199 protein-coding genes and 6 pseudogenes (2 of these 205 only partly in view) are annotated in these 228,925 nt (G+C 73.4%); 87 read left to right on the forward strand and 118 right to left on the reverse strand.

The window, feature by feature from the left end; genetic code table 11:
* The 8 genes from IE94_RS0104740 to pssA all read left to right on the forward strand — a co-directional run.
* A protein-coding gene (locus IE94_RS0104740; RefSeq protein WP_037921897.1) for a TetR family transcriptional regulator crosses the window boundary here: on the forward strand, positions 1-67 show its 3' end. Its footprint begins 749 nt before the window's first position; the window shows 67 of its 816 coding nt (coding positions 750-816); the start codon falls outside the window, past its left edge; its stop codon occupies positions 65-67.
* A gap of 331 nt (positions 68-398) precedes the next feature.
* Positions 399-1,736 (forward strand): crotonyl-CoA carboxylase/reductase, encoded by a 1,338-nt coding sequence (ccrA, locus tag IE94_RS0104745; RefSeq protein WP_030178539.1) that lies wholly within the window; start codon positions 399-401, stop codon positions 1,734-1,736.
* Positions 1,737-1,746: 10 nt separating this feature from the next.
* Entirely contained in the window at positions 1,747-3,774 is a 2,028-nt protein-coding gene (locus IE94_RS0104750; protein ID WP_030178541.1) for a protein meaA, read from the forward strand.
* Entirely contained in the window at positions 3,771-4,790 is a 1,020-nt protein-coding gene (locus tag IE94_RS0104755; RefSeq protein WP_245235179.1) for an HpcH/HpaI aldolase/citrate lyase family protein, read from the forward strand. The genes IE94_RS0104750 and IE94_RS0104755 overlap by 4 nt, the downstream gene beginning before the upstream one ends.
* A gap of 5 nt (positions 4,791-4,795) precedes the next feature.
* Complete coding sequence (locus tag IE94_RS0104760) at positions 4,796-5,308, forward strand: MaoC family dehydratase (RefSeq protein ID WP_030178545.1); 513 nt, start codon at positions 4,796-4,798, stop codon at positions 5,306-5,308.
* A gap of 5 nt (positions 5,309-5,313) precedes the next feature.
* The gene (locus tag IE94_RS0104765) at positions 5,314-6,519 is read left to right on the forward strand and encodes an acyl-CoA dehydrogenase family protein (protein WP_030178547.1); all 1,206 of its coding nucleotides are present in this window, start codon (positions 5,314-5,316) and stop codon (positions 6,517-6,519) included.
* Positions 6,520-6,689: 170 nt separating this feature from the next.
* A complete protein-coding gene (locus IE94_RS0104770) occupies positions 6,690-7,346 on the forward strand; it encodes a phosphatidylserine decarboxylase (protein WP_030178549.1) in 657 nt (218 codons plus the stop codon).
* A gap of 22 nt (positions 7,347-7,368) precedes the next feature.
* Positions 7,369-8,187, forward strand: a complete 819-nt coding sequence (gene pssA, locus IE94_RS0104775; protein WP_030178550.1) for a CDP-diacylglycerol--serine O-phosphatidyltransferase — start codon at positions 7,369-7,371, stop codon at positions 8,185-8,187.
* A 264-nt stretch (positions 8,188-8,451) separates the two neighbouring features.
* Here the strand turns inward: pssA and IE94_RS0104780 are convergent, their stop codons facing one another.
* Positions 8,452-9,594, reverse strand: a complete 1,143-nt coding sequence (locus tag IE94_RS0104780) for a glycerate kinase (RefSeq protein WP_030178553.1) — start codon at positions 9,592-9,594, stop codon at positions 8,452-8,454.
* A 184-nt stretch (positions 9,595-9,778) separates the two neighbouring features.
* Here IE94_RS0104780 and IE94_RS0104785 point away from each other — a divergent pair, with 184 nt between their 5' ends.
* Together IE94_RS0104785 and IE94_RS0104790 are read left to right on the forward strand one after the other, a co-directional pair.
* Positions 9,779-10,273, forward strand: a complete 495-nt coding sequence (locus tag IE94_RS0104785) for an NUDIX domain-containing protein (protein WP_030178555.1) — start codon at positions 9,779-9,781, stop codon at positions 10,271-10,273.
* A gap of 42 nt (positions 10,274-10,315) precedes the next feature.
* On the forward strand, positions 10,316-11,041 hold the full coding sequence (locus IE94_RS0104790) for a Sir2 family NAD-dependent protein deacetylase (RefSeq protein ID WP_030178557.1): 726 nt from the start codon (positions 10,316-10,318) through the stop codon (positions 11,039-11,041).
* 55 nt (positions 11,042-11,096) lie between these two features.
* Here the strand turns inward: IE94_RS0104790 and IE94_RS0104795 are convergent, their stop codons facing one another.
* The 4 genes from IE94_RS0104795 to IE94_RS0104810 all read right to left on the reverse strand — a co-directional run bounded on the left by IE94_RS0104795 (position 11,097) and on the right by IE94_RS0104810 (position 16,160).
* The gene (locus tag IE94_RS0104795; protein ID WP_030178559.1) at positions 11,097-11,966 is read right to left on the reverse strand and encodes an LLM class flavin-dependent oxidoreductase; all 870 of its coding nucleotides are present in this window, start codon (positions 11,964-11,966) and stop codon (positions 11,097-11,099) included.
* 180 nt (positions 11,967-12,146) lie between these two features.
* Positions 12,147-12,641 carry a methylated-DNA--[protein]-cysteine S-methyltransferase gene (locus IE94_RS0104800; protein ID WP_030178561.1) on the reverse strand — a complete coding sequence of 165 codons (495 nt, stop codon included), beginning with the start codon at positions 12,639-12,641 and terminating at the stop codon, positions 12,147-12,149.
* Between the two features lie 38 nt (positions 12,642-12,679).
* Positions 12,680-14,152 (reverse strand): AlkA N-terminal domain-containing protein, encoded by a 1,473-nt coding sequence (locus IE94_RS0104805; RefSeq protein ID WP_030178569.1) that lies wholly within the window; start codon positions 14,150-14,152, stop codon positions 12,680-12,682.
* A gap of 91 nt (positions 14,153-14,243) precedes the next feature.
* Positions 14,244-16,160 carry a heavy metal translocating P-type ATPase gene (locus IE94_RS0104810; protein WP_209441034.1) on the reverse strand — a complete coding sequence of 639 codons (1,917 nt, stop codon included), beginning with the start codon at positions 16,158-16,160 and terminating at the stop codon, positions 14,244-14,246.
* A gap of 84 nt (positions 16,161-16,244) precedes the next feature.
* On the opposite strand from IE94_RS0104810, the gene IE94_RS0104815 reads away from it, so the two are divergent.
* Positions 16,245-16,607, forward strand: a complete 363-nt coding sequence (locus tag IE94_RS0104815) for an ArsR/SmtB family transcription factor (protein WP_030178571.1) — start codon at positions 16,245-16,247, stop codon at positions 16,605-16,607.
* A 21-nt stretch (positions 16,608-16,628) separates the two neighbouring features.
* Here the strand turns inward: IE94_RS0104815 and IE94_RS0104820 are convergent, their stop codons facing one another.
* The 17 genes and pseudogenes from IE94_RS0104820 to IE94_RS37110 form a co-directional block, all read right to left on the reverse strand.
* Entirely contained in the window at positions 16,629-20,552 is a 3,924-nt protein-coding gene (locus IE94_RS0104820) for a glycoside hydrolase family 2 TIM barrel-domain containing protein (protein WP_030178573.1), read from the reverse strand.
* A 139-nt stretch (positions 20,553-20,691) separates the two neighbouring features.
* Positions 20,692-21,405, reverse strand: coding sequence for an ABC transporter ATP-binding protein (locus IE94_RS0104825; protein ID WP_051777259.1), 714 nt, complete (start codon positions 21,403-21,405; stop codon positions 20,692-20,694).
* Entirely contained in the window at positions 21,398-22,408 is a 1,011-nt protein-coding gene (locus IE94_RS0104830; protein WP_030178587.1) for an ABC transporter ATP-binding protein, read from the reverse strand. Before IE94_RS0104830 ends, IE94_RS0104825 begins: the two co-directional genes overlap by 8 nt.
* Positions 22,405-23,292, reverse strand: coding sequence for an ABC transporter permease (locus IE94_RS0104835; protein WP_030178593.1), 888 nt, complete (start codon positions 23,290-23,292; stop codon positions 22,405-22,407). Before IE94_RS0104835 ends, IE94_RS0104830 begins: the two co-directional genes overlap by 4 nt.
* Positions 23,293-23,297: 5 nt before the next feature.
* Positions 23,298-24,266, reverse strand: a complete 969-nt coding sequence (locus tag IE94_RS0104840) for an ABC transporter permease (RefSeq protein ID WP_030178596.1) — start codon at positions 24,264-24,266, stop codon at positions 23,298-23,300.
* A gap of 32 nt (positions 24,267-24,298) precedes the next feature.
* Positions 24,299-25,927, reverse strand: coding sequence for an ABC transporter substrate-binding protein (locus tag IE94_RS0104845; RefSeq protein WP_030178598.1), 1,629 nt, complete (start codon positions 25,925-25,927; stop codon positions 24,299-24,301).
* Positions 25,928-26,312: 385 nt separating this feature from the next.
* Entirely contained in the window at positions 26,313-26,822 is a 510-nt protein-coding gene (locus tag IE94_RS0104850; protein WP_030178609.1) for an O-acetyl-ADP-ribose deacetylase, read from the reverse strand.
* Positions 26,819-28,228, reverse strand: coding sequence for a phytoene desaturase family protein (locus IE94_RS0104855; RefSeq protein ID WP_030178617.1), 1,410 nt, complete (start codon positions 28,226-28,228; stop codon positions 26,819-26,821). Before IE94_RS0104855 ends, IE94_RS0104850 begins: the two co-directional genes overlap by 4 nt.
* Before the next feature lie 444 nt (positions 28,229-28,672).
* Positions 28,673-29,518: an inositol monophosphatase family protein gene (locus tag IE94_RS0104860; protein ID WP_030178619.1), complete on the reverse strand. Its 846-nt coding sequence runs from the start codon at positions 29,516-29,518 to the stop codon at positions 28,673-28,675.
* A 166-nt stretch (positions 29,519-29,684) separates the two neighbouring features.
* Complete coding sequence (locus tag IE94_RS0104865) at positions 29,685-31,544, reverse strand: gamma-glutamyltransferase family protein (protein WP_030178620.1); 1,860 nt, start codon at positions 31,542-31,544, stop codon at positions 29,685-29,687.
* Between the two features lie 49 nt (positions 31,545-31,593).
* The gene (locus tag IE94_RS40850) at positions 31,594-32,073 is read right to left on the reverse strand and encodes a site-specific integrase (protein ID WP_245235180.1); all 480 of its coding nucleotides are present in this window, start codon (positions 32,071-32,073) and stop codon (positions 31,594-31,596) included.
* Between the two features lie 171 nt (positions 32,074-32,244).
* Positions 32,245-32,778, reverse strand: coding sequence for an EF-hand domain-containing protein (locus IE94_RS0104875; RefSeq protein ID WP_030178625.1), 534 nt, complete (start codon positions 32,776-32,778; stop codon positions 32,245-32,247).
* Positions 32,779-32,895: 117 nt separating this feature from the next.
* Complete coding sequence (locus tag IE94_RS0104880) at positions 32,896-33,840, reverse strand: class I SAM-dependent methyltransferase (protein ID WP_051777262.1); 945 nt, start codon at positions 33,838-33,840, stop codon at positions 32,896-32,898.
* Between the two features lie 65 nt (positions 33,841-33,905).
* The gene (locus IE94_RS0104885) at positions 33,906-35,009 is read right to left on the reverse strand and encodes an NAD(P)-dependent alcohol dehydrogenase (RefSeq protein ID WP_030178629.1); all 1,104 of its coding nucleotides are present in this window, start codon (positions 35,007-35,009) and stop codon (positions 33,906-33,908) included.
* Position 35,010: 1 nt separating this feature from the next.
* Entirely contained in the window at positions 35,011-36,432 is a 1,422-nt protein-coding gene (locus tag IE94_RS0104890) for an aldehyde dehydrogenase family protein (RefSeq protein WP_030178635.1), read from the reverse strand.
* Positions 36,433-36,434: 2 nt separating this feature from the next.
* Positions 36,435-37,187, reverse strand: a complete 753-nt coding sequence (locus tag IE94_RS0104895; RefSeq protein ID WP_030178637.1) for a (5-formylfuran-3-yl)methyl phosphate synthase — start codon at positions 37,185-37,187, stop codon at positions 36,435-36,437.
* 206 nt (positions 37,188-37,393) lie between these two features.
* Positions 37,394-37,704 (reverse strand): annotated as a pseudogene (locus IE94_RS37110) (short chain dehydrogenase); the annotation flags it as partial.
* A 173-nt stretch (positions 37,705-37,877) separates the two neighbouring features.
* On the opposite strand from IE94_RS37110, the gene IE94_RS37115 reads away from it, so the two are divergent.
* The 4 genes and pseudogenes from IE94_RS37115 to IE94_RS0104915 all read left to right on the forward strand — a co-directional run bounded on the left by IE94_RS37115 (position 37,878) and on the right by IE94_RS0104915 (position 41,821).
* The gene (locus IE94_RS37115) at positions 37,878-38,864 is read left to right on the forward strand and encodes a hypothetical protein (RefSeq protein WP_030178643.1); all 987 of its coding nucleotides are present in this window, start codon (positions 37,878-37,880) and stop codon (positions 38,862-38,864) included.
* Positions 38,783-39,849, forward strand: a pseudogene (locus IE94_RS37665) (HAMP domain-containing sensor histidine kinase). Before IE94_RS37115 ends, IE94_RS37665 begins: the two are co-directional and overlap by 82 nt.
* Positions 39,839-40,903 carry a lipoate-protein ligase LplAB gene (gene lplAB, locus IE94_RS0104910; protein ID WP_030178645.1) on the forward strand — a complete coding sequence of 355 codons (1,065 nt, stop codon included), beginning with the start codon at positions 39,839-39,841 and terminating at the stop codon, positions 40,901-40,903. The pseudogene IE94_RS37665 and the gene lplAB overlap by 11 nt, the downstream one beginning before the upstream one ends.
* A 261-nt stretch (positions 40,904-41,164) precedes the next feature.
* Positions 41,165-41,821 (forward strand): hypothetical protein, encoded by a 657-nt coding sequence (locus IE94_RS0104915; RefSeq protein ID WP_030178648.1) that lies wholly within the window; start codon positions 41,165-41,167, stop codon positions 41,819-41,821.
* On the opposite strand, the gene IE94_RS0104920 is transcribed toward IE94_RS0104915, so the two are convergent.
* From IE94_RS0104920 to IE94_RS0104950, 8 genes and pseudogenes are all read right to left on the reverse strand, one after another.
* The gene (locus IE94_RS0104920) at positions 41,818-43,368 is read right to left on the reverse strand and encodes an NCS1 family nucleobase:cation symporter-1 (protein ID WP_037921774.1); all 1,551 of its coding nucleotides are present in this window, start codon (positions 43,366-43,368) and stop codon (positions 41,818-41,820) included. The two genes, IE94_RS0104915 and IE94_RS0104920, sit on opposite strands and share 4 nt — an antisense overlap.
* 110 nt (positions 43,369-43,478) lie before the next feature.
* Positions 43,479-44,501 (reverse strand): TIGR03842 family LLM class F420-dependent oxidoreductase, encoded by a 1,023-nt coding sequence (locus IE94_RS0104925; RefSeq protein ID WP_030178659.1) that lies wholly within the window; start codon positions 44,499-44,501, stop codon positions 43,479-43,481.
* Positions 44,502-44,512: 11 nt separating this feature from the next.
* The gene (hydA, locus tag IE94_RS0104930) at positions 44,513-45,916 is read right to left on the reverse strand and encodes a dihydropyrimidinase (protein ID WP_030178662.1); all 1,404 of its coding nucleotides are present in this window, start codon (positions 45,914-45,916) and stop codon (positions 44,513-44,515) included.
* A gap of 42 nt (positions 45,917-45,958) precedes the next feature.
* Positions 45,959-46,033: pseudogene (locus tag IE94_RS40555) on the reverse strand (hydrolase); the annotation flags it as partial.
* Positions 46,015-47,298: pseudogene (locus tag IE94_RS0104935) on the reverse strand (PucR family transcriptional regulator ligand-binding domain-containing protein); the annotation flags it as partial. The pseudogenes IE94_RS0104935 and IE94_RS40555, both read right to left, overlap by 19 nt.
* 40 nt (positions 47,299-47,338) lie before the next feature.
* Positions 47,339-48,622: an aspartate aminotransferase family protein gene (locus IE94_RS0104940; RefSeq protein ID WP_030178667.1), complete on the reverse strand. Its 1,284-nt coding sequence runs from the start codon at positions 48,620-48,622 to the stop codon at positions 47,339-47,341.
* On the reverse strand, positions 48,619-49,461 hold the full coding sequence (locus IE94_RS0104945; protein WP_030178669.1) for a nitrilase-related carbon-nitrogen hydrolase: 843 nt from the start codon (positions 49,459-49,461) through the stop codon (positions 48,619-48,621). Before IE94_RS0104945 ends, IE94_RS0104940 begins: the two co-directional genes overlap by 4 nt.
* 168 nt (positions 49,462-49,629) lie before the next feature.
* On the reverse strand, positions 49,630-49,881 hold the full coding sequence (locus tag IE94_RS0104950) for a helix-turn-helix domain-containing protein (protein ID WP_030178671.1): 252 nt from the start codon (positions 49,879-49,881) through the stop codon (positions 49,630-49,632).
* Between the two features lie 100 nt (positions 49,882-49,981).
* On the opposite strand from IE94_RS0104950, the gene map reads away from it, so the two are divergent.
* Positions 49,982-50,758 (forward strand): type I methionyl aminopeptidase, encoded by a 777-nt coding sequence (map, locus tag IE94_RS0104955; protein WP_030178681.1) that lies wholly within the window; start codon positions 49,982-49,984, stop codon positions 50,756-50,758.
* Between the two features lie 615 nt (positions 50,759-51,373).
* Positions 51,374-53,902 carry an ATP-dependent Clp protease ATP-binding subunit gene (locus tag IE94_RS0104960; protein WP_030178684.1) on the forward strand — a complete coding sequence of 843 codons (2,529 nt, stop codon included), beginning with the start codon at positions 51,374-51,376 and terminating at the stop codon, positions 53,900-53,902.
* Here the strand turns inward: IE94_RS0104960 and ggt are convergent, their stop codons facing one another.
* A complete protein-coding gene (gene ggt, locus IE94_RS0104965; RefSeq protein ID WP_030178686.1) occupies positions 53,903-55,714 on the reverse strand; it encodes a gamma-glutamyltransferase in 1,812 nt (603 codons plus the stop codon).
* Positions 55,715-55,854: 140 nt separating this feature from the next.
* On the opposite strand from ggt, the gene IE94_RS0104970 reads away from it, so the two are divergent.
* Positions 55,855-56,613 carry a hypothetical protein gene (locus tag IE94_RS0104970; RefSeq protein ID WP_030178689.1) on the forward strand — a complete coding sequence of 253 codons (759 nt, stop codon included), beginning with the start codon at positions 55,855-55,857 and terminating at the stop codon, positions 56,611-56,613.
* Positions 56,614-56,633: 20 nt separating this feature from the next.
* Here the strand turns inward: IE94_RS0104970 and IE94_RS0104975 are convergent, their stop codons facing one another.
* Positions 56,634-57,728, reverse strand: a complete 1,095-nt coding sequence (locus IE94_RS0104975) for a LacI family DNA-binding transcriptional regulator (RefSeq protein WP_030178693.1) — start codon at positions 57,726-57,728, stop codon at positions 56,634-56,636.
* A 117-nt stretch (positions 57,729-57,845) separates the two neighbouring features.
* On the reverse strand, positions 57,846-59,639 hold the full coding sequence (locus tag IE94_RS0104980; RefSeq protein ID WP_030178695.1) for a glycoside hydrolase family 35 protein: 1,794 nt from the start codon (positions 59,637-59,639) through the stop codon (positions 57,846-57,848).
* Between the two features lie 191 nt (positions 59,640-59,830).
* Between IE94_RS0104980 and IE94_RS0104985 the strand changes: the two genes are divergently transcribed.
* The gene (locus tag IE94_RS0104985; protein WP_030178698.1) at positions 59,831-61,438 is read left to right on the forward strand and encodes an amidase family protein; all 1,608 of its coding nucleotides are present in this window, start codon (positions 59,831-59,833) and stop codon (positions 61,436-61,438) included.
* A gap of 254 nt (positions 61,439-61,692) precedes the next feature.
* On the opposite strand, the gene IE94_RS0104990 is transcribed toward IE94_RS0104985, so the two are convergent.
* The 5 genes from IE94_RS0104990 to IE94_RS0105010 all read right to left on the reverse strand — a co-directional run bounded on the left by IE94_RS0104990 (position 61,693) and on the right by IE94_RS0105010 (position 65,386).
* Positions 61,693-62,100: a DUF6278 family protein gene (locus IE94_RS0104990; RefSeq protein ID WP_030178701.1), complete on the reverse strand. Its 408-nt coding sequence runs from the start codon at positions 62,098-62,100 to the stop codon at positions 61,693-61,695.
* Positions 62,101-62,206: 106 nt separating this feature from the next.
* Positions 62,207-62,986 carry an exodeoxyribonuclease III gene (locus tag IE94_RS0104995; protein ID WP_030178703.1) on the reverse strand — a complete coding sequence of 260 codons (780 nt, stop codon included), beginning with the start codon at positions 62,984-62,986 and terminating at the stop codon, positions 62,207-62,209.
* 54 nt (positions 62,987-63,040) lie between these two features.
* A complete protein-coding gene (locus IE94_RS0105000) occupies positions 63,041-63,676 on the reverse strand; it encodes an MBL fold metallo-hydrolase (RefSeq protein ID WP_030178706.1) in 636 nt (211 codons plus the stop codon).
* A 44-nt stretch (positions 63,677-63,720) separates the two neighbouring features.
* Entirely contained in the window at positions 63,721-65,079 is a 1,359-nt protein-coding gene (pcaDC, locus tag IE94_RS0105005; protein ID WP_030178710.1) for a bifunctional 3-oxoadipate enol-lactonase/4-carboxymuconolactone decarboxylase PcaDC, read from the reverse strand.
* Between the two features lie 13 nt (positions 65,080-65,092).
* Positions 65,093-65,386, reverse strand: coding sequence for a hypothetical protein (locus IE94_RS0105010; protein WP_030178712.1), 294 nt, complete (start codon positions 65,384-65,386; stop codon positions 65,093-65,095).
* Between the two features lie 588 nt (positions 65,387-65,974).
* Here IE94_RS0105010 and IE94_RS0105015 point away from each other — a divergent pair.
* The 8 genes from IE94_RS0105015 to IE94_RS0105050 all read left to right on the forward strand — a co-directional run bounded on the left by IE94_RS0105015 (position 65,975) and on the right by IE94_RS0105050 (position 76,770).
* Positions 65,975-66,901: a hypothetical protein gene (locus tag IE94_RS0105015; RefSeq protein ID WP_030178715.1), complete on the forward strand. Its 927-nt coding sequence runs from the start codon at positions 65,975-65,977 to the stop codon at positions 66,899-66,901.
* Between the two features lie 16 nt (positions 66,902-66,917).
* Entirely contained in the window at positions 66,918-67,853 is a 936-nt protein-coding gene (locus IE94_RS0105020; protein WP_157849323.1) for a hypothetical protein, read from the forward strand.
* Between the two features lie 41 nt (positions 67,854-67,894).
* Positions 67,895-68,275: a hypothetical protein gene (locus IE94_RS0105025; RefSeq protein ID WP_030178724.1), complete on the forward strand. Its 381-nt coding sequence runs from the start codon at positions 67,895-67,897 to the stop codon at positions 68,273-68,275.
* Positions 68,276-68,306: 31 nt separating this feature from the next.
* Positions 68,307-68,672, forward strand: coding sequence for a hypothetical protein (locus tag IE94_RS0105030; RefSeq protein WP_030178727.1), 366 nt, complete (start codon positions 68,307-68,309; stop codon positions 68,670-68,672).
* 39 nt (positions 68,673-68,711) lie between these two features.
* Positions 68,712-70,127, forward strand: coding sequence for a hypothetical protein (locus tag IE94_RS0105035; RefSeq protein ID WP_030178729.1), 1,416 nt, complete (start codon positions 68,712-68,714; stop codon positions 70,125-70,127).
* A gap of 3 nt (positions 70,128-70,130) precedes the next feature.
* Positions 70,131-71,159 (forward strand): polyprenyl synthetase family protein, encoded by a 1,029-nt coding sequence (locus tag IE94_RS0105040; RefSeq protein WP_030178731.1) that lies wholly within the window; start codon positions 70,131-70,133, stop codon positions 71,157-71,159.
* 93 nt (positions 71,160-71,252) lie between these two features.
* Positions 71,253-73,019 (forward strand): hypothetical protein, encoded by a 1,767-nt coding sequence (locus IE94_RS0105045; RefSeq protein WP_051777265.1) that lies wholly within the window; start codon positions 71,253-71,255, stop codon positions 73,017-73,019.
* 82 nt (positions 73,020-73,101) lie between these two features.
* Positions 73,102-76,770, forward strand: coding sequence for a hypothetical protein (locus tag IE94_RS0105050; protein WP_030178734.1), 3,669 nt, complete (start codon positions 73,102-73,104; stop codon positions 76,768-76,770).
* On the opposite strand, the gene IE94_RS38965 is transcribed toward IE94_RS0105050, so the two are convergent.
* From IE94_RS38965 to IE94_RS0105065, 3 genes are all read right to left on the reverse strand, one after another.
* On the reverse strand, positions 76,745-77,719 hold the full coding sequence (locus tag IE94_RS38965) for a hypothetical protein (protein WP_030178735.1): 975 nt from the start codon (positions 77,717-77,719) through the stop codon (positions 76,745-76,747). The genes IE94_RS0105050 and IE94_RS38965 overlap by 26 nt on opposite strands.
* The gene (locus IE94_RS0105060; RefSeq protein WP_157849324.1) at positions 77,716-79,254 is read right to left on the reverse strand and encodes an FAD-binding oxidoreductase; all 1,539 of its coding nucleotides are present in this window, start codon (positions 79,252-79,254) and stop codon (positions 77,716-77,718) included. The genes IE94_RS38965 and IE94_RS0105060 overlap by 4 nt, the downstream gene beginning before the upstream one ends.
* 227 nt (positions 79,255-79,481) lie before the next feature.
* A complete protein-coding gene (locus tag IE94_RS0105065; RefSeq protein WP_030178737.1) occupies positions 79,482-80,192 on the reverse strand; it encodes an HAD family hydrolase in 711 nt (236 codons plus the stop codon).
* 388 nt (positions 80,193-80,580) lie between these two features.
* On the opposite strand from IE94_RS0105065, the gene IE94_RS0105070 reads away from it, so the two are divergent.
* Together IE94_RS0105070 and IE94_RS0105075 are read left to right on the forward strand one after the other, a co-directional pair.
* Positions 80,581-81,231, forward strand: coding sequence for a ScbR family autoregulator-binding transcription factor (locus tag IE94_RS0105070; protein ID WP_051777267.1), 651 nt, complete (start codon positions 80,581-80,583; stop codon positions 81,229-81,231).
* Between the two features lie 120 nt (positions 81,232-81,351).
* Positions 81,352-83,178 carry a glycoside hydrolase family 3 protein gene (locus tag IE94_RS0105075; RefSeq protein ID WP_030178741.1) on the forward strand — a complete coding sequence of 609 codons (1,827 nt, stop codon included), beginning with the start codon at positions 81,352-81,354 and terminating at the stop codon, positions 83,176-83,178.
* A gap of 18 nt (positions 83,179-83,196) precedes the next feature.
* Here IE94_RS0105075 and IE94_RS0105080 read toward each other — a convergent pair whose 3' ends face one another.
* Positions 83,197-85,086: an ABC transporter ATP-binding protein gene (locus IE94_RS0105080; protein WP_245235181.1), complete on the reverse strand. Its 1,890-nt coding sequence runs from the start codon at positions 85,084-85,086 to the stop codon at positions 83,197-83,199.
* A gap of 164 nt (positions 85,087-85,250) precedes the next feature.
* Between IE94_RS0105080 and IE94_RS0105085 the strand changes: the two genes are divergently transcribed.
* A complete protein-coding gene (locus IE94_RS0105085) occupies positions 85,251-85,931 on the forward strand; it encodes a GntR family transcriptional regulator (RefSeq protein ID WP_030178747.1) in 681 nt (226 codons plus the stop codon).
* Here IE94_RS0105085 and IE94_RS0105090 read toward each other — a convergent pair.
* From IE94_RS0105090 to IE94_RS0105150, 13 genes are all read right to left on the reverse strand, one after another.
* On the reverse strand, positions 85,921-86,922 hold the full coding sequence (locus tag IE94_RS0105090) for a proline racemase family protein (RefSeq protein WP_030178750.1): 1,002 nt from the start codon (positions 86,920-86,922) through the stop codon (positions 85,921-85,923). The genes IE94_RS0105085 and IE94_RS0105090 overlap by 11 nt on opposite strands.
* Positions 86,923-86,924: 2 nt before the next feature.
* Positions 86,925-87,821 (reverse strand): dihydrodipicolinate synthase family protein, encoded by an 897-nt coding sequence (locus IE94_RS0105095; RefSeq protein WP_030178752.1) that lies wholly within the window; start codon positions 87,819-87,821, stop codon positions 86,925-86,927.
* Positions 87,818-89,317 (reverse strand): NAD(P)/FAD-dependent oxidoreductase, encoded by a 1,500-nt coding sequence (locus IE94_RS0105100; protein ID WP_030178755.1) that lies wholly within the window; start codon positions 89,315-89,317, stop codon positions 87,818-87,820. The genes IE94_RS0105095 and IE94_RS0105100 overlap by 4 nt, the downstream gene beginning before the upstream one ends.
* Positions 89,310-89,564 (reverse strand): (2Fe-2S)-binding protein, encoded by a 255-nt coding sequence (locus tag IE94_RS0105105; protein WP_030178758.1) that lies wholly within the window; start codon positions 89,562-89,564, stop codon positions 89,310-89,312. The genes IE94_RS0105100 and IE94_RS0105105 overlap by 8 nt, the downstream gene beginning before the upstream one ends.
* Positions 89,561-90,721, reverse strand: a complete 1,161-nt coding sequence (locus IE94_RS0105110; RefSeq protein WP_030178761.1) for an NAD(P)/FAD-dependent oxidoreductase — start codon at positions 90,719-90,721, stop codon at positions 89,561-89,563. The genes IE94_RS0105105 and IE94_RS0105110 overlap by 4 nt, the downstream gene beginning before the upstream one ends.
* A 120-nt stretch (positions 90,722-90,841) precedes the next feature.
* Positions 90,842-92,770: an SWIM zinc finger family protein gene (locus IE94_RS0105115; RefSeq protein ID WP_245235189.1), complete on the reverse strand. Its 1,929-nt coding sequence runs from the start codon at positions 92,768-92,770 to the stop codon at positions 90,842-90,844.
* Between the two features lie 1,046 nt (positions 92,771-93,816).
* Positions 93,817-96,705 carry a DEAD/DEAH box helicase gene (locus tag IE94_RS0105120; protein ID WP_030178766.1) on the reverse strand — a complete coding sequence of 963 codons (2,889 nt, stop codon included), beginning with the start codon at positions 96,703-96,705 and terminating at the stop codon, positions 93,817-93,819.
* Positions 96,706-96,882: 177 nt separating this feature from the next.
* Entirely contained in the window at positions 96,883-97,464 is a 582-nt protein-coding gene (locus tag IE94_RS0105125; protein WP_030178769.1) for a hypothetical protein, read from the reverse strand.
* Positions 97,461-98,609, reverse strand: coding sequence for an ROK family glucokinase (locus IE94_RS0105130; protein ID WP_030178772.1), 1,149 nt, complete (start codon positions 98,607-98,609; stop codon positions 97,461-97,463). Before IE94_RS0105130 ends, IE94_RS0105125 begins: the two co-directional genes overlap by 4 nt.
* A 116-nt stretch (positions 98,610-98,725) precedes the next feature.
* Positions 98,726-99,517, reverse strand: coding sequence for an ATP-binding cassette domain-containing protein (locus tag IE94_RS0105135; protein WP_030178779.1), 792 nt, complete (start codon positions 99,515-99,517; stop codon positions 98,726-98,728).
* Entirely contained in the window at positions 99,514-100,554 is a 1,041-nt protein-coding gene (locus IE94_RS0105140) for an ABC transporter permease (RefSeq protein WP_030178781.1), read from the reverse strand. The genes IE94_RS0105135 and IE94_RS0105140 overlap by 4 nt, the downstream gene beginning before the upstream one ends.
* Complete coding sequence (locus tag IE94_RS0105145) at positions 100,551-101,555, reverse strand: sugar ABC transporter substrate-binding protein (protein WP_030178784.1); 1,005 nt, start codon at positions 101,553-101,555, stop codon at positions 100,551-100,553. Before IE94_RS0105145 ends, IE94_RS0105140 begins: the two co-directional genes overlap by 4 nt.
* 229 nt (positions 101,556-101,784) lie before the next feature.
* Entirely contained in the window at positions 101,785-102,522 is a 738-nt protein-coding gene (locus IE94_RS0105150) for a myo-inositol degradation transcriptional regulator (protein ID WP_106977739.1), read from the reverse strand.
* Between the two features lie 128 nt (positions 102,523-102,650).
* Here IE94_RS0105150 and IE94_RS0105155 point away from each other — a divergent pair, with 128 nt between their 5' ends.
* Positions 102,651-103,664, forward strand: coding sequence for a Gfo/Idh/MocA family protein (locus IE94_RS0105155; RefSeq protein ID WP_030178788.1), 1,014 nt, complete (start codon positions 102,651-102,653; stop codon positions 103,662-103,664).
* A gap of 287 nt (positions 103,665-103,951) precedes the next feature.
* On the opposite strand, the gene IE94_RS0105160 is transcribed toward IE94_RS0105155, so the two are convergent.
* Positions 103,952-104,347 carry a ribonuclease domain-containing protein gene (locus IE94_RS0105160; protein WP_030178801.1) on the reverse strand — a complete coding sequence of 132 codons (396 nt, stop codon included), beginning with the start codon at positions 104,345-104,347 and terminating at the stop codon, positions 103,952-103,954.
* 177 nt (positions 104,348-104,524) lie between these two features.
* Here IE94_RS0105160 and IE94_RS0105165 point away from each other — a divergent pair, with 177 nt between their 5' ends.
* Positions 104,525-105,295, forward strand: a complete 771-nt coding sequence (locus IE94_RS0105165; protein ID WP_030178803.1) for an SDR family NAD(P)-dependent oxidoreductase — start codon at positions 104,525-104,527, stop codon at positions 105,293-105,295.
* Positions 105,296-105,389: 94 nt separating this feature from the next.
* Here IE94_RS0105165 and alc read toward each other — a convergent pair whose 3' ends face one another.
* Positions 105,390-106,520 (reverse strand): allantoicase, encoded by a 1,131-nt coding sequence (alc, locus tag IE94_RS0105170; RefSeq protein WP_030178806.1) that lies wholly within the window; start codon positions 106,518-106,520, stop codon positions 105,390-105,392.
* A gap of 65 nt (positions 106,521-106,585) precedes the next feature.
* The gene (allB, locus tag IE94_RS0105175) at positions 106,586-107,923 is read right to left on the reverse strand and encodes an allantoinase AllB (RefSeq protein WP_030178809.1); all 1,338 of its coding nucleotides are present in this window, start codon (positions 107,921-107,923) and stop codon (positions 106,586-106,588) included.
* 251 nt (positions 107,924-108,174) lie between these two features.
* Between allB and allR the strand changes: the two genes are divergently transcribed.
* Entirely contained in the window at positions 108,175-108,978 is an 804-nt protein-coding gene (gene allR, locus IE94_RS0105180; protein ID WP_030178812.1) for an allantoin degradation transcriptional regulator AllR, read from the forward strand.
* 21 nt (positions 108,979-108,999) lie between these two features.
* On the opposite strand, the gene IE94_RS0105185 is transcribed toward allR, so the two are convergent.
* A complete protein-coding gene (locus IE94_RS0105185) occupies positions 109,000-109,314 on the reverse strand; it encodes a DUF5955 family protein (RefSeq protein ID WP_063829703.1) in 315 nt (104 codons plus the stop codon).
* 152 nt (positions 109,315-109,466) lie between these two features.
* Between IE94_RS0105185 and IE94_RS0105190 the strand changes: the two genes are divergently transcribed.
* Together IE94_RS0105190 and aceB are read left to right on the forward strand one after the other, a co-directional pair.
* Positions 109,467-110,090 carry a nucleotidyltransferase family protein gene (locus IE94_RS0105190; protein WP_030178816.1) on the forward strand — a complete coding sequence of 208 codons (624 nt, stop codon included), beginning with the start codon at positions 109,467-109,469 and terminating at the stop codon, positions 110,088-110,090.
* Between the two features lie 184 nt (positions 110,091-110,274).
* Complete coding sequence (aceB, locus tag IE94_RS0105195; protein WP_030178818.1) at positions 110,275-111,897, forward strand: malate synthase A; 1,623 nt, start codon at positions 110,275-110,277, stop codon at positions 111,895-111,897.
* A gap of 71 nt (positions 111,898-111,968) precedes the next feature.
* Here the strand turns inward: aceB and IE94_RS0105200 are convergent, their stop codons facing one another.
* Complete coding sequence (locus tag IE94_RS0105200; RefSeq protein WP_030178820.1) at positions 111,969-112,883, reverse strand: HipA family kinase; 915 nt, start codon at positions 112,881-112,883, stop codon at positions 111,969-111,971.
* Positions 112,884-112,906: 23 nt separating this feature from the next.
* The gene (locus IE94_RS0105205) at positions 112,907-113,407 is read right to left on the reverse strand and encodes an ATP-binding protein (RefSeq protein WP_063829704.1); all 501 of its coding nucleotides are present in this window, start codon (positions 113,405-113,407) and stop codon (positions 112,907-112,909) included.
* 149 nt (positions 113,408-113,556) lie between these two features.
* On the opposite strand from IE94_RS0105205, the gene IE94_RS0105210 reads away from it, so the two are divergent.
* Both IE94_RS0105210 and IE94_RS0105215 read left to right on the forward strand, forming a co-directional pair.
* Positions 113,557-114,399 carry a helix-turn-helix domain-containing protein gene (locus tag IE94_RS0105210; RefSeq protein WP_030178830.1) on the forward strand — a complete coding sequence of 281 codons (843 nt, stop codon included), beginning with the start codon at positions 113,557-113,559 and terminating at the stop codon, positions 114,397-114,399.
* Positions 114,396-114,632, forward strand: a complete 237-nt coding sequence (locus tag IE94_RS0105215) for a DUF397 domain-containing protein (protein WP_030178833.1) — start codon at positions 114,396-114,398, stop codon at positions 114,630-114,632. The genes IE94_RS0105210 and IE94_RS0105215 overlap by 4 nt, the downstream gene beginning before the upstream one ends.
* Here the strand turns inward: IE94_RS0105215 and IE94_RS0105220 are convergent.
* Both IE94_RS0105220 and IE94_RS0105225 read right to left on the reverse strand, forming a co-directional pair.
* Positions 114,619-115,233 carry a TOPRIM nucleotidyl transferase/hydrolase domain-containing protein gene (locus tag IE94_RS0105220; protein WP_030178840.1) on the reverse strand — a complete coding sequence of 205 codons (615 nt, stop codon included), beginning with the start codon at positions 115,231-115,233 and terminating at the stop codon, positions 114,619-114,621. The two genes, IE94_RS0105215 and IE94_RS0105220, sit on opposite strands and share 14 nt — an antisense overlap.
* A gap of 67 nt (positions 115,234-115,300) precedes the next feature.
* Positions 115,301-116,830: an IucA/IucC family protein gene (locus tag IE94_RS0105225; RefSeq protein WP_030178842.1), complete on the reverse strand. Its 1,530-nt coding sequence runs from the start codon at positions 116,828-116,830 to the stop codon at positions 115,301-115,303.
* 187 nt (positions 116,831-117,017) lie between these two features.
* On the opposite strand from IE94_RS0105225, the gene IE94_RS0105230 reads away from it, so the two are divergent.
* The 3 genes from IE94_RS0105230 (at position 117,018) to IE94_RS0105240 (ending at position 120,698) form a co-directional block, all read left to right on the forward strand.
* Complete coding sequence (locus IE94_RS0105230) at positions 117,018-118,556, forward strand: IucA/IucC family protein (RefSeq protein WP_030178845.1); 1,539 nt, start codon at positions 117,018-117,020, stop codon at positions 118,554-118,556.
* A gap of 73 nt (positions 118,557-118,629) precedes the next feature.
* A complete protein-coding gene (locus IE94_RS0105235; protein ID WP_030178848.1) occupies positions 118,630-119,892 on the forward strand; it encodes a vWA domain-containing protein in 1,263 nt (420 codons plus the stop codon).
* Entirely contained in the window at positions 119,892-120,698 is an 807-nt protein-coding gene (locus IE94_RS0105240; protein WP_030178850.1) for a hypothetical protein, read from the forward strand. The genes IE94_RS0105235 and IE94_RS0105240 overlap by 1 nt, the downstream gene beginning before the upstream one ends.
* A gap of 42 nt (positions 120,699-120,740) precedes the next feature.
* On the opposite strand, the gene IE94_RS0105245 is transcribed toward IE94_RS0105240, so the two are convergent.
* Positions 120,741-121,400 (reverse strand): winged helix-turn-helix transcriptional regulator, encoded by a 660-nt coding sequence (locus IE94_RS0105245; protein WP_030178853.1) that lies wholly within the window; start codon positions 121,398-121,400, stop codon positions 120,741-120,743.
* 87 nt (positions 121,401-121,487) lie between these two features.
* Between IE94_RS0105245 and IE94_RS0105250 the strand changes: the two genes are divergently transcribed.
* The 4 genes from IE94_RS0105250 to IE94_RS0105265 all read left to right on the forward strand — a co-directional run bounded on the left by IE94_RS0105250 (position 121,488) and on the right by IE94_RS0105265 (position 124,524).
* Positions 121,488-122,696: a pyridoxal phosphate-dependent aminotransferase gene (locus IE94_RS0105250; RefSeq protein ID WP_030178855.1), complete on the forward strand. Its 1,209-nt coding sequence runs from the start codon at positions 121,488-121,490 to the stop codon at positions 122,694-122,696.
* Between the two features lie 28 nt (positions 122,697-122,724).
* Positions 122,725-123,324, forward strand: coding sequence for a histidine phosphatase family protein (locus IE94_RS0105255; RefSeq protein ID WP_030178857.1), 600 nt, complete (start codon positions 122,725-122,727; stop codon positions 123,322-123,324).
* A 48-nt stretch (positions 123,325-123,372) separates the two neighbouring features.
* Positions 123,373-124,023, forward strand: coding sequence for a hypothetical protein (locus IE94_RS0105260; protein WP_030178867.1), 651 nt, complete (start codon positions 123,373-123,375; stop codon positions 124,021-124,023).
* Between the two features lie 78 nt (positions 124,024-124,101).
* The gene (locus IE94_RS0105265; protein WP_030178870.1) at positions 124,102-124,524 is read left to right on the forward strand and encodes an acyl-CoA thioesterase; all 423 of its coding nucleotides are present in this window, start codon (positions 124,102-124,104) and stop codon (positions 124,522-124,524) included.
* Between the two features lie 171 nt (positions 124,525-124,695).
* Here IE94_RS0105265 and IE94_RS0105270 read toward each other — a convergent pair whose 3' ends face one another.
* The 8 genes from IE94_RS0105270 to IE94_RS0105305 form a co-directional block, all read right to left on the reverse strand.
* Positions 124,696-126,084, reverse strand: a complete 1,389-nt coding sequence (locus IE94_RS0105270) for a nucleobase:cation symporter-2 family protein (protein WP_030178873.1) — start codon at positions 126,082-126,084, stop codon at positions 124,696-124,698.
* 241 nt (positions 126,085-126,325) lie between these two features.
* A complete protein-coding gene (locus IE94_RS0105275; RefSeq protein ID WP_030178875.1) occupies positions 126,326-127,714 on the reverse strand; it encodes an 8-oxoguanine deaminase in 1,389 nt (462 codons plus the stop codon).
* 72 nt (positions 127,715-127,786) lie between these two features.
* Positions 127,787-129,199 (reverse strand): nucleobase:cation symporter-2 family protein, encoded by a 1,413-nt coding sequence (locus tag IE94_RS0105280; protein WP_030178877.1) that lies wholly within the window; start codon positions 129,197-129,199, stop codon positions 127,787-127,789.
* 65 nt (positions 129,200-129,264) lie between these two features.
* The gene (pucL, locus tag IE94_RS0105285) at positions 129,265-130,200 is read right to left on the reverse strand and encodes a factor-independent urate hydroxylase (protein ID WP_030178882.1); all 936 of its coding nucleotides are present in this window, start codon (positions 130,198-130,200) and stop codon (positions 129,265-129,267) included.
* A gap of 8 nt (positions 130,201-130,208) precedes the next feature.
* Positions 130,209-130,610: a hydroxyisourate hydrolase gene (gene uraH / locus IE94_RS0105290; protein WP_030178885.1), complete on the reverse strand. Its 402-nt coding sequence runs from the start codon at positions 130,608-130,610 to the stop codon at positions 130,209-130,211.
* Positions 130,607-131,122: a 2-oxo-4-hydroxy-4-carboxy-5-ureidoimidazoline decarboxylase gene (gene uraD / locus IE94_RS0105295; RefSeq protein WP_030178888.1), complete on the reverse strand. Its 516-nt coding sequence runs from the start codon at positions 131,120-131,122 to the stop codon at positions 130,607-130,609. The genes uraH and uraD overlap by 4 nt, the downstream gene beginning before the upstream one ends.
* A 149-nt stretch (positions 131,123-131,271) precedes the next feature.
* A complete protein-coding gene (locus IE94_RS0105300) occupies positions 131,272-131,583 on the reverse strand; it encodes a helix-turn-helix domain-containing protein (protein WP_425337955.1) in 312 nt (103 codons plus the stop codon).
* A 53-nt stretch (positions 131,584-131,636) separates the two neighbouring features.
* A complete protein-coding gene (locus IE94_RS0105305) occupies positions 131,637-131,933 on the reverse strand; it encodes a YkoF family thiamine-binding protein (protein ID WP_051777270.1) in 297 nt (98 codons plus the stop codon).
* A gap of 141 nt (positions 131,934-132,074) precedes the next feature.
* Here IE94_RS0105305 and IE94_RS0105310 point away from each other — a divergent pair, with 141 nt between their 5' ends.
* From IE94_RS0105310 to IE94_RS0105330, 5 genes are all read left to right on the forward strand, one after another.
* The gene (locus IE94_RS0105310; RefSeq protein WP_030178896.1) at positions 132,075-132,914 is read left to right on the forward strand and encodes a TIM barrel protein; all 840 of its coding nucleotides are present in this window, start codon (positions 132,075-132,077) and stop codon (positions 132,912-132,914) included.
* Between the two features lie 48 nt (positions 132,915-132,962).
* On the forward strand, positions 132,963-133,853 hold the full coding sequence (locus IE94_RS0105315; protein WP_030178899.1) for a 2-hydroxy-3-oxopropionate reductase: 891 nt from the start codon (positions 132,963-132,965) through the stop codon (positions 133,851-133,853).
* A 199-nt stretch (positions 133,854-134,052) separates the two neighbouring features.
* The gene (locus tag IE94_RS0105320; protein WP_030178901.1) at positions 134,053-135,516 is read left to right on the forward strand and encodes a catalase; all 1,464 of its coding nucleotides are present in this window, start codon (positions 134,053-134,055) and stop codon (positions 135,514-135,516) included.
* Positions 135,517-135,937: 421 nt separating this feature from the next.
* A complete protein-coding gene (locus IE94_RS0105325) occupies positions 135,938-136,198 on the forward strand; it encodes a hypothetical protein (RefSeq protein ID WP_030178906.1) in 261 nt (86 codons plus the stop codon).
* 66 nt (positions 136,199-136,264) lie between these two features.
* Positions 136,265-136,906, forward strand: a complete 642-nt coding sequence (locus IE94_RS0105330; protein ID WP_030178909.1) for a TIGR04222 domain-containing membrane protein — start codon at positions 136,265-136,267, stop codon at positions 136,904-136,906.
* Between the two features lie 69 nt (positions 136,907-136,975).
* On the opposite strand, the gene gcl is transcribed toward IE94_RS0105330, so the two are convergent.
* On the reverse strand, positions 136,976-138,760 hold the full coding sequence (gcl, locus tag IE94_RS0105335; protein ID WP_030178911.1) for a glyoxylate carboligase: 1,785 nt from the start codon (positions 138,758-138,760) through the stop codon (positions 136,976-136,978).
* A 147-nt stretch (positions 138,761-138,907) separates the two neighbouring features.
* Between gcl and IE94_RS0105340 the strand changes: the two genes are divergently transcribed.
* Positions 138,908-139,594, forward strand: coding sequence for a hypothetical protein (locus IE94_RS0105340; RefSeq protein WP_030178913.1), 687 nt, complete (start codon positions 138,908-138,910; stop codon positions 139,592-139,594).
* A 43-nt stretch (positions 139,595-139,637) separates the two neighbouring features.
* Here IE94_RS0105340 and lbuL read toward each other — a convergent pair whose 3' ends face one another.
* Together lbuL and ibuL are read right to left on the reverse strand one after the other, a co-directional pair.
* Positions 139,638-141,248 (reverse strand): linear/branched/unsaturated fatty acid:CoA ligase LbuL, encoded by a 1,611-nt coding sequence (lbuL, locus tag IE94_RS0105345; protein WP_030178916.1) that lies wholly within the window; start codon positions 141,246-141,248, stop codon positions 139,638-139,640.
* Positions 141,245-142,918: an isobutyrate:CoA ligase IbuL gene (ibuL, locus tag IE94_RS0105350; RefSeq protein WP_030178919.1), complete on the reverse strand. Its 1,674-nt coding sequence runs from the start codon at positions 142,916-142,918 to the stop codon at positions 141,245-141,247. The genes lbuL and ibuL overlap by 4 nt, the downstream gene beginning before the upstream one ends.
* Before the next feature lie 124 nt (positions 142,919-143,042).
* On the opposite strand from ibuL, the gene IE94_RS0105355 reads away from it, so the two are divergent.
* Complete coding sequence (locus IE94_RS0105355) at positions 143,043-143,873, forward strand: helix-turn-helix transcriptional regulator (RefSeq protein WP_030178922.1); 831 nt, start codon at positions 143,043-143,045, stop codon at positions 143,871-143,873.
* Between the two features lie 146 nt (positions 143,874-144,019).
* A complete protein-coding gene (locus tag IE94_RS0105360; RefSeq protein WP_030178925.1) occupies positions 144,020-146,851 on the forward strand; it encodes a helix-turn-helix transcriptional regulator in 2,832 nt (943 codons plus the stop codon).
* 359 nt (positions 146,852-147,210) lie between these two features.
* Here IE94_RS0105360 and IE94_RS0105365 read toward each other — a convergent pair whose 3' ends face one another.
* Entirely contained in the window at positions 147,211-148,317 is a 1,107-nt protein-coding gene (locus IE94_RS0105365; protein WP_030178931.1) for a winged helix DNA-binding domain-containing protein, read from the reverse strand.
* Positions 148,318-148,493: 176 nt separating this feature from the next.
* On the opposite strand from IE94_RS0105365, the gene IE94_RS0105370 reads away from it, so the two are divergent.
* Together IE94_RS0105370 and IE94_RS0105375 are read left to right on the forward strand one after the other, a co-directional pair.
* Positions 148,494-149,423, forward strand: a complete 930-nt coding sequence (locus IE94_RS0105370) for a polysaccharide pyruvyl transferase family protein (RefSeq protein WP_051777273.1) — start codon at positions 148,494-148,496, stop codon at positions 149,421-149,423.
* A 57-nt stretch (positions 149,424-149,480) separates the two neighbouring features.
* Complete coding sequence (locus tag IE94_RS0105375; protein ID WP_030178936.1) at positions 149,481-149,789, forward strand: DUF3040 domain-containing protein; 309 nt, start codon at positions 149,481-149,483, stop codon at positions 149,787-149,789.
* Positions 149,790-149,854: 65 nt separating this feature from the next.
* Here IE94_RS0105375 and IE94_RS0105380 read toward each other — a convergent pair whose 3' ends face one another.
* The 12 genes and pseudogenes from IE94_RS0105380 to IE94_RS0105435 all read right to left on the reverse strand — a co-directional run bounded on the left by IE94_RS0105380 (position 149,855) and on the right by IE94_RS0105435 (position 163,115).
* Positions 149,855-150,751 carry a glycosyltransferase family 2 protein gene (locus IE94_RS0105380; RefSeq protein WP_030178939.1) on the reverse strand — a complete coding sequence of 299 codons (897 nt, stop codon included), beginning with the start codon at positions 150,749-150,751 and terminating at the stop codon, positions 149,855-149,857.
* Positions 150,748-151,731 carry a glycosyltransferase family 2 protein gene (locus tag IE94_RS0105385; protein ID WP_051777276.1) on the reverse strand — a complete coding sequence of 328 codons (984 nt, stop codon included), beginning with the start codon at positions 151,729-151,731 and terminating at the stop codon, positions 150,748-150,750. Before IE94_RS0105385 ends, IE94_RS0105380 begins: the two co-directional genes overlap by 4 nt.
* Positions 151,728-152,765: a glycosyltransferase family 9 protein gene (locus tag IE94_RS0105390; protein WP_051777279.1), complete on the reverse strand. Its 1,038-nt coding sequence runs from the start codon at positions 152,763-152,765 to the stop codon at positions 151,728-151,730. Before IE94_RS0105390 ends, IE94_RS0105385 begins: the two co-directional genes overlap by 4 nt.
* Positions 152,766-153,154: 389 nt before the next feature.
* A complete protein-coding gene (gene rfaE2 / locus IE94_RS0105395; protein ID WP_030178948.1) occupies positions 153,155-154,525 on the reverse strand; it encodes a D-glycero-beta-D-manno-heptose 1-phosphate adenylyltransferase in 1,371 nt (456 codons plus the stop codon).
* Between the two features lie 17 nt (positions 154,526-154,542).
* Entirely contained in the window at positions 154,543-155,184 is a 642-nt protein-coding gene (locus IE94_RS0105400) for a D-sedoheptulose-7-phosphate isomerase (RefSeq protein WP_030178949.1), read from the reverse strand.
* Positions 155,181-156,401, reverse strand: coding sequence for a glycosyltransferase family 4 protein (locus IE94_RS0105405; RefSeq protein ID WP_030178950.1), 1,221 nt, complete (start codon positions 156,399-156,401; stop codon positions 155,181-155,183). Before IE94_RS0105405 ends, IE94_RS0105400 begins: the two co-directional genes overlap by 4 nt.
* The gene (locus IE94_RS0105410; RefSeq protein ID WP_030178952.1) at positions 156,398-157,348 is read right to left on the reverse strand and encodes a glycosyltransferase; all 951 of its coding nucleotides are present in this window, start codon (positions 157,346-157,348) and stop codon (positions 156,398-156,400) included. Before IE94_RS0105410 ends, IE94_RS0105405 begins: the two co-directional genes overlap by 4 nt.
* Positions 157,345-158,334, reverse strand: a complete 990-nt coding sequence (locus IE94_RS0105415; protein ID WP_030178953.1) for a glycosyltransferase family 9 protein — start codon at positions 158,332-158,334, stop codon at positions 157,345-157,347. Before IE94_RS0105415 ends, IE94_RS0105410 begins: the two co-directional genes overlap by 4 nt.
* Positions 158,335-158,752: 418 nt before the next feature.
* A pseudogene (locus IE94_RS0105420) lies at positions 158,753-159,331 on the reverse strand (D-glycero-alpha-D-manno-heptose-1,7-bisphosphate 7-phosphatase); the annotation flags it as partial.
* A complete protein-coding gene (locus IE94_RS0105425; RefSeq protein WP_030178956.1) occupies positions 159,328-160,362 on the reverse strand; it encodes a glycosyltransferase family 2 protein in 1,035 nt (344 codons plus the stop codon). The pseudogene IE94_RS0105420 and the gene IE94_RS0105425, both read right to left, overlap by 4 nt.
* Entirely contained in the window at positions 160,359-161,999 is a 1,641-nt protein-coding gene (locus tag IE94_RS0105430; RefSeq protein ID WP_030178958.1) for a carbamoyltransferase family protein, read from the reverse strand. The genes IE94_RS0105425 and IE94_RS0105430 overlap by 4 nt, the downstream gene beginning before the upstream one ends.
* A gap of 120 nt (positions 162,000-162,119) precedes the next feature.
* Positions 162,120-163,115 carry an NAD-dependent epimerase/dehydratase family protein gene (locus IE94_RS0105435; protein WP_425337951.1) on the reverse strand — a complete coding sequence of 332 codons (996 nt, stop codon included), beginning with the start codon at positions 163,113-163,115 and terminating at the stop codon, positions 162,120-162,122.
* Between the two features lie 149 nt (positions 163,116-163,264).
* On the opposite strand from IE94_RS0105435, the gene IE94_RS0105440 reads away from it, so the two are divergent.
* From IE94_RS0105440 to IE94_RS0105450, 3 genes are all read left to right on the forward strand, one after another.
* Positions 163,265-164,074: a polysaccharide deacetylase family protein gene (locus IE94_RS0105440; protein ID WP_030178962.1), complete on the forward strand. Its 810-nt coding sequence runs from the start codon at positions 163,265-163,267 to the stop codon at positions 164,072-164,074.
* 68 nt (positions 164,075-164,142) lie between these two features.
* Positions 164,143-164,583 carry an SRPBCC family protein gene (locus IE94_RS0105445; RefSeq protein WP_030178964.1) on the forward strand — a complete coding sequence of 147 codons (441 nt, stop codon included), beginning with the start codon at positions 164,143-164,145 and terminating at the stop codon, positions 164,581-164,583.
* 85 nt (positions 164,584-164,668) lie between these two features.
* A complete protein-coding gene (locus IE94_RS0105450) occupies positions 164,669-165,553 on the forward strand; it encodes an endonuclease/exonuclease/phosphatase family protein (RefSeq protein WP_030178966.1) in 885 nt (294 codons plus the stop codon).
* A gap of 128 nt (positions 165,554-165,681) precedes the next feature.
* Here the strand turns inward: IE94_RS0105450 and IE94_RS0105455 are convergent, their stop codons facing one another.
* From IE94_RS0105455 to IE94_RS0105475, 5 genes are all read right to left on the reverse strand, one after another.
* Positions 165,682-166,833: an XdhC family protein gene (locus IE94_RS0105455; protein WP_030178968.1), complete on the reverse strand. Its 1,152-nt coding sequence runs from the start codon at positions 166,831-166,833 to the stop codon at positions 165,682-165,684.
* Between the two features lie 51 nt (positions 166,834-166,884).
* Positions 166,885-168,342, reverse strand: coding sequence for an NCS2 family permease (locus tag IE94_RS0105460; RefSeq protein ID WP_030178970.1), 1,458 nt, complete (start codon positions 168,340-168,342; stop codon positions 166,885-166,887).
* Positions 168,343-168,582: 240 nt separating this feature from the next.
* Positions 168,583-170,967, reverse strand: a complete 2,385-nt coding sequence (locus IE94_RS0105465; RefSeq protein ID WP_030178975.1) for a xanthine dehydrogenase family protein molybdopterin-binding subunit — start codon at positions 170,965-170,967, stop codon at positions 168,583-168,585.
* Positions 170,964-171,560 carry a (2Fe-2S)-binding protein gene (locus IE94_RS0105470; protein WP_030178977.1) on the reverse strand — a complete coding sequence of 199 codons (597 nt, stop codon included), beginning with the start codon at positions 171,558-171,560 and terminating at the stop codon, positions 170,964-170,966. The genes IE94_RS0105465 and IE94_RS0105470 overlap by 4 nt, the downstream gene beginning before the upstream one ends.
* Positions 171,560-172,450 (reverse strand): FAD binding domain-containing protein, encoded by an 891-nt coding sequence (locus IE94_RS0105475; protein ID WP_030178979.1) that lies wholly within the window; start codon positions 172,448-172,450, stop codon positions 171,560-171,562. The genes IE94_RS0105470 and IE94_RS0105475 overlap by 1 nt, the downstream gene beginning before the upstream one ends.
* A 356-nt stretch (positions 172,451-172,806) precedes the next feature.
* Here IE94_RS0105475 and IE94_RS0105480 point away from each other — a divergent pair, with 356 nt between their 5' ends.
* Together IE94_RS0105480 and IE94_RS0105485 are read left to right on the forward strand one after the other, a co-directional pair.
* Entirely contained in the window at positions 172,807-174,516 is a 1,710-nt protein-coding gene (locus IE94_RS0105480; RefSeq protein ID WP_030178982.1) for a PucR family transcriptional regulator, read from the forward strand.
* A 172-nt stretch (positions 174,517-174,688) separates the two neighbouring features.
* Positions 174,689-175,477 (forward strand): hypothetical protein, encoded by a 789-nt coding sequence (locus IE94_RS0105485; RefSeq protein ID WP_030178984.1) that lies wholly within the window; start codon positions 174,689-174,691, stop codon positions 175,475-175,477.
* A 22-nt stretch (positions 175,478-175,499) separates the two neighbouring features.
* Here IE94_RS0105485 and IE94_RS0105490 read toward each other — a convergent pair whose 3' ends face one another.
* From IE94_RS0105490 to IE94_RS0105505, 4 genes are all read right to left on the reverse strand, one after another.
* On the reverse strand, positions 175,500-176,150 hold the full coding sequence (locus IE94_RS0105490) for an Rv1733c family protein (protein WP_030178986.1): 651 nt from the start codon (positions 176,148-176,150) through the stop codon (positions 175,500-175,502).
* A gap of 273 nt (positions 176,151-176,423) precedes the next feature.
* Complete coding sequence (locus IE94_RS0105495; protein ID WP_030178987.1) at positions 176,424-177,248, reverse strand: rod shape-determining protein; 825 nt, start codon at positions 177,246-177,248, stop codon at positions 176,424-176,426.
* Entirely contained in the window at positions 177,245-177,628 is a 384-nt protein-coding gene (locus IE94_RS0105500; RefSeq protein ID WP_030178989.1) for a TraR/DksA family transcriptional regulator, read from the reverse strand. The genes IE94_RS0105495 and IE94_RS0105500 overlap by 4 nt, the downstream gene beginning before the upstream one ends.
* A gap of 70 nt (positions 177,629-177,698) precedes the next feature.
* Positions 177,699-178,025 (reverse strand): TraR/DksA C4-type zinc finger protein, encoded by a 327-nt coding sequence (locus IE94_RS0105505; RefSeq protein ID WP_030178992.1) that lies wholly within the window; start codon positions 178,023-178,025, stop codon positions 177,699-177,701.
* Between the two features lie 343 nt (positions 178,026-178,368).
* Here IE94_RS0105505 and IE94_RS0105510 point away from each other — a divergent pair, with 343 nt between their 5' ends.
* From IE94_RS0105510 to secD, 4 genes are all read left to right on the forward strand, one after another.
* A complete protein-coding gene (locus IE94_RS0105510) occupies positions 178,369-179,316 on the forward strand; it encodes a HAMP domain-containing sensor histidine kinase (RefSeq protein WP_030178994.1) in 948 nt (315 codons plus the stop codon).
* A gap of 8 nt (positions 179,317-179,324) precedes the next feature.
* A complete protein-coding gene (locus IE94_RS0105520) occupies positions 179,325-180,134 on the forward strand; it encodes a response regulator (protein WP_425337952.1) in 810 nt (269 codons plus the stop codon).
* A 121-nt stretch (positions 180,135-180,255) separates the two neighbouring features.
* Positions 180,256-180,642: a hypothetical protein gene (locus tag IE94_RS35225; RefSeq protein ID WP_030179008.1), complete on the forward strand. Its 387-nt coding sequence runs from the start codon at positions 180,256-180,258 to the stop codon at positions 180,640-180,642.
* Between the two features lie 81 nt (positions 180,643-180,723).
* Entirely contained in the window at positions 180,724-183,129 is a 2,406-nt protein-coding gene (secD, locus tag IE94_RS0105530; RefSeq protein ID WP_030179011.1) for a protein translocase subunit SecD, read from the forward strand.
* A 606-nt stretch (positions 183,130-183,735) separates the two neighbouring features.
* On the opposite strand, the gene IE94_RS0105535 is transcribed toward secD, so the two are convergent.
* Complete coding sequence (locus tag IE94_RS0105535; protein ID WP_030179014.1) at positions 183,736-184,599, reverse strand: GntR family transcriptional regulator; 864 nt, start codon at positions 184,597-184,599, stop codon at positions 183,736-183,738.
* Between the two features lie 168 nt (positions 184,600-184,767).
* On the opposite strand from IE94_RS0105535, the gene IE94_RS0105540 reads away from it, so the two are divergent.
* Both IE94_RS0105540 and IE94_RS0105545 read left to right on the forward strand, forming a co-directional pair.
* The gene (locus IE94_RS0105540; protein WP_030179016.1) at positions 184,768-185,613 is read left to right on the forward strand and encodes a (2Fe-2S)-binding protein; all 846 of its coding nucleotides are present in this window, start codon (positions 184,768-184,770) and stop codon (positions 185,611-185,613) included.
* 257 nt (positions 185,614-185,870) lie between these two features.
* Positions 185,871-186,935, forward strand: a complete 1,065-nt coding sequence (locus tag IE94_RS0105545) for a DUF2637 domain-containing protein (RefSeq protein WP_030179018.1) — start codon at positions 185,871-185,873, stop codon at positions 186,933-186,935.
* A gap of 92 nt (positions 186,936-187,027) precedes the next feature.
* Here the strand turns inward: IE94_RS0105545 and IE94_RS0105550 are convergent, their stop codons facing one another.
* The 3 genes from IE94_RS0105550 to IE94_RS0105560 form a co-directional block, all read right to left on the reverse strand.
* Positions 187,028-187,441 carry an ATP-binding protein gene (locus tag IE94_RS0105550; RefSeq protein ID WP_030179020.1) on the reverse strand — a complete coding sequence of 138 codons (414 nt, stop codon included), beginning with the start codon at positions 187,439-187,441 and terminating at the stop codon, positions 187,028-187,030.
* 143 nt (positions 187,442-187,584) lie between these two features.
* Positions 187,585-189,327 (reverse strand): pyruvate dehydrogenase, encoded by a 1,743-nt coding sequence (locus IE94_RS0105555; protein WP_030179022.1) that lies wholly within the window; start codon positions 189,325-189,327, stop codon positions 187,585-187,587.
* A gap of 28 nt (positions 189,328-189,355) precedes the next feature.
* The gene (locus tag IE94_RS0105560) at positions 189,356-191,194 is read right to left on the reverse strand and encodes a protein phosphatase 2C domain-containing protein (RefSeq protein ID WP_030179024.1); all 1,839 of its coding nucleotides are present in this window, start codon (positions 191,192-191,194) and stop codon (positions 189,356-189,358) included.
* A gap of 289 nt (positions 191,195-191,483) precedes the next feature.
* Between IE94_RS0105560 and IE94_RS0105565 the strand changes: the two genes are divergently transcribed.
* Both IE94_RS0105565 and IE94_RS0105570 read left to right on the forward strand, forming a co-directional pair.
* On the forward strand, positions 191,484-192,467 hold the full coding sequence (locus IE94_RS0105565; RefSeq protein ID WP_030179026.1) for a helix-turn-helix transcriptional regulator: 984 nt from the start codon (positions 191,484-191,486) through the stop codon (positions 192,465-192,467).
* Between the two features lie 61 nt (positions 192,468-192,528).
* The gene (locus IE94_RS0105570) at positions 192,529-193,011 is read left to right on the forward strand and encodes a DUF456 domain-containing protein (protein WP_030179027.1); all 483 of its coding nucleotides are present in this window, start codon (positions 192,529-192,531) and stop codon (positions 193,009-193,011) included.
* Here the strand turns inward: IE94_RS0105570 and IE94_RS0105575 are convergent.
* The 5 genes from IE94_RS0105575 to IE94_RS0105595 form a co-directional block, all read right to left on the reverse strand.
* Positions 192,974-193,498, reverse strand: coding sequence for a methylated-DNA--[protein]-cysteine S-methyltransferase (locus tag IE94_RS0105575; RefSeq protein ID WP_030179032.1), 525 nt, complete (start codon positions 193,496-193,498; stop codon positions 192,974-192,976). The genes IE94_RS0105570 and IE94_RS0105575 overlap by 38 nt on opposite strands.
* Positions 193,495-194,934 carry a DNA-3-methyladenine glycosylase 2 family protein gene (locus tag IE94_RS0105580; RefSeq protein ID WP_030179034.1) on the reverse strand — a complete coding sequence of 480 codons (1,440 nt, stop codon included), beginning with the start codon at positions 194,932-194,934 and terminating at the stop codon, positions 193,495-193,497. Before IE94_RS0105580 ends, IE94_RS0105575 begins: the two co-directional genes overlap by 4 nt.
* A 109-nt stretch (positions 194,935-195,043) precedes the next feature.
* Positions 195,044-196,165, reverse strand: coding sequence for a ribosome small subunit-dependent GTPase A (gene rsgA / locus IE94_RS0105585; RefSeq protein WP_030179035.1), 1,122 nt, complete (start codon positions 196,163-196,165; stop codon positions 195,044-195,046).
* 318 nt (positions 196,166-196,483) lie between these two features.
* Complete coding sequence (locus IE94_RS0105590) at positions 196,484-198,448, reverse strand: YncE family protein (RefSeq protein WP_030179037.1); 1,965 nt, start codon at positions 198,446-198,448, stop codon at positions 196,484-196,486.
* Positions 198,449-198,673: 225 nt separating this feature from the next.
* Positions 198,674-200,002, reverse strand: a complete 1,329-nt coding sequence (locus IE94_RS0105595) for a radical SAM protein (protein ID WP_030179040.1) — start codon at positions 200,000-200,002, stop codon at positions 198,674-198,676.
* A 106-nt stretch (positions 200,003-200,108) separates the two neighbouring features.
* Here IE94_RS0105595 and aldO point away from each other — a divergent pair, with 106 nt between their 5' ends.
* On the forward strand, positions 200,109-201,365 hold the full coding sequence (aldO, locus tag IE94_RS0105600; protein ID WP_030179042.1) for an alditol oxidase: 1,257 nt from the start codon (positions 200,109-200,111) through the stop codon (positions 201,363-201,365).
* Positions 201,366-201,396: 31 nt separating this feature from the next.
* On the opposite strand, the gene IE94_RS0105605 is transcribed toward aldO, so the two are convergent.
* Both IE94_RS0105605 and IE94_RS0105610 read right to left on the reverse strand, forming a co-directional pair.
* Entirely contained in the window at positions 201,397-201,921 is a 525-nt protein-coding gene (locus IE94_RS0105605) for a hypothetical protein (RefSeq protein WP_030179043.1), read from the reverse strand.
* Positions 201,918-203,630 (reverse strand): PHP domain-containing protein, encoded by a 1,713-nt coding sequence (locus IE94_RS0105610; RefSeq protein ID WP_030179044.1) that lies wholly within the window; start codon positions 203,628-203,630, stop codon positions 201,918-201,920. Before IE94_RS0105610 ends, IE94_RS0105605 begins: the two co-directional genes overlap by 4 nt.
* A gap of 151 nt (positions 203,631-203,781) precedes the next feature.
* On the opposite strand from IE94_RS0105610, the gene IE94_RS0105615 reads away from it, so the two are divergent.
* Entirely contained in the window at positions 203,782-204,351 is a 570-nt protein-coding gene (locus tag IE94_RS0105615; protein ID WP_030179045.1) for a TetR/AcrR family transcriptional regulator, read from the forward strand.
* Between the two features lie 2 nt (positions 204,352-204,353).
* Here the strand turns inward: IE94_RS0105615 and IE94_RS0105620 are convergent, their stop codons facing one another.
* From IE94_RS0105620 to IE94_RS0105640, 5 genes are all read right to left on the reverse strand, one after another.
* Entirely contained in the window at positions 204,354-205,109 is a 756-nt protein-coding gene (locus IE94_RS0105620; protein ID WP_030179046.1) for an isocitrate lyase/PEP mutase family protein, read from the reverse strand.
* Positions 205,106-205,567, reverse strand: a complete 462-nt coding sequence (locus IE94_RS0105625) for a hypothetical protein (RefSeq protein WP_030179047.1) — start codon at positions 205,565-205,567, stop codon at positions 205,106-205,108. The genes IE94_RS0105620 and IE94_RS0105625 overlap by 4 nt, the downstream gene beginning before the upstream one ends.
* 71 nt (positions 205,568-205,638) lie before the next feature.
* The gene (locus tag IE94_RS0105630) at positions 205,639-206,298 is read right to left on the reverse strand and encodes a response regulator (RefSeq protein WP_030179053.1); all 660 of its coding nucleotides are present in this window, start codon (positions 206,296-206,298) and stop codon (positions 205,639-205,641) included.
* Entirely contained in the window at positions 206,295-206,492 is a 198-nt protein-coding gene (locus IE94_RS40855) for an ATP-binding protein (protein ID WP_030179055.1), read from the reverse strand. Before IE94_RS40855 ends, IE94_RS0105630 begins: the two co-directional genes overlap by 4 nt.
* A gap of 304 nt (positions 206,493-206,796) precedes the next feature.
* Positions 206,797-207,636: a CPBP family intramembrane glutamic endopeptidase gene (locus IE94_RS0105640; RefSeq protein ID WP_030179058.1), complete on the reverse strand. Its 840-nt coding sequence runs from the start codon at positions 207,634-207,636 to the stop codon at positions 206,797-206,799.
* A gap of 161 nt (positions 207,637-207,797) precedes the next feature.
* Between IE94_RS0105640 and mmuM the strand changes: the two genes are divergently transcribed.
* On the forward strand, positions 207,798-208,712 hold the full coding sequence (mmuM, locus tag IE94_RS0105645; protein WP_030179062.1) for a homocysteine S-methyltransferase: 915 nt from the start codon (positions 207,798-207,800) through the stop codon (positions 208,710-208,712).
* A gap of 260 nt (positions 208,713-208,972) precedes the next feature.
* Positions 208,973-210,328: a D-alanyl-D-alanine carboxypeptidase/D-alanyl-D-alanine endopeptidase gene (dacB, locus tag IE94_RS0105650; protein ID WP_030179064.1), complete on the forward strand. Its 1,356-nt coding sequence runs from the start codon at positions 208,973-208,975 to the stop codon at positions 210,326-210,328.
* A gap of 64 nt (positions 210,329-210,392) precedes the next feature.
* Here the strand turns inward: dacB and IE94_RS0105655 are convergent, their stop codons facing one another.
* Positions 210,393-210,809, reverse strand: a complete 417-nt coding sequence (locus IE94_RS0105655; RefSeq protein ID WP_037921809.1) for an ATP-binding protein — start codon at positions 210,807-210,809, stop codon at positions 210,393-210,395.
* Positions 210,810-210,921: 112 nt separating this feature from the next.
* Between IE94_RS0105655 and IE94_RS0105660 the strand changes: the two genes are divergently transcribed.
* The gene (locus tag IE94_RS0105660) at positions 210,922-211,740 is read left to right on the forward strand and encodes a helix-turn-helix domain-containing protein (RefSeq protein ID WP_030179069.1); all 819 of its coding nucleotides are present in this window, start codon (positions 210,922-210,924) and stop codon (positions 211,738-211,740) included.
* Positions 211,737-211,910, forward strand: a complete 174-nt coding sequence (locus tag IE94_RS0105665) for a DUF397 domain-containing protein (RefSeq protein WP_030179072.1) — start codon at positions 211,737-211,739, stop codon at positions 211,908-211,910. Before IE94_RS0105660 ends, IE94_RS0105665 begins: the two co-directional genes overlap by 4 nt.
* On the opposite strand, the gene IE94_RS0105670 is transcribed toward IE94_RS0105665, so the two are convergent.
* Complete coding sequence (locus IE94_RS0105670) at positions 211,864-213,372, reverse strand: carboxylesterase/lipase family protein (protein WP_030179075.1); 1,509 nt, start codon at positions 213,370-213,372, stop codon at positions 211,864-211,866. The genes IE94_RS0105665 and IE94_RS0105670 overlap by 47 nt on opposite strands.
* A gap of 144 nt (positions 213,373-213,516) precedes the next feature.
* Here IE94_RS0105670 and IE94_RS0105675 point away from each other — a divergent pair, with 144 nt between their 5' ends.
* Positions 213,517-213,831, forward strand: a complete 315-nt coding sequence (locus IE94_RS0105675; RefSeq protein ID WP_030179077.1) for an STAS domain-containing protein — start codon at positions 213,517-213,519, stop codon at positions 213,829-213,831.
* A 36-nt stretch (positions 213,832-213,867) separates the two neighbouring features.
* Positions 213,868-214,140, forward strand: a pseudogene (locus IE94_RS0105685) (VOC family protein); the annotation flags it as partial.
* On the opposite strand, the gene IE94_RS0105690 reads toward IE94_RS0105685, so the two are convergent.
* The 3 genes from IE94_RS0105690 to IE94_RS0105700 all read right to left on the reverse strand — a co-directional run bounded on the left by IE94_RS0105690 (position 214,080) and on the right by IE94_RS0105700 (position 217,088).
* Entirely contained in the window at positions 214,080-214,850 is a 771-nt protein-coding gene (locus IE94_RS0105690; RefSeq protein WP_078606398.1) for a helix-turn-helix transcriptional regulator, read from the reverse strand. The pseudogene IE94_RS0105685 and the gene IE94_RS0105690 overlap by 61 nt on opposite strands.
* Before the next feature lie 10 nt (positions 214,851-214,860).
* Positions 214,861-215,799 (reverse strand): AraC family transcriptional regulator, encoded by a 939-nt coding sequence (locus tag IE94_RS0105695; RefSeq protein WP_030179092.1) that lies wholly within the window; start codon positions 215,797-215,799, stop codon positions 214,861-214,863.
* An 83-nt stretch (positions 215,800-215,882) separates the two neighbouring features.
* Positions 215,883-217,088, reverse strand: coding sequence for a YihY/virulence factor BrkB family protein (locus IE94_RS0105700; RefSeq protein WP_030179094.1), 1,206 nt, complete (start codon positions 217,086-217,088; stop codon positions 215,883-215,885).
* A gap of 100 nt (positions 217,089-217,188) precedes the next feature.
* On the opposite strand from IE94_RS0105700, the gene IE94_RS0105705 reads away from it, so the two are divergent.
* The 12 genes from IE94_RS0105705 to IE94_RS0105755 form a co-directional block, all read left to right on the forward strand.
* The gene (locus IE94_RS0105705; protein WP_030179097.1) at positions 217,189-218,832 is read left to right on the forward strand and encodes an acyl-CoA dehydrogenase family protein; all 1,644 of its coding nucleotides are present in this window, start codon (positions 217,189-217,191) and stop codon (positions 218,830-218,832) included.
* A 242-nt stretch (positions 218,833-219,074) separates the two neighbouring features.
* The gene (locus IE94_RS0105710) at positions 219,075-220,364 is read left to right on the forward strand and encodes a GAF domain-containing protein (protein WP_030179100.1); all 1,290 of its coding nucleotides are present in this window, start codon (positions 219,075-219,077) and stop codon (positions 220,362-220,364) included.
* A gap of 309 nt (positions 220,365-220,673) precedes the next feature.
* Positions 220,674-221,987 carry a hypothetical protein gene (locus IE94_RS40865; protein ID WP_030179103.1) on the forward strand — a complete coding sequence of 438 codons (1,314 nt, stop codon included), beginning with the start codon at positions 220,674-220,676 and terminating at the stop codon, positions 221,985-221,987.
* Between the two features lie 72 nt (positions 221,988-222,059).
* Entirely contained in the window at positions 222,060-222,632 is a 573-nt protein-coding gene (locus IE94_RS0105720; protein WP_030179105.1) for a GNAT family N-acetyltransferase, read from the forward strand.
* Between the two features lie 149 nt (positions 222,633-222,781).
* Positions 222,782-222,865 (forward strand): putative leader peptide, encoded by an 84-nt coding sequence (locus IE94_RS41805; protein ID WP_350890428.1) that lies wholly within the window; start codon positions 222,782-222,784, stop codon positions 222,863-222,865.
* A gap of 151 nt (positions 222,866-223,016) precedes the next feature.
* On the forward strand, positions 223,017-224,714 hold the full coding sequence (gene sirA, locus IE94_RS0105725; RefSeq protein WP_030179107.1) for a sulfite reductase SirA: 1,698 nt from the start codon (positions 223,017-223,019) through the stop codon (positions 224,712-224,714).
* Positions 224,711-224,890, forward strand: coding sequence for a hypothetical protein (locus IE94_RS0105730; protein WP_030179110.1), 180 nt, complete (start codon positions 224,711-224,713; stop codon positions 224,888-224,890). The genes sirA and IE94_RS0105730 overlap by 4 nt, the downstream gene beginning before the upstream one ends.
* Positions 224,887-225,597 (forward strand): phosphoadenylyl-sulfate reductase, encoded by a 711-nt coding sequence (locus IE94_RS0105735; RefSeq protein WP_030179112.1) that lies wholly within the window; start codon positions 224,887-224,889, stop codon positions 225,595-225,597. The genes IE94_RS0105730 and IE94_RS0105735 overlap by 4 nt, the downstream gene beginning before the upstream one ends.
* 1 nt (position 225,598) lies before the next feature.
* On the forward strand, positions 225,599-226,192 hold the full coding sequence (cysC, locus tag IE94_RS0105740; protein WP_078606399.1) for an adenylyl-sulfate kinase: 594 nt from the start codon (positions 225,599-225,601) through the stop codon (positions 226,190-226,192).
* Complete coding sequence (gene cysD, locus IE94_RS0105745; RefSeq protein ID WP_030179116.1) at positions 226,189-227,127, forward strand: sulfate adenylyltransferase subunit CysD; 939 nt, start codon at positions 226,189-226,191, stop codon at positions 227,125-227,127. Before cysC ends, cysD begins: the two co-directional genes overlap by 4 nt.
* Before the next feature lie 2 nt (positions 227,128-227,129).
* Positions 227,130-228,485 carry a sulfate adenylyltransferase subunit 1 gene (locus IE94_RS0105750; RefSeq protein ID WP_030179118.1) on the forward strand — a complete coding sequence of 452 codons (1,356 nt, stop codon included), beginning with the start codon at positions 227,130-227,132 and terminating at the stop codon, positions 228,483-228,485.
* 233 nt (positions 228,486-228,718) lie between these two features.
* A protein-coding gene (locus IE94_RS0105755) for an aliphatic sulfonate ABC transporter substrate-binding protein (RefSeq protein WP_030179120.1) crosses the window boundary here: on the forward strand, positions 228,719-228,925 show its start. 897 nt of this gene lie beyond the right edge of the window; the window shows 207 of its 1,104 coding nt (coding positions 1-207); its start codon is at positions 228,719-228,721; its stop codon lies beyond the right edge, outside the window.

A 228,925-nucleotide genomic window follows, 5' to 3' on the forward strand; every position in this document is an offset into this window, starting at 1 on the left:
GGCGCGCACCGACGCGCCGCTGCACGAGGTCATGCGCGCCATCGAGCAGGCCCTCAAGGAGCGCTGACCGCCCCTTTCCGCCCTGTGACGACGGCCACCCACCGGGTGGCCGTTTTTGCATGTCGGCGCCCCTTTTCCTCCCGCGGCGGGAGACGGTTCGATCGATCATCGCTCATCTGTCGGGTAAAGATTTCATCTGAGATCAGTTTCTGGCACTCAGTGCCTTGCGGGGTGACACGCGGTGTCATACGTTGAAGGTGTTCGGGCTGTCCCCGCACCTCATCCCCTGCGCGTCCGAACGCCTGCGTCACAGGCACCCACCCTCACCTCTGCACCACCGACGCAACCCTCAGCACCCCTCCCTCGGGGCGCTCACCGCCGGAGGCAACACCGTGACCGTGAAGGACATCCTGGACGCGATCCAGTCGCCCGACTCCACGCCGGCCGACATCGCCGCACTGCCGCTCCCCGAGTCGTACCGCGCGATCACCGTGCACAAGGACGAGACGGAGATGTTCGCGGGACTCGAGACCCGCGACAAGGACCCCCGCAAGTCGATCCACCTGGACGACGTGCCGGTGCCCGAGCTGGGTCCCTGCGAGGCCCTGGTGGCCGTCATGGCCTCCTCGGTCAACTACAACTCGGTGTGGACCTCGATCTTCGAGCCGCTGTCCACCTTCGGCTTCCTGGAGCGCTACGGCCGCACCAACGAGCTGGCCAAGCGGCACGACCTGCCGTACCACATCATCGGCTCCGACCTCGCGGGCGTCGTCCTGCGCACCGGCCCCGGCGTCAACGCCTGGCAGCCGGGCGACGAGGTCGTCGCGCACTGCCTCTCCGTCGAGCTGGAGTCGTCCGACGGGCACAACGACACGATGCTCGACCCCGAGCAGCGCATCTGGGGCTTCGAGACCAACTTCGGCGGCCTCGCCGAGATCGCGCTGGTCAAGTCCAACCAGCTGATGCCGAAGCCCGGCCACCTCAGCTGGGAGGAGGCCGCCGCTCCCGGCCTGGTCAACTCCACCGCGTACCGGCAGCTGGTCTCCCGCAACGGCGCCGGGATGAAGCAGGGCGACAACGTCCTCATCTGGGGCGCCAGCGGCGGCCTCGGCTCCTACGCCACCCAGTTCGCCCTGGCCGGCGGCGCCAACCCGATCTGCGTCGTCTCCTCGCCGCAGAAGGCGGAGATCTGCCGCGCGATGGGCGCCGAGGCGATCATCGACCGCAACGCCGAGGGCTACCGGTTCTGGAAGGACGAGAACACCCAGGACCCCAAGGAGTGGAAGCGTTTCGGCAAGCGCATCCGCGAACTCACCGGCGGCGAGGACATCGACATCGTCTTCGAGCACCCCGGCCGGGAGACCTTCGGCGCCTCCGTCTTCGTCACCCGCAAGGGCGGCACCATCACCACCTGCGCCTCGACCTCGGGCTACATGCACGAGTACGACAACCGCTACCTGTGGATGTCCCTGAAGCGCATCATCGGCTCCCACTTCGCCAACTACCGCGAGGCCTGGGAGGCCAACCGCCTCATCGCCAAGGGCAGGATCCACCCGACGCTGTCCAAGGTGTACTCGCTGGAGGACACCGGCCAGGCCGCCTACGACGTGCACCGCAACCTCCACCAGGGCAAGGTCGGCGTGCTGTGCCTGGCTCCCGAGGAGGGACTGGGCGTGCGCGACCAGGACAAGCGCGCCCAGCACCTCGACGCCATCAACCGCTTCCGGAACATCTGAGGAGCGCCACGTGACTGAGCGTCAGAAGGACCGGCCGTGGCTCATGCGGACCTACGCCGGTCACTCCACGGCCGAGGCGTCCAACGAGCTGTACCGGCGCAACCTCGCCAAGGGCCAGACGGGTCTGTCGGTCGCCTTCGACCTGCCGACCCAGACCGGGTACGACTCCGACCACGTCCTCGCCCGCGGCGAGGTCGGCCGGGTCGGCGTGCCGGTCGCGCACCTCGGTGACATGCGCCGGCTGTTCCAGGACATCCCCCTGGAGCAGATGAACACCTCGATGACCATCAACGCCACGGCCATGTGGCTGCTGGCGCTCTACCAGGTCGTCGCGGAGGAGCAGGGTGCGGACCTCACCAAGCTCCAGGGCACGACCCAGAACGACATCGTCAAGGAGTACCTGTCCCGGGGCACGCACGTCTTCCCGCCGGGGCCGTCGCTCCGCCTGACGACGGACATGATCGCGTACACGGTCTCCCACCTGCCGAAGTGGAACCCGATCAACATCTGCAGCTACCACCTGCAGGAGGCGGGCGCCACGCCGGTGCAGGAGATCGCGTACGCGATGTCCACCGCGATCGCCGTCCTCGACGCCGTGCGCGACAGCGGCCAGGTGCCCCAGGAGCGCATGGGCGACGTGGTCGGCCGCATCTCCTTCTTCGTCAACGCGGGCGTCCGCTTCGTCGAGGAGATGTGCAAGATGCGCGCCTTCGGCCGCATCTGGGACCGCGTCACCCGCGAGCGGTACGGCATCGAGAACCCCAAGCACCGCCGCTTCCGCTACGGCGTCCAGGTCAACTCCCTGGGCCTGACCGAGGCGCAGCCGGAGAACAACGTCCAGCGGATCGTCCTGGAGATGCTGGCCGTGACCCTCTCCAAGGACGCACGCGCGCGTGCCGTGCAGCTGCCGGCCTGGAACGAGGCGCTCGGCCTGCCGCGCCCCTGGGACCAGCAGTGGTCGCTGCGCATCCAGCAGGTGCTGGCGCACGAGAGCGACCTGCTGGAGTACGAGGACATCTTCGAGGGTTCGAAGGTGATCGAGGCGAAGGTCGAGGAGCTGGTCGAGGCGGCCTTCGCGGAGATCGGGCGCATCCAGGAGATGGGCGGCGCGATGGCCGCCGTGGAGTCCGGCTACCTCAAGTCCCAGCTGGTCGCCTCGCACGCCGAGCGACGGGCCAGGATCGAGTCCGGCGAGGAGAAGATCATCGGTGTCAACGCCTTCGAGGGCACCGAGCCGAACCCGCTGACCGCCGACCTGGACACCGCGATCCAGACGGTCGACCCGGCGGTGGAGGCCCGCGTCGTCGCCGCGCTCCAGAACTGGCGCGACACCCGCTACCAGCCGCCCTTCAACCACCCGCGCCCCTGCAAGGCCCTGGAGAAGCTGAAGGAGGCCGCGCGCGGCACCGGCAACCTCATGGAGGCCACCCTGGAGTGCGCCCGGGCCGGCGCCACGACCGGCGAGTGGGCCGGGGCGCTGCGCGAGGTGTTCGGCGAGTTCCGGGCACCGACCGGGGTGTCCTCGGCTCCGGTCGCGGTCACCGCGGAGGAGGGCTCGGCCCTCTCGGAGGTGCGCCGCAAGGTGGAGCTGACGGCGAAGGAGATGGGCGTCGGCAAGCTCCGCTTCCTGGTCGGCAAGCCCGGCCTCGACGGCCACTCCAACGGCGCCGAGCAGATCGCGGTGCGCGCCCGCGACGCCGGGTTCGAGGTGGTCTACCAGGGCATCCGGCTCACCCCGGAGCAGATCGTGGACGCCGCGCTCGCCGAGGACGTGCACGCGGTGGGCCTGTCCATCCTGTCCGGCTCGCACGCGCAACTGGTGCCGGACGTGCTCGAACGGCTCCGTGTGGCCGGTGCCACGGACATACCGGTGATCGCCGGTGGCATCATCCCGAACGGTGACGCCGAGGAACTGCGGGCCGCGGGAGTGGCCGCGGTCTTCACCCCGAAGGACTTCGACATCACCGGCATCATCGGACGGATCGTCGACGAGATCCGGAACGCGAACAAGCTCGACCCCCTGGAGGTCCCCGCATGACCACGGTCAACCGCCCGCCCGTCTCCCACCACCACCCTCAGACGGCGTCCCTGCGGGACGGCACCTCTCGTCTCCGCCCCCGGCGTTCCTGCCTGGCGGTCCCGGGAAGCAACCCCCGCTTCCTGGAGAAGGCCCAGGGCCTCCCCGCCGACCAGGTCTTCCTCGACCTGGAGGACGCCTGCGCGCCGCTCGCCAAGCCCGAGGCGCGGCACACCATCGTCAAGTTCCTCAACGAGGGCGACTGGACCGGCAAGACCCGCGTCGTGCGCGTCAACGACTGGACGACCGAGTGGACGTACCGCGACGTCGTGACGGTGGTGGAGGGCGCCGGCCCGAACCTGGACTGCATCATGCTGCCGAAGGTCCAGAACGCCCAGCAGGTCGTGGCGCTCGACCTCCTCCTCACCCAGATCGAGAAGACGATGGGCTTCGAGGTCGGCCGGATCGGCATCGAGGCGCAGATCGAGAACGCGCAGGGCCTCAACAACGTCAACGAGATCGCCCAGGCGAGCCCGCGCGTGGAGACCATCATCTTCGGCCCGGCCGACTTCATGGCCTCCATCAACATGAAGTCCCTGGTCGTGGGCGAGCAGCCGCCCGGCTACCCGGCGGACGCCTACCACTACATCCTGATGAAGATCCTGATGGCCGCCCGCGCCAACAACCTCCAGGCCATCGACGGCCCCTACCTCCAGATCCGCAACGTCGACGGCTACCGCGAGGTCGCGCAGCGCGCCGCCGCCCTCGGCTTCGACGGCAAGTGGGTGCTGCACCCGGGCCAGGTCGAGGCGTCCAACGAGATCTTCTCGCCCTCCCAGGAGGACTACGACCACGCCGAGCTGATCCTGGACGCGTACGACTACTACACCTCCGAGGCGGGCGGCAAGAAGGGCTCCGCGATGCTCGGCGACGAGATGATCGACGAGGCCAGCCGCAAGATGGCCCTGGTCGTCTCCGGCAAGGGGCGGGCGGCCGGCATGCGGCGCACCAGCACGTTCGAGATCCCGGAGGGCTGAGGGCGATGCAGTTCGGACGCACCTACGAGGAGTTCGAGGTCGGGGCGACGTACAAGCACTGGCCCGGGAAGACGGTCACGGAGTACGACGACCACCTGTTCTGCCTCCTCACCATGAACCACCACCCGCTCCACATGGATAGCAACTACGCCGAGAAGACGACGGACTTCGGCAAGAACGTGGTGGTGGGCAACTACGTCTACTCGCTCCTGCTCGGCATGTCCGTCCCGGACGTCTCCGGCAAGGCGATCGCCAACCTGGAGATCGAGTCGCTCAAGCACGTGGCGCCGACCTTCCACGGCGACACGATCTACGGCCAGACCACCGTGCTCGACAAGTGGCCCTCGAAGTCGAAGAACGACCGCGGCATCGTCCACGTCGAGACCAAGGGCTACAAGCAGGACGGCACCCTCGTCTGCGTCTTCCGCCGCAAGGTGATGGTGCCGACCGAGACGTACGTCAAGGAGCGCGGCGGCGAGCAGCCGGGCCGCCCCGAGCTGAAGGAACAGGGGAAGTAGACAAGATGAGCCGTCTCGCCCAGACCCACGGCCTCACGGACGTCCAGCGGGAGATCCTCTCCACGGTCCGGGACTTCGTGGACAAGGAGATCATCCCGGTCGCCACCGGGCTGGAGCACCGCGACGAGTACCCGCAGGACATCGTGGACGGGCTGAGGGAACTCGGCCTGTTCGGCCTGATGATCCCGGAGGAGTACGGGGGGCTGGGCGAGTCGCTGCTGACCTACGCCCTGTGCGTGGAGGAGATCGCCCGCGGCTGGATGTCGGTGTCCGGCATCATCAACACGCACTTCATCGTGGCGTACATGCTCAAGCAGCACGGCACGCAGGAGCAGAAGGACCACTTCCTGCCCCGCATGGCCGCGGGCGACATCCGGGGCGCCTTCTCGATGTCCGAGCCGGCCCTGGGCTCCGACGTCTCGGCGATCTCCTCGAAGGCGGTGAAGGACGGCGAGGAGTACGTCCTGAACGGCCAGAAGATGTGGCTGACCAACGGCGGCACGTCGTCGCTGGTGGCCGTACTGGTCAAGAGTGACGAGGGTCACCCCGAGGGCACCGCCCCGCACAAGTCGATGACGACCTTCCTGGTGGAGAAGGAGCCGGGCTTCGGCGAGGTCCGCCCGGGACTGACCATCCCCGGCAAGATCGACAAGATGGGCTACAAGGGCGTCGACACCACCGAGCTCATCATGGACGGCCTGCGCATTCCGGCCAATCGGGTGCTGGGCGGCGTCACCGGCCGAGGTTTTTACCAAATGATGGACGGCGTCGAGGTCGGCCGCGTCAATGTGGCGGCCCGTGGCTGCGGCGTCGCTCAGCGTGCCTTCGAGCTCGGTGTCCGGTACGCCCAGCAGCGCCACACTTTCGGCAAGCAGATCGCCCGGCACCAGGCCATCCAGTTCAAGCTCGCGGAGATGGCTACCAAGGTGGAGGCGGCGCATGCGATGATGGTCAACGCTGCACGCAAAAAGGATTCGGGCGAACGAAACGACCTGGAAGCGGGGATGGCCAAGTACCTCGCGTCCGAGTACTGCAAAGAGGTCGTGGAGGACGCCTTCCGGATCCACGGCGGGTACGGCTTCTCCAAGGAGTACGAGATCGAGCGCCTCTACCGCGAGGCGCCGATGCTGCTCATCGGCGAAGGCACCGCCGAGATCCAGAAAATGATCATCGGCCGCCGACTGCTCGAAGAGTATCGATTCCAGGGTTAGATGTCCGGATACGGGGTGTTTTCTTGGAGAAGAAGGTCACACCCCGTAGGCAGTGTTCGGCCGCCGACTCGGCTTCCTGGCTTACCCAGTTGCGGCGGGAAGCCGCTACGATCGCCGGAAAGCCGCCGTCCCCCGTCATAGCGCGGCATCATCCGCTACGAAGGTCATCCATGCCCCACAGCCAAACCTCTGCACCTCGCGACAGCCTCGCCGGCGTACGCCTCGCGCGCGGAGCCTCGCCGTGGCTTCTGCCGACCGTCGCCACCGCAGCCGTCAGCCTCCTGCGTGCCCGCCGCTCCGGCGCCGCCAAGGCCGTCGCCGTCCCCGCCACCGCGCTCGCGGCGGGGATGCTGTGGTTCTTCCGCGACCCCGAGCGCGAGATCACCCAGGGCCGGGTCGTCTCGCCCGCCGACGGCGTGGTGCAGAGCATCATGCCGTGGAAGGACGGCCGCACCCGCGTCGCGATCTTCATGAGCCCGCTCAACGTCCACGTCAACCGGGCGCCGCTGTCCGGCACGGTAACGTCGGTCGAGCACGTGCCGGGCGGCTTCGTTCCCGCTTTCAACAAGGAGAGCGAGAACAACGAGCGCGTCGTGTGGCACTTCGACACCGAGCTCGGCGACATCGAGATGATCCAGATCGCCGGCGCGGTGGCCCGCCGCATCGTCCCGTACGTGCCGCAGGGCACCAAGGTCGAGCAGGGCGAGCGGGTCGGTCTGATCCGCTTCGGCTCCCGGGTCGACCTGTACCTGCCGGAGGGTGTCGAGGTCGCGGTCGAGGTGGGTCAGAAGACGGTGGCTGGGGTGACTCGCATTGACCGTGATTGATCCACAGACCCAGGCCGGATGGGTGCCGGAGGCCGACGAGGTGGACGACGAGGAGGAGATGCCGCTCTCGCTCCGCCTGTCGATAGCCGACACGCTCACGCTCGGCAACGCCACGTGCGGTTTCATGGCGGTGTACTTCACCACCACCGGCATCCTCATCCCCCACCTCATGGGCAGCGACGAGTCGGGCATGGCCCGGCACAGCGCGGCCACCGCGGTCATCCTGATGCTGTGCGCGGCGATCTTCGACCTGTTCGACGGTCTGGTCGCCCGCAAGCTGCGGTCCTCGCCCATGGGCGCGGAGCTGGACAACCTCTCCGACCTGATCAGCTTCGGCCTCGCGCCGGCGTACTTCGTCCTCGTCTACGGCATGGTCGCGGACGACGCCTACCAGCGGGTGGCGGCGGTGGGGGCGATCGTGGTGCTGCTGGCGGTGGTGCTGCGGCTTGCGCGGTTCTCCTGCGTCACGGTCAAGGACGGCACGTTCCAGGGCATGCCGTCGCCGTTCGGCGCGCTGACGGTGGTGTCGATCGTGCTGCTGGAGCTGCCGTTCGTGGCGACGCTGCTGGCGATCCTGGGCACGGCCTGGCTGATGGTGAGCCGGGTCGAGTACCCGAAGCCGCGGGGGCGGCTCGCGGTGGCGATGCTGTCGTGGATCGTCCTGTCGATGGGGCTGCTGGCCGGCTGGGCGTTCGACGCGCCGAGCGGGCAGCTGCTGCTGCAGACGGGGTGTGCGCTTCAGCTGGTGATGGGGGCGGTGATTCCGCTGTTCGCCACGGCTCGCAGGGTGAACAACTTCCGTGACAATCGGCGGGAGGCGCGGGCCGCGCAGTTGCCGTGATGTGTGAATGTCGGTGGGCCCCGGACCCGGGTTGGGTTCGGGGCCCTCCGCTTTTCCACGCCCGGCGCCGGTGTCGGCGTCCCTGGGGGCTCCGCCCCCAGACGCCCGGCCTATGCCCCCCACCACCCGACGCGGTCGGGAAAGAGGCGAGCCATCCAGCCCGTCCGGCGTTTGAGGACGAGGCCCGTTCAGGGCCGAAACGGGGGTCTGGGGGCAGTGCCCCCAGGGTCGGGAACGGGAAGGGGCGGCGGGGGCGAGACTCCCCTACGCGACGAAGTCCCGCGCGATGGCCTCCGCCACCCGCTCCAGGATGGGCCCGGCATCCGCGATGCACTTCGCGACGTCCGGCTCGACATCCGTCAGCGGATACGCCCGCCGGATCCCGGCCCGCCCCAGCACCTCCGCCGGCAGCGCAAGGCGCCCGCACACCGCGACGACCTCCTTGCCCGCGGCCCGGGCCGCCGCCGCCACGCCCGCCGGTGCCTTCCCGTGCAGGGTCTGCTCGTCCAGCGAGCCCTCCCCGGTGATCACCAGCTCCGCCCGCTCCAGCGCCGGCGCGAAGCCGAGCACGTCCAGCATCACCTCGATGCCGGGCCGGAACCGCGCCCCCAGCAGCATCGCCCCGAACCCGATGCCGCCCGCCGCGCCCGCGCCCGGCGACGCGGCGAACCCGGCGGCACGCGCGCCCACGCCCTCCGTCCGCTCCAGCACCTTCGCGAGGTGCCCGAGGGCCGCGTCCAGGGCCCTCACGTCGTCCGGCGAGGCGCCCTTCTGCGGCCCGTAGACCGCCGGGGCGCCCTTCGGCCCGGTCAGCGGATTGTCGACGTCGCTGGCGAGCACCAGTTCCACGTCGGGCAGGCGGGGGTCGAGGCCCGACAGGTCGGCCGAGGCCAGAGCGGCGAGGCCGCCCCCGCCCGGCGCGACCGGCTGCCCGTCCCCGTCCAGGAACCGCGCGCCCAGCGCGGCCAGCATCCCGGCGCCGCCGTCCGTGGTGGCGCTGCCGCCGACCCCGAAGACGATCGTCCGCGCGCCCGCGTCCAGCGCGGCCCGCAGCAGCTCGCCCGAGCCGTACGTGGACGCGGTCAGCGGTGCGAGGACGCCTTCGGGAAGCCGCTGGAGGCCGCTGGCCTCCGCCATCTCCACCACCGCGGTGCCCTCGCGCAGCGCGTAGGCCGCCGTCACCTCGTCGCCGAGGGGGCCGGCGACCCGTACCTCCCGGCGCTCGAACCCGGCCGCGACCGCGGCGGCCACCGTGCCGTCGCCGCCGTCGGCGACGGGCAGCGCCTCGACCCGGACGTCCGGCACGACGCGGCGCAGTCCGGCCGTGACCCGCTCGGCGACCTCGACGGCCGTCAGCGAGCCCTTGAACTTGTCCGCGGCGACGAGTACCCGGCGGGTCCCGTCCACAGCAGCGTCAGCCACCTTGCTCTCCCCTTGCTCTTCGAGCCTTGCGCACGTCAAGGCAGTCGCGCCGCTGCGACCCTAACCGGAGGACGCCCGTGCCGTCATGCCCTGCCCACACCCTGGAACCGGCCGTGCGCCCGCCCCGGGAGCGCCCCGGGACCGGGTGCGGGCTCGCTACGCTTTCGGGATGACCACTGCTGACTACGCCACCTACATCGCCGGTCTGCCCCGTGTCCTCGCCGGTGCCGCCGCGGTCTTCCGGGACGCCGGTGGACGTGTGCTGCTCGTCGAGCCCGACTACCGGGAGGGGTGGACGCTGCCGGGCGGGACCGTCGAGTCCGACGCCGGGGAGACCCCGCGGCAGGGCGCGTGGCGGGAGACCCTGGAGGAGATCGGCCTCGACGTGCGGATCGGCCGGCTGCTCGCGGTGGACTGGTCGAGCGGGGCGGGCCGGCCGCCGATCGTGGCGTACCTGTACGACGGCGGGGTCCTGTCGGAGGACGATCTCAAGGCGATCCGGCTGCCGGAGGACGAGCTGCTGTCCTGGCGGCTGGTGCCGCGCGAGGAACTCGGCGACCACCTGCCGGGTTCCCTGCACGGCCGGGTGCTGGCCGCGCTGGACGTGCTGGCGGACGGCTCGGGTGCGGCCGAGCTGGAGAACGGCGTGCGGGTGGACCGGTAAACCGTTCGCCGCCGGCGCACCGGCCGCCCTACCCTCGGCCGCATGACCCGCAAGCCCCTCGTCGCCCTCCTCAGCGGTGCCGGCGTCTCCACCGACTCCGGCATCCCCGACTACCGCGGTCCAGGCGGGCTGTGGCGGCGCGACCCGGAGGCCGAGAAGCTCGTCACGTACGCGTACTACATGGGCGATCCGGAGATCCGGCGGCGTTCCTGGCTGATGCGGCGCGACAGCGCGGCGCTGCACGCCGAACCGAACGTGGCGCACCGTGCGGTGGCCGAGCTGGAGCGGCGCGGGGTGCCGGTCCGGGTGCTCACGCAGAACGTGGACGGTCTGCACCAGCTCGCCGGGGTCTCCGCCCGCAAGGTCCTCGAACTGCACGGCACCGCCCGCGCCTACCTGTGCACCGGCTGCGGGGCGCGGGGGCCGATGGCGGACGCCCTCGCCCGGATCGAGGCCGGGGAGGACGATCCGCCGTGCCTGGAGTGCGGCGGCATCCTGAAGCCGGCGACCGTGATGTTCGGCGAGCGCCTCGACCCGGTGGTGCTGGGCGAGGCGGCCGCCATCAGCAAGGCGTGCCAGGTGTTCGTCGCCGTAGGCACCAGTCTCCAGGTGGAGCCCGCCGCCGGGCTGGCCGGTGTCGCCGTCGAGCACGGGGCGCGGCTGGTCGTCGTCAACGCCGAGCCGACGCCCTACGACGACCTGGCCGACGAGGTGGTCCGGGAGCCGATCGGCACCGCCCTGCCCGAGCTGCTGCGCCGCCTGGGCTGAGCGGCGACGGCCGCGAGGCCGGTCGCGGGGATCGCGGGGACGGCCGCAAGGCCGGTCAGAACAGGGTGTCGGCGAGGCGGTCGATCTGGTCGGGGTCCGAGGACCAGCAGTAGAGCACGACCTCGTCGGCTCCGATGTCCCTGAAGGCGTCGACGGCGGCGCGGATCTCCCGTGCGCCGGTGAGCAGGCCCCTGGTCATGTACTCGGCGCGTCCGGTGAAGGCGTAGTAGTCGCGCAGGTTCCGCCGGGCCCGTTCCACCGTGGCGGCGGGGCCGAGGGCGACGCTCGACTGGGCGACCAGGTGCGGCCGGCCCGGGCGGTCGTACTTCCGCCAGACCGCCTCGACCTGGCGGAACAGGCCGGACATGTGCGCGGCCGGCAGCGCGGCGCCGAGGAAGCCGTCGCCGAAGCGGCCGACCCGTTCCAGGGCGGCCGGGGCGAAGCCGCCGAACAGCACCCGGGGTCCGCCGGGAGTCGCGGGGCGGGGCCCGACGGGGCCGATGTCGAGGCCGTAGGGCTCGCCGTTCCAGGTGCGGCGCAGGAGGGTCATCTGCTCGTCGAGGCGGCGGCCCCGGCGGCGCGGGTCGATGCCGGCGGCGAGGCAGTCGTCGGCCCGCCCGCCGACCCCGATGCCGAGCGTGAAACGGCCGCCCGAGAGCCGGTCGAGGGTCGCCGTCTGCTTGGCGAGCAGCGCGGTGTTGTGGACGGGGGCGATCAGCACCTCGGTCTGCAGGCGGACGCGGGAGGTGGCGCCGGCGAGGGCCGCGAGGGTGATCAGGGGTTCGGGGTTGTCGAAGACGAGCCGGTCGAGCAGGCCGAGCGTGCTGAAGGGGAGCGCGTCGGCCCGCCGTGCCCAGCTCGGCAGCAGGGCGGGGTCGTCGACGGGAAGGCCGAGGCCGATGTGCGGGGGATGCGTGGAACGCATGGGTGGGGTCCTCCGGAGGGCGTGCCGAAACAGTGGCGCCGCCCCTCCGTGGCTCCGGGCCGCTGTGCGCGGGCCTGCTCCCCGTCTGCGGCATCGTTCGGGAGAGCGTGCTCTTCGAAGTCCGGTGAGCGTAACGGGCCCGCGGCGCGCGGGCACCGCGCTTTCGCCGCGGACCGGTGTCTAGAACAACGGCTCGGGTCCCCCCGCACCCCGTTCGAGGTCAAGCAGCCGCCGCTTGCGCTCCAGGCCGCCGCCGTAGCCGGTGAGGTCGCCGCCGGCGCCGACGACGCGGTGGCAGGGGACGATGATGCCGATCGGGTTGCGGCCGTTGGCGAGGCCCACCGCGCGCGAGGCCGCCGGGTTGCCGAGGGCGGCGGCGAGTTCGCCGTAGGTGCGGGTCTCGCCGTACGGGATCTTCCGGAGCTGTGTCCAGACCGTGCGCTGGAACGGGGTGCCGTTCAGGCGCAGGCCGAGGGTGAAGTCCTTCAGTTCGCCGGTGAAGTAGGCCTCCAGCTGCTCCTCGGTCTCGGCGAAGGGGCGTTCGTCGCGCTCGCCGAAGGTCTCCTCCGGCGGGCGGTGGCGCTGGTCGGTCATGTAGAGGCCGCACAGGGCGCCGTCCTCGGCGACGAGGGTGAGTGCGCCGTAGGGGCTGTCGATCACGGTGTGCTGTTTCACGGGTTTCGCTCCGGCTCCTCGAACGGGCTCGAACGGGCTTATACGGGCAGGAAGTTGATGGGGTGGTCGTCGGTCGCCCACAGGTACTGGACGGCGTAGGCCCGCCAGGGGCGCCAGGCCGCCGCGCGGGCGGTGAGCGCGGCCGGGGTGGAGGGCAGGCCCAGTTCGCCCGCGGCGCGGCGGATGCCCAGGTCGGTGGGGAGGAAGGCGTCGGGGTCGCCGAGGGCGCGCATGGCGATGACGTCGGCGGTCCAGGGGCCGAAGCCGGGGAGGGCGAGGAGCCGGGCGCGGGTCTCGGCCCAGTCGCTCTCGACGCCCAGGTTGACCGAGCCGTCGGCCAGGTGGGCGACCAGGGTGGTGAAGGTGGTGCGGCGGGTGCGCGGCACGGCCAAGGTCTCCGGGTCCACCGCCGCCAGTGCCCCGGTGGACGGGAAGAGGTGGGTGAGGCCGCCCTCGGGGTCGTCCACCGGATCGCCGTGTGCGGTGACCAGGCGGGCGGCGTGGGTGCGGGCGGCGGCGGTGGAGACCTGCTGGCCGAGCACGGCCCGTACGGCGAACTCCGCCTCGTCCACGGTGCGGGGCACCCGCCTGCCGGGGGCCTTGTCGACGAGCGGGGCGAGCAGCGGGTCGGCGCGCAGCTGGTCGTCGATCGCCGTCGGGTCGGCGTCCAGGTCGAGCAGGCGCCGGCAGCGGCTGATGGCGACCGTCAGGTCGCGAAGGTCGCTGAGGGTGAGGCGGCAGGCGATGTGGTCGGGCCTCGGGGTGAGGGTCACGATGCCGTGCCCGTAGGGGAGGCGCAGGGTGCGCCGGTAGGCGCCGTCCCGCCACTCCTCCACACCGGGTACGGCGGTGGCGGCGAGGTGGCCGAACAGGTTGTCGGGGTTGAGCGGGGCGCGGAAGGGGAGGCGGAGCGACAGGGCGCCGGGGGTGGTGGGGGCCGGGCGGCTCCTGGGGGCACGGGTGCGCAGGTCGCTCGGGGAGAGGGCGTAGACCTCGCGGACCGTGTCGTTGAAGGTGCGCACGGAGGAGAAGCCGGCCGCGAAGGCGATGTCCGCCATCGGCAGGGGGGTGGTCTCGATCAGCAGCCGGGCGGTCTGGGCGCGCTGGGCGCGGGCGAGCGCGAGGGGGCCCGCGCCCAGTTCGGCCAGGAGCTGGCGTTCGACCTGGCGGGTGCTGTAGCCGAGGCGGGCGGCGAGGCCGGGTACGCCCTCGCGGTCCACCACGCCGTCGGCGATCAGGCGCATGGCGCGGGCCGTGAGGTCGGCGCGCTGGTTCCACTCGGGCGAGCCGGGGCTGGTGTCCGGGCGGCAGCGCTTGCACGCCCGGAACCCGGCCTGCTGGCAGGCCGCCGCGCTCGGGTAGAAGGTCATGTTCCCGGGCTTGGGGGGCACCACCGGGCAGCTGGGCCGGCAGTAGATGCGGGTCGTCAGGACGGCCGTGAAGAACCAGCCGTCGAACCTCGCGTCCTTCGACTGGACGGCGCGCACGCAGCGCTCGGTGTCGGTGTGCATTCCCGTCTGCATGCGTCCAGGATGGTCCACCGGCCGGGCCGAGGCTGGCGGGAATCCGACATGGACGTGCCCGGTGCTGGGGCCGCGCGGATCACTCCGGGCGCCATGCCGACTCGCGCAGCAGCCGCAGGCCGTTCAGGCCGACCAGCACGGTCGAGCCCTCGTGGCCCGCGACACCGAGCGGCAGCGGGAGGTGGCCGACGAGGTCCCACAGGACGAGGACGGTGATGAAGACCCCGGCGACGGCCAGGTTCTGCACGACCAGTCGGCGGGCCCGCCGGGAGAGGTCCACCACGGCGGGTACGGCCGTCAGCTCGTCGCGCACGACCACCGCGTCGGCGGTCTCCAGGGCCAGGTCGGAACCGGCCCCGCCCATGGCGATCCCGGCGTGCGCGGCGGCCAGCGCGGGAGCGTCGTTGACGCCGTCGCCGACGAAGAGGACCTTGCGGCCGGCCCGCTCCCGCTCCCGTACGGCCTCGACCTTGTCCTCGGGCAGCAGTCCGGCGCGGACGTCGGTGATGCCGGTGGCGTCGGCCACGCGGGCGGCGGCGGCCTCGTGGTCGCCGGTGAGCAGGGTGGGGGCGGTGCCGGTGAGGGCGGTGAGCCGGGTGGTGGCCCGGGCCGCGTCGGCGCGGAGGCGGTCGGTGAGGGCGAGGGTGCCGAGGAGGGTGCCGTCGCGGGTGACGCCGACGGTGGTCTCGGCGCCCTCGGGGGTGTCCGCGCGGCCGACCCGCACGGTGCTGCCGTCGATCACGGCCGTCACCCCGCGGCCGGGCGCCGCCGTGAAGTCGTCCACGGTCGCGAGGCGCAGCCCCCGGGCGCGGGCGGCGGCCACGATCGCGCGGGCCAGCGGGTGCTCGCTGGGGTGCTCGGCCGCGGCGGCGAGGGCGAGCAGGGCGTCCGCGTCCAGCCCGGAGTCGGCGGTGGGGCGTACGGCGGTCACCTCGGGGGTGCCCTCGGTGAGGGTGCCGGTCTTGTCGAGGGCCGCGGAGTCGATCTCGCCGAGGCGTTCCATGGCGAGGGCCGACTTGACCAGGACGCCGTGCCGGCCGGCGTTGGCGATGGCCGAGAGCAGCGGCGGCATGGTCGCGAGGACGACCGCGCACGGCGAGGCGACGATCATGAAGGTCATGGCGCGCGGCAGGGCGTCCGTGAGGTCGGCGCCGAAGGCGAGGGGGATGCCGAAGACCGCGAGGGTGGCGACGACCACGCCGACCGAGTAGCGCTGCTCGATCTTCTCGATGAACAGCTGGGTGGGGGCCTTGGTGCGGGACGCCTCCTCGACCAGGGTGACGATCCGGGCGATGACCGAGTCGGCCGGGTCGCGCCCGACCCGGACGCGCAGCGCGCCGGTGCCGTTGAGGGTGCCGGCGAAGACCTCGTCGCCGGGGCGCTTGAGGACGGGCAGGGACTCGCCGGTGATGGTGGCCTGGTCGACCTCTCCGGTGCCCTCGACGACCGCGCCGTCGGCGCCGATCCGCTCCCCCGGCCGGACCAGCACCAGGTCGCCGACGGCGAGGTCGGCGGTGGGGACGGTCTCCTCGCCGCCGTCGGCGACCCGGGTCGCGGTGGTGGGCGCGAGGTCGAGCAGGCCGCGCACGGAGTCGGCGGTGCGGGCGGTGGCCAGGGCCTCCAGGGCGCCGGAGGTGGCGAAGATGACGATCAGCAGGGCGCCGTCGAGCACCTGCCCGATGGCTGCCGCGCCGAGCGCCGCGACGATCATCAGCAGGTCGACGTCCAGGGTCTTCCCGCGCAGCGCCCGCAGCCCTTCCAGGGCGGGCTCCCAGCCGCCGGCGGCGTAGGCGAGCGCGTACAGCGGGCCGTACGTCCAGGCGGGGGCGGAGCCGACGAGGTCGAGGGGCAGGGCCGCGAGGAAGGCGAGGAGCGACACGAGCGCCCAGCGGGCCTCGGGCAGGGCGAGGACGCGGGTGCGGCGGCGGGGCGGCGCCGTCGCGGTGGGCGCGGTCTGCGGAGCGGGGGCGAGGGTGGTGGACACGCGCCCCACCATACAGGAACACATGAAGACTCATTCATTCGTTCATCCGTTCATGTGTTCCCGGGGCTCCTCCGGGGCGGTGCGTAAGATGGGCGCATGGGTCACGGAGCCGCCACCACCGCGCAGGACGCCGCCGAGCGGGTGCGCCTGGACGCGGACAACGTCGCGAAGGTCGCCACGACGCTCCAGGCCCTGTCCACCCCGTCCCGGCTGCTGATCCTCGCCCGGCTGCGCGAAGGCCCGCTGCCCGCCACCGAGTTGGCGGCGGAGGTCGGCATGGAGCAGTCGGCCTGCTCGCACCAGTTGCGGCTGCTGCGCAACCTCGGTCTGGTGGTCGGCGAGCGCCGTGGCCGTTCGGTGGTGTACGCCCTGCACGACGACCATGTCGCCGGGCTGCTCGACCAGGCTGTCTACCACGTGGAGCACCTGCGGCTGGGGCTCAGCGACGCCGCCGGCTGACGGCGCCGCTCCCCCGCTGCGCTACTGCGTCGCCGTCGGCCGCCGTGAGACCCGCGCCGCGTCGCGGACGTCGGTCAGAGGACGCAGCCGGTAGGTGTACGCGTAGTCCCGGTCGGCGAAGAGCTTGAACTCGTCGTGGGTGTGCGCACCCCAGCTGTTGTCGCCGCCGACGCCCATCTGACGGTGGTTCAGGCGCAGGACGACCTCGTCCCTCGGGGTGAGCTGGTAGTCGTGCCGCACGCCGGCCGACAGGTCCTCGGGCGTGAAGTACGAGGCGTTGGCCTCCAGCAGGGGTTCACCGGAGGCGAGCAGGCCCACGCCGTGGCGGTCGGTCAGGGCGATCCAGCGGACGTCGGTCTTGTTGCCGTTCTCCTGCGGGCGGATGTACGGGGTCCACTGCTCGGCGACGGTCCCGGAGTAGAGGCCGACGTCCGTGCCGTCGTTGCGGTCCCAGTGGTTCTCCTCGGGTCCCCGGCCGTACCAGTGCACGCGGTCCAGGCGGCCCGGCAGGAACAGCATCGTGCCGACCTCGGGGATGTAGGGCAGGGTCGCGGCCCCCGGGTGCAGGGTGTTGTCGACCTTGATCTCGCCGTTGCCGAACACCGTGTAGGTGGCGGTGTACGTGGACTCCACCGAGGTGGGGAGTGTGCCGGTGACCTCGATCTCGACGGCCCGGTCGCCGAGCGCGCGCACGGCGACGCCGGTGACCTTGCGGCGGGCGCCCGCGTCGCGCCAGGTCTGGTTGCGGGTGTGCTGGCCGTTGCCCTTGTCGTTGTCGGTGGGGGCGCGCCAGAAGTTGGGCACGGGCCCGGAGGTGATCAGCCGGGTGCCCTTCGCCTCGTAGGAGGTGATGGTGCCGGTGCGCTTGTCGACGGTGACCGCGAAGCCCTTGCCGGTGACCCGGACGTCCTGGGCGCGGTCCTCGTGGCGCAACGCCGGGACGCTCGCCAGTCGGGCCGGCGTGACGGCGGGCGCGCCGGTCTCGACGGGGAGCTGCTGCCGGGCCACCTCGAAACCGGCCTTCGCCCACGGGGTGGGCTCCTTGGTGGTGAAGGAGAGGTGGAGGAAGTACTCGGTGCCCGGGGCGGGGCGGTCCGGCAGCGCTACGGGGACGGTGATGTCCCTGCTCGACCGCGGGGCCACGTCCAGCTGCTCGCGGGTCAGCTTCCCGCGCCGTACGACCTCGCCGTCGGCGACGAGTTCCCAGCGGCCGTCGAACTCGCGGAGGTGGGTGAACAGGTACTCGTTGGTGAGGGTGACGGCGCCGGGGCCGCCGCCGGTGGTGGGGGCGGCGTTGATGGCCTGGTAGACGCGCTTGACCTCGGCTGCCTTGCCGGTGTGGCCGCGGTCGGCGGTGATGATGCCGTCCGCGACGAAGGCGCCGTCGTTGGGGTTGTCGCCCCAGTCGCCGCCGTAGGCGAGGAACGTCTTCTGCGCGGGCCGCTTCTGCTCGGTCCGCACGGTGGCGGCGTCGAACCAGAACCGCACGCCGTCGTCGCCGGGTCCGCGGCTCTCCGAGGCCAGTTCGGCGGCGCCGAGGGCGCGGGCGTAGACGCGGGCGCGGCGCACGGTGCCGCTGAACTCCCGTACCTGGTTGTCGGCGTCGGTGGCGAGCGCGAGGGGCGCGGTGTTGCTGCTGGGGCGCCGGTCGGTGGTGCGGGTGGCCCGTTCGACGCCGTCGACGTACAGGGTCAGGGTCCCGGCGTCCGCGTCGAAGACACCCGCGAGGTGGTGCTCGCGGCCGGTCCAGTCCTCCGGCACGGTCCAGTTCGCGGTGATCCACTGGCCCGCGGAGTGGATGAAGAACTCCAGGGTCCGGCCGTTCTGCTTGAGCGCGTACTGGGTGTCGCCCTTGGCGAGGATCGGCTGGTGGTAGCCCGTCACGTGCGGGGTGACCCAGGCCTCCAGGGTCAGCGAGCCGGTGAGGTCGAGGCTGTCGTGGCGCTCGAAGACGGTGTTGCCGGACAGGCCCTTGTCGCGGTCGAGGGTGCCGCGGGTGGCGAGGATCTCGCCGCGCAGCCCGGCGGGCCCGGCCTCGGTGAGCAGGGTGCGGGCGGGGACGGGCGTGTAGAGGGACTGGTCCACGAAGTCCCAGATCCAGCCGCCCTGGAGGACGTCGTAGCGGCGCACGATGTCCCAGTACTTCTTGAAGTTGCCGGTGGAGTTCCCCATCGAGTGGGCGTACTCGATCATGACGTACGGCCGGGTGTCGGAGGTGTCCTTCGCGCGCTGCTCGACGCGCTGCGGGCTGTCGTACATCTCCGAGCGGATGTCGCTGACGCCGGGGCGGTCGTCGCCCTCGTACTGGATGACGCGGGTGTCGTCGCAGGAGCGGATCCAGTCGTGCATGGCGGTGAAGGTGGAGCCGCCGCCGGCCTCGTTGCCCAGCGACCAGATGACGACCGAGGCGTGGTTCTTGTCGCGGTGCACCATGTTCTGGGCGCGGGCCACGCAGGCGGCGGTCCAGTCGGGGTGGTCGCCGGGGTACTGGTCGCGGATTCCGTGGGTTTCCAGGTTGGTCTCGTCGACGAGGTAGAGGCCGTACTCGTCGGCCAGTTCCAGCCAGTACGGGTTGTTGGGGTAGTGCGAGGTGCGGACGCTGTTGATGTTCATCCGCTTGATGATCCTGATGTCCTCGACCATGTCCTCGCGGGTGAGCGCGGTGCCGCGGGCGGGGTGCATCTCGTGGCGGTTGGTGCCGCGGAAGGACACCGGCTCGCCGTTGATGCGCATCAGGCCGTCCTTGAGCGCGAACTCACGGAAGCCGACCCGGTGGGACAGGGTCTCCGTGACCTTGCCGCCGGGGTCCCGCAGGCGCAGGACGGCCGTGTAGAGGTTGGGGTGTTCGGCGGACCAGAGCCGGGGCTTCGGTACGGCCTTCGCGGCCCGTACGGTGACGTCCTCACCGGCGCGGGCCGCACCGACGTCGACGGGCTGCTCCAGCGGCCTGGACCAGACGGCGTGGCCGCGCGCGTCGTAGAGCTGGGCCTCTACGGTGTAGCGCCCGGTGCCGCCCCCGCCGTACGCCCGCACGCTCGCGGTGACGGCCAGTTCGGCGCCGGTGTAGGAGTCGTCGAGCGGGGTGTCCAGCTTGAAGTCGCGCAGGTGCACGGCCGGGGTGGAGTAGAGGTGGACCGAGCGGAAGATGCCGCTCACCCGGATCATGTCCTGGTCCTCCATCCAGTCGCCGTCGGAGTAGCGGTAGACCTCCACGGCGATCTGGTTGGTGCCCGGCTTGAGGTGGTCGGTGACGTCGTACTCGGAGGGCGTGTAGGAGTCCTCGTCGTAGCCGACCAGTTCGCCGTTGATCCACACGTAGTGCGCCGACTTGACGCCCTCGAAGTGCAGGAAGGTGCGGCGGCCCTGCCAGTCGCGGGGGACGGTGAAGGTGCGCCGGTACTGGCCGACCGGGTTGTAGCGGGTCGGCGCGGCGGGCGGGCGCGGCTCCTCGCCGAGGCTGTTGGGGCCCCAGTACGGGTAGGTGATGTTCAGGTAGATGGGGAAGTCGTGGCCGTGCAGCTGCCACACGGAGGGGACCGGGACGGTCTCCCAGTCCCCGTCGTCCACGTCGGTGCGGTGGAAGTCGGCGTCCCGGTCCTCGGGGCGGTCGGCGTAGGCGAACTTCCAGGTGCCGTCCAGGCTCAGCCGGTAGGGCGAGCGGGCACGGTCGCCGGCGAGCGCCTGCTCGACGTCCGCGTAGGGCGTGAGCGTGGTGTGCGGGGGCTGGGCGCCGAGCCGGAAGACACCGAAGTCGTTCCACTCCGGGGGCCCGTCGGCCGCCGCCCGCCGTGCCGCCGCCCGCGCCGTCGGGGGCGAGGCGGAGAGGGCGAGGGCACCGAGGACGGCGGCACCGCCCTCCAGGAGACGGCGGCGGCTGACGACCGGGCGGGGGCGGCTCGGCGGACCGGCCGGGGGCTGGGCGGGTGACACGGGCGAGTGCGGCATGACCGTGGCCTTCCGTGGGCTTCGGGGGCGGCTCAACGCACGGTGCTGTGGGAGCAGTTGCCGCCGGGGCGGATCGCAACTGCCGGTGACGCGGCGACTACTGGGTCACGGGTCACCCTAGGACCCGAACACAACCGAATCAATTACCCCGTCGGACTTTGTTCGTTCCTGGTGGACAGGTCGGCGCCGGGGTCGTCGGCGCCGTCAGGGCCGCCCAGTCGACGGTGCGCTCGCACCAGCGGTCCAGCAGGACGCGGTCGTGGCCGACGGCCAGCAGTCCCGCTCCGGTCGCGGCCCGGTAGTCCTCCACGACCCGGACCAGTGCGGCGGTGGTCGAGGCGTCGAGCATGGCCGTCATCTCGTCGCACACCAGCCAGCGCGGGCGCAGCACCAGGGCACGGGCGAGGCAGGCGCGTTGCAGCTGGCCGTCGCTGACCTCGTGCGGGCGTCTGGTCAGCAGGTCGGCGGTGAGCCCCACGGTGGCGGCCAGTTCGGCCACCCGGCCGGCGGCCCCCTCCCGTCGGCCGGTGGCGCGCAGCGGCTCGGCGATCAGGTCGGCCAGGCGGAGGCGGGGGTCCGCGGAGAGGCGGGCCTGCTGGAAGACGACGCCGAAGGCGGTGCGCTGTTCCCGCGGCGCGCGGTGCCGCCAGTGCCGTACGGGGGTGCCGTCGAGGTGCAGCGTGCCGGCGTCGGGCCGGTGCAGCAGGGCGGCGACGCGGGCGAGGGTGGACTTGCCGCAGCCGCTGGGACCGAGCAGCCCGACGGCCTCCCCCGGGGCCACGGACAGGGAGACGTCCCGGAACACGGGCGCCCTCTTGTCGTATCCGGCGGTGACGGAGCGCAGGTCAAGCACGGTCGGCCGCCTCCGTGAGCGCGGCGTGCGGATGGTGGCAGGCCACGTGGGCGCGCAGCGGGGGCAGGACGGCGCAGGCGTCGGTCGCCCGGTCGCAGCGGGCGGCGAAGGCGCAGCCGTCGGGGAGGGCGCCGAGTTCGGGCGGCAGGCCTGGGACGGGCGCGAAGGCACGGTCGGGCAGCGCGTCGAGCAGGCCGCGGCTGTAGGGGTGGCGCGGGCCGGGGGCGCCGAAGAACGCGGCGGCGTCGGCGAGTTCGACGATGCGCGCGGCGTACATCACGGCGATGCGGTCGGCGATCCGCTCGGCGGCGGCCAGGTCGTGGGTGATCATCAGCAGGGCGCGGGCGCGGCCGCCGCCGGACCGGGCACCCCCTCCCTCGGGCTGGTGGACATGCCGCCGCAGTTCGTCCACCGTGCGGTCCACCAGGTCCCGGTCGAGTCCGGTGGTCGGCTCGTCGGCGAGCAGCAGGGGGGCGTCGCCGACCAGGGCCAGGGCGGTGGCGGCGCGCTGGGCGAGGCCGCCGGAGAGTTGGTGCGGGTGGTGGTCGAGGTGGTCCACGGGGAACGCGGCGCGCTCCGCGGCGGCCTCCGCGGCCGGGCGCAAAGCCCCGCGTGTGCGGCGGGCCCCGGTGAGTTGGGCGACCGTCTCCTCCAGGTGCGCCCGGATGGTGCGGACCGGGGTGAGGTGGGCGGCCGGGCTCTGCGGGACGAGGCCGATCAGTCGGCCCCGCACCGTGCGGGCGAGGGTCCGCTCGTCGGCGGCGAGCAGGTCCAGGTCGCCGAGGAGCGCGCGGCCCGCGGTCTGCGCGTTGCCGGGCAGCAGTCCCAGCAGGGCGGAGGCGAGGACGGACTTGCCGCAGCCGCTCTCGCCGATCAGGGCCAGGCACTCGCCTGCCCTCACGTCGAAGTGGGCGTCGGTCACGGCGGCGACACGGCGCCCGCCCGGCATGAGGAAGCGCACCGACAGACCGCGTACCGACAGCACGGGGGCTCGCCCGGTCACAGCATCAGCTCCGATCGGCGACGGGGGTTGATCCGCTCCCGCCAGGCACCCGCGAGCCCGGCGACGGCGAGGGTGGGCACGATGATGAACAGTCCGGGGAAGAGGGTCGGCCACCACTGCCCGGCGAGCAGCGAACCGCGGGCTTCCTGGATCAGATTGCCGAGGCTCGCGGTGTGGGTGGGCAGTCCGAGGCCGAGGAAGGACAGCGCCGACTCGTGCCACATGGCGTGCGGCACCATCAGTACGGCGGCCGTCGCGGCCTGCGGCAGCACACCGGGCAGCAGGTGCCGCACCGTCACCCGCCACCGGGACGCGCCGCCGGAGACGGCCGCGTCGATGTGCGGACGGGCGCGCAGGGACAGCACCTCGGCGCGGACGATGCGGGCGGTGGACAGCCAGTGGGTGAGGGCGACGGAGGCGACCACCGGCCAGACCCCCGGCCGGAACATCGCGACGATGAAGACGCCCATCAGCAGGTGGGGCACGGAGGAGAGGGCGTCGACGACCCGCATGACGCCCCGGTCGACCCAGCCGCCGAGCGCCCCGGCGGTGGCGCCCACGGCGGTGCCGACGACGGTCGCGGTCAGCGCGGCCGCCACCCCGACGAGCAGGGAGACGCGCAGGCCGTACACGCAGCGCAGCAGCAGGTCGCGCCCGACGTCGTCGGTGCCGAACGGGTGGTCCCAGCCGGGAGCCTCCAGCTTGGCGGCCAGGTCGACGGCCTGCTGGTCGAGCCGCACCAGCGGCGGCACGAGCAGCACGGCGAGCACGGTCGCGGTCAGCAGCACGGCACTGGTGCGCAGGCGCAGGGTGCGGGTGGAGCGGCCCTCGCCGCCCCGGGAGCGCCATACGGTGCCGGTCCTCCCGGCGGCGAGGTCAGCCATGGACTTCACATCTCACTGAGCTTCACCCTCGGGTCGAAGAGTCCGTAGAGCAGGTCGGCCAGCAGGTTTCCGGCGAGTACGGCGGCGGTGGCGAGGGTGGTCAGGGCGGCGAGCAGCGGGAAGTCGACGGCGGTGGCGGCCTCGACGGTGGCGGCGGCGATGCCCGGCCAGCTGAAGACGCTCTCCACCAGCAGCGCCCCGGTGATGAGTTCGGGGACGCGGGAGCCGATCAGGGTGAGCACGGGCAGCAGTCCCGAGCGCAGGGCGTGCTGGACGAGAACGGTGCGCTCCCGCACTCCGCGGGCCCGCGCTCCGCGCACCGGGTCCTCCGCGAGGGCGTCGGCGACGCCCTGGCGCACGTAGAGGGTGAACCAGGGCAGTTGGGAGACGGCGAGGACTCCGGCGGGGAGCACGAGGTGGCCCGCGACCTGCCCCGGGGTGACCCGTGCGCTGGCGGTGTCGGTCAGGCCGCCGGCCGGCAGTACGTCCCACTGGAGGGCGAACAGCCACACGGCGAGGAGCGCGATCCAGAACACCGGCGCCGCCTCCAGGGTGTACGCGAGGGAGGTGACCGCCCGGTCCAGGGTCGAGCCGGGCCGGCGGGCGGCCGACACGCCGAGGAGCGTGCCGAGGGTGACCGCGACGGCGAAGGCGACGGCGCACAACAGGGCGGACCAGACGAGCCGTTCACCGATCACCTGCGTCACCGGCTGCCGCAGCACGGTGGAGTGGCCGAGGTCGCCGGTGAGCGCGGAGGTCAGCCAGTGCCACCAGCGGACGACGAAGGACTGGTCCGCGCCGAGGTTGTCCCGCAGCCGGTCCAAGGTCTCCTGGTCGGCGCCGAGCGCGGCGGTGCCGGCGTAGCCCTTGACCGGGTCGAAGGGTGAGGCGGCGGCGATCGCGAACACGCCGAAGGTGACGACGAGGACGACGGGGACGGCGAACAGGGCGCGCCGCCCCGCCAGCCGCGCCATCGCCGCCCAGGGGAGCCGCCGGGCCGCTCGGATCACTTCTTCGGCCGCCAGTCCTCGATGTTCCACCAGGGTCCGCTGGCGAAGCCGTGCTCGTGCGGCTCCAGTTGGGTGGTCAGCCCCTCCCAGCGGTCGGCGAGGACGTAGAGGTGGTCGATGTGGGTGAGGAAGGTGTAGCCGGGGTCGTCGACGAGGGCCTGCTGGATCCTGTCGTAGGCCGCCCCGCGCCGGTGCGGGTCTTGGTCGCGGCGCCCGGCGTCGAGTGCCTCGTCGACGGCCGGGTTGGCGTAGTGGGCCATGTTGTTGAAGCCGTCGCCGGCGAGGGAGGAGTGCAGCAGGGTGTAGAGGCCGAAGTCGGGGTCGCCGACGCTGCCGAAGCCCGCGAGGACCGCGTCGGACTTCATCCGCGGCTCGATGACCTCCCAGGTGGCGCCCTCGACCTTGACCTCGATGCCGGTCTTCTTGGCGTCGGAGGCGTAGGCGAGGGCGTGGTCCTGGCGGACCTTGTCGCCGGAGGGGTAGTACAGGGTGAAGGAGGCGCGCTGTCCGTCCTTGGCCCGGACGCCGCCGGAGCCGGGCTTCCAGCCGGCCTCGTCCAGGATGCGCTCGGCCGCGGCGAGGTCGTGGGGGCGCTCGATGCCGCCCTCGTACCAGGGGTCGTCGACGGGCAGCGGCCCGTAGGCGGGACGGCCCGCGCCGTCGAGGATCCTGTCGACCATGGCCTGCCGGTCCACGGCGGCGTCCAGGGCCCTGCGGATCGCGCGGTCGCCGGTGACCTTGCCGGAGGTGGGCAGGGTGACGGCCCGGAAGTCGTAGGACCTGGCCCGGTACGTGCGTCTGCCGGCGTCCTTCTGGAAGGTGGCGGCGAGGTTGGGCGGCAGGACGGCGCCGTCGAGGTCGCCGGAGCGCAGCCGCGTGGCGCGTACGTTGTCGTCGGCGATGACGGCCATGGTGAACGACTTCACCGCGGGCCGCGCGCCCCAGTAGTGCGGGTTGGCCTTGAAGCCGAGCTTCTCGCCCTTGCTCCAGTCGGTGAGCACGTACGGTCCGGTGCCGACCGGCTGGGTGTTGAAGTCGCCGGTGTTGGGGTCCTGTCCGCCCGCGACGTGCTCGGGGACGATGGGCAGAACGGTGCGGGCGGCGAAGGGCGCGTAGGGGTACCCGAGGGTGAAGACGACGGTGTCGTCCCCGCTCGCACGGACGCTCTTGACGGCGTCGAGTTCGCTGCGGGCGGTGTTGTTGGTCTTCTCGTCGAGGATGGTGCGGTACGTGAAGACCACGTCCTCGGCCGTCAGCGGTTCACCGTCGCTGAACCTCACCCCCTCGCGCAGGGTGTACGTGTAGGTCCGGCCGCCGTCGGTGACCTTCGGCAGCGCGGTGGCGAGCGCCGGCTTCAGTTTGAGGTCGGTGTCACGGCCGAGCAGCCCGTCGAAGATCTTGGAGTTGCCGTCCTTGCCGTAGCCGAGCAGCGGGCTGAGGGTGTCCGGCTCCGAGGCGACCCCGATCACGACGGACCCGGCCGCCTCGGCGGCGCCGTCCTTTCCCCCGTCCGAGGGCGCGGAACAGGCGGTGGCACCGGCGGCGAACGCCACCGCGGCGGCGGCACTCCGTATCGGAAGCCTCCGATCGGTCCGACGGGTCCAACGGGTCCGACGGGCTGTCATGTCTCCCCCACGCTTGTTGTCGATGCGAGGCTATTGCACATTACTTGCAATAAAGCGTCAAGCCAGGTGGGGCGGGGCGGGTGGTGGTGGGGGCGGTTGGTGGTGGGGGCGGGTCGTCGTGGGTTTCGCGCCGATCAGCTGCGTGAGCGGCATTGCGGGCGTGGGGCTGGTCGCCTTCGGCGTGCACGCCGTCGTGACGTTCGAGCCGTATCGCACCCGTCCGAGACGGTCGACTGCCGACTACCAACTGCCGGATACGGCATACGGGATACGGGATGCCGGAAGCCGGAAGCCAGAAGCCGGAAGCCGCAAGCCGCTCAACGGGTCGCCGGTCGTCGGGGCGGTCGGGGTACGGGCAGCTGGGTGTGCCGGGGGGCGGCCGCGCTCAGCCCACCCGCGCCGCGAAGGCCTCGTACACCCGGGCGTCGAGGAGGACGAAGCGGACCTCGGTGACCGAGGTCCGCGTGGCCCGTACCGTCTCGACGGCGATGCGGGCCGCGTCGTCCGGCGGCCAGCGGTAGACACCGGTGGAGATGGCGGGGAAGGCCACCGTGCGGGCGCCCAACTCGTCGGCGACGCGCAGGGATTCGCGATGGCAGGAGGCGAGGAGGCCGGAGCGGTCCTCGGTGGTGCTGTGCACGGGGCCGACCGTGTGGATCACCCAGCGCGCGTCCAGGTCGCCCGCGGTGGTGGCGACCGCACGGCCGGTGGGCAGGCCCTTGCCGAAGTGGCCCGCGCGCAGCCTGCGGCACTCCGCCAGGATCGTGGGGCCGCCGCGCCGGTGGATGGCGCCGTCGACGCCGCCTCCGCCGAGGAGGGAGGAGTTGGCGGCGTTGACGATCGCGTCGACGCTCTCCCGGGTGATGTCGCCCTGGACGAGGGTGATGTCGGTCATCTCTGCCGCAGCCTCCGCCAGACGGCCTTCGCCGCGTTGTGGCCCGACATGCCGTGGACGCCGGGGCCGGGCGGGGTGGCCGAGGAGCAGATGAACACGGCCGGGTGCGGGGTCGAGTAGGGGAACAGGGAGATCTTGGGCCGCAGCAGCAGTTGCAGGCCGGAGACCGCTCCGGAGGAGATGTCGCCGCCGACGTAGTTGGCGTTGCGGACGGCGAGCTCGGGCGGGCCGGCGGTGGCACGGGCGAGTACGCGGTCGCGGAAGCCGGGGGCGAAGCGCTCCAGTTGGCGTTCTATGGCATCGGTGAGGTCCCCGGTCCAGCCGTTGGGGACGTGGCCGTACGCCCAGAAGACGTGCTTGCCGGCCGGGGCCCGGCCGGGGTCGACGACGCTGGGCTGCACGGTGATGAGGAACGGCCGCTCGGGCGCGCGGTCCGTGCCGTAGGCGGCGTCCAGGGCGGCGCCGATCTCCCCGCTGTCGGCCCCGATCTGCACGGTGCCCGCGCGACGGGGTGCCTCGGCCGTCCACGGGACGGGGCCGTCCAGCGCGTAGTCGACCTTGAAGACGCCGGGGCCGTACCGGTAGTTCGCGTAGTGGTTGCCCAGTCCGGCGATGCGGGCCAGGGCCGTGGGCGAGGTGTCGAAGACGTACGCCCGCGCGGGTGGCAGGTCGTCGAGGCGCTTGACCTCGTAGTCGGTGTGGACCGTACCGCCGAGGTCCTTCAGGTAAGCGGTCAGGGCGTCGGAGATGGACTGGGAGCCGCCGCGGGCCACGGGCCAGCCGCGGGCGTGGGCGGCCAGCGCGAAGACCAGGCCTATGGCGCCGGTCGCGAAGCCGCCGAGGGGGGCCATGACGTGCGCGACGAGCCCGGCGAAGAGGGTCTTGGCACGGTCGTCGCTGAAGCGGCGCATCAGCCACGTCGAGGGGGGCAGGCCGACCAGTCCGAAGCGGGCCAGGGTGACCGGGTCGCGGGGCAGCCCGGTGAGCGGCAGGGACATGAAGTCCCGGACCAGGGTGTCCCACCGGGGCAGGAACCGCTCGACCAGCCTGCGGTACGGGCCGGCGTCGCGCGCTCCGAAGGACGCGGCCGTCTCGCCGACCGAGCGGGACAGCACGGCGGCCGAGCCGTCGAGGAAAGGGTGGGCCATGGGCAGCCCGGGATGCAGCCACTCGAGGCCGTACCGCTCCAGGGGGAGGTGGCGGAAGGCCGGGGAGTTGATGCCCAGCGGGTGCGCGGCCGAGCACGGGTCGTGCCGGAAACCCGGCAGGGTCAGCTCCTCCGTGCGCGCGCCGCCGCCCACGGTGCCCTGCGCCTCGAACACCGCGACCGAGAATCCGCGGCGGGCCAGCTCCACGGCCGCGGTCAGTCCGTTCGGCCCCGCACCCACTACGACCGCATCGAGCATCGACGGCACCTTCGGACCCCTTCGTCTGCCGATGGCCACTGGGGATCAGGATATGCCCGGGGTCCGACAGCGCGCGGTCGCGGGTGGGCGCCGTCGGGCGCGGTCGCGGGTGGGCGGGGTCGCGGGTGGGCGCGGTCGCGGGTGGGCGGGGTCGCGGGTGGGCGCGGTCGCGGGTGGGCGCCGTCGGGCGCGGTCGCGGGTGGGCGGGGCCGCGGGTCAGCGAGGGCATCGCCTACTACTGCGGCTTCGCCCACTCGGCCGTCGGTCTGCTCACCGATGCCGAGGAGCGCCCCCGCGCGTCGACGCCACGGGCACTCTGCTGGTCGGCGACGCGGTCGCGGGCGCCGAGCGGGAGGCGCGGTACGCCGACTTCGACCGGCGGGCGCGGGAGTTCGTGGGAAGTTCCTCACCGCGGAGGGCGTGACCGCCGGACGGCGCCGGGGATCAGGCCCCGTCCGCCAGCAGGGCCACCACCCGGCGGGCCGTGGCCGCGTCCCGGGCGGCGGTGAACGGCAGTTCGTTGCCCCCGGTGATGCGGAAGGGCTCGCCCGCGCGGGTCAGGTGGGTGCCGCCCGCCTCCTCCACCAGGAGGAGCCCGGCCGCGTGGTCCCACGCCGCCTCCCAGGAGAAGGCGGTGGCGTCGGACTCGCCGCGGGCGACGGCCAGGTACTCCAGGCCGGCCGAGCCGCAGGGGCGGGGGGCCACGCCCGGCGTGCGCAGGGCGAGCAGGTCGCGCTTCTGCTCGTCCGTGGTGTAGTCCGGGTGGGACGTGGCCACCCGCAGCTCGCGGCCCGGCTCGGGCGGCCCGGCGTACAGCCGCTCGCCGTCCTGGAAGGCGCCCCGGCCGCGTACGGCCGTGGCGAGCCGGTCGTCGGCGGGGGCGTAGGTCCAGGAGGCGTGCACGACGCCGTGCCGGGCGAGTGCGACCAGCGTGCAGAAGCCTTCCTCGCCGCGCACGAACTGCCGGGTCCCGTCGACCGGGTCGATGATCCACACCGGTGCCTCGCCGCGTATCGCCCCGTACGACGCGGGGTTGGCGTGCACCGCCTCCTCGCCGACCACCACCGAGCCCGGCAGCAGGCCGGCCAGGATCTCGGTGAGGTACAGCTCGGCATTCCGGTCGGCGTCCGTCACCAGGTCGTGCGGGCCGGACTTCTGGTCGACCTCGTGTGCGGCGAGCCGGCGCCAGCGCGGCATGATCTCCTGCGCGGCCGCCTTGCGGACGGCCTCCTCCACGTCGCCGATGTGCCGGGCGAGAAACTCGTCGATGGTTTCGTTGTTCTCGATCATGGCTCCATGAGAGCACGCGCCACTGACAATCCCTACCCGGGTGGTGTACTCCGGGTGGAATCACGACGAACACCCGGTGCGGGCATCGGTGGGCGTCAGCGGCCACCGCGTACCAGCGGCCCACCGTGTCTCAGCGGACCAGCGCGTATCACTGGCCCACCGTGTCTCAGCGGCCCACCGCGTACCCCTGCATGCCGCGCGGGTTCGCCGCCGCCGACAGCACGCCCGTCTCCGGGTCCCGGGCGACGGCGCACAGCCGGCCCTCCGACCACGCCTCGCCGACCGTCACGTCGTGCCCCCGCCGCCGCAGCTCCTCCACGACCTCCGCCGGCATCCGGGACTCCACGGTGACGGAGCCCGCCCGCATGCCGCGCGGGAAGAAGGACCCGGGGAAGCTGTCGTTGTGCCAGTTCGGGGCGTCGACGGCGCCCTGGAGGTCGAGCCCGCCGCGCACCCGTGCCCGGAGCGCGACCGCCAGGAAGAAGTGCGTCTGCCACTGGTCCTGCTGGTCGCCGCCGGGGGTGCCGAAGGCCATGACCGGCACCCCGTCGCGCAGGGCGATGGTCGGCGTGAGCGTGGTGCGCGGGCGGCGGCCCGGCGTGAGCGAGTTGGGCAGGCCCTCCTGGAGCCAGGTCATCTGGAGCCGGGTGCCGAGCGGGAAGCCGAGTTCGGGCACGACGGGGTTGGACTGGAGCCAGCCGCCGCTGGGCGTGGCCGAGACCATGTTGCCCCAGCGGTCCACGATGTCGAGGTGGCAGGTGTCGCCGCGGGTCCCGCCGTCGGCGGCGACGTCCGGCTCCCCCGGCACCGGGGACACCGGGCTCTTGGCGACCGTCGGCTCGCCGACCCCGAGGGCGTCGAGGCCCTCCCCCTCCACGGCCGCGACGAGCGCGAGCGCGCTGAGCCGCGGGGTGCGCCCGCCCGGAGCGCCGGGCCGCAGTTCGAAGGACGCCTTGTCGCCGACCAGTCGCCGCCGGGCCGCGTTGTACCCGGGCGACAGCAGGTCGTCGAGCGGCACCCGGTCCGCGCCGTCCGCGTCGCCGTACCAGGCCTCCCGGTCGGCCATGGCCAGCTTGCAGCCCTCGACCAGCAGATGGACGTAGTCGGCGGAGGCGTAGGCGGGCAGCTCGGGCGGGAGCAGCGCCAACTGCTGGAGCAACACGGGGCCTTGACTCCAGGGGCCGGCCTTGCACAGGGTCCAGCCGTTCCAGTCGTAGGTCGCCGGGGCCTCGTAGTGGGCGGACCAGCCGGCGAGGTCGGCGGCGGCCAGGGTGCCGGTGTGGCGTTCGCCGCTGGTGTCCAGGGTGGACCACCCGGCCTGCCGTACGAGGGCCTCGGCGATGAAGCCGGAGCGCCAGATCTCGCGTGCCGCGTCGATCTCCACCTCCCGGCTCCGCGGCGGGCCCGCCTGCCGGCCCGCCGCGCCGGACGCCTCGGCCAGCAGCCGCTTCCAGGTGGCGGCGAGGGCCGGGTTGCGCAGCAGCTCGCCGGGGCGGGGCGGGCGGCCGTCCGGCAGGTAGACCTCGGCGGAGGAGGTCCACTCCGTCTCGAACAGCTCCCGGACGGTCTCGACGGTCTCCGTGACGCGCTCCACGGGGGCGTGCCCGTGCTCGGCGTAGCCGATGGCGTACTTCAGCACGTCGGCCAGTGACCTGGTGCCGTGGTCGCGCAGCAGGAGCAGCCAGGCGTCGAAGGCTCCGGGCACGGCAGCGGCGAGCGGCCCGGTGCCGGGCACCAGGTCGAGTCCGAGCCCTTTGTAGTGCGCGACCGTGGCCCCGGCCGGGGCCACGCCCTGCCCGCACAGCACCCGCACCTCGCCGCCCGCCGGCGCGAGCAGGATCGGCACCTCTCCGGCGGGTCCGTTGAGGTGCGGTTCGACGACGTGCAGCACGAAGGCACCGGCCACGGCGGCGTCGTAGGCGTTGCCCCCGCCCTCCAACACCGCCATGGCCGACTGCGAGGCCAGCCAGTGGGTGGAGGACACCATGCCGAAGGTGCCCTGGAGGGTGGGGCGGGTGGTGAACATACGGGCTCTCACCTCGCTGTTTACGCGCGTCGGACGGTCGCATCTCCACTCAGGATCGGGCCTGGGGAGAATCTGGGGAGTTTGGGCCGGACCTCTCCTCCGCCCGCTCCCCCAGCAGGCTATCGATCGCCCTGCGCCCCTCCTTCCCCGCCTCCGGCATGAAGTGCGCGTAGTGATCGAGCGTGATGGTCGGCGATGAATGCCCCCACCACTTGGCGAGGGTGACGACCGGCTCTCCTGCCTCCAGCACGAGGGATGCGTACGTGTGCCTCGACACATGGAACCCGTCCTTCGGCGCCGCTTGCCACTGCCAAGGTTTCGCCCCCTTGACACGCGGAGGGATGACACCTGCCCTGGCCAGGGCAGGCTTCCAGATCTCGGTGTTCCACGTGTTGGCTGCGATCGCGTTCCCGTACTTCGTAGTCAGTACGAGGCCGAACTTCTTCCGCACCCTGTCCGATTCAGGACCGCCCCAGGGAAGCTCGACCTTGTCAGCTGATGCGGCGGCATCAACGCAGGTCAGTCCCATTCCGTGGACAACTCCATGCCGAAGGTGCCCTGGAGGGAGGCTCGGGTGGTGAATCGCATAGCTGACCTCGGTGCTCGGGTACGCCGACGGGCGCAGGGCAGATCCGTGCCACCGGCGGGTGCCACCCTTGTCACCGGGCCGCCGGAGCGGCACGACGGCCCGGTCCGTCCGTCAGGCCCCCGGGACCAGGTGGTCGCCGGCGATGCCGGACTTCTCGGGGCGGTAGTAGTCCCTGATGCCGTCGGCCCAGGTGGACACCCGCACGCGGTCCTGCCCGTCCGGGCCGAAGGCGTCGAAGAGGGCCTCGATGTTGGGTCGTGCGAAGCCGATCGCGATCATCAGCGCGATGAACTCGGCGCGGGCGACGAAGCCGTCGCCGTCCGGGTCGCCCATCGCGGCGAGGGCTTCGGCGAACTCGTCCACGGCGGCGTCGAACCGCTGCGGATTGAGGACGACGGAGGTGAACTCCTCGGGGCTGACACGGCCGTCACCGTTGGCGTCCAGCTCGGTCAGGAGCGTGTCGCCGTAGCGTCGGAAGGCGGCGGCGAGCCTCTCCTTGGCAGCCTCCGGTGCGCCTGGTACGGCGGCCACCACGCGGGTGCTCATCAGCTCGAAGTCGGGGAGTTCCAGGTAGCCGTTCCCGTCGGCGTCGAAGAGGGAGAAGACCAGCTCGATGCGGTTGGTCGCCTCGGTGGTGGGCACCATGGTGCACCCTGCCTTTCCTTGGTGGAGCCTTGCCGTCGCAGCGCGCCGGGGAGGTGTCCCGGCGGCTGGTCCAACTATCGGGGCGCCCGGGCCACTTCGGCGATGCACAACGGCACTTCACACACGAACGGGGGGAACAGCCGGATCCATGCATGAAACGGGATACGTGTCCGCGAACACCCAACGGTTGCCCGCCAGGGCGTCGTTCTCCTCGGGCAGCGGGCCGCGCCCGTGCCGGTGGGTGAAGTCGAAGGGCGTGTGGACCGACGCGGTCCAGCCCCGGTCCGTCAGACGGGCCACGGAGTCGGGCCGCGGCTCCCGGCTGAAGAGGTCGAGCAGGTCGATGCCGAGCTGCCGGCGCGTGGAGGTGTACAGCGGACTGTCGCGGTACGCCATCAGGTCCCTCTCGAGCTTGACCTCGTACGCCAGGGCGCTGCCCGGCGCGCTCAGCCGGTCGACCGTGTCGATGAGCGCGGTCTCGGCCGCGTGGGGCAGGTAGAACAGCAGGCCTTCGACCAGCCACGCGGTGGGGGCCGTGGCGTCGAAGCCCGTCGCCGTCAGCGCGCCGGCCCAGTCGGCGCGCAGATCGGTCCCGATCGGTACGCGCCTCGCCCTGGGTTCGGCCGACAGGGTGTCGAGGACCTCGTGCTTGAACGCGAGGACTCCCTCCCTGTCGATCTCGAAGATCACGCAGTCCACGGGCCAGTCGAGCCGAAACGCCCGCGTGTCCAGTCCGGCTCCCAGCAGCACCACTTGACGGATTCCGGTGGACCGGACGGAGCGGAGCAGGAAGTCGTCGAGCACGCGGGTGCGCAGTCCGAAGTAGCGGGCGAAGCGTCCCCAGAGCGGGCTCGTGTCCCCGCCCGGGGCCTGGTCCAGGCGGACCGGCCAGTGCGCGGACGCCTGAGCGGCCCGCACGAAGTGCTCGGCGTAGATGTCCTGGGCGAGGCTGTCGGGGCGGTGGGTCTCGATCGCCCGCGCCGCGGCGACCAGGAGGGCGGTCAGCCCCACACCTCCCTCCACGCCTTCCGTACTGGTGACGAGCGGTACCGTGTCGGCCATGCTTCTCCCTGATGGGTTCGGGTTCGTGAGAGACCCGCGTTCGCGCGGGGCGGTGAGCGGCGTGTTCAGTGGCGGTGGCCGTCCGGGATCAGGACGGGTTTGACGACGCGGCCCGTCTCGCAGTCGCGTTCGGCCTTGTTGATGTCGGCCAGCGGATAGGTACGGGTCAGCCGGTCGAAGGGGAACCGCTCGGCCTGCCAGAGGGCGATGAGCCGGGGGATCAGCAGGCCGGGGACGGCGTCGCCCATACAGATGTGGGAGATCGTGCGCCCGCGGTCCAGTGTCCCCACCTCCAGCGGCAGGGTGCCGTGCAGCCGTGCCACCAGGCCGAGCCGGCCGGTGGGACGCAGCGACCGCAGCGCCTCGTTGATCAGCCCGGCGGACCCCGTGGTGTCCAGCGCGTACGTCGCTCCCCCGCCGGTCAGCCGCAGGACGCGGTCGGACGTACCGGTCGGCGTGGCGGGGACCGGCAGGGCGTGGAGCCGCTCGGCGAGGGCCAGCCGCCCGGGATGCCGGTCCACGGCCACGGTCACCGCGCCGGCGGCGTGGGCCGCCATCACCGCGGCCAGGCCCACCGCGCCCGCGCCGAAGACGGCGAGGGTGTCACCGGGGCCGACGCGGAAGGAGTTGAGGACCGCACCGGCACCGGTGAGGAATCCGCAACCGAGCGGCCCGAGCAGTTCCAGGGGCAGTGCGGGATCGACCCGGACGGCGTTGCGGGCGGGGACCAGCGCGTACTCGGCGAACGAGGACTGGCCGAACCAGCGGGGAGCCAGGGCGGTCCCGGTCGTGTCGGTGAACCGGGGGGCGTGCTCCCTCCGCCCGCCGAACAGGTTGAGCGAGGCGAAAAAATCGCAGTAGGCGGGGGCCGCGCCCATGCAGTTGCGGCAGTGCCCGCAGGAGTCGAAGCTCAGCACCACGTGGTCGCCGACGTCCAGGCCGGTGCCCGTGCCTCCCGTCTCCACCACGACTCCGGACCCCTCGTGGCCCAGGACCGCCGGCAGGGAGGAGCGGCCGGCCGACCGCCGCACCGCGAGGTCGGTCCGGCACATCCCGCAGCCCGCGATCCGCACCAGCACCTCTCCCTCGGCCGGTCCCCGGGCCAGCACCACCTCCTCGACGGTGAACGGGTCCTCGTACGCACGCAGTACCGCCGCGCCGAACTTCACTTCATCCCTCCCCCGGGCGGTGCACGACGAACGGTCTGAGGTTTCCGTAGAGCCCCCACGGTCCACCCGCGACGCCGACGCCGCTGTCCTTGGCACCCGCGAAGGGCTGGGCGAGGGAGAGTTCGGCGTGGTGGTTGATCCACGCCGTCCCGCACTCCAGGCGGTCGGCGACGGCCTCGGCCCGGTCGAGGTCGGTGCCCCACACCGAGCCGCCCAGTCCGAAGCCGGTGCCGTTGGCCGCCCGGACGGCCTCGTCGAGGCTGTCGTACGGCAGGACCGGCAGGACCGGGCCGAACTGCTCCTCGGTCACCACGGGGCTGTCGGCCGGTACGTCGGCGAGGATCGTCGGGGCGAAGAAGTACCCCGGCCGGTCCAGGCGGTGTCCGCCGGCCGCGGCCCGGCCGCCGTCCGCCAGGGCCCGGGCCGTGCGGCGCTCGACGCGGGCGAGTTGCGGGGCGTTGTTGACCGGGCCGATGCGCGAGGCCGGGTCGAGCCCGGGTCCGACGGCGGTCGTGCTCGCCCGGTGGGCGAGGGCCTCCACCACCCGGGCGTAGAGCCGGGCGGGGGCGTAGAGACGTTTGACGGCCATGCAGACCTGGCCGCAGTTGCGGAAGGCCGCCCAGAACAGCCGGTCCGCGATCTCCTCCACGTCGACGTCGTCGAGCAGGACGGCGGCGTCATTGCCTCCCAGCTCCAGGGTGACGCGCGCGAGCGAGGCCGCCGCGCCCGCGGCGACGGCCCGTCCCGTGGCCGCCGACCCGGTGAAGGTGACATGGCGGATCCCGGGGTGCGAGGCGAGACGGGCGCCGAGCGGCTCCCTTCCGGTGGCGATCGTCAGTACGTCCTCGGGCAGGGCTCCGGCGAGGACGGTCCCCAGCATCCGGGTGGCCAGGGGCGTGAACGGTGAGGGCTTGAGCACCATCGTGTTGCCCGCGGCGAGCGCCGGCGCGAACTTCGCCGACGCCAGTTGGAGAGGGAAGTTCCACGGGACGATCGCGGCGACCGGCCCGATCGGCCGCCACCGCAGCCGGCTGCGTACGGGGCGGCCGTCCGTGAGGGGTTGCTCCTCCGCGTCCAGCTCGGCGAAGTAGCGCAGCCGGGCGGCCGTACGGGCCACCTCGGCGTGCGACTCGGTCAGCGGCTTGCCCTGTTCCCGGGTGAGGAGCGGGGCGAGGTGGGCGGCGGCCGCGTCGACGGCGTCCGCCGCCAAGAGCAGCGCCTTCCTGCGTGCGGCCGGGTCGGCCCGCCAGCCGTGCCAGGCCGCGTGGGCCCGGTCGACGACCGCGTCCAGTTCCTCGGGCCGCAGTTCGGGAGCCTCGTCGAAGGCTTCGCCGGTCGAGGGATCGACGACGGCGAGGCAGCCGCTCCCGCCCCCGCCCCGGTCGCCGGGGGTGGGCGGGCCGTGTCCGGTCGCCGCGGCCACGGTCAGCTCTGCGCGGCAGCGGCGGCGTGGTCCCGGACGTGCCGGTCCATCTCCGCGCGGAAGGCCGCCACCAGGTGCGGCCGGATCCGGCCCGTGGTGCGGTCCCCTCCCTCGCAGACCGCTCCGCGCACCCCGACGATGTCGGTCTCGATACGGGCCAGTTCACCCAGGTCGCCGGCCTTGACGCTGCCCGCCAGCGCGGCGAGGAGACCGGCGTCGTGGGCGCGCCGTACGAACTCGGCGCACACGTCGGGCGGGACGTGGTCGAACAGCCGCGTCCCGTCCTTGACCGCGGTGTCGAGCATGGCGGCGTCGGACCCGGAACGGCGCGCGATGTCGGGCAGCGCGAGCGGGCTGACACAGCCGATGCGGTGGGCGTCGGCGTAGCCCGACGCGACGACGAAGGCGTCCGCCCTGTGGTCCTTCACCGCCCGGACGACCCCGCGCATGACCTCGACGGCCTGTTCGGGTGTCGCGCACCCGTAGAGGCCGACCTTGATGTAGGTGGCCCCGGAGACGGCCGCGCCGAGCGCCGCCTGGGCCACCGTGCCGGGCTTGTACGGCACGTCCCCCACGGTGGCGGAGACCGGCTTGTCCGCCGGGACCGCCGCGCGGATCTCCCTGATGACCCACGGGTAGTTGGCGCCGAGCGAGCCCTCGTCGGGCTTCTTGACGTCGACGATGTCCAGGTACTCGGCCGCCTTGGCGCAGTCGAGTGCCTCGTCGACACCGTCCGGAGAGATGAGCAGCAACAAGGTGGAGTCCTTCCCCGACGCACCCACCTGCCCCGAGGGCGGAGGTGCGGATTCGTCCGGCTCACATGCGGTTCGCACATCCTTCCCCGGCGTGTCGCGTCTGGGCAGGGCGCGCGGAGTGACACATGGATCGCAGCGACGAGGCCTCCGCGCCCGGCGCAACGCGCCGTCTGCGCTGGACCGCCCGCGCACGTGCGGCGGTGCCGTCAAGCGCAGCGCAGTCCGGTCAGTTCCTCGGAGCGTTCCCAGATCCGACGGGCGTCGTCCGTGCTCCGCAGGCGGCTGTAGAGCTTCTGCCGCGCGGGCGGTCCGCCCAGCCGCCCGGGCCGCCGGGGGCGTAGAACGCCCCGCGTTCGGCCTGCGGCGAGGTGGCGGCGTACAGCGCGGGAAGCTGCGCGGTGCGGACCGTGCCCACGAGGATGCCGCGGGCGGACAGGACGCGGATGACGCGTACGCCCAGGGTGTCCTCGGCGCGGCCGACTTCGGGACGGGCGGCGAGCAGGCTGGTGGGCGCGACGCGATCCTCGCGCGCACCTCGGAGTACGGGGAAAACCGGATCGTCCTCGGGTTCCACTACCCGCTCGGCGTCATGGGCGGCCGCGTCACCGCGCAAGGCGACCGTGGCGCACCGGCTGGGCGGAACCCGACTTCGCGAAGCTGCTGGGGCAGGCCCACACCGAGATCGAGAACGTGCTGCTCGCGCGGTGCGAGGAGGAGAGTCGCGGCGACACCTTCACGGCCTGCGCGAGCGACCCGTACGCCGGGCTGAGCACCGCACAGGACGTGGACCTGTACACCCGGCGCCTGACCTACGGGTTCTCCCGGACCGGCGAGGCCGGGCAGGCGCTCGACGTGCCGTCCGACGCGGCGGCCCTGCTGGTCACCGCCTTCCCGGACCTCACCGCCGAGCAGCGCGCCCGGGTTCTGGAGCAGACGGCGACGGACTCCGGGTACCCGCTCGACCTCACCGGGTCGGGCGGGCCGGCCTGGCGGCGGATCAACCTGGCGGCGGCGATGGCGCCGGACGTGGAGGTGAACGCCGACGGGTCGGTCACGGTGACCAACTTCTCCGACGCCACGAACGCCGGTGCGGCCGACGCCTCGGCGCTCACCGTGGGGGGCGGCGCGCTCGACGCGTGCGACCCGGAGGTGAGCACGTACGTGGTGGACTGGCCGGAGCACGCGGGGATCCCCGCGGTCGGCGCCGTGCCGTCGGCGTCCGGTGCGCGGGTGAGGGTCACCGAAGGCAGTGACACCGTCTCGTCCCTCCCGCCCTCGCCTGACCACCCGCACCGTGACGGCGACCTCGGCCAACGGCGCGTACACCCGGGCCTGCACGGTCGGCTTCCGGCGCACGTCGGACGGCCGCCCCCGCGGGTGGACCGCGTCCGGCGACCGGGGCGGCGACGGTGGCGCGGGCGGGGGTCTCTGGTCGCCCGTCCGGGAGGGGGAGGCGACCCGGGGCTCCCGCTGAAACCACGCCAGGCGTGCCCCCACCACCGCCGTACCCCCACCACCGCCGTGCGGCGCCACCTCACGGCGGTGGTGGACGTGACCCTGGTGGTGCGTGACGGACGAAATGGGTGCCGGACCCGATGGACCGGGTGCCGCGCGTCGTCGACGCTGCTGCGGTGTCCTTGTTCTGGAGAATCTCGTTGCTCAACTCGGTGGTGCTGATCGCCGCGACCGCGTTGCTGCTGGGACCGGTCACCGTGTCGACGCCCGTCCTGCTCACCGAGGCAGCGATCCTCACGGCGGGCCTGGTGGTGATCCTGATCGCCAACGTCCTGCTGCTGCGGATCGGTCTCGGGCCGCTGCGCCGCCTCGCGCACGCCATGACCACGACCGACCTGCTGCGCCCGCGGGTGCGCGCCAAGGTCGACGGCGACGGTGAGATCGCCGCGCTGATCACCACCTTCAACACCATGCTCGACCGGCTGGAGGCCGAACGCGCGCTGAGCGCCGCCCGCACGCTGAGCGCGCAGGAGTCGGAACGCCACCGGGTCGCCCAGGAGCTGTACGACGAGGTGGGGCAGACCCTCGCCGCCGTGCTGCTGGACCTCAAGCGGGTCGCGGACCAGGCGCCCGGCCCGGTGCGCGAGCAGCTCTCGCAGGTGCAGGAGACCACCCGGGCCGGCCTGGACGAGATCCGTCGCATCGCCCGCCGCCTGCTCCCGGGCGTCCTGGAGGAACTGGGTCTGAGCAGCGCGCTGCGGTCGCTGGCGGACGAGTTCACCGGGCCCTCGCTGACCGTGCGGCACGAGATCGCCCCCGGCCTGCCGGCCCTCGGCGACAACGCCGACCTGGTGCTCTACCGGGTCGCCCAGGAGGGCCTCACCAACGCGGCCAGGCACTCCGGCGCCCGCCTGGTGGTGCTCGCCCTGGCGCGGGCGGGCGACGCCGTCGAGCTGCGGGTGCGGACGACGGCCGGGGCTTCGACGGCTTTGACGAGGCCGCCGAGGGAGCCGGGATCCGCGGCATGCGCGAGCGCGCCCTGCTGGTCGGCGCCGACCTCGTCGTCGGCGCGGCGCGCGGGGGCGGCACCGAGGTGCGGCTCACCGTGCCTGTCGGCGACCGGGCGGGGCGCGCCGGGGCGGGAACACTGGGGCCGGGCGCGCTGTTGTCCCCGGAGGCGGAACGGAGGCGGAACGGTGCACGGTGAGTACAAGATCCCCGGCGGCAAGCTGGTCGTCGTGGACGTGGAGGCCGAGGACGGCGTGCTGCGGCACGTGCGCGTGGCGGGCGACTTCTTCCTGGAACCGGACGAGGCGCTGGACGCCGTGAACGGCGCGCTGGAGGGCGCCCCGGCCGACACCGACGCGGCGGGGCTGGCCGCGCGGATCGACGCGGCCGTGCCCGAGGGCACCGTCATGTACGGGCTGACCTCGGAGGGCGTGGGCATCGCGGTGCGCCGCGCGCTGGCGCACGCCACGGACTGGACGGACTACGACTGGCAGCTGATCCACGAGGGTCCCGAGGCGCCCGCCCTGCACATGGCCCTCGACGAGGTGCTGACCGCCGAGGTCGCCGCAGGCCGGCGTCCGCCGACGCTCAGGGTGTGGGAGTGGGGCGCCCCGGCGGTGATCATCGGCAGTTTCCAGTCCCTGCGCAACGAGGTGGACCCCGAGGGCGCCGCCCGGCACGGCATCGAGGTGGTGCGCCGCATCTCCGGCGGCGGCGCGATGTTCGTGGAGCCCGGCAACACGATCACCTACTCCCTGTCCGTGCCCGAGGCGCTGGTGCAGGGCCTCTCCTTCCAGGACAGCTACGCCTACCTCGACGACTGGGTGCTCGGCGCGCTCGGCGAGATGGGCATCCGCGCCTGGTACCAGCCGCTGAACGACATCGCCACCGACCAGGGCAAGATCGCGGGCGCCGCCCAGAAGCGCGTCGTGGGGCCCGGGGGCGGGCCCGGCGCCGTACTGCACCACGTGACCATGTCGTACGACATCGACGCGGACAAGATGCTCGAGGTGCTGCGGATCGGGCGGGAGAAGATGTCCGACAAGGGCACGAAGTCCGCGAAGAAGCGGGTGGACCCGCTGCGCCGGCAGACCGGGCTGGCGCGCGAGGCCGTGATCGAGCGGATGATCTCGTCCTTCACCTGGCGGTACGGGCTGACCCAGGGCAAGGTGACGGACGAGGAGCTGGCCCGGGCCCGGGAGTTGGCGCGCACCAAGTTCTCCTCGGCCGAGTGGACCGCCCGGGTGCCGTGAGGGCCTCGCTGCATCTCGGGCTCCCACCGGCCGCGGGTGTCGGCTCGATGCCGCGGGCTTCGACCACCCCGTCGGGGTGAGCCGCCTTCGGGACCCCGATGACCGGGGTGGTCCCCCGTGAGTGGACCCCGGCACGTTCGTCTGCGTCACCGGGCGGCCACGCACCGAGTTCGCCCTTTCGCCCCACGGGGACTCGTGTGACACTGGCGTCCCGTCCGCAGTGCGGGCACCCTCCGCACCGTCCCCCACGAGAAGTGCGCCGTGCGTTCTCTTCCCCTGCCGCTCGCCCTGACCGCCCGTCTGGCGCCGGTCGCCGTGCTCGCCACGGCGGGCTGGGCGCTCTCGTCCGGGCCGGACACGTCACCGGCCGCGAAGGACAAGGCGCCGCCCGACACCGCGAACAGGTCGGCCTCCGCCCCGGCGACCGAGGCGGCGACGAAGACGTACGCCTCCGCTCCGGCGCCGTGCGAGGCACTGGCCGGGAAGACGATCACCTCGCTGGTGCCGGGGGCCAAGGCGGCCGGCAAGGAGATCCCGTCCACCGACACCGAGGTGCGCCGCACCTGTTCCTGGAACGCGCTCAAGGGCTACGACTACCGCTGGCTCGACGTCTCCTTCGAGGTGATGCAGACGGACGAGGCGGCGCTCAAGTCGTACAAGGAACGGGTCGCCGACCGCAGCGGCGGCGGCGCCGTCCCGGGCCTCGGTGACAGCGCCTACTCGGTCGTGAACCTCACCACCGAGGACAAGCAGCAGACCCGCGAGGGCACCGTACTGGTCCGCGCCGCCAACGCCCTGGTGACGATCACGTACAACGGCAGCGACTTCGAGTCGAAGAAGGCCCCCGGCACGAACGAGATCAACAAGGGCGCCATCAAGGCGGCCAAGGAGGCCGTGGCCGCCTTGCGGGGCGGCTAGGGCCGCGCGGTGGGGCCGGTGGTCCCGGTCCCCGGCCGGGTCGCGGGCAGCAGCATCAGGGCGAGGTAGAGGACCATGGACGTGCCCAGGCCCACCGCCCAGCCGTAGTCGGCCAGTGGTTCGAGGAACGGTACGGGGCGGCCGTCGACCACGGGGTGGAAGTCGGCGCCGCCGATGGCCAGGACCCCGCCGACGGCGAAGGCGAGCACGGCCCGCCAGTTCCAGCCTCGGCCGTACCAGTAGCGTCCGCCCCGGCGGTAGAGGTCGGCGAGGTGCAGCCGGGCGCGGCGCAGGATCCAGTAGTCGGCGACGAGGATGCCGGCCACCGTGCCGAGGAGCCCGCCGACCAGGCCGAGCCAGGTGAAGATGTATCCCTGCGGGTCCGAGTACAGCTTCCAGGGGAAGATCAGGACCGCCAGGACGCTGGTGATGAGCGCGCCCGTCCGGAAACTCACCCTGCGCGGTGCGACGTTGGAGAAGTCGAAGGCCGGTGAGACCAGGTTGGCCGCGATGTTCACGGACAGGGTCGCCACCAGGACGGTCACCAGGGCGAAGAGCAGGCCCACCACGTTGTCGGTCTTCGCGGCCAGCTGTACCGGGTCCCAGATCGGCTCGCCGTACACGGCCTGCGAGCCGGACGTCACCATCACGGAGAGGAAGGCGAACAGGGTCATCGTCGTCGGCAGACCGAGGGCCTGTCCCCGGGTCTGGGCCTTCTGGCTCTTCCCGTAGCGGGTGAAGTCCGGGATGTTGAGGGACAGCGTGGACCAGAAGCCGATCATGCCCATCAGGGAGGGCCAGAACAGCTTCCAGAAGTCGCCGCCCCAGCCCAGCTTCGACGGCTGGTCGAAGAGCGGGCCGAGGCCGCCCGCCTTGTCGGCCATCCACCACAGCATCACGAAGGCACCGACGAGGACGAAGGGCGCCGCCCAGTTCTCGAAGCGGCGGATGGTCTCCATGCCCCGGTGGATGATGGCGACCTGGAGCACCCAGAAGAGCGCGAACGACAGCCACATGGTCCAGGCGTGGCCGCCGACCGTCGCGGCGCCGGTCCAGCCCTCGCCGATCAGCTTGCCGGCCAGGAGGTAGATCGCCTCGCCGCCGATCCAGGTCTGGATGCCGAACCAGCCGCACGCCACCAACGCCCGTACGACCGCGGGCAGGTTGGCGCCCCGGATGCCGAAGGAGGCGCGGGCGAACACCGGGAAGGGGATGCCGTACTTCGGCCCGGCGTGCCCGGTGAGCAGCATCGGGGCGAGCACGATCAGGTTGGCCAGGGCGATGGTGAGCACCGCCTGCTTCCAGTCCATGCCGACCGCGATGAGACCGGAGGCGAGGGTCCAGGAGGCGGTGTTGTGGGCCATGCCGACCCACAGGGCGGAGAAGTTGTACGTGGTCCAGGTGCGCCCCGCGACGGGGACCGGCAGCAGGTCCTCGTTGGCGTAGGGGCCGCTCGGCGGCGGGGAGCCCGGGGTGAGCTCCACGCGCCCGTCGGGGAGGGTGACTTGGGCGGACGGCGGTATGGCGGTGGGCGCGGTGTCGGTCATGGGCAGGCCAATCATGCGGTGGGACGGGAGAGGCCGTGCGGGCGGTGCCGAGGGGGGTGCGCGGGTGCGCCCTGGTGCCCGCCCCCGAACGCGGGGCGGGCGGGGACGGGTCAGGCGTTGACGACCGGGATGACCTCCGTGCCGTAGGCGTCGATCACGGCTTCCTGCGCGTCGTGCATGTCGTAGAGCGCGAACTGGTCGACGCCGAGGGCACGCAGGGCGGTCAGCTTCTCGATGTGCTTCTCGACCGGTCCGATCAGGCAGAACCGGTCGACGATCTCGTCCGGCACGAACCGGGTGTCGGGGTTGCCGCTGCGCCCGTGGTGGGCGTAGTCGTAGCCCTCGCGGGCCTTGACGTAGTCGGTCAGTTCCTCCGGTACGGCTCCGGTGTGGGCGCCGTACTTGGCAACCAGGTCGGCCACGTGGTTGCCGACCATGCCGCCGAACCAGCGGCACTGCTCGCGTGCGTGGGCGAGGGCCCCGGGCGAGGAGTCGGCGGTGACGTAGGCAGGGGCGGCGACACAGACCGTCACCTCCGACGGGTCGCGTCCGGCGGCCTCGGCGGCGTCGCGGACGGCCTTGACCATGTACTCGGTGAGGTAGAGGTCGGCGAGCTGGAGGATGAAGCCGTCGGCCTCCTCGCCGGTCATCTTCAGGGCTTTGGGACCGTAGGCGGCCATCCACACCGGGACTTCGGCCCCTGGTTTGATCCAGGGGAACCGGACGACGGTGCCGCCGCCGAGGTCGGCCTCCTCTCCCCTGCCCAGCGCGCGGATCACCCTGATCGCATCGCTCATGCGGGCGAGGGTGTTGGGCCTGCGCCCGGCGACCCGCATGGCGGAGTCGCCGCGGCCGATGCCGCAGACGGTGCGGTTGCCGAACATGTCGTTGAGGGTGGCGAAGGTGGAGGCGGTCACCTCCCAGGTGCGGGTGCCCGGGTTGGTGACCATCGGGCCGATCTTCAGTGTGCTGGTGTGGGCCAGGACCTGGCTGTGGATCACGAACGGCTCCTGCCAGAGCACGGCGGAGTCGAAGGTCCAGCCGTGGCTGAAGCCGTTGCGCTCGGCCCGCTTCATCAGGTCCACGACGCGGGAGGCCGGCGGGTCGGTCTGCAGGACGAGTCCGAAGTCCATGGGCACCGCTCCTAGTTCAGGTACTGACAGGTGGCGCGCGGGGTGTAGACGCCGTGGCCCTTGCGCCCGGTGTACTCCCGCTCGGTGACGACCGGTTCGCCGCGCGAGAGCACGCTCTCCACGCGGCCGGTGATCCGCCGGCCCTCGTACGCCGAGTAGTCGACGTTCATGTGGTGGGTCCGGGCGGAGACGACCTGCTCGGCGTGCGGGTCGTAGACGACGATGTCGGCGTCCGCGCCGGGCGCGATGGTGCCCTTCTTCGGGTACAGGCCGAACATCCGGGCCGGGGTGGCGCAGGCGATCTCGATCCAGCGGCGGCGGCTGATGTGGCCGTCCACGACGGCCTGGTGGAGCAGGTCCATGCGGTTCTCGACGCCGGGCATGCCGTTGGGGATCTTGGAGAAGTCGCCCCGGCCCAGCTCCTTCTGGCCGGTGAAGCAGAAGGGGCAGTGGTCGGTGGAGACCACCTGGAGGTCGTTGGTCCGCAGCCCCCGCCACAGCGCCGCCTGGTGCTCCTTGGGCCTGAGCGGCGTACTGCACACGTACTTGGCGCCCTCGAAGCCGGGCTCGGCGAGATGGTCGGTGGACAGGAACAGGTACTGCGGGCAGGTCTCGCCGAAGACGGGCAGGCCCTCGTCGCGGGCCCGGGTCAGCTCGGCGACCGCCTCCGTCGCCGAGACGTGCACGACGTACAGCGGTGCCCCCGCCACCTGCGCGAGCCGGATGGCGCGGTGGGTGGCCTCGGCCTCCAGGAGGGCCTTGCGGACCTCGCCGTGGAAGCGCGGGTCGGTCTCGCCGCGGGCGAGGGCCTGCTCGACCAGGACGTCGATGGCGATGCCGTTCTCGGCGTGCATCATGATCAGGCCGCCGTTCTCGGCGGCGCGCTGCATGGCACGCAGGATCTGGCCGTCGTCGGAGTAGAAGACGCCGGGGTACGCCATGAACTGCTTGAAGGAGGTCACCCCCTCCTCCACCAGCAGGTCCATCTCCTTGAGCGTCTTCTCGTTGACGTCGGAGACGATCATGTGGAAGGCGTAGTCGATGGCGCAGTTGCCCTCGGCCTTGGCGTGCCAGGCGTCCAGTCCGGAGCGCAGGGAGTGTCCGACGCCCTGGATGGCGAAGTCGACGATGGTGGTGGTGCCGCCCCAGGCGGCGGCGCGGGTGCCGGTCTCGAAGGTGTCGGCGGCGTAGGTGCCGCCGAACGGCATCTCCATGTGGGTGTGCCCGTCGACGCCGCCCGGGATGACGTACTTGCCGCTCGCGTCCATCACCCGCTCGGCCGTGAACGCCTCGGCCGCCGGGGTGCCGGTCGCGGCGAGGGCGGCGACGCGGCCGTCCTCGATCAGGACGTCGGCGTGGATCTCGTCGGACGCGGTGACGACGAGGCCACCGCGGATGACGGTACGGCTGCTCATGCTGCTGTTCCCTCCTGTCGGGGGCGCGGGCGCCCCGGTGGCTCAGGGCGCGGTCAGCGGGGAGTACGCGCCCGGCGCCCGGTCGCGGTAGAACTGCCAGCGGTCGCGGAGTCGGCGACGGCGTCGGCGACGTGCCGGGCCTCGCGCAGACCCGCCGGTACGTCCGCCCAGTCGGCGCGGGCTTCGGCGGCCGCGACCACGGCGTGGGCGGTGTCCGGCTGCGCCCGCAGCCGGGTCGCGAAGTGGGCGGTCAGGGCCCGGGCGTCCTGGTCGGGGGCGAGGCTGAGCAGGACGGCCACGCGGTCGTCGGCGAGCTGGGCGGCGATGCCCGGCAGTCCGAGCCGCCGCAGCACCCGGGCGGGGCGGGCGGGGTCCCGCTCGCGGACGACGAGGGGGACGAAGACGCGCCGGTTGACCGGCAGGCCCGCGGCACGCGCCCGGGGCAGCAGGTGCCGCGCGGGCACCGCCCCGCTGACCAGGTCGGTCAGCAGGCTCCGCGCGGACTGCTCCTCCCAGGTGTCCCAGGAGCCCGCGGAAGCGCCCGTGCGGGTGCCGTCCCCGGCGAGCATGCGGTGCAGGACGAGGGCCTCGGCGGCCCGGTCGGCGAGCAGCCGTCCGGCGGCCCGGTCACCTCCGTAGCCGCACAGCACCAGCCGGCCCCAGCGCTCCCCGCGACAGCTCAGCTCGGCACGGACCCAGCCGTCGGCGGACCCGGCACCGGCCTGGCGGGCGATGCGTTCCCAGTCCCGCAGTACGTCGTCGACGGCCGCCCTCTCCCCCGCCGTGCCGAGGACGCGGTGGGCGAGGTTGGTGACGACGACCGGGCAGCCGGCGTGCCGGGCCACCTCGTCGAGCAGGCGCTGCACGGGGGCACCGGCGGTGATCAGGCCGGTCAGTTCGGTGCGGACCGCCTCGGAGAGGCTGACGGCGGCGAACTTGCGCCGCAGCAGCCGGGACTGCACCTCCTCGGTCAGTTCGGCGAAGGGGAAGGGCCGGTGCAGGACGACCATGGGCAGCCCGCAGCGCTCGGCGGCCCGGCGCATCACGGCGGGCGGGGCGGGGAAGGCGCGGCCGAGGCCGAGCACGACGGCGGCGGCCTCGGCCCGGTCCAGGGAGCGCACGTACTCGCCCTGCTTGTCCTCGTCACCGGCGAGGAGCACACCCGTGGTCTGGACCATCTCGCCGCCGCTGAGCATCACGCCGACGTCGGCGGCCTCGGCGACGTGCACCCACCGCACCGGCCGGTCGAGCCGGTGTGCGCCGGCCACCACCTCGGGCTGTCCGGCCCGCACCCGTTCGAGGCCGAGCACCTGACGGACCGACAGGGCCGGCTCCCATGGCTCCCGGGGCTGCTGTGCCGGGGTCTCGGGGGTGGTGGTCATGGCGGCGCCTCCTGGGCCCGGGACGCGGAACGCGGCTCTCTCAGATGCTCCGCAGGGCGCGTTCGAGGATGGCGGCGCCCTCCTCGGCCTCCGCGACGGTGAGGGACATCGGCGGCGCGACGCGCAGCACGCTGGTGCCGTGGCCGCCGCCCTTGCCGACGAGCAGCCCGCCGGCGCGGGCCTCCTCCAGCACGGTGGCCGCCGCCTCGGGGGCGGCCTCGTCGGTGCCCGGCCGGGTCAGCTCGACGCCGATCATCAGCCCGCGCCCGCGCACCTCGCGCACGTGCGGCACCTGGGCGGCGGCGGCGCGCAGCCGCTCGATGAGCAGTCCGCCGACGCGCCGCGCGTTGCCCTGGAGGTCGTGCTCCAGGAGGTAAGTGAGGTTGGCGAGGCCCGCGGCCATGGTGACCTGGGTGCCGCCGAAGGTGGAGATGCTGTTGGCGTCCAGGCAGTTCATGATCTCGGCGCGGGCGATGACGCCGCCGACGGACATGCCGTTGCCGATGCCCTTGGCGAAGGTGACGATGTCCGGCGGGCCGCTCCGCGCGTGCGCCTGCCAGCCCCAGAAGTGCTCGCCGGTGCGGCCCCAGCCGGTCTGCACCTCGTCGGCGATCCACAGGATGCCGTGTTCGTGCAGCACCTCGCGGAAGGCGGCGTACAGGCCGTCCGGCGGGGAGGTGAAGCCACCGACCCCCTGGACGGGTTCGGCGATCAGTGCGGCCGGGGCGCGGGTGTGGCCGAGCAGGTCCTTGAGGTCGGCGACGCAGGCGTCGATGAAGTCCCGGTCGTCCAGGTCGGCGTAGGGGCCGCGGGTGCGGACGCCGCCGTGGACGTAGAGGGTCTGGAGCGGGGAGAGGGAGGTCGGGGACCAGCCCCGGTTGCCGGTGATGCCGACGGCGCTGAAGGAGCGGCCGTGGTAGCTGTTGCGCATCGCCAGGACGGTGTTGCTGCGCCGGTGGGCGGTGGCGAGCAGCAGGGCGGTGTCGTTGGCCTCGGTGCCGGAGGTGGTGAAGAAGACGCGGGCGTCGGGGATGCCGGACAACTGGGCGACGCGCTCGGCGAGTTCGACCATCGGGCGGTTGAGGTAGAGGGTCGAGGAGTGGACGATCCGGCCGGCCTGCTCGGCGACGGCCTTGGTGACCTCGGGCAGGGCGTGCGCGGTCATCGTGGTGAGGATGCCGCCGAAGAAGTCGAGGTACTTGTTTCCCTCGGCGTCCCAGACGTGCCGGCCGTCGCCGTGGGTGATCTCCAGCGGGTCCTCGTAGTAGAGGGCGAGCCAGTCGGGCAGGACGGCGCGGTGGCGGGCGAAGAGGTCGGGGGTCACGGCCGCACCAGCCCCTCGTAGGCGTCGGGGCGGCGGTCGCGGTAGAAGGCCCACTGCTGCCGGACCTCCTCGATGAGGTCGAAGTCCAGGTCGCGGACGACGAGTTCCTCCTTGCTGTCACTGGCGACGTCGCCGACGAACCGGCCGCGCGGGTCCACGAAGTACGAGGTGCCGTAGAAGTCGTTGTCCCCGTACTCCTCGACGCCGACCCGGTTGATGGCGGCGACGAAGTACTCGTTGGCGACGGCCGCGGCGGGCTGTTCGAGCTGCCACAGGTGGGCGGAGAGGCCGCGGTGGGTGGCCGAGGGGTTGTACACGAGCTGGGCGCCGCCGAGGCCGAGCTGGCGCCAGCCCTCGGGGAAGTGGCGGTCGTAGCAGATGTAGACGCCGACCTTGCCGACGGCGGTGTCGAAGACCGGCCAGCCGAGATTGCCGGGCCGGAAGTAGAACTTCTCCCAGAAGCCCTTGACCTGCGGGATGTGGTGCTTGCGGTAGGTGCCGAGGACGGTGCCGTCGGCGTCGATCACGGCCGCGGTGTTGTAGTAGAAGCCGGACTGCTCGACCTCGAAGACGGGGACGACGATCACCATGCCGGTCTCGCGGGCGAGGGCCTGCATGCGGCGGACGGTGGGGCCGTCGGGCACCGGCTCGGCCCAGCGGTAGTGCGCGGGGTCCTGGACCTGGCAGAAGTAGGGGGCGTTGAACACCTCTTGGAACCCGATGACCTCGGCGCCCCGCCGGGCGGCCTCGCGGGCGTGCTCCTCGTGTTTCGCCACCATGGACTCGGTGTCGCCGGTCCAGGTGGCCTGGACGAGAGCGGCACGTACGACGTTGGCCATGAGCTGCTCCTTCGACACGACGTCAGAGCCTCTACGCCCGTAGAGCAGGCCGTAGGGGGACGAACGTAAGCCTGGCCGCGGGGGCTTGCCAAGACCATCGTCGTCAAGGCGCGGTGTCGATCGTGTTTCGCACTCCTGTGGGTGAGTGCCGCGGTGCGTGCCGCCGCGTCAGACCGGCGCGGGCGCGCACCTGCCCACCAGCTCGTCCATGGACAGTCCCAGGGCGCCGGCCAACGCGGCCACCGTGAAGAACGCCGGGGTGGGCGCCCGGCCGGTCTCGATCTTGCGCAGGGTCTCGGCGGAGACGCCGGCCTGGGCGGCGACCGCGGTCATGCTCCGCTCGCCGCGGGCCGCGCGGAGCAGACGCCCGAGCTGCTCGCCGCGCTCGCGCTCTTCGGGGGTCAGAGGGGTCCGTACCATGGCGTCATTCTAATACCGGCTTCCCGTACCGCCCCCTCCCCCGGCCGGTCCAGCGCCGCCACGTGCGGTCTCCAATTAAAATACCGGTATAGTAATTGACATGGTGGAACTGAAGACGGACACATCGATCGACGCCATGCACGCGGCCGGACAGGTCGTCGCGCGCGCCCTGACCGCCGTACGGCAGGCCGCGGACGTGGGCGTGTCCCTGCTGGATCTGGACGCGGTGGCGCACGAGGTGCTGCGGGAGGCGGGCGCGGGCTCGCCGTTCCTCGGCTACCGGCCCTCCTTCGCTCCGACGCCCTTCCCCGGCGTCATCTGCGCCTCGGTCAACGACGCGATCGTGCACGGCATCCCGGACGGCTACCGGCTGCGCGACGGGGACCTGGTCTCCATCGACTGCGGGGCCCTCCTGGACGGCTGGGCGGGCGACTCCGCGCTCAGCTTCGTGGTGGGCACCCCGCACCCGGCCGACCTCGCACTGATCGAGACCGCGGAGCGGGCCCTGGAGGCGGGCATCGGCGCGGCCGTCGTCGGCAACCGCATCGGCGACATCGCCCACGCCATCGGCACGGTGTGCCGGTCGGCCGGCTACGGGATCATGGAGGACTTCGGCGGCCACGGCATCGGCCGGCACATGCACGAGGACCCGGGGGTGCCCAACGAGGGCCGTCCCGGACGCGGGCTCCCGCTGCGGCACGGCATGGTCCTCGCCATCGAGCCCATGCTGATCTCCGGCGGCCGCGACGACTACCACGCGGCCCCCGACGGCTGGACCCTGCGCACGAACGACGGCTCCCGGGCGGCACACGTCGAGCACACGGTGGCGATCACGGAGAGCGGCCCGCGCGTTCTGACATCGAGGGACGGCCTCTGACCGACGTCACGACGGGGATCGGGCGGGGGCCGGGCCGGGACCGGCCCGGGAGCGCGGTTGGAATCCGGGCCCGGGGCAGCCGTAAGCCCGAGCCGCCGACCGAGCCGGGAGCCCAACCGGAGGCCGAGCCGTGAACCGAGCCGGGAGCCCACCCGGAGCCCGAGCCACGGACCGAGCCGGGAGCCCAACCGGAGCCCGAGCCGCGGACCGAGCCGGGAGCCCAACCGGAGGCCGAGCCGTGAACCGGGCCGGGGCCTGGACCGCGGGGCGAGGCCGGATCGACAGACCGGCCGGAACCGCGACCACGACCGGCACCGCACCCACGGCCCGCACCCGCACCCGCACCCGCACCCGAGCGCAGGTCCGGGCCAGGCCGCAGACCGGGCCCGGATCGAAGGCCCGGCCGGAATCCGGGCCCGGGAGCCGGGCCGGGAGCCGGGCCGTGGGACGGGCCGGTCGTCGGCGCGGCTGGCCGCTCCGGCGAGGGTGCCGCTCCCGTGCGGGTTCCGGACATGCCCGGCGGAACAGAACGTGTCATGTTGGGCATGACCGCACGCCTGCCGGGTTACCCGGCCCCGGCACGTCGATCAGCGATGCAGCGGAGGTCCGTACACCATGACCAGCGGCTACATGGGCCCGGAGGGCGACCCGTTCGCGGAGTTCCTGGCACGCTTCTTCGGCGGGCCCAGGCCCCGGCAGATCGACATCGGCCGACTGCTCAGCCAGCCCGCCCGGGAGCTGGTGCGCGGGGCCGCCCAGTACGCCGCCGAGCACGGCAGCCGCGACCTGGACACCGAGCACCTGCTGCGGGCCGCGCTCGCCACCGAGCCGACCCGGGGGCTGCTCAGCCGGGCCGGTGCCGACCCCGACTCGCTGGCCTCGCAGATCGACGAGCGGACCGGCCCGGTGCAGCACCCCCCGGGCGAGGTCCCGCCGCCCACGTCGCTCTCCCTCACCCCCGCCGTCAAGCGCGCCCTGCTCGACGCGCACGAGCTGGCCCGCTCCACCGGCACCGGGTACATCGGCCCGGAGCACGTACTCAGCGCCCTGGCCGCCAATCCGGACTCGGCCGCCGGGCACATCCTGAACGCGGCCCGGTTCGCGCCCTCGAACCTCCCCACCGAGACGCCGGAGGCCGCGAAGGGCCGTCCCGAGAGCGCCCGGAGCACGAACACACCCACCCTGGACAAGTACGGCCGCGACCTCACCGATCTGGCCCAGCAGGGCCGGATCGACCCGGTGATCGGACGTGAGGAGGAGATCGAGCAGACCGTCGAGGTGCTCTCCCGGCGCGGCAAGAACAACCCCGTCCTGATCGGTGACGCCGGTGTCGGCAAGACCGCGATCGTGGAGGGCCTGGCGCAGCGCATCACCGACGGCGACGTGCCCGACGTGCTGATCGGGCGCCGGGTGGTCGCCCTGGACCTGACCGGCGTGGTCGCGGGCACCCGCTACCGGGGCGACTTCGAGGAGCGGATGAACAACATCGTGGGCGAGATCCGCGCCCACTCCGACGAACTGATCATCTTCATCGACGAGCTGCACACCGTCGTCGGCGCCGGCGGGGGCGGCGAGAGCGGGTCGATGGACGCCGGGAACATCCTCAAGCCCGCCCTGGCCCGCGGCGAGCTGCACATCGTGGGCGCCACCACGCTGGAGGAGTACCGCAGGATCGAGAAGGACGCGGCCCTCGCCCGCCGCTTCCAGCCGATCCTGGTGCCGGAGCCCACCACCGCCGACGCGATCGAGATCCTGCGCGGACTGCGCGACCGCTACGAGGCCCACCACCAGGTCCGCTACACCGACGAGGCGCTGGTCGCGGCCGTGGAGATGTCCGACCGCTACCTCACCGACCGGCGGCTGCCCGACAAGGCCATCGACCTGATCGACCAGGCGGGAGCCCGGGTCCGGCTCCAGTCGCGCACCAAGGGCACCGACGTGCGCGCCCTGGAACGCGAGGTCGACCAGCTGGTCCGGGACAAGGACCAGGCGGTCGCGGACGAGCAGTACGAGCAGGCGACCCGGCTGCGGGACCGGATCGTCGAGCTGAAGCAGCGGATCACGGAGGCCACCGGCGACGGCGAGGCCGACGAGGGTCTGAACCTGGTCGTCGGCACCGAGTCCATCGCCGAGGTGGTCTCCCGGCAGACCGGCATCCCGGTCAGCAGCCTCACCCAGGAGGAGAAGGACCGCCTGCTGGGCCTGGAGTCCCACCTGCACGAGCGGGTGGTCGGGCAGAACGAGGCCGTACGGGTCGTCTCCGACGCCGTGCTGCGCTCGCGCGCCGGGCTGTCCGGTCCCGACCGGCCCATCGGCAGCTTCCTCTTCCTCGGCCCGACCGGCGTCGGCAAGACCGAGCTGGCCCGGGCACTGGCCGAGGCGCTGTTCGGCAGCGAGGACCGGATGGTGCGCCTCGACATGAGCGAGTACCAGGAGCGCCACACGGTCAGCCGCCTGGTCGGCGCCCCGCCCGGCTACGTCGGGCACGAGGAGGCCGGTCAGCTCACCGAGGTGGTGCGCCGGCACCCGTACTCGCTGCTGCTGCTCGACGAGGTGGAGAAGGCGCACCCGGACGTCTTCAACATCCTGCTCCAGGTCCTGGACGACGGGCGGCTGACCGACTCGCAGGGCCGGACGGTCGACTTCTCCAACACGGTCGTCGTGATGACCAGCAACCTGGGCTCCGACGTGATCACCCGGCGCGGCGCCGGAATCGGTTTCGGCGCGGGCGGCGCGGAGGCGGACGAGGAGGCCCGGCGCGAACAGGTGCTGCGCCCGCTGCGCGAGCACTTCCGGCCCGAGTTCCTCAACCGCGTCGACGAGATCGTGGTCTTCCGCCAGCTCAGCGGCGAGCAGCTGCGGCAGATCACCAACCTGCTCCTGGAGCAGACCCGCCGCATGGTGCGCGCGCAGGGCATCACCGTCGACTTCACCGACGCGGCCGTGGACTGGCTCGCCGAGCGCGGCTACCAGCCCGAGTACGGCGCCCGCCCGCTGCGCCGCACCATCCAGCGCGAGGTGGACAACGAGCTCTCGCGGCTGCTGCTCGACGGGCGGGTCGCGGAGGGCGGCCGGTTGACGGTCGACGTCGAGGACGGGCGCCTGGCGTTCCGCACGCCCGAGCGGCCCGTCCCCGAACTCTGACTACCTCCCCCGCACCGGCTCGACGACCATCGCCGAGCCGCCGCCGCGCCGTACCTTCTCGGCCGCGGCCAGCCACGTGCCGTTGGCCAGCCGCTGCACGGCGGTCGCGGCGCCGATCTCGGGGTTCGGCTTGAAGGAGTGCCCGAGGGCCTCCAGTTCCGCCCGCAGGCCGCTGTCGTAGAGGCCGGGTTCCAACTCGGTCTGGGCGGCGTTGCGCTGGCTGGCGCGCGGAGCGGCGATCGCGTCGACGAGCGGGAGCCCGCGGTCGAGGAAACCGGTGAGGGTCTGGAGCACGGTGGTGATGATGGTGGCGCCGCCTGGCGAACCGAGGGCCACCACCGGCTTGTGGTGCCGGTCCAGGACGATCGTCGGGGCGATCGAGGAACGCGGGCGCTTGCCGGGCCCGGGCAGGTTGGGGTCGTGGACGGCCGGGTTGGCCGGGGCGAAGGAGAAGTCCGTCAGCTCGTTGTTGAGCAGGAAGCCGCGCCCCGGCACGGTGATGCCGCTGCCGCCGGTCTGCTCGATGGTGAGCGTGTAGGCGACGACGTTGCCCCACTTGTCGGCCACCGTGAGGTGCGTGGTGTTCTCGCCCTCGTACATCGTCGGCGCGGCCGTGCCGCTGCCCGCGCAGGAGCCGGGGTGCCTCGGGTCGCCGGGGGCGAGGGGGCTGGTGAGCACCGCGTCGTCCTTGATCAGGCACGCCCGCGAGTCGGCGTACCGCTGCGACAGCAGCTCCTTCGTCGGTACGTCCTCGAAGGCGGGGTCGCCCACCCAGCGTCCGCGGTCGGCGAAGGCGATGCGGCTGGCCTCGATGTAGCGGTGCAGGTAACCGGCCTTGTCCGCGGCGGAGAGGTCGGTGCGCTCCAGGATGTTGAGGGCCTCGCCGACCGTGGTGCCGCCGGAGGAGGAGGGGGCGATGGAGTAGACGTCCAGGCCGCGGTAGGAGGTCTTGGTCGGCGCCTGGAGCCTGGCCTCGTAGGCGGCGAGGTCCTTGGCGGACAGGTCGCCGGGGCGGGCGTTCCAGCCGGAGTCCGGGTCGACGGGCGGCTTGTTGACGGTGTCGACGATGTCCTCGCCGATGTCGCCGTGGTAGATCGTGCCGACACCCTCGCGGGCCAGCTCCCGGTAGGTGCGCGCCAGGTCCGGGTTCGTGAACGTCGAGCCCACGACCGGGAGTTCGCCGCCCGGCAGGAACAGCTCGGCGGTGTCCGGGAAATGGCGGAACCGCTGCTCGTTGGAGGCGGTCTGGGAGCGGAAGGTCTCGTCGACGGTGAAGCCCTGCCGGGCAAGTCGCTCGGCGGGCTTCAGCACGGACGAGAGCTTCCGGCTGCCCCACCGGTCCAGGGCGGTCTGCCAGGTCGCGGGGGTGCCCGGGGTGCCCACGGCCAGACCGCTGGTGACGGCGTCGGCGAAGGCGAGCGGCTTGCCGTCCTCCGTGAAGAGCTTCTCGTCGGCGGTGAGCGGGGCGGTCTCACGGCCGTCGATGGTGCGTACGGTGCGGGACTTGGCGTCGTAGTAGACGAAGTAGCCGCCGCCTCCCACTCCGGCCGAGTACGGCTCGGTGACACCGAGCGCGGCGGCGGTGGCCACGGCGGCGTCGACGGCGTTGCCGCCCTTGCGGAGCACCTCGATGCCGGCGGCGGAGGCGTCCCGGTCGACACTGGAGACCGCGCCGCCGTATCCGACGGCGACCGGGGTCTTCTGGGCCGCGGGCCCGCTTCGGGGCGTGGGTGGCGCGGCCGCCCCCACCGAGACCACCACGGCGGCCGAGACCGCCAGGACCGTCAGATTCCGTGCGACAGGGCGACGCATCCGCACCTCCAGGGAAAGGCCGTTCGGGCAGCTTAGTTGATCGTCATGGCCGCGTCAGGAGCACACGGCGAGCACGGTCGCGCCGGGGCGGCGCGCCCCGTCGAACACAAGTACGCCGACGCCCGCTAGCATGCGCGCCCATGACTGACGACGTACGCAACATCGTCCTGGGTGTGGTCGCGGCAGGCATCAGCGCCACGCTGGGCTGGCTGGCCCGTACCTACCTGTGGAAGCGGAGGCTCCGCCGCAAGCAGGCGTTCTTCGGGCTGCCGGACGGCTCCGAGTCGCTGCTCGTCGTCAACCGGGACCCGGCCGCCTCCGAACCGGCCGTCCACCGCTTCGACGTCTTCGCGCTGCTGGAGCTCTCCGCACTGATCAAGGACTGCGGCGCGCACGCCCAGGTGGTCACCCAGGACATGGTCGGTCAGGGCTTCGGCGAGCGTACGGAGTTCTGCGTGGGCGGCCCCGGTTCGAACCGGCGCATGGTCGCCCACATGGCGGCGATGCTGCCCGGGGTGCGGATGAACGTCGAATCGGAACCCGGCCCGGACCGGGGCGCCTTCCAGATCGGCGGCGAGCGCTACCGGCTGGAGGCGGGTGTGGTCGAGTACGTGCTGCTGGCCCGGCTGACCGCCGGGGACCGGCGCGAGGCCCGGCCCGCGTTCCTGTTCTGCGGCCAGCGTGCGATCACCAACCAGGCCGCCACCCGCTACCTCGCCCGGCACCACGAGAAACTGGCCCGCAAGCACGGCAGCAACTCCTTCGTGCTGCTGCTCAAGGTGGTCAACTCACAGGCCTACGGCCCGGACGTGGTCGAACTGGTCGGCGACGTCACCCGGGCGGCGACCAGCCCCCTGCCCACCCCTGCACCGGCCTCCCGCACCTCCCACCGGGCCTGAACGGTCCGCGTGCCGTCGGCTCAGGACCGCCGTTTCGCAGGGCCCTGAGCCGGGCCCTCGACCGGTGCCGTACTGGCGCGCACGACCAGTACGGGCTCGACGGAGGCGGGCTCCGGTGCCGCGTCCGGGTCGGCGATGTGCCGCAGCAGGCGGGCGACCGCGAGGGCACCCATCTCGGCGAAGGGCTGGGCCACCGTGGTCAGTGAGGGCGAGCAGTACTCGGCGAGCGCGATGTCGTCCACTCCGACGACGGAGATGTCCCGCGGCACCCTGCGGCCGGTCTCGTGCAGCGCCCGGATCACGCCGAAGGCCATCTCGTCACTGGCCACGAACACCGCGGTGACGTCGGGGATCCTGCCCAGCACCAGCCCGTTGCGATACCCGGAGGCGGGCGTCCAGTCGCCCTCCAGCACCGGTGGCACGGACCGTCCCGCCTCCTCCAGGGTGTCGCGCCAGCCGGTGCGGCGACCGGCCGCGTCGAGCCATTCCCGGGGGCCCGCCACGTGCCAGACCGTCTCGTGGCCCAGTTCGATCAGGTGCCGGGTCGCCAGGCGTGCCGCCAGGGTCTGGTCGACGGCGACGATCTCGGTGGCCGCTGTCCTCGACCCGTCGACGGTGACGGTCGGCACCGAGCGGGTGAGCCGCTCGATCCCCGGGCTCACGTGCACCAGCGGCACCGAGAGGACGACCCCCTCGACGTCCTGCTCCGCGAGCCGGGACAGCGCGTCCTCGATGGCCGCGGTGTCCAGGGACGCCGAGGTGGCGGTACTGACCGCGTACCCGGCCTCGCGTGCCGCGGCCTCGATGCCGAAGAGAAGGTTCGCGCGGGAGTAGAAGGTGGTCCGCAGGGTGACGACGCCGATCGTCCGGCTGCGGCCCGACGACAGCATCCGTGCCGCGTTGTTCCTGCGGTAGCCGAGTTCCTCGACCGCGGCGAGCACCTTCGCGCGGGTGCTCTGCCGGACGTGGGGATGACCGGCCAGGGCACGGGACACCGTCTGGGCGGAGACCCCGGCGAGCCGCGCCACGTCGGCCATGCCGGGCTGCCGGGTGTCGTCGTCGGCCGTCCGCCCGGTCACGGGCGTCCGGTCGGCCGCCGGCGTGTGCGGTGACATCGCTCGCCTCTCCACGAGAACGCGGCTCCGGGCCGCCGTCGGGGGTGATGGCCCCGTCCCGGAGTCCAGCGAGGAGCGATCCGACCCTTGGCATCGATAACATACTCGACCACGTCTTCAGTCGAAGGTCTCCACGTACTCCTCCGCCGGCCCGAGGTCGGGGCGGTCGTGCAGGACGACGCGCTCGCCGAGGCGTTCGAGTTCCAGCACGGTCAGGGTGTTGTCGCCCGGGCGCAGGAGCGGGCCGGGCAGGTAGAGCGTGGTCTGCGGTCCGATCTCCCAGTAGCGGCCCAGCAAGGTGCCGTTGACCCAGAGGAAGCCCTTGCCGAACCCGGGCAGGGCGACGAAGGTGTCCGCGGGCTCTGCCACGGACAGGACCGCGGTGGCGAACCCGGCCCGGCCGTCCGACGGGGCCGGGGCCGCCGCCGCGGCGCGTGCCGTCTCCCGCGGCGTCCAGGTGTCGAGCGGCAGCGGACGCATCGTCCAGCCGTGCACCAGCCGCCGCTCCACCCGCACGCCGCCGAGGATGCCCTTGCCCTGGCCGAGCAGCGGACCGTAGTTGATCCGCCCCTGGTTCTCCACCAGCAGCGCCAGCCGGACCCGCGCTCCGGTACCGCAGACGGTGAACGAGGCGCTCTCGCGGTCCAGTACGGCGACGGGGGCGTCGTCGACGAACACCTGGGCCCGGTCGTGCAGACCCGTGACGGTCACCTCGTGCTCCCCCGGGGGCAGCAGCGGCTCGGCCTCGTAGAGCACCAGGCCGGAGGCCAGGGACAGTTCCTCGAAGCTCAGCGGCAGCGGTGCGCTCACCGGCCGGGCCGCCGCGCGCAAGGCGCCGAGCAGTGCGGCCCGCCCGGTGACCGGTAGGTCACGGGGGGCCAGCAGCGGTGGGTCGGCCGGCAGCGGTCGCCGGGCCGCGGCGCCGTCGAGTGCGGTCAGCCTGTCCCGCAGGGCGAAGAACTTCGGGGTCAGGGCGCCGTTCTCGGCGATGGGGGCGTCCGAGTCGTAGCTGGTGACGGTCGGCTGGATGACATGACCGTCGTGGTTGGCGCCCGCCCACAGACCGAAGTTGGTGCCGCCGTGCGCCATGTAGAGGCTCACGGAGCCACCCTCGTCGAGGATGCCGCCGAGGTCCTCGGCGGCGCTCGCCGGCGAACGGACGTGGTGCTTCTCGCCCCAGTGGTCGAACCAGCCGTTCCAGAACTCGGCGCACAGGAACGGCTCCCCGCCGCGTCGCGAGCGCAGCAGGGCCGCTGCCTCGGCGGGGCGGGAGCCGAAGGTCGCCGCGGCCAGTTCGCCGGGGAGGGCTCCGCCGTCCTGCATCAGCGGGGTGGGGCCGTCCGCGGTGTAGAGCAGTTCGGTGATGCCGCGGGCGACGAGGGCGTCGCGGATGTGGCGGACGTAGGAGCGGTCGTCGCCGTAGCTGCCGTACTCGTTCTCGATCTGCACGGCCACGACCGGTCCGCTCCGGCCGGCCTGGAGGTCCGCGACGCGGGGGATCAGCTCGTCGAACCAGCGGTCGACCGCTTCGAGGAAGGGGCCGTGGGACGTACGCAGCCGCATGCCGGGGGCACCGGTCAGCCAGGCCGGCAGACCGCCGTTGTCCCACTCGGCGCAGATGTACGGCCCCGGCCGCACGACGACGTCCAGGCCTTCTTCCTGGGCGAGCCGGACGAAGCGGGCCAGGTCGCGCGGGCCGTCGAAGCGGATGTCGCCCTCGGTGCGTTCGTGGAAGTTCCAGGGGACGTAGGTGTCGACCGTGTTCAGGCCGAGGGCGGCCAGGCGTCGGAGCCGGTCGGCCCACTGTCCGGGGTGGACCCGGAAGTAGTGCAGCGAGCCCGACAGCAGGCGGTGCGGGCGCCCGTCGCGCAGGAGGGTGCCGTCGGCGTAGGTCAGGGTGGAGCGCTGCACGGTTCCTCCTCGACAGCGGTGGCGCGGAGCACGGGAACCGGACCGGCCATGGGTAGCTGCGACTATGACAGACGATGTTATCGATGCCAATGGGTCGTCGGGCGGGTCGGAGACGGCGGCACCGCTTGCAACAACTGCCCTGGCCGGGGCGGCCCTTGTGCCGGGCGGTGCGGTGTAGTGGGCTGTCCGCCATGAAGAAGAGAAGCATGGCGGCCCTGACCGCGATCCTGGTCGTGGCCCCCCTCGTCGCGGCGGCGCCCGGTGGGCGGGCCGGGGCCGCGGAATCCGGACCCGGAGACGCGGCGCGATCCGCCGAGTCGACGCTGGTGGGCGGAGTCGACCTCGACACGGTGACCATCCCCGCGTTACAGGCCCGCATGAACCGCGGGTCGCTGTCCTCGCTCAAGCTGACCCTCGCCTATCTGCGGCGGATCAAGGCCGTGGACCCGAGGATCAACGCGGTGCTGCGCACCAGCCCGACGGCCCTGCGCCAGGCGGCCGCCAGCGACCTGAGACACCGCCTCGGCAAGACCCGTGGTCCGCTGGACGGCATCCCGGTCCTGCTCAAGGACAATGTGCACACCCGTGACATGCCGACCACCGCCGGCTCGCTGGCCCTCGCCGGGAGCCCACCGGACACTGACGCGGACCTGGTCGGCAGGCTGCGGGCGGCCGGCGCGGTGGTCCTCGGCAAGACCAACCTGTCCGAGTGGGCCAACTTCCGTGCGGCGAAACCGACATCGGGGTGGTCGGCGGTGGGCGGGCAGGCCAACAACCCGTACGTCCTGGACCGCAACCCCTGTGGTTCGTCCTCCGGTTCGGCCGCGGCACTCGCCGCCTCGCTGGCCCAGGTGGCGATCGGGACCGAGACGGACGGCTCCATCGTGTGCCCCGCCGGGATGAACGGCGTGGTCGGTCTCAAGCCCAGCCTCGGCGTGGTCAGCCAGTCGGGCGTGGTACCGATCTCCGCCGAGCAGGACACCGCGGGACCCATGGCCCGCAACGTGATCGACGCCGCGCTCACCCTCTCCGTACTCGGCGGGCCCGACACCGTGCGCGTCGCCGGCGCTCCGAGCCTCACGGACGCGGCCGGCCGTCCCGGCACCCTGCGCGGCAAACGGATCGGCCTGTGGCGACTGCCGTCGCTCGGCGCCGAGGTGGAAGCCCTCATGACCGGCACGGCCGAACGGCTGCAGGCCGCGGGGGCCGAGGTCGTCGAGGTCGCCATGCCGTACCAGGAGCGGCTGGCCGAACTCGAGTTCCCGGCGCTGCTGAGCGAGTTCCACCGGGACATCGACGCCTACCTGCCCACGCGCGGTGGGCCGCGGGACCTGGCCGAGCTGATCGAGTTCAACCGCACGCACCCGCGGGAGCAGACCTGCTTCGCCGGTCAGGAGCTGTTCGAGCAAGCGCTGGCCGCGCCGCCCACCACCGACCCGGGGTACCGGGCGATGCGCGCGGAGTTGACCGACCTGTCCCGGCGGTCCATTGACGAGGTCATGGCCGCGCACGACCTGGACGCCATCGCCTCCCCGGCGAACCCGCCCGCCTGGACCACCGACTGCGCGCGCGGCGACAACGACGTGATCCCGTCCTCCACCCCCGCCGCCGTCGCCGGGTATCCCTCGCTGTCCGTGCCCGCCGGGTTCGTCGGCGAACTGCCGGTCGGGCTGCTCCTCATGGCCGGTGACCGCCAGGACGCCGAACTGCTGTCCCTGGGGGCGGCGGTGGAGCACCGGCTGAACGCCTGGCGGGCGCCCCGGTACCTGCCCTCAGCTCCGCCCGGCACCTCACGCTGAGCCGACCGGCGAGCGCCACGTCGTCGAGCATCGTCCCGACGACGACGCTCGCCGGTGTGCAGCTGACCTTCTCCTCGCCCGCGAGCAGTGATCTCCGGCTGCACCCTGCGTGGTCCCCCGTGCGTTCGTGTCCGCTCCGACCGGTGCAAGGTATCGAGACGAAGGTCACGAATGCCGCCGACACGCACCTTTCGATCATTACCCCTATTTAAGGCGGGCTCCCCGGCGGACGACCGCGAGGGCGGGGGGGCGGCTCACGCTTCGGCGACCTCGCCGTACAGCTGCGAGAGCTCGGGAGCGCCGTCCTGCGCCCACGCGTGCCCGTTCGCCACCACGTCGAACTCCCGGCCGGAAGCGAGCCGGACGACCGGCTGCCCGTCCGACCGGATGATCCAGGCGGCGCCGGGTACGGTGCGCACGATCACGGTGCCGAGGTACAGACCGGCGTCGTTGCCGAGCCAGGTGAGGATCTCCTCGTCGCCGCGCCAGCGGGGCAGCACCTGGTCCAGCTGCTCCAGGGAGCGCGCGGAGTCGTCGAGCCCGACCCCCTCCCGCAGCGCCTGCGAGCGCAGCAGATCGCATTCGGCGAGCAGGTCGCCGATGCCCTCCGCGTCGCGCGCCCGGGAATCTTCGCGCCGCTTGCCCAGGAAGGGGAAGTTCATACCTCCACACTGTCATTCGTACCGCCATGTGCACCACAGGGCACGCGGACGGCGTAGACGGTGTGCGCGGCGTACGTGGTGTGCGCGGTGGCCGCGGTGTGGGCGGCTACAGGTCCAGGTCCACCACGACCGGCGCGTGGTCCGAGGCGCCCTTGCCCTTGCGCTCCTCGCGGTCGACGTAGGAGTCGGTGACCGCCTTGGCGAAGGACTCGTTGCCGTACACCAGGTCGATGCGCATGCCGCGGTTCTTGGGGAAGCAGAGCTGGCGGTAGTCCCAGTAGGTGAAGGGGTGGTCGTACTTGAGCGGGCGCGGGACCACGTCGGACAGGCCGGCGCCGCGCAGGGAGGCGAGGGCGGCGCGCTCGGCGGGGGTGACATGGGTGGCGCCCTCGAAGGCGGCGCGGTCGTAGACGTCGTCGTCGGTCGGCGCGACGTTGTAGTCACCCATCACGGCGAAGGGGCGGCTGCCGGCGGCGTCGCCCTCGACGGCGGCGCGCAGGGCCTCGAACCACTGGAGCTTGTAGGCGTAGTGGGGGTGGTCCACCTCCCGGCCGTTCGGCACGTAGACCGACCAGACGCGGGCCGGACCGCAGGTGGCGGAGATCGCGCGGGGCTCCTGGGCCCCCTCGTAGCCCGGGTCGCCGGGCAGGCCCTTGACCACGTCCTCCAGGCCTACGCGGGAGAGCACCGCCACCCCGTTCCACCGGCCGGTGGCGTGGACCGCCGCCTCGTAGCCCGCCTCGCGCAGCTCGTCGAAGGGGAACTGCGCCTCGGCGACCTTGGCCTCCTGGAGGCACAGCACGTCGGTGCCGCTGCTCTCCAGCCAGGCGAGGAGCCTCGGCAGGCGGGCGGTGATCGAGTTCACGTTCCAGGTCGCGATGCGCATGTCCCACAACCTACCGGGCGGGACTGACAACGCGGTCCCGCCCGGGGCGGGGGCTCAGAGCCGCGCCGAGTCGCCGGGAGTCAGCCGCAGGTGCTCGGCGCCGCCCAGCTCGCCGATCTGCCGGTCGTAGATCGGCCGGGCGAGGTCGGTGAGGAGCGCGTCGTGGATGTCGTAGGCCCGCCGCGGTCCGACCTCCCGCACGTACTCGATCACCTCGGCGATCTTGTTCCAGGGGGCCATGACCGGCAGCATCAGCGTCTCGACCGGGTGGTCGGGGACGGTCAGGGCGTCGCCGGGGTGGAAGACCTTGCCGCCGTCCACGAGGAAGCCCACGTTGGTGATGCGCGGGATGTCCGGGTGGATCACCGCGTGCAGCTCCCCGTGGACCTGTACGTCGAAACCGGCGGCGGTGAAGGTGTCGCCGTGACCGACGGTGTGGACGCGGCCGGGGAACGCCGCCGAGATCTTCTCCGCGACCGACTTCAGCGTCCAGATCGCGGCGGCCGGGTTGTTCTCCATGGCGGCGCGCAGTCGCAGCTCGTCGAAGTGGTCCGGGTGCTCGTGGGTGACGAGGATCGCGTCCGCGCCGAGTGCGGCGTCCTCCTCGCTGAACCCGCCGGGGTCCAGGACGAGCGTCCGCCCGTCCTTCTCGAGGCGGACACAGGCGTGCGACTTCTTGGTGAGCTTCATGCCCTCCATCCTGCCGCCGCCCGCCCGCTCTCGGCCCGCAGGGCTCACTCCGGTGGTGTCGTCTCCTCGCGGATGACCTGCTGGGCCACCCGGAACGCGCCGTTCGCGGCCGGCACCCCGCAGTAGACGGCCGCCTGGAGCAGTACTTCCTTGATCTCGCCCGGGGTGAGGCCGTTGCGCAGGGCGGCCCGGAGGTGGGGCGCCAGCTCCTCCAGGTGGCCGCCGGCGACGAGGGCGGTGAGCGTGACACAGCTGCGCGAGCGCCGGTCGAGGCCCGGGCGGTCCCAGACCTCCCCCCACGCGTAGCGGGTGAGGAACTCCTGGAAGTCCCCGGAGAACTCGTCCGCCTGCGCGAGCGTCTGGTCGACGTGGCCGTCGCCGAGGACCTCGCGGCGCACCTTGAGCCCCGCGTCGTACGGATCGGGCCGCCCGTGTGCCTGCGGCGGCACGACGGGGGCCGGGGCGATCTCGGCGATGGGCGCGGCCTGCGGGGGCTGGACCGGCGCCGGCTGGACGGGCGCGGCGGCCTGCCCGGCGACCGGGACCGGCACCGGGTGTGCGGGGTGCGCGGCGGGGTGGACCGGGACGGGGACCTGGCCGGTGGAGGTGCCGTCGTGGGGGGCCTGCCAGGCGGTGGTGAAGTGCCGCACCAGCAGGTCGGTGACGGCCGCGGGCTGCTCGACCGGGACCAGATGGGAGGCGCCCGGGACGACGGCGAGGCGGGCGTCGGGGATGCCGGCGACCAGGGTCCGGGCCTCGGCGGGACCGGTGACCTGGTCGTCGGAGCCGACGAGGACCAGGGTGGGGACGCCGACCCGGCCGAGTTCGCCGCGCACGTCGAAGGCGGCGAGGGCCTCGCAGGCGGCGATGTAGCAGCCGGGGTCCGTGGTCCGCACCATCTGCACGGCCCACTCGGTGATCGCGGGCTGGGCAGCCGCGTACCCGCCGGTGAACCAGCGCTCCGGGGAGCTGCGCGCGATGGGGTCGAGCCCGTTGGTGCGCACGATCACACCGCGCTGGCGGAACTCGTCGGCGGTGCCGAACCGGGGCGAGGCGGCGATCAGCGCCAGGGAGGCGAGGCGCTCGGGGTGGCGCAGGGCCAGCTCGATGCCGACGGCACCGCCGAAGGCGCATCCGGCGTACCCGAAGCGCTGCACGCCGAGCCCGTCGAGGGTGGCCAGCAGCCGCGTGGTGATGTCGGCGACGGACCCCGCCGGGTGGGCCGGGGCACCTCCGTGTCCGGGCAGGTCGAACCGGAAGACCCGCCACTGCTGAGCCAGTTCGGGCACCTGCCGGTCCCACATGTGCCATGTGGTACCCAGTGAGGGACCGAGGATCAGGACCGGGGCCTCTTCTGGCCCGTCAAAGCGGTATTGCAGGGTGTTCGGCACTGTCTCACTCACGCCCCGCACCCTCTCACGTCTCACGGACCCCGCGAAAACGCGGGGGTGCGGGGAAGCGGTCCGACCAGGTCGAAGACCTCGCGGGCGGCGTACCGGGGAAGGGCCGGGAGGAGTCCCTCAGGGCGTCCGTGTCCGGGAGTTCGTCCAGGACGCCGTGGACGTAGGGGTGTAAGACGGCGAGGTCGATGTCCCGGGGCACGCCGCGCAGGGAGCCGACCGGTACGCGGGCGTAGTTGACGGTCGCCATCCGCTCGGGGTGCCGCTTGCGGAAGGGGGCGAGCCCCCTTTCCCGCTCCGATGTCCTCATCACGCGGCGGGACGAGGACGTCGCTCAGCGGCGGCCGGCACCACCGGTCGCCGTCGCTGCGGGCGCGAACCGCCGTACGGACACTGGGCGGCAGCAACGCCGTGTCCCCCTGTGGCCGGGCACCGGACGGACGGGAAGCCGGTCGGGCTTGAGGGAGCCGACCGCTCCGAGGTGGGGGCCTGTGGGCGGATGACGTCCGCCGGCCGGGGATCTCTTCGTCGCAGGCCGCACTGCTGCGGCGCCCACATCAGTGTCGGACGGCTCCGCTTTCGCGGGTCACCGCCAGACGTGGCGGATTCCGGGGAGCCGTCCCGCCATGCGCGCGCCGTCTCGCGAGCGCCGCGCGCCGGCCGGGACGGCCCCGGGGGCACCTCCGCGGGAGGGGGCACGACCGCGGGTGCGGCGCGGTCACCGCCGTCAGCGCGCGCCCGTTCTGCGAGTGCGCAGGCGCGGCCGACCGGACGGGCCTGCGCACTCCACGCGTGAGCGCACAACCCGGCTCGCACGGGGTCGGACCACGCCTCCCCGGTGGAGTGAAAAGCACGAGAACGGGCAGGTGAGGGGGAGTTTGCCTGCCAAGATCCCCGTATGGGAACCCCCACACTCGATCTCGCAGTCGGAGTAACCTCCGCGACCCTGGACACAGGTCTGAAGCAGCTGCACGCCGGTCACCGGGACCTGCTGAGAGGTGACCGCGACGAGATCGTCTCCGGCGTCCGGTACTCCCTCGGCTGGGACCTTCGGGAACCGCCCAGGGTCTCCCTGGGCGCTCCCGACCCGGCTCGCTGGGAGAAGACGTGGAAACAGGCCGGTGTCAGTGCGCTGCCGTCCTGCGGGGTGGTCCAGTTGGTGATGCCGGATCTGTGGCTCCGGTGGGCCCCGGAGGGTGGCACACCCCGTGAGCTGAGCTGCAGCGTGGCGGTGCCCGCCCGTCTGCTGGCCCTCGACGGTGCGGTCCGGGTCGAGCTGCTCGGGGTGTGGATGGAGGCTCCCCCGATCGACGGCAACGACCGGACGGTCCTCAAGAGAGTCCTCGTCCCGAGACTCCTCAAACGGGGTGGGGACCTGCTGAAGCGGCTCGAGCTCCCCGCCCAGCAGCTCTTGGGGCAGTCCCTGGATCTCACGCCCGTCCTGGTGGACGTCACCGACACCTACCTGGTCGTCGCCACCGGGTCGCAGCCTGACACCGCCTCGGTCTCCGCGGTCGACTGGCCGACGGGCAAGGAAGTCTTCTGTCTGGTCGGCCCCGCTCTGGTGAAGAGGCTCGTCGGCGCGGCCGCGCAGCAGGAGGCGAGCAAGGGCGATCCCGTCGTCGACGTCAAGGAGTCGCTGCCAGGGGTGGCCGAGGCCACGCTCAAGGCGTACTTCCGCGGGCTCAAGGATCTGCGGGTCGACGCCCAGGATCCCACCCGCCTCACCGCCGGTGTGGACATCGCCTGGAAGGGCGGCGTCACCCTCTTTCCCATCGCCCCCGACGGGGGCTGCGCGCTCGTCGAGGCCACCCAGAACATGTGACGAGGAGCGTGCCCGCGTGACCCGATGCGATCTCGTGGTGGCCCTGGGACAGGACACACTCAACGACCTCCTGCGCAGCTCGGCGTCCCGTCCCGGCCTGCGCGACGCCCTCCTGGCCGGCACGCTCCAGGTGCCCATGGGTGACCGGAGCATCCCGCTGGACTGGTCGCTGGGGGAGCCGCCGGTGCTGTCACTGCACGACCCCACCGACGACGAGTGGCGGGCGGCGATCGGCCCGCGCGGCGTCCCGCCCCGCCGGGTGAGAGGCGCGTTCACCGTGCTGCTGCCCCGGTTGACCGTCAGCGGTCCGAGCATCAAGCGGGCCAGCCGGAGGGTGAAGGTCCTCTGCACGCTCGCCGCGGGCTCCGGAACGCTCGACTTCACCCCGCTGGGTGCCGAACTGGACCTGCGGCACGTCCCGGACCCCAGCGACCGGGCCGTCTACCGGCACATCGTGGTACCCCGGGCGCTCCAGGCCGCACGGGGTCTGCTGGGCCGTACCGCACTGCCCCGCATCGACGTGGCGGGGCTCTCCTTCGGCGACTTCGCCCTCACGGCGGGAGCCGGCATGCTGGTCGGCGCCGCGAACACCGACGACCGGCCGCCCGCCCCCACTCCCGATCCGGCCGCCATGTTCCCCCGCATGCCCGGCTTCGAGGTCCTGCTGTCGCGCGACGCCCTCGAACGCGCGGCCCGCGCCGCCGTGTCCGGCCTGGCCGGCCGCTCTCAGGGCGTCGGCGGAAGCTCCAGTTTCGGGATCGGCCGGGCCCAGTACGAGGGCCGGGTCCACGTGAACGCCGCCACCGCCCGCGTCACCGGCAACCCGCTGGACCTGGACGTCGACATCTCCCTGGCCGTCCACGCCGAAGCCGGGATCGACCTCTTCCAGGACATCGGGGAGGCCCTCAACCACGCCGCGGAGGGCATCGGCCGCGCTCTGGCCAGCTACTGACAGCACGCCTGCCCCTCCGCACCCGCCCCTCATGGAGCCTCATGTCCGACATCGGCATCTCCTACGACGCCTCCGTCCTTCCCGAACCGCTGCGCGTGCGCGTCCGGCTGCACCTGACCGACACCACGGTCCGGGCGACGCTGGAAGACGTCCCCGGCTTCGTCACCACCCTCCGCCCGGTCGGCAACGTCGGCGAGCAGATCCTCTCCGGTGTCGCCTGGCCCGTGGCGCAGACCCTCGGGATCCTGCTGCCCCAGGTCGGCCACCGGCTCCTCGCGGGCCAGTCCTTCGACCTGCTGCCACTCCCGGCGCCACCACCCGTGCACCTGAACGGCCAGACCCTCACCCCCGTCCTGGACAACCCGTCCCTGAGCAGTCGCGACGGCATGCTCAGATTCACGGCCTCGCCCCGCCTGGCCTGACCCCGGTTCCCCGAAAGAACAGGACCCGTACATGGCACTCATGGACTTCAAGACCATCACCAAGCCCGACCCCCCGGAGGTCACCGTCCAGGCCGGCACCGCGCCCGACGGGAAGCTGACCCTCGAACTGGTGAACCTGAAGCTCTCGGACGTCGCCTTCCTCCCGGCGAGCGTGGCCGCCGTCCCCGTCGGGGTCCTGTCCATGCTGCTGTCGGAACCCGCTGCCTCGGCCGTCAGGGAATTCCTCACCGGCCAGACCCTCGACGTGCCGCTCCCCCAGCCGCTGGGAACGTCGTTCCCCGCCGGCGACAGCGAGGTGGAGGTGCGGCTCGACCGACCCGAACTGGGCTCCCACGACGGGATGCTCATGATCAGCGGCACCGCCTCCGTCTCCTGACCCTTCCCGCCCCGCGCCCTTCCCAGGAGCCCTCTCCGAATGAACGACCCGCAGATCTCCCCGGACGGCGGGCCCTCCGCCGCCGAGCCCCTCCGCCTTGCCGACACACCGGGCTATCCCCTGGCCCGCGGTGTGGACACGACCGACATCGACGCCGTCCCCTACGACACCGGCGCCCTGAGCATCCGCTTCGGCGATCTCGCCCTGCACCCCCTGGCGGCACCGGAGCCGGTGGCCACCGACGTCCTGGGGGAGATCACCAAGGTCACGTACCGCATCCCGGCCCTGTCGCTGACCGGCCGTTACGCGCTCGACGCGCGGCCGGACGAGATCAGCGCGATCGACGCCGGCGGCAACCCCTTCCAGCCGCTGACCGCAGAGCAGCAGCAGCCGACCTTCCCGGCCGCCCCCGCACCCCACACGCCGCCCGACGAACGGACCCAGGAACGGTGGCACGGGCGGGCCCGCGCGCACCGCGACGCCCTGATGCGGACGGAGAACGGCAGGAAGCTGCTGGTCGAGTACGGGAAGCACAACGACACGTACTGCGAGGTCTTCGCCGGCACCGACAGTGTCAGCAAGATCCTGCGGAAGGAATGGAGGGCCCGCGGCGTCACCCGCCGCATGGCAGAGCACACCTACTCCGTCACCGATCCCGACACTCCCCGTGGTGAGCAACAACCGGTCAACGAGTGGACCGACGACGAAAGCGGTGTCTCCTACAACGGCCATGCCTGGAGTCAGCGGACCCTGCTGGTCACGGCCCTCGCGACGAAGGCCAGCAGCCGCAAGCGCAAGGGCGACGTCCAGAACGCCGAGCGCTACCAGGCGGCGGCCAAATCCACCGAGTCCTTCAGCCTCGAAGTGCAGCAGACCGGTAACGCCTCCGGGGACACGACTCCCCTGACCCAGCAGCAGGTTTACCAGACGGTCGAGCGCCACTCGGGGACGGTGTCCGCGCCGTCCACGGAGGCCATGGCGCGCTACCAGCCGCCCGCCGGGCCGGAGGAGCTCATGGCCCGGGAAGCGCCCGGCGAGACCGCCGGGGCGGAGCCCGACGGCTGGGTGGCACTGAACGCAAAGGACCACGCGGTCATCGAGAGCATCCACCAGGCCTTCTACCACCAGGAGGCCGCCGAAGCGGACCCCGCTGACAACACGCTGCACCTGGGGCAGGTCTCGGCACGGCTCGAAGACGTCCGGATCACCGTGAAGCTGCCGGCCGGGCCGGGCGGTCCTCCCACCGAGCCGGAAGACGTCGAGGTGGTCCTGCCGGAGTTCGATCTCGGCGTGCAGGACGAACACTGGGAGGGAAACGCCGGGGCGGTGGCCAAGGAGCGCCTTGCCGGCATGTCCTTCCTCCTGGGGCTGCTGCGCGACTCCACGGCCGAGACGCTGCGTCACAGCGTCCTGGCCGGCACGCCCGGATACACACCGCCCACCGAAGGGGCCTGACCGGTGCTCATCCTCGACAAGGGCGCGGCCCCCGAGGACGTGGCCGGGTCCGTCTGGGCGGAGTTGCTGGCGGAGGACCTGGGCCGCTACGAAGCGACCCTGGAAGAGGCGCTGGAACCTCAGCGGGAGTACCTCAGCGAAGCCGAGTACACCGTCTACCGGCGGGGCAAGAGGCTGCGCCCGGCGGTGCTGCTGCTGGCCGCCCGCATGGTGCACGGGCCCACCCCGCTGCCGGCCAAGGTGCTCCAGGGCGCCGTCTCCCTGGAAATGCTCCACGTCGCCACCCTCATCCACGACGACGTGGTGGACGGCTCCATGCTGCGCAGGGGAATGCCGTCGGTGAACGCCGCCCGCGGACCGGGCACCGCGGTGATCGTCGGCGATCTGCAGTTCGTCCAGGCGGTGCGCGGTTTCGTGGACGCCATCGACCGCGACAGCGACATGGCACTGGTCAAGCTGGTGCTGGACAGCGCGTTCGACACCTGCCGCGGCGAGCTGGACGAGCTGCACACCGACCTCTCCCAGGAGCCCGCCGCCCTGGTGACCCGCTACTGGCAGACCGCGGACCGCAAGACGGCCGTCCTGTTCGGGCTGGCCGCCGAGTCCGGGGTCGTACTGGCCGAGGGGCGCAGCAGTGACGCACGCCGGGCCGGTTTCTACGGACGCGGGTTCGGCCGCGCCTTCCAGGTCATGGACGACCTGTTCGACCTCGCCCGGGCCGAGGCCGCGTCCGGCAAACCGTGCGGGGTGGACCTGCTGCGCGGCCGGGCTTCCCTGCCGTTGATCTACGCCATGGCCGAACTGGGTCCCGGCCATCTCGTGAGCAGGGTCATGCGCGGGGAGCTCGCCGGCCCGCAGGCGCTGGCGCGGGCCGTCGCGCAGGTCCGTGCCGGCGGCGGCTTCGCCCGTGCGTACGCGGATGCCCGCACCCAGGCGCTCGACGCCCTGGAGTTTCTGCGCCCCTTCCCGGACAACCCCTACCGCCGGGCCCTGCACGACCTGGCCCTGCACGTGGTGGACCGGTCCCCCTGAGCCCAGCGCCGCCACGCCGCCCGCCCAGCTTCCCGTCCTGGTCCGCCGGCTCCGGCAGGACCAGACATCCCAAGCCCGCGACAGGGAGACACCATGGGAACCGCCCTGGTCAACTTCGTCTACACCACTATGAGGAAGCGGTTGAACAATCCGGGCAGCCGCTACTGGCTGCCGACCCTCCTCAAGGAGGTGAAGGCCCCGGACGGCGGCACCTTGACGCCGTTACGGGCAGCGGAGTGGAAGCTCGGCGCGATCGGGGGCGAGCAGGGCACACTGGTGGGCAACATCATCGCCAAGGGCTGGTGGATGGCCGTCGGAGCTGCCTTCGACGACGCCCAGGCGCGCGAGGACGAGTCGAACGACCTGCCCGAGGACCTGGACGCCTTCACCGCCCGCCGAAGTGAGGCCAACCCGCTTCCCACGCTGGCCTTCTCCTCGGTCGAGATCCACCACCTCCCCAACGCCGCCGTGGGAGAACTCACCGGCCTCACCGAGGACTCCGACGGCTACCGGGGGTCCGTCCGCATCACTCTGGGGGCCCACAGCCACGATGAGTGGAAGGACCGCGACCACATCAAGATCAAGAGCCGCTATCTGCTGCGTCAGGAAGTCGTCGCCGCGGACGACCCCGACGACGATTCGGCCGATCCCCTGCCCCCGACGACAACGGTGGTGCGGGGACTGGAGGGTGTCAGCTGGCCGAAACAGGTGGTGGAGGGGCGCGGAACGCTCGAACTCACCGCCCGGGACCTCGCCTTCGACGTCCAGGTCGCCCTCCACGTCTCGGGCAAGGGCTCCGGCCGGACCCTGGCGGCCCGCGTGGACTCCATCAGCCTCGCGGCCGGTGTCACCCCCACGTTCTGCCTGGCCAGGGAAAACCTGACCATCGAGGACGAAGGGACCGACTCCGAATCGATCGAGCGCTGGAAGCACGCAGCCCTGGAGGCGGTCAACAGTGCGGACGCCGGTAGGGAACTCCGGGCCGCCATGGAGGCCGCCCTGTCGGACCCGGGGCAGCGCGACGAGTTCTCCACGATGGTGACCCAGCAGCTTGCGGCCTCACTCGACGGGGTGCTGGGCTCCGTGCCCACCGGCGCCCTGCCCGTCGAAGGGTCGGACACCGGAACGGGGCCGGTGGAGCAGTACCTGTTCGACAGGGTCCGGCATGCGGTGAACTCCCCCGCCTCCTCCTTCTATCCGCCGGCCGTCATCCACTCCTTGGACGACCCGGGGCTCGTCCCCTACCGCATCCCGACCCTCGACCTGGGACCGCAGTCCGTCGAGGACATCGAGCTGAGCGCCGTCCGCCTTCACGACGTCACCGTCGACGGCCTGCCCAACCTGCTGATCCCCCCGGAGGACGCGCGGCTGACGGCCGAGGGCATCGACCTGACGCTGAGGCTCGGCCGTATCACCGGCCGGCCCGAAATCCCGGGCACGCGGGGATCGGACGGCTCGCCGCTGCGCGTGCCCGAGCCCCCGTTGGTCCTCACCGGCCGGTTCGAGGCGGTCTTCCCACCCAGTAGCGAGGACGAGGACGACGTCCTGCGAGGGCAGTTCAAGGCATCGCTCGCGCGGCCTTCCGTGGCAGCGGGTCTGGTCTTCAGCGGCCCCGACGCCGACGCGCTGGAGATCTCCCTGCGCTCACTCGACCTGCGACTCGCCCCCGAGGAACTGACGGTCGAGGTGACCACCGGTGACCTCTTCAGGGAAGTGATGCGCAGCCTGTTCGACTCCGCCCAGGTCAAGACGGTCCTCGTCCAGGGGATTCGCACCCGCACGGCCGCGCGGAAGGACGAGATCGCCGCCGGGCTGTCCACCGCGGCACGCGACATCATTGCCGCCCACCTCACCCAGTAGGCCCCGCCCCGGCCGACGTGCGGCTGCGCGCCGTCTCATTCCGCCCCGCCGCCTCCGGCGGCAGAACCTCCGGGATCCCCCCATGCACGTACAGGAACTGGACGCCCTCCTCACCCGACGCACCACAGACCAGACCATCAGCCTCAGCAGCGACGACTTCGGCTGCGCCGCCGCGCCCCTGGTGACCGAGTGGCTCGACGGCACCCTCAGAGTCACCGGCGTGCGGCGCAGCACGCGGCCCGACGGGACCGTCGTCCTGGACGGAACCACCAGCCTGCTCGGAGTGAAGGACCGGCCGGTCACCGGTATCGAGATCGGTCTCGACCCCGCCGATCAGCGGCCTTCGCTCTACCTCCCCTTCACGCTCCCCACCACGTGGAACTTCGCCGCCTCCTTCCCGGAGACCAAGGACAGCGATCTGGCCCGGCTCGGCTTCACCACGGAACCGGAGCTGCTTCTCAGCTCGACCGTCCGGCAGGCGGCCGACGGACGCCCCTCCCTCCTCCCGGGCCTGACCTTCCACGGTGCCACGGTGACGACGCCGGGCGCCGCGGAGTGGCTCGGCAAGGTGCTCGCCCTCGCGTCGGGCGCCCTCTCACTCACCGGCCCCCTCACCCGCACGCCCGGCCCCAAGGACAAACGCCGTGCGGTCATCGCACTGACCTCGCCTGCGCGGGGCGCCGGCGTGCTGGGGGCCTCCTTCTGCGTGTGGGCCGGCTCCCGCACCACCACGGCCGCCGACGGCACCAGCACCGTGGCCTACCCGGTACGGCTGCGCGCGGACCTCGCCCTCGCCCCGGGGACGAAGGCGACCGTCGGCGCACCGCTGCCCTCGGGGACCGAGAAGGTGACCCTCACCGCGGAGGTGCTGCCGGGCGAGCCCCAGCCGACAGCGGCCTTGGCCTCCTGGGACGGCAGCGGGAGCGCGCTGCGGCAACTGACCGACCAGGGGTTCGTGCTGGGCGACAGCGTGGTGCTCACCGAGCTGGGCCTGGTCATCGACCCGGGCAAGCTGCGGGAGGGACTGACCGAGGCGGTGACCGAGGTCACCGTCAAGGCCGGCGCCAGGCCCACGGTCGCCTGGACGATCGCGAAGTCCCTCGCGCTGACCGAGGTGGGCGCCGAGCTGACCGTCACCCGTCCGCTGACGCGCGAACGCGGTGCCACCGTGACCGGGTACGGCACGTTCACCGTCACCCCGGCGCTCCAGCTGACGGCCAGTGCGCGCATTCCCCCCGGCACTTTCCAGCTTGCCCAGCGCAAGGACACCACCGCGAAACTCGCCGACGTGCTCGCGGGCTTCATGCCCTCCGCGCCGGCCGGGTTCCCCGACCTGACGCTGAGCGAGTTCAGCGGCTCCGCCACCCCGAGGACCGGCGAGTACTCCCTCACCGCCAAGGTCGCCACCTCGTGGTCCCTGTCGCTGGGAGCGGCCGAGGTGGAGCTGACCGGCGGCAAACTGAAGCTCGACCGGAAGAAGAAGGAGAACGAGAAGGAGAAGAAGGAGGAGGAAGGGAGCGGAAAGGAGGGGGAGGAGGCAGAGAAGAAGGAAACCGCGAAGGAACCGACGGATCGTCCTGACGCCTCCCACACGGTCACGGGCACGGTGTCGGCCACGGCGAAGCTCGGTCCCGTAGGCGGCGACGAGACCGTCGACTTCACCGCCACCTGGACCCTCCCCAAGTCGTTCGCCCTGGAGGGGACCCTCCCGGAGATCGAACTGACCGAACTGCTCAAGCGACTGTCCTGCCCGCTGGAACTGCCCGACGGGACTCCGGCCGTCTTCCTCAAGAAGTCCAAGGCCACCCTGCGCGCCGGCAAGGCGATGGCCGGGCAGTACGCCTCGGACGTGCACTACGAACTCGGCCTGTCCACGAACGTCACGTTCGGAACTCGCACGCAACACCCCCTGACACTGACCGGGAAGGCCGGCCGGTCCACCGACGGCACCTTCTTCGCCGCCGCCCTCTGGCAGCAGGACTGGTCGTGGTCGCCCAAGGACGTCGAGGGCTGGGGCGACGTCCTAGGCGTCCTCGGCGACCTCACCTTCCGCAAATCGGGCCTGGCCGTCTGCACCGCGGACGGCGTCACCCTGGACGCCGACGCCGGGTTGCCCGACACGCTGCCCGAGAAGCTGGGCCGCGGACTGACCTTCTTCACCGAAGTCGGCTACGGGGAACCGCTGGCCTTCCTGCGGGAGATCTTCCCGGACACCGAGGGGATCCGGCTGCGGGCCCGGGTCGCCCGCCCCGTCGCCGACTCGGAGTTCACCGCCGCCATCGGCAAGGCGGAGACCGGTACCGGATTCGGCGCCCTCAGCCTGACCATCGTGCCCAAGAACCGGAAGATCGAGCTCTCCACCAGCTTTCTCCTCGACCTGGCGACTCTCGGGTCGCCGTCCGGGACCAGCCTGCAATTCGTCGCCACCGGCGCGGCAGAGAAGACGGACCTCGGCTGGTCCCTCAGCCTCAGCCTCCTCCTCAAGGCAGAGGAGGCCGGAGGTCCGGCCCTGCCCGGGCAGCCCACTCCCCAGCAGCTGTCCGTGATCACTCTCGACCGGCCCGGACACATCCTGCTGCCGGCCACGGACCCGACGCACACCACAGCCGTCCTCCCGACCACCGGGGGGACGCCCACGGACCTCCCGCTGGGGCCGGTCTCGAAGCAACGGTCCGTCTGGCGCAACGCCTTCGGCATCGAAGGCTTCAACATCGCGTACTTCTACCTGGAGATGCGCTACGGAACCGACGGGTTCAAGCTGGGGGGCGGCGGCTCCGTCGACATCGGACCGGCCTCCCTCGAACTGGCCGTGCACGGCAGGGTCAGCCCACCGTCGGTCAGCGCCTTCTACTTCTCCCTGAAGGGGACCTCCCCCGAGCGCGGGGTGACGATCCTCGACCTGGTCAAGATCGTCGCTCCGGACCCCGCACCCGCCCTGAGCCCGCTGGACTCGGTGGTCGTCCGGGAAGTCGACCTGTGCGCCGTCGCCGATGCGGACGGCTGGACGAACGTGGCGACCGGACAGAACTGGGCGCCGGGCTTCTACGCCAGGGGCGACATCGCGTTCGGCACCAACACCTGGCAGTTCCAGGTACGCATCCAGCCCACCGGCCTGTACATCAGCAGCCAGGTACGGGAACCGCTCGAACTGGGTGGCGTCTTCACCTTCGCCAGCAGTGACGGCCTCAAGGGCCCGCAGTTCCTGCTCGACACCGGCGACCTCAAGAAGGGCCGACTCCCGGAGAAGGTCTTCTACCTCTCCGGAAGTCTCTCCCTTCTCGGCCACCAGGTCCTCGCCGTCGAGGCGGTGCTGGAAAAGGGCGGATTCGCGTTCGATCTCGCGGTGGACATCGTCGCCGTACAGGTGGGCGTCCACTGCCGCCTCAACGAGCAGGGACTGAAGGCCCGGGCCCGTGTCGACCTCGGCTTCGACATCACGCTGCCCCGCGACGCCCGCATCGCGGGGATCCCCCTGGGCAGCGGCCTGTTGGTCGGGGTGCACGTAGGGGGCGAGATCGAGATCGATGTCACCACGGGGGCGATGGTCCGGCTCAGCGGTCAGTTCTCGCTGCGGGCCCTGGACACCACCCTCGTGTCCACCGATGCGGAACTGAGCTTCGGCATCCGGTCCTGGGACGACGTGGTCGACGTCCTGAAGCAGGACCCGGCCAAGGTCCTGGAGAAGGTGGCCACCGACGTCTGGGAGACCGCCAAGAACTGCGCCGTCACCACGGCCGGCGCGCTGATGTGAGCACCCCCGCCCGGGCGGTGAGCAGTTCGGTGGCCACGCCCTCCTCCCCGGCCGCCGCGGCCCGGTCGACCGCGGCGGCCAGCAGGGCGGCGGCCCGGGCGAGCACCCGGGTCACGGCCTCCGCACACCCGGCAGCCTCGGAGCCGTCCCGCGGCGCGGCTCCGAGGCCGTAGCCGGGGGTGTCAGTACGGCCGGTGAGAGGGGACCGCGCGTCCCACTGGGCCCGGCCGGTGCCGGGCAGTTGCCACCACACCGCCGAGCGGATCCCCGCGACGGCGTCGCGGCGCACGTCCGCCGCGTCGTCCACCAGCCGCCACGCCACGGCGAAGTCCTCCACCAGCGACGACCACCCGGCCTCCGCCCGGCCGCCGGTCTCCAGCAGCCGGGGCAGCAGGGTCCACAGCGCGGCCTGCTCACGGGCGGTGGCGCAGTAGGAGTCCAGGTCGGCGGGCGGCCGCGGGGCATGCGTGGCAGACAGATACCGCTCGGTGTGCCCGGCGACCAGCCCGGGGTCCGCGCCCCAGGCGGCACACAGTGCCGCCGCGTCCCGCTCCAGGCACCGCCACAGTTCGGTGCGGAGATGCAACGCCGCCAGGTCGGGAGCGAGTTGACCATCTGTCAGGTGGTCGTCCCACAGGTGGAGGAGCAGCGCGGCGGCGTGCAGGCGCTCGGCGTCCGGTTGCCTCGCTGCGGGCACCCAGTGCAGGAAGGACCACACCGGTGCGGGGAACAGCACGAACAGGTCCCCCTGGTCAGCGGTCCGGGTCCGGCCGTGTCGGCCCAGCAGGGCGGCGACGTCCTCGGCCAGGGGGCGCGGCATCCGGCTCACGATCTCCAGCACCCGGCCGTGCAGGCGGCGCCGGAGCGCCGACACCTCCGGCGTCTCCAGCACCGCGCCGAAGCCCGGTGGCGGTGGGACCACAAAGGCCGGGGGGAAGGTGCCGCTCACCGGCCGCCACCCCGGCCGGGCCGCGCCCGCAGGACCCCCCGCGGGTCGAGTACCGAGGCCACCTGGTCGAGCAGCAGCCGACTCCCCTCGTTCCCGGCGTCCCCCAGGTCGTCGCCGATGACCGGCCGGTAGGGGTGAACGCCCATACGCGTGCACCCGCGCACCAGTTCCCGGCGGCACTCCAGCGCCCGTGCGTCGGCCCCCGGCTCGTCACGGTCCCAGAAGAGCCCGGTGACACAGCGCAGGTCCCGCGCGCCGAGGCGGAGGGCGAGACAGGGTTCCATGCCCCGGTCCGTCATGATCCGTTCCACCAGTCGCAGTACCGTGTCGGTCCGGGCGCCCGACATCGGGAGGCGGGGAGTGAACCAGAGGACCCCGCAACGGTCCCGGTCGGGGTCCCGTTCCCGGCCGGCCCGAACGTACAGCGGCCCGCCGGGTTTGTGCCGGTAGGCACTCGCCAGGCCCGGGGCGCTGTCGTACCGCGCAGCGCCTTCCGGCGGCCCGGGAGCTCCCGGGGCGGCGACGTGGCCGCTCACGTCATCGGTGTCCCAGTGGTCTGCGTACGGGACGAAGGCACGCAGCACGGCTTCGTACAGCAGGTCCAGCATCCTGGAGTCGTCGGCCCACAGCTCGGCGTACCCGGTCCACGGCCCGTCGAGGTGCTCGGGCAGCCGGCTCCGCGGCGCGGGGAGCACCTGCGCCGCCAGCCGGGCCCGGTTCCACAGGCTCACGGCCACGCCGCCCGGCGCCCGTTGCAGCAGTCGCCGGGCGGCGTCGACGGCGCCGGGGAGGAGGCGTTCGTCGGGGAGTCGGAAGATCACCGACCGGCCCGCCCGGGGCCGCGGATGCAGCCACAGCTCGGCGGACACGACGACGCCGGGACCGCCTTGCAGGAAGAGCCCGGTGAGCTCGGGTCCCGGGCCGGGGCCGGTCGAGAGCCGAGTACCGTCGGGGCGGACCACCTCCAGCCGCCGCAGGTGGGACGCCATGTCCTGGTACGGCCCGCGCCCCGAACCGCGCTGCAGCGCGTTGGCCAGGACGGAGGTGCTCGGTCCGGCCCCGGTGGAGGGTGGCAGCAACTCCGACGAGCGCCGCCCCAGGGCTTCGGCCAGCTGCCCGAAGGTGACCCCCGGCTCCACGGTGACCAGGCCGAGTTGCTCGTCATGGTGGAGGATCCGGTCCAGTCGGGCCAGTCGCAGCACCACGGTGTGCTCGGCGGGCGGGCAACCCGAACCGTATCCCCAGTTCCGGCCGGTGCTGACCGGGTGGACTCGGACGCCGTGGCGATGGGCGATCCGCAAGCAGTCCCGCGTCTGGGCCGCGTCGGCCGGGCACAGCACCGCTTCCGGCAGCGGGGCCGGGAACGTACATCGTCCGGCGACCTCCCGGTCCTCCGGCGCGGTGAGCACATGCGCCTCGCCGACCACCTCGCACCAGGCCGCCACCGCGTCGTACGGCAGCTCCGTCCCGGGCCGGGCGCCGGACCCGCTGTCCGGACTCGGACGCCCCCGGACAGCGTCCGGATTCGCGGTCATCATCACCCCCCTGCCGACGAGGAGCCCAGTAGCTCCCCTGCACCCCGCTGCTTCCCACCCTGGCAGTACCTGCGCCCCCGCAGGCCGGTGACCACTCGGACGAGGGAGCGCTTCGGGCGGTCGCGCGCGCCTTCGTGCGCCCGTACCGGGTCAGACGGCCACGCGCCCGCTGGTTCTCCGTCGGTGCTGGGGCCCCGCGCTCGGCGGCGCCGGACCGAGGTGGGCCGTCAAGGCTGTCGCGGCCCCCGCGGGCTGCCGAGGGCGTGGGCCCAGGCCAGCAGTTCGGGGGCGTCCAGTGTCGGTAACCACTCGTCGGCCCTGTTAGCGCCGTCGCCCTGCGGCCGGGGACCGACGCCCAGGACCCGCAGGCTCGCCCGGCGGGCTGCTTCCACGCCGGTCAGGGAGTCCTCCACCGCCAGCGCCCGGTGCGGGGGGACACCGCAGAGCCGGGCGGCCACGGCGTACACGTCGGGATGCGGTTTGGGGCGTACGCGGTCCCCCGGGTCGGGGACGACGAGATGCTGGAAGTCGGCGAGCAGCCCGGCCCGTTCCAAGCTGCCCTCGACCACCACCCTCGGGCAGTTGCTGGCCACCGCCAGCGGCACGCGGCCGGAGAGCAGCCGCACGAGCCGGACGGCACCCGGCATCGTCACCGGTTCGTCGGTGACCAGTGCCAGGAAGTGGTCGAGAAGCGCGGCTGTCAGGTCGTCGGTCAGTTCGGGTTTGTGCACGGACTGGGCCATGAGCCGGCCGCAGTCCTCGTAGTGCAGGCCGAGGGCCTGCTCCGCGAACCCGGGCGGTGGCTGAATGCCGTGCTCCCGGAAGGCCCGGCTGCGGGCCTCCTGCCAGTGGCGTTCGCTGTCCATGAGGGTGCCGTCGCAGTCGAAGACGACGGCTTCGGGCGACCAGTCGAGCAGATCGTGGTCCGAGGTGGTCACTGGGGCCTCCCATGCTTTCGCAGGCATGTGGCATTCCTGTCTCCACAGGAAACGGAAAGATAGCTTCCGCTACGTTATTTCCGTCCAGGCAAATCGGGCAATAACCCTTTTCAGTGACTCGACGCGCGCCGGAAACAGGCGTACCGCGGTGCGGCGACCCGCGTGGCGAGGCCGTCGGGAACGCCAACGCCACGCGCGCGTCCGCCGGTTGGCACACGCTCTGGACCGTGCGCGGCTCGGAGTGTCGTACTCCCGTTACCACTCGCACGCGTTGGCATTCGAAAGAACTGTGTAATTGCCGCCCGAAAGTGCACGTTTGGGCTCCGGGCGTACGCTGGCGCACTAAATTCGTGGCCCGACATCACCACGGACGAGGGCGGGCGGGACGTTGCAGGAACGGGCGAAGGCCACCCGCAGGTCACTGCTGGAAGCGGCAGCCCAACTGTTCGCCGAACAGGGATACACGGCCACCAGCGTCAACGACATAAGCGCGCGGTCGGGCCGGACCAGCGGCGCGGTCTACTTCCACTACACGGGCAAGGAAGGAATCGCGGTCGCCGTCGTCGAGGACCGGTTCGCCACCTGGCCCCAGCTCGCGGAACGCTACGGAGACGAGGCCGTCCCTCCACTCGAACGGCTCGTCGCGCTCAGCTACGACATCGCCCACGCCCTCGCCCGGGACCCCGTGACGCGTGCCGGCGCCCGTCTGTGGACCGAGCGCACCGTCATCAAAGCCCCCGTCCCCAGCCCCTTCGCGCTCTGGACCACCGCCACCACGCGACTGCTCGCGCAGGCCCGCCTGGCCGGGCACGTCAACGAGGGCGTCCGCCCCGCCCGCGCGGCCCGCGCCCTGGTGCCCGCGTTCTTCGGCCTGTGCACCCTCGCCGAGGCACTCGAGGACACGACCGTCCTCGACGACCGCCTGACCGACTGGTGGCACCTGACCCTCCCCTCCCTCCGGCCGCAACCGTCCCCGGAAGCACCCGGACAGGCCGGTGGGGACACGCGGGGCCCGTCCCCTCGCCCCGGCGTGGCCTAGACCTATTTTGTCTAGACCTCTTGCCCGCCCGGGACGCGCAGGCTACGTTTCCCGCTGTTCGGAGTCCTTCAAGTTTCCTTCAACTCCCTTGACGAGCAAGGCTGGAAGGAGCATGTCCGCATGCAGGACCGGAGTCTGACCAGACGGACCGTCCTCGCCTCCGCGACCGTCGTCGCCGCGAGCGCGGCGGGAGCCGTGGGGGTGACGGCCGCCCCCGCGGCCGCGCACGGGCGCGACCACCGCCTCAAGAAGATCCTCTCCAGGATGAGCGTCGAGGCGAAGATCGGCCAGCTGTTCGTCCCGTACTTCTACGGTACGTCGGCGACTTCACCCAGCCCGTTCGACCAGGAGCGCAATCTCAGGGAACTCGGCGTCCGCACCGTGGCCGAGCTGATCGCCAAGTACCACCTCGGCGGGGTCATCTACTTCTCCGGCTGGACGAACAACATCCAGGACCCCCGCCAGGTCGCGGAGTTGTCCGACGGTGTGCAGCGGGCCTCGCTCGCCCTGCCCACCCCCGTTCCCTGCCTGATCTCCATCGACCAGGAACACGGGGCCAACGTCCGCATCGGCAGCGGCGCCACCCAGTTGCCGGGTGCGATGGCGCTCGGCGCGGGCGGCTCGACCTCCGACGCGCGCACCGCCGGGCGGATCTCGGGCACCGAACTCGCCGCCCTGGGCATCCGTCAGAACTTCGCCCCGGTCGCCGACGTCAACGTCAACCCGGCCAACCCCGTCATCAACGTCCGCTCCTTCGGCGCCGACGCCCGCGAGGTGGGCCGTATGGTGGCGGCCCAGGTGACGGGGTACCAGCAAGCCGGCGTGGTGGCCTGCGCCAAGCACTTCCCGGGCCACGGGGACACCGGACAGGACAGCCACACCGGGCTGCCGGTGATCACCCACACCCGCGAGGAGTGGGACCGCGTCGACGCCCCGCCCTTCCGGGCCGCGATCGCCGCCGGCGTCGACTCGATCATGACCGCACACCTCCAGGTCCCCGCCCTCGACCCCAGCAACGAACCGGCCACCCTGTCGCCCGCGATCCTCCAGGGCGTGCTCCGCGACGAACTCGGCTTCGACGGCGTCATCGTCACCGACGCCCTCAACATGGCCGGTGTGCGCACCAAGTACGGCGACGACCGCGTGCCCGTCCTCGCCCTCCTGGCCGGAGCCGACCAACTGCTGTTCCCGCCGGACATCGACGTCGCCTACCACGGTGTCCTGGCCGCGGTGCGCGGCGGGGAGATCACCGAGGACCGGCTCGACGAGTCGGTCCTGCGCATCCTGCGGCTCAAGGACAGGACCGGCCTGCTCGACGGCAGCCCCTACACCTCCCCGAGGGAGGTCGACCGCGTCGTCGGCGCCCGCGGGCACCGGCTCGCCGCCGACCGGATCGCCGAGCGCACCACCACCCTGCTGGTCAACGAGGGCCAGGCCCTCCCGCTGCGCCGCGGACGGCGGAAGCTGCTCGTGACCGGCGCCAGCCCGGCCTTCCCGACCGACGACACCCGCACCACGGTGCCCGAGCTGGCCAGGGCGTTCGAGGAGCTGGGCCACCGCGCCACCCACCTCGCCACCGGCCGGGAACCCGACGCGGCGAAGATCGACGAGGCCGTGGCCGCCGCACGGGGACGGGACGCGGTGGTCGTCACCACGGACAACGTCGGCGCCACCAGCGCCCAGCGCACCCTGGTGTCCCGGCTGTGCGCGACGGGCGTCCCCGTCGTCCACCTCGCGGTGCGCAACCCCTACGACATCGCCCACCTCGGCGGCGTCCCGGCCTCGCTGGTCTCCTACTGCTGGACCGAGGTCGAACTGCGGGCCGCCGCCCGGGTGATCGCCGGCCGGGCCGAGCCGCGGGGCAGGCTGCCCGTGCCCGTCCGGCGGGCCGACGACCCGTCCCGGGTCCTCTTCCCCATGGGGCACGGCCTTTCGTACGCCGACTGACGGCCACGGGTGTCGGGGTCAGGCAACCGGGCGTTCCAGGGCCGACCCGGTCCGGTCGCCGACCGACTCGCCGCTCTCGGACTTGTCCCTCGGCGTCTCGTCCCTCGGCGACTCGTCGCTCTCGCCCAGGAAGCCGCCCGACTGGTGCTGCCAGAGCCTGGCGTAGGCGCCGTCCGTCGCGAGCAGCTCCTGGTGGGTGCCCTGCTCCACGACGCGTCCGCGGTCGAGGACGACGAGCCGGTCCATGCCGGCGACGGTGCTCAGGCGGTGGGCGACCACGAGGGCCGTGCGTCCGTCCATCAGCCGCCACAGGGCGTCCTGGACGAGGAGTTCGCTCTCCGAGTCCAGGGCGCTGGTCGCCTCGTCGAGCAGCAGGATCGGGGCGTCGCGCAGGACGGCCCTGGCGAGGGCGACGCGCTGGCGCTGACCGCCGGACAGCTTCACCCCGCGCTCCCCCACCAGGGTGCCGAAGCCGTCGGGGAGCTGCTCGGCGAACTCCGTGACGTGCGCGGCGGCTGCCGCCGCGAGGATCTCCTCGTCGGTGGCGCCCGGCCGGGCGAAGGCGATGTTGTCCCGCAGGCTGCGGTGGAACATGGCGGGTTCCTGCGGCACGTAGGCGATCAGGGAGCGCAGGTCGGCCTGGCGCAGCCGGCTGATGTCCTGGCCGCCGATCAGGATGCGGCCGTGGTCGACGTCCGACATCCGCAGCAGGAGTCGGGTGAGCGTGGTCTTGCCGCCGCCGGACCTGCCGACCAGGCCGATCCGGGCGCCCGCGGGCACGTCGAGGCCGAGTCCCCGGAAGATCGGCTTCGCACCCTGGTGGGCGAAGGTCACCGCCTCGAAGCGGATCCCGGTGTCCCTCGGCGCGAGGGGTTCGGGCGCCTCGGCGTCCAGCACGGTGGGTGGGTCGAGCAGCAGCTCCGTGAACTGGGCGGCCTCGGTCATCGAGCTCTCCAGCCGGCGGTAGATCTGGTTGAACTCGAACATGATCTGGGTGGCGTTGGAGTAGTAGGTGAAGGCGACGACGACCTCCTCCACCCCCTGGCCGGGACCGCCGAAGGCGAGGGCGACCAACAGGCCCAGCACGTTGGTCAGTACGGACATGGGCGCGATCAGGGTGTCCACGCGCAGATTGCCGTAGTCCCAGGATCTCAGGGTCAGGCGCCGGGATTCGGCGACCCGGCTGCGGTGTTCGCCGGCCTCCCGGGGTTCGGCCGCGAAGGCGCGGATGGTCTCCATGTTCATGAGGCTGTCGGCTACATGGCCGGAGACGCGGGCGATCGCCGCCTCCCGCTCGTTGACGAGCCGTTGCCGACGGCGGATCAGCGGCGTCGCAGTCACCACCGTCAACGCGATCATGACGAACAGTCCGACGACGAGCATCGGTTCGTAGCTCCAGAGCACCACGGCCCCGAACACCAGGGGCACAAGACTGCCCACGATCCGGTACGTCATGGTGTCGACGAAGTCCTCGAAGCGCTTGCCGAAGCTGAGCACCCGCTTCGTGAGGGAGCCGGCGAAGTTGTCGTGGAAGAACGCGGCGTCCTTGGCGAGGAGTTCGTCCATGCCGCTCACGTACAGGTGCTCCATGCCGAGGGCCTCCACGCGGTTCAGGCAGTGCTGCCCGATCCGCCAGACGGTCTCGGCGAGCAGCAGCGTCACCCCGAAGCCCAGCACGTACGGCAGCGCCGGGCCGAGGGCGAGACCGCCCTCGTCGGCGGCCTGTCCGGCCAGCTTGGCGATCAGCAGCGGGGCGACGTAGCGGATGCCGATGTTGCCCACGGCCGGCAGCAGCAGCGCGGGCAGGGCCTGTCGTCGAAGTCGCAGCAGTTCCCGGCCGTAGTGGCGCAGTGCGAGGAGGACCGCGCTCCTGCCCGGCGCCGGTCCTCGCGTGTCTGTTGTCCCCATCACACTCCCGGAAGTTCGGCAGCCGGAAGTCTCCCGTCGGACGGGGTGCGCAGTCCAGGCATTTACCGCGGACGGTCGAGAACCGGACATCGCGCGGCCCGTCTTCGGCGCAACGTGACATTGTATGGTGAGGGCCAATTGGCTGGTCGGACGCAGGAGCACGGATGCCGCATCTCAAGTCCCAGGCGATCTCCGTCCAGACCCATCTGCGCGATCAGGTCGCCGACGCGCTGCGGGCCGCCCTCATCGCCGGTGACCTGCGTCCCGGTGTCGTCTACTCCGCCCCCACCCTGGCCGCGGAACTCGGCGTCTCCGCCACCCCGGTGCGCGAGGCCATGCTGGACCTGGCCAAGGAAGGGCTGGTCGAAGCGGTGCGCAACAAGGGGTTCCGCGTCACGGAGATGACCGAGCGGGACCTCGACGAGTTCACCGAGATCCGGACGCTGATCGAGGTTCCCACCGTGGGACGCGTCGCCGCGACCGCGACCCCCGAGCAGTTGGAGGCGCTCCGGCCGCTGGCGCGGCAGATCGTCACCGCGGCCCGCGAGCACGACGTCCTCACGTACCTGGAAGCCGATCACCGCTTCCACCTCGAACTGCTGGGCCTGGCCGGCAACCACCACCTGGTGGCGGTGGTGGCCGACCTGCGCAAGCGTTCCCGCCTGTTCGGGCTGGGCAGCCTCGACGAGGCGGGGCGGCTGGTCGCCTCGGCCCAGGAGCACGTCGACCTGCTGGATCTGATGGTGGCCGGCCGCGGCCGGGAGGCCGAGGAGTGCATGCGCCGCCATCTCGCGCACGTCCGCACGCTCTGGGCGGACGGCATCGCCGGGTCCGTCAGAGAGTGAAGCCCGCCGGGTAGGGGTCCGCGGGGTCGAGCAGGTACTGCGCGGTGCCGGTGATCCAGGCGCGGCCGGTGACGGAGGGCAGGACCGCCGGGCGGTCCCCGACCGTCGTCTCCCCGAGGACCCGCCCGACGAACCGGGAGCCGATGAAGGACTCGTTGACGAAGTCCTGACCGACCGGCAGCAGACCGCGGGCGTGCAGTTGCGCCATCCGTGCGCTGGTGCCCGTGCCGCAGGGAGACCGGTCGAACCAGCCCGGATGGATCGCCATCGCGTGCCGTGAGTGCCGCGCGCTGGAGCCGGGGGCCTCCAGGTAGACGTGGTGGCACACGTCGATCTCCGGATTCTCCGGGTGGGACACCGGGTTCTGCTTGTTGATCGCGTCCATGACGGCCAGCCCGGCGTCGAGCAGCGGCTGCTTGTGCGCCCGATCGAAGGGGATGCCGAGGTCGTCGGTGCGGACGAAGGCGTAGAAGTTGCCGCCGTAGGCGATGTCGTAGCGCACCGCCCCGTGTCCGGGGGCGTCGACGACCTGGTCGAGGGCGTGGCAGTACGAGGCGACGTTCTCCAGGGTGACCGACTCGGCGTGGCCCTCGCGCACCCGCACCCGGGCCGTGACCAGTCCCGCGGGGGTGTCGAGCCGTACCAGGGTCTCCGGCTCGGTCACCTCCACCATCCCGGTCTCGACGAGGACCGTCGCCACCCCGATGGTCCCGTGCCCGCACATCGGCAGGCAGCCGGAGACCTCGATGAAGAGCACGCCGTAGTCGGCATCGGGCCGGGTGGGCGGTTGCAGGATGGCCCCGGACATCGAGGCGTGCCCGCGCGGTTCGCACATGAGGAGGGTGCGCAGGTGGTCGCGTTCCGCGACGAAGCGCTGCCGTTTCTCGAACATCGTCGCGCCGGGAAGGACGCCCACACCGCCCGTGATCACGCGGGTGGGCATGCCCTCGGTGTGCGAGTCGACGGCGTGGTAGCAGACCGTCGAGCGCATCGTCAGTTCACCCCGGCGTCGAGGAGGGCCTGGGTGGCGGCCCGTACGACGGCTTCCGTCTCCGGGGCCAGCGGCTGCCGCGGCGGGCGGCAGGCACCACCCCGGCGGCCGGTCATCTCCTGGCCGAGCTTGATGGCCTGGACGAACTCCGTCTTGCTGTCCCACCGCAGCACCGGGTGCAGTTGGCGGTAGAGCGGCAGCGCGGTCTTCAGGTCGCCCCGGACGGACGCCTCGTACAGCGCGAGACAGGCCCGGGGGAAGACCTGCGGGTACCCGGCGACCCAGCCCTTGGCCCCGGCGACGGCGACCTCCAGCACGGTGTCGTCGGTGCCGATCATGAGGTCGAGGCCGGGGGCCAGCTCGGAGATCTCGTAGCAGCGCCGGACGTCCCCGGAGAACTCCTTGACCCCGACGATGAACCCTTCGGCGTGCAGCTTGGCCAGCAGGTCGGGGCGCAGGTCCACCTTGGTGTCGATGGGGTTGTTGTACGCCGTGACGGGCAGGCCCACGGAGGCCACCCGTTCGAAGTGTTCGAGCACCGCGCGGTCGTCGGCGCGGTAGGCGTTGGGCGGCAGGCACATGACCGCCTGGCAGCCCGCGTCCTTGGCGAACCGGGCGTGCCGCTCGGCCTCGCGACCGCCGTAGGCGCCGACGCCCGGCATGACGGTGAACCCTTCCGGGGCGTGGGCCAGGGCGGTCTCGACGACACGGTCGCGCTCCTCGTACGTGAGGGTCTGGTACTCGCCCAGGGAGCCGTTCGGCGCGACGCCGTGCATCCCCTGCTCGGCGAGGTGGGCGACGCTCTCGCCGTAGGCGGCGAAGTCGACCGAGAGGTCGTCGTTGAACGGCAGGCTGGTCGCGACGATGACGCCGTGCCAGGGCTTGCGGGTCTCGCTCATGGACACTCCTTGTCGGTTTCCCCGTCGGCCGTCGATGCGGGCGGTACCGGCGGTACGGGTGGTGCAGGCGGTGCAGGCGGTGTTTCGTCGAGGTCGGCGAGCGCCCCGAGGGTGACGGGCGTCGCGACGAGTCGTTCCGCTGGCTCGTACGCCCGCCCTCGCGCCGTGAGGCAGTGCACGGCCGGTCCGCACATCCGGCCCTGGCACCAGCCCATGCCGGCCCGGGTCAGTTGCTTGACCTGCCGGTGGTCGTGGGCGCCCTCGGCGCGGGCGGTGCGGATCGCCCCGGCGCTCACCTCCTCGCAGCGGCACACGACCGTCTCGTCGGTCAGCCACGAGGGCCAGGCGGGAGGAAGCGGGTGGGCCAGGGCCATCGCCCGGGCGAAGGCCCGCTGCCGGGTCACCGCCGAACGCGGCGCGGCCGGGCGGCCGTTCACCGGCAGGGGGCCGGCACCCAGGTCGGCGAGGATCGACCGGGCGGCCAGCCGGCCCTCGTTCACCGCGAGGGCCGCCCCGCCGACGCCGCAGGTCTCCCCCGCGGCGTAGACACCGGGGACGGTGGTGCGCTGGCCCCCGTCGACCGCGACGACCGCGTTGCCGTCCGCCGAGTCCGTGAGGGCGCAGCCGAGGGGGACGAGCAGGTCGAGTTGGGGCGCGAAGCCCCAGCCGACGCCGACGGCGTCGACCTCGACGCGTCGCTCCGTACCCGGGCGCGGGCTGCCGTCCGGCGCCAGCGAGGCGATCCGCACCGAGGTCACGCGTGCACCGCCCGCCGCGGCGACGATCGCCGTGCGCGGGCGGACGGGGACGCGGTGGCGCAGGAGCGCGGCGGCGTACCCGGCTCCCTCGGCCCACTTGCCGGGGTTGCGCAGCAGCGGGCCGGGGTGCCGCAGCCAGGCCCGCGGGTGGGCGGCCTCGCACACCGCGACGACCTCGACGCCGCGCGCCGCGAGACCGGCGGCGACCGGCAGCAGGAACGGGCCGGTGCCGCCCAGCGCCACCCGGCTCCCGGCCGCCACTCCGCCGCCCTTGAGCAGCGCTTGCAGGCCGCCGACGGTCAGCACCCCGGGCACATCCCATCCGGGGAAGGGCAGTTGACGGTCGTAGGCGCCGGTGGCGACCAGGAGCCTGGGCGCCCGCAGGACGAGGGCGGTCTCCCGTGGTGCCTCGCGGCGGTCGACGGCGTGCACCGCGAATCCGTCGTCCTCGCGGACCACGGACCACGCGTGGTGTCCCAGGCGCAGGTCGAGCCGGCCGGTCGTCCGGTGGGCCGCCAGCGCCTGGCACAGGGCGCGGTACCGGCGCAGTCCGTGGTGCAGGTCGTCGGTCGCGACCAACGCCCGCGCGTGCTCCGGCGGGTGCCGCCAGTACTGACCGCCGAGGGCCGCTTGGGAGTCCAGCAGGACGACGCGCACTCCCCCGGCCAGCGCGGTGGCCGCGGCGGCCATGCCCGCCGGGCCCGCGCCGACTACGACGAGGTCCGCCGGTTCACTCATCGTCGCCCTCCCGGGTCGTGACGGTCATGCCCGTCCGGGCCGGCACCAGGCAGGCGCGCTGTCCGCGGGCTCCGTCGACGGTGACGAGGCAGTCGAAGCAGACGCCGATGCCGCAGAACACGCCGCGCGGGCGGTGTCCGACGCGGGTGGTGCGCCAGGCGAGGCGGCCCGAGGCCACGAGCGCCGCGGCTACGGTCTGTCCCTCGACGAACGGCAGGGGGTCGCCGTCGACGACGATCTCGCTCACTGGGGCGCACCTCCGGGAGTCAGGAAGCGGTCGGGAAGAAGACCGGTGTGGGCGGCCGGATCGGCGCCGCGCCAGGGGCGGCCGAGCAGGTGCGCCGTCACGAGCGCGCCGGTCGCGGGCGCGAGGCCGATCCCCGCCCCCTCGTGACCGCACGCGTGGACGACGCCCGGCACGCGCGGGTCGGGGCCCACCACCGGCAGGTGGTCCGGGCAGTACGGCCGGAATCCGCGGTAGGCGCGCATCAGGTGAACGCCGCGCAGGAAGGGGAAGAGCCGGCACGCCTGCGCCGCGAGCCTGGTGACCACGGCGGTGTTCATCGTGGTGTCGAAGCCGACCCGTTCCCGGCTGGCGCCGATGAGGATCGTGCCGCCGCGGGTGCCCTCCACGACGCACGAGGTCTCCAGCCCCGCGTCGGACGAGGCCACGCCCGCGACGTAGTCGGCGGAGTAGACCTTGTGGCGGACCATCGGCGGCAGCGGTTCGGTCACCAGGACGAAGCCGCGGCGCGGCAGCACCTCGACGGGAGCGCCGAGCCGACGGCCGACCTCGCCGCCCCAGGTCCCGGCGGCGTTGACGACGGCGTCGGCGGGCAGCACCTCACCGGCGGCCGTCCGGACGCCGGTGACGCGGCCGTCCCGGCCGGTCACCGCCCCGGCCACCTCGCCTTGGCGGAAGCGCGCGCCGTGCCGTACGGCGGCCCGCAGCAGCGCGGCCGCCGCCAGCACCGGCTGGACCTGCGCGTCCTGCGGGTAGTGGACGCCGCCGGGGAGGCCGGGAGCGAGGTGGGGTTCGAGGTCCCGCACCCGGTCGACCCGCTCGGCGCGGACCCCCGCCGCCTCCTGCCGGGCGGCGAACTCCTGAAGCGCGGCGAGGCCTTCGGGACCGCTCGCGACGACCAGGCCGCCCTTCGCCTCGAGTTCGAAGGTGTCGGGGCCCAACTCCCCGCCCACCTCGTCCCACAGCGTGCGGCTCAGCCGGGCCAGGTCGAGTTCGGGGCCGGGTTCCTTGTCGGAGAGGAGGACGTTGCCCTCCCCTCGGCTCGTCGTCCCGGCGCCGACGGGTCCGCGGTCGGTGACCGTGACGTCCAGCCCCGCCGAGGCGGCGTGGAAGGCGCAGGCGGCTCCGACGACTCCCGCGCCCACGACGACGACCTTCAGGGTCAACCGGCTCCTCCTCCGCGCACGCACCTCACTGTGCAATGTCACATGCCATGGGTGAGGCTATACATCCGGCAGGCGGAAGACAACGCCCCCTTCGCGCCCGGCGGTCGGCGTGGGTCAGAGATCGTCTCGGGTGCCCAGGCCGGTCAGGGCGCCGACCGGGTCGAGGTCGGGTGTGCCGCGCGGCCACCAGTCCTCGCGGCCGGGCTCCGACTCGTACGCGTACCACAGCCCGGCCCGGCCGAGTCTGAGCTGGACATGACCCCGGGGGTGGGTGAGGCGGTTGCGCCAGGGGCGGAAGGCGGGGAGGTCGGCGGCGAGCAGCAGGGGGCGGGCGCGGTCGAAACGGCCGGCCGGCGGGTCCCAGGGCTCCTCCAGTACGTCGAGGCCCTCCGGTCCGCCCTGCCGCCAGGCGGCGACGGCCCGCGCCAGCGCCGCCGTGTCGCGCCCGGCGGCCGAGGCGAGGGACGCGTAGAGCGCGCGGGTGCCCGCGGTGAGACCGGATCCGGGGCGCGCGGCGGCAAGGCGGACGGCGTCCTGCCACAGCGTCAGTTGGCCGACCGGGTCCCGGCCCGTGGTGAGCAGGGCGTGGGCGCGGGCGGCCGCGTCGGTGGCCAGCTGGTCCAGCGCGAACGGGTCGGGGCCGCCCGGGGCGGCCGGGTAGGCCGGTGGCTGTTCGGGGTGCGGGGGCGCGGGCAGCGGTGCCGGGAGGGGCGGCAGGGCGCGCGGGGTGAGCGCCGCACCGGCCCGGACGCCGGGCAGGGGCGCCGGTCCGCGGTCTTGGGCCGCGCGCGCCGCCCGGGCCGCGTTCCGCCGGGAGAGGGCGTCGAGCAGTGCGCGTTCGCCCCGGCCGCGCAGCAGGAGCAGGACGAAGGGGTCGGCGTCGAGCAGACGTGCCGTCTGGTAGCAGAGGGCGGCGGCGTGCTTGCAGGGGTGGCCGGAGTCGGGGCAGCTGCACTGCGGGGTGAGGTCGCCGGGCCCGGGGAGCAGCGGGACGCCGCGGTCGGCCAGGTCGGCCAGGGAGTGCGGAAGTTGTTTGTCGAGGAGGGCGGCGATGTGCCCGGGCCGTTCGACGGCGGCGTCCAGGAACCGGTCCCAGTCGGCCTCGCCGAGTGTCCGCAGCCGCACCTGGACGCGGTACGGCCGGGCGCGGCTGCCCTGCACGTAGGCGAGGACCAGCCCGGGCGTCACGGTGATGGCGTCGACGTGTCCCCGCTCCGCGTAGCCGCGCCCGCGCTCCAGCCGGGCGGCGTCCAGAGCGCCCTCCTCCAGGGCCGTCACCCACGCGTTTCCCCACCACGTGCCGGCGAAGCCCTCGCCCCCGGCCTCCCGGGGCGGCAGCGCGGGAAAGGTGCGCCGGAGATCGCCGTCACGGTCCGGGGCCGCCATCGAACCGGGTGCGCGTGGCTGCGCGGGCGGTCCGGTGTGGGCCCTGCCCTGCCCCGCCGACGGCTGCCGGGGCTGCCGGGGAGGCCGGGGGTGGCGCGGGTGTGGGGACTCGGCGTCGGGTCCTGGACCTTCCGGGCGGGACGGGTGCCCGGCTTCGGGGGAGGTGGGAGCGGCTTCGGCGGCGGGTGCCGCCCCGCGCGAGGGGTCCGGCTCCGGGTGCGCCACCGCCCGGCCCCCGGCGGCGGATCCGCCGGCCGGCTCCCCGGCGGGCGGGGCCTCCTCGACCGGGTCCGCCTCCGGGGGCAGCCGGAACGCACCCGCGGCGAAGTCCCGTACGGCACGGGCACGGGCGTCGGCGGTGCCCGAACCGCCCGCCCGGCGCTGACGACCGGCCGGACGCGAGGACCGCCGCGCGGGCACCGCGCCCTCGGCCGACCCGCCCTCCAACGCCGCGTCCACCTGCGCCCGCCGACGCGCCGCCCGCAACGCCTCTCGCGCCACGTCCGCCGGCCGGGCACCCCCTGCGCCCACGGCACCGGGGAGCACCGCCCCGCCAGGAAGCGCCGCCCCACCGGGGGCGCCTCGGCCGTCCGGCGGGGCCGAGCTGTCTGTGGCACCCGAGCTGTCCGGCGCGCCCGAGCCGTCCGGTGCGGCCATGCCGTGGGGCCGGCCCACCAGCCCACCCGAACCCTCCGGCGCGCCCGAGTTGTCCGGCGTGCGCGAACCGTCCGGTGCGGCCACACCGTGGGACCGGCCCACCAGCCCGCCCGAACCATCCGGCAGGCCCGAGCCGTCCGGTACGGCCACACCGTCGGACCGACCCACCGACCCACCCGAGCTGTCCAGCGTGCCCGAGCCGTCCGGTGCGGCCACGCCCTGGGACCGGCCCACCAGCCCACCCGAACCGTCCAGCGTGCGCGAACCGTCCGGTACGGCCACACCGTCGGACCGACCCACCAGCCCACCCGAACCCTCCGGCGCGCCCGAGCCGTCCGGTACGGCCACGCCCTGGGACCGGCCCACCGACCCACCCGAACCGTCCAGCGTGCGCGAACCGTCCGGTACGGCCACACCGTCGGACCGACCCATCGACCCGCCCCAGCCGTCCGGCGGGCCCGAGCCCTCCCGTGCGACCACACCGTCGGACCCGCCGGTCCGCTTCCCCGGAGCCGCTGGCGGTTCCCCCACGGGTCCCGGGCCACCCGAGGCGGCCGAGGCTGCCTGGTCGGGCGAGGTCGTCCGGTCGGCCCGTTCCCCGAGGAGGTCCCGGTCTGTCAGGGGCGCCGCACCGGCCCGATGCGCAGGGTTCCGCGGACCCGGCGGTGGCGCGTCGGAGGCGTGGGCGGCGTCCTGCTCGGCCGAGAGGGCGGAGTCGTGGGAGGCGTCCGGCCGCGCGTCAGGGGTGTCCGCGGGCTCCTGCTCCGCCGCCCGCCGAGCGGTGCGTGCGCTGCGGAGCGCGGCGCGGGCGATGTCACCGGGGCGCGGTGGGGTGTCCTGCGGGGTGTCCCCCTCCTGCTCCCGGCCCGGGCCGCCCTCCTGCCCGCGGGCCGGAGCCGACGGGGCCCGGGACGGGGCCCGGGACGGCGGCGGTGCGGCCGGCCCACGGTCCGCACCCGTGCCCGCCTCCGCGTCCGCGCCCGTCGCCTCCCCCCGCTCGCGTGCCTCCCGCAGGGCGCGGCGGGCCTCGTCGGCGGGCCGGGGGGTCATGACGGCCTCCGCAGGGACACGAGGTCGGACAGCTCACGGGCCGTCAGTTCGGTGAGGGCCGACTCCCCGGAGCCGAGGATGGCATCGGCCAGGGCCCGCTTGGACTGGAGCATCTCGGCGATGCGGTCCTCGACCGTGCCCTCGGTGATGAGCCGGTGGACCTGGACCGGCTGGGTCTGTCCGATGCGGTAGGCGCGGTCGGTGGCCTGCTCCTCCACCGCCGGGTTCCACCAGCGGTCGAAGTGCACGACGTGGCCGGCGCGGGTGAGGTTGAGGCCGGTGCCGGCGGCCTTCAGGGACAGCACGAGGACGGGGGTCGCCCCGCTCTGGAAGCGGTCCACCATCCGCTCGCGCTCCGGCACCGGCGTACCGCCGTGCAGCAGGTCGACCGGGACCGCGCGGGCGGCGAGGTGGGAGGTGATGAGGCGGGCCATGCCGACGTACTGCGTGAAGACCAGCGCCGAGCCGTCCTCCGAGAGGACCGTGTCCAGCAGTTCGTCCAGCAGGGCGAGCTTGCCCGAGCGCGCGGTCATCCGGTCGGAGCCGCCCGGCGGATGCTCCTCCTTCAGGAACAGCGCGGGGTGGTCGCAGATCTGCTTCAGCGAGGTCAGCAGCTTGAGGACGAGTCCGCGCCGGCCCATGCCCTCGGCCTCCTCGATGGCGAGCATCGACTCGCGCACCACCGCCTCGTACAGCGCGGCCTGTTCGTGGGTGAGCGGGACGGGGCGGTCGGTCTCGGTCTTCGGCGGCAGCTCGGGGACGATGCCCGGGTCGGACTTCCTGCGGCGCAGCAGGAAGGGGCGGATGAGGCGGGCGAGGCGGTCCACCGCCTGGTCGTCCTCGCCGTTCTCCACCGCGCGGGCGTGCCGGGCGCGGAAGGACTTCAGGGGGCCGAGCAGCCCGGGGGTGGTCCAGTCGAGCAGCGCCCACAGCTCGGAGAGGTTGTTCTCCACGGGTGTGCCGGTCAGGGCCACCCGCGCCGGGGCCGGGACCGTGCGCAGGGCCTTCGCCGTCGCCGAGTACGGGTTCTTGACGTGCTGGGCCTCGTCCGCGACGACCATGCCCCAGGGCTGCTCGGCCAGGGTCGCGGCGGCGGACCGCATGGTGCCGTAGGTGGTGAGGACGAACCCGCCCGTCAGTGCGGCGAGGGTGCGGTCGGGTCCGTGGAAGCGGCGGACCGGGACGCCGGGCGCGAACCGGTTGATCTCCCGCTGCCAGTTGCCCAGCAGGGAGGCCGGGCAGACCACCAGGGTCGGTTCGGTGCGGGCCCGTTTCAGGTGCAGGGCGATGACGGTGACGGTCTTGCCGAGGCCCATGTCGTCGGCGAGGCAGCCGCCGAGGCCGAGCGAGGTCATGAGGTCGAGCCAGGCCAGACCGCGCAGCTGGTAGTCGCGCAGGGTGGCGTGCAGGCCGGGCGGCGGGGCGGCGGGGCGCACGCCTGCCGTGAGCCGGTCGCGCAGGGCGGCCAGCGCGCCGACGGGCACCACGTCGACCGTCTCGCCGTCTGCCTCCGCGCTGCCGGTGAGGGCGACGGAGAGGGCGTCGACCGGGTCGAGCAGGCCGAGGTCGCGCTTGCGGGCCCGGCGGACGAGCGCGGGGTCGACCAGCACCCACCGGTCGCGGAGCCGGACGACGGGGCGGTGCGCCTCGGCGAGGGCGTCCATCTCGGTCTCGGTGAGCGGGTCGCCGCCGATCGCGAGCTGCCAGCGGAACTGGAGGAGGTCCTCGCTCTCGAAGAAGCCCGTGCCGTCGGTCGCGGAACCGGGCGCGGTCCTGATCACGGCGGTCGCGGTGAGGTCCTGGGCCAGGTCGCGGGGCCAGTGCACGGCGACCCCGGCGGCGGCGAGCCGGCCGGCCGCCACCCCCAGCAGGTCGGTGACCTCCTCCTCGGACAGGGCCAGCACGTCGGGCACGTCCTGCTCGGTGAGCCGGTCCAGCGGCGGCCAGACCCGGGCCGCGCGCCGGACCGCCAGGGCGGTGTCCACGCGCGCGCGGGTGCCGAACGCGGCGTCGGCCGTCCCCGACCACAGGTCCGCCGCGTCGGCGACGAGGGTGGGGTCGGCGAGGCTGTGCACCTGGACGACCGCCGCCCCGGCGTTGCGCGGGCCGCCCTCGCCGCCTCCGCCCGGGGCGTCCTCGCCGTCCCGGTCGAACAGGTCGTACGCCGACAGGTCCAGGCGGAGCGAGATCCGCACGCCCGCGTCCATGCCGGCGGCGACCTCCGCGGCCCAGTCCTGGGCGTCGGGCAGGTGCTGGGCCCCGCCCGCGGCGAACGGCCGGCCCACGGCGTGGGGTGCGGCGGCGGTGCGGGGCAGGGTGTCGGCGACGGCGTCCAGGAACGCGCGGACCAGCGCTTCCGGCTCCGGCAGCCGGATCGGGCCGGGGCCGTCGAGCGGGACCGCGTGGCCCTGCGGGGGCAGGGCGGCGGCCACGGCCCGCAGGTGCGCGATGTCGTCGGGGTCGAGCGGACCGGCCCGCCAGGCGTCGTGTCCGGTCGCCGTCAGGCCGGGCAGCAGCCGGCCGCGCGCGGTGAGCCGCAGGGCGTGCAGGGCCGCCGCGCCCCAACAGGCGGTGGCCGGGTGGGCGGCCGGGTCGTGCCGGGCGCGCACCAGCAGCGGCAGCGCCTCGGCGAGCGGCAGCGACAGCGCGGGCGCGGTCCCGCGCCGCACCCCGGCGCCGTGCCGCCGTACGACGGTCAGCTCCGTCGGGCCAGCGCTCCGGTCGTCGTCCGCCTGCCCGACGACCGGGCCGCCGTCGGGGTCCCAGAAGGCGATCCGTCCCTCACGCGGGAGTGGCGCGGGCAGGAAGACGGCCGCCAGCCGCAGGGGGACGGACGCCGTCGGCACCTCGGCCCGCCCCGTCTCCGTCACGACCACGTCGCTCATACGTCCTGTCACCTCCCGCCCGTCTGCCCGATCACTTCTGGTCGTCGACCAGAAGTCGTCGACCAGCTGTCTTCGACCAACTGTCTTCGACCAGATGTCTTCGACTCTACGGGCGGGGTCTGACAATCGGCTCCGGCGGCCGGACCGCCGGGCCCGGAGCCCGGAGCCCGCCGGGCCCTACGGAACGGTGTGCGAGACGACGTACACCATCGGGTAGTCCGGATCGTCCATGTTCACGACGACGTCCTGGGTCGGCGCCGGGTCCGCCTGCTCGTTGACGACGCCCCACCAGGAGCCGGATCCGGCGAACTCCCAGCCGGTGACCCGCTGGGCGCGGTCGCTGATCGCGATCCTGTCCTTCTTCAGCGCGTCCCGGTCGACGCCCAGCCCGGCCAGGAAGACGTCGAGGCCGGCGGCGGTCGTCTCGAACTGGACGTAGAGCCGGCTGGTCTTCCAGTTGTTCGTCTCGTAGTACGCGACCTCTTCGGACGGGACCGGGACGGGCACCTCGTAGATGCGGCGCTGCAGCTTGGAGGGCCAGCCCTCGGTCATGCCGGTCGCCGCGTACTTCGCCTCCTTCTCCCGGCCGCTGTCACGGCTCTGGCCGGCGGAGATCGCGAGGTAGCCGGCGGGGACGCCGATGAGCAGCACGATGATGAGCAGGGTGAGCGCGCGGCGGCGGATCATGTGCCGGCGGCCCTCCGCCGCGGGGCCGGTCGGTTCCGGGGGGCCGGGCTGGTGGGGCAGGGCTTCCGTCACAGTGACTCCCCGGGCGTGCGGCGGGCCTCGGCGTACCGCTCGTAGCGCTCGTAGCGCTCCACCCGGCGCCGCTTGGCCCGGCGGAACCGGCGGGCGACGAGCCGGGCCAGGTCGGCGGCGCCCACCATGCCGGCCTCGGGGCCGAGCTGGGCGCGGACGATGCGGGCCTCGGGGCGGTAGCCGCGGCCGGTGAGCTGGCGCTTGAAGGCGTCGCGCGCGGGGCCGATCAGCAGGTCGTCGGCGGCGCTGACACCACCGCCGATCACGAAGCAGGACGGGTCGAGGGCCGCGGCGAGGTTGGCGATGCCGACGCCGAGCCACTGTCCGATGTCCTGGAGCAGCTCGACGCACATGGCGTCGCCCTCGCGGGCCAGCTCGGTGATCATCGGGCCGCTGATGTCGCCGATGCTGCCCTTGACGTGCTCGATGATCCCGTAGGCCACCGGCGAGTCGGCGGCGGCCAGCTCGCGGGCCTCCCTGACCAGCGCGTTCCCCGAGCTGTACTGCTCCCAGCAACCGCGGTTGCCGCACGGGCAGCGGTGGCCGGCGGGGACGACCTGCATGTGCCCGAACTCGCCGGCGACGCCGTACTTGCCGCGCTTGACCTGGCCGTCCTCCAGGATGGCCCCGCCGATGCCGGTGCCGAGCGTGATCATGACGAGGTGGTCCTCGCCGCGGCCGGCGCCGAAGCGCCACTCGGCCCAGGCGGCGGTGTTGGCGTCGTTGTCCACCAGGACGGGTACGGCGAGCCGGCCGGCGATGCGGTCGCGCAGGGGTTCGTTGCGCCAGGACAGGTGGGGGGCGAACAGCACGCGGTTGCGGTCGGCGTCGACCCAGCCGGCCGCTCCGATGCCGACGGCGTGCACGTCGTGCCGGTCGGAGAGGTCCAGGACCAGCTCGACGATCGTGTCCTCGACGACCTTCGGGCTCTTGGACTTGTCCGGGGTCTCCGTGCGGAGCTTCTCCAGGATGTTGCCGTCGGCGTCGACGACACCCGCCATGACCTTCGTGCCGCCGATGTCGATGCCGACCGTGGGCACGCGGGGTGCCGTGAGGTGCGAGCGGCGTTCCCTCGTGCCCACGGTGCGCAGAACCGGGGCACGGCGGGAGCCGATGGGGGCGGTGAAGTCGCGGTAGGTGCTCATCGGGTGCGATTGTGCCGCACGGCTCCGCCGGGTGCCGAATGGGACAGGGGGTGGGTTGGACGGTTCGTTGCCGGGTGCGGGTTCATCGTGGCTGGTCGCGCAGGTCCCCGCGCCCCTCAGGGGCGTTCCAGTTCGTGACGTAGGTCGTCCAGCTCTGTTCCACCGGCCATCTGCTGGGTCAGCTCGTCCAGCGTGACCTCGTCACGCAGTTGCTGGGCCACCATCGTGCCGCGCTTCAGGAGCACGAAGCGGTCGCCCACCAGGTACGCGTGGTGCGGGTTGTGGGTGATGAGTACGACACCCAGGCCCTGGTCGCGTGCCGCCGCCACATATTTCAGGACCACACCTGACTGCTTCACTCCCAGTGCCGCCGTCGGCTCGTCCAGCACCAGCACCTTCGCGCCGAAGTACACCGCGCGGGCGATCGCCACGCACTGGCGCTCGCCGCCGGAGAGGGTGCCGATGGGCTGGTCGACGTCGCGGAGGTCGATGCCCATGCGCAGGAGTTCCGCGTGGGTGGTGCGGCGCATGTGGTCGACGTCCATGCGCTTGAACGGGGCGACGCCCTTGCGCGGCTCGGAGCCGAGGAAGAAGTTGCGCCAGACCGGCATGAGGGGGACGACGGCCAGGTCCTGGTAGACGGTGGCGATGCCGCGGTCCAGGGCCTCGCGCGGGGAGGATAGGCGGGTCTCCTCGCCGTCCAGGCTCAGCGTGCCGCCGTCGTGCTGGTGCAGTCCGGCGATGATCTTGATGAGGGTGGACTTGCCCGCCCCGTTGTCGCCGAGCACGCAGGTGATCTCCCCGGCGTGGACCTCCAGGGACACGCCTTCGAGGGCGCGGACGTTGCCGTAGTTCTTGCTGACGCCGGACAGCTCGACGAGTGCCGTACGGCTTTTGGTCTGCGTCACTTGGTGGCCTCCGCGCGCTTGCGGACCCAGGCGTTGAGCAGGGTCGCGAGGAGCAGCATCGCTCCGAGGAAGAACTTGAACCAGTCGGGGTTCCACTCGGCGAAGACGATGCCCTTGCTGGTCATGCCGAAGATGAACGCGCCGACCGCCGAGCCGACGGCGCTGCCGTAGCCGCCGGTGATCAGGCAGCCGCCGATGACGGCCGCGATGATGTAGATCAGCTCGTTGCCGACGCCCTCGCCGGACTGGACGACGTCGTAGGAGAAGAGCAGGTGCTGGCCGGAGATCCAGGCGCCGAAACCCACGCCCATGTAGAGGCCGATCCTGGTCCTGGTGACCGGGACGCCCACCGCGCGGGCGGCGTCCTTGTTGCCGCCGACCGCGAAGATCCAGTTGCCGGCGCGGGTGCGCAGCAGGATCCAGCTGCCGACGGCGACCAGGGCGAACCACCACAGGATGGTCACCTTGAGGCCGACGCCGCCGACGGTGATCGTGGCGGCGAAGACGTCGTGGGCGGAGGGGAAGCCCTCCATGTCGGCGATCGACTTGGTGGAGACGGTGCCGTCGATGAGCTTGGTGAAGCCCAGGTTCAGGCCGGTCAGCATGAGGAAGGTGCCCAGCGTGATGATGAAGCTGGGGAGTTTGGTGCGGGTGAGCATGAAGCCGTTGAAGGCGCCGATCGCCAGGGTGACCAGCAGCGACACGCCGACGCCGACCCAGACGTTGGCGGTCATCTGGTAGCTGAACATCGAGGACACCAGCGCCGAGGAGGTGACCATGACCCCCGCGGACAGGTCGAACTCGCCGCCGATCATCAGCAGCGCCACCGGGACGGCCATGATGCCGATCGTGGAGGCGGCGTAGAGCACCGTGCTGAGGCTGGAGGCGCGCAGGAAGCTGTCGGCGAAGAACGCGAAGAAGACGAAGACGGCGATCGCGCCGACGACGGAGCCCAGCTCGGGGCGGCCGAGGAGTTTGCGCAGCGCGGAGGTCTGCACAAGCCGTTCGTCGGCCTGCTTCACCTGCGTGGCGTTCACCGGGTGCCCCGCTCGGTGTAGTCGGCGAGGGCGGCGGCGTCGTCCTTGGTGATGATCTGCGGCCCGGTGAGCACCGGACGGCCGCCGCCGAGGACGTCGGCGTTGTACCGGTACAGCCACAGCAGGTCGACGGCCTCGTAGCCCTGGAGGTAGGGCTGCTGGTCGACGGCGAAGCCGAGGGTGCCGTCCTCGAGTCCGGCGGCCACCTTGGCGTTGAGGTCGAAGGTGTCGATCTCGGCCTTGCTCCCGGCGCCCTGCTTGGCCTTGACGGCGGTGTCGGCGTAGGGGGCACCGAGGGTGACGACGGCGTCGACGGACTTGTCGGTCTGGAGCTTGGCCTCGATGGCGGACTGCACGTCGGGCATGCTGGTGCCGTTGACGTAGAGCCGTTGCACCTTGCCGTCGAAGGTCTTCTCCACTCCGTCGCAGCGCTGCTCGTGGCCGACGTTGCCCTGCTCGTGGAGCACGCAGATCGCCTGCTTGCGACCGCGCTGGTTCAGTTCCTCGCCCACGGCCTCGCCCGCGATCGTCTCGTCCTGGCCGATGTGGGTGAGGGCGCCGAACTTCTTGGACTCCTCGGAGCCGGAGTTCACCGTGACCACCGGGATGCCCGCCTTGTGCGCGCGGGCGAGGGCGGACTTCATCGCGTCGGGCTTGGCGAGCGTGACGATGATGCCGTCGACCTTCTTGTCGACGGCCGCGTCCACGAGCTGGGCCTGCTGCTGCGCCTCGTCGTCGTGGGAGTAGAGGAAGTTGATGTTGTCCTTGACCGCGGCCTGCTCGGCGCCGCTCTGGACGATGTCCCAGAACGTGTCGCCGTCGCCCGAGTGGGTGATCATCGCGAAGGTCCAGCGGGGGGTGTCCACCGCCGCCCTGCCCTCGGCCGACGCGGCCTTGCGGGCGTCCTCGGCGCGCTTGCCGCCGGTACTGCTGCACCCGGCCAGGGACACCGACAGTGCCCCAGCCAGCGCGATGCCCACCCATGTCCGAAACCGTGCCACGAGGCCGTGCCCTTCTTGCTGTCCGTGCTGTGCGTGCGGGGGTCCGTCAGGATCCCGGCCGGGTTCCGCGAACCCCAAACGCCCCATTGTCCGACACACAAGCGGAGCACATGCCTCCGGGGATCGGCCGACGGTCACATTGTCCGGACATTGCGACCAACCCGCACGACGGAGTGCCCGGGGGAAGCCGCCGTCGGGAGCCGCGGCAGGGGCCGCCGGACGCGGTCGCTCAGGGCCGCACGAGCAGCTGGAACTCGAAGGAGTAGCGGGACGGCCGGTAGGTGTGGGTGCCGAACTCGACCGCGCGTCCCGTGTCGTCGAAGGTGGTGCGCTCCATCGTGAGCAGCGGGGCGCCCGCGTCCTCGCCGAGCCGCTCGGCCTCGGCGGTGGTGGCCGCGCGGGCGCCGATGGCCTGCCGGGCGCTGTGCAGGGTGATCCCGGCGGCGCGCATCAGCCGGTAGAGGCCGGTGGCCTCCAGCTGCCCGGTGTCCAGGTCGACGAGGCCGGGCGGCAGGTAGTTGCACAGGTACGCCATCGGCTCCCCGTGCGTCAGCCGCAGCCGCTCGATGCGGTGCACGTCGCTGTCCTCGGCGACAGCGAGCGCGGCGGCGATCTCCGCGGTCGCCGGGACCATGGTGTTGACCAGCACTTTCGTGGCCGGACGCTGGCCCGCGGCCTCCAGGTCGTCGAAGAGGCTGCTGAGCTCCAGGGGGCGCCTGACCTTGCTGTGCACGACCTGGGTGCCGACGCCGCGGCGGCGCACGAGCAGGCCCTTGTCGACGAGCGACTGGATGGCCTGGCGGACGGTGGGCCGGGACAGACCGAGCCGCGCGGCCAGCTCGATCTCGTTGCCCAGCAGGCTGCCGGGGGTCAGCGCGCCGTGCTCGATCGCGGCCTCCAGCTGCTGCGACAGCTGGAAGTACAGCGGCACGGGGCTGCTGCGATCCACGCTGAGGTCCAGCGACACGGTCGGGTCCACTTCTGGTTTCGGCACGGGCCGAGCGTAGCCGCGTGCGCAGATGACGGGAAGGTGCGTAGTTCGATTGTCCGGACATACGCATTGACAGGGAGCGGTGCTGAGCCCACTTTGTTTCCATGCGCATCGGGGTCATCGGAACGGGCCGCATCGGCACCGTTCACGCCAACACGCTCAGCCGCCACCGCGACGTCGGATCCCTGATCCTCACGGACGCCGACCTCGGGCGGGCCCAGGACCTGGCGCACCGGCTGGGCGAGACGGCGGCACCGGGAGTGGACGAGATCTTCCAGTGGGGTGTGGACGCCGTGGTGATCACGACGGCGACCCCGGCCCACGCGGAGCTGATCGGCCGGGCGGCCCGCTCGGGGCTGCCGGTGTTCTGCGAGAAGCCGATCGCCCTCGACCTGCCGGGCACCTTGCAGGCGATCGCCGAGGTGGAGGCCGCCGGGACGATCCTCCAGATGGGCTTCCAGCGCCGCTTCGACACCGGCTGCACGGGAGCCCGGGAGGCGGTGCGGTCCGGGCGGCTCGGCCGGCTGCACACCGTCCGCGCGGTGACGAGCGACCAGGCCCCGCCGCCGGCCGAGTACCTGCCGCAGTCCGGGGGGCTCTACCGGGACACGCTGATCCACGACTTCGACATCCTGCGCTGGGTGACCGGGCGGGAGGTCGTCGACGTGTACGCCGCCGGGTCCGACGCCGGTCCGCCGATGTTCCGCGCGGCGGACGACGTGGACACCGGTGCGGCGCTGCTCACCCTGGACGACGGCACCCTGGCGACCGCGACGGCGACGCGGCTGAACGGGGCGGGGTACGACGTGCGGATGGAGCTGGCCGGGGAGCTGGACCAGATCGTGGTGGGCCTGGACGACCGTACGCCGATCGCGTCCACCGAGCCGACCGGGCCGCCGGCCGCGGACAAGCCGTGGACCGGCTTCGTGGAGCGCTTCGGGCCCGCCTACGAGGCCGAGCTGAACACCTTCGTGCAGGTGGTACGGGGCGAGCGGGCCAACCCCTGTGACGGGCGCGAGGCGCTCCAGGCCCTGCGGATCGCGGAGGCCTGCGACCTCTCCCGCCGCGCACGCAGACCCGTACGGCTCGCGGAGATCCCCGAGGCGCTCCCCGGCTAGTACGCGTCCCGTACTCGTCGTCCTGGGACGCGTCCAGGGCCGGCGCCCGGAAGGGCCGGTCGGGAGGGGCCGTCGACCGAAGTCGCGCGAGCGGGGACCTTCGGCGTGCGGTACCGCGCGCCGAAGGTCCTTCCGTCGGGCTGGACTCGCCCCGCGGCCGATGCGTGTGGGGGTACCGCGGGGCGAGAGTCGGGATCATGAAGGAATGGCGGGAGTTGCTGGGCCTGCTCGCCGTGCCCCAGGGCGGCTACGAGGTCCAACCGAGCGTCGCGCCGGCCGGCCGGGCGTCAGCAGCCGTGGTCGACGAGGTCGAACGACGCGTAGTGGTCGGCCGTGTAGTAGTCCTCCTGGTTCTCCTCACCGGTGACGATCCTGCGGGCGCCGCGCGTGTCGGAGCCCGGAGTGATCACCGTGTACTCGTGGTAGTACCCGGAGGACCGGCTGGGCAGGATGCCCTCCCGGTTCTGGAAGACGGTCCCGTCCTGCTCGAACGGGTAGGGACCGCCCTGCTCGATCAGGTCGAGCGTGTCGTGCGCCTGGGAGGGCAGGTCGCTGTAGCAGATGTCGCCGACCGCCGCGGGGGCGGCGCCGGCCGTGGTCGCGGAGACGGTGCCGCCCACGAGGAGGGCGGACAGGACTGCGGCTGCTGCGCCGAGCCGGGCGGTGCGTGGGGGGAATCGCATGCGCTCATGATGACGCGCGTAGACAGTGGCATGTCAATGACAAGACTGTGGAGTTTCCCGGTACGTCCCATGAGTTTTCCGCGTGTTCACACCCCTGTTCGACCCGGACGACGCGTCGCCCGGGTCGACGTCCGTTCACCGCCAGCACGGTTGCGGCGGCCCGGCTGGGATGGACCCATGAACACGAACGCGAACCCATGCGCCCCCGCCACCGCTCCCCTGACCGGCCGCACCGCCCTGGTGACCGGCGGCAGCCGGGGCATCGGCGCGGCGACCGCCCTGCGACTGGCACGGGAGGGCGCGGACGTGGCCCTCACCTACCTGAACGGCGAGGACGCCGCCGAGGACGTCGTACGGGCCGCCCGGTCGCTGGGACGCCGGGCGGTGGCCCTGCGGGCCGACTCGGCCGACGCGGACGAGGCGGCGGGGGCGGTCGAGCGGGCCGCCACGGCGCTCGGCGGCGGCCCCGACGTGCTGGTCAACAACGTGGGCCTCGGCCTGCTCGGCCCCCTGGAAAGCCTCTCGCTCGCCGATGTCGACCGGCTGCTCGCGGTGAACGTCCGCGGTGTCTTCCTAACCTCGCAGGCGGCCGCGGCCCGCATGACCGAGGGAGGGCGGATCATCACCGTCGGCACCTGCATGACCCAGCGGGTCCCGGGGCCCGGCGGGACGCTCTACGCGACGAGCAAGTCGGCGCTGATCGGGCTGACCAAGGCGCTGACCCGGGAGCTGGGCCCGCGCGGGATCACGGCGAACATCGTGCACCCGGGGCCGATCGACACCGACATGAACCCGGCCGACGGCCCCTACGCGGACGGGCAGGCGGCCATGACCGCGCTGGGCCGCTTCGGCACGGCGGACGAGGTCGCCGCGACCGTGGCGTACCTGGCGTCCGCCTCGTACGTCACCGGCGCGGAGTTCGCGGTGGACGGCGGCCACGCGGCGTAGCCGCCCCCGGGACGCGGTCGCGCACCAACGTGCGCGCGGGGCGCACCGGTGCTGTCCTGCCGGTGCGCCCCGCGGGTCGGTGAGGAACGGCGGGTCAGCCGCCCAGCTCCTGGTGGCGGGCGGCGAGGTGGGCCGCGCCGTCCTCGGTCAGGGAGCCGAACAGGCGCAGCCGGGAGATGCCGCCGTCGGGGAAGATGTCCACGCGCGCGTGGGTGCCGACGGCCGTCTCGGGCAGCACGAAGCGGTGGTTGGTGTCGGGCTGCATCCGGGTGCGCGGGAGGATCTCGCGCCACTCGCCCGCCTCGCCGTCCTTGACGGAGACGGAGGCCCAGCCGGCCGAGTTGCCCTTCAGGTACGCCGTGTCGATCTCGATCGCGCGGATCTGGGCGCGGTCCACCAGGCGGTACTGGATCCAGTCGTTGCCCCGGTCGCGGCGGCGGCGGGTCTCCCAGCCGTCGTCCATCTTGCGGGAGCGGCCCGGCTGGATGGTGTTGGTGGCCGGCGAGTAGAAGAGGTTGGAGGCGTCCTCGACCTGGCCGCCGTTCTCCAGGGCGACCACGTCGAAGGTGCCGAGGGCGGTGAGCCAGGCGGGGTCGGGGACGACCTCGCCGTACACGCGCAGGCGGGCGATGCCGCCGTCGGGGTGCTGCCCCAGGCGCAGGTGGGTGAAGCGCTGCTCGGCCTGGACGGCGAAGCCGTTGGCCGCGTGGCCGCCGACCGCGGTGCGGGGGACGAGGGTCGTCCACTTCACGTCGTCCGCGAGCAGTTCCTCCGGGGACGGGGAGCCCGCGACCGAGGCGCCCTCGACGGAGACGGCCTGCGGGTAGTTGCCGCGGAAGTGGGCGGTGTCGACGACGATGCCGCGGATCACTCCGGGGGCGCCGAGGCGGATCAGCGCCCAGTCGTGGTCGTCCTCGGTGGGCCAGGGGTGCTCGGCCGAGGCACCGCGGCGCCGGCGGGTCTCCCAGCCGTCCATGACCTTGCCCTTGTGCCCGAAATGCTCGGGGTCGAACTCGGCGGGCCCGGGCACCAGCAGGTTCTCGCGCTGGGCGAAGAACTCGTCGTTGGCGGCGACGACACCCGCGCCGAGCTGCCGGTCGGCAAGGTTGGCGTACTGGGTGAAGGGGAGGTCGGCGGTGCGGTAGTCCGCGTACGGGTCGCCGCCTCCGTAGGGCTGGGCGTCGCCGGTGAAGCTGGCCAACGAGGTGTTCTGCTGGGCCGTCACGGTGATCAGGTGTTCCTTTCGGGGCTGTTCGGGGGGGTACTGGGTCCAGGGAGTGTCCGGGTACGTCAGGCCCGGTCGAGGAGCTGTCCCTTCGGGTCGGTGAACGCGCCGTCCGCCACGATGCGCTCGCCGCGCAGCCAGGTGGACTTCACGACGCCGTGCAGGGTCCTGCCCGCGTACGCGGTGACGCGGTTGCGGTGCTGGAGGGCGGCCGGGTCGACGGTGAAGGTCTCCTCGGGGGCCAGCACGGCGAAGTCCGCGTCGTGGCCCGGCGCGATGGCGCCCTTGCGTGCCTCCAGCCCCACCAGGGCTGCCGTGCGGGCCGACATCCAGCGCACGAGGTCCTCCAGGCCGAGGCCCCGCCCGCGGGCGGCGGTCCACATGGCCGGCAGGCTGAGCTGGAGACCGGCGATGCCGCCCCAGGCGGTGGCGAAGTCGTCGGTCTTGAGGTCGGCGGTGGACGGGGAGTGGTCGGTGACCACGCAGTCGATGGTGCCGTCCGCCAGCGCCTGCCAGAGCAGGTCCTGGTTGGCGGCCTCGCGGATCGGCGGGCAGCACTTGAACTCGCTGGCGCCGTCCGGCACCTCCTCGGCGGTGAGGGTGAGGTAGTGCGGGCAGGTCTCGACCGTCACCTTGACGCCGTCGGCGCGGGCCTCGGCGATCAGCGGCAGGGCGTCGCTGGAGGAGAGGTGGAGGACGTGCACGCGCGCGTCGAACCGCTTGGCCTGCGCGAGCAGCGTCGCGATCGCGGTGTCCTCGGCGTCGCGCGGGCGGCTGGCGAGGAAGTGGGCGTACTGGGGGCCGCCCTGCTGGGGGGCGGCGGCCAGGTGGTGCGGGTCCTCGGCGTGCACGATCAGCAGGCCGTCGAAGGCGGCGATCTCCGTCAGGGACCGGGCGAGCTGCTCCTGGTCGAGGTGCGGGAACTCGTCCACGCCGGACGGCGACAGGAACGCCTTGAAGCCGAAGACCCCGGCCTCGTGCAGCGGGCGCAGGTCCTTGACGTTGTCCGGCAGGGCGCCGCCCCAGAAACCGACGTCGATGTGGGCCTTGTCCGCGGCGACCTCGCGCTTGGTGCGCAGGTTCTCGACGGTGGTGGTCGGCGGGATGGAGTTGAGCGGCATGTCGACGAGGGTGGTGATGCCGCCGGCGGCCGCGGCGCGGGTGGCGGTCCAGAAGCCCTCCCACTCGGTGCGCCCGGGGTCGTTCACGTGCACGTGGGTGTCGACCAGGCCGGGCAGCACGACGTGGTCGCCGACGTCCTCCAGCCGGGCGCCGTCCGGGACGGGGGCGTCGTACGGCAGGACCGCCGTGATCTTCTCCCCGGTGACCGCGATCGACGCGGCGCGTGTCCCCTCGGGGGTGATGACGCGCGTCGAGCGCAGCACCAGTTCAGCTCCGGACACCCGAAACCCCTCTTTTCTGCCGCCGAGTTTTTCAACGTTCTGTTGAAGTCTCCTGCCGAAGGAGTCTTCATTCCCGCCTCCGTGCCGTCAAGAGGCACCCTTTGGACGGGCATGCCCACGGCTCAGCCCTGGACGTTTCCACAAAGCGGAATTAGAATTCCAGAAAGCAGAACGTAGCTACGTACAAGCCGGTAGTCAACCGGCCGCCGGGTACGCTTCTTTCCTCCCGCCCGCCCCGAAAGGAACGTGCCGTGCCGACGTCCAGCGCCAGCACCACCGACTCCGCCAGGTCCGCCACCGGCGGCGTCCAGTCCCTGGAGCGCGCCTTCGACCTGCTCGAACGGATGGCGGACGCGGGGGGCGAGGTCGGCCTGAGCGAACTCTCGGCGAGCAGCGGACTGCCGCTGCCGACCATCCACCGCCTGATGCGCACCCTCGTGGCCTGCGGATACGTCCGCCAGCAGCCCAACCGGCGCTATGCGCTCGGACCCCGCCTGATCCGCCTGGGCGAGTCCGCCTCCCGGCTGCTCGGCACCTGGGCGCGCCCGCACCTGGCCCGCCTGGTCGAGGAGACCGGCGAGACGGCGAACATGGCCCTGCTCGACGGGGACGAGATCGTGTACGTCGCCCAGGTGCCGTCCAAGCACTCGATGCGCATGTTCACCGAGGTCGGGCGGCGCGTCCTGCCGCACTCCACGGGCGTCGGCAAGGCCCTGCTCGCGAGCTTCCCGCCGGAGGAGGTGCGGGCCCTGCTGAGCCGTACCGGCATGCCGGCCGCGACCGACAAGACGATCACCACGCCGGACGGTTTCATCGCGGCCCTCAATGACGTGCGGCGCCAGGGCTACGCGATCGACGACAACGAGCAGGAGATCGGCGTCCGCTGCCTGGCCGTCCCGGTGCCGGACTCCCCCACCGCCGCCGCCATCTCGATCTCCGGGCCCGCGGGCCGCGTCACCGAGGCCGCGACCGACCGGATCGTGCCCCTGCTCCAGCAGGTGGCGGCGGAGCTGTCCCAGGCCCTGCTGGCCTCGAACGGCAACCCGGCGGCCTGAGCGGCCCCTCCCGGTACGGCCTCAGCGGCGCGGCGGTTCGCCGAACAGCTCCACGGCGTGACGGACCTCCGCCAGTCCGGGTCCGAGGGCGCTGACGGAGCCGATCGCGCCCGCTATCAGCAGCAGGGAGCGGCGCAGCCGCGGCACCTCGGGGACGCCGTGGCCCGCCATGGCGGCGAGGTCGGCCAGCTCGTCCTCCGCGATCGCGCGGTCCGGGAAATCGGCGGGCAGCAGGGCGAGTTGGCGGCGCAGCCGGGACACGGCGGTCCGCAGCGCCACCACCTTCACGTCCTCGTCGCCGACGGTCACGTGCCCCTGCCCCACGCTCCGCAACACAGCTCTCCCCCCTCGCGCCGTTGTGCGCGGGCCAGTAAACGCCACCCCGTGCCGGACGCGCCACCACGCGGACCGAAATTCAGTCTTGGGAAAGTCTCCGGAAACCCCGCGCACGCCGGAGCGTTTGGCGGCCGGTCAGGTATGCAGGGGGCATGACCGACAACGAGGCCCTGACGGAAGAGCAGGTGGGCGGCCGGGTGGCGGGGCTGCTGCTGGCCGCCGGGGGCGGCCGACGGCTGGGCGGCCGCCCCAAGGCACTGCTCGAACATCGTGGACATCCGCTCGTCGAACACGCGGTCGGAGCCCTGCGTGCGGCCGGCTGTGCGCGCGTGCACGTCGTCCTGGGGGCGCGCGCCGAGGACGTGCACGCGCGGGCGGCGCTCGACGGCTGCGTCCTCGTGGACAACCCCGACTGGGAGCGGGGCATGGGGTCCTCACTGCGGGCCGGGCTCGACTCGCTGGCGGGGACCGGGACGCGGGCCGCGCTGGTCTGCCTGGTGGACCAGCCCGGCATCGGCGCGCAGGCGCTGGCCCGGGTGCGCGCCGGATACCGGAACGAGACCTCGCTGGTCTCGGCGGCGTACGCGGGCGTGCGCGGGCATCCCGTGCTGCTCGGCGCCGCGCACTGGGCGGGGATCGCGGCGACCGCCACCGGGGACCGGGGTGCCCGCGCCTACTTGGGGGAACACGAGGCGGAGATCGCGCTCGTCGAGTGCGGGGACGTGGCGCGGCCGTACGACATCGACACCGAGGCGGACCTGGTCCACCTTGAGTGAGGGAGGTGGCACCGAGCGCCACCTTCCCTCGACCCGGAGAATCTCGACATCAACAAACCATTGAAGTTCCACGATGAGGAAACTACTATCCACTGACCAGAAGCACTCCGCTGCACGGCGAGTGCGTAATGCCCCCTACGCACCCTCTGGCACCCGGTGCCACCGCTGAAGGAAGTGACAGCTCATGTCCGCACCAGCGCCGTCCACGCTGGCCATCGTCGACGCCGAGCCCCTGCCCCGGCAGGAGGAGGTCCTCACCGATGCGGCGCTCGCCTTCGTGGCCGAGCTGCACCGGCGGTTCACGCCCCGGCGTGACGAGCTCCTCGCCCGCCGTGCGGAGCGCCGCGCCGAGATCGCCCGCACCTCCACGCTCGACTTCCTCCCGGAGACCGCCGCGATCCGCGCGGACGACTCCTGGAAGGTGGCCCCCGCCCCGGCCGCGCTGAACGACCGCCGCGTCGAGATCACCGGCCCCACCGACCGCAAGATGACCATCAACGCGCTCAACTCGGGTGCGAAGGTGTGGCTCGCGGACTTCGAGGACGCCTCCGCGCCGACCTGGGAGAACGTGGTCCTCGGCCAGCTGAACCTGACCTCGGCCTACACCCGCACCATCGACTTCACCGACGAGCGCACCGGCAAGTCCTACGCCCTGCGCCCGGACGCCGAGCTGGCCACGGTCGTCATGCGGCCGCGCGGCTGGCACCTCGACGAGCGCCACCTCCAGGTGGACGGCCGCCCGGTCCCCGGCGCCCTGGTCGACTTCGGCCTGTACTTCTTCCACAACGCGCAGCGCCTGCTGGACCTCGGCAAGGGCCCGTACTTCTACCTCCCGAAGACGGAGTCCCACCTGGAGGCCCGCCTGTGGAACGAGGTGTTCGTCTTCGCGCAGGACTACGTCGGCATCCCGCAGGGCACGGTCCGCGCCACCGTCCTGATCGAGACGATCACGGCCGCGTACGAGATGGAGGAGATCCTCTACGAACTGCGCGACCACGCCTCCGGGCTGAACGCCGGGCGCTGGGACTACCTGTTCTCCATCGTCAAGAACTTCCGTGACGGCGGCGCCAGGTTCGTCCTGCCGGACCGCAACGCGGTGACGATGACCGCCCCGTTCATGCGGGCGTACACCGAACTCCTCGTCCGCACCTGCCACAAGCGCGGCGCGCACGCCATCGGCGGCATGGCGGCCTTCATTCCCTCGCGCCGGGACGCCGAGGTCAACAAGGTCGCCTTCGAGAAGGTCCGCGCCGACAAGGACCGCGAGGCCGGCGACGGCTTCGACGGCTCCTGGGTCGCCCACCCCGACCTGGTCCCGATCGCCATGGAGTCCTTCGACAAGGTCCTCGGCGACAGGCCGAACCAGAAGGACCGCCTGCGCGAGGACGTCGACGTCAAGGCGGCCGACCTCATCGCCGTCGACTCCCTGGACGCCAGGCCGACGTACGCCGGTCTGGTCAACGCCGTCCAGGTCGGCATCCGTTACATCGAGGCGTGGCTGCGGGGCCTGGGCGCCGTCGCCATCTTCAACCTGATGGAGGACGCGGCCACCGCCGAGATCTCCCGCTCGCAGATCTGGCAGTGGATCAACGCGGAGGTCGTCCTCGACAACGGCGAGCAGGTCACCGCCGAACTGGCCCGCAAGGTCGCCGCCGAGGAGCTGGCGAACATCCGCGCCGAGATCGGCGACGAGGCCTTCGCGGCCGGCAACTGGCAGCAGGCCCACGACCTGCTGCTCACGGTCTCCCTCGACGAGGACTACGCCGACTTCCTGACGCTGCCGGCGTACGAGCAGCTGAAGGGCTGACGCCGCAGGCGTGCCAGTGACCCGTCCGCGCCCCCGGTGCCCCAGCACGGCACCGGGGGCGCGGACGCGTGTCAGCCCAGGTGCACGGACCAGTCCTGCTCCGCGGGCGGCTTGCCGTGCAGGTCGGGGACACGCTTGAGCCAGTCGGGCCGCCCCCGCCGGGTGCGCGCCGCGCGGGCGGCGTTCTCGGCGGCCAGTTCCTCGCGGCTCGGGAAGCCGGTGGGCAGCCACTGCCGGGAGGCGCGCACGCGCGCGTGCAGGTACTCCACGTAGGCGGCGCGCACCTTGTCCGGCGTGTCGAGGTCGCCCTCGCAGGTCAGCCAGGCCTCCGGCACCCGGCCCACCACCTCGCGCAGCAGCTCCCGCGTCACCTTCGGCGCCAGTTCGGCGTCGGCGGCCGGGAGGTCGGGCGCGCAGTGGCCGAGGGCGTGGTGGCGGAAGTCGTACGCCTTCTCGGGCGGGGAGGCGCCCCAGCGGTGGTGGAAGACGAGCGCCGCGCCGTGGTCGATCAGCCACAGGCGCGGGGGCGCGGTGCCGAGGGTGGGCCAGACCATGAGGTTGGAGCTGTGCACCGTCCGGTCGACGTTCACGGTGAGGGCGTCCAGCCAGACCACCCGCCCGGCCTCGCGCGCGTCCACCGGGAACACCTCGGCCAGCTCGGGCGTGAAGTCGGCGCCGCCCGACAGGTAGTCCATGCCGAGGTTGAGCCCCGCGCTGGCGTGCAGCAGGTCCCGCACCTCCTGATGCGGTTCGGCCTCCGCGATCGCCGGGTCGAAGTGCGCGAGCACCAGTTCCGGCACCCGCAGCCCCAGCTCCCGGGCCAGCTCCCCGACGACCACCTCGGCGACCAGCGCCTTGCGGCCCTGCGCGGAGCCGGTGAACTTCAGGACATAGGTGCCGAGATCGTCGGCCTCGACCACGGCGGGCACGGAGCCGCCGGAGCGCAGGGGCTCGACGTAGCGGGTGGCGGTGACTTCGGTGAGCATGCACCGAGCATATGGACGCGGGCTCACGATGGGTCCCTGGGCATGGCCGATCCGCTCGCGCCCGGGCCCGCGCGGCGCCGGGAGCCGATGGGCAGCAGGTCCAGTTCCGCGCGGACCGTCTTGCCGACGGGTACGCGGTCGAACACGCCCCACCGGTCCGCCAGCGCGTCCACGAGCAGCAGCCCGCGCCCGTGCTCGTGCTCGGCCCCCGGGGCCGCCGTGACCGTCGGGCGGCGCTCGCCCCGGCTGTCGGAGACGTCGATCCGCAGCGTGTACGCGTCCAGCCGCAGCAGCACCTCGATGTCCCGCCCCGGCACCCGCCCGTGCGTCACGGCGTTCGCCGCCAGCTCCGCGACGAGCAGCGCGGCCGTGTCGGACACCGCCGAGCCGTACAGCACGCCCCACGTGTCCAGGCGGTGCACGACGAGGTGCCGGGCCAGTCGCGCGCCGCGCGGGGTGGAGCTGAACCGCTGGACGAACACACGCGCGGTGACGGGGAGCCGGGGGGCGGGGGCTGGTCTCATGCCGCCCATCCCACCTGCGGTGACGCCCTCGCACCAGATCGGCGACCGGTACGCACGGTGAGCGTACGGGTGCGGACGGTAGACAGTAGGAGTAACCGTCCGTGAGCATGGGCCCGTTGAGTGGGCGTGACGGGTGGGAGGTGTCCCGGATGACGGACGGTACGGGCGGCGCGGGTGAACCGGAGGCTTCGGACAGCCTCAAGGCGTTCGGCGAGGTCGTCAAGGCCTTCCGCAAACGGGCGGGGCTGACCCAGGAGGAGTTCGCGCCACGGGTGCGGTACTCGGTGCCGACGGTGGCATCCATCGAGCAGGGGCGGCGGTTCCCGCCGGTGGACTTCGTGGAGCGCGCGGAGGAAGTCCTCGACGCGTTCGGCGCGCTGCGGGGCGCGGCACGGCATCTGTCGCGGCAACCGGGGCTGGCGAGCTGGTTCCGCCAGTGGGCGCGGTTCGAGGCGGAGGCGGTGAGTCTGTACACGTATGAATGCCGGGTGGTGCCGGGGTTGTTGCAGACGGAGGGGTACGCGCGGGCGGTGTCGTTCAGCGTGCCGCCGCTGCCCGCCGAGAAGGAGATGAACGACCGGATCACGGCCCGCATGGCCCGGCACCAACTCCTGGCGACGAGCCGGAACCCGCCGACGGCGTTCAGCTTCATCGTCGAGCAGGCGGTCCTGGAGCGCGGCACGGGCGGCGAGGAGGTGACGCGGAAGCTCTACGACCACCTGCTGGGCGTGGTCGAGCGGCACTGGAACGTGGAGTTGCAACTGATGCCGCTGCGGCAGCCGGTGCACGCGGGGCTGGACGGCCCGATGCAATTGGCGGAGACGCCGGACAACCAGTGGTTCGGTTACTCGGAGGGGCAGAAAAACGGGCGGCTGATCACCGATCGTAAAGAGATCAGCGTGCTCCATCAGCGCTATGCCAAGATGCGTTCACAGGCCCTGACCCCCGAGGACTCCGTGGGCCTGTTGAAGCGAATGCGAGGAGCGCTATGAACACGTCCGACCTGGCCTGGTTCAAGAGCAGTTACAGCGGCTCCGAGGGCGACAGCTGCGTCGAAGTGGCGATGACGTGGCACAAGTCCAGCTACAGCAGCGGCGGCGACGGCGACTGCGTCGAGGTGGCGGCCTGCCCCGACACGGTCCACGTCCGTGACTCGAAGGTGCCGCAGGGAGACCGGCTCGCCGTGTCGCCCGGGGCCTGGGCCCGCTTCCTCACAGACCTGTGAGGAGTCCCGCGAGCGGGGCCGGTGGCCGACCACCGTCGAGGGCCCGCACCAGCAGGCTGCCGTAACGGATCTTGCGGCCCTTCTTCGTGCTGAGGAAGCGGCGCAGTTGCTGTTGCCGGGGGCGGCCGTGCTGGGCGGGCTGGCCGAGGAAGGTCTGCCAGGGGCGCAGTTCGCCCTCGGACCGTATGACCTCCTCGACCCGCGCCGGGCCCAGCGCGCGGATCATCTCGTCCTCCAGGTCGGCCACGCACACGTGGAAGTCGCGCGGGGCGCCCGCCCGTTGCCAGCCCCGGTCGTAGAAGGGCTCATCGCGGGCGTCGCAGAGCCCGGTCAGGCGCAGGCCGAGGCCGGGCGGGCCGAGCAGACCGGCGTAGCGGCCGACGCTCATCGCGCCGCCCATGGACACCACGGCCACGCCTTCGGCGGTCAGGTCGCGGACCTCGCGGGCCGCCAGGGCCTCGACGGCGGCGAGGTCGCTGGGGCCCTCCAGCAGCACCGCCGTCCGCAGGCCGAGGTCCGCCGCCAGCTGTGCCGCCGTATCTCCGGCGCCGCCCGCCGCCCAGCGCGCGATCTCGTCCCGGAACGCGTCCATGTCCGCCATGCAGCGAGTGTGCACCCCGCGGGGCCGGTGCGGCACGGGATTTCCGGGCGTCGCGGAGGTCCGCCGCTCAGGCCCCGCGCAGCGGGTTGGGCAGCGGCCGGTAGCGGGCGTCGGCGCCGTCCGCGCCGGTCCAGCGCAGCAGGAGGTTGGTCTTGGCGGGGAGGCTGGGGGCGGTGAGCAGGGCCGGGATCTCGGGGAGGTCGTGGCGGGCCAGGGCGCGGCGGACGGCGGGCCAGGGGTCGACGGCGGGGTGGTGCTCGGTGAGGGCGGCGGCGATCTCGTACAGGTGGTTGACGACCAGGCAGTAGACCAGGCGCTCCCAGCCGGCCGCCCGGGGGGTGTCCGGCAGCAGCTTGACGCCCTCCGCGTCCCGGAACAGGGCCTGCACCGGCATGCCGGTCGCGTCCACGGCGATCAGGGTGTTCTGCAGGTGTGCCTCCAGGACGACGCCGTCGTCGGCGAAGGCGGTCAGCACGGGCGGGACGACGGCGGCGAGGTACGCCTCCCACCAGGCGGCCGGGTCCGCGGCGGCCGGGAGCGGGCTGCCGGGGAAGCCCTCCACGAGCGCGGCGGCCAGCAGCGGGGTCGCGCCGGGCAGGAGGTGGTCCCGCAGGCCGTCGCGGACGACGACGGCCAGTTCCTCGAAGGCGAAGTCCGCGGTGCGGTGGCCGCGGTCGCCGAGCCAGGCGGCGGGCGGCCCGAGGGAGGCGAAGGCCTCGGTGACCGCCGTGTCGGTGCGGCGCAGTTGCATCAGGTCGTGGCGCCACAGGCGGCGGATGTCGTTGGTGACCCGCACGTCGAGGCTAAACTTCAGGAACAGGTCCCGTCCGGGCAGGTACTCGGGCGCGTACACCGTGCGGATCGCGGCCGTCGGCCAGGCGAAGAAGCCGGTCGTGCCCACCCGGACCAGCCGGCCGTCGGCGAAGGCGGGGGCGAGGGCCGGTGCCGTGAGCTCCAGTTGCCAGGGGTGGGCGGGCAGCAGGCGGTAGCCGGGCGGGGCCTTGCCGAGGGAGTCCAGGGCGGCGGTGTCGCCCTCGTCGACGACGGTGTCCTCGCGCGCGGCGAGCAGTGTCAGCGGGAAGCGGGCGTGCGCCTCGGGCGCGTACGGCAGCCACCCGGCGTGCGGGCCACCGCCCCGTGCCTTGGGGGCGGGATGGTGGGTGTGGCCGGTGACCAGGGCCTGCTCGGAGCGGAGGTAGGGGTCGGCGGGCGGGGTGGCACGCGCGCGGGCCGTCAGCAGCGCGGCCACCGCGTCGCGGCTGTCGGTCATCTCGGTGGGCAGCTCGTGATTGCCGACACCGGTGTGCCGGCGCAGTGCCTCGGCGACGAGCTTCACCAGCTCAGCGTGGTCGACGCGGTGCCAGCCGTCCGCCGTGCGCACCTCGGGTTCGGCGGGCCGGCGGCCCCGGCGCACCCGCAGCAGCCTGCCGCCGGGCAGCCGGTACACGGGCCGGACGCCGGGGCCCGGCAGGGGTTCGGCCACCTCGCGCAGCAGGCAGTTCAGCAGCGGTACGGCCGCGTGGGCGTCGGCGCGGCGCGCCACGTCGTCCCGGGAGTCGGCGCCGGTGGGCGGGGGCAGGAGATCCACGCGTTCCACTCGTTCCCTACGGTCGGTCCATGGCGGAGAGGACGGAGACGATCAGTATGTCTCTCGTCATGACCCTCTTCGGCCCTCCGCCGTGACGCCGTACCCGTACCCCTACCCGTATCCGTATCCGTATCCGTATCCGTATCCGTACCTGTGCCCGTCTCCGTTCCCGTGTCCGTTCCCGAGGAGCCAGCCCGTGCATCGTCCCCCCAGCGCAGCGGCCGCGGTCGCCGACGAGGTGGCGGCCGTCCGTCCCGATCTGGCCGCCCGCTTCCTTGCCGAGGGGCCGGGGGCCCGCGCCGCCGTGCTGTCCCGGCTGTGGCGTGCCCTCGCCTTCGAACCGCTGCCGTGGATCGAGGGCCGGGAGCGGTCCGGGGACGGACTCGTGCTGCGGCTGCGGGACGGCCGCCGGCTGACCGGACCGGCCGCCGACCCGTACCGCACGGACGCGTACGTCCCGGTCGTCCGGCTGGACGAGGTGGCGTACGACGACCCGGAGCGGCTGATGACCGACCTCGCCGTACCGCACTCCTCCGGCTTCGCCGCCGAACTCGGGCACAGCGCCGCGTCCCTGGCCCTGTCGCGCGCGACGCAGCCCCGGGCGGCGCGGGACGGGGCGCCGGAGGATCACCCGGACGAGTGGCCGGACAGCGACTGGGGCTGGGAACGGCGGGTGGTGGACGGGCACCCGTACCACCCGGGCTGCCGTGCGCGGCCGGGGTTCTCGGTGGCGGAGCAGCTGGCGTACGGACCCGAGCACGGGCCGGTGGTGGAGCTGGGGCTCATGCCGGTCCCGGCGGCACAGTGCCTGGTGGCGGGGGTGTGGCCGCGGGAGCTGCGGGACGGGGCGCGGGTGCTGATCCCGGTGCACCCGTGGCAGGCCGCGCACGTGCTGGGGCGGTCGTACGCGGCCGGGCCCGCCGCGCGTCCGCTGATGTCCCTGCGGACCCTCGCCGTGCCCGGCGCCCTGTCCGGCCCGACGCACGTGAAGACCGCGCTGAGTGCCCGGCTGACGTCCTCGGTGCGGGACATCTCGGTCGCCTCGATCGCCGCGTCGGCGGACCTGTCGTCGTTCGGGGAGCGGCTGGCGGCGCGCCTGGACGGCCTGCTGCACGTGACCCGCACGCCGGGCGCGGCCACCGCCCACTCCCCCGACCTGGCCGCCGTACTGCGCGAGTCGCCCCGGGTGTACGCCTCGTCCGGCGAGCACGTCGTCCCGGTGGCGGCGCTGGCGGCCACCGGGCTGCCGCGCTCCCCCGCCTGGCTCGCGGCCTTCGCACGGCTCGCGCTCACCGTCGGGCTGCGTGCTCTGGAGCTGGGCGTGGCGCTGGAGGCCCACGGCCAGAACCTGCTGGTCGTGCTGTCCGCCGCGGGCGACCCGGTGCGCCTGGTCTACCGCGACCTGGCCGACATCCGCGTCTCCCCGGCCCGGCTGTCCCGGCACGGGATCGCGGCCGACGGGGTGCCCGCCCGGGTCCTGACCGACGAACCGCTCGCGCTGCGCCGCAAGTTGTTCGGGTCGCTGGTGGGGGGCGCGCTGGCCGCGACGGCCGGTTCGGGCCCGGCGCTGCGCGAGGCGCTGGAGGCGGCGGTGCCCGAAGTGCCCCGCACCGAGGACACCGTGGCCCTGTGCGCGCGGCCACTGCCGGTGAAGGCCCTGACGGCGATGCGGACTTCGCCGGGGAGCACCGGCGATCTGTGGACGGAGCTGCCCAATCCCCTGCGGTGGAGGTGAAGTCGGGGCGACGGCGCGGCATCGGCGCGGTCTCGTTTTGGAGCGCGGCACCACTGATCAATAGGATCCGCCGATGATCACAAGAACACGGCTGGCGGCGGGTGCCTGTGCCCTGCTCGCCGCGCTGGCGGCCGGGATGGCGTTCCCGGCCGGGGCGAGCGCCGGTGAACCCACGGGCGAGGACGCGCCGAAGGTCGACCTCGTGCTCGACGTCAGCGGTTCGATGCGGACGCGGGACATCGACGGCGGCACGCGCATGGCGGCGGCGAAGCAGGCGTTCAACGAGGTGCTCGACGCGACGCCGGAAGAGGTGCGGCTGGGCATCCGGACGCTCGGCGCCGACTACCCGGGCGACGACCGCAAGACCGGCTGCAAGGACACCGCGCAGCTCTACCCGGTCGGCCCGCTGGACCGCACCGAGGCCAAGACGGCGGTGGCGACCCTGTCGCCGACCGGGTGGACGCCGATCGGCCCCGCGCTGCTCAAGGCGGCCGGCGACCTCGACGGTGGCGACGGCTCCAAGCGGATCGTGCTGATCAGCGACGGCGAGGACACCTGCGCCCCGCTGGACCCGTGCGAGGTGGCCCGGGAGATCGCCGCCAAGGGCATCGGGCTGACCATCGACACGCTGGGCCTGGTCCCGAACACCAAGATGCGGCAGCAGCTCAGCTGCATCGCCGAGGCCACCGGCGGCACGTACACCTCGGTCGAGCACACCGAGGAACTGACCGACAAGGTCAACCAGTTGGTGGACCGGGCGGCCGACCCGGTGGTGACCCCGGTGGCCACCGAGGGCGCGGACGCGTGCGCGAAGGCGCCCGCGCTGAAGTCCGGGCTGTACACCGACCGCGAGGAGTTCGGACAGCAGCGCTGGTACCGGGTGGACGTGGAGCCGGGTCAGGAGCTGCGCGCCTCTGTGAGCGTCGGCGCCGACCGGGCCGTGAATCCGTCCTACGGGGTGCTGCTGCGGGCGGTGACCGTGCACGGCCGGGAGATCGTGCGCGGCGAGGCGGCGGGCAACGGCCGTACCGACGTGCTCTCGACGGGTCTGCGGTACCCCAAGGCGGAGAGCGACGACGACGCGGCGGCCGAGGCCGTGTGTCTCCAGGTCACCAACTCCTTCTCCGTCGCCTCCGGTGTGAAGACCACGCCGGGGCTGCCGCTGGAGCTGACCGTCGACGTCGTGGACGGTCCGGGCGACTCCGACGACGTGGCCGCCTTCGGCCTGGGGCGCGGCTGGTGGCTGCTCGGCCTGCTGGTGCTGGTCGGCTTCCTCGCCGGTCTGCTGTGGGGCTGGCTCTCGCGCTGGCGGTTCGCGATCTGGAGGACCAACTGATGCGATTCACCCGAGCGTTGAGCGCGGCCGTGGTGCTGCTCGGCCTCGCCGCGGCTCCCGCGGCGGCCGACTCCTCGCCCTCCGCGAGCCCGTCGCGGGACGGTGACGCGCCGACCACGGCGGGCACGTCCTTCCGTACGGCGGCCGAGTTCGAGCAGGGGCAGGTGGCCACGGCGAGCGGTGCCGCGGGCGACTACCTGTACTGGTCCTTCCCGGCCGACGCCGGGCAGCGGCCCACCGTGAAGGCCACGGTGAAGCTGCCCGAGACGCACGCCGCGCAGACCTGGCGCGTCGACGTGTACGACGGCCTGCGCCGCCGCCAGGCCTGCCAGTGGGGCGCCCAGGCCCGTACCGCGGGCGCGGGGGTCTCCTCCGTCGAGCTGGCCTGCGTACTGCGCACCGTGCGCGCCTGGACCGAGCCGTGGGCCAACGACCCGCTGCCGGGCACCTATTACGTCCGGCTGACGGCGGTGGACGTGCCGACCTCCGACCTCGGCGTCCCCGTTTCCGCCGAGGTGCGGGCGGAGTCCAAGGACATCGGCGGGGCCGCGGCGGTGGACGGTTCGCTGGCCGAGCCGCTGGTGCCGGGCATCGCGGTGACGTCCGGCGCCGACGAGGGCGACGAGCGGGACCGGGGCGCCGTGCTGTCCGCCATCGAGCCGGAGGACGGCTGGTCCTCGGGCTGGTGGTCGGACCGCTGGGTGTGGAGCGGGATCGGGGCCGTACTGGCCGCGCTCGCGGGCATCGGCGGCTACGCGCTGACCCGTGGTTCGGGACGGCCGTCCCGGGTGCCGCCCGGCGCCTGACCCCTCCTCGGAAGGCCCGCCCCGGGCGGGCCTTCTGCCGTTTCACCCCTCCCGCAGCGCCTTGGCCGCCGCGCCGTCACCGGTCACCTCGACGCGGCCGGCGCGCACCGCCTCCCGCAGGCCGATCTCGCCGCGCCCGAGGGCCACGCACGTCGCGGCGTCCAGCACGAGCCGGGCGTCGGGCTCCCCGGGCGCGGCCCCCTCGCCGTACACCGGCCCCTGCGCCGTGCCCTCCTCCGGCGCGGAGGCGTACAGGTGGAAGTCTCCCTCCTCCAGCCGGACTTCGACCAGGCCCTCGCCCGCCCCGGCCTCGCGCAGGGCGCGCAGCAGGGGCAGCGCGAACCAGTGCGCGCGTACGGCGTCCGTGGGCCGCCGCTCCCCCAACTCCTCGGCGCCCCAGGCTCCGAGGGCCTCCAGGACCGGCAGCAGGCCGCGTCCCCGCGCGGTGAGTTCGTAGACGTACGCGGCGCCGGGCGGGGGCAGCCGGCGCCTGGTGGCCAGGCCCTCGCGCTCCATGTCCTTGAGTCGGGAGGCGAGTACGTCCGTGCTGACGCCGGGCAGGTCGGCGTGCAGGTCGGTGTAGCGCCGCGGACCGGCGAGCAGTTCCCGGACGATCAGCAGGGTCCAGCGGTCGCCGACGGCGTCGAGCGCGCGGGCGGCGGAACAGTACTGGTCGTAGCTACGGCGAGGACGTGGTGACATGCGACGCAGTGTAGACAAGTTGTTGGACTTTCCAAGCTGCTACTTGGTAAAACCAAGCAACACCAGATTCCGGAGGGGAAGCCGCGCATGGAGTTCCGGCAGTCGAACAAGCTCAGCGAGGTCTGTTACGAGATCCGCGGTCCGGTCATCGAGCACGCCAACGCGCTGGAGGAGGCGGGCCACAGTGTCCTGCGCCTCAACACCGGCAACCCGGCCCTCTTCGGCTTCGAGGCGCCGGAGGAGATCGTCCAGGACATGATCCGCATGCTCCCGCAGGCGCACGGCTACACGGACTCGCGCGGCATCCTCTCCGCCCGCCGGGCCGTCGCCCAGCGCTACCAGGCGCTCGGCCTGGAGGTGGACGTGGACGACGTCTTCCTGGGCAACGGCGTCTCGGAGCTGATCTCCATGGCCGTACAGGCCCTGCTGGAGGACGGCGACGAGGTGCTGATCCCCGCCCCCGACTACCCGCTCTGGACGGCGGTGACCACCCTCGCGGGCGGCAGGGCGGTGCACTACCTCTGCGACGAGCAGGCGGAGTGGTACCCGGACCTGGCCGACATGGAGTCGAAGATCACCGACCGCACCAAGGCGGTCGTCATCATCAACCCCAACAACCCCACCGGCGCCGTCTACCCCAAGGAGATCGTCGAGGGCATCCTCGACCACGCCCGCCGGCACGGCCTGATGGTCTTCGCCGACGAGGTCTACGACCAGATCCTGTACGACGACGCCGTGCACCACTCGGCCGCCTCCCTCGCCCCCGACCTGGTGGTGCTGACCTTCTGCGGCCTGTCCAAGACGTACCGGGTGGCGGGCTTCCGCTCCGGCTGGCTGGTGGTGACCGGGCCGAAGCAGCACGCGAAGGACTACCTGGAGGGCCTGACCATGCTGGCCTCCATGCGCCTGTGCGCCAACGCGCCCGCCCAGTACGCCATCCAGGCCGCGCTCGGCGGCCGCCAGTCCATCCGCGAGCTGACGGCCCCGGGCGGCCGGCTGCACGAACAGCGGGACGTGGCCTGGGAGAGGCTGAACGAGATCCCCGGTGTCTCCTGCGTCAAGCCCAAGGGGGCGCTGTACGCCTTCCCGCGCATCGATCCGGCCGTCCACAGGATCCACGACGACGAGAGGTTCGTCCTGGACCTGCTGCTGCGGGAGAAGATCCAGGTCGTCCAGGGCACCGGCTTCAACTGGCCGAGCCCGGACCACTTCCGCATCCTGACGCTGCCCCGCGCGGAGGACCTGGAGGCCGCGATCGGGCGCATCGGACGGTTCCTGAGCGGCTACCGACAGTAACGCCGCCCCCCGCCGTAGCCTTGGGGCCATGGGTGATCTTTTTCTGGTCCGGCACGGCGAGACCGAGTGGTCGCGGTCCGGACGGCACACCGGGCTGACGGACGTCCCGCTGACCGAGACGGGGCGGGAGCAGGCACGGAGCCTGGTGCCGTTGATCCGGTCGCACCGGATCGGGGCCGCCTTCGTCAGCCCCTTCCAGCGGGCCCGCGAGACGGCCGAGCTGATCGGGCTGCACGACGTGCGCATCGAGCCGGACCTGCACGAGTGGGACTACGGCGGCTACGAGGGGATCACGACCGTCGAGATCCACCGGAGCCGGCCGGACTGGTTCCTGTTCACCGACGGGGTCGCGCCCGGACCGCCGGAGCACCCCGGGGAGACGCCGGAGCAGGTGGGCGAGCGGGCCGACCGGGTGCTGGCCGAGACGGAGGCCGCGTTCGCCAACACCGAGGGGTGCGTGGTGCTGGTGGCCCACGGGCACTTCCTGCGGGTGCTGACCGCCCGGCACCTGGGCCTCCCGGCCTCGCACGGGGCGCTGTTCCAGCTGGGCACGGGCACGCTGTGCCGGCTGGGCACGGAGCACGGGCGGCCGGTGATCGCCGCCTGGAATGTCAGACCCGCGCCGTAACCTTCGAAGAGGTCGCCGCAGAGCGCCGGGAGCGGAAGGAGGGACGCCGTGGCACTGTCGCCCACCGTCGCGCAGCGGCGCGTCATCAAGGCCGCCGATCCCGTCACCGGGCGGCTGAGGGGGCCGCGGACCCAGCTCGCGGCGCTGGTGAAGCGGGGGCTCGCCTTCCGCCATCCGCGCCCTCCGCACGACCACTTCCTCACCCCGGCCGGGCACCGGATACGGGAGGCGGCCGACGGACCGGACGCGGTGGCGGTGCCGTCCCAGGCGCCCGCCGCCCCGGACGCCGGGGGTGTGTTCGCCGCGCGGGTCGGCGGGGAGGACGCCGCCCCGGGCGGGACGGGGCCCGCGCGGCTGCGGGAGGTGCGCGGCGCCTGGCAGGGGTTGCTGGAGCTGCGCCGGATGACGCATCCCGACGGGAGCACGGACCGGCCGTGCGCGTGGGAGCGGTCGCATCTCGTGCGGGCCGCCGCGCTCGCCCTGGAGGCGGCCGGGCACCGCCCGGCCGGGCCCGACGGCGACGACGGGTACCGGGTGCGGGCCACGCCCCAGCCGGAGGCCGTCGCCGTGCACGAGCCGGACGGCACCGCGCTGCGGGCCTGCGCGGCGACGCTGGAGCGGGCCGGGTGGCAGGTCGGGGAGTACACCGAGCCGCGCACACGGGCCCGTTATCTGCTGGCCTCCCCTCGGAAGGTGTGACGCCGCCATGCCAAGATCGACCGGTCCGTACGTGCGCACACCCGCACGTCCACACGTTCACGACGAGAGGCAGCAGCGGTGAGCGAGCCGTTTTCGGTACCGGTGACCGTCCGCGGGTACGAGACCGACACCCAGGGCCACCTGAACCAGTCGGTGTACCTGAACTACGCGGAGCACGCCCGCTGGTCGATGCTCCAGGAGGCCGGGATCCGGCAGGCGGACCTGGTCTCCCGCCGGGTGGGGCCGGTGGCCCTGGAGACGACCATCCGGTTCCGGCGGGAGCTCCTCGCCGGGGACGAGGTCACGGTGAGCTGCGCGTTCGAGTGGGGCGAGGGCAAGACCTTCCGGATCCGGCAGGTCATCACCAAGGCGGACGGCACGGTCGCCGCCGAGGTCGAGGCCGTCAGCGGGCTGATGGACCTGAGCGAGCGCAGGCTGGTGCCGGATCCGCGGCAGCGCTTCAAGGAACTGGCGGCGCGGCCGGAGGTGTTCGGGCTGTAGCCCCCGTGCCGCCGCGGTGGCCGGTGCGGACCATCGGGCCGTCGCGCCTGCCGCGCCCCGGTTCGGCGAACCGGAGCGGGCACGCGTGCGCGTTCACCGCGTGGGTCACCGTGGGACCCACGCGGTGGGCAGAGGAGCCGATCCCCGGCCGGGGCGCGGAGGACGCCCCTGCTACGGCATCGCCGCGGCCCGGGACGACTCGGTGATCTCGTTCCCCGCCTCCATCGGGTGGGTGACGTCCTCGGCGTCCCGTTCCCGGCCGCCGATGTGGTTGAAGACCAGGTTGAGCAGGACCGCGGCCACGCAGCCGGTCGAGATGCCCGAGTCCAGGATGATCCGCGCGTTCTCCGGGAACGAGTGGTAGAACTCCGGCGCCGCGATCGGGACGATGCCGACGGCCAGGGAGACCGCCACGATCAGGACGTTGTTGTCCTTGTCCAGGCTCGCCCGGACCAGGGTCTGAATGCCGCTGGCGGCGACCGAGCCGAAGAGGACCACGCCGGCACCGCCGAGGACCGGGCGCGGGACGACCGCGATGAGCGAGGCGGCCATCGGACACAGGCCCATCAGGACCAGGAAGCCGCCGCCGGCCGCGACGACGTAGCGGCTGCGGATCTTCGTCATCGCGACCAGGCCGATGTTCTGGGCGAAGGCGCTGCACATGAAGCCGTTGAAGACGGGGCTGAGGGCCGAGCCGAGCGTGTCGGCGCGCAGTCCGGCCGCGATGGTCTTCTCGTCGGCCGGGCGGTCCACGATCTCGCCGAGGGCGAGCATGTCGGCCGTGGACTCGGTCATCGAGACCACCATCACCACGCACATGGAGACGATCGCGGCGATCTGGAACTGCGGGGCGCCGAAGTGGAACGGCGTCGGGAAGCCGACGACGTCGGCGTCCGCGATCGGACCGAAGTCCGTGACGCCGAACGGGATGGCGACCAGGGTGCCCGCGATCAGGCCGAGCAGCACGGCGATCTGCTTGACGAAGCCGCGGGTGAAGCGGCGTAGGAGCAGCACGATGAGCAGGGTGATCCCGGCCAGGCCGAGGTTGGTCGCCGAGCCGAAGTCGTCCGCCGTGGGGCTGGGGCCCTGGGCCCAGCCGAAGGCCACGGGCAGCAGGGATATGCCGATCAGGGTGATGACCGTGCCGGTGACGACCGGCGGGAAGAAGCGGATCGCCTTGCAGAAGACGGGCGCGGCGAGGAAACCGAGGAGACCGGCCACGATGACCGCGCCGAAGATGATCGGCAGCGCGTCGGACTTGTCGTCGGTGGAGGCGACCACCGCGGTCATCGGGGCGACACCGGCGAAGGTGACGCCGTTGACGAAGGGCAGCCGGGCGCCGATCTTCCAGATGCCGAGGGTCTGCAGGAAGGTGGCGAGGCCCGCGGTGAACAGGCAGGCGCCGGTGAGGAAGGTCAGCTCGGTGGCGCTCAGGCCGATGGCCGCGCCGACGATCAGGGGCGGGGCGACGACCCCGGCGTACATGGCGGCCACGTGTTGCAGGCCGGTCGTCGCCATCTTCAGTGGCGGGAGTTTCTCGTCAACAGGGTGGTCGGCCACGGCGGCGTTCCTCCGGTCGGTTGCACGTCGGCTCTGACGTGGGTGTCAGGGAGGTGGGACTGGTGCTGGTCGTGCGGGACCCGGACGGGCCGTTCGGGGAAACGGGAGACCTCTCCGGGGCGTGCGCGCAGGGGCGCACGCCCCGGAGTCGGTCACCGCGGACCACGTTTCGGGTCCACGGTTACCGGCCGGGAGCCGTCCCTCCCGGCCGGAGATCAAGTGGTGTTCTGCTGTACGGGGTTCAGCCCTGCGCGGCGGTCCGCGCCAGGCGCCGTGCCTCGTGGCGGGTGGAGCGGGCGACGGCGTCCTCGTCGACCGTGAGCAGCCGGCCGTCCTCGACGATCTGCCGGCCGTTCACGAACGAGGCGGTCACCGGGGCGGGGGCGCCGAGGACCAGGGCGGTCACCGGGTCGGCGATCGAGGAGTGGGCGAGGGTGTCCATGCGCCACAGCACCAGGTCGGCGAGCTTGCCCGCCTCCAGGGAGCCGGTCTCGGCGGACCGGCCGAGGACCCGGGCGCCGCCGTGGGTGCCCAGGCGCAGCGCCTCGCGGGCGTCCAGCGCGGCCTCGCGGTGGGGGCCGAGGCGGTTGATCAGCAGGGCGCCCCTCAGTTCGGTGTGCAGTTCGCCGGACTCGTTGGAGGCGGTGCCGTCGACGCCGAGGCCGACCGGGACGCCGGCCGCGAGCAGGTCGGGGATACGGGCGATGCCCGCGGCCAGGCGGGCGTTGGAGGACGGGCAGTGGGCGACGCCGGTACCGGTGCGGGCGAAGGCGGCGATGTCGGAGTCGTTCATGTGGACGCAGTGCGCCATCCACACGTCCTCGCCGAGCCAGCCGGTGGACTCGAAGTAGTCGGTGGGGCCCATGCCGAACAGCTCGTGGCAGAACTTCTCCTCCTCCACGGTCTCCGAGCCGTGGGTGTGCAGCCGCACGCCGAGCCGGCGGGCCAACCCGGCTCCCTGGCGCATCAGTTCGGTGGAGACGGAGAAGGGCGAGCAGGGGGCGACGGCGACCTGGGTCATCGCGTCGAAGGAGGAGTCGTGGTGCTCCCTGACGGTGGCCTCGGTGGCGGCGAGGGCGTCGTCCAGGCTCTCCACCGCGAAGTCGGGCGGCAGCCCGCCGTCGGACTCCCCGCGGTCCATGGAGCCGCGGGCGAGGGTGAGGCGGACGCCCGTCTCGCGGGCGGCGCGGATGATCGCGCCGGACAGGTCGCCGGCGCCCCGCGGGTGGATGTAGTGGTGGTCGGCGGCGGTGGTGACGCCGCCTCGGGCCATCATCGCGAGGGAGCCCTGGGCCGCGGCGTACACCATCGGCTCGTCGATCCGCGCCCAGGTCGGGTACAGCGCGACCAGCCAGTCGAACAGGTTGTGATCGGTGGCCAGGCCCCGGGTGAGCCACTGGTAGAAGTGGTGGTGGGTGTTGATCAGGCCGGGGGTGGCCAGGTGTCCGGTCGCGTCGATCCGGCGTACGACGTCGGCCAGGTCCTCGGGTGCCCCGCCCGCGCCGACGGACTCGATCAGGTTGCCGGCGAGCACGAGGTGACCGCGGGCGTACTCGGTGCCGACCGCGTCCACGGTGGCGATCGCACAGTTCTCGATGACGGTGCGTCCGTCGGCCGATGATGCTGCCATGCTGCTTCCTTGCCTTTCGGTGGGGCCCGTGGGCGGGGAGTCGGGTACCCACGGGGAGGGCACGGCAGGACCCTAGGAGGATTTGAGTGCCGGGACCGTGCTGCGGCTCCGGGTGCCGAGATGGTGGAAGAACAGGTTGAGGGCGACCGCGACGATCGCTCCGGCGCTGATGCCGGAGCCCAGCACGGTCTGTGCCCAGGCGGGGAACTCGGCGTAGAAGGTGGGCGCCGCCAGCGGGATGATGCCCGCACCGAGCGCCACGGCGACCAAAATGATGTTGGAGCTGTCGTCGAGTCCGGCCTCGGAGAGCGTACGGATGCCGCTGACGGCGATCGAGCCGAAGAGCACGATGCCCGCGCCGCCCAGGACCGGCATCGGGACCAGGGAGACGACCGCGCCGAGGACCGGGAAGGCGCCGAGGACGAGCAGGGTGGCGCCGGCGACGGCGACGACGTAGCGGCTGCGCACCCGGGTGAGGGAGACGACGCCGACGTTCTGCGCGAAGGCGGAGGTGGGGAAGCCGCCGAAGACGGGGCCGACCAGGGTGGCGAGGCCGTCGGTGCGCAGGCCCCGGGTGATGACCTTGGCGTCGGCGCGGCGGTCGCAGATCTCGCCGAGGGCGAGCATGCCGGCGCTGGACTCGGTCATCAGGACCAGCATCACGATGCACAGCGACAGGATGGCCGCGGGCTGGAACTCGGGGGCGCCGAAGGCGAAGGGGGTGGGCAGCGCGGCCAGGGGCGCGGAGTCGAGGGCGCTGAAGTCGGCCATGCCGAAGGGGATGGCGGCCAGGGTGCCGATCACCAGGCCGAAGAGCAGCGCCACTTGCTTGACGAAGCCCTTGCCGAAGCGCTGGATGACGAGGATGACGGCGAGGGTGAACGCGGCGAGCGCGAGGTTGCGCATCGAGCCGAAGTCGGCGGCGGTCTTGTCGCCGCCCTGGGCCCAGCCGACCGGGACCGGCATCAGCGTGACGCCGATGAGGGTGATGACGACCCCCGTGACCAGGGGCGGGAAGAAGCGGAGCAGTCTGCCGAAGAACGGGCCGACGGCGAGGCAGAAGACACCGGCGACCATCACCGCGCCGTAGACGGCGGGGAGTTGGCTGCCTTTCGCGTTGGTCTCGACGATGGCGAGGATGGGCGCGATGCCGGCCGAGGAGGCGGCGTTGACGAAGGGCAGGCGGTTGCCGACGAAGCTCTTGACGCCGAGGGTCTGGAGCAGGGTGGCGACGCCCGCGATGAGCAGCGAGGCGGCGATCAGCCGGGTGCGGCCCTCGATGTCGAGCCCGCAGGCCTGGCCGATGATGAGCGGAGGAGTGACGACGCCCGCGTACATGGCGGCGATGTGCTGGAGCGCGACGGGGACGAGCCGCGAGGGGTGGAGCTTCTCGTCTACCGGGTGCACGGACGTGACGGCGTCCTCGGTGTGCACCGGCGGGGTGGTGCCAGGGCCGGTGGCGGGCCCTTTCGCAGGCAGTGCCATGGTGTTTCCTCCGGTGTGGCGCGCCACCGGCCCCGGGGGGCGGGGCCGGTGGCGGGCCTCCCGCGTCAGAGGTTGGTCATGTCGACCGGGATGAGTTGCTCGGCGCCGTCGCGCAGGATGGTGGCCTCGATCAGGCCGTAGGGGCGGTCGGCGGCGTAGTACACGGCGCCGTCCTTGGCCTCGTTGTCGATCCCGAAGGGCGACAGGTCCGAGCGGAAGTGGTGCTTGTTGGGCATCGAGAAGCGGATCTCGTCCACCTCGTCGCGGGAGTTGAGCACCCGCACGCCCATCTCGAAGAGGGTCTGCTGGAGCGAGTAGGAGTAGGTCTCGGCGAAGGCCTGGAGCGCGTGCTTGCGCACCCCGCCGTAGGAGCGGTCCCAGTCGGGGGCGTGCGAGTCGACGCCGTCCCAGTTGTGCCGCCACCAGGTGGAGACGGTGGTGGCGAGGATGCGGTCGTGGTCCTCCGGGAGGGTCGTGTACTTGTCCTTCAGGAAGCCGAAGAACTCGGAGTTGGTCGAGTTCAGGACGGTCAGGTCCTTGAAGCCGGAGAGCACCTGGATGCCGTGGCCGTCGTAGGTGATCTGCGCGACGCGGGTCTCCTGGCCGGTGCGGACGAAGGAGTGGGCGATCTCGTCCGCGCCGACGAAGCGGGCGCCGCCCTTCGACGTCTCGATCCGCTCCCAGCCGTACTCCTCGATGCGGATGCGGGCCCGGTGGATCGGCTCGTTGTTGTCCACGAAGTGGCGGGCGAGCTTGACGCCGAGGTCCTCGGCGCTCTCGATGCCGTGCTCCTTGGCGAAGGCGAACACCGTGTTCTTGGTGGTGTCGGTCGGCAGGACGTTGGCGTTGGAACCGCTGCGGTGGACCTCCTCCATGTCGCCGGACAGGGCGACGGAGACGTTCAGGTCCTTGATGTGGTGCGTGTCGCCGTCACGCGTGATCTTGACGACGCGGTTCTCTGCCTTGCCGTACTGGTTCTGTCCCAGGACGAAACGGGTCATGGTGTCGGTCAGCTCCCTCGGTAAACGGAGTAGCCGAACGGGTTGAGCAGCAGCGGAACGTGGTAGTGCTCGCCGGGCACCACCGCGAAGGTGATGGTGACCTCGGGGAAGAACACGGGCCGGCCGTTCTCGCTGTCCCGGAGCGCGGGGGCGTCCTGCTGGGCCGCGGCTTGTTTCTTGGCGAAGTACGTCTCGGTCTCGAAGTCGAGCCGTACGTGGGTGGTGCCCTCCGGCAGGGCCGGGAGGTCCTTGCACCGGCCGTCGGCGTCGGTCGCGGAGCCGCCGAGCGCCTGCCAGTCCGCGTCCGCCCCGGAGCGGGCGGCGAGGTGGACGGCGACGCCCTCGGCGGGGCGGCCGACGCTGGTGTCCAGGATGTGCGTGGACACGGAGGCGGTGGTGCTGGTGCTCATGGTCGGGCGTCCTGTTCGACGAGTCGGGTCAGGCGGATGCGGTTGATCTTCCCCAGTTCGGTGCGGACGATCTCCCGTTCCCGCTCGGGCGAGTTCCCGATCCGCTCCAGAGCCGCATCGCGCATCTGCTCGCCGGTCCGGCCGGTGGCGCAGATGAGGAAGACGTGGCCGAACTTCTCCTGGTAGGCCAGGTTCAGTTCGAGCATCTCCGCCTTGAGTCCCTCGGCGGCGCCGGCCATGCCCGCCTGTTCGCGGGAGGAGGTCGCATCGCCCGGCTTGGGACGGCCGATCGGCGGGTGTCCGGCCATCGCCTCGGCGAGGTCCTCGGCGCTCAGCTCGGCCATGGCGGCGTCGCTGGCGGCGTACAGGTCCTCGGCGGTGGCGAAGGGGCGGGCGGCGAGCAGGTGCCGGGCCCACGCCGTGGAGGCGCACGCCTCGTGGAGTTCGGCGCGTGCCGAGGACTCCTCGAGGGTGTTGAAACGGGCCAGGCCCGACGCGGAAGTGGACGTCACGGGAGCCTCCGTGGCCTTGTGCTGAGCGGGCGTGCCGATAGCTAACGCCCTCGGAAACAAGCCGTCAACACTTTGTTGAAAATTCGGGGTCCAAAAAGCCGCCGCCCGGTTACCGGACGGCGGCTGGGGTTGGGCGTAAACCGTGCAGGTCAGGTGCCCTTCTCGCGGTTGAGGTAGTTGTACACGGTGAAGCGGCTGACGCCGAGGGCGCTCGCGACGGTCTCCACGCCGTGCCGTACGGCGAAGGCGCCGCGCGCCTCCAGGGCCCGTACGACCTCCTGCTTGGCCCGCCGCTCCAGGTCGGCCAGCGGCCTGCCCTGCCGGCGCTCCATGGCGGCCAGGATGTGGTCCAGGGAGTCGGCGAGCTGGGGCAGGCGTACGGCGACGACGTCGGCGCCCTCCCAGGCGAGCACGACGTCCTCCGGACCGGCCTCGTCCGGCGGCAGCATCTCGCCGCCCATGGCGTCCACCAGCGGCTTGACGGCCGCGACGAACGGCTCCTCGGCCGGGCGGGTCACCGGCCGCCCTCCCTTGCGGGGTCTTCCCCTTCAGGGCCTTCCCCCTCGGGGCCTTCCCCGACCACGTTGACCTGGAGCGAGATACGGGTGGCGCCGGCCTCCAGGGAGCGGCGCAGCAGCGCGTCCACGGCGGTGAGCACCCGGTCGGCGCCACCCTCGGCGGTGTTGCCGAACGGGCCGACGTCGACCGCGTCCAGCTCGGCGCCCTCGACGACCTCCCGGGCCACCACCGCGTGGGCGGGCGCCTCGTCCAGGTCGAAGGGTTCGGTCGTGAACTCCACTCTCAATCGCACGCGGTCAACCTAACGCGGGGCGACCGCATTGCGCCGCCCCCTCTTGACAAGGGCCGAGCTCCCCCGGCAATCTTCCATTAAGCAGAAATGAACTTCCGTAATGCGGAACATCGATCGAAACGGAAGGGAGCGCGGCACCCGATGGGCTTCGCAGATCAGCGCTTCAACGTCAACCTGTCTATCCTCTTCACGGAACTCCCGCTCCTGGAGCGTCCCGCGGCCGCCGCCGCGGCCGGCTTCACCGCGGTCGAGCTGTGGTGGCCCTGGATCGACTCGCCCACCCCCGAGCAGTCCGAGCTAGACGCCCTGAAGGCGGCGATCGACGACGCGGGCGTCCAGCTCACCGGGCTCAACTTCTACGCCGGACAGCTGCCCGGACCCGACCGGGGCGCGCTGTCGGTCCCCGGCGAGGAGTCGGACCGCTTCCGCGCCAACATCGACGTGGCCGCCGACTTCGCGAAGTCGCTCGGCTGCACGGCCCTCAACGCCCTCTACGGCAACCGCGTCGAGGGCGTGGACCCGGCCGAGCAGGACCGGCTCGCGCTGGAGAACCTGGTCCTGGCGGCCCGCGCAGCCGACCGGATCGGCGCCGTCCTGCTGATCGAGGCGCTCAACGAGCCCGAGTCCCCGCGGTATCCGCTGGTGTCGGCACCGGCCGCGATCGCGGTCGTGGACAAGGTCAACGAGGCCACCGGGCTCGGCAACGCCAAGTTCCTCATGGACCTCTACCACCTGTCCATGAACGGGGAGGACCTGGCGCAGGTGATCGACGCCCACGCCGCGAGGACCGGCCATGTGCAGATCGCCGACAACCCGGGCCGCGGCGCCCCCGGTACGGGCTCGCTCCCGCTGGAGGACCTGCTCGACCGCCTGGCCAAGGCCGGGTACGACGGCTGGGTCGGTCTGGAGTACAAGCCCGGCGACGCCCCCAGCGCCCAGTCCTTCTCCTGGCTGCCGGCCGGGGCCCGCGCGGCCCGCTGAGCGCCACCCCGCAGGAATTCTCCACAGATTGTCAGAGAGGTCCCCATCATGAGCACGCTCCCCAAGGTCGCCTGGGTCGGTCTCGGCATCATGGGCTCCCCCATGTCCGAGAACCTGATCAAGGCGGGTTACCAGGTCACCGGCTTCACCCTGGAGCAGGAGAAGCTGGACCGGCTGTCCGCCGCCGGCGGCACCACGGCCGGCTCGATCGCCGAGGCCGTGCGCGAGGCCGACGTGATCGTGACCATGGTGCCCGCGTCGCCGCAGGTCGAGGCCATCGCCTACGGCCCCGACGGCATCCTGGAGAACGCGAGGTCCGGCGCGCTGCTGATCGACATGTCCTCGATCACCCCGCAGACCTCCGTGGATCTCGCCAAGGCGGCGAAGGACAAGGGCGTCCGCGTCCTGGACGCCCCCGTCTCCGGCGGCGAGGCCGGCGCGATCGAGGCCGTGCTGTCCATCATGGTCGGCGGCGAGCAGGCCGACTTCGACGAGGCCAAGCCGCTGCTCGAGGCGCTCGGCAAGACCATCGTGCTGTGCGGCCCGCACGGCTCGGGCCAGACCGTGAAGGCCGCCAACCAGCTGATCGTCGCCGTGAACATCCAGGCGTGCGCCGAGGCCGTGGTCTTCCTGGAGAAGTCCGGCGTGGACCTGAAGGCCGCCCTGGACGTCCTCAACGGCGGTCTGGCCGGCTCGACCGTGCTGACGCGGAAGAAGGACAACTTCCTCGCCCGCGACTTCAGGCCGGGCTTCCGCATCGACCTGCACCACAAGGACATGGGCATCGTCACCGACGCCGCCCGCAACGTCGGTGCCGCCCTGCCGGTCGGCGCCGTGGTCGCCCAGCTGGTCGCCTCCCTGCGCGCCCAGGGCGACGGCGGCCTGGACCACTCGGCCCTGCTGCGGGCCGTGGAGCGCCTCTCCGGCGCCCAGGTCTGACCCACCGCCCCCCATGCCTCCGGGCGGCGCCGCCGCTGACACCTGTCCTGTCGCGCCCGAGCGTCGGCGCCGCCCGGAACCCACTTCAACAAACTGTTGACGTGCCACGGTCCCAAATCTAGGCTCCACTCCCTAGGCTCCACGAAGCGGAAACAGGTTTCCGCTGAACCCTCGCTCAGCAGGTCACGGAAGGTCCACGATGTCGCAGCGCGTGCTCACCACCGAGTCCGGTGCCCCGGTCGCCGACAACCAGAACTCCGCTTCCGCCGGCATCGGCGGCCCGCTCCTGATCCAGGACCAGCACCTCATCGAGAAGCTCGCCCGCTTCAACCGGGAGCGCATCCCGGAGCGCGTGGTGCACGCCCGCGGCTCCGGCGCCTACGGCCACTTCGAGGTAACCGACGACGTCACCGGCTTCACGCACGCCGACTTCCTCGGCACGGTCGGCAAGCGCACCGAGGTCTTCCTGCGCTTCTCCACGGTGGCCGACTCGCTCGGCGGCGCGGACGCGGTCCGCGACCCGCGCGGCTTCGCGGTGAAGTTCTACACCGAGGAGGGCAACTACGACCTCGTCGGCAACAACACCCCGGTGTTCTTCATCAAGGACCCGATCAAGTTCCCCGACTTCATCCACTCGCAGAAGCGCGACCCCTTCACGGGCCGTCAGGAGCCGGACAACGTCTTCGACTTCTGGGCGCACTCCCCCGAGGCCACCCACCAGGTGACCTGGCTGATGGGCGACCGCGGCATCCCGGCGTCGTACCGCCACATGGACGGCTTCGGCTCGCACACCTACCAGTGGACGAACGCCAAGGGAGAGTCCTTCTTCGTCAAGTACCACTTCAAGACCGACCAGGGCATCCGCTGCCTGACCGCCGACGAGGCGGCGAAGCTCGCGGGCGAGGACCCGACCTCGCACCAGACGGACCTGGTGCAGGCGATCGAGCGGGGGGTGTACCCGTCCTGGACGCTGCACGTGCAGCTGATGCCGGTGGCCGAGGCGGCGAACTACCGCTTCAACCCGTTCGACGTGACCAAGGTGTGGCCGCACGCCGACTACCCGCTCAGGCGGGTGGGCCGGCTGGTGCTGGACCGCAACCCGGACAACGTCTTCGCGGAGGTCGAGCAGGCCGCGTTCTCCCCGAACAACTTCGTCCCGGGCATCGGGCCCTCCCCCGACAAGATGCTCCAGGGCCGTCTGTTCGCCTACGCCGACGCCCACCGCTACCGCCTGGGCGTCAACCACACCCAGCTCGCGGTGAACGCCCCCAAGGCCGTGCCCGGCGGCGCCGCCAACTACGGCCGGGACGGCCTGATGGCGTCCAACTCCCAGGGCCGGCACGCCAAGAACTACGAGCCGAACTCCTACGACGGCCCGGCCGAGACCGGCCGTCCGCTGGCGGCCCCGCTCCCGGTGTCCGGCCACACCGGCACCCACGAGGCGCCGCTGCACACCAAGGACGACCCCTTCGTGCAGGCCGGTGCGCTGTACCGGCTGATGAGCGAGGACGAGAAGCGGCGCCTGGTCGCGAACCTCGCGGGCGGTCTGTCCCAGGTCTCCCGCAACGACGTCGTCGAGAAGAACCTCGCGCACTTCCACGCCGCCGACCCCGAGTACGGCAGGCGCGTTCAGGAGGCGGTCCGCGCGCTGCGCGAGGACTGATCAAGGCTCGCGCACGGAACCCGGCGGGGAGGCCGGGGCCGTGTGCGCGGCCCGCGCAGGCGCCGAGGCGACCCGGATGAGGGGTGAGAGCCTGGCGCCGGCGCGGGCAGGGCGAGGACCGCGGCGGCCTGCGAGCCAGTGCGGTGGTGAAGGGCACGGACGCTTCTCCTACGACCTGAGGGGAGGAGCGGTTCCGGCCCGTCGCACCGCCGCGGTCCCAGCCACACCCCCTCCTCCCGAGGGGCCCGAAGCCCCGTCCGGCGGCGCGAACGACCTGTCGCGCCCGGCCTCGCGCCGCCGGACGGACACCACGTGGAGAACTTTCACCGGCTGAGCAGCGCCGGATGCGGACGGTCCCGCATCCGGCGCTTCCCGGCGTTCACGGGGTGCGGATCCGCCGCCCGCGCAGCAGCCTGGAGGCATGGCAACGGCACACCCACCCGAGCACCCGCACATCGTCGTCCACTCCCCCGCCCTCGACGGCTCCCGCCGGGTCACCTCCGGCGCGGAGACCCTCGGCGTCGCCTCGCACCTCGACGACGTCGCCGAACTGCTGCGCCTGGCCGACCTCTACGTGACCGACGTGGAGGACACCGACCTGGTCGAGTGGCAGGGCGGCGGCCCTGAGGACTGGCCGGGGCTGCACGAGCACCACGGGCACCAGGAGCACCACGGTGGCTGAACGCGCGTAGGACTCCCCCGCAGCGGGCACAACCCCGGCAACACGGGGGCGCACGGGGGTGGAGTCGTGGACGGTGGCACGGAGATCGGGTGGGAGCCGTACGAGATCGCGCTGCTGGCCGGCGGGCCGCGAGCGGCCGTCACGGTGGCGGTGGTCGCCCTGCACCTGCTGGGCGCCGTCGAGACCGGCCCCCGCGGGACGCTGTGCGCGGCGGGGCCGGAGCCGGAGGGGCTGGGGCCGTTCGAGGGCACCGTGCTGGACTGTCTGCACGAGCCGCTCACCGTGCGCGAGCTGGTCCGGCACACGGACGTGCGCCTGGCCCTGGCCCTGGCGCGCATCCCGCTCGCGGAACACGGGATGCTGGGCCACCCCTGGCTGAGGCCGACCCGCGGGGCCCGTCGGCACGTGGAGTTCTGGCGGGAGCGGCATCCGCTGCCTGTCGTCCGTCACGGGCTGACGGACGACGACACGCTGCTCGCGGTCGCCCTGCACGGGGATGCCGCGCTGCGCCTGCTCCTGCCGCGCTTCGCCCTGCGGACCGGACTGACGGACCGGGGCGCCCCGGCCGGCACAGTGCGCTACTCCCTGGGCCGGGGCGGGTTCCCCAGGCGGCGCGACGCGTACGAGGACCCGGTCACCGGCGACGGGGGCGGCACGGGTCACGGGGACCACGCGGGCGGCGGCTCGCAGGGCGGCGGCTCGGACTGAGCGCGCGCACGGGAGAGCGGCCCGTCCCCTTGGGGTACGGGCCGCTCCCGGTGCTCGCCGCCGGGTCCGTCAGACCTTCAGCGTCCTGACCGCGGTCGGGGCGTGCCCCGGCTCCGTGGCCACTTCCTCGAACTCCACCACGTTGGAGATGTCGTTCGTACCCGACATGGAGATGTTGGTGACGCGCTCCAGGATCGCCTCGACGACGACCGGCACCCGGTGCTCGGCGGCCAGCTTCTTGGCCTGCTCCAGGGCCGCGCCCAGCTCGTTCGGGTCGGTCACCCGGATCGCCCTGCAGCCCAGGCCCTCGGCGACCTTGACGTGGTCGACGCCGTAGACGCCCAGCTCGGGCGAGTTGATGTTCTCGAACTCCAGGTTGACCTGGAAGTCGATCTCGAACGCCCGCTGCGCCTGGCGGATCAGGCCCAGGTAGGAGTTGTTGACCAGGACGTGCACGTACGGGATCTTGTGCTGGGCGCCGACGGCCAGTTCCTCCAGCATGAACTGGAAGTCGTAGTCGCCGGAGAGCGCCACGACCTGGGCGTCCGGGTCGGCCTTGGCGACGCCGAGGGCCGCCGGGACGGTCCAGCCGAGCGGTCCCGCCTGGCCGCAGTTGATCCAGTGCCGCGGCCGGTAGACGTGCAGCATCTGGGCGCCGGCGATCTGGGAGAGGCCGATGGTGGAGACGTACCGGGTCTCCGGGCCGAAGGCCTTGTTCATCTCCTCGTAGACGCGCTGCGGCTTGATCGGGATGTCGTCGAAGTGCGTCCGGCGCTGGAGGGTGGCCCGGCGCTCCTGCGCGGAGGCGGCCCACGCGGAGCGGTCGGGCAGCTTCCCGGCCGCCTTCAGCTCCCGCGCGACCTCGACGAACAGTGCCAGCGCCGCCTTGGCGTCGGAGGCGATGCCGTAGTCCGGGGCGAAGATCTTGCCGATCTGGGTCGGCTCGACGTCGACGTGGACGAACTTCCGCCCGGCGGTGTAGACGTCCAGCTTGCCGGTGTGGCGGTTGGCCCAGCGGTTGCCGATGCCGAGGACGAAGTCGGACTCCAGGAAGGTCGCGTTGCCGTAGCGGTGCGAGGTCTGCAGGCCGACCATGCCGGCGTTCAGGTCGTGGTCGTCGGGCAGGATGCCCCAGCCCATCAGGGTCGGCACGACCGGGGTGCCGGTCAGCTCGGCGAACTCCACGAGCAGGTCGGCCGCGTCGGCGTTGATGATGCCGCCGCCGGCCACGATCAGCGGGCGCTCGGCGGCGCACAGCAGGCCGAGCGCCTTCTCGATCTGGGCGCGGGTGGCGGCCGGCTTGTAGACGGGCAGCGGCTCGTAGGTCTCCGGGTCGAACTCGATCTCGGTGAGCTGGACGTCGATCGGCAGGTCGATCAGGACCGGTCCCGGACGGCCGGAGCGCATCAGGTGGAAGGCCTGCTGGAAGACGCCGGGGACCTGCGCGGCCTCCAGGACGGTGACCGCCATCTTGGTGACCGGCTTGGCGATAGAGGCGATGTCGACGGCCTGGAAGTCCTCCTTGTGGATCACCGCGGTCGGCGCCTGGCCGGTGATGCACAGGATCGGGATCGAGTCGCCGGTCGCCGAGTACAGACCGGTGATCATGTCGGTGCCGGCCGGTCCGGAGGTGCCGATGCAGACGCCGATGTTGCCCGGGTGGGTGCGGGTGTAGCCCTCGGCCATGTGCGAGGCGCCCTCGACGTGCCGGGCGAGGGTGTGCTGGACGCCGCCGGACGCCTTGAGCGCCGCGTAGAAGGGATTGATCGCCGCACCGGGCACACCGAACGCGTCGGTGACGCCCTCGCGCTTGAGGATCTCAACTGCCGCTCGGGCAGCGGTCATACGAGCCATCGAGTACTCCTGATCCGGCTGTCGGATTCGCACTCCCGTCGCGCCCCGCGGTGAGCTTCGTCCGTAGCAACTTCCGTATAGCGAAATTTGTTTTCTACGATCTGGAAGTAATGTAAGTGGGCGGCCGAGGGCCGTCAAGAGAGGACGATGGGGGTCATGTCCGAGACCATCTCGGTGTGCTGCACCGCCTGCGGGCGCCGGCACCGCTACACGGCACCGTCGTACCCCTGCGCGTGCGGGGCGCCCGTCGCCCCGGAGCTGGATCCGCGCGGGGCGGCGACCGCGGTCACCCACCGGGCGTGGGACGAGGAGTGGATCGGGGTGCGCTGCGCGGCCTGCGGAGCCGAGAGCCGGTGGCCGCGGCCGGAGCTGGGCTGTCCGTGCGGAACGGTGCTGTGCGTGCCGGTGGACGCCGCCGCCGCAGGCCGCTCCGGGCGCACCCCGGGGTCACGGGTCCCGGCGCACCGGGCCGTTCCGATCCGCACCGCCCGCGACGCGGTGACGGCCGCCGTCCTCTGTCTGCGCGGGCTGGGCCACCGGGACGTGCGCCGCGCCGACCAGCGCCCCCTGGCCGGCGTCGGGCTGGCCGCGCCGGGCGTCGTCGTCCAGGTGGATCCGACGGTGGGCCCGGCCTCGGTGCGGGACGTGGAGTGCCTGTGGCTGACGGCGATGGCGGAGTCGGCGCGGGGCGTGTACTTCTCGCTCGCCGGGTACGCCGAGGACGCCCGGGTCCGCGCCGACCTGCTGGACGTCGCGCTGTTCGTGCTCGACCCGTCGGGCGTGCCACGCCCGGCGAACGCGTCGGCCGTGGCGCTGGACGCCACGGCCGGGTGAGCCTTCGGGGCAGGGATACCGAGGTACCTCGCCACCGGAGGCGTCAGGCGCGGGCGTAGCGCTCGCGCAGCTCGACCTTGCGCACCTTCCCGGAGACGGTCATCGGGAAGGAGTCGAGGAGCTGGAGGCGGCTGGGCACCTTGTAGTGGGCGAGCCGGCCCTCGCAGTAGGCGCGCAGTTCCTCCAGGGTGAGCGGGTCGGCGGCCTCGCGCGGGACGACGCAGGCCAGCACCTCCTCGCCGTAGCGCTCGTGCGGCACGCCGACGACCTGGACGTCGGCGATCTTCGGGTGGCCGTACAGGAACTCCTCCACCTCGCGCGGGTAGATGTTCTCGCCGCCCCGGATGATCATGTCCTTGATGCGGCCGACGATCTCCACGTAGCCGTCCTCGCGCATCACCGCGAGGTCCCCGGTGTGCATCCAGCGGCCCGGGTCGACGGCCTCGGCGGTCTTCTCCGGTTCCTCCCAGTAGCCGAGCATCACGCTGTAGCCGCGGGTGCGCAGCTCGCCCGCCTCGCCGCGGGGCAGGGTCACGCCGGTGACCGGGTCGACGACCTTGGCCTCGATGTGCGGCAGGACCCGGCCGACGGTGCCGGTGCGGTGTTCGAGGTCGTCGTCCATGCGGGTCTGGAGGGAGACCGGGGAGGTCTCCGTCATGCCGTAGCAGATGGAGACCTGCTCCATGTGCATCTCGGCGACCACCCGCTTCATCACCTCCACCGGGCAGGGGGAGCCCGCCATGATGCCGGTGCGCAGGGAGGTGAGGTCCCAGGAGGCGAAGTCCGGGAGGTTCAGCTCGGCGATGAACATCGTCGGGACGCCGTACAGGGACGTGCACCGCTCCCGTTGCACCGCCTCCAGTGTGGCCGCCGGCTCGAAGGACGGGGCGGGGATGACGATGCAGGCGCCGTGGGAGGTGGCGCCCAGGTTGCCCATGACCATGCCGAAGCAGTGGTAGAAGGGCACCGGCAGGCACACCCGGTCCTGCTCCGTGTAACCGACCGTGCGGCCCACCCAGTAGCCGTTGTTGAGGATGTTGTGGTGGGAGAGGGTGGCGCCCTTGGGGAAGCCGGTGGTGCCGGAGGTGTACTGGATGTTGACCGGGTCGTCGCAGCTCAGCTCGGCGGCGAGCGCGTCGACCCGCTCCTGCGGCACCGACGCGGCGGCCGCCGTGAGCGCGTCCCAGGACGGGTCGCCGATGTAGACGCATCCGCGCAGCGCCGGGCACCGGCCGCGGACCTCCTCCACGATCGCCCGGTAGTCGCTGCTCTTGTGGGCGAGCGAGGCGACCAGCAGGGTGATGCCGGACTGGTTGAGGACGTACTCCAACTCGTGTGCCCGGTAGGCGGGGTTGACGTTCACCATGATGACGCCGATGCGGGCGGTGGCGTACTGGACGAGGACCCACTCGGGGCAGTTGACCGCCCAGATGCCGACCCGGTCGCCCTTGGTGAGGCCCTTCGCGAGCAGGCCCCGGGCCACCTCGTCGACGGCGGCGCCGAACTCGGCGTAGGTCCAGCGCCGTCCGGACGGGACGTCGACGAGGGCCTCGCGGTCCGGGTGGGCGGCGACGGCCCGGGCGAGGTTGGCGCCGATGGTGTCGCCGAGCAGCGGGGTGGTGCTGGTGCCGTGGGTGTAGGAGAGCTCGGTCACCGGAAGTCCTCCTCGCGGTACTCGTCCGCGGAACCGGCCGCCGTGGCCTCGCGCAGCTCGATGCGGCGGATCTTGCCGGAGACGGTCTTGGGCAGCTCGCCGAACTCCAGGCGGCGCACCCGCTTGTAGGGGGCGAGCGTGTCGCGGGAGTGCTCGAAGAGCACCTTCGCGGTGTCGGGTCCCGGCTCCCACCCGGCCGCGAGCACGATGTACGCCTTCGGCACCGCGAGGCGCAGTTCGTCCGGCGCGGGCACGACCGCGGCCTCGGCGACCGCCTCGTGCTCCAGCAGCGCGCTCTCCAGCTCGAAGGGGCTGATCTTGTAGTCGGAGGCCTTGAACACGTCGTCGGCCCGGCCCACGTAGGTCAGGTAGCCGTCCGCGTCGCGCGCGCCGATGTCGCCGGTGCGGTAGTAGCCGCCCGCCATCGCCTCGGCCGTGCGGTCCGGGTCGCCGTGGTAGCCGGTCATCAGGCCGACGGGACGCGCGGACAGGTCCAGGGCGATCTCTCCCTCCTCGGCGCCGGGCGCGCCGGTCACCGGGTCGAGCAGTTCGACGCGGTAGCCGGGGCTGGGGCGGCCCATCGAGCCGGTCTTGAGCACCTGGCCGGGGCTGTTGGAGACCTGGACGGCGGTCTCGGTCTGCCCGAAGCCGTCCCGGATGGTCCTCCCCCACCCGCGGCGCACCTGCTCGATCACCTCGGGGTTGAGGGGTTCACCGGCGGCGACGACCTCGCGGGGCGGGGTGGCGAGCCGGGTGAGGTCGGCCTGGATGAGCATGCGCCACACGGTCGGCGGGGCGCAGAAGGTGGTCACCCCGGCCCGGTCCATCTCGGCCATCAGCCGGGTCGCGTCGAACCGCGTGTAGTTGTACAGGAAGACGGTCGCCTCGGCGTTCCACGGTGCGAACAGGTTCGACCAGGCGTGCTTGGCCCAGCCGGGCGAGGAGATGTTCAGGTGCACGTCGCCGGGCTGGAGCCCGATCCAGTACATGGTCGCCAGGTGTCCCACCGGATAGGACACGTGGGTGTGCTCGACCAGTTTGGGGCGGGCGGTGGTGCCGGAGGTGAAGTACAGCATCAGCGGGTCGTCCGCGGCGGTGGGGCCGTCGGGGGCGAAGGTGTCGGAGGCCGTGTACACGTCCTCGTAGGACCGCCAGCCGGGTGCCGCCGTGCCGCCGACCGCGACGCGCGTGTAGTCGCCGGGCACGTCGTCGAACTTGCCGGTGTCCTCGGCCCGCACGATCACGTGCCTGACCCGGCCCCGGTCGACGCGGTCGCGCAGGTCGGCGGGGCCGAGCAGGGGGGTGGCCGGGATGACGACCGCGCGCAGCTTCATCGCGGCCAGCGCGGTCTCCCACAGCTCGGCCTGGTTGCCGAGCATCACGAGGACGCGGTCCCCCGGGCGGACGCCCCACTCGCGCAGGCGGTTCGCGACGCGGTCGGAGCGGACGGACATCTCGGCGTAGGTGACCCGGACCTCGCGGCCGTCCTGCTCGACGATGTGCAGGGCGGTGCGGTCGTTGCCGTCCGCGACGACGTCGAACCAGTCCAGGGCCCAGTTGAAGTGCTCGGGGCGGGGCCACCGGAACCCCTCGTAGGCGGCGGTGTAGTCCTCGCGGTGTTCCAGCAGGAAGTCCCGTGCGCTGCGGAACTGCTCCGTGGCCGTCGTCATCTGTCCTCCTCGGTGCCGGACCTTGCCGGGCGGCTCCGTGCCATCGTCTAATCCGTGATGTGGGTCTCACTACCCCCGGACGGGGGTGGACGCCCCGCGACGAGCGTGAAGGAAGGCGGAAGGAGTGGCGGTGGACGCGGCGGACGCGGCTCAGATCCGCGGCGCGCTGGTGCGGCTGCGGCGCACGACGGGGCTGCCCGTCGCCTTCGGCGGGCTGGTGGAGTCCGGGCGGCGCCAGGTGCGCATCAGCGAACTGAGCGGCACGGCCACGACGGCGCTCAGCGCGCTGGCGGTGACGGCCGGCAACGGGCTCGGCGGCCGGGCGGTGGCGCTGTCACGGCCGTGCGCGGTGACGGACTACTCCGTCTCCCGGCAGATCAGCCACGAGTACGACCTGCCCGTCGCCGCCGAGGGCCTGCGCTCGGTCCTCGCCGTACCGGTGGTCGTACGGCGCCGGGTGCGCGGTGTGCTGTACGGCGCGCTGCGCACCGCCCAGCCGCTGGGCGACCGGACCCTGGGTGCGGCCGTGGCGGCGGCACGGGACGCGGAGCAGGCGCTGGTGCTGCGGGACGAGGCGGGCGAGCTGCTGGCGGCTGCCGCGCCCGCGGCGGGAGCGGCGGACGGCGCGGCCTGGGAGCGGGTGCGGGAGGCGCACGCGGCGCTGCGGGCACTGGCGCCGAGGATCACGGACCCGGCGCAGCGGGACGAACTGCTGCGCGCGTGCGGTCTGCTGGCGGCGGGCGACGGGCCCGTCCCGGGCCCCCGGCCGGCGCCGCGCGAGGTGGACGTGCTGGCCTGTGTGGCCGCGGGCGCGACGAACGGGGAGGCCGCCGAGCGGCTCGGGGTGAGCGCGGAGACCGTCAAGAGCTATCTGCGCTCGGCCATGCGCAAGCTGGGCGCCCGCACCCGCACGGAGGCCGTCGCGTCCGCCCGCCGCTCGGGATGGCTGCCCTAGCATGCGCGCCGCGCCGGATTTCTCGGCGGTGTTTGCTTTCCGGCGGCCCGGTGTTTGTTATTCGGGTCTCCTCGCCGTCCCTCCGCCCCGCAATGCCCGATGCCTAATATTGGCCCGGACACGACACACGGAGGGGAGCGGTCACCGTGCCACGGGACTTCGCGGACGCTGCCGGATGCCCCTCCGACCTGGTCATCGGGCGGGAGGAGTCGTTCGGCGCGGCGCGTGAGCAGCTCACCCGGGGCGGCAGTGTGCTGCTGCACGGACCCGCCGGAATTGGAAAGTCGACGGTCCTGCGCGCCCTGGCCGCGGAATACGCCCGCACGGCCCACACCGTGTTGCGCTGTTCCGCCACCGAGTCCGAATCCCATCTCCCCTTCCTCGCCCTCGCCGACCTCCTGGGCCTGGTCCTGGACGAGGTCTCCCCCGTGCTGCCCGCCGCCCAGCGCACCGCGCTGGAGTCCGCGCTGACCGGCCGCGGCGAGTCCACGCTCCAGCGCGACGGCCTCGCGCTGCGCCTGGCGGTGCTGTCCGCGCTGCGGGCCCTCGCCGTCGCGGGGCCCGTCCTCGTCGTCGCCGACGACCTCCAGTGGCTCGATCCGGCCAGCACGGAACTCCTCGGCTTCGCCGCCCGCCGCCTGGGCGACACCCCGGTGCGGATGCTGTGCGCGGTGCGCACCGAGGGGCCCGAGACCGAGAACGCGGAGTACGACCGCCATCTGCGCGCCTCCCCGCCGGACACCCGCGCGGTGCGCCTGGGCCCGCTGACCCGCGCCCAGGTCTCGACGCTGCTGGAGGGCCGCGGCTACTCGGGCCTGCACCGGTCCACGGTCCGCGACATCCACCGCACCAGCGGCGGCAATCCGCTGTTCGCCCTGGAGCTGGGCCGGGCCCTGGCCGAGAGCCCCGCGGCACCGCGTCCGGGCGAGCCGCTGCCGGTGCCGACCTCGCTGCGCGCCCTGGTCCTGTCCCGCCTGGAGATGCTCTCCGACGAGGCGCGCCGCACCCTCCTGGTGGCCAGCGCCGGAGCCCGCCCCACCCCGGCGCTGCTGCACGCGGCCGGCCGGGGCAACGCCGAGGCGGAGACCGCGCAGGCGGCGGCGCTCGGACTGCTGGCGCCGGACCCGGACGGCCCGACCGTACGGTTCGCGCATCCGCTGATCTCGGCCGCGCTGTACGCCGAGGCCCCGGCGCCGGAGCGGCGGGCCGCGCACGCCGCCCTGTCCACGGCCGCCTTCGATCCGATCGAGCGCGCCCGGCACCTGGCCCTGGCCACCACGGGCACCGACCCCCGGGTGGCGGCGCGGCTCGCGGAGGCCGCGGCGCTGGCCCGGGACCGCGGGGCGCCGTCGGTGGCCGCCTCGCTGGGGCTGCTGGCCGCCCACCACACCCCGGCGGACGGCATTCCGGGCCCGGACGAGCGCCGGCTGACGGCCGCCGAGGACGCGATCACCGCGGGCGAGCAGGACCTCGCCCGGGACGTCGCCCGCGAGGTGCTGACCCGGGCCACCGCGCCCGGTGAGCGGGTACGGGCCTGGATGGCGGTGATCGAGGCGGCCGGGCAGGCCATCGGCGAGGTCGACGCCGTCTTCCCGCAGGCCCTGGCCGACGCGGGCGAGGACCCGCGGCTGCTCGCCCTGGTCCACTACCAGCTGGCCTGGCGTTCCCTGGTGGTGCAGGGCAACTTCGCCCAGGGCCGTCAGGAGGCCGCGCACGCGGCCCGGCTGGCGGCGCGGGCCGGGGACCGGCGCACCGAGCTCCTCGCGCTCGCCTTCCAGGCGCAGTCGGAGACGCTGATGGGCCACCCGGACGCCCCGGCGACCATCCAGCGGGCGCTCCAGGAGCCGCAGGACGCGCGGGTGGCGTGCCATCACAACGGGGCGGGCTCCTCCCGGTTCCGGTGGCTGGTGATGAGCGACCGGCTGGCCGAGGCGCGGACCGCGGTCACCGCGCTGCTGCGCGAGGTGCGCCGGCGCGGCATGGCCGAGAGCGAGGTCCACTACCTGCGTTTCCTCGCGGAGACCGAGCTGCACTCCGGCCACTGCGGCCGGGCCCTGGAACTGTCCCGGGAGAGCCTGACCCTGGCGCGCGACGCGGGCATCGGGGAGGGCGCGGGCGCGATGCAGGCCGCGCTCGCGGAGGCCGCGGGCGGCGAGCCCCGCCGCGCCCTGGAGCTGGCGCGGGAGGCGGTGCGGCGGGCGGAGGGGGACGGTGACGCCGTGTACCTGCCGCGGGCGCTGGCCGCGCTCGGCCACGCGCACCTGGCGGCGGACGACGCGGCGGCGGCCGTACGGGTGCTGCGGCGGGTGCGGGAGCTGGAGGCCGGCGCGGGGATCACCGATCCGGCGCGCGGCCGGTGGCAGGGCGACCTGGCGGAGGCCCTGGTGCGCACCGGGGAGCCGGCCGAGGCCATGGACGTCATCGAGGTCACCCGGGCGCACGCGCTGCGGCTCGGGCGGCAGAGCGTGCTGGCCGTCCTCGACCGGTCCGAGGCCCTGGTGCGGGCGGCGCGGGGTGAACACCGGGCGGCCGTGGCACGGTTGACGTCGGCGCGGGAGCGGCTGGCCGGGCTGGGGTTCGGCCTGGAGGAGTCCCGGGCGGTCTTCGCCCTGGCCGAGCTGCACGCCGAACGGCCGGGCCGGGCCCCGGAGTCGGCGTCGTACGACGAGGCGGCGCGGCTGTTCAGAAGGTGCCGGGCGCTGCCCTGGCTGCGGCGGGTGGAGGCGGCCGTCGCGGCGCGGGCGGCGGGGACGCCACCGGTGCCGGCATCCGAGCCGGACACGCTGGCGGGGCTCGCCGCGATGGAGCGTCAGGTGGCCTCGCTCGTGATGGAGGGCGCGACCAACCGGGAGATCGCCGCCCGGCTGTTCGTCAGCGTCAAGACCGTCGAGGCGACCCTGACCCGGGTCTACCGCAAGCTGGGGATCCGGTCCCGGGTCGACATCGTGCGGCTGGCGGCGGGCCGGCGCCCGGACTGAGAAGGGCCTTCCCGGGGGCCGTCGGGTTTACCTCCGGTGAACCGAGGGTTTTCCCTGCCCGACGCCGTTAGGGGGTTCCCTCATTGGGTGCCCCGGACCGCCGGTTCTAGCGTGAGCACGTGCCGACAGCCCGGGCACACGGGGGTCTGTCCCGAGACCCCCGTGCCACCCCCCACGCCCGTGCGACCCCCACCGGCCACCACCTGAGGAGACTCATGTCCGGGCTCAGCCGCTCCGGACCGGTCGCCGTCTGACCCCCTGAGTACCCCTCGGGCGCAAGACCAGGGGGCGTTGCGGGCCTCCACGAGCGGCCCGCAACGCCCCCTCTCCATGCCTGCCGCCCCCACGGGGCCGCCGGTTCAGCCGCGTACGGTCCCGAGGCGGATGTCGTACGCCGTTGTGGGGTGCAGCGTCGCGAGCATCCGCTCGCCCTCGGCGGCGATCTCGTCCCGCCGGGTCTTCGAGGGGCGGTCGAAGGCCTCGACGACCAGGGCGCCGTCCTCGGTCTTCCACAGTCCGGCCACGAAGCCGTCGACGAGCAGGACGCGGTAGGCCTGGTTCTTCTTCCAGGTACGGCCCCTGTGCTCGGGCGGGACGACGCGGGCGCGGTCGGCGTGGGAGAGGAGCAGGTTGTCGTACTCGGGCAGGAAACGCGGCGGGGCCGGGGTGTCCGGGTCGGGGCGGGGCGCGTCGGGGAGGTCGAAGAGTTCGGTGCCGCCCGGGTCGCGGAAGGTGGCGAGGCGGGGGCGGAGCCGTTCGAAGGCGTCCCGGAGGCGGGTCAGGCCGGCCCAGGTCTGCATGTCCTTCACCGACGCGGGTCCGAAGGCGGCGAGGTAGCGCAGCACGGTGTCCTCCGGTGCCGGCGCCGGGCGCGCGGGGCGGCCGAACCAGTGCTCGGCGGTGGTGAGCGTGACCTGGCCGCTCCTGCCCCACAGTCCGCGCGGCGTCACCTGGACGAGCGGGAGCCGGCAGCGTGCGGCGACGGACAGGGCCTGCGGGTCGGCGTCGGGCCACTGGGCGCCGAGGGCCTCGCGCAACTGCCCCGGGGTGCGCGGTTCGGCCTCGACCAGTTCCCGGGCGAGGCGGGCGAGGCGGTCCAGGTCGACGCCGGTCAGGCCCGCGCGGAACGTCTTCAGCTCCCTTTCCCGGGCGGCCTGCACCAGGGGCCGCAGGGTGAGGCAGTCGTCGGCGGTGTGGGTGTGGATGGTCGAGCGCAGGGTGACGAGCCGGGCGACGCGGCGGTCGGCCATCGCCGCGGACAGGTCCTCGGGCGTGAAGCCGTCGAGGCGGGCGGCGAGCGCGTGGTACGGGGGCTTCACGTTCTGCGCCTGGAGACCGACGAGGTGCTCGACGGCGGCCTCGGCGGACATCGCCGCGCGGCGCAGCAGCAACTGGCGGGCGAGGGTGGCGCGGTTGAGGGCCCGGATGCCGAGGACGGGGGCGGTCGTCGCTGCCTTGGTCGTCATGCCCTGCACGGTAGCGGGGATTTAGGACGGATACTGTCCGCGATCCGTTCCGTCCGCGACCCTGCCGGCAGGTCCCCCGGTCGGCGGGGGCGGGGGGCGCCGGCCGTCGTCGCGGGGGTTGCCTGGCCGCGGGCGGGGCACCCGGGGGCACTGTGCGCGGACGGGACCGAATCCTGGTGACCGGCTGGTTCAGCTTCCTGCACGGGGAGGCGACGGCCGGGGACGTGCTGGCGCTGATGCGGGTGGAACGCGTGCTGCGCGACGCGGGGCTGGCGTACGACGTCGTGTGGAGCCCCGGTTTCCGCGCCGACGGCGCGCACTTCGACGACGTGGACCCGGCGGCGTACTCCCGGCTGGTGTTCGTGTGCGGGCCGGTGCACGGGCCGCAGGTCGAGGAGGTGCACCGGCGGTTCGCGCACTGCGTGCGGATCGCGGTCGGGGTCTCCGTCGTCGATCCGCGCTCCCCGGCCGTGACCGGCTTCCACCGGGTGCTGGCCCGCGACGCCCCGGGAACCGCACCGGGGCCGGACCTCGCGGCCCGCGCTCCGGCGCTTTCGAAGGTGCCCGTCGTCGGGGTGGTGCTCACCCGCGGGCAGCAGGAGTACGGGGGCCGCCGACGGCACGAGGAGGTCGCCGCCGTGCTGACCCGCTGGCTGGCCGGCCGGGACTGCGCCCGGCTGGAGCTGGAGACCCGGCTGGACGCGCACGACTGGCGGCTGTGCGGCACGCCGGCCCAGCTGGAGTCCGTACTGGCCCGCCTCGACCTGGTCGTCACCGACCGGCTGCACGGGCTGGTGCTCGCGCTGCGGGCCGGTGTTCCGGTCCTGGCGGTGGACCCGGTCGAGGGCGGCGCGAAGGTGACGGCGCAGGCCCGCGCCTGCGGCTGGCCGGCGCTGGTGGCCGCCGGACGGCCGGACCGGGCGCCCGCCAAGGAGGTGCTGGAGCACTGGTGGCACTGGTGTCTGACCGACGGGCGGGCGGTGGCGGCACGGATCGGCGCGGGGTTCCGTGCGGCGGACCCGGTGCCGGACGCGGCGGACGGCCTGGTGGCCGCGTTGCGGGCCGCGCCGGGGAGCGGAGGTGCCGGGGTGGCGCCGGACGGTTGACCGCGCAGCGGCGCGGGCACTCGGCCAGGGTCGGTCCGCCTCCCGGGAGGAGACATCGTGTCCACAGGCCGGCTCTCCCCTCACGAGCAACGCGTCCTCGACGAGATCGAAGGGGCCCTGCGCCGCGACCGCCGCCTCGACCGGCGCCTGCGCACCCTGCGGCTCGGCCGTCTCCCGCATCCCGCCCGCCTCGCGGCCTGCCGGCCGAGCACCCCGACCGTGCTCTGGCTGCTCGCCGTGTCGGTGACGCTGATGGTCGTCGGCATCGTCACCGCCGCGCCCGGCGTGATCTGGGCGTTCGCCGGAGTGTGGCCGGTGACCCTGTTCGCGGTGTTCCGGCTGCTGTGCCGGTGGACGCAGGGTTAGCCCCCGGGCCTTACCGGGCGTCCTCGCCGGGCGGAGGGTTGGTCCCGCGAGGCGTCCTCGGGGTTTCAGCCGGTGTAGCTGCGGGCCGTCGAGCCGCGCTGGGCGGGTTCCAGCGAGCGCAGTCGCGCCTCGACCTCCGGCGGCAGCACCCGGCGTTCGCGCAGCACCCACGGCAGGGCGGCCGTCGCCTCCGCGAAGGCGCGCAGGGACGCGGTGTCGCGGGGGACGGTGCGGGCCAGGTGGAGGGTGCGGCGCAAGGCGGGGCCGACGGGGCGGCGCAGCCAGGTGAACCACAGGGTGTTGCGGATGCCGTGCGACCTGCGCACGGTCGGGTCCCGGACCCCGGACGGCCGGTGGTGGACGGTCAGCTGGTCGGCGTACGTCAGCCACCAGCCGTTCGCGGCGAGGTCGGCGGCGAGCAGTTCCTCCTCGCCGCCCAGCCACAGCCGGGGGTGGAAGCCGCCCGCGGCCCGGAAGGCGTCGGTGCGCAGGACGGTCGCGGCGGCCAGGAAGGAGCCGAGCGCCGGTCCCGGGAGCCAGTCGGGGCGGGGCACGGGCGAGTCGCGCAGTTCCTCGACGATCGGGTCCTCGGTGCCGTCCGGTTCGACCAGGATGCGGGCGGTGACCGAGCCGATTGCCGGGTACCGGTCGAGCAGGTCCGCGGCCCCGGACAGGGAGCCCGGCGCCCACCAGGAGTCGTCGTCGCAGAAGGCTACGTAGGGGGTGGTGACCCGGCGGATCGCCAGGTTGCGGCCGACGGCGCCGAGGTTGCGGCCGGGTCGCAGCAGTCGTACGCCGGGGTGGTGGCGGGCGACGGCGGCGGCCGTGCCGTCGGTGGAGCCGTTGTCGGTGACGATCACCGGGGGTGCTTCGGGGAGTTCGGCGAGCCGGTCCAGGGTGTGCAGCAGTTCGGGGCACCGGTTGTGGGTGATGACGACGACGGTGGTCCGGGTGTCCGTCATGAGGCCGCTCCGGTGCCTGCGCCCGGGCCCGCTCCCGCCGCCGTGCCCGCGCCGTCGCCCTCGCCGCCGTCGAGGAGGCGGGCGGCGCGTTCCACGTGCGGGGGCAGGGGTCTGCGGGCGCGCAGCGCGGCGGGCAGGCGGGTGAGCGTCTCGCGCAGGGCGTGCCGGGCGTGCGGGTCGCGCCGGGCGTCGGCGGCGAGGACGCGGGTGCGGGCCAGGGCGTGCGGGAGGGGGCGGCGCAGCCAGGCGGTGAGGAGTTCGTTGCGGCGTACGACGGCCGGGCGGCCGGTGCGGGGCCGGGGGTCCGGGTGGTGGTGGGCCACCACGTCGGGGCAGTGCGTGACGCCCCAGCCGCGGGCCGCGAGGTCGTAGGCGAGGAGGGTCTCCTCGCCACCGAAGAAGAGCAGCGGGTGGTAGCCGCCCGCGTCCAGGTACGCGGTGCGCCGGGCGACGGCGGCGCAGCCGAGGAAGCCGAGCACCTGGGTGCCGGGCAGGTCGGTGGCCGTGCCGAGCGGGGAGTCGGCCAGCAGGTCGTTGAGGGGGTCCGCGGCGTCGGCGGGTCCGACGAGGGTGCGGGCGGAGAGCAGTCCGAGCCGGGGGTGCGCGTCGAAGTGCCGGGCGGCGGCGCGCAGCGAGCCGGGTGCCCACCAGGAGTCGTCGTCGCTGAACGCCACGTACGGGGTCTTGAGGGCGCGGACCCCGTGGGTGCGGGCGAGGGCGCCGCGGTTGACCGGCAGGGCGAGGACGCGGACCTGGGGGAAGTCGCGGGCCAGCATGGCGCGGGTGCCGTCGGTGGAGGCGTTGTCGACGACGAGGACCTCGGGCCGCTCGGGCAGGGCGAGCAGGTTGCGCACCGTGACGTCGAGGCTCGCGCGGCGGTTGCGGGTGGCGATGACGATGCCGACGGGGGCCGGTTTCGTGGGGCCGGGACGGGTTCGTTCGCGGGTGGCCGCCGGGCCGTGGTGCGCGGGGTGGTTCATGGTCCCCCTTCCGGGGCGTCCGGGACGTCCGGGACGTCCGGGACGTCCGGGGCGTCCGGGATATCGAGGGCGTCGAGTGCGTCGAGTGCGCGCAGTACGGCGTCAGGGGTGATCCGCAGCAGCGCGGGGTCGGTGCGGCGGCCGTGCGGGTCGCCGTCCGGGCCCGGGTGCCACAGGGCTCGGTGGCGGGGGTGGGGCGGCGGGCCCCACCGGCTGGGCGGGACCGGGCCGAAGAGGGTGACGGAGGGGGTCGCGTGGGCGACGGCGAGGTGGGCGATGCCGGTGTCGCCGCTGACGACGGCACGGGCGTCCGCGACCAGGGCGGAGAGCCGGTCGTAGGGCAGGCCGCCGCCGAACACGTCCGTGTCGGGCAGGTCGGCGCGCTTGGCCAGCCGGGCCACCAGGTCCGCCTCGTCCGCTCCCCCGGTGACCACGACCCGGCGTCCCCGGGCGCGCAGCGCCTCGGCGACGGCCGCGTACCGCTCCACGGGCCAGCAGCGGGAAGGGGCACCGGCGCCGGGGTGCAGGACGACGGCGCCGGGGGCAGGGGACGGTGCCGGCGGGCGCGGCAGCCGCAGATCGGTGGGGTCGGCGTCGATGCCGTACGCCCGCAGCAGCCGGCACCAGCGTTCGCGCTCATGCTCCTCGGCGTACCAGGGCGGGCCGTCCACCTCGGGGGTGTCGGGGTGCGCGAACGCCAGCAGCCGGCGCGGGCGCAGCCGGGTCAGCAGACGGTGGCTGGGCGGCCCGTTGCCGTGCAGGTCGACGGCGACGTCGGGGGGCGGCCCGGTCCAGTCGAGGGTGCGCGGGACGGCCCGGCCGGGCGCTGCGGCGGGCAGTACCCGGTCCACGGCGCCGGTCGCGGCGGCCACGGGGGCCAGTTCGGCGGGGGTCGCCAGCACCAGCTCGTGCCCGGGGTACGCCCGCCGCAGCGCCCGCAGGGCGGGCACCCCGGCGAGCAGGTCCCCGAGCCCGAGGGCCCGCAGGACCAGGACGCGGGGTACGGCCCCGCCGTCGCCGTACGGGACCGCCACCGAGCCGGGCCGTGCCGTCCGCCCCGGCACCGAGGGCGGGGGATGCACGGGATCCCCGGTCACGGGCCCACCGGCCGAGCCGACCGACACGACCGACGCGGCCGACGCGGCCGACGCGGCCGACGCGGCCGACCTGGCAGCCCCGGTGGCCTCCGTGCTCGCGGCCCTCGCGGCCCTCGCGTGTGCGGAGCGGCCCTCTCCAGCGCCCTCCCCCCGAGCGGCCCCCACCGCACCGACGGATGACGGCGTGATGGCCGAGGTCTCCCGCTGCGCGGGCGGCGCCATCGCCCGCCCGCCCTGCCTCCGGGCGTCCGTGACGGTGGTGGGTGACGCGTCGGGGAACCCTCGGTCCCCGGCCGCCGTGTCCCGTGCCCCGCGCGTCCCCCGCCTCATCGGGCCCCCTCCGCCGCGCGGGCCAGCAGGGCGGTGGAGGAGCGGCCGTCGAGGTAGGGCAGGAGGACCGCCTGGCCGCCCCACTCCTGGAGGAGCGCGGCCTCGGGGAGGTCGGCCCCGGCGTAGTCGCCGCCCTTGACCCAGACGTCGGGGCGCAGGTCGCCGAGGAGGCGTTCGGGGGTGTCCTCGTCGAAGACGGCGACGGCGTCGACGCAGGCGAGGGCGCGCAGCACCCGGACGCGGTCGTCGAGGGGGTTGACCGGGCGGCCACCGCCTTTGCGGCGCCGGACGGAGGCGTCGGAGTTGACGCAGACGACCAGGCAGTCGCCGAGCCGCCGGGCGGCCTGGAGGAGGCCGACGTGTCCGGCGTGCAGGAGGTCGAAGCAGCCACCGGCGGCGACGACCGTGCCGTGCTCGGCGCGGATCCGGGCGGTCAGGGCACCGGGGTCGTCGGTGTCGGGCGGCGAGGCGGGGGCCGGGCCGGAGTCGGCCGGGGGTACGGCCGCCGCGCCGCCCGCGGCGACGAAGGCGGTGGCGGCGCTCACCGCGCCCTCGACGGCCTCCCCCACCAGCGCCCCGTCGGCGAGCAGCCCCGCCGCGGTGGCCGCGAACCGGTCCCCCGCGCCGCAGGAGTCGCCGTGGTGGGCGGCGGGCGCGGGCACCAGGAGGGGGTGCTCGCCGTAGGACAGGAGGGCGCCGCGCGGGCCGAGGGTCACCGACACCGCGGCCACGCGCCAGTCCCGTACGAGGGCGGCGGCGTCGAGCGCGGCGGCGCGCAGGCCGCCGCCCGGGTGTTCCCGGTCCGGCGCGAAGCCGTGGGCCTCCTTCTCCGCGGGCGTCACCAGGCGGGTGCCGGGGACCGGCGGCCCCCCGCGCGGGTGCGGGTCCCAGACCAGCGGCGGGCGGGCGGCAAGCACGTCGCGCAGGGCGTCCGCGGCACCCCGGCCGTAGTCGGAGACCAGGACGGCGCGCGCGGAGCGCAGCGCGTCGCGGGCCTCGTCGGTGGCCTCGCGGACCCGGCCGCCGCCCCGGTCGAGGCGGACCACGGGGCGGTCCTGGGCGAGGACGCGGGTCTTCTCCGGCACCGTGCCGGTCAGGGGCAGCGGGATCAGGGTCAGCCAGGGAGCGAGCAGTTCGCGCAGGGCGAGCCCGGCCGGGTCGTCGCCCACGCCCGCGATCAGCGTGACCTCGCGCCCGTCGCGGGCGGCGAGGTAGGCGGCGAGGGCGGCGCCGCCCGGGCGGATCCGCTCGGCGCACTCCGAGACGACCGGGACCGGCGCGTCCGGTGCGAGCCGGTCGGCGGAGCCGGTGAGGTCGCGGTCGAGCAGCGCGTCGCCGACCACGACCAGCGGTGTCCTGTCAGCCATGGCGGCCATGTGTCCCGTCACCTCCGCTTCCGCTGTGCCGCGCGTCCGGCGCGCCCCGCGCTCTTGGCGGTCCGTGCGCCGCGCGGGCCGCGTTCGACGGCCGCGTCGAAGGCCGCGCAGATCATGTGGACGGCGACCAGGTGGATCTCCTGGACGGTGGCCGTCGAGGGCGCCTCGACGCACAGCGACTCGTCGCTGCCCGCCATGAGCGGGTTGGGGGCGCAGCCGGTGAGTGCCCACACCCGCACCCCGGCCGTGCGGGCGGCGTCGGCCGCGGAGAGCAGGTTGGCGCTGGCGCCGCTGGTGGACAGCAGCATCAGGACGTCGCCCGCGCGGCCGTGGGCGCGGACCTGGCGGGCGAACACCTCGTCCACGCCGTAGTCGTTGGCGATGGCGGTGGTGGAGGAGGTGTCGGCGTGGAGGGCGATCGCGGAGAACGGTGGGCGGTCGTCGCGGTAGCGGCCGACGAGTTCGGCCGTCAGGTGCTGGGCCTGGGCGGCGCTGCCGCCGTTGCCCGCGGCGAGCAGCCGGCCGCCGCCGCCCAGCACTGCGGCGAGCCGCTCGCCCCAGCGCTCGGTGACGTGCGCGGAGGCGCGGAACGCCCCCAGTGCCTCCAGGAGTTCGTCGCAGTGCCCCACGACGGGCGGGTGCACGGTCATGACGCCACCTCCGTCGACATCGCGTGCTCGGAACGGGTCAGGCGGTACACCTGTTCCGCGCCGTCGGCGACGCGCGCCCATGTGTAGTGCCGCAGGACGCGTTCGCGGCCGTTCCTGCCGTACTGGCGGCGCAGCCGCTCGTCGGCGAGGAGTTCGCGGGCGGTCTCGGCGACGGCGTCGGGGTCCTGCGGGGCGACCAGGCGCCCGGTGACGCCGTCGGCGACGGAGTCGCGGTGGCCGCCGACGTCGGTGGCGAGGACCGGTACCCCGCACGCCATGGCCTCCAGCGGCACGATGCCGAACGGCTCGTACACCGGGGTGCACAGCACCAGGTCGGAGCTGCGGAGCAGGGCGGGCATGCCGTCCGGGTCGACCGCGCCGAGCAGCCGGACCCGGTCGGCGACGCCGGCCCGGCGGGCGACGCCCATCAGGCGCCGTGCTTCGGGTTCGGCCTCCACGGCGCCGGCGGGCGGGCCGCCGGCGATGAGGAGTTCGGTGTCGGGGATGTGGGCCAGGGCGCGGATGGCCAGGTCGTAGCCCTTGCGGGGGACGAGTCGTCCGCAGGCGAGCAGCCGGTGCCGCAGGTGTCGCTCGGGGGTGCGGCCGGTGTCGGCCGCGGGGTGGAAGTGTTCGGCGTCCACCCCGCAGGGCACGACGGAGACCTGCCGGGGCGGGACACCCATGTCGCCGAGTTCCACGACCTCGTCGGTGCAGGTGGCCAGGACCCGTTCGCAGCTCCGGCCGAGCTGCCGTTCGATGCCGATGCGCTCGTAGGGGCTGGTGTCCCGCATGCCCTGGTGGCGCCGCTTGACGGTGCCGAGGGCGTGGAAGGTCTGGACGAGGGGGATGCCATGCGGGCCCGCGCCGATCTGCGCGGCCATGCCGGACATCCAGAAGTGGGCGTGCACCACGTCGGGCCGTTCCCGGGCGAAGGCGCGGGCCAGGTGGGCGCCGAAGGCGGGCATGTGCGGGAAGAGTTCGTCCTTGGGCACGGACACGGGCGGCCCGGCCGGTACGTGTTCGACGACCGCGCCGCCGGGCAGGGGCACCCGGTCGGGCAGGTCGGTGGCGTCCCGGCGGGTGTAGACCGTGACGTCGTGCCCGCGCCCCGCCAACTCCTCGGCGAGACGGGCCACGTAGACGTTCTGCCCCCCGGCGTCGACACCGCCGAGCGCGGCGAGGGGGCTCGCGTGCTCGGACACCATGGCGATCCTCATCGGGTCACCTCCTTGAGCAGCCGCTCCCAGTCGTCCAGGAAGCGGGGCAGCCCGTAGTGGGCCAGGGCCGCCGTACGGGCCGCCTCGCCGACCGCCCGCGCGTGCGGCGGGTCGGCGAGGAAGTCGCGTACGGCGTCGGTCAGTACGTCGATGCGGTTGGACACCACCCCGGCGCCGGGCGGTACGGCCTCGGTGACCTCGGTGGTGGCGAGGGCGACCACGGGCATGCCCAGGTGCATGGCCTCCAGCAGGGACAGGCCGAGGGAGGTCCAGCGGACGGGGTGGACGTAGACGCGGCGGCGGGCCAGCTCGGCGTGCAGCTCCCGCTGGGGGACGTCTTGGGTGCGGCAGCGGTCGGGGGCGACGCCGAGGTGCTCGGCGAGGCCTTCGGTGCGCATGCCGAACACGTCGAGCGGGGCGGCGCGGGCGAACACGGGGAGCAGGTCGGTTCCGGTCGTACGCCCGCGCCGGATCGGCTCGTTGACGACGACGGCGGCGCGTTCCAGCTCGCCGGTCCAGCGGTGGCCGGGGTCGACGACGCCGTGCTCGACGACGGCGGTGTCCGCCCCACCCGCGTCCCACATCAGCCGGTTGAAGTGGGTGACGTGGACGAGGGTGGCGCCCGGGATGTCCGCGGCCGGGTGGCGGGTGCGGGGCACGTCGCCGTCGGGGGCGTTGTGCTCCAGGTAGACCAGTGGCGGGCGGCGGCCCAGCCAGCGGTCGATGAGGTCGAGTTCGTGCGGGCGCTGGAGGACCACGAGGTCGATGTCCTGGTCCCGCAGCCGCTCGGGCGGTACCTCCACGACGGAGTCGGGCCAGTCCCAGGTGCGGGCGCGGCCGAGGCCGTCGGGTCCGCGGTCGGGGGTGACGGGGACGAGGTAGGTGTGCGGGCCCTGCACGAAGGCCGTGGTCCACGACCCGTGCACGTGCCAGATGAGGATCCTCATGTCTCCCCCAGCAGTTTCTCGACGGCGGCGGCCACGTCGGTGGCCGTGACGGTGTTCAGGCAGGGGTGGCCGGGGACGGGGCAGTCGCGGGCCCTGCTGTCGGCGCAGGGCGCGTCCTGGTCGCCCAGCAGGACGTAGGGGACGCCGTACGGGCGCCAGCGCTCGGCGGGTACGACGGGGGCGAACAGGGAGACGACGGGGGTGCCGACGGCGGCGGCGAGGTGGGCGGGCGCGGTGTTGCCGGTGACGACGACGGCCGCGCCCGCGAGGACGCCGGCCAGTTCGGGGGCGTCGGTGCGGCCGCCGAGGTCGGTGCCGTGCGCCCCGGCGACGTGTGCGGTGAGCTCGCGCTCGCCGGGGCCGCCGGTGACCAGCACGCGGTGTCCGGCGGCGGCGAGTTCGCGTACGGCCTCGGCGGCGCGCTCGGGGCTCCAGGCGCGGGCGGGGACGCTGGCGCCGGGGTGGAGGACGACGTAGGGGCCGGGGCCGGTGAGGGCGTCGGCGGGGGGTGGCGGGTGCACCCGGAGCCGCCCGTCGTCGGGGCACGGGAACCCGGCGGCCTCGGCGAGGTCCAGTGCCGCCTGGGCCTCGTGGGCGTGCGGGGCGCGCCGGTGGCGCAGGTCGAGGAGCGATCCGGGGTAGTCCACGCTGTCGGCGGCGAGGTAGCGGACACCGGCCAGGCGCAGTACCAGGGCGGTGGGCAGGGGGGACTGGTGGAAGGAGGTCAGGATCAGCGCGGTGTCGGCGTCGATCCGCTCCACGAGCGCGTCGATGTCCTCCCGTCTCACCTCGGGCGGCTCGAACCCGCCCCACGGCGCCTCCCACACCAGCACCTCGTCGACGCCGGGCAGCAGCCGGGCGGCGGGCGCGCCGCGGGACCCGCACAGCAGGGTGACGTGGTCGGCCCGCGCGGCGACGGCTCGCACGGCGGGCCCGGCGAGCAGCACGTCGCCGAAGCTGTCGAGCCGGGTGACGAGCGCCTTCATGTCGACCTCCCACGGCTGTCGTCGCCGCCACGGACGGCGCGCGACCGGGTCACCGGGCGGGAGTCCCCGCCCTGCCCGGAGTCAGGGGCGGGGTCCGGGGCCTGCGACCGGCCTCGGCCGGCAGCGCCGTCCGCCCCACCACCGCGCGCGTCCCCGTCAGGCCCCATCCCGCCGCGTTCGGCGGTGGCCCGCCTTCGGGCGCTCGGGTCCGCTCCCGGTTCGCCCGTGCCCTGCCGCGCCGCGGGACGTTTCCGACCGTCGTCGTGGGCCTGGCCGTGGCCGTCGCCGTGGGCCTGGCCGTGGCCGTCGCCGTGCGCCTGGCCGTGGCCGTCGCCGTGCGCCTGGCCGTGGCCGTCGCCGTGCGCCTGGCCGTGGCCGTCGCCGGTGGGCCGCGCGCCGGGCCACCTGCCCCGGCACCGTACGCACCCTCGATGGGCCGCTCGTTCGCCAGGACCCGGCCCCTGGGCGGGCCGTCGAGCAGGGCCCGTACGGCGGTGAGGAGGTCCGGGGCGACATGGGCCGCCGCGGCCGTCTCCTGCGGGCGGGTGCGGTCGTTGGGGACGAGGATGCCGTGGGCGCCGGCGCGTTCGGCGGCCTCCAGGTCCGCGCCGATGTCGCCGATGACGACGCAGTCGGCGGGGCCGGTGCACACGCGTCCGGCCGCCCACAGGATCATGCCGGGCTGCGGCTTGCGGCAGTGGCAGCCGTCGTCGGGGCCGTGCGGGCAGACGGCCCAGACGTCGAAGGGGCCGATCAGGTCGTCGATGCGGCGGTTGACGCGCCGGACGTCGCCGTCGCTGATCAGGCCGCGGGCCACCCCGGACTGGTTGGTGACGACGCCGACGCGGACACCGTGCTCCCGCAGCAGCGCCACCGCCTCGCGGGCGCCGTCGACGGGCCTGACCCGCTCCGGGTCGCCGTTGTAGGGGACGTCGTGGACGAGGGTGCCGTCGCGGTCGAAGAGGACGGCCTTCACCGGGCTGCCTACGGAGTTCATGCGGCCGTCTCCCGCCAGGCGGGGGCGGCACGGTGGCGCCAGAGTCCGCTGAGCCGGTGCCAGGTCGCGGCGGGCGGGATGAGCGCGCTGGTGGCCAGCATGGTCATGACCTCGTGCCGGGTGCGCGGTCCGGGCGCGATGCGGGCCCAGGCGAACTCGGCGGTCCCCCCGGCCCACCCGGCCCCCGCGACCGCGGCGGCCCGGGGACGTCCGGCCGCCGCGAGGACGAGGGCGGCGGTGCCGGCGGCGGTGATCGCCGCGTGGCGCCGGATCCGGCCCCGGGGCGCGACCGCCTTGGCCCACCAGTCGGGGCCGTGCAGCCGCCGCATCAGGGCGTCGTCGGCGTTGCCGCGCTGCTGCCGCAGGGACACCCAGCGCGAGGCGGACCGTACGGGGTGGCGGGTGGTGCGGCGGCCCCGCCGGATGCGCCAGCCCGCGTCGAGGACGCGCAGCGCGAGGTCGGCGTCCTCGCGGAAGGCGCGGGTGAAGCGTTCGTCGAAGCCGCCGACCTGTTTGAGCACGTCCGTGCGGTAGGCCATGTCGGCGGTGATCCACCGGGCCTGCGCGAGACCGGCGGTGCCGCGTTCCCAGTCGGTGGGGCGGCGCTCGCCCGGCAGCGGTACGGCGATCACGCCCTGGACGGCGCCGGTGTCGGGTGCCGCCTCGGCGAGGTCCTGGATCAGCTGGTCGCACCAGTGCGGGCCGACCTGGACGTCGTCGTCGAGGAAGGCGGTCCAGGGGGAAGTGACCGCGCGGAAACCGGTGTTGCGGGCGGCGGCCGGTCCGCGGCCCCCGCTGCGCAGCACCACCGTGCGCTCGCGCAGGTCGCCGAGGACGGTCAGGGCGTGTTCCAGCGCGTCCGGGTCGGCGTCGGGTCCCGGCCGGTCGTCGACCAGGACGATCTCGTCGGGGTGGGGGCCGTGCGCGGCGACCAGCGCGGCCAGGCAGTCGGCCAGCGTGTCGCGCACCAGGGTCGGGACGACGACGGCGTAGCCGGTGCGCGGGCCGCCGGTTCCGGGAGCGGTGCTCATGCGAACACCCGTCCCCGGCGCACCGCGAAGGGGCCGATGGCGAGCAGGTCGACGGGCGCCGAGCCGAAGCACTCCAGTGCGTCGCGCGGGTCGTCGACCATGGGTCGGCCGGCGGTGTTGAGGCTGGTGTTGACCACGACCGGCAGCCCGGTGCGCCGTTCGAAGGCGGCCAGCATCCGCGCGACGAGCGGCTCACGGCGCTCCTCGACGGTCTGGATGCGGGCGGTGCCGTCGACGTGGACGACGGCCGGGACGCGTTCGCGCCAGGCGGGGGCGACGTCGTGCACGAAGAGCATGTACGGGCTGGGGAGGGGCCCGGTGAAGAGGTCGGCGGCCCGGTCGGCGAGCACCATGGGCGCGACGGGGCGGAACTCCTCGCGGCCCTTGACGTGGTTGAGGCGTTCCAGGTTCTCCGCGCGTCCGGGGTGGGCCATCAGGGAGCGGTGTCCGAGGGCGCGCGGCCCGAACTCGCTGCGGCCCTGGAACCAGGCGACGATCCCGTCCCGGGCCAGCTCCTCGGCGACGGTCTCGGCGATGTCGTCCGGCTCCTCGTAGGGGATCGCGGCGGTCTCCAGCCAGGCGCGGATCTCGTCGTCGCGCCAGCCGCGGCCGAGGTCGACGCCGGGCATCGGCTCGGGCGCGGCGCCCTCCTGGGCGGCGGACACGTGCAGGGCGCCGCCGAGGGCCGTGCCCGCGTCGCCGGCGGCGGGCTGCACCCACACGTGCCGGTACGGGCCGCGCGCGGCGATCCGCGCGTTGGCGACGCAGTTCAGCGCGACGCCGCCCGCCATGGTCAGGGCCTCGCCCCCGGCCTCGCCGTGCAGCCAATGGACCAGTTCGAGGAGCAGTTCCTCCAGGACGGCCTGGGTGCTGGCCGCCAGGTCCGCGTGGTCCCGGGTCCAGTCCTCGCCCTTGGCGCGCGGCGGGGCGAGGGCCGCCCAGTCGACGCCGTGGGCGCGGAAGCCGCCGTCGCCGGTGGCGTGGACGTGCTCGCGCAACCGCGGGGCGAAGCGGGGCGTTCCGTAGGAGGCGAGGGCCATCACCTTGTACTCGTCGCTGCTGCGCAGGAAGCCGAGGTGTGCGGTGAGTTCCTCGTAGACGAGGCCGAGCGAGTGCGGCAGCGCCTGGGTGGCGAGGACGTCGAGCTTGCCGTCGCGGTAGCGGCCGGCCAGGTGGGAGGCGGACTCGCCGCGGCCGTCGAGGACGAGGACGTCGTTGTCGGGGTGCGGCGAGGCCGGTCCCGCGGAGGCGGCGTGGGCCACGTGGTGCGGGACGAAGGCGACCCGGTCCGGGTCAAGTCCTGGCAGCGCGTCGGCGAGGAACTCGGGGGCCCGGCGGGCGTATGCGAGCCGCAGCGGGTCCCAGGGGTCGTCCAGTCCCAGGTCTCGGGCGGGCCGGGCGAGCTGGGGGTCGAAGGAGTAGGCGACGGCGTCCAGTTCGCCGGGCCGTATCCCGGCGTGTTCCAGGCACCAGCGCGCGGACAGCTCGGGGACCTCCCACGCGGAGAACGGCACCGGGCGCTTGCCGTGCTTGCGTCGGCTGAACCGCTCTTCCTCGGCGGCCGCAACGGTCCGGCCGTCGACGACGAGCGCGGCGGCCGGGTCGTGGAACAGGGCGTTGACACCAAGGATGCGCATGGGGCGGGCTCCTCTCTCGGCGGGGCGGGTGCCGCGGGGCAGTTGCCTCAAACACGTGAAGACAGGTCACTTCCGGAGATATGCCGCTTTGTCACCGTAAGTGACGTTTCCGGGCCCGGATCAGGCGGCGACGGCGTGCGCGAACCAGCCGATGGTCCGCTCCAGCCCCTCGTTCCAGCTCACGCTCGGCCGCCAGCCGAGCCGTTCCCGGGCCAGGGTGGTGTCCGGCTTGCGTCGGCCGGGGTCGTCGACGGGGCGTTCGACGAAGCGGATGCGGGAGCCGGAGCCGGTGAGGTCGACGATCCGGCGGGCCAGTTCCAGCATGGTGATCTCGTCGTCGCCGCCGATGTTCATCGGCCCGGTCTCCGCGGAGGCGGCGAGGGCCAGGACGCCCGCCACGGTGTCGTCGACGTAGCACAGGGAGCGGGTCTGGCCGCCGTCGCCGGCGACGGTGAGCGGCATGCCGTCCAGCGCCTGCGCGATGAAGGTGGGGACGGCCCGGCCGTCGCCGGTGCGCATGCGGGGGCCGTAGGTGTTGAAGATCCGCACGATGGCGGTGTCGGTGCCGTGCACCTGGCGGTGGGCGGTGACCAGGGCCTCGGCGAAGCGCTTGGACTCGTCGTAGACGCTGCGCGGGCCGATCGGGTTGACGTTGCCCCAGTACGTCTCGCGCTGCGGGTGCTCCAGCGGGTCGCCGTAGACCTCGGAGGTGGAGGCGAGCAGGAAGCGGGCGCCGTCGGCGTGGGCCCGCTCCAGGGCGTTGCGGGTGCCGGTGCTGCCGACGTCGAGGGTCTGAAGGGGCAGCCGGAGGTAGTCGGCGGGCGAGGCGGGGCAGGCGAAGTGCAGGACGAGGTCGAACCGGCCGGGCAGACCGCGCAGGGCCGCCGGGTCGGTGGCGTCGCCCCGGACGAACCGGAAGCCGCGCCGTCGTTCCAGGTCGGCCACGTTGGAGCGGGAGCCGGTGGCCAGGTTGTCGAGGCAGACGACGTCGGTGCCGGCGTCGAGCAGGCGGCCGCACAGGTGGGAGCCGACGAACCCGGCTCCGCCGGTCACCAGGGCCCGGCGCCAGGTGCGCCCGCCCACGGGGCTCTCGCTCACGGGGGTCTCGCTGCTCACGGGGGTCCTCCTCACTCTCACCGTCACGTGTGTGTCGGCTGAGTAACCCGGTGAGGACCTGCACTACCCCGAACGGCTATTCGAGGGCACTATGAACCACATATATACACACAGCGTATAGTCCTCGCATGCCTTCGCTGACCAGGAAGATGAAGAAAACGGGGACCAGGTTGCGTGTGCTCGCGACCTTCGCGGCCGCGGCCTCGCTCAGCCTCGCGCTGAGCGGCTGCACGAAACTGGAGACGCACTCCCCCAGCTCCGTCCGCAACGCCGCCGACGCCGCCGACGCCCCGGCCGACGGCAAGGCCGGCGCGTCCGGCACCCGGGCCCGCGCGGGCGCACTGGGCACCGTGGACTGCGCGCACGCCAAGTGCATCGCGCTGACCTTCGACGCCGGACCGAGCGAGAACTCCGCCCGGCTGCTCGACATACTCAAGGAGAAGCAGGTCCCGGCGACCTTCTTCCTGCTCGGCAAGCGGCACATCGACACCTATCCCGAGCTGGTCAGGCGCATGGCCGACGAGGGCCACGAGGTCGCCAGCCACACCTGGACCCACAAGATCCTCACGGACGCCGGGCCGGACGAGATACGCGAGGAGCTGGAGCGCCCCAACAAGGAGATAGAGCGCCTCACGGGCAAGCGCCCCACCCTGATGCGCCCGCCGCAGGGCCGCACGGACGACACGGTCCACGACATCAGCCGCGAGCTGGGTCTGGCGGAGGTGCTGTGGACGGTGACCGCCAAGGACTACCGGACGACCGACTCCGACCTGATCACCGAACGGGTCCTGGACCAGGCGTCCCGGGACGGCATCATCCTGCTGCACGACATCTACGACGGCACCGTGCCGGCCGTGCCCGGGATCATCGACGCGCTCAAGAAGCGGGGCTACGTCTTCGTGACGGTCCCCCAGCTGCTGGCCCCGGGGAAGGCCGAGCCGGGCAAGGTCTACCGGTAGGCACGCCACCACCGGTACGGGATGGCCGGTACCGCACCACCGGTGGGCGCGTTGCCTACGATCGTCCGGTGGCCGTCCTCTCGCTCGAACGCACCGTTCCGCTCGTCCCGGCCGAGGCCTGGCGCCGGCTCACCCGGTGGGAGCGGCACGGCGACACCGTCCCGCTGACCCGGGTCACCGCCGAACCGCCCGGCCCCACCCGCCGGGGCACGGTGGTCGTGGCCCGCACGGGGGCCGGGCCGCTCGCCTTCGACGACCCGATGGAGGTGACGCTCTGGCGGCCCCCGCGCCCGGACGCCCCCGGCCGGTGCCGGCTGGAAAAGCGCGGCCGGGTGGTCCGGGGCTGGGCGGAGATCGAGGTCCGGCCGGCGCCCGACGACCGGGCCCGTGTCATGTGGCGCGAGGAACTGGACGTCCGGTTCCTGCCGCCCTTCCTCGACGGCCCGCTCGGCCGCGCCGGGCACCATGTCTTCGGCCGCACGGTCGACCATCTGCTCCGGCAGCCGTGAACCGGGGGTTGCGGGCGGGGAACGGGTCGCGGTCGGGATCGCGCCGCGCGCCGCGCGGAGGCCGTTTCCCGCGTAGCGTGCCGGCATGTCTCTCAGAGCGCGCACCTTCACCCAACTGTCCCTCGCGGGTGCTTTGTTGACCCTGGCCGTGGCGGCACCGCCCGCCTCGGCCGACGCCGAGCGGGGCCACTCCGTCCCGCTGCGCGTCGCCACCTACAACATCCACGCCGGGGCGGGCTCGGACGGCGTCTTCGACCTCGACCGGCAGGCCGCCGCGCTGCGCGCCCTCGACGCGGACGTGATCGGCCTCCAGGAGGTCGACGTGCACTGGGGAGCCCGCAGCCAGGGGCTCGACGTGGCCGGGGAACTGGCCCGGCGGCTCGGTATGCGGGTCTCCTTCGCGCCGATCTACAGCCTCGATCCCGTGACGGCGGGGGAACCCCGGCGCGAGTACGGCGTGGCGGTGCTGTCCCGCTTCCCGGTCCGTTCCGCGACGAACCACGAGATCACGCGCCTGTCCACGCAGGACGAGAACCCGGTGCCGGCCCCCGCGCCCGGTTTCGGCGAGGTGACGCTCAAGGTGCGCGGGGTGCCGGTGCAGGTCTTCGTGACCCACCTCGACTACCGGGCGGACCCGGCGGTGCGCCGGGCCCAGGTCGCGGACACCCGGCGGATCATGGCGAGGGAGCGGGCGGAGCTGCCGGGCGCGCACCAGTTCCTGCTGGGCGACTTCAACGCCGAGCCCTCGGCGCCCGAACTGGCGCCGCTGTGGAAGGACCTGCGCGACGCGGGGGCCGGGGCCCCCGGCACGTATCCGGCCGAGGCCCCGGTGAAGCGCATCGACTACGTGACCGTGAGCAAGGACGTACGCGTACGCGACACCACGGTCCCGCCCGAGCCCACGGCCTCCGACCACCGCCCGGTGGTCACCGACGTGACCCTGCCCAGAAGGGACCCCGGCCGAGACTGAGCCCGACTCGACGAAACCCTGATCAGAACCCATACCCCGACCAGAACCGGGACCCCGCACACCGGAGAACCGACCGGCACCGTTCCGTACGACCCCGCCAAGCGCCGCGCGTCCGCGTCCCGGTCTCGCTACGCCGCCGAACCGACGCGCCCCGGCGGGGCCGTCGGGCCGTCGTGGTGGATGGGGGTGTGGGCGCCGGTCAGCGAGGTGCCCGTGCCGCCGTGGCGGGTCGCGACGATCTCGGCGGCGATGGACAGCGCCGTCTCCTCGGGGGTGCGGGCGCCGAGGTCGAGGCCGATCGGCGATCTGAGGCGGGCCAGCTCCGATGCGCCCACCCCGGCCTCGCGCAGGCGGGCCTCGCGGTCGAGGTGGGTGCGGCGGGAGCCCATCGCGCCGACGTACGCCACCGGGAGGCGCAGCGCCAGCCGGAGCAGCGGGATGTCGAACTTGGCGTCGTGGGTCAGGACGCACAGCACCGTGCGCGCGTCCACGGCGGTACGCGCCAGGTACTCGTGGGGCCACTCGGTGACGATCTCGTCCGCGTCCGGAAAGCGGGCCGGGGTGGCGAAGACGGGGCGGGCGTCGCACACCGTCACGTGGTAGCCGAGGAACCTGCCGACCCGGACCAGCGCCGAGGCGAAGTCGATCGCACCGAAGACGATCATGCGCGGGGCCGGGACGGACGACTCGATCAGCAGCGTCAGCGGAGCTCCGCACCGCGAGCCCTGCTCGCCGATCTCCAGCGTGCCGGTGCGCCCGGCGGCCAGGAAGGCACCCGCCTCGGCGGCCGCCGTGCGGTCCAGCTCGGGGTGTCCGCCCAGGCCGCCGGTGCGGGTGCCGTCCGCCCGGACGGCCAGCGCGCGGCCCACCAGCTCGGCCGGACCGCTCACCACGCGTGCCACGGCCGCCGTCTCCCCGCGCGCGGCGGCGGCGAGCGCGGCGGCCAGGGCCGGGCGGACCGGATCGGCCGCCCGTACCGGAGTGACGAGGACGTCGATGACCCCGCCGCAGGTCAGCCCGACGGCGAAGGCGTCCTCGTCGCCGTACCCGAAGCGCTCCAGGACGGTCTCGCCGTCCTGGAGGGCCTGCCGGCACAGCTCGTACACGGCTCCCTCCACGCATCCGCCGGAGACCGAGCCGACCACCGTGCCGTCGGCGTCCACCGCGAGTGCGGCGCCGGGCGGCCGGGGCGCGCTGCCGCCGACGGCCACCACGGTGGCCACGGCGAAGTCGCGACCCCGCTCGACCCACCGGTGCAGCTCTTCGGCGATGTCCAGCATCTTCCGGTCCTCCTCGGCCGACGGGTACGTGAAGGGTTCCCGTCGTGGCGCCTAGTGCACGCCCAGCCAGCCCTCGATCGGGTTCAGGGCGAAGTAGACGACGAAGATCACCGTCAGGGCCCACATGAACGCGCCGATCTCCCGGGCCTTGCCCTGCGCGACCTTGATGGCGACGTAGGAGATGACACCGGCGGCGACCCCGGCCGTGATCGAGTACGTGAACGGCATCAGGACGACGGTCAGGAAGACGGGGATCGCGGTGGCCCGGTCGGCCCAGTCCACGTGCCGGGCGTTCATCATCATCATCGCCCCGATGACGACCAGCGCGGCGGAGGCGACCTCCTGCGGCACGATCGCGGTGATCGGCGTGAAGAAGAGGCAGGCCGCGAAGAACGCGCCGGTGACGACCGAGGCGAGCCCGGTGCGGGCCCCCTCGCCGACGCCGGTCGCGGACTCGACGAAGACGGTCTGGCCGGAGCCGCCCGCCACGCCGCCGATGGCCCCGCCGGCGCCGTCGATGAACAGCGCCTTCGACAGGCCCGGCATGCGGCCCTTCTCGTCGGCGAGCTTGGCCTCCGTGCCGACGCCGATGATGGTGGCCATCGCGTCGAAGAACCCGGCGAGCACCAGCGTGAAGACGATCATGCCGACCGTCATCGCGCCGACCTCGCCCCAGCCGCCGAACTCCAGGTCGCCGAAGAGCGAGAAGTCCGGCATGGAGACCGCGCTGCCGTGCAGTTCGGGTGCGCCGTTGGCCCACTGCTCGGGGTCGATGACCCCGGTGGCGTTCAGGATCGCCGCGACGATCGTGCCGGTGACGATGCCGATCAGGATGGCGCCGGGCATGTTCCTGGCCTGGAGCATGAAGATCAGCAGCAGGGTGCCCGCGAAGAGCAGGACCGGCCAGCCGGCGAGTTCCCCGGCCGGGCCGAGGGTGAGCGGGGTCGCCTTGCCCGCGTGGACGAAGCCGCCCTTGACCAGGCCGATGATGGCGATGAACAGGCCGATGCCCATGGTGATGCCGTGCTTGAGGGCGAGCGGGATCGCGTTCATGATCATCTCGCGCAGCCCGGTGACCACGAGCAGCATGATCACCACGCCGTACATCACACACATGCCCATGGCCTGCGGCCAGGTCATCTGCGGGACGACCTGCCCGGCGATCACGCCGGACACCGAGAGCCCGGCGGCCAGGGCGAGCGGCACCTTGCCGACGAAGCCCATCAGGAGCGTGGTGACCGCCGCGGCGAGCGCCGTCGCGGTGATCAGGGCCTTCTGGCCCAGGGTGTCCCCGGCGGCGTCCTTGCCGGACAGGATCACGGGGTTGAGCAGGACGATGTACGCCATCGCCATGAAGGTGGTGATGCCGCCGCGCACCTCACGCGCGACCGTGGATCCCCGGTGGGATATGTGAAAGTACCGGTCGAGCCAGGACCGTCCGCCGGGGACGCGGGAACCCGCGCCCGCGTCCTCGGCGGTGATCTCGGGCTCCACTGACTGCTGGGTCATGGGGCCGTCTCCCAAGGTTCATAGGTGCACCCGTGCCTTCGGCGAAGGCGCGGGATTTGGGAGGTGTCAGCTCGGGGGACGGCCCGGTACTGCACCTTGGGGTGGACCGACGCCGGAGTTCCGCGGCCGCGAGTGCGGCCGTCGTCCGGTGCCGGGGTGCCGTGGCGCCCACCCGTGCCGCTGGGGGTCCCCCAGGCCTTCAGGGCCCCGGGGGCGGCACGATGGCCCGCCACGGCGGTGTCACGCCGTACCGGTGAGGTGTTCCGGCCGTACCGGCGTGCGGTCGAGCGCCAGCCCGGTCGCGTCCCGGACGGCCGCGAGGACCGCCAGGGTGGACGACAGGGTGGGGGCCTCGCCGACGCCGCGCAGCCCGTAGGGCGCGTGGTCGTCGGCGAGTTCGAGCACGTCGACCGGTAGGGCCGGCGTGTCGAGGATCGTGGGGAGCAGGTAGTCGGTGAAGGACGGGTTCTTGACCTCGGCGGTCACGGGGTCGACGACGACCTCCTCCATCAGCGCGATGCCCAGGCCCTGGACGGTGCCGCCCTGGATCTGGCCGATCACGGAGAGCGGGTTCAGGGCCTTGCCGACGTCCTGGGCGCAGGCCAGCTCGACCACCTTGACCAGGCCCAGTTCGGTGTCGACCTCGACGACGGCGCGGTGCGCGGCGAAGGAGTACTGGACGTGCCCGTTGCCCTGGCCGGTGCGCGGGTCGAAAGGTTCGGTCGGCCGGTGCCGCCACTCCCGTTCGACCTCGATCACCTCGTCCTCCAGGACGTCCACGAGATCGGCGAGGACCTCACCGCCGTCGGTGACGACCTTGCCGCCCTCCAGGAGGAGTCCGGCGCCGGCCCAGGCGGGGTGGTGGGAGCCGAACCGGCGGCGGCCGATGTCCAGGACCCGCTCGCGGACCTGCTCGCAGGCGTGCTTCACGGCGCCGCCGGTGACGTAGGTCTGCCGGGAGGCCGAGGTGGATCCGGCCGAGCCCACCCGTGTGTCGGCGGGCTCGATGGTGACCTGGGTGACGCCCAGCTCGGTGCGGGCGATCTGCGCGTGGACGGTGACGCCGCCCTGGCCGACCTCCGCCATCGCCGTGTGCACGGTGACGACGGGCCGGCCGCCGGCGGCCTCCAGGCGGACCCGGGCGGTGGAGTAGTCGTCGAAGCCCTCGGAGAAGCCGACGTTCTTGATGCCGACCGCGTAGCCGACGCCCCGTACGACGCCCTCGCCGTGCGTGGTGTTGGACAGACCCCCGGGCAACTGCCGTACGTCGGCGCCCTCGCTGGACTCCCACTGGCGCTCCGGCGGCATCGGCATCGCCTTGATGCGGCGCAGGAGTTCGGCGACCGGTGCCGGGGAGTCGACGCTCTGGCCGGTCGGCATGAGCGTGCCCTGCTCCATGGCGTTGATCCGGCGGAACTCCACCGGGTCCAGGCCCAGTTCCCGCGCCACCTTGTCCATCTGCGCCTCGTAGGCGAAACACGCCTGCACCGCGCCGAAGCCCCGCATGGCGCCGCACGGCGGGTTGTTGGAGTAGAGCGCGAGGGCCTCGATGTCCACGTCGTCGCACACGTACGGCCCGACCGACAGCGAGGCGGCGTTGCCGACGACCGCCGGGGAGGCCGAGGCGTAGGCGCCGCCGTCCAGGACGATGCGGCACCTCACGTGGGTGAGCCGGCCGTCACGGGTGGCACCGTGCTCGTAGTGGAGCCGGGCCGGGTGGCGGTGCACGTGGCCGAAGAAGGACTCGAAGCGGTTGTAGACCATCTTGACCGGCTTGCCGGTGCGCAGCGCCAGCAGGCAGGCGTGGATCTGCATCGACAGGTCCTCGCGCCCGCCGAAGGCACCGCCGACGCCGGACAGCGTCATCCGCACCCTGTCCTCGGGCAGGCCGAGCACGGGGGCGATCTGGCGCAGGTCGGAGTGGAGCCACTGGGTGGCGATGTAGAGGTCGACGCCGCCGTCCTCGCCGGGCACGGCGAGTCCGGACTCGGGGCCGAGGAAGGCCTGGTCCTGCATGCCGAAGGAGTAGTCGCCCGTGACGATCACGTCGGCGCGTCCGGCGGCCGCGTCGGCGTCGCCGCGCACGATCGGCTGGCGGTGCACGATGTTGGGGTGGGGGACGTGCGCCGCGTGGTGGTCGGTGCGGTGCTCGTGGACCAGGACCGCGCCGGGAGCGGTGGCGGAGGCCTCGTCGGTGACCAGGGGCAGCTCCCGGTACTCCACCGTGATCCTGGCGGCGGCGCGGCGCGCGGTCTCCGGGTGGTCGGCGGCGACGATCGCGACCGGCTCGCCGTGGTGGCGGACCTTGCCGTGGGCGAGGACCGGGGTGTCCCGGATCTCCAGTCCGTAGTGGCGCACGCCGGTCGGCAGGTCGTCGTACGTCATGACGGCGTACACGCCCGGCGTGGCCAGCGCCTCGCTCGTGTCGACGGAGACGATCTCGGCGTGCGCGACGGTGGAGCGCAGGATCTGGCCCCAGAGCATGTCCTCGTGCCACATGTCGGACGCGTACGCGAACGCGCCGGTGACCTTGAGGACGCCGTCCGGGCGCAGCGTGGACTCGCCGACGCCGCCCCTGGTCCGGGAGCCCTGGGAGATGCCGGTGGGTGCGCCGACCGCGGTCATGCTCGGGCCTCCTCGGACCGGCGGGCCGCGGCCAGGCGGACCGCGTCCATGATCGTCTCGTAGCCGGTGCAGCGGCACAGGTTGCCCGACAGCGCCTCGCGGACGTCCTCGTCGCTCGGGTCCGGGTGGCGCTCCAGCATCTCGTCGGCGGCGACCAGCAGTCCGGGGGTGCAGAAGCCGCACTGGACGGCGCCGGCGTCGATGAACGCCTGCTGGATCGGCGCCAGTTCGATGTGCTCGCCGGTCTGCGAGTCGGTCCCGCCGGCCTGCCACCGCCGTGCCGCGTCCAGCGAGGCGCTCTGCCCGGCGCGGGCACCGGGGGCGGCGCCGCCCTCGGCGCGTCGCCGGGCGAACTCCGCCAGGCCCTCGACCGTGACGACCTCGCGGCCCTCGGCCTGTCCGGCCGCGACCAGGCAGGAGCACACCGGCACCCCGTCCAGGCGGACCGTGCAGGAGCCGCACTCGCCCTGTTCGCAGGCGTTCTTGGAGCCCGGCAGGCCCATCCGCTCGCGCAGCACGTACAGCAGGGACTCGCCCTCCCACACGTCGTCGGCCTGCTGCGGACGTCCGTTGACGGTGAGGTTGACGCGCATCACACGGCTCCTTCCGTGGTGCGGCGGGCGCCGCGGTACGACTCCCAGGTCCAGGTGAACGTCCGGCGGGCCATCACGCCGACCGCGTGGCGGCGGTAGTCGGCGGTGCCCCGGACGTCGTCGATCGGGTCGCAGGCGGCGGCGCACAGCTCCGCGAACCGCTTGACGGCGGACGGGGTGACGATCTTCCCGTTCTCCCAGAGGCCGCCCTCCTCCAGCACCGCGTTCAGGAACTCCTCGGCGGCCCCCGCCCGGACCGGGGTGGGCGCCGCCGAGCCGATGCCGGTGCGGACGGTGCGGGTGGCGGGGTGCAGGGCGAGGCCGAAGGCGCACACGGCGATGACCATGGCGTTGCGGGTGCCGACCTTGGAGAACTGCTGCGGTCCGTCGGCCTTCGCCACGTGCACGGCGCGGATCAGCTCGTCGGGCTCCAGCGCGTTGCGCTTCACGCCGGTGTAGAACGCGTCGATCGGGATGCGGCGCACGCCGCGCACCGATGCGGCCTCGACCTCGGCGCCGGCGGCGAGCAGCGCCGGGTGGGCGTCGCCGGCCGGGGAGGCGGTGCCGAGGTTCCCGCCCACGCCGCCGCGGTTGCGGATCTGCGGGGAGGCGACGGTGTGCGAGGCGAGGGCGAGACCCGGCAGTTCGGCGCTCAGGTGCTCCATGATCCGGGTGTAGGGCACAGCGGCACCGAGCCGTACGCAGTCCTCCCCGACCTCCCACTCGGCCAGGTCGCCGACGCGGCCCAGGTCCATGAGGTACTCGGGCCTGCGGTGACCGAAGTTGATCTCGACCATCACGTCGGTGCCGCCCGCGATCGGCACGGCGGTGGGGTGCTCGGCCTTCGCGGCGAGCGCCTCCTCCCAGTCGGCGGGGCGAAGGAAGTCCATGACCGGCTCTCCTCCTCGTCTGCGTGCGGCGGTTTCCGCGTGCCGTGGTGTCTGCGTGCGGGGGTGTCTGCGTGCGGTGGTGTTTCTGCGTGCGGTGGGCGTGGAGATCGAGCCGGTCCCGGGTGCCGGGTGTCCGGCTCGTTCATGTGCTGTTCACGTGGAACGGCCTCAGTACACCGTCGTGTGCTCCACCAGGGTCAGTCGCAGAAACCATGAAGGAGTTGGCTGGCCAGGGCGGGCATCTTGTAGATTCGTATGAACGGAGGTACTCAACTGCCTCCCTGTTCTCCTCTGGAATCGGGCGACACAGCCGCGTGACCTGGAACACTTCGAGACAAAGAACGGCGGCGACGAGAATGCGGCTGCGCGCACTGCTGGACACCGACGCGCTGGGCCTCAAGCTGCTCGGCGGCGGGGACGAGCTGGACCGCACGGTGCGGGGCGTGATGACCACCGACCTGCGCGACCCCAGCCGCTACCTCTCGGGCGGCGAGCTGGTGCTCACCGGCCTGGCCTGGCGCCGGGACGCCGCCGACTCCGAGCCGTTCGTCCGTCTCCTGGTGCAGGCCCAGGTGGCCGCGCTGGCCGCCGGTGAGGCGGAGCTGGGGGAGGTGCCGGAGGACCTGGTGGTGGCGTGCGCACGGCACCGGCTGCCGCTGTTCGCGGTGCACGAGTCGGTGGCCTTCGCGACGATCACCGAGCATGTCGTGCGCCAGGTCTCCGGCGAGCGGGCGGGGGACCTGGCGGCCGTGGTGGACCGGCACCGCCGGATGATGACCTCGGGACCGGCGGGCGGCGGCCCCGACGTGGTCCTGGACCTGCTCGGCTCCGACCTCGACCTGCGGGCCTGGGTGCTCTCCCCCACCGGACGCCAGGTCGCCGGGCCGAAGGACGCGGAGCCCGCGCTGTCCGCCGAGGTCTGCGCCGAGCTGGCGGCCGAGCACCTCGCGGCCACCCGCACGGGCCGACGTGCGCCGCACCGGGTGGCCGTGGGCTCCACGACGTACAGCCTCTTCCCGGTCCGCGGCCGGGGGCAGCCCCCGGTGACGCCCCCGGGGGCGCGTGCCCCGCAGGGCGCGGGCGGGGGGCGGGACCTGCGCGAGACGGTGCTGTCCGACTGGCTGCTGGTGGTCGAGGCGGACGCCGGGGACTGGGCCGAGGAGCGCCGCGACCTGCTGTACGGCGTCACCCAGCTGATCGCGGTCGAGCGGGACCGGCGGGACGCGGCCCGCACGGTGCGGCGGCGGCTGGCCCAGGAGGTCCTGGAACTGGTGCAGACGGGCGCCGCGCCGGCCGAGATCGCGGCCCGCCTGCGGGTGGCGGCACCGGTGCTGCTGCCCGGCCTGGGGGCGGCACCGCACTGGCAGGTCGTGGTGGCCCGGGTGGAGTGGGAGGACGGCGACGAGCAGACCGGCCGGGTCGCGCAGACCCTGCTGGAGGAGATCCTCGTCGACCCGCACGCCACCGGGCCCGAGCAGTCGGACCGCATCGCCGTGGCGCACACCGGCGGGGAGGCCGTCGCCCTCGTACCCCTGCCGGCGGTCTCCACGGAGCACGACGGCAGCGAGGCCGGGGTCCTCGCGGAGGCGCTGCTGGCGTCCGTGCGGGAGCCGCTGTCGGCGGGACTGGACGGCGACGGGCGGGTCACGCTCGGCGTCAGCGCGGCCGTGCACTCGGCGGAGGGGCTGCGCGGGGCGCTGGAGGAGGCCCGGCACGCGCGCCGGGTCGCCGCGGCACGCCCCGGCCGGGTCTGCGCGGCCGGCCACCAGGAGCTGGCCTCGCACGTGCTGCTGCTGCCCTTCGTCCCCGACGACGTGCGGCGCGCCTTCACCGCCCGGCTGCTCGATCCGCTGCGGGACTACGACCGGCGCCACCGCGCCGAGCTGATCCCGACGCTGGAGGCGTTCCTCGACAGCGACGGCTCCTGGACGCGCTGTGCGAACCGGCTGCACCTGCACGTCAACACGCTGCGCTACCGCGTCGGGCGGATCGAGCAGTTGACGGGGCGTGACCTGTCGCGCCTGGAGGACAAGCTGGACTTCTTCCTGGCCCTGCGGATGAGCTGAGGCCCGGGGCGCGCACCGGCCCCGGGCGGGCCCGGCGCGCTCCCAAACCTCGACGGCACGAAGTCCACGACTTTGTGAATTCTTTCACCCATCCCCTTGGCCGGGCCGCCGGATCCATGCTGAGATGCGGCCACCACTCGAGAGCTCGATGGCGTGCTAAGGGGAGGGCGACGTGGCGCATTCCGCCATGGCTGGTTCTGGCTGGGGAACGACCGAAGGTGACGATCCGCTCCAGACCGCGGTATGGCGGTTGCGCTCGCGCGGCTGCTGGTCCGACGCGGCCGCCCTGCTGGAGCCGGTCACCGCGGACACCGCCTTGCAGCGGACCGCGCTGCTGGTGGAGCGGTGCCTGTACACGGAGCAGGGCTGGGCCGAGGCCGAGGACGCGCTGCGCACCGCGGAGGCCTTGGCGCACACCGACGACGAACGCGGGGCCGCCGCCTGTGAACGGGGTCAGCTCGCCTACGCCGCCACGGTGCACGGGGTGCGGGACCGGGCCGACGAGGCGCGGGCCGCGCTGGGCCGGGCGGCGGCGCTGATCGCGCCGGGGGCCGGCGGGCGGGCCCTGCTCGACTTCCGGCGCGGGCTGCTCGCGGAGAACCTGACCCGCTCCCCGCAGGCCGCCCGCGCGGCGTACCGGCGGGCCCACGCCGGCGCCACCGCGCACGCCGACCCGCTGCTCCAGTCCTTCACCTGGCGGCATCTGGCCGGGCTCGCCCTGCGGGAAGGGGAGCTGGCGGAGGCGCGGCACGGGTTCGCCGAGTCGCTGCGCATCCGCGAGGAGCTGGGGTACCTCGTCGGTACGGCCCCTGCGCTGGCCTCGCTCGCGGACGCCGAGTCGGAGCCGGAGGCGTCCCGGCTGCGGGAGGAGGCGCGGCGGCTGTTCCGGCTGCTGGGCGGCGTACCGACGTGGCTGGCACGGCAGTTGGCGCCGCCCGCGGCGGGCGCGGCGACGGCGTGAGCGACCCGCGCCCGTTCGGGCGTCAGGGGTGTGTGCTCCAGCGCGGGGCCGTGTTGGCCCAGGCCGCGTCCCACTGGGCGAGGTTGCGCCGGTGCAGCACCAGGCCGGTGGCGGCGTGCGCCGCGAGGCCGGTGAGGACGACGCCCAGGAAGGCGAGGATCGCCCAGCCCATGGTGCGGCTGCGGATCTGCTCCGCGGTCAGCGGCGGCTCGGTGATCCGGCCCTCGTCGTCGACCCAGACCAGGACGGTGCTGCCGGTCGGCAGGCCCGGTTCCACCTCGGTCGTCCCGGTTCTGCTCACTCCGTCGGGGCCGGTGAAGCGGACCGGGGCGGCATAGCGGGCCTTCTTCGCCTCCTCGGACCCCGGCTCGGGGTGGCGCGGGGCGTCGTGGGTCAGGACCGCGGGACGCTGGTCCCGGCCGTGCGCCTCGTCCTCGGCGGTGCTCCGGTAGTGCCGGTAGGCGCTGTCGCCGACCCCGAACATCGCCGCCGGCGCCGCCACCAGCACGGCGAGCACCAGCCCGAGCGACATCCACGCCGCCAGCCGGTCGCTCGACCGCCGCAACGGGTTCCGCCGCCACCGCCACAGCAGGAGGTACGGGTGCGGTACGCGGTCCGGCTCGGGTTCGGGAACGGCGGGTGGCGGCTGGGCCTGCGGAATCTCGCCGGCCACGGGGGGCCTCCTTCCTGGCTCGGGGCAGCCGGATCGGCCGCCGCCGACGCCGGGAACGGCGGCGGCGGCGGATGGGACGGACGGGACTGCGGGGGGAGTGGGGTGGGGTGGGGACGGGGGTGCGAGGTGGGCGCGGGGTACGGCTGGCGCCGGGGCGGACGCCGGCCGTACGGAGGGGGGACGCCGAACGCTGCCCCCGGTCGCGGCGCGGCACCGGCATGCGCGACGGCGGGGCGAACGTGCCCCTCCGCCCGGCCGGTGGTCGGCACCGGATCAGTGCGGGTGGCCGTCCGGTGGGTCCGTGCCGGTGGTCGACGGGTGGGTGCGCGCGGCTTCCAGGAGCTTTGCGGCGCCGCGTACGGCCGCCGTGTGCGGTGCCGGTACCGCGCGCAGCGGCACGTGCAGCCGGTCGGCGAGCCGGCAGGTGATCTCGGGGCGCAGCGCGCCCCCGCCGGCCAGCAGCGGCCCCCGGGCGAGCGCGTCGACCGCGAGGGACGTGCCGTCCTGCCGCAGCATGGAGGTCGTCATGTCGGCCAGCGCCTCGCCGATCCGCTCGGACGGGGCCGTGTCGTCGATGTCCCCGGTGCCCAGCGCGGTGCGGCGGGCGTCGAAGACGGCACCGTCCACCAGGAGCACCACCTCGGTGAGGTGGGCACCGATGTCCATCACCAGCAGCGGCCGGGACAGGTCGGCGCCCGCCGCGAGGGCCACCGCCCGCGCGCTCGGCACGGTCAGCACACGGCGCGGGCGCAGCACCTGGACGGCCGCGCGGGCCCGCGTCCGGTAGGCCGGGCCGTCCAGCACCGGCGCGGTCACCACGACCACCGGACGGGCGAAGCGGGGCAGCCGGTGCCCCAGCAGCCGGTCGAGCATCCGGGCCGTGCCCTGGGTGTCGACGATGGCGCCGCGCTGGATGGGGTACACCGCGCCCGCGCCGGGGAAGGTCACCGTCGGCACGTCGAGGATCATCCCCCGACCGGCGATCCAGGCGCGGGTGCGGGCGCTGCCCATGTCCAGGGCGACACCGCTGCACTGCCGGCACAGCGGCCAGGGACGGTGCCGGGACAGGGCGGCGCGGGGCTGCCGGAGCAGGGTCATCGTCCGGCCTCCCGGACCTGCTGGCAGCGGGCGCAGTAGCGGGCCTGCGGCACGATCATCAGGCGGTCGCGGTCGATGGCGTGCCGGCACAGCTGACACCGGCCGTAGCGGCCCTCGGCGATGCGGTCGAGCGCCGCTTCCACGTCGGCGAGGACCATGCGCGCGGAGGCCGCCAGTTTGACCCGGACCTCGGTCTGCGCGGCGGACCGCTGGTGCAGCGGCGGCTCGTCGGTGCGGGCCGGGGCCGCGGCGATCTGCCGCAGCTGGTCCTCGCGGAACAGCCGCTGCTCGCGGAGGTTGTCCCGGAGCGCGGCGAGGTCCTCGGGCGACAGGGGCGACGGACGCGTGCCGCGGTCGCCGATGATCTGATGATTCACCACTTCACCCCTTAAGCAGGGCGGGAGGGACGGTTCTGGAGGGAGGGCCGGGGAGGAAGGCGGGGAGCGCCGGTCAGGTCGCGGCGCGGCGCTGGCAGGCGACGCAGTACCGCGTGTAGGGGAGGATCTCCAGGCGCTCCCCCGGGACGGGCTTGCCGCAGCCGAGGCAGGCGCCGTAGGTGCCGTTCTCGACCCGGGCGAAGGCCTCGTCGATCTCCTTGAGCACCCGTTCGATCGCGGCCTTCTGCGCGGACATCAGCTGGTCGTCCGCCTGGCCGCTCTCGTCGAGGGCGCGCAGCTGGGTGACGCGGGTGCTGCGGGCGTGTTCGAGGCGCTGGCGCGCCTCGTGAGCGGGCAGCCGCTCGGGGCGGGGTTCGATGCGGGAGGCGTCGAGCGACACGGTGGGTGGTCCTTTTCTCGGAAGGCGGTGCGGATATGCCGAGCGCCGGGCCGATCGGGCCCGGTCGTCGTCAACCCTGGCCGGACCGCCCGGGGAAACCCATCGGGCGCAGGACCCATTTGCCCGGGGGCGCGGGATCCACTCGGTGGTGCGCGGGTGCGGCCGTATGGGTGTGCGGCGAGCCGGAAATGGGGGTCGGGCCCCATCGACCGGAGGGGCCCGGGAGGGGCACGCTGGTCGCTTGCTCGGTCGCTACCTGGGCCGCAGCTCCCACCGAGGGTGCGCGATGACCGACAGTAGAGGCGTACCGAATCGACACGTCGCCGAAGGAGGCGTACCCCCGGTGTCCCTGTTCTGGCGGATCTTCGGGCTCAACGCGGTGGTGCTGGGCTTCGCCACGGCGCTGCTGCTGTGGGCTCCGGTGACCGTCTCCGTGCCGATCCTGCTGACCGAGGCCGTCGTCCTCGTGGTCGGCATGGGCGTCATGCTGGTGGCCAACGGCGCCCTGCTGCGTTGGGGCCTGGCACCGCTGGAGCGGCTCACCCGGCTGATGACCACCGTCGACCTGTTGCGCCCCGGCCAGCGGCTGCCGGTGTCCGGCGGCGGTGAGGTGCCGGAGCTGATCCGCACGTTCAACGCCATGCTGGACCGCCTGGAGAACGAGCGGGCCACCAGCAGTGCCCGCGTCCTGCTCGCCCAGGAGGCGGAGCGGCGCCGTATCGCGCAGGAGCTGCACGACGAGGTCGGGCAGAGCATGACCGCGATCCTGCTGGTCCTGGGGCGGGCGGCGGACGACGCCCACGAGCCGCTGCGCGAGGAGCTGCACCAGGCGCAGGAGATCACCCGGGAGAGCCTGGACGAGGTGCGCCGTCTGGTGCGCCGGCTGCGGCCCGGCGTCCTGGACGACCTCGGTCTGATCAGCGCGCTGTCCTCGCTCACGCACGACTTCGCCACCCACACCGGTCTGCGGGTGGTGCGCCGTTTCGACGCCGACCTGCCGGTCCTGGACCACGAGACCGAACTGGTCCTCTACCGGGTGGCGCAGGAGAGCCTGACCAACGCCGCCCGCCACGCGGACGCCGAGCGGCTGGAAGTGGGTCTGGCCCGTGCCGACGGCGCGGTGACGCTCACCATCGCCGACGACGGCCGCGGCATCGAGTCGGCGCACGAGGGCGCCGGCATCCGCGGCATGCGGGAGCGGGCCCTGCTCATAGGGGCCGCCCTCGACATCACGTCGGCACCCGGCTCCGGCACCCGCATCCGGCTCACCGCACCCCTTCCCAGGAAGTAGCCCCGACCATGTCCGACCCGTCCCTGTCCGAGCCGTCGCGGTCCTCCGTGCCGTCGCCGTCCCCGTCCGCGCCGTCCTCGTCCGAGGTGTCCGCGGCGTCGGCGTACGGCCGGTCGGCGTACGGCCGGTCCGCGATGCCCGCGCCCGGCCCGGACCCGGCGTCCGCCCCCGCGAAGATCCGCATCCTGCTCGCCGACGACCACGCGCTGGTGCGCCGGGGTGTGCGGCTCATCCTCGACCGGGAGCCTGACCTGGAAGTGGTGGCCGAGGCCGGGGACGGCGCGGAGGCCATCGACATGGCGCGGGCCCACGAGGCCGACCTCGCGGTCCTGGACATCGCGATGCCCCGCCTCACCGGTCTCCAGGCGGCCCGCGAACTGGCCGCGCTGAAACCGGGGCTGCGCATCCTGATGCTGACGATGCACGACAACGAGCAGTACCTGTTCCAGGCGCTGAAGTCCGGCGCCTGCGGATACGTGCTCAAGTCGGTCGCCGACCGGGACCTGGTCGCCGCCTGCCGGGCCGCGATGCGCGACGAGCCCTTCCTGTACCCGGGCGCGGTGACGGCGCTCATCCGCAACTACCTCGACCGGGTGCGGCACGGCGAGGAGACCTCCGACCACATCCTCACGCCGCGCGAGGAGGAGGTCCTCAAGCTCGTCGCCGAGGGCCACTCCTCGAAGGAGATCGCCGAGATCCTCTTCATCAGCATCAAGACCGTCCAGCGGCACCGGGCGAACCTGCTGCAGAAGCTCGGCCTGCGCGACCGCCTGGAGCTGACCCGGTACGCCATCCGTGCCGGGCTCATCGAGCCCTGACGGTCCTCCGCCCCGAACCGCCCCCCGCCCCGAACCGCCCGTGGCCCTGGCCGCCCACTCCCCGGCCGGAGCCACGGGCCCCTCCCCCGGCCCGCTCACCCACCACGGAAGGGAACGGCGCATGCGCCACCGCCTCGCGACGGTGCTCACGGTGCTGCTGACCGTTCTGCTGCCCCTGGTCCCGGCCTGGCCCGCGGCCGGCGCCCAGGTGGGCCCCGGCGGCCCCCTCGTGGCAGCCGCCGCCACGGCCGTTCCCCACCCGGCCCTCGATCTCCACGCGGACGACGGCTGCACGCCGGTCTGCGCCGCCCAGCCCCGGGCCCGGCACGACCAGCCGGGCGAGCGTCCGGCGGCTCCCGACCAGCCCGCGGCCACCGCAGCGCACGCCGCGGGCGCCGCGCCCGGGGCCCGCGCACACACCTCGGCGGCACCCGGTCCGGTGCCGGTCTCCCCCGGCCGCACACGTCACGACAGCGGCCGGGCGCCGCCCGTCTCCTCCGGCGACTGAGACGCACACCCGACCCCTGTCATCTTCTTCCGCCGCGGCCGCGCTCGGCCGCCGCCGCGGCGTGCCCGCCGGAGGCCCGTGTTGACACGCTCCCGTCCCCCTTCCCGCGCCCGTTCGCGGTCCCGCTCCCGTTCCCGTTCCCGTTCCCTGAACGTCCGTGCGCTCCTCGCGCTCGCCGTGATGGCCGCGTCCGTGGCCATCGCCCTGACCATGCCGGTCCGCCTCGGCCTCGATCTGCGCGGCGGCACCCAGATCGTGCTGGAGACCAAGTCCACCGACACCGCCAAGGCCGACCGGGCGGCCACCGACCGCACGGTGGAGGTGCTGCGCGGCCGCATCGACGCCCTCGGTGTCGCCGAGCCGACCATCGTCCGCTCCGGCGAGAACCGTGTCGTCGTCGAACTGCCGGGCGTACAGGACCCGAGGAAGGCCGCCGACGTACTGGGCCGCACCGCGCAGCTCACCGTCCACTCGGTGCTCGGCGCGGCGGAGAGCGCCGGGGAGGGAGCCGGGGGCACGGAGGAGAAGGCGTCCGGTGCCGAAGGCGAGCGGGTGCTGCCCGACGAGTCCGGGCAGTCCCTGCGGCTGAAGGCCGCCACGCTCACCGGGCAGGACGTCAAGGGCGCCGACGCCCGCTTCGACCAGCAGAACGGCGCGGGCTGGCACGTCACCGTCGACTTCAAGGACGCCGGCAGCGACCGCTGGGCCCGGGTGACGGGCGAGGCGGCCTGCCACCCGGCCGGTGATCCCGAGCGCCGGGTCGCCATCGTGCTCGACGACAAGATCATCTCTTCGCCGCAGGTCGACCCCTCCGTGTCCTGCGGGGCGGGCATCACCGGCGGCTCCACCCAGATCACCGGCTCCTTCGACGACGCCGAGGCCCGCGAACTGGCCCTGCTGATCAAGGGCGGCGCGCTGCCGGTGCCGGTCGAGACCATCGAGCAGCGCACCATCGGCGCCACCCTGGGCGACGAGGCCATCTCGGCCGGTGCCTGGGCCGCCGTCATCGGCACCGCGCTGACCGCGCTGTTCATCATCGTCGTCTACCGGCTGATGGGCGCCCTGGCGACGGTGGCCCTGCTCTGCTACGGCCTGATCTCCTACGCCGCCCTGGCCGCGGTCGGCGCGACCCTGACCCTGCCGGGTCTCGCGGGCTTCGTGCTGGCGATCGGCATGGCGGTGGACGCCAACGTCCTCGTCTTCGAGCGGGCCCGCGAGGAACAGGCGGCCCGTACGCGCCCGAGCACACGGTCGGCGCTGACCGCCGGTTTCCGCAGCGCCTTCAGCGCGATCGCCGACTCCAACATCACCACGCTGATCGCCGCCGCCCTGCTGTTCTTCCTGGCGTCCGGCCCGGTGAAGGGCTTCGGTGTCACCCTCGGCATCGGTGTGCTGGCGTCGATGGTCAGCGCCCTGGTCATCACGCGGGTGCTAGCCGAGTTCGCCGCGAGCCGTCCGGCGGTCTTCCGCCGTCCCCGCATCACCGGTATCTCCTCCACCGGTCCGGTCCGGGACGCGCTGCTGCGCCGCGACCCGTTCCTGATGCGCCGGCCGCGCCGCTGGCTGGCGGCCTCGCTGGTCGTCCTCGTGGTGGCGGGCTCCGGCATCCTGGTGCGGGGCCTGAACTTCGGCATCGAGTTCACCGGCGGGCGGCTCATCGAGTACTCCACCGCCACCCAGGTCGATCCCGACCGGGCCCGCGACGCCCTCGCCGACGCGGGCTTCCCGCGCGCCGTCGTCCAGTCCTCGGGGGACGGCGACCTCACGGTGCGCACGGAGGAGCTGACCGACGCCGAGGCGGCGACCGTCACGAAGGCCGTCGCCGAGCTGGGCGGCGAGACTGAGCAGGTCCGCGACGAGCTGATCGGCCCGAGCCTCGGCGAGGAACTGCGCCGGGACGCCCTGATCGCCCTCGGTCTGGCGCTGGCCGCCCAGCTGGCGTACCTCGCGGTCAGGTTCCGCCTGCTGTTCGGCACCGCGGCGGTCGGTGCGCTGGCCCACGACGTCGTCATCCTGGCGGGGGTGTTCGCCTGGCTGGGCAAGCCGATCGACGGGGTGTTCCTGGCCGCGCTGCTGACCGTGATCGGCTACTCGGTCAACGACTCGGTGGTCCTCTTCGACCGCGTCCGGGAGCTGCTGGGCAAGGAACGCAGGGCGCCGTTCGACCGGCTCACCAACGACGCGATCCTGCAGACCCTGCCGCGCACGGTCAACACGGGCATGGGCGCGGTACTTATCCTCGCCTCGCTGGCGGTCCTGGCCGACGACTCGCTCACCGACTTCGCGCTCGCGCTGCTGATCGGCGTGGCAGTCGGCACGTACTCGTCGGTCTTCACCGCCTCCCCCCTGGCCATCGCACTACACGGCCGCGACACCGGCTCCCGCCCCGCCCGCCGCGGAGGCGCCAGGAACCACGGCACGGCGAGGCCGGCCCGCCCCGGGAAACAGCCGGCCACGAGCCGCACGGAACGGCAGGAGGTGCCGTAGGAACGGGCGCCCCCGCGCCGTCAGGTGCTCGCCCCTCCGGGCGACCCCGACGACAGGCTCCCCCTCCCCGCGCAGTCAACCCTCGGGGCGGGCCACCTCGCGACGGCAGCCGATCCCGCCCGGGCAGACACCCCAGCCCGGCGGGACGGCCCCGCCGTGCGAGCGCCCCAGCCGGGCGCACAGCCCCGTCGTCCGTACTGCCCCGCCGGGCGGGGAGCCCCGGGCGATCGGGCCGAATGGGCGGCGAGGCGGCAGGCGACGCCACCCGCGAGGCGAACCCGCCGGGCAGACCACCTCGTAACGACAGCCGATCCCGCCCGGGCAGACACCCCAGCCCGGCGGGACGGCCCCGCCGTGCGAGCGCCCCAGCGGCGCCCGTGTACAGCCCTGCCGTACGGACAGCCCCGCCCTGCGGGGAGCCCCGCGACGGCAGGCGGTCGGGCGCCGGTTGGGCCGCAAGGCGGCGGGGGACCGAGCCGCCGGGCGTCCCCGCGGGGCGGGCGGGCCCGCGAGAGCGGCCGGCCCAGGCGCGTGTGGCCTCGGGCAGCGGGGGGCCCGCGCAGGGGAGCGTAACGTCGCGCTGAGGCCCCGCGCCGGGGCCCCGGTTCAGAGGGTGCTCGTGAAGTGGTCCCCCACCAGAGCCCGCACCGCGGCCGCGTCGCCGGCGATCAGCGCGTCCAGGAGTGCGGTGTGCTGGTGTGCGTCGGTGACCAGGTCGGCCCGGCCGCGCACGGAGGGCGAGCCGGACGGGGGCCACTGGGCGCGGCGGTGCACGTCGCCCGCGATCCGGACGAGCTGTTCGTTGCCGGCCAGCGCGAGCACGGCGCGGTGGAAGGCGCGGTCGGCCTCGGCGTAGGAGGCCGGACAGCCGGAGGACGCGGCCCGGACCGTGGCCTCGGCGAGGGGACGCAGCTCCGCCCAGCGCTCGGCGGTCACCGTACGGGCGAGGCGGAGCCACACCGGGGCCTCGATCAGGGCCCGGACCTCGGCCAGCTCGGCCAGCTCGCGGTCGCCGCGTTCGACGACGCGGAAGCCTCGGTTGGGGACGACCTCGACGGCGCCCTCCAGAGCGAGCTGCTGCATGGCCTCCCGTACCGGCGTGGCCGAGACGCCGAACCGCTCGCCGAGCACGGGCGCCGAGTACACCTCCCCGGGCCGCAGCTCACCGGTGACCAGCGCGGAGCGCAGGGCGTCGAGGATCTGTCCGCGCACCGAGGAGCGCTGGACGAGGGCCCGAGGGCGGGAGACGGCGAAGGGACCGGGTCCGGACGAACCCGGCGCGGGCGGTTCGCCGTGGGTGTGCTCGCCGCGCGCCCCGTCGGCCGGACGTCCGGCGCCGGGCGTCCGGCCGCGGTCGTTCCGGCCCCGGGACACGTCCGCCGCTTCGGGCTGCGCCGGGACCCGTACCGCTTCGGCCGCCGCGGCCGTACGCGTACCCGTTCCTGCGGCGCCCTGCGCGCTGTGCTTCACGGGTCCTCCTGCGGGACGTGTCGGTACTTGAGGTCATTGCGGCGGGTTGTCACCTGTCCGTCAAGCACCATAAGCGCAGGGGCCGTCAGTTCAAATCCCAAGCATCTTGGGTAAGGTAAGGCTTACCTCTAAGCTGCCCGTTGTCCCGACGTGGATCGGTGGTCCCGCATGCCTGTCGCCCGCACGGCCTTCACGGACGCCTACGCACGCCTGTCCGAGGTCCTCCCCGGGCTGGGCGTCACCGAACTGTCCGCGGCCGACGGGGTGCCGGACGGCGAGGGCTGGGTCACGGCCGCCGCGCTCGCCGCGGGCGGGCCGGAGCTGGCGGCCTTCCTCGCCTGGGACGAGGCCCAGGTGCTGCGGGACTACGGACAGCGGGCCCGGCCGGACGTGATCGCGAGCTTCGGCCTGCACCGGTACGCGTGGCCGGCCTGTCTGCTGATCACCGTGCCGTGGTTCCTGCACCGACGGGTGCCCCGCCACCCCGCGGCCCACGTGGCCTACGACCGCACGGCCGCCGGACTCCCCCTCGGCCGGATGGCCGTGCGCGCCGCCTCGTTCGCCTGCCTGCCCGGCGACCCCGCCGCCGATCTGCCCGGTGCCCGGGTGGTCGCCGACGAGGAGGCCCTGCGCGCCGAGGTGCGGGCCGCGGTCGCCGAGCACCTGGAGCCGGTCCTGGCCGGATTCGGCCCCCGGATGCGGCGGCGCGGACGCGCCCTGTGGGGCATGGCGACCGACGAGGTCGTCGAGGGCCTGTGGTACGTCGCCCATCTGCTCGACGAACAGGAGCGGGCGCGGCACGAGCTGGAGCTGCTGCTGCCGGGCGCGACCAAGCCGTACGTCGGCAGCGCGGCGTTCCGCGAACTGAAGGGTCCGGACGGCGAACCGCTGCACACCCGGGACCGGGCGAGCTGCTGCATGTTCTACACCCTGCGCCCCGAGGACACCTGCGCCACCTGCCCGCGCACCTGCGACGCGGACCGCGTGGGCAAGCTGCTCGCCACGGCCGGCTGACGCACCGTCGGTTAAGATCGTCCGCGTTGTTTCACCCTTTCCCCACGCGTCGCGGGAACTTTCCGTGGAACCACTCGTACGGGTAGTCTTATTCGAACTCAACTCCCGCCCATCATGCGGCAGTTCGAGCAGAACGCCGCTCTGGGCACCCCCTCTGCACTCCCTTGGCGGCCTCTTGCCTCGAAACCCCCTGAGGGCCGCCGGGTTTGGGCCACCATGGCGGGCGTTACGCCCTATCCCACTGCAAGGGACCCCTGATGAGATTGACCGACATATCGCTGAACTGGCTGCTTCCGGGCGCCGTGCTGCTCCTGGGCATGCTGGCGGCGGTGGCGGTGCTGGCGCGCGGCAAGCGTTCCTCGGGGAAGGACGCGGGCGCGGACGACTCGTGGGAGCGCATGGAGGAGCGCCGCCGGCGCAAGGAGGCCCTCTACGGCACGTTCTCCTACGTCCTGCTCTTCTGCTGTGCCGCGGTCGCCGCGGCGCTCTCCTTCCACGGTCTGGTCGGCTTCGGCGAGCAGAACCTCGGCCTGAGCGGCGGCTGGCAGTACCTGGTCCCGTTCGGGCTCGACGGTGCGGCGATGTTCTGCTCCGTCCTCGCGGTGCGCGAGGCCAGCCACGGTGACGCGGCGCTCGGCTCGCGGATACTGGTGTGGGCCTTCGCCTTCGCCGCGGCCTGGTTCAACTGGGTGCACGCGCCCCGCGGCCTGGGGCACGCCGGTGCCCCGCACTTCTTCGCGGGCATGTCCCTGTCGGCGGCGGTGCTGTTCGACCGCGCCCTGAAGCAGACCCGCCGGGCCGCGCTGCGCGAGCAGGGTCTGGTGCCGCGTCCGCTGCCGCAGATCCGCATGGTCCGCTGGCTGCGCGCGCCCCGCGAGACGTACCGCGCCTGGTCGCTGATGCTCCTGGAGGGCGTGCGCAGCCTGGACGAGGCGGTCGAGGAGGTGCGCGACGACCGGCGCCAGAAGGAGGAGAAGAAGCTGCGGCGCCGCGAGCAGGAGCGACTGGAGCGGGCGCAGCTCAAGGCGATCAGCCGGGGGCACGGCCAGCGCGGCTTCCCCGGGCGCGGCGGCCGTCAGGTCGAGGTCGAGGTGCAGCAGGTCGAGCGGGGCTCGGAACGCGCCACCGCGGAGCCTGCCATATCGGCCCCGGAGCAACTGCCCGCGGTCGGCCGGCGGCCCTCCCTGCAGCCCGTACGGAGCGGGTCTGAGCAGATGACGGTGGAGACCGTCGACCTCACCGCGGAGGACGACACCCAGGCCCTGCCCCGCCTGGACTCCCTGGAGCGCAAGCTCAAGGACTTGGAGCAGCAGTTCGGCTAGGACGAAACGCGTTGACCCCCATGAGGCGTTGAACGCGATGCCCGCGGTGGACGCGGTGAACGGATGATCTGAGGCGCCGGGTTTCCGGCGCCTCAGGCCGCTTCCGCGCCGGTTTCGGCGCCCAGTTCGAACCAGACCGACTTGCCCACCTCGCACGGCCGGACGCCCCAGTCGTCGGCGAGCGACTCGACCAGGACCAGCCCTCTGCCGCTGGTGCTCTCCTCCCGGGGTGCGCGTGGCCGGGGCTGCCGCCCGTGGCCCACGAAGTCCCGTACCTCGACCCGCAGGGCACGCGGCCCGACCGTCGCGGTCAGGACGGCCCCCTCCTCGGTGTGCACGAGTGCGTTGGTGACCAGCTCGCTGGTGAGCAGCTCCGCGACTTCGGACTGCCCGGGCTCGCCCCAGTGCCGCAGCAGCTCACGCAGCGCCCGCCGGGCCTCGGGCACCGCCCGCAGGTCCGCCCGGCCGAGCCGCTTCCTGAGCTGTGGCACCGCCTGCTCCTTCATGTCCCCCGTCGGCGCGCTGATGTCGTCTCCCCCTGTCTGTCCCGCTCCGGCCCGTCCCGCTCCGGTCGAACATCTTCACGGGGAAAGCCTTGCCCGTTCGGGCCCTCGCCAGTCATCCGGTTTCGGACCGGCTGTCCGTACGGTCACGGCCGGGGGACGTTGCGCAGGTTCGAACGGGCCATCTGGAGCATGCGTCCGACGCCGCCGTCCAACACGATCTTCGAGGCGGACAGGGCGAAGCCGGTGACCATGTCGGCGCTGATCTTCGGCGGGATGGACAGGGCGTTGGGATCGGTGACGACGTCGACGAGGGCGGGGCCCTTGTGCTTGAACGCCGCCTTCAGGGCCCCCGCCAGGTCCTTGGGCTTCTCCACCCGTACGCCGAAGACTCCGCACGCCTCGGCGACGGCGGCGAAGTCGGGGTTCTTGTTGGCCACGCCGTGCGAGGGCAGGCCCGCGACGAGCATCTCCAACTCCACCATGCCGAGGGAGGAGTTGTTGAAGAGCACGATCTTCACCGGCAGATCGTGCTGGACGAGGGTGAGGAAGTCGCCCATCAGCATGGTGAACCCGCCGTCGCCGGACATCGACACGACCTGCCGGCGCCGGTCGGTGAACTGGGCGCCGATCGCCATCGGCAGCGCGTTCGCCATCGAACCGTGGGAGAAGGAACCGATGATGCGGCGGCGCCCGTTGGGCGAGACGTAACGAGCCGCCCAGACATTGCACATCCCGGTGTCGACGGTGAACACCGCGTCGTCGTCGGCCATCTCGTCCAGCAGCGCGGCCACGTACTCGGGGTGGATCGGCACGTGCTTGTCGACCTTGCGGGTGTACGCCTTGACCACGCCCTCCAGGGCGTCCGCGTGCTTCTTCAGCATCCGGTCGAGGAAGCGGCGGCTCTTCTTCTCCTTGATCCGCGGGATCAGGCACCGCAGCGTCTCCCGTGCGTCGCCCCACACCGCGAGGTCCAGCTTGGAGCGCCGCCCCAGGTGCTCGGGCCGCACGTCGATCTGGGCGATCTTCACGTCGTCCGGCAGGAAGGCGTTGTACGGGAAGTCGGTGCCGATCAGGAGCAGCAGGTCGCACTCGTGGGTGGCCTCGTAGGCGGCGCCGTAACCGAGCAGCCCGCTCATGCCGACGTCGTACGGATTGTCGTACTGGATGAATTCCTTGCCCCGCAGGGCGTGGCCGACCGGTGCCTTGAGCTTCCCGGCGAACTCCATGACCTCGGCGTGCGCGCCGGCGGTGCCGCTGCCGCAGAACAGGGTGACCTTGTCGGCGTCGTCGATCATCCGCACCAGCCGGTCGATCTCCTCGTCGCCGGGGCGGACGGTGGGCCGGGAGGTGACGAGCGCCGTCTCGGCGGCCTTCTCCGGGGCGGGCTCGTCGGCGATGTCGCCGGGCAGCGAGACCACGCTCACGCCGCCCTGACCGACGGCGTGCTGGATGGCGGTCTGCAGCAGCCGGGGCATCTGCTTCGGGCTGGAGATCAGCTCGCTGTAGTGACTGCACTCCCGGAACAGCTGGTCGGGGTGGGTCTCCTGGAAGAAGCCCAGGCCGATCTCGCTGGAGGGGATCTGGGAGGCGAGGGCGAGGACGGGGGCCATGGAGCGGTGGGCGTCGTAGAGCCCGTTGATGAGGTGGAGGTTGCCGGGGCCGCAGGAACCGGCGCACGCCGCCAGTTTCCCCGTGATCTGGGCCTCCGCCCCGGCGGCGAAGGCGGCGGTCTCCTCGTGCCGCACGTGCACCCATTCGATGCCGGAGTGGCGGCGCACGGCGTCCACGATGGGGTTGAGGCTGTCCCCGACGACTCCGTAGAGGCGCTCGACCCCGGCGCGGGTGAGGATGTCGACGAACTGTTCCGCGACGTTCTGTTTGGCCATGGGTCCAGCTATGCCACAGCGAGCGGTCTCACGCCTCCCACACGGCGGCGGCCGTGCGGTCGTCCGCGTATCCCTTGACCCGGACGCCGGTGTCCGCGAGGAACTCCCCGAGTCCCGCCGCCGGGCGGCCCGCCCATCGCCGGGCGAGGAGTTCGCCCAGTCGGGGCTCGCTCAGCAGCGGCTCGGCGAGGCCCGCGGTGCACATCAGGAGCACATCACCCGGCCGGGCTACGGAGGCCCGGAAGCGGAAGGGTTCGCGGGGCGGCTCGGCGGGCGGGCCGTCGCGGGGGCCCGGGGCGGTGGTGATGCCGAGGTCCATGGTGAACCGGTCGCCCTCGGGCGTCTGGCTCGGCGCGTCGTCGCGGGTGCCGCCGGGCGGGCCCCCGAACGCGCCCCGGGGTGCGGAACCGAAGCCGAGGACGGGCGCGCCGGTGACATCACCGGCGTCCGGCTCCATGTCCTGCCAGGTGCCGCCGCGCAGCCGGAGCAGTCCGCCCGCGCCGACGCCGAAGAAGACCCGCGTGCGGCACCCGGGGTCGGCGGGCAGCAGCAGGCAGCGCAGGGTGGCCGCGTACTCGTCCGGGGCGAGGCCCTGTTCGGCGGCGCCGGCCCGGAGCCGGCCGAGGCTGCGGTCGGTGAGGCGGTGCAGGCCGGACTTCAGGTCGCCGCGCCGGGCGGCCCGCAGGTCCTCGGCGAGGCGGGCGTGGCTGCGGCCCACGGCCCGTCCGATCCACCGGCACACCTCGGCCGCCGCCCGGTGCGCCCCGGCGGTGGCACGGGCGCCGGTCGCCATGGCCACCAGGACCAGCGCCTGCTCACCGGCGCCGAACCGGGCGACGAGCAGCGCGTCGCGCCGCGGCTCGCCCCGGTAACGCGCGGAGTCCCCCCGCACGGAGACGGCCCGCAGCGTGCAGGTCCCGTACCGGGCGCCCTCCAGCACGGTGTCCGGGACCAGTCCGTCGAGGCCGTCGGGATCGGCGGGCGGCAGCGCGGTGGGCTCGGAGTCGTAGGTGGGCGGTCCGGTGCCGACGTAGTCGTCGCGGTCGGCGCCGTCGGGGGCGTCCGAGGAGGGGAGGAACGGCGGTGGGAGCGGGGGCAGGTCGGCGACGGTCCGGGGCGGCGGGTCCGCCTCGGGCGGCTCGCTGAGGTCGGCGGGCCCGGTCCCCGAGGTCGTCAGCCCTCGCGGGCCGCCACCCGGGCGCCGCCCACCGGACCCCGGCCCCTGCGCTCCGGACGTCCGACCGACCGCCGCCTCCGGTACGACACCGGACCGCTCCCCCTCCGGCACCCGGCCGGAGGACCCGTCCCCCGACGACGCACCGCCGGACCACCCGGGCGGAGGGCTCACCGGCCCGGGCGGCGGCCCGGGCGGCGGCTCCCACCAGGCCCCGGCCCGGGGCGAGTCCGCGGGACGCGGCGGGGCGCTGCCGGGTGGGGCCTCGTCGGGCCGCGACGGGTGTGCGGGGGGCGACGGGGCGCCACCGGGCGGGGTGCGGTCCTCGGTCTCCGGTATGCGCGCGGACGCCGGTGAGGCGTCGTCGGGTACCGCGTCGTCGGGTACCGCGTCGTCGGAGGCGGAGGCGGAGGCGGAGGTGCGGGGGCCGGGGACGGCGGGGGGTTCGGTCCGCGGCCACCAGGGCTGTCCCGGTGCGGGCCGGGCGGCGTCCGGCAGCGGGCGCCTGGCCGCGGCGCCGGTGCCGGGGTCCGGTCCGCGGGCCACCGTGCCCGACGCCGAGGCGAAGCGGTCGTCCAGGGAATCGGGTGCGGTCGTGGGGCCGGTGTCGTCGGTGCAGTCGTCGTACAGCTGCCCCCACCAGTCGTCCTCAGGATCAGTGGGACCGGTGGGCCTTCCCCCCTGCTGACTCATGCTCCTGATTGTCCACCGACGGAGCCGGATGGAAACGGGGCATCGGGAAATTCGGGCGGACCGGAGTGCGCCGGGCGGCGTGTCGGGGGGCGCGTCGAACACTTCTGCGAGGTGGGGTGGCCGAGCGGCCCCACCCCCCACGGGAGGACCGCTCGGCGACGCCACCTTGGCAGAGTGACCGGCGGTACGGCGATGATGTCCGAAGGCGGGTTTGCGCCGTGGCCGTTTTCCGCCATGGACGTCCCCGCGGCTGGTGGTGATCATCGTTCTCGGGGAGGGGCGACGCCTGATGCTGGGAGTGCTGGGGCTGAAGGACACGCACGAGGCGGCGTACCGGGCGCTGGTGTCGGTGGGCGCGGCCGACCTGCCCGATCTGGCGCGGCGGCTGGCGCTCGGCGAGCGGGACACCGAGCGCGCGCTGCGCCGCCTGGAGCAGAACGGGCTCGCCGCCCAGTCCTCGGCCCGCCCGGGACGCTGGGTCGCGGCCCCGCCGGGTGTCGCGCTGGGCGCCCTGCTCACCCAGCAGCGGCACGAGCTGGAGCGGGCGGAGCTGGCCGCGGCGCTGCTGGCGGAGGAGTACCGGGCGGCGGCGGCCGAGCCCGCGGTGCACGACCTGGTGGAGGTGGTGACCGGCGCCGCCGCCGTCGCCCAGCGCTTCGTCCAGCTCCAGCTCGGCGCGAGCGACGAGGTGTGCGCGCTGGTCACCGACAAGCCGGTGGCCGTGACCGGCATGGAGAACGACGCGGAGGAGCAGGCCACCGGGCGCGGTGTCCGCTACCGGGTGGTGGTCGAGCGGTCGGTCCTCGACCTGCCGACCGGCATCACCGAGCTGTCCGCGGCGCTGGGCCGCGACGAGCAGGTCAGGGTCGTGGACCGGGTGCCGACCAAGCTGATCGTCGCGGACCGCTCCCTCGCCCTGGTGCCGCTCACCGCGCACTCCTCGGAGCCCGCCGCGCTGGTCGTGCACGCCAGCGGCCTGCTCGAACTGCTGTCGGGGCTCTTCGAGGCCGTGTGGCGGGACGCCCTCCCGCTGCGTCTGGGCGCCCGTGGCGTGACCGAGCACGGCCCGGACGCCCCCGACGGCACCGACCTGGAGATCCTCTCCCTGCTGCTCGCCGGACTGACCGACGCGAGCGTCGCCAAGCAGCTCGACCTGGGGCTGCGGACCGTGCAACGGCGGGTGAAGCGTCTGATGGAGCTGACCGGGGTCACCACCCGGCTCCAGCTGGGCTGGCACGCCTACGAGAGGGACTGGGTGGCCAGGAGGCGGTGAGGAGGCCCGGCCCACCGGCCGGACTTCTGCGGACCGGGCCGGACTCCGGCACCCTGGACAGATGGGAGCGGGCGACCTCCTGCTGGCCGGCCTGGTCATCTTGCTCGGGCTGTGCGGCGTCCTGCTGCCCGGCGTGCCCGGAGCGTGGCTGGTGTGGGCCGGGGTGCTGTGGTGGGCGCTGAAGGATCCGCGGCCGCTCGCGTGGGCGGTCCTGGTCGGCGCCACCGTCACGCTGCTGCTGTCCCGGGCGGTGCGCTGGGCGCTGCCCACCCGCAGGAGACGCCGGGACCAGGCCATGCGCCGGCTGACGGCCTACGCGGGCGCGGGCGCCGTCCTCGGCTTCGTCCTGGTGCCCGTACTGGGCGCGATCCCCGGCTTCATGGGCGGCATCTACCTCGCCGAGCGGCTGCGGCTCGGGCGCCACGGCGAGGCGATGGCGTCGCTGCGGACGGCGATGCGCCAGGGCGGCACCGACCTGCTGACCGAGCTGTTCGCGTGCCTGCTGATCACCGGGGCGTGGCTGGGAGCGGTGCTGGCCGGCTGAGCGGGGCGCCCTCCAGCGCCAGCAGCCGCGTCTTGCGTTCCAGCCCGCCCGCGTACCCGGTCAGGGAGCCGTCGGCGCCGATCACCCGGTGGCAGGGGCGCAGGATCAGCAGCGGGTTGGCGCCGATCGCGCCGCCGACCGCGCGCACCGCCGGTCGCGAGGCCCCGATACGGGCGGCGATCTCGCCGTACGTCGTCGTCGCCCCGTAGGGCACCTCGTCCAGGGCGGCCCACACCCGCTCCCGGAAGGCGGTGCCCTCGGCGCGCAGCGGCAGCCGGAAACCGGTCGACTCCCCGCCGAAGTAGGCGTCGAGCTGCTCCACGGCCGCCCGGAAGGGCCCGGCGTCGTGCCGCCAGCCGTCCTGGACGCTCCGGCCGCCCTTCTGGCCGGGCACGGACAGGGAGGTGAGCGCGCCGTCGGGGGCGGCGGTGAGGAGCAGCCGCCCGACGGCGCTGTCCACCTCGTACCAGTACGTCATGGTCGTCATCGGTCGTGCTCCCACTCTCCTGCTGCGCGCAGGTGGTTCAGTGCGTACGAGCGCCAGGGGCGCCAGGTGTCGGGGACGGCGGGGCCGGGCGGGGCGACGTCCGGGTCGCCGAGGGCGCGGGTGCGCACGACGGCGACGGTACGGGCGTCCAGGCCGGGCACGGCGAGCAGGGCGCGCTCGGCACCGTCCCGGTCGGCGCCCGGGTCCAGGCGTACGGTGCCGTCGGCGAGGGCGGCGGCGAGCGCGCCCGGGGTGCCCTCCGGCGCGGCCTCGGCGAGGACGGCCGGTTCGGGGAAGAGGTGGGTGAGGGTGCCGCAGGGCGCGTCGAGCACCTTGCCGTAGCGCCGGACCAGCCGCTCGGCCTCCGCGCGCCCCACCAGCGCCCGCACCGCGAACTCCTCCGGATCGGCGGTGCCCGGTGAGCGCAGCCCTGGGCGGGCGGCGACCAGCGGGGCGAGCCGGGGATCGGCGCCGAGCCGCTCGTCGACGGCGTACGGATCGGCGTCGAGGTCGAACAGCCGCCGCAGCCGCTGCACGGAGGTGGTCAGGTCGCGCAGGTCGCTGAGGTGGAGGCGGGCCTCCAGCCAGCCCCTGCCGGTGCCGGTGCCGCCGGACGGTCCCGGGCACTCCTGGACGGCGACGATCCCGGTGCCGTAGGGCAGGCGCAGGGTGCGCCGGTAGACGCGGCGCCCGGGTCCGCCGCTCACCTCCTCGACGCCGGCCACGGCCTCCCGCTGGAGCAGGTCGAAGACGGGGCCGGGCTGGTAGGGGCCGCGGTGGGCGAGGCGCAGCGGGACACCGGCGGAGGGGGTGGCCGTGCGCCGGGCGGCCCGGTCGCGGGCCGGGGCGGCGGCGCGCAGTTCACTGGGGGTGGCCGCGTACACGGCCCGGACGGTGTCGTTGAACTGCCGCACGCTGGCGAACCCCGACGCGAAGGCGATCTCGGTGACCGGCAGGCCGGTGGTCTGCAACAGGACGCGGGCGGTGTGCGCCCGCTGGGCGCGGGCGAGGGCCACCGGTCCGGCGCCCACTTCGGCGGTGAGCTGCCGCTGCACCTGGCGGGCGCTGTAGCCGAGCCGGACGGCGAGTCCGGCCACGCCCTCGCGGTCGACGACGCCGTCGCCGATCAGCCGCATGGCCCGGCCGACGACGTCGGCGCGGACGTTCCACTCCGCGGAGCCGGGCACGGCGTCGGGGCGGCACCGCCGGCAGGCCCGGAAACCCGAGCCCTGCGCGGCGGCGGCCGTCGCGAAGAACCGCACGTTGCGCCGCTTCGGTGTGACGGCGGGGCAGCTGGGCCGGCAGTAGATGCCGGTCGTCTCGACGGCGAAGAAGAACGCGCCGTCGAACCGGGCGTCCCGGCTCCGCACGGCCTCGTACCGGACGTCGTCGTGCGCGTGCGCATGCTCGGCCGTCCGCGCTGTCGGTGGTGTCACGACTGTCTGTGGAGTCACGACTGTCTGTGGTGTCACGCTGTCCAGTCTCCGCCAGACCGGAGGACCGGGCTGGCGGAAATCGGACATCGCGTCGGGGCCGCCCGGCGGGCTACCGCAAACCGCCCCTCTTGGCCTCCATCGCCGCCTTGCCGAGGGCGCCCCGGCGCTTCCACTCCTTACGGATCTCGGCCCGCACCCGGGCGTCGGTCTTGGCGACGATGCGCTGGTTCTCCCGCATCAGCTTGCGGTAGCTCTCCAGCCGCCGCTCGGGCAGCGCACCGCTGTCGACGGCGGCGAGGACGGCACAGCCCGGCTCGCTCTGGTGGGCGCAGTCGTGGAACCGGCACTGCTCGGCCAGCTCCGCGATCTCGGCGAACACCTGGTCCACCCCGTTGCCCGCGTCCCAGAGCCCGACGCCCCGCAGTCCGGGGGTGTCGATCAGCACGCCCCCGCCGGGCAGGGCGAGGAGGTTGCGGGTGGTGGTGGTGTGCCGGCCCTTGCCGTCGACGTCGCGGATGGCCTGGACCCCCATGACGTCCTCGCCGAGCAGCGCGTTGGCGAGGGTGGACTTGCCGGCGCCGGACTGCCCGAGCAGCACGGCGGTGCCGTCGGAGACGACGGCGGCGAGCACGTCGAGCCCCTCGCCCTGCTCGGCGCTGACGGACAGCACCGGCACCCCGGGCGCGGCGGTCTCCACGTCCTGGACGAGGTGGGCCAGGGTCACCGGGTCGGGCACGAGGTCGGCCTTGGTGAGGACGACCAGGGGCTGTGCCCCGGATTCCCAGGCGAGGGCGAGGAACCGTTCGATCCGGGCGAGGTCCAGCTCGGTCGCGAGCGACACGGCGACGATCGCGTGGTCGACGTTGGCCGCGAGGATCTGCCCCTCGGACCGCTTGGAGGAGGTGGAGCGCACGAAGGCGGTACGGCGCGGCAGGTACGCCCGCACATAGCGCGGGCTGCCGCCCTCGGGGTCGACGGCGGCCCAGTCGCCGGTGCAGACGACGCGCAGCGGGTCGTGCGGCGTGACGAACGCGGTGTCGGCCCGCACGAGGCCGTCCGCGGTGACGACGTCGCACTGCCCGCGGTCGACCCGGACGACCCGGCCGGGCAGGCAGCCCTGCTCGGTGTACGGGGCGAACTCCGCCTCCCAGTCCGCGTCCCAGCCGTACGGCTGAAGCGGATGCGAGGAGGACGTGAGCGGAGAAGACGTGCTCAGAGAAGAGGAATGCAAGGGGTGACCCTTCACAAGGGTGGCCCCGGCACCGCGCCCACGGGCACGGAGGAGGAGTGAGGTCAGCCGGCGGCCACGGAGGTGGACTTGACGAACTTCCGGATGCGGGCAACGCCCGTCGCGGTGACAGCCATCGGTCAACACCTCCAGGATCACGCACAGCAGACAACAGCGGCACGCAGCGGCCGCGAGAACGAACATGAGCCTAGCCACCCGCGCCGACGGCCGCGAGTGCTTTTTCCTCGGCCGGCGCCGCGCGCGTCCACGGCACCGCCGCGGGACGCCGTCCCGGAGGGAGAGACGGCCCGCGGCGGCCGGTCAGTTGGAGAAGTAGAGGTACTTCCAGGCGCCGTACGTGGTGGAGTTCACCGTGTCGCCGGAGCTGCCGTTGACGTACGAGGAGCGGACCCGCGCGCGGATGCCGGACTTGCCCGCGTGGCCGAGGTTGACCGCCGACTTCCCGTTGCTGCCGAGGGCGAAGTACTCACTGCCGGTGTCGTACCACTTGCCGCCCGAGTAGACCTGGAGCTGGAGCCTCTGCTTGCGGCCCTTGTAATAGGTCATCGTCGTGGTGGCGATGGCGTCGGTGTTCTTGTGGAAGTAGGAGTACGTCGTGCCGCCGATCCCGCCGGTCTTGTAGTGCTTGGTGAGGGCCGTGGAGACCTTCACCTTGGCGTAGGCCGTGGCCTTGACCGTCCTCGGGGCGTAGCGGCCGTCTCCCTTGAAGACCGCCGTGAGGGTGGTGTCACGGCTCATGTCGAGGGTGACCCAGAGGTTGCCGCTCTTGTTGACCTTGCCGGTCTTGACCAGCTTCTTCGGCCTGTCGGCGCCGAAGGGGTCGGCCCAGATCTCGACGGAGCGGTTCTTGTACGTGGTGCCGAGGTGGGCGGCGAAGGCGACGTCGGTGCCGTAGGCGTACACCTTGCCGTTGTTGTTCAGGGTCAGGGCCGGAGTCACGCGCGAGACGGCGACCGTGTCGGAGGCGGTCGCCGCCGTGTGCGTCGCGTCGCCGGCGTACGTCACCGTGTACTTCACGGAGCCGCCGGCCGGCGGGGTGTCCTTGAAGGAGAACGTGCCGGCGGTGCCGAGGGTCTTGGTGCCGAGGGACTTGCCCTTCGGCGACTCCAGGTCGGTGCGGGTGACGGTCAGCGGTGTCCCGGCCGGCAGGGCCAGGCCGGAGGCGAGGCTGCCCTTGACGGTGAGGGACTTGCCCCGGGTCGCTGTGGCGGGGGCGTCGGCCTTCAGCGTGGCGACGTACTTGCGCGGCGTGTCGAGGGTGTTGAACTGCATGGCGCCTGCCGAGCCGGTCAGCACGAACAGGGTGCCGCCGTCGTGCGACCAGTCCGTGGAGTGCCCGCCCCAGGGCATCCAGTCGTGCGACAGGTTCCGGATGCTGGGCGGGCGGGTGGGAGCGGCGGCGCTGAAGACGTAGGTGTCGCCGAGGTCGTCGGTGTCCAGGACGGTGGCGGCGACGGTGCCGTCCTCGGCGACGGCGACCGTCTCCGGTTCGGAGGCGACCGGATAGGTGCGCACCTGCGCCAGGTCGGAGAGGCGGTACTCGGTGAGCGCCCGGTTGCCGGGCCCCGCCACGACGACGTTGCGGCCGTCCGGGGTGAGGTCGGCGTCTTTGTAGAAGCCGCCCTTGTCCGCGGAGACCCGGACGGCCGGTGTGCCGGTCGAGATGTCGTAGACGATGATCGGGCCGGAGCTGATGCCGGCGTCGAGGGCGAGCAGGGTTCCCGGGTTGTCGGGGTCGGCGTACAGCCGCGGCGTGGACGCGAAGTCGTGTCCGGCCGCGAGGCCCAGGGTCACGGTCGGGGTCTCGGCCGTCAGGTCGACGACCCCGAGGTCGGAGTCCCACTGGTCCCCGTAGCCGAACCAGAGCCTGCCGTCGGCGAGGGCCAGGCGGGAGGGGGCGGTCTTCTCCCCCGTCGGATACGCGGCGGTCCGCCGGAGGGTCGCCGTGTCGAACGCGGCGATCTCGTCGGCCCCCTCGACCGCGGCGTACAGCGTCGTGGCGTCCGGGCTCAGCTCCAGGTCCCGGACCTGCGCCAGCCCGGTCAGGGTGGCGATGACTTTTCCGGTGTAGTCGGTGACGACGATCCGGTCGTTGTAGGTGTCGCTGAGGTACACGCGGTGATGCGGGCCGTCGACGACGGTGTCCCGCGCGTCCTGGATCGCGAGCGGTCTGCTGGAGTTGGCCGAGGCCGGTGTGGCGCACAGCGCCACGGAGCTGAAGACGAGGGCCAGCGTGGTGGCGGCCGTGAGTGTGCGTCTGCGCACGGTGATTTCGGACCCCCCGGTACGAAGATCGATGAGGTGCCACCGCCCCGAACGGCCGCGCCGGATTCCGCGTTTGACCAGGGGTGCGTGTGGCGAACGCGTGAAGGTTACGCCATGCCACCGACACGACGGGCGAGCGGTGGGCTCGCGGCGGCCCGCCTCGACGAGGCGCGACCGCGTCGACATCGGCGGCGTCGTACCCGGGGCGGTCGGCCCACGCCGCGCTCAGACCTCCACGGGCGCGTCCGCCGGCAGGCTGTCCATGAAGGAGCTGACCGAGAAGACCGCGTTGCCCGCGCCGGGCGGGCCGTAGCCGGGGGGCGAGGAGAGGCCGAAGTCCTCCATGGTCTGGCGGTAGGCCTGGAGCAGGCGGATGTGGTACTCCAGCGGGGCGCCGTCGGGGTTGGTCCTGCCGAGCGGGGTGGTGGGCTCGGGGCACCAGGTGGTGAAGCGGGGCGTGATGCCGTGCGACATGAAGAAGCGCAGGCCCTCGGTGGTGGAGGCGATCGCCTCGTCGACGGTCTTGAAGCCGAAGGGCTCGGCCATCTCCACGCCCGCGACGAAGTTGGGGATGACGTTGCGGGCGCCGAAGACCTCGGTGGAGTCCAGGATGCGCTTGTGCCACTCGTCGCGGCCGACGTAGCGCTCCTTGCCGGGGCAGTACATCTTGAACAGGTACTCGTCCCACACCTCGAAGTTGGGGTGGTAGATCTGCACGCCGTAGTCCTTGAAGCGCCGGACGTCCGGCTTGGGCAGGGCCTGGGCGACGACCTTGCCGATCCAGCGGCCGGGGAAGTGCTCCTCGATGGCCTTGGCGTACCGGCCGTAGAAGTCGGCCTCGTCCAGGCCCTGGACCTTCGAGGTGATCGCGCCGCCGGTGAGCGTGTACGCGGTAGAAATCTTGGCGGTGTCGTACTTGTCGATGATCTCCAGCGCTTCGAGGACCTCGTCGACGTCCTTCACACCGGTGTACGGCCGCCCGGCCGCCTTGTGCTGGCGCCAGTTGTGGTTGATGTCGCAGTACTGGCACTCCTCCTTGGCGCCGAAGTACTGGCAGACGCGGAACGCGGTCAGGTAGATCAGGTAGCCCCACTGGATGGTGGGGGCCACCTCCATGACGGACTTCCCGTTGGAGAGCTTGTGCCGGTAGTACTCGGGCATGGGCGGCACGCCGACGTCGGCGATCCGCCTGCCGTCGAGGTAGAGGCCGAGGACGCCGTCCTCGTTCGCGGCGACCCGGTAGGGCGAGGCCGGGTTCACGCGGACCGAGACGACGGTGCGGCGCAGGTCGTAGGGACCGCCGGTGAGGATGATCTCCTCGGGCGGGCGGCGCAGGGCGGCCTCGCCCAGTTCGGGCAGGGTGCCGTGGTCGAAGGAGAAGATGAAGTACGACTTCGGCTTGACCTCGCCGGCTGCCTCGTTGGTGGTATCGCTCAGTGCCGAGGGGTCGAAGGCGACGCCTCCGCGCAGCAGGTCCTCCTTGAAGACGGCCTCGCGCGGTACGTGCGGGAACCGCTCCATCAGATCCTCGACCAGCGCGGTACGGCTGTCCATCCCGTGTCTCCTCCCGGGTCCGGCGTTCGACTTCTCACGGTATGCCCCCGCAGGAGAGGCTTCCCGCCCGGGGCCCCTCCAGGCGCGCCGGGTAGGTTTCCGCGCTATGAGCGACATCACGGTCACCAACTGGGCCGGCAACATCACGTACACCGCCGAGGAGCTGCTGCGGCCGTCCTCCCTGGACGCGCTGCGGGCCCTGGTGGCGGACAGCGCCCGGGTGCGGGTGCTGGGCAGCGGGCACTCCTTCAACGAGATCGCCGAGCCGGGTGAGGGCGGGGCCCTGCTGTCGCTGGCGGGCCTGCCGTCCGTGGTGGACGTGGACACGGCGGCCCGTACGGTGCGGGTCGGCGGCGGGGTGCGGTACGCCGAGCTGGCCCGGGTGGTGCACGCCCGGGGCCTGGCGCTGGCGAACATGGCCTCGCTGCCGCACATCTCGGTCGCCGGGTCGGTGGCGACCGGCACGCACGGCTCCGGGGTGGGCAACGGTGCGCTGGCCTCGGTGGTGCGCGAGGTGGAGCTGGTCGCGGCGGACGGTTCGACCGTGGTGATCGCGCGGGGCGACGAGCGGTTCGACGGGGCGGTGACCTCGCTCGGCGCGCTGGGCGTGGTGACGTCGCTCACCCTCGATCTGGAGCCGGCCTACGAGGTGGAGCAGCACGTCTTCACCGAGCTGCCGCTGGCCGGGCTGGACCCTGCGACGTTCGAGACGGTGATGGCGGCGGCGTACAGCGTGAGCCTGTTCACCGACTGGCGGGCGCCCGGTTTCCGGCAGGTGTGGCTGAAGCGGCGGACCGACCAGCCGCTGGACGGCTTCCCGTACGCGGTCCCGGCCGCCGAGAAGACGCACCCGGTGCCGGGCATGCCCGCGGTCAACTGCACGGAGCAGTTCGGGGTGCCGGGGCCCTGGCACGAGCGGCTGCCGCACTTCCGCGCCGAGTTCACGCCCAGCAGCGGCGCGGAGCTCCAGTCGGAGTACCTGATGCCCCGGGAGCACGCCGTGCCCGCCCTGCACGCGATGGAGGCGATACGGGAGACGCTCGCGCCGGTGCTGCAGACCTGTGAGATCCGCACGGTGGCGGCCGACGCGCAGTGGCTGAGCCCGTCCTACGGGCGGGACACCGTGGCCGCGCACTTCACCTGGGTCGAGGACACGGCGGCGGTGCTGCCGGTGGTGCGGCGCCTGGAGGAGGCGCTCGCCCCGTTCGCGGCCCGCCCGCACTGGGGGAAGGTGTTCACCGTCCCGGCGGGCGAGCTGCGGGCCCTGTACCCGCGGCTGGCCGACTTCCGGGCGCTGGCCGGGGCGCTGGACCCGGCGGGGAAGTTCGCCAACGCGTTCGTGCGCGGGGTGCTGGCGGGCTGAGCGGCCCGTGCCCCTCGGGTGGGGGGGCGGGTCAGTGGTCGGCGCAGCAGGGTGTCGGGGCGGGGTCCTCGAACGGCACGAGGGTGCCGCCCACCGCCGGCATGGCGGCCAGGACGAGACGGCCGTCCTGCCAGTGCGGGCGGACGTGGTTCCGGGTGACCAGCGGGGTGTCCGGGTCCGGCTCCTCCCGCGTGCCCAGGACGGTCACCCGGTCGATGGCCGAGCGGGCGAGCAGCTCGGCGAGCGTCAGGGTGCCGGTGAGGGCGTCCGCTCCGGGGAAGAGGACCGCGCGGCCGGTCTCGTCCCAGGTGCCGTCGCGAACCTCGTGTCCCCGGGCCGTGAGCCGGTCCCGGGCGGTGCGCAGGACCGGCTCCGCCTCGGCGGTGAGGGACAGGGCGACCCGCGGCCGGCCGTCCCGCACCAGGTGCGTGCAGCCGAAGACGTCCTCGGGGAGGGCGAGTTCGGCGGCGAGCGCCTGGAGCAGGTGGTCGGCCTCGCGCAGGGTGCTCGCGCCGGTGTCGATGCCGAGGACGTACGGCGCGGTGGGCGGGGTCATGACGGCAGGACCCACACCGGGTTGGAGTAGAACCACAGGTCGCGCCACGGGTCGGCGTCGCCGACGACGTCGAGGGCGGGGCCCGCCGGGTCGACCTTGGCGCCCAGCGAGCCGACGGCGGAGCGGTTGCCGTCGGTGCCGCGGGTGCGGAGGTAGACCGGGCGGTCGACGCGGCCGAGGTCGTAGGTGAGGCGGACGGTGCCGCGGTCCTTGTTCACCTCGTACGACCTGACGACCCGGGCGGTCGGCGCGGTGAAGGTGTCCTTGTCGGCGGCCGGGCCGGTCACGTCGCCCTGGATGACGTCCACGCGGGCCAGCTTCGGGACGAATCCCGCCCAGTTGGGACCGCCGGCCAGGGCGACGTCGATGGACAGGGTGACCCGGGTGCCCTTGCGGACGTGCAGGGCGCCGCCGAGCGTGGCCCAGCGGCCGCCGCCCGAGACGCGGACGTCGAGGCCGCTGACGAGCTGCCCGTGGTCGACCCAGACGCGGCCGGCGCGGATGCCGTCCATGACGGCGCCGTAGGAGAAGCCGTCGGAGCCGACGTGGGTGCGGCTGTACTGGCCGGGCCAGAAGTCGTTCTGGGTGATGTCGATCTGTCCGCCGTAGACGGGGTCGTCGTAGCGGCCGTTGGCGTTGAAGTCGCCGCCGCCGCGGGCGCCGGTGTCGGCGTAGACCTGGTGGGAGTCGGAGTTGGCGGTGATCCACCAGGGGCGGCCCTCGGCGATGAGGCTGTCCCACAGGCCGCCGACGGTGGCGGTCATCCAGTCGAAGCCGCCCCAGGTGCGGTAGCTCTCCAGGGGGTATGCGGCGAAGGAGTTGGCGCTCGGGCTGCCGTCGTAGATGCCGCGGGCGCCGCCCGGGCCCAGCGGCTTCGGCAGGCCGCCCGCCTGGTGGCCCGGGGCGCCCTCGAAGCCGACGGCGATCTGGTGGCCGCGGGAGGTGGCGTCACGCCAGGCGCGGATCTCGTGCGGGGAGTCGATGCCCTTGCGCGCCGGGTGGTTGGCGAGCATCAGGGCGTCCTTGACCTTGCGCCGCTTGACCTGGTCGGCGAGGAAGGAGAGGCCGGCGATGGCGAGGGCCTCGTTGGCGGGGGTGGAGTCGGTGGCCCCCTTGACGGCGCCGTCGTAGTCGGTCTCGAACTGCTTGAGGACGGAGACCTCGTGCTGGCCGGGGTGGACGAAGACCGTGCCGTGCTCGGCGGCCGGGATGTTCCACTCCAGGCCCTGGAAGACGAGGGTGTCCTCGTGGGCGTCGCGGGCCTCGCGGATGTCCGGGTTGACCTTCTCCACGCCGATCTTCGCGTGGGTGGCGCTGCCGTGGTCGGTGATGACCAGCCAGTCCATGCCGTGCCGGGCGCCCTGGCGGACCTGGTCGACGACGCGGTACTTGCCGTCGCTGCTGTACTGGGTGTGGATGTGGTGGTCGCCGGCCAGCCAGAGGAAGCCCTTGCCGCGGCGGCCGTTGCCCGCGGCCCGCGCGGGGGCGGCGGTGGCGGTCTGGGCGAGGACGGTACCGGCGGCCAGTCCGGCGCCGAGCAGACCGGCGCGGCGCAGCAGGCCGCGGCGCGACTGCTGTTCGGGGCTCAGGGCCTCGTCGGGGACGCTGGTGTCGAAGGCGGCGGGCAGGGCCGGCGCGCTCTCGTGCTCGTGGTCGTGCGGGTGCCCGTGGTGGTGGTGACCGTGGGTGTGTCCGTGTCCGTGCCCCATGCGTGTTCCTCCCGAAGACCGCCGCCGTGCGCGGCTCCGAGGAGAATCGGCGCGGAACATGAACGTTGAACGACTTGCGGGTGATCCGCGACCGCCGCCCTGCCTGCCCTAGCATGAATCCCAGGAATCCCAGGTTGCGGAAAGGCGGCCCATGCCCCGAGCGGGTCTCACCACGGACCGCGTCGTCGCCGCGGCCGCCGACCTCGCCGACGCCTCCGGGCTGGACGCGGTCACCGTCTCCGCCCTCGCCCGGCACTTCGGGGTCAGGGACGCCAGCCTGTACACGCACGTGCGCAACCTCCAGGACCTGCGCTTCCGGGTGGCGCTGCTGGCCGGCGGCGAGCTGATCGAGGAGATCGCCCAGGCGGTGGCCGGCCGGGCCGGGAAGGAGGCGCTGGCCGCCTTCGCGGGCGCCTACCGGGCCTACGCCCTGCGCCACCCCGGCCGCTACGCCGCCACCCAGATCCGCGTCGACCAGTCCCTCGTCGCCGACTCCCCCGCCCTGCGCCGCACCGCCGAGATCACCCACGGCATGCTGCGCGCCTACGGCCTGACCGAGCCCGACCTCACCGACGCGGTGCGCCTGCTGCGCTCCACCTTCCACGGATACTGCGCACTGGAGGCATCCGGCGGCTTCGGCGCACCCCGCGACGTACAGGCGTCCTGGGACAAGGTGGTCGAGGCCCTGCACGTGGCACTGGCGAACTGGCCGCGGGCCTGAGGTCAGCCCAGCGCCCGCACCGCGTCGTACGTGGGTGCCGCACCGCCCGGGTCGCGGCCCGCCCGGATGCCCGCGGCCGTCTCCAGGGCGGCGCCCAGGGCGCGGCGGTAGAGCAGTGAGCCGAGGCTGACGCGGCGGACGCCGAGGTCGGTGAGGCGGGCGAGGGTGGGTCCCGCGGGTGAGTACAGGACGTTGAGGGGCACGTCGAAGTGCGCCGCGAGGGCGGCGATGCGGGCGGGGTCGGTGAGTCCGGGGACGAAGACGCCGTGGGCACCGGCCTCGCGGTAGGCCTCCAGGCGCCGCATCGTCTCCGCTCGGTCGCCGTCGCCCGACCAGTACGTGTCCGTACGGGCGTTGACGAACAGGCCGGGGGCGGCCGAGCGGACCGCGGCGATCTTCGCGGCGTGCCGGTCGGCGGGCCCGAGGGCGTCCTCCAGGTTGATGCCGACGGCGCCGACCGCGGCCAGCTCCCGTGCGCACTCCCCCACCTCGTCCGGGTCGTCGCTGAAGCCGTCCTCCGCGTCGACGGAGAGCAGGAAGGGGGCCGAGCCGAGCGTGAGGGCCAGCCGCAGGGTCTCGTCGCGGGTCGCCGACGCCCCGTCGGGCAGCCCGCCGGCCGCCGCGACGCCGAGGCTGGTCGTTCCCACGGCGCCGAAGCCCTGCGCGGCGAGGGCGAAGGCGGAGGCGTGGTCCCAGGCGCAGGGCAGCAGCAGGGGCTCACCGGCACGGTGCAGGGCGGCGAAGGCGGTCGCGGTCACGACAGGTCGCCCACCGCGTCGGCGTAGTACACGGACTCCGCCAGGTGCGCGGCGAGTTCGCGGAAGCTCCAGCCCTCGCCGGGCGAGTGGTCGAGCTGCTCGTCGGTGAGCGTGTCGAGGCGGTTGGCCCAGATGCGGGCGAGCCGGGTGAGGCGGCTGCGGGCCTCGTCGAGGTCCTCGGCGGTGAAGCGCGCGCGGTCCGCGTCCGTGGTGACCAGGGAGGCGTGCCAGTGGTCGGGCTGCGTCTGATCGCCCGCCAGCCTGGCCTCCAGCTCCGCGAGGTGGTCGACCAGGTGGTCGGCGACCCGCCGGACCGCCTTGTGCGGGGTGTAGAGGCGGCCGTCGACGTGTGCGGGGCTCCCGTCCCAGCGGGTCCAGGTGGCGGCCAGGGCCAGGACGTGGTCGACCATGCCGGTGACGGCGTCGGCGGGTGCGGTGACGGTGTTCGTGTCGCTCATGTCCCGAACGCTAGGTGCCCGTTCCTTCGGCGGGGGCCGAAGTGTCCCCGGCGCGGGTGCGGGTGCTGCGCTCAGGTCACCAGCCCGTGCCGGTAGGCGTAGACGACCGCCTGGACGCGGTCGCGCAGGTCGAGTTTGGTGAGGATGCGGGACACGAAGGTCTTGACGGTCTCGGGGCTGATCACCAGGGCCGCGGCGATCTCGCTGTTGGAGAGGCCGTCCGCGATCAGGCGCAGCACCTCCATCTCCCGGGGGGTGAGCGGGACGTCTCCGGGGGTGCCCTCGGCGGGGCGGATCCGGGCCGCGTACCGGCCGACGAGGCGGCGCGTCACATCGGGGTCGAGCAGGGCCGCGCCCAGGGCGACGGTGCGGATGCCGTGCAGCAGCCGGTCCGGCGGCGCGTCCTTCAGCAGGAAGCCGCTGGCGCCCGCCCGCAGCGCCTCGTAGACGTACTCGTCGAGGTTGAACGTCGTCACCACGAGCACCTTGACGGGGTGCTCCACCCCCGCGCCGGCCAGCAGGCGGGTGGCCTCCAGGCCGTCGAGCACCGGCATGCGGATGTCCATCACCACGACGTCCGGGCGCAGTTCGCGGGCCAGGTCGACCCCGCTGCGCCCGTCCCCGCACTCGCCGACCACCTCGAGGTCGGGCTGGGCGTCGACGATGGTCGCCAGACCGGTGCGGATCAGTGCCTGGTCGTCGCAGATCAGGACCCGGACCGGTGCGCTCATGCGGTGCTCCCCCCGCTCCCCCCGGGTATCCGGGCCCGTACGACGAAGCCGCCGCCGGCCGGGCGGTCGGTGCTGAACTCGCCGCCCAGCACGTCGACCCGCTCCCGCAGACCGGCCAGGCCCCGCCCGCTGCCGCCGGGGGACGCGGCCCCCGTGCCGGAGCCGTCCGTGATCCTCGCCCTCGCGTGGGGCATCGGCGCGTGGATGCGCTCCGCGCGGGCCGCCGAGGCCCGCGCAGTTGGTCGAGGGCGAAGCCGAGCGAGACCAGGGCGAGGCAGGCGAGTGTCCACCGCCGGCGCACGGCCAGGGGGATGCACTGGAGGACGGCCGCCACCCCGGCCAGCGCGTCGGCGGGACGGGTCGGCAGGCCGCCGATCTCCGTGCCCTGACCGCGCAGCTCGGGCAGGAGCGAGGCGACGAGGAGCAGCACCCCGAGCGGGAGGTCCCGGGCCGTGACGTCGAGCCGGCGCCACCGGTCCAGGACCCCTCGGCGATCGATCATCGGGGAAGTGTAGCCGCGGAGCCGGCGCGCGCGGCCCGCCGGGAGCCGAACGGCACGATGTGCCCACGCCGGTGCGCCAGCCACAGGAAGACCAGGGTGAGCAGCGCCCCGAAGCCCACCGAGTACACACTGCCCTCCGGGCCGAAGTCGCCGCCGGTGAGCAGCTTCGGGCCCGACATCGTGGCGTCCAGCAGGCCCTCGCTGCTGCCGTTACCGGACACGACGGTGCTGAAGACGCCGCCCGCGGCGAAGTTCCAGCCGAAGTGCACGCCGATGGTCAGCCACAGGTTGCGGGTGGCGGCGTAGGCGGCGGCGAGCATGAACCCGGCCTCGATCGCGATGGCGACGGCGCCCCACAGGGTGGCGTCCTCGTTGAGCAGGTGCGAGAGCCCGAAGACGACGCCGGTCAGGGCCAGGGCGAGGTAGGTGCCGAGGTGCTCCTCGACGATCCGGAACAGCACCCCGCGGTAGACGACCTCCTCGGTCGCGGCGGCCCCGGCCATGAAGCCGACCAGACCGATCGCGCCCTGCACCGAGCCCAGTCCGTCGACCTCGTAGTGGCCGGAGGTTGAGAGGTTCACGATGACGGCCGAGAACATCCCGGCCCCGATCAGCGTCCCCCAGCCGAACTTGGCGCCGGCGCCCTCCAGGGCCACGTCCAGGGCCTGCCGTCGCTCGGTCCGGCGCACCACCCATCCGTACACGAACAGCACCAGCGCGGCCGCCGTGAGACCGACGACCAGGGTGAGCCAGTCGTTGTCCTTCACCGCGTTGATGGCGACGCCGCCGACGGCGTACGCCGCCAGCACGGCCAGGAACTGCCGGACGAACCTCACGGGAACTCCTCTTCTCGGGCCCGGGACGGGAGCGCCGCGGGCTGCACCGGACGCTACGGATCGGGCGGCCCGGGATCGTCACCTCACGGTGGACACCTGTCCGTAGCTCGCTCGGGGGACAAGGCCCCGGGACCCGGGGGGGGCGCCGTAGCCTCGGACGCATGACCAGCGACTTCGCCGACGCCCTCGCCTCCGGCCCGCTCGTGCTCGACGGCGGGCTGTCCAACCAGCTGGAGGCGGCCGGGCACGACCTGGGCGACGCGCTGTGGTCGGCCCGGCTGCTCGCCGAGGATCCCGAGGCGATCACGCGCGCCCACCTCGCCTACTTCGAGGCGGGCGCGGAGGTGGCGATCACCTCCACCTACCAGGCCACCTTCGAGGGCTTCGCGCGGCGCGGCACAGGGCGGGAGCGGGCCGCCGAACTGCTCGCGCTCGGCGTGGAGTCGGCCCGCGAGGCCGCCCGCCGGGCCGGGGCAATCCGCCCCGGCCGCCGTCTGTGGGTGGCGGCGTCGGCGGGCCCGTACGGGGCGATGCTCGCGGACGGCTCCGAGTACCGGGGGCGGTACGGTCTCGCGGTGGCCGAGCTGGAGCGCTTCCACCGCCCCCGCCTGGAGGTGCTGGCCGCGGCGCGGCCCGACGTCCTCGCGCTGGAGACGGTCCCGGACACCGACGAGGCGGCGGCGCTGCTGCGGGCGGTGCGCGGGCTGGGCGTGCCCGCCTGGCTGTCGTACACGGTCGCCGGGGACCGCACGCGCGCCGGTCAGCCGCTGGAGGAGGCCTTCGCCCTGGCCGCCGACGCGGCGGAGGTGGTCGCGGTGGGTGTCAACTGCTGCGCCCCCGAGGACGTGTCCGGGGCGGTGGAGACCGCCGCCCGCGTCACCGGCAAGCCGGTCGTCGCGTATCCCAACAGCGGAGAGACGTGGGACGCGGTGTCCCGGAGCTGGCGGGGGCGGTCCTCGTTCGCGGCCGAGCGGGTGCGGGGCTGGCGGCAGCGCGGGGCCCGACTGGTCGGCGGCTGCTGCCGGGTGGGTCCGGAGACGATCGCGTCGATCGCCCGGGTCCTGCCCCCACAATGACCGGACGGCGTGCGCCAAGTACTCGGTGGCGGGGCGATGCCCCGAAGGTCCGCGTCCCGGGGGACTGAAGGGCACCGGAACCACCCCTTCGACCTGGGGAAAGCGGGCCTTTGCGGAGGTACCCGGGCACCGTCGCGTCGTTCGGTCGCAGGACTTTCACACACCGTCAATTTTTAGTCCCAGCCCTTCATATGACGGCTGGTAGCGTGCCCAGGGCTTCACCCCCACAGAAGAAGTAACCGATCTTTGGACTTCACTTCATGACTGGTACGCCAGACGAAACCCCCACCAACACCTTCGCCCCGGGCGGACGGCGCAGGCACCGCAAGGCGAGAGTGAGCCGCATCGGCGCACGCCGGGCCCTCGTGCTCGCCATGGCCGTGCCCGTGGCCTCCGCCACGCTGGCCGGCACGTCCGCCTTCGCCGCCGACGACGGCGCCCCGCAGGCCCGGGGTGTCTCGGTCGACGACCTCGCCGCCGACGACGCGCAGCTGGTGAAGAACCTCGACGAGCGCCTCGCCGACGCGCGTCTGGGCACCGACGTCAGCGGCGTCGTGCTCGACGCCGACTCGGACACCGCCCTGTGGGACCACAACGGCTCCACCGCGCTCATGCCGGCCTCCAACGCCAAGCTCGTCACGGCCACCACGGCCCTGACGCTGCTGGGCGCGAACCACGAGTTCACCACCAAGGTCGTGTACGGCGAGGGCACCCTCACCCTCGTCGGCGGCGGTGACCGCACCCTGACGAGCGAGGACGTCGCCGAGCTGGCCAGGACGGCCGCCGACGGGCTCCGGGCTGCGGGCCGGACCGACGTCCAGGTCCGGGTGGACGACAGCCTGTTCGCCGACCCGAGCCTCGCCGAGGGCTGGAACGAGGGCTACTACCCCACCGAGGTCGCACCGGTGCGTTCGCTCGTCGTCGACGGCGCCGCCGTCCAGGACACCTCGATCGACGCGGGCAAGGTCTTCGCGAAGAAGCTCGCCGCCGAGGGCGTCACCGTCACCGGCGAGGTGGCCCGCGCGACGGCGAAGCAGTCCGACGTCCCGGTGGCGCAGCACAAGTCGGCGCCGCTGTCCGAGGTCGTCAAGAAGATGCTCAAGACCAGCGACAACAACATCGCCGAGACCCTGCTGCGGATGACCGCCGTGGAGCTGGGCAAGCCGGGGACCTTCGAGGCCGGCACCGCGCTGGTCCGCCAGGTGCTCAGCTCGTACGGCATCTCCCTCGACAACTTCGAGATGTACGACGGCAGCGGCCTCTCCCGGGCCGACCGCATCCCGGCGGCGACGCTGGCGCAGCTCCTGGACGCGATCACGGAGTCCCCCGCCCTGGGCTCGATCCTGGAGGGACTGCCGGTCGCGGGCGAGGCCGGGGCGAGCCTCGGCCCGGAGTGGGGACGCTTCGACGACCCCAACTCCCAGTGCGCCGTCGGCAAGGTGCAGGCGAAGACCGGCACGCTCACCGGAGCGATCGCCCTGAGCGGTGTCACCCGCACCGACGACGGCGACTGGCGGATCTTCTCCTTCATCGAGAACAACTCGACGGCCGCCCCGAGCGACATCAAGGACGCCTTGGACGGCCTCGCGGCGACCGTGAACGGCTGCTGGGCCTGACCCGTCGCAGGTGACGGAGCGTGGAGATCCGGTGAAGGTCCCCGGGGGCAGACGGGCTGCCCCGTCAGTCCACCCGGACGGAACACTCGAACCACACGACCTTGCCGGGCTCCCGCTCCGTCACGCCCCACTCGTCCGCCACCTCCGACACCAGCAGCAGCCCGCGCCCGCCCTCGTCCGACCCGTCCGGACCCAGGGGTACGGCCGGTACCCCGCCCCCGCTGTCGTGGACCTCGACGCGTACGCCGTCCCCGCAGGGCAGCGGCCACAGCCGCAGCAGGAAGCCCCGGCCGGGCGGTACGCCGTGCACCAGGGCGTTGGTCGCCAGTTCACTGACGCAGAGCAGCACGTCGTCCGCGCGCCCGCGCACTCCCCAGTCGGCGAGCGTCTCCCTCGCGAACGCCCGCGCGGCGGGGACGGACCGGCGCTCACGGCGGTAGAAGCGCTCACGTGGGGACGAGGGTGGAGTTTCGTTGTTCACATGACGAGGGTCACGCTCCGTGGTCATGATGGGGCAGTGCGCATGGCCGTACAGGCGGTCTGTACGGGTGCGCGATGGTGAACGTACGCGCGCGGGTGGGGAGTTCGACCTCATGGGCACCACGACACGGAGGAACGCCTCCGCGATGAAGATGGTGGGCGCGCTGCTCGCCCTCTACCGGCAGGCGGCGGGGCACACCCAACGGTCCCTGGGCGAACGCTTCGTCATCGGCGAGCAGCAGATCGCCTCGATCGAACAGGGCCGCCGCCCCCTGAAGCCGGATCTCGCCGAGCAGCTCGACGAACTCCTGGGGACCAAGGGGGCGTTGTCGATTGCCCTGAGCAAGATGCCGGAGGTGGATCTGGTCCCGCTGTGGGCGGAGGAGTTCCTGGACCGGGAGCGGGAGGCCATCGCCATCTCCGTCTACGACAATTTGGCCGTGCCCGGCCAGCTCCAGACGGAGGGTTACGCGCGAGCGGTCTTCCGCAGCCGCGTTCCCGTTTACGAGGCGGACGAGATTGAACTGCGGGTGGCGACCCGCATGGACCGCCAGGAGATCCTGCATCGCAAAGTGCCGCCCACCACCAGCTTCGTAATCTGGGAAGCCGCCCTGCGAGACCGACTGGGTGGCAGGGAGGTCTACGCAGAACAGATTCAGAAGCTGCGCGAACACGCGGAGATGCCGGGGATCACGCTCCAAGTACTGCCGCTCGGACGCACTTCGCATGCCGGACTCGACGGAGCGTTCGTTCTGATGGAGACGCCCGAGTACCAGCGGCTCGCCTACATGGAGACCCAGCGTGGCAGCCAGCTGATCGCCGACCCCGAGGGGGTGGGGATCCTGACTCAGAAGTATGCGATGCTGCGGACGCAGGCCCTCAACACCGAGGAATCAAGGGCCCTGTTGGACCGTCTTCTGGGAGAAGCATGAGCGACACCGCACTCGAGTGGTTCAAGTCGACCTACAGCGGCAGCGAAGGCGGGCAGTGCGTCGAGGTCGCCGTCGAACCCACCGCCATCCACATCCGCGACTCCAAAGCCCCGCAGGGACACCTCACCGTCGGACCAGACGCCTGGGCCGCGTTCCTCGGGGCCCGGTGACGTCGGCCTTCCACAGGTCGTACTCCGCGTCGAGCGGGCCGACGGCCGTGTGCGGGGCGCCGTCCCCGAAGACCCGCACGGGGTGGGTGGCGTCCCAGGGGGCCCAGCCGGGGTCGCCGGTCTCGGCGAAGCGGACCCACGCCCCGTGCATCGCGTCGGCCAGCTCCTGCGGCGCTCCCTGGCCCGCGAGCCTGCGCGCGTCGGGCCCGTCGCCGGAGTCGAAGACGAAGCCCAGTTCCAGGGCGTGGCAGGCGCCGAGGTCGGGCAGGTTGGACGGCCAGGCGAACTCGTAGAGATGCGAGGATCCGGGCCGCGCGTCGGCCAGGCGGTGCATCGGGATGCGCAGCAGGTGGTCGGTGACCAGCTGGCCCACGGTCTCGGCGGCCCCCGCGTCGGGGCGCAGCGCGCGGTAGCCGCGGAGCACCTCATTGCCGCAGTGGCAGCGGGCTCGGGCGCCCGCGAGGGCCACCGCGCCGAGCCGGTCGACGCGTTCGACGAGCCCGCCGGGGACCAGCCAGAGCCGGTACTCGTCGCGGGTCCAGCCCATCATGAGGTCCACGCCCCGTGCCGCGTCGCCGTCGACGAGCGCCTCCAGCGGGTCGCGGGGCAGCACGTCGCCGTCGACGACGAGGCCGAAGCCGGGACCGCCTAGCACGGGGCTGCTGAACCTGCCCACCTCGGCCTGGACCCGCAGCAGCTGGTCGCGGTCGGCGGCGGCGAAGGCCTCGGCGGTGGCGGGGATCTTCAGGCGGGAGGCCATGCGGCGGACCATGCGCCGCACCTTGTCCCGGTCAAAGGCCTCGGGTGCGCCGCTCTGGAGCACGGCCCGCCGGAACAGGCCCTGGGCCGCCGGTGCGGCGAGGAGCGCGCCGGTGCTGATGGCGCCCGCGGACTGGCCGGCGACGGTGACCCGGTCGGGGTCGCCGCCGAAGGCCGCGATGCAGTCCCGCACCCACTGGAGGGCGGCGATCTGGTCGCGGAGGCCGGCGTTGGCGGGGGCGTCCGGGAACAGGCCGTAGCCCTCCACTCCCAGTCGGTAGTTGATCGACACGCAGACCACGCCGTCCCGGGCGAAGGTGTGGCCGTCGTAGACCGGTACGGCGGAGGATCCCCTGGTCAGGGCGCCGCCGTGCAGCCAGACCAGGACCGGCAGACGGGCGCCGGGGCCGGGCTCGGGGGTCCAGACGTTGAGGTTGAGGCAGTCGTCGCCGGGGATCGCGGGATCGGAGAGGTACCGGGCGAAGGCCTCGGAGTACGGCGGTTTGGGCGCCGTGGGACCGAAGGAGCCCGCGTCGCGGACGCCGTCCCAGGGCTCGGGAGGTACGGGCGGGCGGAACCGGCCCGGTCCGAAGGGGGGCGCCGCGTAGGGGATGCCCCGGAACACGGCGACGCCGTGCTCGTACCTGCCGCGTACCGCGCCGTGAACCGTCCTGACCACGGGGTTCGTCTGGCCTGACCGCATGCGCCCACCAGCCCTTCGCCGCACTCTCGTACCGCTCAACGCTCAGCGCCGGGCCGCCCTGATCTATTCCGGGACGCCCTCGGGGTCGCGGCTGGGGGACAATGGAGGTCACGCGGGCCGCATCGTGCCACCGAGGAGGCTGCCGTGACGGACGCACCCGTGAGAATCGCCGAGGCCGACGGACGGCGGGCGGTGCTGGCCTTCTCCGGGGACCTGGACGCCCCCGCGCTGGGCCTGCTGGAGGAGCTGCTCCTCGACCCGCGGCTGCGGGAGCCGGGGGCCTGGACCCTGGAGATGAGCGGCCTGGAGCACATCGATCTGGCCTGCGCCTACGCTCTGCTGCGGACGGTGACCCGGACGCCGGAGCCGGTCGCCCTCACCGTGCGCGGAGCCCGCCCGTCCGTGCACCGGACGCTGCGGCAGGCGGGGCTGGACACGGTGGCCGCCTTCACGGCGTAGCGGGGTCAGCCGCCCACGTCCACGTGGTGGTCGGGGGCGCCGTCGCCGAACGGCATCCGGCTGCTCCTGGACACCGAGGAGTCCGTCCGCTCCTTCACCCCCGGTGGGGAACCGCCGGCCGGTGGCGGACGGCACTCGCTCGCCCTGCTGTGCGACACGCCCGCCGAGGTGGACGCCTTCTACACGGAGCTGACGGGTGCCGGCTGCCACGGCGAGCGGACGCTCTGGGACGCCCCCTGGGGGCAGCGCTACGCCGTCGTCGGCGACCCGGACGGCCACGGCGTGGCCCTGTTCGCGCCGTCGGCCTGACTCCGGCCCGATCCGGACGGGGCCCGCCGACCGCCCAGGAGCTCGGCGGGCGGCAGGCCCGCGAGCTCGCGTACGTCCCGCGTCAGGTGCGCCTGGTCCGCGAAGCCGGTCCGGGCGGCCGTCTCGGCGAGGGGCGTGCCCTCCCGGGCCAGGGCGAGGGCGCGTTGCAGGCGCAGGACGCGGGCCAGCGTCTTGGGTCCGTAGCCGAAGGCCGCCAGGCAGTGCCGGTGCAGCGTACGGGCCGTGATGCCGAGCGCGTCGGCGGTCGCGGCGACCGGGCGGCCCGCGTCCAGGGCGGCGACGATCCGGCCCGGCAGCGGGTCGGGCGGTCCGGTCTCGGCGGCGCGGCTCAGGGCGGCCTCCTCCAGGCCGGTCGCCGGGTCGGGGGCCGCGTTCACCCGGGCGGCCAGGCGCCGGGCGCGGGTGGCCGGCCAGAGGTCGGTGAGGTCGACGCGCCGGTCGCGCAGTGCCTCGGCGGGGACGCCCAGCAGGGCGGGCGCGGTGCCGGGGTGGAAGCGGACACCGGCCCAGGTGCCCGGGGCGCCGTCGGTGACGTGGGCGCGGGTGTCGGGGCCCGCGACCAGCAGCCGGCCGTCGTACCAGAGCAGGTCCATGCAGCCGTCGGGAAGGACCCGCACGGGGCCGTCCCCGGTCGGGGTGTTGGTCCACACGACCGCGCCGGCCAGCCGGGACGCCCGCTGCGCGTACACGGGTGCCAGGTTACGCCGGGCCCCGGGTCCGGTACTCCTGCGGGCTGACGCCGTACTCCCGCTTGAAGGCGGTGGACAGGGCGAACGCGCTGCCGTAGCCGACCCGGCGGGCGATCGCGGCGAGGGTGTCCTCGGTGTCCCGCAGCCGGTCGGCGGCCAGGGCGAGGCGCCAGCCGGTGAGGTACCCCATGGGCGGTTCGCCGACCAGGTCGGTGAAGCGCCGGGCGAGCGCGGCGCGGGAGACCCCGGCCTCGGCGGCGAGGGACGCGACGGTCCAGGGGTGCGCCGGGTCGTCCTGGAGCAGCCGCAGCACCCGGCCGACGACCGGGTCGCCCATCGCCCGGTACCAGGCCGGTGCCTCGGCCGTGGGCCGGGCGAACCAGGCCCGCAACGCGGCGATGACCAGGAGGTCCAGGAGCCGGTCCAGGACCACCTCCTGGCCCGGCTCGTCCCGCGTGACCTCCGTCGTCAGCAGCGGGGTGAGGGGGTTGTCCCACGCGGCGGAGGTGAGGGACAGCAGCGGCGGCAGCGCGTCGAGGAGGCGTCCGCCGATCTCGCCGCGGACCAGGTAGGTGCCGATGAGGAGGACCGCCTCGCCGTCGGGGCGGTCGCCCCAGGTGCGTACGCCGAGGTCCATCGAGCCGTTGAGAGGGCGTCCGTCGGGGTAACTGCACACGCCGCCCGGCAGGATGACCGCCTGCGGGGCGGTGGCGGGGTCGTCGGCGCACACGTACGGGTCGGGGCCGCGCGCGATGGCCAGGTCACCGGGCCCCAGGCGCAGCCGCTCCCCCGCGTCGGGCAGGATCCAGGCGTCGCCGCGGACCATCAGCATCACGGTCAGCGGCGCCCCGTCCTCGATACGCACGGCCCAGGGCGGGTCGAAGCAGGCACGGATCATGAAGGCGCCGCGGGCCCGGGGACCCTCCAGAAGTCCGGCGAGTGCGTCCACGGTGCCAGTGTCCCGGTCCGGCCCGTGGCCCGTTCACCGGGGGTGTCCCGGGCCTCCTCGCGCCGTCCGGCCGTGGCGTCCCGCTAGGAGGCCTCGGGCTTGTCGTGGCCGTGGCCGTGGCCGTGATCGTGGCCGCGGCCGTCGTCCTCGTGGTCGTGGTGGTTGTCGGGGTGGGCGCGGTGCGCCGGGGGCGGGCTCTTCGGGTGGGTGCGCAGACGGGCCGTGACGTCCTCGGGGGGCAGGAAGCGGGACCAGCGCTCGGGGAACTCGGAGGGCATGTCGGGGTCGCCCTCGCCGTGCGCGGCGGTGCGGGCCACGTACTCGGCGACCTGGGCCTGGCGCAGCCGTTCGTTGGCCTCGCGGGCGGCGGCGGTCGCGGCGGCCGGCCACACCCGGTCGATGGCCGCGTTGACCGCGGCCCCCACGAGCACCGCGAACGCGGACACACCGATCCACAGCAGCACCGCCACGGGCGCGGCGAGCGAGCCGTAGATGGTCGGGCCCTCGACGGTGCTGGTGAGGTAGATGCGCAGCAGGAAGCTGCCCAGGACCCACATGGCGAGGGCGACCAGCGCGCCGGGGACGTCCTCGATCCACGGGGAGCGCACGGGCACCGACACGTGGTACAGCGTGGTCAGGAACGCCACCGACAGGATGATCACCACCGGCCAGTACAGCACCTGGACGACCGTCGTCGACCAGGGCACGACCCGCACCACGGCGTCCGGTCCCGCCACCATCAGCGGCAGCGCGACCGAGCCGATCAGCAGGGCCACGATGAACAGCAGGAACGCCATCAGGCGGGTCCTGACGATGCCCCGGACGCCGTCGAGGCCGTACATCACGGTGATGGTGTCTATGAAGACGTTCACCGCGCGGGAGCCCGACCACAGGGCGAACAGGAAGCCGATGGAGATCACGTCGGGCCGCCCGCCCTTCATCACGTCGTCCAGGATCGGCTCGGTGATCTGCTTGACGCCCTTCTCGGAGAGCACGGCGCGGGAGGCGTCCAGGATGTTTGCGCGCAGGCTCTCGGTGGTGTCGGCGCCGATCCAGGAGTCCACGTAACCGAGCAGGCCGAGGAGGCTCAGCAGCAGGGGCGGCACCGAGAGCAGGGTGAAGAACGCGGCCTCGGCGGCCAGGCCGAGGATGCGGTACTCCATGCACGAGTTGACCGTGTCCTTGAGCAGCAGCCAGGCGGTCCTGCGTTTGGAGACGTTCCGGTACAGGACCCGGGCACGGTGGAGCCGGCCCGAGGGCCGTTCGGGGGAGTCACTTGCTGGCTGCACGCCCTAAAGGTATCCGGCGCCGGGGGTGCGACTCATCCGCGGAGGCCCGCCGCCGCGGTCCCGGCCCGCCGGGGTCCCGCGGCACGGTAGGTTCACGGTCATGGCAGGCAGTACCCACACCGTGACGAATCAGGCGCCGCCGCTGAGCGGTTACGACGTCTTCACCTCCGACCGGGTCCTGACGGAGGCGGTCGGGCGGCATCTGGCGGCGGGGCCGCGCGAGGAGGCACTCGCCGAGCTGTCGGGGCTCGGCCGGAGCTGCGGGTCCTTCCAGACCCAGGAGTGGGGCGCACAGGCCGACGGCAACCCGCCGGTCCTGCGCACCCACGACCGCTACGGCCACCGCGTCGACGAGGTCGACTTCCACCCGGCCTGGCACCGGCTGCTCGGCAAGGGCGTCTCGGCGGGCCTGACCGACGCCCGGTCGCGGCCGGGCGGACACGTGCGGCGCGCGGCGGCGTTCCTGATGTGGACCCAGGTGGAGGCGGGCAACTGCTGTCCGCTGTCGATGACCCACGCGGCGGTGCCGGCCCTGCGCGCCGACCCCGAGCTGGCCGCGGAGTGGGAGCCCCGGCTGACGTCCCGGGTCTACGACCGTGAGCTGCGGCCGGCCCACCTGAAGGCCGGGGTGCTCTTCGGGATGGGCATGACGGAGAAGCAGGGCGGCAGCGACGTACGGGCGAACACCACGTCGGCACGGCCGCTGGCCGAGGACGGGGCGTACGAGCTGACCGGGCACAAGTGGTTCTGCTCGGCGCCGATGTCGGACGGCTTCCTGGTGCTGGCGCGGGCTCCCGGGGGGCTGACCTGCTTCCTGGTGCCGCGCGTGCTGGCGGACGGCACCCGCAACGTGTTCCTGATCCAGCGGCTCAAGAACAAGCTGGGCAACCGGTCCAACGCCTCCGCCGAGGTCGAGTTCGCCGGGACCTGGGCGCGCCGGGTCGGCGCCGAGGGGCGCGGGGTGGCCACCGTCATCGGCATGGTGGCGGCGACCCGGCTGGACTGCGTGCTGGGCTCGGCGGGCCTGATGCGGCAGGCGGTGGCCCAGGCGGTGCACCACTGCGCGCACCGGGAGGCCTTCGGCGCGAAGCTGGTCGACCAGCCGCTGATGCGCAACGTCCTCGCGGACCTCGCGGTCGAGTCGGAGGCGGCCACGACGCTCGGACTGCGGCTCGCGGCGGCCGGCGACGCCGCCGAGGGCGGTGACGAGCGGGAGCGGGCGCTGCTGCGGCTGGCGGTCCCGGCGGCCAAGTACTGGGTGACCAAGCGGTGTGCGCCGGTGGTGGTGGAGGCGGCCGAGTGCCTGGGCGGCAACGGGTACGTCGAGGAGTCCGGCCTGCCCCGGCTGGTGCGCGAGTCGCCGCTGAACTCGGTCTGGGAGGGCGCCGGGAACGTGCAGGCGCTGGACGTGCTGCGGGCGCTGGGGCGCGAACCGGCGGCGCTGGACGCGTATCTGACGGAGGTGGGCGCGGCGCGCGGGGCCGATCACCGGCTGGACGCGGCGATCGGGGACCTGCTGACGGACCTGGCCGACCTCGCGTCCGCCGAGGGGCGGGCCCGGCTGCTGGCGGAGCGGCTGGCGCTGGTGCTGCAGGGCGCGCTGCTGGTGCGGTACGCGCCGCCGGAGGTCGCCGACGCGTTCTGCGCCTCCCGGCTGGGCGGCGACGGGGGCGCGGCCTTCGGTACCCTGCCGCCGACGCTGGACCTGGCGTCGGTGGTGGAGCGGGCCCGCCCGGTGTCCTGAGCGGCGCCGCGTGGCGCGGGGGTGGTGCTGCGCCGACACGGCACCACCCCCGCCACACGGGCCTGTTCAGGCCGCGTACGCCGCTCGGGACGGCGTGGTTCAAGTTTGGACACCCGCGAAGCCGTCCACCAGGGTTGCAGGGGGTTGCAACTTGCGGTCGGCTGTGCGCGGACCGTGCCCACGGGGCGTGGGCAACCGGTCAGTATGAGACGAACATTCGGCTTCCGGAAGGACGAGGTCCCGTGGCGCTCTCGCCCATGGACGTGATGCGGTTCGCCGCCGTCGACACGGCAGGCGCGGCCCGGATGCTCAGCGAGGTCCGCTCCGCGAGACTCTCGGGCGGGCGGGCCCCGGTGGCACCGCGTCCGGTGATCGAGCAGTCCTGGGACCGGATGCTGCGCAGCGGCGTCGACCCGGAGCACGACTTCCGCTCCGGGCTGCTGTCCCCGGAGGAGATCCGCCGGCGGCGCGAGGCCTCCGAGCTGCGGCATGTGCTGCCGGTACTGCGGGAGGCACTGCTGTCGGTCGCGGACGTGGCCCACCACATCATGGTGGTCGCGGACGAGGACGGCCGGGTGCTGTGGCGGGAGGGCAGCGCGCGGGTGCTGCGCCGGGCCGACGGGCTCGGCTTCGAACTCGGGGCGGACTGGCGGGAGGAGGTGGTCGGCACCAACGGGCTGGGGACACCGGCGGTCACCCGGCGGCCCGTACAGGTCTTCGCCTCCGAGCACTTCGTGCGGTCCCAGGCGACCTGGACCTGTGCCGGGGCCCCGATCACCGACCCGCGCAGCGGGCGGCTGCTCGGTGTGGTCGACGTCAGCGGGCCGCTGGAGACGATGCACCCGGCGACGCTGGCGTGGGTGGACTCGGTGGCCAAGCTGGCCGAGGCCCGGCTCAGGGAGCTGCACACGCGGTCGCTGGAGCGGTTGCGGGCGGTGGCGGCGCCGGTGCTGGCCCGGGTCGGCGGGCGGGCGCTGGTGGCGGACCGGGACGGCTGGACGGCGGCGGTGACGGGGATGCCGTTCCTGGACCGGGTGGTGCTGCCCAAGTCGCCGGAGGCGGGGACGCGGTGGCTGCCGGCGTTCGGGGCGTGCACGGTGGAGCCGCTGGCCGAGGGCTGGCTGGTGCGGGCCGCGGCCGGGCCGGGGCCGCAGGGCGTCACCCGGATCGTGCTGGACCTCGGGCAGCCGCGCCGCTGGTCGGTGCGGGTGCTGGGCGGCGCGGAGGACTGGGCGCGGGAACTGAGCCCGCGGCACGCGGAGTTGCTGTACCTGCTGGCGGTGCACCGGGGTGGCCGCAGCGCCGCCGCGCTGGCCGAGGAGATGTTCGGCGACCCGGCCCGCACGGTGACGGTACGGGCCGAGATGTCGCGGGTGCGGAGGTATCTCGGGGCGTACCTGGAACACCGGCCGTATCGTTTCTGCGAGGACGCGGAGATCGAACTCCTCCTCCCGACCGATCCCCGCGACCTCCTCCCCCACTCCACGGCACCGACGGTGACGGAGGGGCGGGCGTCGCTGGGCGTGCCGTGACGGGACCCGCCCCCGGGGAGTGTTCCTCACCGCCTGCGGCGCCCCGCCGCCCGCCACCCGGCGCCCGGCTCCCGGCTCCCGGCTCCCGTCGCCCGTCGCAGGGGCGGCCCCGGCCGGGGTGAACGTCCCGCCGTGGGGCGGGATCGCGGCCCGGATGGTCGTGAAGGCGGGTTGATTTCGCAAATTTGCATCGTCTGCGTCCGCCGGGCCGTCCGTCTGTCGTAGCATCCTTGATGGACCGCCCCATCCGCTCCTCGGTCAACGCGACCACCGTCGAGCGCAGTTGGTCCGGGTGTCCGTGGAGGTTCTATGAAGCAGCGCGGCAGACACCGCCGGCGCAGACGGGGCAGGGCGCTGCGCGCGGCCCTGACCGGTGCGGCGCTCGCCCTGACCGGCGCCGCCACGCTGATCAGCGCCTCCCAGGCCACGGTCGCCGACGACCCCGGCGCCCTCAAGCCCCTCACCTCCGCCGCCGAGACCGACGCGCTGCGCCTGTCCGAGCACCGGGTGCCGAAGGCCTGGCTCGACCGGCTCTCCGCCGCGATGGGCGACCCGGTGGGCGTCGACACCGTCCTCGCATCCGCCGACCACACCCTGCGCGACGCCGCCGACTGCACGGCCGGGGAGCGCGAGGCGCTGCCGGTCTCCCCCGCCGCCACCCGCGCCTACTGCTGGGACGAGGCCGACACCGACGGCTGGCTCCCCGGTGCGGTCACCACCTCCGGGGACGCCGACGGGGACGGCCGCTGGGGCACCCACCGCGTCATCCTCTCCGCCTGGTCCCGCGACGACGGCACCCCCCAGGGCGGCCTCGCCCGGGTCTCCTTCGTCGACGCCGACGACCCCGGCCGGCTCGGCTACACCTCGGCACTCCTCGCCGTCCCGGTCGACGGCGGCCACGACTACCGGGGGCTCGCCTCCCCCGTCACCGGAATGGTCTGGTACCAGGACAAATTGCTGGTCACCACCGCCGCCGGGGACCGCGACGCGCTGTACGTGTACGACGTGGACCGGGTGCAGCGCGCCACCACCGCCGCGGACGCCGTCGGGCGGGTGCCCGGCGGCTGGGCGGCGGGCGGCTACCGCTACGTGCTGCCCGCCGTCGCCACGTACCGGCTCCCCGACAGCGACACCGCGGCCCGCCCCGGCGCGATCTCCCTGGACCGCGGCACCGCCCCCGACAGCCTGGTGGCCACCGAGCACGTGAGCGCGGACGGCGACCGGCCCACCCGGCTGTGGCGCTACCCGCTGCGCACGGCCACGGACCCCGACCGCACCGGACTGCCCGTCACGGACTCCTCCGGCCATGTGAACGCGGTCGAGGCGTACGAGACCGGGGCGGCCGAGGTCGGCGGCGTGCTCTCGTACCGGCCGCCCGGCGCGACCCGCTCCGAGTGGTATCTGGGACGCGCGGCCGGCGGACAGGACGGACGCGGGACCCTGTGGCGCCAGGACACGGAGGGCGCCCGGGCCGCGGAGTGCGGGGCGGACCGGTCGCAGCAGTGCTGGAGCGGCCGGGCGGGCTCGATGTCGTACTGGGCGCGGACCGGCGAGGTCTGGTCCCAGTCGGGCCGCATGCTGTTCGCGCTGCCGCTGGCGTCGATCGAGGACGCGCTCGACTGACCGCCCGGTCGGCCCCGCACCGCCCCGGGCGGGGATCGACAGATCCGCGGAGCGGATGATTCCCTGACCGGCATGACCAACATCGCCGTGACCACGTGGTCCCTGGAGCAGACGGCGCCCACCGATCTGCTGCCGGCCGCCGCGCCGGAGGGGGACGTCCGGATCGTCCGCGCCGAGGTGCCCTCCCCCGAGTTCAGCCGCTTCCTGTACGCCTCGGTGGGCGGCGACATCCACTGGACGGACCGGCTCGGCTGGAGCCACGCGCGGTGGCGGGAACACCTGGAGCGGCCGGGTGTGGAGACCTGGGTCGCCCACGACCGGGGCACGCCCGCCGGATTCGTGGAGCTGACGCCCGGCGACGACGGGGTCGTGGAGATCGAGTACTTCGGCCTGATCCCGGCCTTCCGCGGTCGGCGCATCGGCGGCCACCTCCTCTCCCACGGCACCGCCCGGGCGTGGGACCTGGCGGAGCGCTGGCCGGGGCTGGCCACCACCAAGCGGGTGTGGCTGCACACGTGCAGCAAGGACGGCGAGCACGCCATGGCCAACTACCAGCGTCGCGGCTTCCGCCTGTTCGACACCAAGGTGGAGGAGGAGGCGGACGTCGCCACTCCGGGGCCGTGGCCCGGGGCTTTCCCCGCCTGAACTGCGCCGACACATCTGTTTTCGGCCCTCCGAGCACCCTGGGCACCGCCGTGTGACCAACGACACCCTTGTCTCACTTCACGAGACTAGGGTGTCCACATTTTGGATTAAGCTGGACCAGCAACAGATCGCCGTGCCACGCTTCCGTCATGTCTGGAACTGGAATTGCCTTGGTGAGTCGGCGGCACGTCGACCTCGGCCGCATGTCCAGCGCCATCTGTCCGGGCCGCTGAGAGCACCCTCCAGCACCTTCGGATTCCCCGCATTTCCCTCGCGCCCGCGCAATGACGCGCACGCATGCCTCCTGTACCCCCACGTAGTGCCATGCGCCATGCGCGCAGGTCAGAGCCGCATTTCGCCTGTCTTTCAAAGGACGTGTCCACCATGGCCGCCACCCCAGCCGACCCCGCCGCCGCGACCCCGCGCCGCAAGGTGAGCCGTCACCGCGGCGAGGGCCAGTGGGCGGCCGGGCACTTCACTCCGCTCAACGGCAACGAGCAGACCAAGAAGGACGACGACGGTCTCAACGTTCGGACACGTATTGAGACGATCTACTCCAAGCGCGGCTTCGACTCGATCGACCCGGGTGACCTGCGCGGCCGTATGCGCTGGTGGGGCCTGTACACCCAGCGCCGCCAGGGTATCGACGGCGGCAAGACGGCCGTGCTGGAGCCGGAGGAGCTGGACGACCGCTACTTCATGCTCCGCGTCCGCATCGACGGCGGCGCGCTGACCACCGCTCAGCTGCGCGTCGTCGGTGAGATCTCGCAGGAGTTCGCGCGCGGCACGGCCGACATCACCGACCGGCAGAACGTCCAGTACCACTGGATCCGGATCGAGGACGTGCCGGAGATCTGGAACCGCCTGGAGGGCGTCGGCCTGTCCACGGTGACCGCCTGCGGCGACACCCCCCGCGTGATGATCGGCTCCCCCGTGGCGGGCATCGCCGAGGACGAGATCATCGACGGCACACCCGCGCTGGAGGAGATGAAGCGCCGGGTGCTGAACAACCCGGCGTACTCGAACCTCCCCCGCAAGTTCAAGACCGCGATCTCCGGGTCGCCGGTCCTCGACGTGGTGCACGAGATCAACGACGTGGCCTTCGTCGGCGTCGAGCACCCCGAGCACGGGCCGGGCTTCGACCTGTGGGTCGGCGGCGGCCTGTCCACCAACCCCAAGCTGGGTGTGCGGCTGAACGCCTGGGTGCCGATCGACGACGTGCCCGACGTCTACGAGGGCGTCATCTCCATCTTCCGCGACTACGGCTACCGGCGGCTGCGCAACCGCGCCCGCCTGAAGTTCCTGGTCGCCGACTGGGGCGCGGAGAAGTTCCGCCAGGTGCTGGAGGACGAGTACCTGAAGCGGAAGCTGACCGACGGCCCGGCACCGGCCGAGCCCACCAGCCGCTGGCGCGACCACATCGGCGTGCACCGGCAGAAGGACGGGCGCTACTACGTCGGCTTCGCCCCGCGCGTGGGCCGCGTCGACGGCACGGTCCTGACCAAGGTCGCCGACCTCGCCGAGGCGCACGGCTCGGGCCGGGTGCGCACCACGGTCGAGCAGAAGATGATCGTCCTCGACGTCGAGGAGGCCCAGGTCGACTCGCTGGTCGAGTCCCTGGAGGCGCTGGACCTCACCGCCAGGCCCTCCACCTTCCGGCGGGGCACCATGGCCTGCACCGGCATCGAGTTCTGCAAGCTCGCCATCGTCGAGACCAAGGCGCGCGGCGCCTCGCTCATCGACGAGCTGGAGCGCCGCCTCCCGGACTTCGACGAGCCCCTCACCATCAACCTCAACGGCTGCCCGAACGCCTGCGCCCGCATCCAGACCGCGGACATCGGCCTCAAGGGCCAGCTGATGCTCGACGAGCACGGTGAGCAGGTCGAGGGCTACCAGGTGCACCTGGGCGGCGCCCTCGGCCTGGACGCCGGCTTCGGACGCAAGGTGCGCGGCCTGAAGGTCACGGCCCAGGAGCTGCCGGACTACGTGGAGCGCGTGCTGAAGCGCTTCCAGGCCGAGCGCGAGGACGGCGAGCGCTTCGCCGCCTGGGCGGCCCGGGCCTCCGAGGAGGCCCTGTCGTGAGCGAGCGCGCCGCGCCCTTCTACTGCCCCTACTGCGGCGACGAGGACCTGCGTCCGGGCGAGCAGGACCACGGCAGCTGGGAATGCGGGGCGTGCAACCGAGCCTTCCGGCTGAAGTTCCTCGGGCTGCTCGCCCGAGGTCTTCAGCCCGACTCCACGGGAGGGGAACCGACATGACGGCGCTTCAGGAAGAACGTACGACCGACGACCTCAGGGCACTCGCCGAGCGGGCGGGCCGCGAGCTGGAGGACGCCACCGCGCTGGAGATCCTCCAGTGGGCGGCGAAGACGTTCGGCGACCGGTTCTGCGTGACCTCCTCCATGGAGGACGCGGTCGTCGCCCACCTCGCCTCCCGCGCCCTGCCCGGCGTGGACGTGGTGTTCCTCGACACCGGGTACCACTTCCCGGAGACCATCGGCACCCGCGACGCGGTCGAGGCCGTGATGGACGTGAACGTCATCACCCTCACCCCGCGCCGGACCGTCGCCGAGCAGGACGCCGAGTACGGCCCGCGGCTGCACGAGCGCGATCCCGACCTGTGCTGCGCGCTGCGCAAGGTGAAGCCGCTGGAGGAGGGCCTGAAGGGCTACCAGGCCTGGGCGACCGGGCTGCGCCGCGACGAGTCCGAGACGCGGGCGAACACGCCGGTCGTCGGCTGGGACGAGAAGCGGGGCAAGGTGAAGATCTCGCCCATCGCGAAGTGGTCGCAGGAAGACGTGCAGACGTACGTCACCGAGCACGGCGTCCTCACCAACCCGCTGCTGACGGACGGCTACGCCTCCGTGGGCTGCGCGCCCTGCACCCGTCGCGTGCTGGAGGGCGAGGACGCCCGCGCCGGACGCTGGGCGGGCCGCTCCAAGACCGAGTGCGGACTGCACGGCTGACATGACGACCACCACCGGACCGGCGACCACCGGACCATCAACCTCCAGGGAGAACCACGTGACGACCGGAGCCACCGTCTGGCTCACGGGGCTGCCCAGCGCCGGCAAGACCACCATCGCCCGCGAGCTGGCCGACCGCCTGCGTGAGCAGGGCCGGCGCGTCGAACTGCTCGACGGCGACGAGATCCGCGAGTTCCTCTCGGCGGGCCTCGGCTTCGACCGGGCGGACCGGCACACCAACGTGCAGCGCATCGGCTTCGTCGCCGAACTGCTCGCCCGCAACGGTGTGACGGCGCTGGTCCCGGTGATCGCGCCGTACGCGGACAGCCGGGAGGCGGTGCGCGACCGTCACGGGGCGAACGGCACGGCGTACGTCGAGGTGCACGTGGCCACGCCCGTCGAGGTGTGCTCGGTGCGCGACGTGAAGGGCCTGTACGCCAAGCAGGCCGCGGGTGAGCTGACGGGGCTCACCGGGGTGGACGACCCGTACGAGGAGCCCGTCGAGCCCGACCTGCGCATCGAGTCGCAGGACCAGACCGTTCAGGAGTCCGCCGCGGCGGTCCACGCCCTGCTCACCGAAAGGGGACTGGCATGACGACGACCGCCGAAGCGGCGCGGGAGGGTACGGCGGGCCCGTACGCCCTCTCCCACCTCGACGCCCTCGAATCGGAAGCCGTGCACATCTTCCGCGAGGTGGCGGGCGAGTTCGAGCGGCCGGTGATCCTCTTCTCCGGCGGCAAGGACTCGATCCTGATGCTGCACCTGGCGCTGAAGGCCTTCGCCCCGGCGGCCGTGCCGTTCTCCCTGCTGCACGTGGACACCGGGCACAACTTCCCCGAGGTGCTCGACTACCGCGACCGCACGGTCGAGCGGCACGGGCTGCGCCTGCACGTCGCCTCCGTGCAGGACTACATCGACCGGGGGGTGCTCAAGGAGCGCCCGGACGGCACCCGCAACCCCCTCCAGACGCTGCCGCTGACCGAGAAGATCCAGGCGCAGAGGTTCGACGCGGTCTTCGGCGGCGGACGCCGCGACGAGGAGAAGGCCCGCGCCAAGGAGCGGGTGTTCTCGCTGCGGGACGAGTTCTCCCAGTGGGACCCGCGCCGCCAGCGCCCCGAGCTGTGGAACCTGTACAACGGCCGGCACGCCCCCGGCGAGCACGTGCGCGTCTTCCCGCTCTCCAACTGGACCGAGCTGGACGTGTGGCAGTACATCGCCCGCGAGGGCATCGAGCTGCCGCAGATCTACTACGCCCACGAGCGCGAGGTCTTCGCCCGCTCCGGCATGTGGCTGACGGCCGGTGAGTGGGGCGGCCCGAAGGACGGCGAGACCATCGAGAAGCGGCGGGTCCGCTACCGCACCGTCGGCGACATGTCCTGCACCGGCGCCGTGGACTCCGACGCCGACAGCATCGAGAAGGTCATCGCCGAGATCGCGGTCACCCGGCTCACCGAACGCGGCGCCACCCGCGCCGACGACAAGATGTCCGAGGCCGCGATGGAAGACCGCAAGCGCGAGGGGTACTTCTAGACATGACCAGCACCACTGAACCCGTCGAGCCGCTGTCGGTCTGGCAGCTGTCGGAGACGACCCTGCTGCGGTTCGCCACCGCGGGCTCGGTCGACGACGGCAAGTCCACGCTGGTCGGCCGTCTCCTGCACGACTCCAAGTCGGTCCTCACCGACCAGTTGGAGGCCGTCGAGCGCGCCTCCGCGAGCCGCGGCCAGGACGCCCCGGACCTCGCGCTGCTCACCGACGGCCTCCGGGCCGAGCGCGAGCAGGGCATCACCATCGACGTGGCCTACCGCTACTTCGCCACCCCGCGCCGCCGGTTCATCCTGGCCGACACCCCCGGGCACGTGCAGTACACGCGGAACATGGTCACCGGCGCCTCGACGGCCGAGCTGACGGTGATCCTGGTCGACGCCCGCAACGGCGTCGTCGAGCAGACCCGCCGGCACGCCGCGATCGCCGCCCTGCTGCGCGTCCCGCACGTCGTCCTCGCCGTCAACAAGATGGACCTGGTCGACTACAAGGAGTCCGTGTTCGCCGCGATCGCCGAGGAGTTCACGGCGTACGCCACCGAGCTGGGCGTCCCGGAGGTCACCTCGATCCCGATCTCGGCGCTCGAGGGCGACAACGTGGTGGACGCCTCCGCGGTGATGGACTGGTACGGCGGGCCCACGGTGCTCGAACACCTGGAGACCGTCCCGGTCAGCCACGACCTGGCGCACTGCCACGCCCGGCTGCCCGTGCAGTACGTGATCCGGCCGCAGACCGCCGAGCACCCCGACTACCGCGGTTACGCGGGCCAGATCGCCGCCGGCACCTTCCGGGTGGGCGACGAGGTCACCGTGCTGCCCTCGGGCCGCACCTCGAAGGTGTCCGGGATCGACCTGCTCGGCGAGCCGGTCGACGCCGCCTGGACGCCGCAGTCGGTGACGCTGCTGCTGGAGGACGACATAGACGTCTCCCGCGGCGACCTGATCGTGCCCCGCGAGGACGCCCCGGCCACCAGCCAGGACGTCGAGGCCACCGTCTGCCACGTCGCCGACGCGCCGCTCGTCGTGGGCCACCGGGTCCTGCTCAAGCACGGCACCCGCACCGTCAAGGCGATCGTCAAGGACATCCCGGCCCGGCTCACGCTGGACGACCTGTCGCTGCACCCGCACCCCGGGCAGCTCGTCGCCAACGACATCGGCCGCGTGAAGATACGCACCGCCGAGCCGCTGCCCGCCGACTCCTACGCCGACTCGCGGCGCACGGGCTCGTTCATCCTGATCGACCCCAGCGACGGCACCACGCTCACCGCCGGCATGGTCGGCGAGTCCTTCGCCGCACCGGAACCGGTCAGGGACGCGGCCGACGACGACGGGTGGGACTTCTGAGCATGAGCTCCCCCGACTTCTACTCCACGTTCGCCAAGGAGGGCGGCCGCGTCGGCAGCGGTGCCCTCGGCAGCGGGCAGGGCGGAGTGGCGCGATGTGCGCGCTGACGTACGCGCACTGCTCGCGCGCCCTCACCCCCCACAGCCGAAGACCTGCCGACCTCCCGGCCACGACCTGAGACATCGGACCAACCGACAGGCGTGAGAGCCGGGCCAACGAGAGGAACACCTCCCGTGCCTGCCACCACCGCCCTGCGCCGCACCCTGGCGGTCATAGCCGCCCTTCCCCTGCTCACCCTGGCCGCCTGCGGATACGGCTCCGAGGCGAAGGACGACGACACCGCGAAGGTGGCCGACGGCGCCGAGAAGATCGACGGTCTCGACTCCGTCCGGATCGGCTACTTCGGCAACATCACCCACGCCACGGCGCTGGTCGCCAAC

Source organism: Streptomyces violaceorubidus (genome assembly GCF_000717995.1).
In the GTDB taxonomy this organism is placed as follows: Bacteria; Actinomycetota; Actinomycetes; order Streptomycetales; family Streptomycetaceae; genus Streptomyces; species Streptomyces violaceorubidus.

Excerpts from the sequence above, each read along its gene's own strand:
- IE94_RS0105540 (WP_030179016.1), top strand. The coding sequence starts at position 184,768 with ATGCCTGTCGCCCGCACGGCCTTCACGGACGCCTACGCACGCCTGTCC.
- uraH (WP_030178885.1), bottom strand. The coding sequence starts at position 130,610 with ATGAGCACCAGCACCACCGCCTCCGTGTCCACGCACATCCTGGACACC.
- ibuL (WP_030178919.1), bottom strand. The coding sequence starts at position 142,918 with ATGACGACGGCCACGGAGCAGTTCCGCAGCGCACGGGACTTCCTGCTG.
- IE94_RS0105735 (WP_030179112.1), top strand. The coding sequence starts at position 224,887 with ATGACGGCGCTTCAGGAAGAACGTACGACCGACGACCTCAGGGCACTC.
- IE94_RS0105665 (WP_030179072.1), top strand. The coding sequence starts at position 211,737 with ATGAGCGACACCGCACTCGAGTGGTTCAAGTCGACCTACAGCGGCAGC.
- IE94_RS0104855 (WP_030178617.1), bottom strand. The coding sequence starts at position 28,228 with ATGCTCGATGCGGTCGTAGTGGGTGCGGGGCCGAACGGACTGACCGCG.
- IE94_RS0105365 (WP_030178931.1), bottom strand. The coding sequence starts at position 148,317 with ATGACGACCAAGGCAGCGACGACCGCCCCCGTCCTCGGCATCCGGGCC.
- IE94_RS0105220 (WP_030178840.1), bottom strand. The coding sequence starts at position 115,233 with ATGGCGGACATGGACGCGTTCCGGGACGAGATCGCGCGCTGGGCGGCG.
- IE94_RS0105080 (WP_245235181.1), bottom strand. The coding sequence starts at position 85,086 with ATGGGGACAACAGACACGCGAGGACCGGCGCCGGGCAGGAGCGCGGTC.
- IE94_RS0105705 (WP_030179097.1), top strand. The coding sequence starts at position 217,189 with ATGGCAGGCAGTACCCACACCGTGACGAATCAGGCGCCGCCGCTGAGC.
- IE94_RS0105085 (WP_030178747.1), top strand. The coding sequence starts at position 85,251 with ATGCCGCATCTCAAGTCCCAGGCGATCTCCGTCCAGACCCATCTGCGC.
- IE94_RS0104995 (WP_030178703.1), bottom strand. The coding sequence starts at position 62,986 with ATGCGCATCGCGACCTGGAACGTGAACTCGATCACCGCCCGCCTGCCG.
- IE94_RS0105275 (WP_030178875.1), bottom strand. The coding sequence starts at position 127,714 with ATGGCAGCATCATCGGCCGACGGACGCACCGTCATCGAGAACTGTGCG.
- IE94_RS0104850 (WP_030178609.1), bottom strand. The coding sequence starts at position 26,822 with ATGACCGACATCACCCTCGTCCAGGGCGACATCACCCGGGAGAGCGTC.
- IE94_RS0105575 (WP_030179032.1), bottom strand. The coding sequence starts at position 193,498 with ATGACGACCATGACGTACTGGTACGAGGTGGACAGCGCCGTCGGGCGG.
- IE94_RS0105560 (WP_030179024.1), bottom strand. The coding sequence starts at position 191,194 with ATGAGTCAGCAGGGGGGAAGGCCCACCGGTCCCACTGATCCTGAGGAC.
- IE94_RS0105460 (WP_030178970.1), bottom strand. The coding sequence starts at position 168,342 with ATGACCCAGCAGTCAGTGGAGCCCGAGATCACCGCCGAGGACGCGGGC.
- IE94_RS0104845 (WP_030178598.1), bottom strand. The coding sequence starts at position 25,927 with ATGACAGCCCGTCGGACCCGTTGGACCCGTCGGACCGATCGGAGGCTT.
- IE94_RS0105120 (WP_030178766.1), bottom strand. The coding sequence starts at position 96,705 with ATGAGCGACGTGGTCGTGACGGAGACGGGGCGGGCCGAGGTGCCGACG.
- IE94_RS0104960 (WP_030178684.1), top strand. The coding sequence starts at position 51,374 with ATGACCAGCGGCTACATGGGCCCGGAGGGCGACCCGTTCGCGGAGTTC.
- IE94_RS0105425 (WP_030178956.1), bottom strand. The coding sequence starts at position 160,362 with ATGAGCACCGCTCCCGGAACCGGCGGCCCGCGCACCGGCTACGCCGTC.
- IE94_RS0104765 (WP_030178547.1), top strand. The coding sequence starts at position 5,314 with ATGAGCCGTCTCGCCCAGACCCACGGCCTCACGGACGTCCAGCGGGAG.
- aldO (WP_030179042.1), top strand. The coding sequence starts at position 200,109 with ATGAGCGACATCACGGTCACCAACTGGGCCGGCAACATCACGTACACC.
- IE94_RS0105625 (WP_030179047.1), bottom strand. The coding sequence starts at position 205,567 with ATGAGCGACACGAACACCGTCACCGCACCCGCCGACGCCGTCACCGGC.
- IE94_RS0105240 (WP_030178850.1), top strand. The coding sequence starts at position 119,892 with ATGCGATTCACCCGAGCGTTGAGCGCGGCCGTGGTGCTGCTCGGCCTC.
- IE94_RS0104820 (WP_030178573.1), bottom strand. The coding sequence starts at position 20,552 with ATGCCGCACTCGCCCGTGTCACCCGCCCAGCCCCCGGCCGGTCCGCCG.
- rfaE2 (WP_030178948.1), bottom strand. The coding sequence starts at position 154,525 with ATGGCTGACAGGACACCGCTGGTCGTGGTCGGCGACGCGCTGCTCGAC.
- IE94_RS0105310 (WP_030178896.1), top strand. The coding sequence starts at position 132,075 with ATGGGCTTCGCAGATCAGCGCTTCAACGTCAACCTGTCTATCCTCTTC.
- IE94_RS0105045 (WP_051777265.1), top strand. The coding sequence starts at position 71,253 with ATGGGAACCGCCCTGGTCAACTTCGTCTACACCACTATGAGGAAGCGG.
- IE94_RS0105480 (WP_030178982.1), top strand. The coding sequence starts at position 172,807 with ATGCGGCTGCGCGCACTGCTGGACACCGACGCGCTGGGCCTCAAGCTG.
- IE94_RS0104990 (WP_030178701.1), bottom strand. The coding sequence starts at position 62,100 with ATGAACTTCCCCTTCCTGGGCAAGCGGCGCGAAGATTCCCGGGCGCGC.
- IE94_RS0105465 (WP_030178975.1), bottom strand. The coding sequence starts at position 170,967 with ATGACCGCGGTCGGCGCACCCACCGGCATCTCCCAGGGCTCCCGGACC.
- IE94_RS0105160 (WP_030178801.1), bottom strand. The coding sequence starts at position 104,347 with ATGCGATTCCCCCCACGCACCGCCCGGCTCGGCGCAGCAGCCGCAGTC.
- IE94_RS0105440 (WP_030178962.1), top strand. The coding sequence starts at position 163,265 with ATGAAGAAAACGGGGACCAGGTTGCGTGTGCTCGCGACCTTCGCGGCC.
- IE94_RS0105325 (WP_030178906.1), top strand. The coding sequence starts at position 135,938 with ATGGCAACGGCACACCCACCCGAGCACCCGCACATCGTCGTCCACTCC.
- IE94_RS0105060 (WP_157849324.1), bottom strand. The coding sequence starts at position 79,254 with ATGACCGCGAATCCGGACGCTGTCCGGGGGCGTCCGAGTCCGGACAGC.
- IE94_RS0105545 (WP_030179018.1), top strand. The coding sequence starts at position 185,871 with ATGAGATTGACCGACATATCGCTGAACTGGCTGCTTCCGGGCGCCGTG.
- IE94_RS0104970 (WP_030178689.1), top strand. The coding sequence starts at position 55,855 with ATGACTGACGACGTACGCAACATCGTCCTGGGTGTGGTCGCGGCAGGC.
- IE94_RS0105205 (WP_063829704.1), bottom strand. The coding sequence starts at position 113,407 with ATGAGACCAGCCCCCGCCCCCCGGCTCCCCGTCACCGCGCGTGTGTTC.
- cysC (WP_078606399.1), top strand. The coding sequence starts at position 225,599 with ATGACGACCACCACCGGACCGGCGACCACCGGACCATCAACCTCCAGG.
- IE94_RS0105670 (WP_030179075.1), bottom strand. The coding sequence starts at position 213,372 with ATGCGGTCAGGCCAGACGAACCCCGTGGTCAGGACGGTTCACGGCGCG.
- IE94_RS0105050 (WP_030178734.1), top strand. The coding sequence starts at position 73,102 with ATGCACGTACAGGAACTGGACGCCCTCCTCACCCGACGCACCACAGAC.
- IE94_RS0105550 (WP_030179020.1), bottom strand. The coding sequence starts at position 187,441 with ATGAAGGAGCAGGCGGTGCCACAGCTCAGGAAGCGGCTCGGCCGGGCG.
- IE94_RS0104975 (WP_030178693.1), bottom strand. The coding sequence starts at position 57,728 with ATGTCACCGCACACGCCGGCGGCCGACCGGACGCCCGTGACCGGGCGG.
- IE94_RS0104810 (WP_209441034.1), bottom strand. The coding sequence starts at position 16,160 with ATGGTGGGGCGCGTGTCCACCACCCTCGCCCCCGCTCCGCAGACCGCG.
- IE94_RS0105250 (WP_030178855.1), top strand. The coding sequence starts at position 121,488 with ATGGAGTTCCGGCAGTCGAACAAGCTCAGCGAGGTCTGTTACGAGATC.
- IE94_RS0105750 (WP_030179118.1), top strand. The coding sequence starts at position 227,130 with ATGACCAGCACCACTGAACCCGTCGAGCCGCTGTCGGTCTGGCAGCTG.
- IE94_RS0104860 (WP_030178619.1), bottom strand. The coding sequence starts at position 29,518 with ATGATCGAGAACAACGAAACCATCGACGAGTTTCTCGCCCGGCACATC.
- IE94_RS0105280 (WP_030178877.1), bottom strand. The coding sequence starts at position 129,199 with ATGGCACTGCCTGCGAAAGGGCCCGCCACCGGCCCTGGCACCACCCCG.
- IE94_RS0105660 (WP_030179069.1), top strand. The coding sequence starts at position 210,922 with ATGGGCACCACGACACGGAGGAACGCCTCCGCGATGAAGATGGTGGGC.
- dacB (WP_030179064.1), top strand. The coding sequence starts at position 208,973 with ATGACTGGTACGCCAGACGAAACCCCCACCAACACCTTCGCCCCGGGC.
- aceB (WP_030178818.1), top strand. The coding sequence starts at position 110,275 with ATGTCCGCACCAGCGCCGTCCACGCTGGCCATCGTCGACGCCGAGCCC.
- IE94_RS0105255 (WP_030178857.1), top strand. The coding sequence starts at position 122,725 with ATGGGTGATCTTTTTCTGGTCCGGCACGGCGAGACCGAGTGGTCGCGG.
- IE94_RS0105615 (WP_030179045.1), top strand. The coding sequence starts at position 203,782 with ATGCCCCGAGCGGGTCTCACCACGGACCGCGTCGTCGCCGCGGCCGCC.
- IE94_RS0105155 (WP_030178788.1), top strand. The coding sequence starts at position 102,651 with ATGCGCATCGGGGTCATCGGAACGGGCCGCATCGGCACCGTTCACGCC.
- IE94_RS0105090 (WP_030178750.1), bottom strand. The coding sequence starts at position 86,922 with ATGCGCTCGACGGTCTGCTACCACGCCGTCGACTCGCACACCGAGGGC.
- IE94_RS0105495 (WP_030178987.1), bottom strand. The coding sequence starts at position 177,248 with ATGACCCTGCTCCGGCAGCCCCGCGCCGCCCTGTCCCGGCACCGTCCC.
- IE94_RS0105215 (WP_030178833.1), top strand. The coding sequence starts at position 114,396 with ATGAACACGTCCGACCTGGCCTGGTTCAAGAGCAGTTACAGCGGCTCC.
- IE94_RS0104785 (WP_030178555.1), top strand. The coding sequence starts at position 9,779 with ATGACCACTGCTGACTACGCCACCTACATCGCCGGTCTGCCCCGTGTC.
- IE94_RS0104840 (WP_030178596.1), bottom strand. The coding sequence starts at position 24,266 with ATGGCGCGGCTGGCGGGGCGGCGCGCCCTGTTCGCCGTCCCCGTCGTC.
- IE94_RS0104770 (WP_030178549.1), top strand. The coding sequence starts at position 6,690 with ATGCCCCACAGCCAAACCTCTGCACCTCGCGACAGCCTCGCCGGCGTA.
- IE94_RS0105565 (WP_030179026.1), top strand. The coding sequence starts at position 191,484 with ATGCTGGGAGTGCTGGGGCTGAAGGACACGCACGAGGCGGCGTACCGG.
- IE94_RS0105520 (WP_425337952.1), top strand. The coding sequence starts at position 179,325 with ATGTCCGACCCGTCCCTGTCCGAGCCGTCGCGGTCCTCCGTGCCGTCG.
- IE94_RS0105475 (WP_030178979.1), bottom strand. The coding sequence starts at position 172,450 with ATGGACTTCCTTCGCCCCGCCGACTGGGAGGAGGCGCTCGCCGCGAAG.
- IE94_RS0105385 (WP_051777276.1), bottom strand. The coding sequence starts at position 151,731 with ATGAACCACCCCGCGCACCACGGCCCGGCGGCCACCCGCGAACGAACC.
- IE94_RS0105235 (WP_030178848.1), top strand. The coding sequence starts at position 118,630 with ATGATCACAAGAACACGGCTGGCGGCGGGTGCCTGTGCCCTGCTCGCC.
- IE94_RS0105245 (WP_030178853.1), bottom strand. The coding sequence starts at position 121,400 with ATGTCACCACGTCCTCGCCGTAGCTACGACCAGTACTGTTCCGCCGCC.
- IE94_RS0104755 (WP_245235179.1), top strand. The coding sequence starts at position 3,771 with ATGACCACGGTCAACCGCCCGCCCGTCTCCCACCACCACCCTCAGACG.
- IE94_RS35225 (WP_030179008.1), top strand. The coding sequence starts at position 180,256 with ATGCGCCACCGCCTCGCGACGGTGCTCACGGTGCTGCTGACCGTTCTG.
- IE94_RS0105450 (WP_030178966.1), top strand. The coding sequence starts at position 164,669 with ATGTCTCTCAGAGCGCGCACCTTCACCCAACTGTCCCTCGCGGGTGCT.
- map (WP_030178681.1), top strand. The coding sequence starts at position 49,982 with ATGGTGGAACTGAAGACGGACACATCGATCGACGCCATGCACGCGGCC.
- IE94_RS0105035 (WP_030178729.1), top strand. The coding sequence starts at position 68,712 with ATGAACGACCCGCAGATCTCCCCGGACGGCGGGCCCTCCGCCGCCGAG.
- IE94_RS0104920 (WP_037921774.1), bottom strand. The coding sequence starts at position 43,368 with ATGACCGACACCGCGCCCACCGCCATACCGCCGTCCGCCCAAGTCACC.
- IE94_RS0105340 (WP_030178913.1), top strand. The coding sequence starts at position 138,908 with ATGGGGGTCATGTCCGAGACCATCTCGGTGTGCTGCACCGCCTGCGGG.
- IE94_RS0104880 (WP_051777262.1), bottom strand. The coding sequence starts at position 33,840 with ATGGCCGACACGGTACCGCTCGTCACCAGTACGGAAGGCGTGGAGGGA.
- IE94_RS0105165 (WP_030178803.1), top strand. The coding sequence starts at position 104,525 with ATGAACACGAACGCGAACCCATGCGCCCCCGCCACCGCTCCCCTGACC.
- ggt (WP_030178686.1), bottom strand. The coding sequence starts at position 55,714 with ATGCGTCGCCCTGTCGCACGGAATCTGACGGTCCTGGCGGTCTCGGCC.
- IE94_RS0104875 (WP_030178625.1), bottom strand. The coding sequence starts at position 32,778 with ATGGTGCCCACCACCGAGGCGACCAACCGCATCGAGCTGGTCTTCTCC.
- IE94_RS0105595 (WP_030179040.1), bottom strand. The coding sequence starts at position 200,002 with ATGGACAGCCGTACCGCGCTGGTCGAGGATCTGATGGAGCGGTTCCCG.
- IE94_RS0104925 (WP_030178659.1), bottom strand. The coding sequence starts at position 44,501 with ATGGACTTCGGACTCGTCCTGCAGACCGACCCGCCGGCCTCCCGCGTC.
- IE94_RS0105610 (WP_030179044.1), bottom strand. The coding sequence starts at position 203,630 with ATGGGGCACGGACACGGACACACCCACGGTCACCACCACCACGGGCAC.
- IE94_RS0105000 (WP_030178706.1), bottom strand. The coding sequence starts at position 63,676 with ATGAAGCTCACCAAGAAGTCGCACGCCTGTGTCCGCCTCGAGAAGGAC.
- gcl (WP_030178911.1), bottom strand. The coding sequence starts at position 138,760 with ATGGCTCGTATGACCGCTGCCCGAGCGGCAGTTGAGATCCTCAAGCGC.
- IE94_RS40855 (WP_030179055.1), bottom strand. The coding sequence starts at position 206,492 with ATGCCCCACGCGAGGGCGAGGATCACGGACGGCTCCGGCACGGGGGCC.
- pucL (WP_030178882.1), bottom strand. The coding sequence starts at position 130,200 with ATGACCCGTTTCGTCCTGGGACAGAACCAGTACGGCAAGGCAGAGAAC.
- IE94_RS0104950 (WP_030178671.1), bottom strand. The coding sequence starts at position 49,881 with ATGGTACGGACCCCTCTGACCCCCGAAGAGCGCGAGCGCGGCGAGCAG.
- IE94_RS0105010 (WP_030178712.1), bottom strand. The coding sequence starts at position 65,386 with ATGAGGACATCGGAGCGGGAAAGGGGGCTCGCCCCCTTCCGCAAGCGG.
- IE94_RS0105030 (WP_030178727.1), top strand. The coding sequence starts at position 68,307 with ATGGCACTCATGGACTTCAAGACCATCACCAAGCCCGACCCCCCGGAG.
- IE94_RS0105100 (WP_030178755.1), bottom strand. The coding sequence starts at position 89,317 with ATGAGTGAACCGGCGGACCTCGTCGTAGTCGGCGCGGGCCCGGCGGGC.
- IE94_RS0104945 (WP_030178669.1), bottom strand. The coding sequence starts at position 49,461 with ATGGCCAACGTCGTACGTGCCGCTCTCGTCCAGGCCACCTGGACCGGC.
- IE94_RS0105405 (WP_030178950.1), bottom strand. The coding sequence starts at position 156,401 with ATGAGGATCGCCATGGTGTCCGAGCACGCGAGCCCCCTCGCCGCGCTC.
- IE94_RS0105400 (WP_030178949.1), bottom strand. The coding sequence starts at position 155,184 with ATGACCGTGCACCCGCCCGTCGTGGGGCACTGCGACGAACTCCTGGAG.
- IE94_RS0105015 (WP_030178715.1), top strand. The coding sequence starts at position 65,975 with ATGGGAACCCCCACACTCGATCTCGCAGTCGGAGTAACCTCCGCGACC.
- IE94_RS0105210 (WP_030178830.1), top strand. The coding sequence starts at position 113,557 with ATGACGGACGGTACGGGCGGCGCGGGTGAACCGGAGGCTTCGGACAGC.
- IE94_RS0105605 (WP_030179043.1), bottom strand. The coding sequence starts at position 201,921 with ATGACCCCGCCCACCGCGCCGTACGTCCTCGGCATCGACACCGGCGCG.
- IE94_RS0104865 (WP_030178620.1), bottom strand. The coding sequence starts at position 31,544 with ATGTTCACCACCCGCCCCACCCTCCAGGGCACCTTCGGCATGGTGTCC.
- hydA (WP_030178662.1), bottom strand. The coding sequence starts at position 45,916 with ATGAGCAGCCGTACCGTCATCCGCGGTGGCCTCGTCGTCACCGCGTCC.
- IE94_RS0105415 (WP_030178953.1), bottom strand. The coding sequence starts at position 158,334 with ATGAAGGCGCTCGTCACCCGGCTCGACAGCTTCGGCGACGTGCTGCTC.
- IE94_RS0105075 (WP_030178741.1), top strand. The coding sequence starts at position 81,352 with ATGCAGGACCGGAGTCTGACCAGACGGACCGTCCTCGCCTCCGCGACC.
- IE94_RS0104985 (WP_030178698.1), top strand. The coding sequence starts at position 59,831 with ATGAAGAAGAGAAGCATGGCGGCCCTGACCGCGATCCTGGTCGTGGCC.
- IE94_RS40865 (WP_030179103.1), top strand. The coding sequence starts at position 220,674 with ATGAAGCAGCGCGGCAGACACCGCCGGCGCAGACGGGGCAGGGCGCTG.
- IE94_RS0105570 (WP_030179027.1), top strand. The coding sequence starts at position 192,529 with ATGGGAGCGGGCGACCTCCTGCTGGCCGGCCTGGTCATCTTGCTCGGG.
- IE94_RS0105300 (WP_425337955.1), bottom strand. The coding sequence starts at position 131,583 with ATGGGCGGCGAGATGCTGCCGCCGGACGAGGCCGGTCCGGAGGACGTC.
- IE94_RS0105315 (WP_030178899.1), top strand. The coding sequence starts at position 132,963 with ATGAGCACGCTCCCCAAGGTCGCCTGGGTCGGTCTCGGCATCATGGGC.
- IE94_RS0105025 (WP_030178724.1), top strand. The coding sequence starts at position 67,895 with ATGTCCGACATCGGCATCTCCTACGACGCCTCCGTCCTTCCCGAACCG.
- IE94_RS0105470 (WP_030178977.1), bottom strand. The coding sequence starts at position 171,560 with ATGCGCGTCAACCTCACCGTCAACGGACGTCCGCAGCAGGCCGACGAC.
- IE94_RS0105455 (WP_030178968.1), bottom strand. The coding sequence starts at position 166,833 with ATGCTGGACATCGCCGAAGAGCTGCACCGGTGGGTCGAGCGGGGTCGC.
- IE94_RS0104760 (WP_030178545.1), top strand. The coding sequence starts at position 4,796 with ATGCAGTTCGGACGCACCTACGAGGAGTTCGAGGTCGGGGCGACGTAC.
- IE94_RS0105410 (WP_030178952.1), bottom strand. The coding sequence starts at position 157,348 with ATGAGGATCCTCATCTGGCACGTGCACGGGTCGTGGACCACGGCCTTC.
- IE94_RS0104835 (WP_030178593.1), bottom strand. The coding sequence starts at position 23,292 with ATGGCTGACCTCGCCGCCGGGAGGACCGGCACCGTATGGCGCTCCCGG.
- IE94_RS0105115 (WP_245235189.1), bottom strand. The coding sequence starts at position 92,770 with ATGGCCGCACCGGACGGCTCGGGCGCGCCGGACAGCTCGGGTGCCACA.
- IE94_RS41805 (WP_350890428.1), top strand. The coding sequence starts at position 222,782 with ATGTCTGGAACTGGAATTGCCTTGGTGAGTCGGCGGCACGTCGACCTC.
- IE94_RS40850 (WP_245235180.1), bottom strand. The coding sequence starts at position 32,073 with ATGGGACTGACCTGCGTTGATGCCGCCGCATCAGCTGACAAGGTCGAG.
- mmuM (WP_030179062.1), top strand. The coding sequence starts at position 207,798 with ATGACCAGCGACTTCGCCGACGCCCTCGCCTCCGGCCCGCTCGTGCTC.
- sirA (WP_030179107.1), top strand. The coding sequence starts at position 223,017 with ATGGCCGCCACCCCAGCCGACCCCGCCGCCGCGACCCCGCGCCGCAAG.
- IE94_RS0104790 (WP_030178557.1), top strand. The coding sequence starts at position 10,316 with ATGACCCGCAAGCCCCTCGTCGCCCTCCTCAGCGGTGCCGGCGTCTCC.
- IE94_RS0105320 (WP_030178901.1), top strand. The coding sequence starts at position 134,053 with ATGTCGCAGCGCGTGCTCACCACCGAGTCCGGTGCCCCGGTCGCCGAC.
- IE94_RS0105720 (WP_030179105.1), top strand. The coding sequence starts at position 222,060 with ATGACCAACATCGCCGTGACCACGTGGTCCCTGGAGCAGACGGCGCCC.
- IE94_RS0105095 (WP_030178752.1), bottom strand. The coding sequence starts at position 87,821 with ATGAGCGAGACCCGCAAGCCCTGGCACGGCGTCATCGTCGCGACCAGC.
- IE94_RS0105190 (WP_030178816.1), top strand. The coding sequence starts at position 109,467 with ATGACCGACAACGAGGCCCTGACGGAAGAGCAGGTGGGCGGCCGGGTG.
- IE94_RS0105630 (WP_030179053.1), bottom strand. The coding sequence starts at position 206,298 with ATGAGCGCACCGGTCCGGGTCCTGATCTGCGACGACCAGGCACTGATC.
- cysD (WP_030179116.1), top strand. The coding sequence starts at position 226,189 with ATGACGACGACCGCCGAAGCGGCGCGGGAGGGTACGGCGGGCCCGTAC.
- IE94_RS0104815 (WP_030178571.1), top strand. The coding sequence starts at position 16,245 with ATGGGTCACGGAGCCGCCACCACCGCGCAGGACGCCGCCGAGCGGGTG.
- IE94_RS0105200 (WP_030178820.1), bottom strand. The coding sequence starts at position 112,883 with ATGCTCACCGAAGTCACCGCCACCCGCTACGTCGAGCCCCTGCGCTCC.
- IE94_RS0105555 (WP_030179022.1), bottom strand. The coding sequence starts at position 189,327 with ATGGCCAAACAGAACGTCGCGGAACAGTTCGTCGACATCCTCACCCGC.
- IE94_RS0104795 (WP_030178559.1), bottom strand. The coding sequence starts at position 11,966 with ATGCGTTCCACGCATCCCCCGCACATCGGCCTCGGCCTTCCCGTCGAC.
- IE94_RS0104805 (WP_030178569.1), bottom strand. The coding sequence starts at position 14,152 with ATGCACACCGACACCGAGCGCTGCGTGCGCGCCGTCCAGTCGAAGGAC.
- IE94_RS0105130 (WP_030178772.1), bottom strand. The coding sequence starts at position 98,609 with ATGAGCACCTACCGCGACTTCACCGCCCCCATCGGCTCCCGCCGTGCC.
- IE94_RS0105380 (WP_030178939.1), bottom strand. The coding sequence starts at position 150,751 with ATGACGGACACCCGGACCACCGTCGTCGTCATCACCCACAACCGGTGC.
- IE94_RS0105430 (WP_030178958.1), bottom strand. The coding sequence starts at position 161,999 with ATGCGCATCCTTGGTGTCAACGCCCTGTTCCACGACCCGGCCGCCGCG.